Below are 229,493 nucleotides of genomic sequence, written 5' to 3' on the forward strand. Positions count from 1 at the left end.
GACCCGAGCCCGTTCGACGGCGGATGGCGGTGCACGGCATCGCCCATGCAGAAGACCCTGCCCTTCGACAGCGTCGTCGCGTACATGTTGTTGACCGTCCAGGTCGAGACCGATTTGATCTTCGGGGCGAGATCGGGAACGCCGACGAGTTCGCGCACCACCTTGGTTGCGAATGCGTCATCGACCTGTGGCGCCGGCTGGTTGATGTCGTAGCCCCAGACGATCAGCCATTCGTTCCAGGGACGAACCATGCGCACGAGGCCCATGCCGATGCCGCCGACATCGGCGCCTGGCTGCAGCACCCAGTAGAGAACCGACGGACGATGCGCGACATAACGCGAAAGGTCGGCCTCGAAGAGGATGTTCATCGAACCGGCAACACCCATCTTGCCCTCGAAGGTCAAGCCAGCATGCTCCGCAACCTTGGAATTGCCGCCATCGGCGCCGATCAGAAACTTGGAACGGATCGTCAGTTCCTTGCCGGTCAGGCGGTCGAGGCAGGTGGTCGTCACGCCCTCCCCGTCCTGAACATGGCTCAGATATTCCGTCGACATGCGCGACTGGGCGCCGCGCGAACACGCCGTCTTGAAGAGCAACGGCTCCATATAGGTCTGCGGCAGGTCATTCATGCGCCCCGGCGAGGTCAGGATGTGCTCGGCCTGCGACAGCGGGTGGTTGCCCCAGCTCTGCATGCGGCCGATCTCCTCGCCCGCAACCGCCGTACAGAAGACGTTCTGGCCCATCAGCTCCTGCTCGGTCGCAAAGAGATAGGCCTCGTCCTCCACGTCACGGCCGAGATCGCGCAGGACCTCCATTGTCCGTTGGTTGGTGATATGCGCGCGCGGCGTGGTCGCCAGCCAGCGATAGCGGTTGATGACCAGGGGCTCGACACCGTAGGTCGCAAGCAGAGCCGCCGTTGCAGAACCCGCAGGTCCGGTTCCGATGATCAAGACGTCGGTGGTTATATCAGCCATTCGGCCCTCCCATTGTGTCGAATGATGCAGGTCCGCCCTTCAGCAGGCGGCGGACCGGAAATAGCTCCCAGCCGGTGCGCCGGGAAATGAGCCCCGAGCCCCTGGGGCGCAAAAAGCATGGTGACGATCGCCAATGCTCCGAGCGCCAGCAGATACCAGGAGCCGTAGCTCGAGAAGGCATTCTGCAGTGCAAAGAAGACGACAACGCCGAGAAGCGGCCCCTCGATCGTACCGATGCCGCCGATCACGACGATGAAGACGACGTAGGCGGTCCAGTCGGTCAGCGAGAAGGCCGCGTCCGGAGATATCCGTGCTTTCTGAAGATAGATCAGAGCGCCGACCATGCCTGTGACGAATGCGGTCAGCAGATAGATCGCCGACTTCAACCTGAGCGCATCGACGCCGAGTGCACGGGCAGCGGTTTCGTTGTCGCGGACGGCGGCAAGGCCAAGCCCGTGCTTGCTGCGCAACAGCTTGTAGATCAGCGTGATGGTGGCGACGGCGAGCGCCAGTGCCAGCCAATAGGCGAGCGCATCTGCGGCCGCGGCGGGCCGCATGCCGAACCAGTCGCCGAGGGCGGAAAGTCCCAGCATATCGCGTGTGGCATCGCGCGGCAGCGATGTGCCGGTTCCACCCCCAAGCGCCTTCCACTGCGCAAGCAGCAACCGCCCGACTTCGGCAATCACCCAGGTGCCGATCGCAAAATAGGGACCGTAGAGGCGGAAGGAGAAGAAGGCGGTCGGAATGGCAACCAGTGCTGCCAGCAGGCCGGCAAGCGGGATGGCGATCAGGGGATCGACACCCGCCAGGATGACTAGGCCGAACAGCGCGTAGGCGCCGCATCCGACGAAGAGCTGTTGCCCGACCGAAATGAGACCCGCATAGCCGGCCAGCAAATTCCAGCTCTGCGCCAGCGTCAGCATCGTCAGGATGAAGAAGAGGTCCTGGACAACACCGCGCGATACGGCAAAAGGCGCAGCCGCCATCAGCACGACCACGGCGATGGCTGCGATGGAAAAGAGGCCAGACAGCTTCGTCCGCGTCTCGATCCTCCATGCGCCCTTTGCGTTGATGTCATCTGTCATCGTGTTGAAACCTGTCGTCATGACGCGCCTCAATCCACTGCTCTCGGGAAAAGGCCGCGTGGCCGGAAGAGAAGCACGAGAAGGAAGGCGATATGCCCGGAAAGGATCTGCCATTCGGGATTGATCGAAGCGCCGACCGTCTGCGCCACGCCGAGGATGACGCCGCCCGCCAGCGTTCCCCAGAGCGATCCGAGACCGCCGATGATCACCGCTTCGAAGGCGTAGATGAGCCGGGACGGGCCGGAGGTCGGGTCGAAATTGGCGCGCGTCCCGAGATAGAGCGCAGCGACGGTGACGATCATCATCGCAAGACCTGTGGCGATCGCGAAGATCGAGTTCGGCCGGATCCCCATCAAGCGGGCGGTGACGACGTCATCGGATGTCGCCCGGAAGGCGCGTCCGAGAGCCGTGCGGTAGATCAGCTGATTGAGCGCCACGATGACGGCGACGGCCGACGCGAAGGTCAGCAGCGGCATGAGGCCGGCGTTTATTCCGGCAAGCTGGATCGACGCGGTCTCGAGCGCGCCGGCCGAAACACGCTTGCTGTCGGCAGTGAATGTTTCCAGAAGCCCGTTCTGGATAACGATCGAGAGACCGAAAGTGACGAGCAGCGGCGGCAGGATATCCTTGCCCAGCGTACGGTTCAGCAGATGATATTGCAGCAGCCAGCCGAGCCCGAACATCAGCGGAGCGGCAATGACCGCCGCCACGAACGGATCGAGCCCCAGCGTCGAGACGATCAGCAGGATCAGAAAGGCGGCCAGCACGATCAGATCGCCATGGGCGAGATTGACGAGGCGCATGATGCCGAAGACCAGGCTGAGGCCGGCGGCAAACAGCGCATAGAGGCCGCCGAGCAGCACGCCTTGCAGGAGCGTATCAAGCCAGCTCATGGGTACCAGCTCCAAAATAGGCGGCGTGGATAGCGGCCCGGTCGAGTTCCGCGGGGCATCCGGTGAGAGTGATACGGCCCTCCATCATGCAGTAGACGCGGTCGGCGACCTTCAGCGCCTGCGCGATATCCTGCTCGACGATGACGATCGCCGCGCCCGATGCGCGGATCTTCGAGAAGGCGCCGTAGATGTCCTTGATGACAACAGGCGCAAGACCGAGGCTGAGTTCGTCGCAAAGCAGCACTTCCGGATTTGACATCAAGGCACGGCCGATCGCCACCATCTGCTGCTGCCCACCGGAAAGCGCAGTTGCCGGATTACGCCTTCTCTCCTTCAGGATCGGGAAAAGCGCATAGATCGTTTCCAGCGACCAGTAGCCGGGCGCTCTTTTGCCATAGCTGCCGATCTGCAGATTTTCTTCAACGCTCAGGGATGGAAACAACTTGCGGCCCTCGGGCACCAAGGCGATCCCGCGGCAGACGACATCGGCGGCATCAAGTGCACCGATCGGCTGCCCGCGATGATGGATCATCGCCGGCGCATTGGAAATCACGCCTGCAATCGAGCGCATCAAAGTCGATTTTCCGGCACCATTGGCGCCGATCACGGCAATGGTCTCGCCCGCCTGGAGTTCGAGATCGACACCGAAGATCGCCTGGAAATCGCCGTAGAAGGCCGTGAGCCCCCGGGTTTCAAGAAGGTTCGCCATCACACCTCCATTCCGAGATAGATCTCGCGCACTTCGCGGGACGCCATAATCGCGTCGGGTTCACCGATGCCGATCACCCGGCCGAAATTGAGGACCAGCAGACGCTCGGCGACTGCCGTCAGCGCGTGCAGAACATGTTCGATCCAGATAATCGTCACGCCGCGGCCATGGACCCGCTTGATCGTTGCGACCAGCTGCTGGCACTCACCGTCGGTCAGGCCACCGGCAATCTCGTCGAGCAATAGAAGCTTCGGCTTGGTGGCAAGCGCCCGGGCAAGCTCAAGACGTTTACGCTCCAGAAGCGTCAGCGACGCCGCAAGCGCGTTGGCTTTTCCGATCAAGCCTGTTTCCACGAGAATATCGGCGCAAAATGCCGCCACGTCGCCCTCGCTGGCCCGCGAGCCGAAGGCGCCAGCGACGAGCAGATTTTCATAGACGGTGAGCCTCTCGAAAGGCTGCGGGATCTGGAAGGTGCGGCCCATGCCCGCAAGGCAACGCTGCATGGGCGGAACGGTTGTCACATCCTTTCCGTCAAAGACGATCGACCCTGAGGCGACCGGAAGGTTGCCGTTGATCAGGTTGAACAGCGTCGATTTCCCGGCGCCGTTCGGCCCGATGACGCCGAGCGCCTCGCCCTCTTTCGCCGAAAATCCGATGTCTTCGGCAACGACGAGCGCGCCGAAGGACTTCGAGACACCTTTGAGTTCCAGTATGGACATGGATCACCTCCACTCGCCCCCACCCGGCAGATCAGCCAGGTGGGTCGAGCCAGTTACGCCAGCGCTTCGAGCTTGCCGCCGAGCGGCACGTTGGGCGAAAGGCTGTTTTCGACGACGACCAGCTCGTAGCCGCCACCAGATTTGAGACGCCACTGCCCGCCGACAAGCGGTGTCTTGGCGACGTTCTTCTGCGCAAAGGGCGGAAGCTTGTCGCTGCCCCAAGCGACTGGACCGACAATCGTATCGAGCTTGGTTTCACCGATCGCCTTGGCAACGGCATCGCCGTCAGCGGTATCTTCAGCCCGCTTCATGACGTCGACTGCGAGCTCGAACAGCGCATGTGCAAAGCCGATCGGCTGCGTCCACGGGCGGCCGGTCGCCTTGGTAAAGGCGTCTGCAACGGCAGCCGCGCTATCGCCCGTCAGAGACGACTTGAACGGATGGCTCGGCGTCCACCAGACTTCGGTCGACAGGTTGTGACCCGCGTCACCCAGCGCTTCCACGGTCTGCGGGAAAAGCAGCGCCTTGCCGATCGAGGCGATCTTCGGCTTGAGGCCCTGCTGCTTTGCCTGGTTCCAGAACGTCGTCAGATCCGGCGGGATCATGACGCCGGTCAGGATATCGGTATTCGCCTGCTTGAAGGCGTTGATCTGCGCCGAGAAGTCGTCGGTCAGGTTCTGGTAGCGGCCGGTATCCGTCAGGCCGTAGCCCAGTTTTTCGAGAACCGGCGGGAAGCCGACAACCTTGTCACCCCAGGCGTTGCCGTCTCCATCATTGGGGAAGAGGCCGCCGATCTTCTTGTTTGTCTCGATCTGTCCCCACATGCCGGTAAAGACGGCAATGATATCCTCGAGGCCCCAGAAGAAGTGATAGGCATAGTCGAACGGCTTCCATGATGCCGGGTCGCCCGGATTGCCTTGCTGGCCGATGAACCACGGCTGCCAGGGCGCGACGGTCGAGATGCAGGGCATCTGCTCGCCTTCGCAGGTTGTCGAAACCGGGTTGGTGGTCTCCGGCGTCGACGAGACCAGCATCAGGTTGATCTCGTCGTTGACGATCAGCTCCTTGGCAACCTCGGCTGCACGGTTCGGATTGGACTGGCTGTCCTTGACGACGACCTCGTAGTTCAGCCCCTGCTTCTTCGTCGTCGCCAGAAAGGCGTCGATGACGAACTTGTCTGCTTCGCCGAAAGCCGCAAGCGGCCCTGTCTGAGGGCTGACATAGCCGAGCTTGATCGCCTTGTCCTGAGCGATGGCCGGTGCTGCTAGCCCCGACGTCGCGATGATCGCACCGCCAGCTGCCGTCGTCTTCAGAAAATCGCGTCTCGTAAACATGTGACCTCCCATAGTCCCCTCTCCTCCCAAAGAGCGCGCTCCACTGCGCGATAAAATTCACTCGGTTGGCCGGCGGCCCTCCCAGGCATTCTGCAAAAGCTGTCTGATGGAACCGCGATCGATTGGCTGCGGGTTCCAATAGGGGTTCTCGACCGCGATCCCCGCCGCCTTGTCGAGATCGGCCTCCGTCAGGCCTAAATCCCGCAGCGAGAGCGGCGCACCGATGGATTTGGCGAAATCCCAGAGCCCGCCGCCGACGGACCCTCCGAAAATCTCGGCAACGGGGGCAAGCTCATTGGCCGCCGCCTTCGCATTAAAGCCCGCGGTATGTGGCAGCATGATCGCATGCGTCTCGGCATGCGGCGTATCGAAGGAGCCACCGAGCGTGTGGCAGATCTTGTGATGCAGCGCCATCCCGACCGCCCCGAGCACGGTTCCGCACAACCATGCGCCATAGAGAGCGTCGCTGCGCGCCTGCGCATTTCCGGGCGCCTTGACGATTTCGGGAAGACTGCGCGCGAAGGCCCGCAACCCCTCGACCGCCATCAGACTGGAGATCGGGTTGCGATCCTGCGCATAAAGGCCTTCGACAGCATGCGCCATCGCGTTCAGGCCGCTCGTGACACTCATCGCAGCGGGCAATCCATGCGTCAGCAGCGGATCGTAGATCACCACTTCCGGCAGGATTTTCGCGTCCTTTACCGTCGTCTTCCGGCCGCCTTCGGTCTGGCCGAGAATGGATGTGACCTCGGACCCGGCATAGGTCGTCGGCACGACGATCTGCAGAAGGTCGCTCCGGTAGGCGATTGCCTTGCCAAGGCCGGTGGTCGAGCCGCCGCCGAGCGAGACGACGCAGTCAGCGCGCGTCTCCGCCACAACTTTCATCGCCGCCTCGGTCACCTCGACCGGCGTATGCATGACGGCGCCGGCGAAGACACCGCAGGCGAGATCACCGATATCATGGGCGAGCGCCTCGGCATCCGGCTTCTGATGCGGAGTGGAGAGAACCAGCGCACGCGTCGCGCCCGACTTCATGATCCAATCCCGCACGCTATCCCGGCTTCCGTCTCCGAAGACGATGCGGGCGGGGCTGCCTGCATAGGAAAACCTAGTGCTCATGCCGCTCTCCCGGGCTTGGAACGCACCATCACGAATGTCAGCGCGACGGCCTTTCCCCTCCGGCCATCGATATCAGCCGGATCGAAACTATGAACGAGCTCGGGGCGAACACCGAAAAGCGCATCTTCCGCCAGCAACGGATCGCTCGCGTCATAGACATGCGTCGTGATCGTCTCGAAGCCTTCGGCGCGGATCACGAAGTGGAGGTTGGCAGGCCGATGCAGTGGAAACCCCGCCGCCGAAAGCAACCGGCCGACAGGGCCATCTCCCGGCACGCCGTAACCCGAGGGCACGACGGAGCGATAGGCAACCCGTCCGTCGCTGCCGGTGCGAAACAGTCCGCGAAGGTTATGTTCGGGCTGCAGGTCCGGCTGCTGGTTTTCGTAAAAACCTTGGTCATTCGCCTGCCAGGTGACGACCGCTGCGCCTGGGATCGGCAAGCCATCGAGATCCTCGACACGAACCGAGACAGCCAGGGGCTCGCCGATACCGTCAAGCGATATCGAGGCTCCGGCCCGGCGCTCCGGCGCATCGTCGCGGAAAAAGGGGCCACGAATGGTATTGGGCGTCGCCCCTTTCGGCCTGCGGGAATTGATCGCTTCGACGAGAGCCGAAGCGCCCGTCAGATCCGACAGCAGCACCCACTCCTGGCGGCGCTCGTCGGAGGCGTGTCCGACATCCGTCAGGAACGCGATGACCTTGCGCCAGTCTTCCTGCGTCGGCCTGAATTGCTTGATGAGGTCATGGACATGGGCAACGGCGGCGGCGAGCAGCTGCGCGATGTCAGCATCCTTCTGACCGGCCAGCCGCTCGGCAAACACCTCTGACGATGTTGCCTCGCTGAAGGTCAGCGTCGGAATATGGCCCGCCATGCTTTTCCTCCTCATCGCCTGTGGGTGACGAGAACATTAACAGCGCCTCCGGGGCCAGTTGATGATTTTGTTGCCGATCATTATAACGGATCGTTATGAAGATAGATGAAAGACACCTGATCCAGCTTGCAGCAGTCGTGAAAACCGGAGGCGTTACCGAGGGGGCAGCGCTGCTGGGCCTGGCGCAGTCGGCGGTATCGAGAACGCTCTCGATGCTCGAAAAGCGCGTCGGCGAGCCCCTGTTCATCAAGGGACGGCGCCCGTTGCAGCCAACGGCCTTTGGCCTGGCGCTGGCCGAGCACGGCTTCGTCATGCTTGCCGCATCCCGCAAGGCCTCAGACCTCGTGGAAAGCTTCCGTATCGGCAATAGCGGCGTCGTTCGCGTGGGCGGCACGCCCTTTTTCATGGACTCCCTGATCGCCGGGCTTTGCGCCGAGTTCCAGGCCACGCATCCCGATGTGCGCATCGATCAGAGCTACGGCTATTTCCCAGATTTGCGCGCCGGATTGAAAGCCGACCAGATCGACATCGCCATCTGCCCGATCGATATTCTCGACGAAGGTTCGGGGCTGGAGTTCCAGCAGATCCTGCCCGGCCGCAACGTCATCGCCTGCGGGCTCACGCATCCCCTCCTTCTGAAGAGAAAATTGCAGCCGAGCCAGCTTCTGAGCTATCCTTGGGTCGCACCGCCTCCGGGCAGCCCGCTGCTTGCCGACCTCCGCGCACTGCTCCTGTCCTTCGGCGGCACCGAAATCAAGGTGCGCTACTCCGGTGGCTCCTTGATGGGCGTCATCAACTATCTCAAAGCCTCGGATGCGCTGACCGTCATACCGCACAGCGTCGTCTTCGCACAGCGCAAGGAAAGATCGATCACCGCGCTGCCGATCAACATCCCGCATCCGGAACGAGCACTTGCCATCCTCAAGCGCGTCGATGCCCCGCGCACACCGGCCGTCGAACAATTCGCCACCTATATCCGCTCCGGCTTCCAGACGCTTCGCCACCTGATCAAGCGGCACGAGGAGGCTGTCATCTGGGGGCAATAGCAACGGGAAATTTGATCGCGTCAACTGGCGGTGCCAGATGGCGAATCCGACGCCGCATCACCAAGCTAGCCACCGAGCGAGTGCCTGAGATCGACATCCCTTGGCTCCAAGGCAGACAGCGATACCTCGACCTTGCGTTTGCCCACCATAACACTCACTTCGGCATCACGCATGCCAAGCAGCCTGATATGCGTGGGCTGCCCATTCTCCCAAGACAAGTTGATGACGATCCCATCGCGGATTCTAAGACCCGAGACCGATCCGCCCTGCCACTCGCTGGGCAATGCCGGCAGCAGCCTCAGCTGCCCCGGTTTTGATTGAACCAACATCTCAAGGATGCCCGCCGCGCCGCCGAAATTGCCGTCGATCTGGAAGGGGGGGTGGGCGTCGAAGAGGTTGGTGTAGGTCCTCTCGGGGCTGAGGAGAAGCTTGACGACGTCGAGGGCGTGGTTGCCGTCGCGCAGCCGCGCCCAGAGATTGATGCGCCAGCCGATGCCCCAGCCGGTGGCGTCGTCGCCGCGGATTTCCAGCGAGCGGCGGGCGGCGGCGGCGAGGTCCGGGGTCCTTTCCATATCGATCTGCCAGCTCGGATAGAGGCCGTAGAGATGCGAGACATGGCGGTGGTGGATCTCCGGCACGTCCATATCCCAGTCCTCAAGCCATTCCTGCAGCTGGCCGGCGGCGCCGATACGGTCGGGCGCAACGCGCGGCAGGATATCGTCGATCTCCGATACGAGAGCCGCCTCCCCGCCGGTAGAGACGGCGAGCGGACGCAGGAGCGTCAGGAAATCGCGGATCAGCTGGTTGTCCATTGCCGGACCGGCGCAGATCGAAGCGCCGTGCGGGTGGATATTCTCCGGCGAAAGCGATGGGTTGGTGACGAGATAGTCCGTGCCGGGCAGCGGCACGAGCACGTCGAAGATGAACTGCGCGGCGCCTTTCGCTACGGCGAACAGGCGCTTTCGGGTGGTCTCGGGATCATCGAGGTAATCGCAGACATCGAGAAGCTGCGCCATCAGCCAGATACCGCCGGTCGGCCAGAGGCCCCATTGCGCGCCGTCGATCGGGCCTGTCGCACGCCAGAGATCGGTGTTGTGATGCATCACCCAGCCGCGCGCGTGGTAATGCACCATCGCCATCTCCCGGCCGGTTTCGGCCAAATCTTCTGCCATGGCGATCAGCGGCTCGATGCATTCGGTCAGATTGGCGGGCGCCGCCAGCCAGTAATTCATCTGCAGATTGATATTGGCGGTGTATTTGCTGCCCCATGGCGGATCGGTCTGGTCGTTCCAGATGCCCTGAAGATTGGCGGGCTGGGTGCCCGGCCGCGACGAGGCGATCATCAGGTAGCGGCCGAACTGGACATAGAGCGCCGCCAGAGCCGGATCATGCCCATTGGCGAATTCGGCGACGCGCTGATCGGTCGGCAGGCCTGCGGCAGGCGAAGAGCCGAGATCGATGGAGAAGCCGCCATAAAGCCGCTGATGCTCGGCGACATGGTCGCGATGAAGATCGGCGTAAGCGCGGTGGGATGCCCGATCGAGCCTCTCTTCGAGATCCTGATCGGGGTTGCCGGAGACGTCGTCATAACGCCTGAAGTTGGTGGCGGCGTCGAGCAGGATAATGAGCTCGTCCGCGGCCTCGACATCGATACCTCCAGGCGCTGCTTTAAGCTCGCCGCCGCTATTGATCACCCTTATGCCGAAAGTGAAGCGCAAGACAGAGGCTATGCCGGACTCCGACGTGCCGGTGCCTGATACGATCAGTTGCTGGGGCTCGATCTTGCTCAGCGCGCTGCGCTGCGGGCTGTCGATCGCGATCCTCCCGTTGATCGCCCCCTTCCTATCGGCGGAAATTCGCATTACCAGGATATCATCCACCGGAGAAACGAAGGTCTCGCGGCGGAAGCTGACGCCATCGACCGTGTATGAGGCCACCGCGGTCGCCGTTGCGAGATCGAGGCTTCGGCGGTAGCCGGAGACATCTTGCCCATGGGGCAGCTCGATCCGGAGATCGCCGACCGGCTGATAGGACATCTGCTTGATCGGCCGCGCCATCAGATGCGCCTCGGCCATGGCTTCGGCCTCGGCATAGCGCCCCGCAAAGATCAGCTCCCTCACCTGCTGCAGGTAAGCGTAGGCGTCAGGATTGACCGGCTGATAGGGGCCGCCGGCCCAGAAAGTCGATTCGTTGATCTGCAGCCGCTCGTGATGCGGATCGCCGAAGACCATGGCGCCCAGCCTGCCATTGCCGAGCGGCAGGGCGTCCGTCCAGAGGCGGGCCGGCGTGTCGTACCAGAGAATATCGTCGTTCATGATCACTCCGCCGGAATGGCGTTTGCAGGTTGGGTGTCACGGATGCGCTGGCCATCTGCGCCGAAGAGCAGCGCCTTGCGCGCCGGGAAGGCCGCGGTCACCGTCTCGCCGGGACGGCGCGATGTCTCGGAGCGGTCCTCGACGATGACGGGTTGCCCTGAGGACAGGGTGCCGTAGATGAAGCGCGTCCCGCCGAGATTTTCGACGACGTCGACCTTCACCTCGATCGCCCCGCCGGCACCCTCCTGCCCTGTGAAATGTTCCGGCCGGATGCCGACCTTGACGGGAACGTCGCGGCCGCCAGCATGCATCAGATCCGGGCGGAAGCTCGCGCCGCAATCGAGCCTGACGAGCCCGTCCGCGCCAAGCGTTCCCTCCAGGAAGTTCATGCGCGGCGAGCCGATGAAACCGGCGACGAAGAGGTTGTCCGGATCGGCATAGAGCATGTCGGGCGTCCCCATCTGCTCGATCTTGCCGGAGCGCATGACGACGATCTTGTCGGCAAGCGTCATCGCTTCCGTCTGGTCGTGGGTGACATAGATCATCGTTGCGCCGATGCGGCGATGCAGCTTGGCGATCTCGACGCGCATCGAGACCCTGAGTTCCGCGTCGAGGTTGGAGAGCGGCTCGTCGAACAGGAAGACTTCGGGATTGCGGACGATCGCCCGGCCGATTGCGACGCGCTGGCGCTGGCCGCCGGAAAGCTGGGCAGGCTTGCGTTTCATCAGCGGCTCGATCTGCAGCGTTGCGGCCGCGGCGGCGACGCTGCGCGCAATCTCGTCCTTCGCCATGCCGGCCATGCGGAGCGAAAAGCCGATATTCTGCTCAACGGTCATATGCGGATAGAGCGCGTAATTCTGGAAGACCATGGCCACTCCGCGCTCGATCGGGTCGGCCTCGTTCATCCGCCGCCCATTGATCTTGAGGTCGCCGCCGGTGATTTTTTCCAGACCGGCGATCATCCGCAGCAGCGTCGATTTTCCGCATCCGGACGGGCCGACGAAAACGGTGAACGAGCCGTCATCGATGTTCAGGTTCAGGCCGCCGATGGCTTCGAAACTGCCATAGGACTTGTCGATATTCTGCAGTTCAACGCTGGCCAAAGCTTCCTCCCTTTAACCGCTTGGCGGGCAGCGCGCGTCAGGTCACCCTGCGCGTCGAGCCTCGCAGGATGATGTCGCATTCCAGAACGACGCTGCGCGTCGCCCCGCCCGCCGGTTCCGCCAGGCGCTCGACGAGAATGTCGGTAATCGTCTCGGCGATGCTGGCGACCGGCTGCGCCACGGCGGTGATGCCCGCTTCGTAGAGCCGGAAAACGGCGACGTCGTCGAAGCTTGCCAGCGACACATCGTCCGGCACATGGCGGCCGTTTTCCTTCAGCCAGCTGAGCGCGCCGACCGCCATGCCGTAGTTGGCGGAAAAGATCGCGGTCGGCGGGGTCTCCACCGACATCAGCCGCTTGGTCGCCTCGTAGCCGCCGTCCATCCGCCAGTTGCCGCGTACGGCAAGCGCCGGATCGGGCGCGATCCCCCGTTCGCGCAGCGCCTGTTCGTAGCCTGCCAGGCGCTCGATACCGGATGAATTGCGCGGATCGCCAGTCAGGATGCCGATGCGGCGGTGGCCGAGATCGATCAGGTGGCTGACCAGCCGGTAGCTCGCCTTGTGGTTCTCGACCATCACCCGGTCTGCCGCGAGGCCTCGGACGTCGTTGTTGTAGAAGATGATCGGGATATCATGATTGATGAGATCGTCGACGCGGTCATAGACCTCGGCCGTGCCGTCCATGATGAGCGCATCGACGCGTTGGGCGGCAAAGAAATCGAGCGCTTCGGCCACGACGCGCGGATCGCCGCCGTGGCAATAGGTCAGGAGCGCCCGCCCCGTCCGGCGCACGGAATTTGCCAGATGCTCCAGCATGCGCGCATGGAACTCGTCGAAGGTCGGCACCAGGAAGCCGATCATGTGCGTCAGGTCGGTGCGGATCGACGCAGCGGCGGCATTGCGCTTGTAACCGAGATCCTGGATCGCCCGTTCGATCTGTTCGCGGTTCGAGCGGCGGATCGTCTGGCCATTGAGATAGCGCGACACGGTGCCGACCGCGACGTCTGCCACCTTGGCAACGTCGATGATCGTCGCTCCGCGCTTTCTCCCAGCTGTGTGATCCGTCTCGTCCATTTCAAGCCAACCCCTGCACGTCTATCGCCAAAACGGCGCCCCAATAACGCCATTTCGTCATATAACCCAGCGCCTTGCCGCCCACCAGCGTAAGCGGCGGAGGCGCCGGGTGCGGCCGTCCGGCGACGGCCGTCTCAATCAGGCGCCTTCGAAGACCACGGCGCTGTGGATGTGGAGGCGCGGCACGGTGATGCTGACGGCGCCATCGGCGGCAGCATGCCAGGCGAGCTCCTCGCCGGTCATCGCGTCGAACACCCGCTTCGGCTTCTCAGGCAGGCGCACCGTCGCGTTGACCGGGCCGATCGCCGGAATGTCCTCGATCATCTCCATCACCCGCGTCGAACCGTCGTCACCGCGAACAGCCTTGCCGCGGATCTGCGGCGGCCCGTAGAGAAGGTGCAAGACATGGCGATTGTGCTCGACCTGGCGTGTCAACGTTGCGCGGCCCGAAGACGGAAGGTCGGTGACCATGGCCGGGTTCGGAACGAGGCGGTCGAGAAGACCGCGAACGACATATTTGTAGAGAGGCTGCCCCATGGCCCGGTAGAGCCGGAAGATCGGATAGGCGATATAGGCCGCGCCGCGATGTTCGGTGACGGCGGCACCCAGCATATCGGCATCCGGATTGTCGGGCGCGTGCTGATGCGAGCAGAAGTGCTTGTAGGAGCGATTGAAATAGGACGGATAGATACCGGCAAGCACCGTCGCGCCGGTTGAGCGCACGGTCTCCGCCTCGTCGTAGAAAACAAAGGCTGTTTCGGGCATCGACGCGTCGAGCACCTTGTCGGCCTTCACATAGCTCGGCTTGAAGGACACCGGTTCGGGCTGGCGCTCGATGCCGAAATCGACGGCAAAGCGGCCGTCTTCGCCCAGGCCCGAGCGCCAGGAGGCGATGAGCTTGCCGCCATTGGAAAGGTAGGTCTTCAGCCGGGCCGCGAGGGCGGCATCGACAGTAATTTCGTCGGGCAGGATCAGCAGCCGATATTGCTCGAAACGGGCTGAGGTATCAATGACATCGAAGGGACGCTTCAACTCCTGCAGCATCTGCGCGGTGCCATCGTCGCTCGGATGGTTGCGAGCACCCTCAGGGCTCATATGCTCGGCGGAAAGGATGGCGATCTCGGAGATCTGCCTGGCTCCTTCCAGGAACGGTTCCATCTTCTCGACGCGCCGGTAGGCGGGTGCGATCGAGGCATAGGTATCGGGATTGATCGCACCGTTCGGATGCAGCTGATCGCCGACCAGGCATTTGGAACCGAGCGCGATCATCTGGGCGCATTCATATTCCAGGGCGTCGGGATGCTTGAAGCCGCCGAACTCGCCCCAGGATGTGTGGAACTTTCCGGTATGGGCGAGAAAGTCCATGCCGAGCGTTGCCGCATAGCGCGCGCTCGAGGGGAAGTGGTCGTAGCCCCAGCCACCCGTCGGCAGGCTTTCGAGTTCGAGATGCGAATAGGTTCCGAAGCGCTCCGGCCCCTGCTTGTGAATGTGGCCGCAATTGTAGAACACCCTCAGGCCCGGGAATTCTTCGAACAGCGCCTTGCTGGTCTCGCGGCGGAACTGCTCGTTGACGGCCTCATCATTCTTCAGCCGATCGGCAGGATTCTCAGGATCGAGGCCCTCGCATTGCATGCGCCCGACACAGGCGGCGCAGACGCAATCGGGCGTCAGGATGATGTCGAAGAACAGTCCCTGCGTCGGATAGATCTGGGCGACTTCGCGTGCCTGATCGAGAATGTATTTCCTCAGGCCCTCGTGGTTGAGGCAGAGGGTGTGCCAAGCCGGGCTCAGCTGCTTGCCGGCGGAGGGATCGCCGGGAAGCGCGTGCTGGTAGCGGTTGGATGCGCTCATCGCACGCCATTCCGGATGCTCGCGCGCCGTCAGCTCATCCCACTGCACCGAGATATAGATCGGGCTTTCGATATCGGCGGCAGAGAGAGCCTTCACCATATCGCCGAGCAGATCCGGCCGCGCCAGATGCGGATGCGGCTTGCCGACCTTGGTCGGATAGTAGGACCAGCCGTGATGGCACTTGGCGAAGATCGTGATCGAATCCACATGCGCCGCCTTCAGCGTCGAGACGAAAGCCTCCGGATCGAAATCCGAGCCGATGCCCGGAATATGCTCCGAGGTGTGGAAATCGAGATGGATCTGGCGGTAGCGGAGCGGCTTGTTGGTGAGTTTCGGCATGGTTCTATTCCTTTGCGCCGGTGCGGGTCTGCGAGCCGGCGGCGAACTGACGTTGGAAGACGAGGAAAACGACAAGCGGGACGATGGTGGTGATGATGGCGGCCACCGATCTCTGGTCCCAGTTGATTTCGTAGCTGCCCGAAATGCGGGCGAGCAGCACCGGAAGCGGAACATCGCTGCGCAGGAAGAGCATCGGCAAAAGCAGCGCATTCCACGTCCACAGGAACTGCAGGATGCCGACCGCAAAGATCGGCGACAGGCTGTTCGGCAGCACCACATGGCGGAAGGTCGCGAGCGGTCCGCAGCCGTCGATCCGAGCGGCCTCGACGAGCTCCCGCGGAAAGTCCTCGAAGAAGTTTTTGACGAGGAAGATCGACCAGGCAAAGGACAGGCCGACATAGGGGATCAGCACCGAGAAGATGCTGTCGATCAGCCCGAGATCGCGCCACAGCGTGAAGAGCGGGATGATCACCACCTGCTGCGGCAGTACGAAAGCATTGATGATCAGGATGAGCAGCAGGCGCCTGAACGGAAAATTCAGGAAGTGGAAGGCATAGGCGGCAGCCGGCGTCAGTAGCATCGTCAGCGCCGTTGCGATCGCCGCGGTCTTCATCGTCACCCACATAGAGGGTGCCAGCGGATACTTGTCCCAGACCTTGCGCCAGGCATCGAGCGTGAAATCGAAGCTCTCGAAGTGCCACCATCCGAGCGACACGCCTTGCGGTGGTCGCAGAGAGGTAACGACGATGCCGAGGATCGGGATCACCCAGATACAGGCGACGATGCCGACGGCGATAATGATCCAGCGGGGTGCCTTGCCAATCATCGCGCACCCGCCGTCCGCTGGATGATCGCGGGAATGGAGACGATGAGAACGGCGAGCAGCAGGATGACGGTGGCGGCCGCCCCGTAGCCCAATTTGAACTGGGTCATGGACTCGCGGTACATGAAATAGCCGACCGTCTCCGTGGAACGCACCGGCCCGCCGCCGGTCAGGATGTAGATGATATCGAAAGCGCGCAGCGCGCCGAGCAGGTTGATGAAGATGGCGACGCGGACGCCCGGCATCGACAGCGGCATCATGATGTGGCGCATGGTCGAGACCGGCTTGGCGCCATCCATATAGGCCGCCTCCAGAACCGATTTCGGGATCGCCTGGATGGCGGCAAAGATCAGCATCAGCGGCAGGCCGACACCGCTCCAGGAGGCGGCGATGATCAGCGCCCAGAGCGCGGTATTGGCGTCACCGAGCCAGGCATGGGAAAAGCCCTGGAAGCCAAGTAGCTGGATCAGCGAATTGAGCAGCCCCCTGGCATCCGGCCGGTAGATGCCGAGCCACATATAGCCGGACACCGCCTCCGATATGCCGAAAGCCGCAAAGATCATCACCCGGAACGGCAAGGTTTCGCGCGGCGCAAAGGCGCACATCATCGCCAGAACCCAGCCGATCCCCACCGAAATCACCGTCGTCCCGATCGTGAAGATCAGCGTCGTCAGCAGCGTATGGCGGAAAGCCGCGTCAGCGAAAAGCTTTGCGTAGTTCCCGAAGCCGATGAAGGCCGGCTTTCTGAGCCCCTGGATATCCCAGAAGCTCAGCCGGATCGTTTCCGCCAGCGGATAGACGACGGCGATCGCAAAAAGCACGATCACCGGTGCGATCAGGATGAGTGCGGCGGGCGTGTCCCTGAGCAGACGCCGGCGGCCCTGGATGCCAGCCAGCGGAGAACCCTGCATCACGCCCGCCGCTCCCCGGACAGGGGAAGCGGAGGAGCCCAGCATCAGTAAGACCCTTGGGCCTTGGCCTCGATGGCGGCGAGCACCGTGTCGATATTCGCCTCCGACGGATCCTGCAGGAATTTCTGCAGCTGGACGCGATATTCGTCGACGAGGTCGCCGGGCAGCAGATCGCCGAGCACGAATTGCAGCTTTGAGCTCGCGACCGCTTCCGTCGCCACCTTCTGGGCTTCGCCATAGAGCGACTTGTCGACATTGCTGCTCGGCGAGGCATAGCCGGCCTTGGCGAGAATATTGGCGGCTTCGGCGCTGGTCCAATAGTCTAGGAATGCGTCCGCGGCCTTCGGGTTGGCGCCATTTGCCGTGACCAAGAGTTCCTTGGCATCGACACTCGAGGTGTCGTCATGGCCCATGCCGAGTGCGGGGAACTGGAAGAGACTGTAATCCTTGCCTTCGACGAGCTTGTAGTCGTTCTTGGCGCGGTTGTTCATCCACATGCCGATCAGCAGGTAGTTCTTGGCATTGGCCTGGAAGATCTGGTCGGCTTCGCCATCCCAGTCATTGGCGAGCATGCCGTTGGTGGCGCCGCAGCAGCCTGCCTGCAGCATCTGGCTGTATTTCGTCAGCGCGGTCTTCACCACTGGATCGGTCCAGGGGATCTGATGCGCGGCGAGCTTCGCAGCCGTCTCGACGCCGGCCGTCCTTAAGAGCAGTGTTTCGAACCACTCGGCATGCGCCCAGTATTTGCCGGGGATGGCGACCGGTGCCGAGAAACCGGCGGCCGTCAGCTTCGCGAAGGTTGCGACGAATTCGTCCCAGGTCTTCGGCGGCGCGGTGATGCCGGCCTTGGCGAGATGTTCCTTCTTGTACCAGATGCCGGAACGGTCGCCGAATGTGTAGGTCAGGCCGTAGGTCTTGCCATCGATGGCGCCGAGGTCTTTCCAGGACTGGCTGATGACCTTGTCCCAGCCGAAGCTCTTCCACTGGTCGTCGACAGGCCGGAGCATGCCTGCATCCAGCAGCTCCTTGCGGAAGGCGGGCCAAGTGTTGATCAGCACATCGACCACCTCGCCGCCCATCAGCGCCGTGCGGATACCGCCGCGCATGTCGCCTTGGCCGGTGATCAGCACTTCGCGGATCTTCACATCGGGATATTTCTTCAGGAACCCGGCCTGAACCGTCTTCATCATGTCGGCTTCGGAACCGCCGAGCCAATTGAGCACGACAAGCTCTCCGCTGACGGCCTCCTGCGCCCGGGCACCGCCCGTCATCGCTACTAGGGCCGCACTCCCTGCCCCTGCAAGCAGGGTGCGGCGGCTGATTTCAGGCATAAATCTACTGCTGCTGGTCATGTCACGTCCTCCCAAACGTTGACTGTCGCATTCGGCATTCAATTTAGTTGAAACGTTATCATCTAAATCGATGGTCGCAAGTGTTTTTTGTCGATAATCAAACGATACACCGTAGGTAATTGGAAAGATTGGAAAAATTTGCGGGATTGCGGGGAGTGGCATCGGCTAGGACGATGGCAGCACTAGCTCCCCTGCCCCAACGACATCAGCGTGGCGGCCGAAATTCTTCTGGTCGCGGTAGCCTACCGGGCCAGACAAAAAAGCGTGCGGCTCAGCTGAGCCGCCGCATGGATCCAAATTCAGTCATAAACCGTGCTGACGAGGCGTTGGCATGCAGCAACGACACCGTCCGGATCCATAAGCAGCGCACCGCCGACAAGATACATGATGTCGTTGCCATAGGCTGCGCGCATCTCGCCTACCCGATCGAGCGTCATGCCGCCGCCCGGAGCCGGCGCGATGGTTTTCAGGCCACCCATTTCTGCCGCGCAGGCAGTCGAGATCGACAGGCACTCCTCACGGCTGAAGCCGAAACGGCCACCGAAATTCGGATAGATGACGGCATCAGCCCCCATCAGCCTGTGAAGTGTCCCGAAGAAAGTACGATGCGTGAAGCCGCAATCGGGTGACACGATGTTGGCGCCGGAGAAGGCCGGATGAGAGACGATCGGGAGCGTGAAATCCCGATCGGCGGCGAGTGTGCGGATGATATCGTAGCCGGCAAGAGCCGGTGCGATCATGACGCCGCCTGCCCCCGCTTCCTGCGCCTCTTTGGCTCGGTCGACGATTGCCGTCGCGGGTCCCGTGATATTCGGAACGAAGCTCGTCCTGCCGCCGGTCTTGGCGTTGGCCTCGCCGACAGCCGCGACACAGGCCTTCAAACGTTCGCTGAACGGAGAGGTCCGTTGGTCGACGAGACCGTGATCGTCCTTGACGAAATGCACACCGCCAATCGCGAAGTCATGGGCCAGACTGGCCAGCTCCTTTGTCGACAAACCGACCGGTTTGATCGCCGACATGAGCAGAGGCGTCTCGCCTATTCCGGCGCGCGCCCGCAAGCCGGCAATGCCGTGGCGCGGTCCCCCGCAGAGATCGAGAATGCCGGATGAGAGACCGATATCTTCCACCTTGAGACCAGGCTTGATGGAGCTGTTGCCGAAGACGATGTTGAGGAACTGCAGAAAATCGCCGCCAACATCATCCTCGGAATAGGAGATGGTCGCCAGAAAACCCGACCGCCCGTCTCTCACCTGTTCGAGGCCCTCCAGGCGGCCGAGGATCACATCCTCGACATAGCCCTTCGGGACCGCAGCACGAGGGATCTCGACGGTTTGCTCAAGCGCGATGTCGAGCGCCCGGGCTTTTGCCTCCGCAGCGTCTGCCCCACGGATGAAATAGCTGACGGTAAAGCGCTCAGTCATCAAAGCGCCTCTGCCTTCTGCGCCGAATGAACGTGATCGAGGCGCACCTCCATCAGCTCTTCCTCGCCGATATCGAGCTTCTTGCCGAGAAGCTCCTCTATCGCGGAGACGAGGGCGCCGGCGTCGAGACCATATTTCTTCATGAGATACGGCTTGGAGGCGCCATGTGCAAAGGTGTCGTTCAGACCAAGCCGCCTCAGCCGGATGCCAAGTCCTTCCTCGGCGAGGATTTCGGCCACCAGTGAGCCGAGGCCGCCTGTCACCAGGTGATTTTCCAGCGTGACGATGCCCTTCTTGCCGCGCGCGGCCTTGAGCAGCCCTGCCCTGTCGAAAGGTTTCAACGTCGAGACATGCAGATGATGAACGCCGATCTTGCGATCGGTCAGCGGTCCAATCGCGCGGAGCGCTTCTTCGGTGCAGACACCAGAGCTCACCACGAGAATGTCATCTCCCTCGGAAAGCCTGCGCAGCTTGTTGAATTCGAACGGCGTGGAGAAGAGCCTCGGCACTTCCCCGCGCAGCACGCGCACATAGACCGGGCCATCGATGGCGTCAGCGACCTCCAGCACGGTTTCGACTTCGGTCGCGTCGCCAGTTTCCAGCACGGTCATGTTCGGCACTGCGCGCATCACCGAAATGTCTTCGATCGCCTGATGGGTGATGCCGCCGGGCGTCGTGATCCCCGGAAGGAAGCCCATGAGGCGCACTTTGCGATTGGAATAGGCGATGGAATTGATCAGCTGATCATAGGGACGGCGATAGAGAAACACCGAAAACGTATGAAGAAACGGGCGATGGCCCTGCATGGCGAGGCCGGCGGCGAACGACAGCATGTTCTGCTCGGCCATGCCAAGCGAGAGAAACTGCTCCGGGTGCCGGTCTCTGAAACCATCGACCTCACAGGAAGAGGTCAGGTCCGCCGAAAGGCATAGCACCTCGGGTCGCGTGACGGCGAAGGCCTCGAACGCCTTGGCATAAGGACGATTGACAATCTCGACCATCATCAGGCCCTCTCTGCTGCGTTCATGTCGATGCCGAGTTCGGCGGCAAGGGCTGTCTGCATTTCCAACCGCTCGTCCGCACTCTTGAACCGCACGTAATGCAGGCGCGGGAAGCGCTTCTTCAGGAAGTTCATGCCCTGATAGGGTGACGTGTTGGCGAGGATCACCAGCGGCTTCCCGGTTTCGGCACTGGCCGCCGCTTCCCGAAGCGCATTGAGGTCGTGGCCATCGACCGAACGGCATGTGACGCCGAAGGAGCTCACTCGTGTGGCAAGATCGCCGAGATCGAGCACGGAGGACATCGCACCGTCGCATTGCTGCCGGTTCACGTCGACGATCACCCGGATATTGTCGATCTGGTGATAAGACATGGCCGCGAGGCACTCCCAGGTCTGTCCCTCCTGGAATTCCCCGTCCGACATATAGACCCAGACCTTACCGGGTTCGCCCTTTTTCGATCGCGCCCAAGCGACACCCGAGGCCATGGAAAGCCCCTGCGCCAGCGAGCCGGTCGTTACTTCCATCCCGGGGCTATGCTCGGCGCCGATCATCTCGACCGACCCGCCGTCCTTGTTGAAGTGGTCGAGTGCATGCTCGTCCATGCGGCCGGTCTCGATCAGGGCCGAGTAGATGACCAGCGCATAATGCGCGGGCGAAATGAAAAAGCGATCGAACTCCGGCGCGAACGGGCCGTGGTAGCCAGCACCGGTGAATGCGTCGGGATTATGTGCCGACGGTACGCCTGCGAATGGCAGTGGCACCTTGGGAAGCGTGGGCGCGCCGAGCGTCAGAAATTCGTTATAGAGCAGCGCAAGGCTCTCTGCGGCAGAACAGGCCTGGCTCAGATAGCCGCCATTGTTTGCCATCGTATGGAAGAAGACCCGGCGCCGGATTCCGAGCGCGATGTCTTCCGTGGATTTATGGTTGGATAGGGTCATCGTCTCAGTTCCGTTCGGGGAAAAGTGCTTTCAGACCTTCCGGCGAAGGCGTTGCGATGCCGCGCTCGGTTATCAGGCCGGTGATCAGACGAGCAGGCGTAACGTCGAAGGCCGGGTTGGCGGCGGGGCTTCCTTCGGGCGAAATGCGCACGCTCGATATCGAGCCGTCTGCCGCCTTTCCCTGAACGAAGCTGACTTCGTCGGCAGAGCGCTCCTCGATCGGGATTTCCTTGATGCCGTCATGCACCGTCCAATCGATCGTCGGCGACGGCAGGGCGACATAGAAGGGTACGCCGTTGTCGCGCGCCGCAAGCGCCTTGAGGTAGGTTCCGACCTTGTTGCAGACATCTCCGTTCGCCGTCGTGCGGTCGGTGCCGACGATGACCATGTCGACATCGCCGTGCTGCATCAGATGGCCGCCGGCATTGTCGACGATCAGCGTATGCGGCACGCCATGGCCATTCATCTCCCAGGCCGTGAGATAGGCGCCCTGGTTCCGCGGCCGGGTTTCGTCAACATAGACGTGAACCGGAATGCCTTCCTCGACGGCCATATAGATCGGCGCGGTCGCGGTACCGTAGTCAACGGTCGCAAGCCAGCCAGCATTACAGTGGGTGAGGACGCGCACCGGTTCGCCAGGCTTCTTGCCTGCCGCGATCTTCCGAATGATATCCAGGCCATTGGCGCCGATCGCGCGATTGAGCTGAACATCCTCTTCCGCAATTTCGGCAGCGCGCTTGTAGGCGGCCTCAGCCCGTTCGCTTTCCGGCAAGGGCCGCAGGTGATCGCGCATCGCATTCAGCGCCCAGCGCAGATTGATGGCGGTCGGGCGCGTTTCGTTGAGCTCTTCCCAGACAGCATCGAGATGCTTGTCCGAGGGGTCAACCGCCATGGCGATCGCAACGCCGTAGGCGGCCGTCACGCCGATCAACGGCGCGCCGCGAACCCACATGTCGCGTATGGCGACCGCGACCTCGGCGACGGTCTTCAGCGTAACGACACGAAACTCGTGCGGCAGCCAGCGCTGGTCGATGATATCGACGGCGCGGCCGTCGTCGTTGAGCCATATAGTGTGGTAATGGCGTTCTCCGACTTTCACGCGATAGTCTCCTTTTCTAGCCGCTCCACCGTCTCGCGAATGTCGCGGAGACTGTGGATACGTTGCCGGTTGACGGCGATGTGGCGCCCGAACGTCAGTGCCTTGCTTTCGCAATGCGCGCGGCGGTCGAGGTCGGCGATGGTTTCAAAATCGGCGTTGTGAGCAAGGCCGAGGATGCGGCGGTGGATTTCGATGCCGGCAAAGCCCAGCATTTCACCCCATATTTCGCTGATGACGAGGTTCAACGCCTGCTCGGCAGCGAGTGCATCATTGCGGTTCTCGAAGACGCTCGCTTGATAGAGGATGCCCTTGCGCTCGGTGCGCCACAGGTTCGAAAACTCGGCGCGGAATGTTTCCCAGAGCGTGTCGATCGTATCGAGCAGGTAGGCGCGCATGCTGTCGCGCGCGCCCGGCGCGGTCTCGTGACCGGACTGTGAGAAATAGCTCATCCAGAAATTGGCGATCAGCATGCCGACATCGAAGCTGATCGGTCCGTAGAAAGCGAATTCCGGATCGATGACGCGTGTCTCGTCATCGGTCACCATCACGGAACCGGTATGCAGGTCACCGTGGCAGAGCGTTTCCGCCTTGGCCGAGAAGATGTGCTTCAGGCGTTGTGCCTCCACCTTCAGGTCGCGGTCGGCGCGAAGCTCCGCAACAAGGGGATCGAGCTGTGGCGTCGTGTGACGGTTGAGCGCTGCCTCGAAGTAAGGGTCCGAGAACACGAGGTTCTCCGTGATGTCGCAAAGCTCGACATTGTCACTGAACAGCGCGACGTCAGCCTTCTTGTCACGCGTCGGCATATGAAGATCCGAGCCGCGGAAGAGCGTGCGGGCGACGAACAGCCCGAGATCGCGGCCGATCTTCGGCAGCTCGCGCCCATCGATCAGCGCGCGGCGCAGGATGACGTGCGGCGTCAGGAACTCCATGACGATGATGGCCTGCGCCTCGTCGAAGAGAAGGACCTCCGGCACCATGCCGGGATCACGCGCGCCCTGGCGTTTCAGCGCATGATATTCGAAGAACGAGCGCTTGAGCGGCAGCGGCCAGCTCTCGCCGACCAGGCGCACATAGGGCAACGCCTGCTTGACGATCACTGTGCCTTTCTCGCCGGTGACGATGAACACCAGGTTGAGGTTACCGTCACCGACCTCATGGACCCGCCACCGGCCGCAATCGTCACCGATTCTTTGCGTGATCGCAGCGTTGCCGCCGAGCCGTACCGGCAATGACTCTATACTCAACGCCTCAAAGACGTGGCTATCCATATGATCTCCTCCTGAACATGGGGCCGCCTCCTCTGCCTGCCACCATGCCCTCTTTGCCCACAGCTAAGGCATCATTCTGTCAAATGTCAACAGCCTTGACATTTGACGAGATGCTGTCCTAACTTGGGATCAATGGGAGGAGAAAATGAGCGAACAAGCATTGTTTCGCATTGAGGGCGTGCGCAAATCCTTCGGTCCGGTACCGGTTCTGCAGGGTGTGGACTTCGACCTCAAAGCAGGCGCAGTGACGGTATTGATGGGCGCCAACGGCGCCGGCAAATCCACGCTCGTCCGCATTCTTTCCGGGGTCTACATGCGAGACGCGGGCACGATCACGCTGGCTGCGACCGCTTTCGATCCGGCGACGCCGGCTGAAGCGATCCGCGCTGGCGTCGTCACCGTTCACCAGAACATCAATGACGGCGTCGTTGCCGATCTCGACGTGGCGACCAACCTCACGCTCGACCGGCTGAACGGACGCGGGGCGCGGCTGTTCTTCAATCCGCGCAGGGTGCGGCGCGAGGCTGCCGTGGTCGCGTCCCGCATGGGGCTCGCGATCGATCTGGGCGCCAATATCAACGACCTGACGCTTGCCGACCGGCAGATGGTGGCAATCGCACGCGCCATGGCGCACGAGCCAAAAGTGCTGATCCTTGACGAGCCGACGTCGTCACTTTCCAGCGCCGAGGCGAACCGGCTGTTTGATCTCGTCGACCGCCTGAAGGCGCGCGGCGTCGCCATTCTCTACATTTCGCATCGCATGTCGGATATCCGCCGGCTTGCCGATAGCATCGTGACGCTGCGCGATGGCCGTATCACCGGCCGCTTCGAAGGGCCGGAGCTCGATTACGAAAGCGCAGTCAACGCCATGCTTGGCCGCAAGGTTTCCGCCGGCGCCGTCGCCGTACGCGATGCCGGAGCTCCCGTGTTCAGCGCTCGCGGCCTCAAGCTTTCCGACCAGACGCGCCCCTTCGACTTTGATCTGGGTGACGGCGAAATCGTCGCGGTCACCGGCCTTGTCGGCGTCGGCAAGACGGCGCTCGCTGAAACGCTGTTTGGCGAGCGTGCGCCGTCAGCCGGTGAGATGACGCTGGATGGTGCGCGCTATGCGCCGAAGACGACGGGACAGGCGATCGCCCGGGGCGTCTTCCTCGTCGCCAAGGACCGCGCGATGAGCGGCATCGTGCCGGATTTCAACATCTACGAGAATATCAGCCTGCCCTTCCTGCGCCGTCTCTCGTTCCTCGGCATCGCCAGCCGCAGGGCAGAAAGGGCCAAGGCACGCCAGCAGATTTCATCGCTCGGCGTCGTCTGCCGCAGCGAACGCGACGAGATGCAGACTTTGTCGGGCGGCAACCAGCAAAAGGTCATGGTCGGGCGTTGGCTTTCCGAAGCCTCCCGCCTTCTCATTCTCGACGAGCCTTTCCAGGGGGTCGATATCGCAGCTCGCCGCGATATCGGCGAGAAGCTCAGGGCGTCGGCGGCCGGACGGGCCACCATTCTTTTTCTGACAGAGCTCGACGAAGCCTTTGAAGTCGCCGACCGCATTTTCGTGATGTCGGAACAAACCATCGTCGGCGAGCATCGCAATGCCGACATCGATGTCGATCGGCTGCTCTCTGAGTTCGCCGGGCAATTCTATCAACAGGTCAGCGCATGATGATGAGTGAAGAGAGCAAATCCACCGGCGCCGTTGCTCCGCCAGCCCTGAACATCCGTGAGGCCGCAATCAAATACGGCTTCCTCGTGCTGCTCGCCGGCATGGTGCTCTATTTCTCGCTGGTGACCGGCGGTTTTGCCTCGCCGCAAAGCGCGGTCTTCATCCTGCAATCCGTGTCGATCACGGGCATCCTGGCGCTCGGCGTTACCGCGACGCTCGTCGTCGGCGGCTTCGACCTCTCGATCGGCTCGGTCGCCACCACAGCAATGATGGCGTCGTCCTACGTGATGGTCGTCATGGGTGGCGATGCGGTGACCGCCACACTCGCGTGCCTTGCCGTCGGCGTTCTCGTCGGCCTGATCAACGGTATCATCATCGTCTACATGCGCGTTCCCGATCTTCTCGCGACGCTCGGAATGATGTTCCTGCTGCTCGGCCTCCAGCGCATCCCGACCGAGGGACGCTCGATCGCGACAGGCATGACGCTGCCGGACGGTTCGACGGCGACCGGCGCCTTCAGCCCCGGTTTCCTCGCGCTCGGCCGCCACCGTTTCGATCTGATCTTGCCCAATCTCGTGCCGGTTTCCGTGGTGGTGCTGATCGTGCTCGCCATCGTCATCTGGTTCTTTCTTCAATACACGCGCTTCGGCCGCATGATGTACGCGGTCGGTTCCAACGAGCGCGCCGCAAGCCTGGCCGGTGCGCCAGTCAATGCCTACAAGATCTGGGCCTACATCATCTCCGGCGTCTTCGCTTCCATCGGCGGCATCCTGCTTGCAGCCCGCCTCGGCCGCGGCGACATCGCCTCGGGCAACAATCTGCTCCTGGATGCCGTCGCCGCAGCCCTGATCGGCTTTGCCGTGCTTGGCGCGGCCAAACCGAATGCCTTCGGCACTGCCGTCGGCGCGCTCTTCGTCGGCATCCTGCTGCAGGGCCTGACGATGATGAACGCTCCCTATTACACCCAGGACTTCGTCAAGGGCGCCGTCCTCGTCGTCGCCCTGATTTTCACCTTTGCGCTCTCGAAAAGAGGCAAACGCTGAGGCGGGAGGCCTCAGCGGATAACCAAAGTTCACCAGTGGAGGAGACTGACATGAATTTTACACGCAGAACCCTGGGCAAGCTGACGCTCGGGCTGATGGCCGCGGCCTCGTTTGCCGCGCCGTCCTTTGCAGCTGACATGCCGAAGCCGTTCGACAAGCCGGGCGACGTGAAGATCGCGCTCGTGCGCTATCTTTCGACCGGCGACTTCTTCCAGTCCTATCTCGCGGGCGTCGAAGCGCAGGCCAAGGCACTCGGCGTCCAGCTCCAGGTCTTCGACAGCCGCCAGGATGCTGCCCTCCAGGCCGATATGGTCGACCAGGCGATTGCACTCGGCGTGCAGGGCATCATCATTCAGCACGGCCTGACGGAATCCATGAAGGAAGCAGCCCAGCGGGCCGTCGACGCCGGCATCAAGGTCGTTGCCTTCGACGTCAATGTCGAGAACCCGAAGATCCCGCAGGTCGAACAGTCCGACCGAGACCTCGCCCGCCTCGCGCTTGAGCAGGCGATCAAGGATAACGGCGAGAGCTTCAAGGCGGGTTACGTCTATGTCGCCGGCATCGCGCCGCTCGACCGCCGCGACGAGACCTGGAAGGAATTCAAGGGCAAGTATTCGGGCATCAACGAAGCTGCCCAGTTCGGCACGATGGACAACCCGATTGCCAACTCGGTCGCCAACCAGGCGCGCTCGGTGATTTCGGCCAATCCTGATATCACTGTGATGTTCGCCCCTTACGACGAATTCGCCAAGGGCGTGAAGATCGCCGTGGACGAAGCCGGCCTCTCTTCCAACGTGAAGATTTATTCGGCCGATATATCAACCTCCGACATCGCCGCCATGCGCGAGCCGGGCTCCGCCTGGGCGGCGACAGCGGCGACCAACCCGGCCGTGGTCGGCCAAGTCTCGGTACGTTCGCTCGCCATGCTGCTGGCCGGCGAAGATCCGGGCAAGCAGGTCATCGTCCCGCCGACGCTGATCACCCAGAAGGATCTCAACGACCAGGACATTCAGAACATGGAAGAGCTCGGCACGAAACTGCCGCAGTTCGCCCATGCCGATGTCGCCATGCCTGCCTGGATGCCGAAGCCCTGATTTTTTGAAGGGTAGAATGGAAAGGGGCGGCTCGCTGAGCCGCCCCTTTTTTTCTTGCCCCGCAGAGAAAGCGGGGCCGCCGTTTGTATCAAAGATCAGCGCATCGCAGCAGCGATATTGCCACCGTCGACCGTCGTCACATCGGCGGTCGTGCGCTCGGCAAGTGCCTGATGGACAAAAGCACGGGCGACGTCTTCTGCCGTTACTTCGAGGCCGAGCAGGTTGCCGCCCATGTAATCCTTGACGGAGACGCCGCGCGCCGCGGCCCGGTTGGCGATCATCTCGTCGTTGAGCAGGCCGGAGCGGATACGGTCGGCATTGACGGCATTCACGCGGATGTTGTCGGCGCCATGCTCCAGTGCATATTGCCGGGAGAGGAACAGCGTCGCGGCCTTCGGCAGCCCGTACGCGCCGAACTTGGCGCCGGGGTTGACCGCCTGCTTGGAGGCGTTGAACAGCAGCACGCCGCCTGTCCCCTGCTCCTTCATGATCCGCACGGCATTCTGCGCCACTGTCTGGTGGGCGAAGAAGTTCAATTCGAAGCTCTTGCGCAGGACGGCGTCGTCCATCGTGGCAATCGGGCTTTCCCAGGCGGCACCGGCGTTGGAGACGACGATATCGACGCCGCCGAAGGTGGCGACGGCCTTGTCGAAGGCTGCCCGCACGGAACTGGAATCGGTGATATCGCAGGCGATGCCGATCGAATTATTGCCGGCGGCTTTGGCGACCGCCGCGGCCTTTTCGCCATCGAGATCAAGCGCCACGACATGGGCGCCCTCAGCCGCGAACGCCTTGACGACAGCCGCACCGATAGCTCCCGCCCCGCCGGTGACGATGGCGACCTGTCCCGTGAACGGCTTCGGCTTGGCGCCGGCAAGCTTGGCCTGCTCGAGCGACCAGTATTCGAGATCGAAGAGATCCGGGCGGCTTACCGGTTCGAAGCGTCCCACGGATTCGGCATCGCGCGCAGCCTCGATCCACATCTCGCCGACATCAACAGCGATCGTCGCGTCCTTGAAGGTCCGCCCATGACCGAACATGCCTAGGCCTGGCACCAGCGTCAGACGTGGCATCGGGTCGAGCATGATGCGCTTGACGTCGTCGCGCGCATCGTTGCTGCGGAAATATTCCGTATAGCCGGCAGCAAAAGCGGCGACGTGGCTGTCGATTACATCGCGATAGCTTGCGAGGTCGTCCCTGGCAGGCGCCGGCAGTACCATCGGACCGGTCTTGATGCGGATCGAGAGATCGGGGGTCGAGACACCGCGCGCCGCCATATCCGGCAGTTCAGCGGCATTCACGAAAGCGAGAATGGCCGGCGATGTGCGGAAGACGCTCACCATCCGGTCATAACGCCCCTCGCCTTTGTCGACGGCAACGGCGCCGCGCAGCATGGGGGCGATGTCGTCAGGGCTTGCGAGAGACGACGGCAGGGCGGCCGGCGTGAAGACGTTGCGGCCGTTGTCCTTCACGTAATCCTCGGCGACCGTGACGTAATGGATCATCCGGTCATAGGCTTCCTTCGCGCTCTCGCCGAAGGTGAAGATGCCGTGCTTGTCGAGGATCAGGCCTTCGACCGTCGGGTCCCGCTCGAACACTTCGACAGCCGCCTTGGCGAGCGCGAAACCGGGCATGATATAGGGCACGAAGCCCATCTTCTTGCCGAAGAGCTCAGCGCTCATCTCCCGGCTCCTTGCCTGGTCGGCTATGGCGAGCATGGCAGTCGAATGGGTGTGGTCGACAAACTTGTGCGGCAGGAAGGCATGAAGCAGCGCTTCCACCGACGGGTTGGGCGCACCTGGATCGATGAGATTGGCACGCAGCAGCGTCACCATGTCCTCGTCGCCGAGACTGGCGAGTTTGCGGCTCTTCAGCAGCGCGCCGATCCTGACGGCCGGCAGGCCAGCGGGCTCGATTGTTCCCATGTCCCAGCCGCTGCCCTTGACGCAAAGCACAGCATGGGTGTCGCCGACGAGATCGGTCATTTCCGTTTTCACGGAGGTGTTTCCACCGCCATGCAGAACCAGCCGCGGCTCGCCGCCGAGCAGTCGTGTCGTATAGGTGCGCATCGCCAGATCGCGGTTCACGCCCTTGGCGGCATAGTCTGCGACGACCTTTTCGGCGTCATCGTCGCGCCAGAGATTTTCCATTATTTCATCCTCCCGATAAACCGGCCCAGCCGGCATCGGCGGACCCGAACCTGTGGGCGTCAGGGCGTGCCCGAACCCTTGCCAAGCCCCTCGCGGCTCCAATGCTCCAGCACGCGCCGCGCCATCGACGTCGTGACGATGAGGTGCGAGGCGAAGCCGCCCTTCAGGGCCGCGACCAGCGATTCAAACTTGTTGTCTTCCTGAACGACGAGCATGCGCTTCTTGATCGAGCGGATGGATGTCAGATCGGCGGACATGCAGCGCCGGTTATGGGAGCAATCCATCCAGCGGCCGTCCCGATCGATGAGCTGCCCGGCAATGACCCCGGCCGCACCCTTGGCGCCCATCTCATCCATTTCCCCAGCCGAAAGCGCGCCGCACTTGACGAGATGGCTGTCCTTCTCGATGCCACCCACCGAATAGAGCGCCAGATCGCAATCGGAAATCGTTGCGAGCTGCTCACGAATGACCGGCTCAGCACGAAGCTCCTCGGCAAGCCGTTCCGAGGAAAGCACGAGCGGCGCATAGAGATTGATCCCCTCGGCATTGAGCCTGCGGGCGATTTCCGTCGTGCACTGGTCGGGCCGATAGGAATAGGGCGCACCGAGATTGCCGCAGAGTTGAACGACGGTCACGCCGCGCAGATCGGCAAAGGGCATGACGTCGGCGATATGATAGACCGTGCGGCCCCAGGCAACGCCGATGCGGTCACCCTTGTTGATCAGTTCGAGAAATACGGATGCCGCGACGACCGGCATCTCGGCCTCCGCATTCATGGCCTGCCGGTCCTCCGGCACGATCCAGACCGTATTGAGGCCAACTGCGTCCTCCAGTTCCCGCGCAAGGACATCGTCCGTAAAGAGTTCGGAGGAGGTGGTGATCGTGACGATCCCCATCTCGCGCGCCCGCCTCAGGTAGGTGGCGATTGATGCGCGGGAGATTTCCAGGCGCTGGGCAACCTCGTCCTGACGCAGGCCATGCGTGTAATAGAGCCAAGCGGCCTTATGGATTATTGGATCGGTAGATCGAACTGGCATTTTTCATCTCAGGAAACGATACCTGACATTATTCATCAGCACTGACAAAAGTCAACGCTGGAGTGAAACCCTTGCAAGGTTGATGCAAGAGCGCCCTCTATCATCGCATTTTTATGGCGGAAATTCATGCAGCACCGATCGGCGTCGCGAGGCCGATCGGTCGGCCAATCATCAAGCCAACAGAATCAAATCGATATTCATCGCATAGGACGCCGCAGCATCGGCCATCAGCAGACCGCCGGCGTCGGCGAGCAGTGGCAGAAGATCGACCGGCAGGTCATCGGCCTGCTTTCCGAGCGGCCAGATCCAGGGGCATGTGCCGGCGTCAACCAGGGCGCCTGCGGAGTGATAGCGGTGTTCGCGGTGGCCGGTCGTGCCGCTGAGGAAGATCCAGGGGCGGTGGAGGCGCGCTTTTGCGGCGGCGAGCGCGAAGTTCAGCGCGAGGCGGTTGTTGCATGGGCCTTTCTGGATGCGCCCGTTGACGATCGCCACGGCTCCGTCGATGGTGCCTGCGCCTTCGGCAAGTTCGAGCAGTTTCGATGCTGAAAATGATGCGTCGTCAGCTATGGCCGAATGCGTTACCAGCACGGTCTGGAAATATTGGAAGGCGGCGCTGCGGACGGCGTCGAGGCAGGCGAGCTGCGCCATTCTGGGGTGGAAGTGGACGTTGCCCGATCCGGCAAGGCTCAATGCGTTGATGCCGGTGGCGAAGAGGTCCTTCGCCAGCGATCGCATTTCGATGATCAGGCGGGCCGAGTTTTGAGCGGTCGTCATGGCACTCCCCTTCCCGCATATTGATCATTCGGACGGCTGGATCAGGATCGCCCTGAAGTCGTTGACGTTGGTGCCGGTTGGTCCGGGGACGAAGAGATCGCCGAGCACATTGAAGGCGGACCAGCTGTCGTTGTCGGCCAGGAGATCGGCGGCATCCATCTGGCTGCGGAGAAGACGGTCGACGGTGGTTCCATCGGCGAAGGCACCCGCGTTGTCTTCCGAGCCGTCGATGCCGTCGGTATCGGCGGCCAGCGCCGAGATGCCGTTCAATCCGGCAATGCCGCGGGCGAAGGAGAGCAGGAATTCCCCATTGCGCCCGCCCCTCCCCGTCCCCTTGATCGTCACCGTCGTCTCGCCGCCCGAGAGCAGCACGACGGGTTTGGAAAACGGCCGGTCGCGGCGGGCGATTTCGGCGGCGATCGCCGCATGCATGCGGCCGATTTCGGAGGCCTCTCCCTCGATTGCATCGGAAAGGATCACCGCTTCGATACCGGCGTTGCGGGCAGCCTTTGCTGCCGCTTCCAGGGAAACGCAGGCGGACGCTACCAGATGCACTTCGTTTCCTGCGAAGCAGGCGCTGTCCGGCCGCGGCGCCGGGTCCCTGCCCTCGCGGATATGGCGCATCACCGCTTCGGGGAGATCGAGGCGGTAGCGATCGATCAGCCGCAAGACATCGGCGGCTGTGCTTCTATCCGGGATGGTCGGTCCCGAGGCGACGAGGGCGAGGTTGTCGCCGGGAATGTCGGAAACGACGAGAGAGATGACGCGGGCCGGATGGGCGAGTGCCGCCAGTCTGCCGCCCTTGATGCGCGAGACCTGCTTGCGGACGGCGTTCATCGCATCGATCGGCGCGCCTGAGGCCAGCAGCGCCTTGTTGACGGCGATTTCGTCGACGAGCGTCAGGTCTCCGGCAGGTGCCGGAAGCAGTGCGGAGCCGCCGCCGCAGATGAGGGCGACGACGAGATCGTCCCCGGTCAGGCCGCTGACCACCGCCATCAGCTTGGCGGAAGCGGCAAGGCCGTTCTCGTCCGGTACTGGATGGGCGGCTTCGAGGATTTCGATGCGTTCACAGTCCACGGCGTAGCCGTAGCGGGTGACGACGACGCCGGAGAGCGGGCCATCCCACAGCCGTTCGAAGGCGCGAGCCATCTGTGCTGCGCCCTTGCCGGCGCCGATGACCACAGTGCGGCCTTTCGGCTTGTCAGGCAGGCAACCGGCCAGCGCCTTGTCCGGATCGGCCGCTGCGACGGCGGCGCGGAAGAGGCCTTCCAGAAAAGCGCGGGGATCGGCGATCGGCGGCATGGAGCTCTCCTGCTGTTGAACGGCTGGCCGGAATTGTCCTCCGGCCAGCCTCATCCTCACGCGACGGCGTGGTTGGCCATCCGCTCCAGCGCGGTGACCAGACCGGAATGGTCGAGGCCACTGTCGCCATTGGCGGCGCACTGGTTGAAGAGTTCCTGCGTCGCCGCGGTGTTGGGCAGCGAGATGCCGAGCGTCTTGGCGCCCTGCAGCGCGAGGTTCAGGTCCTTCTGGTGCAGCGCGATGCGGAAGCCCGGCTCGAAGGTGCGGTTGATCATCCGCTCGCCGTGAACCTCAAGGATGCGCGAGGAAGCAAAGCCGCCCATCAGCGCCGAGCGCACGCGGGCCGGATCGGCGCCGGCCTTCGACGCGAAGACCAGCGCTTCGGAGACCGCCTCGATCGTCAGCGCGACAATGATCTGGTTGGCAACCTTGGTAACCTGGCCGTCGCCGCAATCGCCGACCAGCGTGATGTTCTTGCCCATCAGTTGCAGGAGCGGCAGCGCGCGGTCGAAGCTTTCCTGCGAACCGCCGGCCATGATCGACAGCGATGCGTTTCGCGCGCCGACCTCGCCGCCCGAGACCGGCGCATCGATATATTCGGCGCCAGTCTCGCGCACCTTGCGGGCGAACTCCTTGGTCTCGATCGGCGAGATCGAGCTCATGTCGATGACGAGCTTGCCAGCCGATAGGCCGTAGGAAACGCCGTTCTCGCCGAAGAGAACGTCCTTCACCTCAGGCGTATCGGGCAGCATCAGGATGATCGTGTCGACGCTTTCAGCGAGCGCCTTCGGCGTCTCGACGAATTGCAGGCCGTTGTCGAGCAGTTCCTGGCGCGGCGGAATGGCGAATTTCGAGGTGACAATGGTGTGGCCTGCATTCTGCAGGTGGCGGGCCATGGGCGTACCCATGATGCCGAGGCCGATAAATCCGATTGTTGCCATGGTGTTAGCTCCTGATCTTGAGAATGTCTGCGCTGGCTGGCGCTCGCGAGGCTGCGGTGAACCAGCCGAGCCCGGCCTCGGTCGTCGTGCGCGGCTTGTATTCGCAGCCGATCCAGCCGTCATAGCCGAGGGCGCCCAGCTGTTCGAAAACGAAGGGATAGGCGATCTCGCCGGTGCCCGGTTCGTGCCGGCCGGGATTATCGGCGAGCTGGATATGGGCGATCTTCGCCTGATGCTTGGTGAAGGTGCCGATCAGTTCCCCCTGGGTCCGCTGCTGGTGATAGAGGTCGTACTGGATGAACAGGTTGTCGCTGCCGACTTCGGCGATCAGCGAAGCCGCCTGATCCGGCGTATTGAGATAGAAGCCCGGGATATCGAAGCGGTTGATCGGCTCGATGAGCAGCCGGATCCCGTGCTTGCCGAGTTCTGCGGCGGCGTATTTCAGGTTGGCGACGAAGGTCGTCCGCAGCACCTCGTGCGGCAGGCCGACGGGCGCGATGCCGGAGAGGCAATTGATCTGCGGGCAGCCGAGCACAGTGGCGTAGTCGATGGCTTCGGCAACGCCACGGCGGAACTCGTCGATCCTGTCAGGCAGAATGGCGATGCCACGCTCGCCGCCCGCCCAGTTACCGGCCGGCAGATTGTGCAGCACCTGCGTCAGGCCGTGGAGGTCGAGCGCGGCGCGCAGTGCGGCTTTGTCGAACTCGTAGGGGAACAGGTATTCAACGCCTTCGAAGCCGGCCTTCGCGGCAAGCGCAAAGCGCTCCATGAAGGGCACCTCGTTGAAGAGCATGGTCAGATTGGCGGCAAATTTCGGCATTGTGTTCTCCTCCTAGTCCAGCAGCGCCAGCGTCGCGGTCGGGGCGTCCTCGCCGCGCTCGGCAAGGTCCTCGAACTCAATGACTGCATCGATATCGACGCCCATGGCAATATTGGTGACGCGTTCGAGGATGAACTCGATGACGACGGGCACCTGATGCTCGTCCATCAGCCGCTTGGCGTTGGCGAATGCCTCCTGGAATTCGTTGGGGCTGCGAACGCGGATCGCTTTACAGCCCAGCCCCTCGGCAACCGCGACATGGTCGACGCCGTAGCCGGGTTCGGCCGTGCCGGAGGCATTGATGTTCTCGAAGGCCAGGCTGACCTCGAAATCCATGTTGAAGCCGCGCTGGGCCTGGCGGATGAGGCCGAGATAGGAGTTGTTCACGACCACATGCAGGTAGGGCAGCTTGTGCTGCGCGCCGACGGCGAGTTCCTCGATCATGAACTGGAAATCGTAGTCGCCGGAGAGCGCAACGATCGGCCTGTCAGGATCGGCGGCACGCACGCCAAGGGCGGCGGGCAGCGTCCAGCCGAGCGGGCCTGCCTGGCCGCAATTGATCCAGTTGCGCGGCTTGTAGACATGCAGGAACTGGGCACCGGCGATCTGGCTGAGCCCGATCGTCGAGACGTAGCAGGTATCGCGGCCGAAGGCCTTGTTCATCTCTTCGTAGACGCGCTGCGGCTTCAGCGGCGTCTGGTCGAAATGCGTCTTGCGCAGCATCGTGCGCTTGCGGTCGCGGCACTCGTCAGCCCATGCCGACCAGTCGGCGAGCTTGCCGGCGGCCTTCCATTCGGTGGCAACGTCGAGCAGCAGCTTCAGCGCTGCACCGGCATCCGAGACAATGCCGAAATCGGGAGCGAAGACGCGGCCGATCTGCGTCGGCTCGATATCGATATGCACGAAGGTGCGGTCCTTGGTGTAAGTCGCGACATTGCCGGTATGGCGGTTGGCCCAGCGGTTGCCGATGCCGAGCACGAAGTCGGAGGCGAGCAGCGAGGCGTTGCCGTAACGGTGCGATGTCTGCAGTCCGCACATGCCGGCCATCAGCGGATGATCGTCGGGGATCGCGCCCCAACCCATCAGCGTCGGGATGACGGGGACGCCGGTAATCTCCGCGAATTCGATCAGCAGATCGGAGGCATCGGCGTTGATGATGCCGCCACCGGCGACGATCAGCGGGCGGTGAGCCTCGTTCAGCATCGTCAGGGCCTTCTCGGCCTGGGCGCGGGTGGCCTGTGGCTTGTAGGCGCCGAGCGAGGCATAGGTGTCGATGTCGAACTCGATCTCGGCCAGCTGAACGTCAACCGGCAGATCGATCAGAACAGGCCCGGGGCGACCGGAGCGCATGATATGGAACGCTTTCTGGAAGACGAAGGGAACCAGCGCCGGCTCCATGACCGTGACCGCCCATTTGGTGACGGGGGCAGCGATCTTGGAGATATCAACCGCCTGGAAATCCTCCTTGTCGAGGCGGGCGCGCGGCGCCTGTCCGGTGATGCAGAGGATCGGGATCGAGTCGGCCGAGGCCGAGTAGAGGCCGGTGATCATGTCGGTTCCGGCCGGGCCTGACGTCCCGATGCAGACGCCGATATTGCCGGCGCTGGCGCGGGTGTAACCTTCCGCCATATGGCTTGCGCCCTCGACATGCCGCGCCAGGATGTGGCGGACCGAGCCGCGCGCCTTCAGCGCCGAATAGAATGGATTGATCGCAGCGCCCGGAACGCCGAAGGCGCAATCGACGCCTTCCTTCTCCAGAACCAGTACCGCTGCATCGACAGCTCGCATTCTTGCCATTGGATAATCCTCCGTATCTGGAGAATGAGGCTAACGCATCCTGCACACGGCGCAATTCAAAAATGGAAATCAATACCATCATGTGGAAATAAACATTTTCAAGGAATCTGGAACAATCGATTCCGTCCGTGTATGTCATGACAGTGCGAAGGCAGGGGAGCACGGCATGGCGGAGCATCAGGAAAAAGGGAGAGGCAGACCGGGGCGAAAGCCGTCCGAGAACGCTGCTCCCTCCTCGGTCCAGGTGCTCGACCGCAGCCTGAAGCTTCTGGAACTGGTGGCAGAGGCCGAAGGCGCTGTCCTGACCGATCTTGCCGAGCAATCCGGCATGGCGCCCTCCACCGTGCACCGGCTGCTGACGTCGCTCGCGCAGCACGGCATGGTCACGCATGATGGCGAGACCGGTGCCTGGACGATCGGCGTCAAGGCTTTCGAGATCGGCACGGCCTATCTGCGCTTCCGCAAGCTCGGCACGATCAGCCGTCCGTTCCTCAAGCAGCTGATGGATGAATGCGGCGAAACCGCCAATATCGCGATCGAAGATGACGGCGACGTGGTCTTCATCTCGCAGGTGGAAAGCCACGCCCCGATGCGCGCCTTCTTCCGGCCAGGACGGCGCGGACCGATCCATGCCTCGGGCATCGGCAAGGCCATTCTCTCGACATGGACGGATGAGCGGATCGAGGCGCTGCTCTTAGGCAAGCCGCTGCAGCATTTCACCGGCAAGACGCGCGACAGCCTGCCGACGCTGCTTGGCGATATCGCGGAGATTCGCGCCCGCGGCTGGTCCATCGACGATGAGGAGCACACGCTCGGCATGCGCTGCGTCGCCGCGCCGATCTTCGACGAATATGGCGAGGCCGTTGCCGGCATATCAATTTCAGGTCCGGCCGTGCGGCTGCCTGATGAGAAGATCGCGGCGATTGGCCCGCTGGTGAAGAGCGTGGCCGAAGCCCTGACCAAGGCGATGGGCGGACGCTCGAAACGGGCCTGAGCCCAAATGCAAAGCGCCGGCCTCGCGGAGGGGCCGGCGACGGGATTCTGATCGAGAGATCAGGCGGTTTCGAGCTGTCTGTCGGCCATCGCGCGCCGGGCCTTCTTCATAGCTTTACCGGCAACATAGACCTCGGCGATGCAGCGGTCGTCGCCCATCGTCTGCAGGATAAAGAGCTCCTCGATCAGCGACCGCGCTGTCCGCATCCGGTATTCCATCGCCGGCTTGGCACGGGAATCGAGGATGACGATATCGGCCGTCACACCCGGTTCCAGCGAACCGATCTCCTGCTCGAGACCAAGCGCCACGGCATTGCCGCGCGTCATCCGGTAAAAGGAGTTGAGCGGCGTCAGCCGCTGACCCCGCAGGTGAAGCACTTTATAGGCCTCGTCCATGGTCTCCAGCATCGAAAAGCTGGTGCCGGCGCCGACATCGGTCGCGACCGACCAGCAGGCGCCGAGCCTGTCGAAGCGGGCGCTGTCGAACAGGCCGGATCCCAGGAAGAGGTTCGATGTCGGGCAGAAGACGCCGACCGCACCACTCTCGGCAAGCACCGAGATTTCCCGGTCGCTCATGTGGATGCAGTGGCCGAGCAGTGTGCGCTCGTTCAACAGGCCGTAGCGCGCATAGATATCCGTATAGTCCTTTGCCGCCGGATAGAGCGAGGTGGCGAAGGCGATCTCATCGAGGTTTTCGGAGAGATGAGTCTGGACATAGCAATCCGGATGCTCGGAAACCAACGCCTTGCTCATCTCCATCTGCTCCGGCGTCGAGGTGATGGCGAAGCGCGGGCTGATCGCGTAGCGGGCGCGGCCCCGGCCATGCCATTTCTCGATCAGCCGCTTGGTTTCGTCATAACCACGCTCAGGCGTATCGCGCAGCGCTTCGGGCGCATTGCGGTCCATCATCACCTTACCGCCGATGACGCCCATGCCGCGCTGTTCGGCGGCGGAGAAATAGGCATCGACGCTCTCCGGATGGACCGAGCAATAGGCGACGGCGGTCGTCGTGCCATTCGAAAGCAGCTCGTCCATGAAGCGGCCGGCGACCTCTGCCGCATGCGCGGGGCGGGCAAACTTCTGCTCCTCGACGAAGATATAGGTGTTCAGCCATTCCAGCAGCTGCGCGCCATAGGAGGCGATCGCCTGCGTCTGCGGGAAATGCAGATGCGTGTCGATGAAACCGGGCAGGATCAGGTTCGGCCGGTGATCCTCGACCTTGATATCGGCGGCGGCGAGTTTCCTAACATCGGCGTAGACGCCCGAAGTGACGATCTTGCCGCCGCGTACCAGAACCGCACCATCTTCGAAATAACGATAGGAGGCATCGTCATCGATGCCCTGCGGCTCGGAGATGAAAGTCAGCACGCGGCCGCGGATCAGAATATCGGTCATTGGGTCTTCTCTCCGTTGATGGCGCTCTCGTACCAGGACACAAGCAGACGCCGTTCGTCGTCGGTGATCTGAGTGACATTCGCGGGCGGCATGGCATGTGAGCGGCCCGCCTGCAGGTAGATCTCGCGCGCATGGGCGGCGATGTCGCGGTCAGTTTCCAGGGTCACGCCCTTCGGCGGCTTGATCAACCCTTCCCACCCGGGCTCCTGCGCGTGGCACATGGAACAGCGCCCGAGCACGGTGTCGCGCACTTTCGGGAAGGCCTCGGCGGTGACGAAAGGCTGCTGGGCTGCCGAGATCTTCGCCTCCGCCGCATCCCCCGTCAGGATCTTCGGAACCGTCGACAGCCACATGATGCAGATGAAGATGATGACGGTGATGATCCAGGTCCAAGTCGGATTGCCGGCATCGGCATGGCGGGTGTTGAAGTAGTGGCGGATGGTGACGCCCATCAGGAACACCAGCGAGGCGATGATCCAGTTGAACTCGGTGCCGAATGCCAGCGGATAGTGGTTCGACAGCATCAGGAACAGGACGGGCAGCGTCAGGTAGTTGTTATGCGTCGAGCGCTGCTTGGCGATCTTGCCGTATTTGGGATCCGGTGTGCGCCCGGCCAGCAGGTCGGCAACGACGATCTTCTGGTTCGGAATGATGATGAAAAAGACGTTGGCCGACATGATCGTCGCCGTGAAGGCGCCGAGATGCAGGAAGGCGGCGCGGCCTGTGAACAGATGCGTATAGCCCCAGGCGACGAAAACCAGGATGAAATAGAGCGCCACCATCAGCCGCGTATTGTCGTTGCCGAAGGGCGACTTGCAGATCAGGTCGTAGATGATCCAGCCGCCGGCGATCGTTCCGAGCGAGATGGCAATGGCCACCGGCTTGGACACGTCGAGCACGTGAGGATCGATCATATAGAGATCCGCCCCGGCATAATAGACGAGACAGAGCATGCCGAAGCCGGAAAGCCAGGTGACATAGCTCTCCCATTTGAACCAGACGAGGTGGTCGGGCATGTTGGCCGGCGCCACCAGATATTTCTGGATGTGGTAGAAACCGCCGCCGTGAACCTGCCATTCCTCGCCGAAGGCGCCGGGCGGCAGGTCGGGGCGTTTCTTCAGACCGAGATCGAGCGCCACGAAATAGAAGGAAGAGCCGATCCAGGCGATTGCCGTTATCACATGCAGCCAGCGGACGGCGAATGTCACCCAATCCCAGGCGATGGCATATTCGTACATGGAGACCTCCCAGTTATCGGGAACGGTTCTGCCATCGCGCGACTTCCCCGGAAATCCCGTGAAATCCTCGAACACTTTCAAAAAAATCTATAAGATCGCGGCCGCTGTCCCATGAAATGATGTGGTAGAAAGCGCTATGTCCTATCTCGACAACATCCGCGTCTTCGTTCGCGTGATCGAACTCGGTACGCTTTCCGCCGCAGGGCGCGACCAGCGCGTGACGCCTGCTGTCGCCAGCAACCGCATCAAGGAGCTGGAAAGCCATCTCGGCGTCCGGCTCTTCAACCGCACGACGCGAAAGCTTTCGCCGACGGAGCATGGCCGCGTCTTCTATGACGGGGCGGTGAAGATCATCGAAGCCGTCAACGAGGCGGAGGGCGCCATTGCCGACCTGTCCCGCAATCCGAAGGGGTCGCTGCGCATCACCGCGCCGCTCGGTATCGGCCGTCGGCTGATTGCCTCGGGCATCCCCGAGTTCCACGACAAATATCCCGATATCGAGGTGCGGGTGCGCCTCTCGGACCATAATGTCGACATCCTCGCCGAAGGCGTCGATGTCGCCTTCAAGCTCGGCGTTCTCGAGGATTCGAACCTTCGCATGCGCGGCATCCTCAATTGCCAGCGCGTGCTCTGCGCCTCGCCCGACTATATCGAGCGCCGCGGCATGCCCGGGAATGCGGATGCGCTGATCTCGGACAAACACGACTGTCTGCTGCTGCGCTATCCGGGCTCGAAGGAATATTTCTGGACGCTCCTGACGGCCGAAGGCCTGCGCAAGTTCGAAGTCGGCGGCCCTTATGACAGCGATGATGGCGACGTGCTTACGCAATGGGCGCTCGAGGGACGCGGCATCATCAACAAGCCGCTCTTCGAGGTGAAGGCCGATCTGAAAGAAGGACGGCTGGTGGAGATTCTGAAGGACAGCCCGCCCGCCTCCGTGCAGCTTGCCGCCCTCTATCCGCACAAGCGCTTCCAGGATCCGAAGGTCCGGCTGATGATCGATTTCATGGCCGACCGCTGTCAGCGGCTGATCGGCAAGCTGCTGGATGACGAACCCGCCGAGACCGAAGGCGCCTGAGCACGCCTTGCCGACCAGCTCAGCGCCGCCGTCATAATCTCGGCGGCGGCGAGCGTTGCAATGACGGCCGGTCGCTTGTCCTTCACGACGGTTCCGCCGATCGGGCAAACGAGCTTGTCGAACAATTCGGGATGACCAACCTCGCGCGACAGCCAGCTGCGGAAGGTCGCCCGCTTGGTCGATGAGCCGATCATGCCGACATAGGCGGCATCGGGGCGGCTCAGCGCTTCGGCGGTGATCAGGAAATCCAGCGCATGGTCATGGGTCAGGATCACGAAACTGCTGCCGGCCGGGGCGTCGTGGACGACCGCCTCCGGTATCGCCGTCAGGCAGGTCTCGATCCGCGGCACGGTCGAGGCGGCCAGCTCATCTTCGCGTGTATCCACGAGAATGACGCGCAGGGGCGCGAGCGACAGCGCCATGGCCAGCGCATCGCCGACATGGCCCGCTCCGAACACATAGACATGCGGGCGCGCAGCAATCTCCCGGTCGCTGCGCGCGACGAGATCACGCGCAAGGCGAGCATCGACCGCCGTCAGCGCGAGGTTGACCCGGCCGCCGCAGCACTGGCCGATCTCCGGGCCGAGCGGCACGTTCATCGTGCCTGCGGCCGTCTGCAGCCGCAGCGCCCGGCGCGCCTGATCGATCGCCATATGCTCAAGCTGGCCCCCGCCGATCGTCGAGAAAATCGCCCGCTCAGAAACCAGCATCCAGGCATCGGTATCGCGCGGCGTCGAACCCGCCGCACCCACGACCTCGATCAGGATCGAGGCCGGTTCGCGGCGCAGGAAATCCCGGATGTCTTCACGCGCGGCAGGCATGCGCTCACTCCCTGTTCGCCGCTTTGAGGCGCTCGATCGCCATCAGCACCCGTTCGGGCGTTGCCGGTGCGTCGAGACGCGGGCAGATCCTGTGATCCGCAACGCTGGCAACCGCGTCCGAAAGAGCATGCAGCACGGAAAGGCCGAGCGGAAGGGGCGGCTCGCCGACGGCCTTCGAACGATGTACGGTCGGCTCGTAGGCCTGCGACCAGTCGGTCAGCGCGACGTTGAAAATCTTCGGCCGGTCTGAGGCGAGCGGAATCTTGTAGGTCGATGGCGCGTGAGTGCGAAGCCGCCCCTTGCCGTCCCACCACAACTCCTCGGTCGTCAGCCAGCCCATGCCCTGGACGAAACCGCCCTCGATCTGGCCGATATCGATGATCGGGTTCAGCGAGCGGCCGGTATCGTGGAGGATATCGGTGCGCTCGACGACATATTCGCCGGTCAGCGTATCGATCGAAACCTCCGAGCAGGCAGCGCCATAGGCATAGTAATAAAAGGCATGGCCACGGCCCTTGGCGCGGTCCCAATGGATTTTCGGGGTCTTGTAGAAGCCTGCGGCGGAGAGCTGGACGCGGGCCATATAGGCCTTCTTGACCAGATCGTTGAAGGCGATCTCGTTCGCGCCGATCCTGACACGGTTGGGCAGGAAGATCACCTGATCGGCGGGCACCTGATAGGTCTCGGCGGCAAAGGCAATCAGCCGGTCCTTGATCTGCCGTGCCGCATTCTGCGCCGCCATGCCGTTCAGGTCGGCACCCGAGGAAGCAGCGGTCGGCGAGGTGTTCGGCACTTTCGCGGTCGTCGTCGCGGTGATCTTTACCCGGTCGAGATCGATCTGGAACTCCTCGGCCACGACCTGCGCGACCTTCAGATGAAGCCCCTGCCCCATCTCCGTGCCGCCATGGTTCATGTGCACGGAGCCATCGGTATAGACGTGCACCAGCGCACCCGCCTGGTTCGATTCCGTCTTGGTGAAGGAGATGCCGAACTTGACGGGCGTCAGTGCGATGCCACGCTTGACGACACGGTTCCGGGCATTGAACTCTTGGATCGCCCGGCGGCGGCCGGCATAGTCGGCGCTCTCCTCAAGTTCAGCGACGATCCGCTGGATGATGCAATCCTCGACCTTCTGGTGATAGGGCGTGAGATTGCGCTCACCCTCGACACCCATGGCGTCGTAGAAATTCAGCTTGCGGATTTCGAGCGGATCCTTGCCGACGGCAAAGGCCACCTCATCAATGACGCGCTCGGCGCCGACCATACCCTGCGGTCCGCCGAAGCCGCGGAAGGCGGTGTTGGAGACCGTATTCGTATAGAGCGGCGCGGATTTCGCATGCACGGCCGGGAAGAAATAGGCGTTGTCGCAGTGGAACAATGCGCGGTCGCCGACCGGGCCGGAGAGATCGGCGGAGAAGCCGGCACGCAGCGCGAAAGTATAGTCGATCGCCAGGATCCGGCCTTCCTCGTCGAAGCCGACGTCGTAGTCGATCGCGAAGTCGTGCCGCTTTCCCGTCGCGGTCATGTCCTCGTCGCGGTCTAGGCGGAGCTTGACCGGACGGCCGAGCTTCTTGGCCGCGATCGCGGCAAGCGCCGCACATTGGTTTGCCTGCGTTTCCTTGCCGCCGAAGCCGCCGCCCATGCGGCGCACCTCGATCGTCACGGCGTTGCTCGGCACGCCGAGCGCATGGGCAACCATATGCTGGGTCTCGCTCGGCCCCTGGGTGGAGCAATAGACGATGATCTCGTCATCCTCGCCGGGAAGCGCCAGCGACACCTGTCCCTCGAGATAGAAATGGTCCTGGCCGCCAAGGCGCATACGGCCCTTGACCCGGCGCGGCGCACTCTCGAGCCCAGCCGCCGCATCGCCGCGCTTCAGCGTCAGCGGCGTCACGACCTGGCGATGGGTTGATACGTCAAGGTCCCATATGTCGATCTCGGCCGGCAGCTCCTCATAGGTGATCTTTGCAAGGCGGGCTGCGCGGCGCGCCTGCTCGCGCGTTTCGGCAATGACGCAGAAAATCGGCTGGCCGTGAAACTCGACCTTGCCGACGGCAAGTACCGGATCATCGTTCATATAGGACGGCGAGATGTCGTTGACCCCCGGCACATCCTCATGGGTCAGCACCGCGACGACGCCGGGTGCGGCAGCGACGGCCGAGAGATCGACTTCCTTCAGGATGCCATGGGCAACATTCGACAGGCCAAGCCCGGCATGCAGCGTGCCGGCGGGTTCGGCGATATCGTCGATGTAGATCGCTGTACCGGCAACGTGCTTGTGCGCGGAATCATGGCGCGGGCTGGTATGGACGCCGCCGGTGATCGTTTCGGCCTTGATGTCGGCAGTGTGCTTGTTCATGGCTCACGCAGCCTCGTATCTGGACACCTGCGCCTGTTCGGCGCCCGATGTCGTTTCCAGGTAGAATCTGAGAAGAAGGTTTTTCGCCACCAACGCCCGGTATTCGGCGGTGGCGCGCATGTCGCTCAGCGGCGCATAATCCTCCGCATAGCGTTCCATCGCGCGTTCAACGGTGGTCTCGTTCCAGGGCTGCCCGAGCAGCGCCTCCTCTACGGCAAAAGCCCGTTTCGGCGTCGCGGCCATGCCCCCATAGGCGATGCGGATGCCCGCGACCGTGCCATCGTTCAAAAGCTTCAGAGAGAAGGCCGCGAGCGTCGCCGTGATATCCTCGTCGCGCCGCTTCGTCACTTTGTAGACCGCGAATGTCTCATCGGCCGCAGGCACCGGCACATGCACGGCCTCGACGAATTCGCCGGGCTGGCGATCCTGCTTGCCATAGGCGATGAAGAAGTCCTGCAGCGGGATCGTGCGGCGCTCGGCACCCTTGCGCAGGGTGAGTGTCGCACCCAGCGCAATCAGCGGCGGCGGCGTGTCGCCGATGGGCGAGCCGTTGGCGATGTTGCCACCGATCGTGCCCATGTTGCGCACCTGCTGGCCGCCGATGCGGTTCAGCAGTTCGCCGAGCGCCGGAATATGCTGCGACAGCGTTTCGATCGCCTCGGAATAGGTGACCCCGGCGCCGATCGAGATCAGACCATCTTTCACCGAGACCGTCTTCAGTTCCTGAAGCCCCGCAATGAAGATGACCGGAGAAATTCGGCGCATATGCTTGGTGACCCAGAGCCCGACATCGGTGGAACCGGCTACGACGGTAGCGGCCGGCGACGTCTCGAAAATCGCGGCGAAGTCGTCGAGATCTGTCGGCACAATCAGCTTTCCGCCGCCATTCTCGATTTCGACGCGCGCACCGTCCCGCAGCGCCTGCAATCGCGCGATCATCGTTGCGCGCTCGACGAGCAGCGGATCTCTGGTCGTCCCAGCATAGCTGGAGATGGCGCGCGCGGCACGGAGGATCGGCTCATAACCGGTGCAGCGACAGAGATTGCCCTGAAGGGCGATCTCGATCTGGCGGTCGGACGGCTCCGGCGTCTGCATCCAGAGCCCGTAGAGCGACATGACGAAGCCCGGCGTGCAGAAGCCGCATTGCGAGCCGTGATAATCGACCATCGCCTGCTGCACCGGATGCAATCGTCCGTCACGGCCGGAGAGATGCTCGACCGTCAACACATGGCAGCCATCCAGCGATCCCAGGAAGCGGATGCAGGCATTGACGCTCTCATAGACGAGCCCGCCCGCCGGCGTCAGCCGCCCGACGAGCACGGTGCAGGCGCCACAATCGCCCTCGGCACAGCCTTCCTTTGTACCTTTCAGCGAGCGCGACAGGCGCAGCCAGTCGAGCAGTGTCTGGTCCGGCGCGACATCGGAGAGGGCAATGTCCTGACCGTTGAGAATGAACCGCAGCTCCGGGCGGATGGTGACAGCGGTCATGACTAGCTCCCGCGGTAGGTGGAATAGCTGAAGGGCGAGACGAGCAGCGGCACGTGGTAGTGGGCGCGCTCATCGGCGATCGCAAAGCGGATCGGGATGATGTCGAGGAACTCGGCCGTGCCATCCGTGCCCCGGAAATAATCGCCGGCGTGGAACCTCAGCTCATAGGTCCCGGCCCGCATCGCTTCGGCCGACAGCAGCGGCTGATCGCAGCGGCCATCGTCGTTGGTGTTGACCGACTTCAGCCGATGCGCCGTCTCGTCCTCGATGCGGTAGAGGTCGATGCGCAGCCTGTCGGCGGGTTTTCCGCGCACCGTATCCAGAACATGGGTCGTGAGCCGGCCGGCTCCTGTTGCATGAGACTGCATGATTTCTCCCGAGCGTAGCACTCCTGTCTCCAATATCGGACAGGGCCATTCCCCTGAAAAGCAGCGAGATCCTTCGAGACTTTCAAGTTTTAGAGGGGGAATGGCGGGCAGGATTGGGCTTTACAAAGCCGCCATCAGGGAAACCGGAACGCAAAAAGCCGGGCCGTCCCCTCGAACGGCCCGGTTCTATGTGGCTCTCGCGGCTAAGCGAAGAAGGCGAAGCGCACCACGAAGAGCGCCGCGACGATCTGCGTCGCCGGATGCAGGACCGACCAGCGGCCGGTGCCGACCTTCAGCACGACGTAGCTGATGAAGCCGAAAGCGAGACCATTCGCGATCGAGTAGGTGAAGGGCATGGCAAGCGCCGTCAGGGCTGCCGGTGCGGCTTCGGTCAGGTCGTCCCAATCGATCTCGGTGAGCTCGCGCATCATCAGGCCGGCGACATAGAGCAGAGCCGGCGCCGTGGCGTAGCTCGGCACGGAGGCGGCGAGCGGCGAGATGAAGAGCGCTGCCAGGAACAACACGGCGATAGCCAGTGCCGTCAGGCCGGTGCGGCCGCCCGCCTGCACGCCGGAGGCGCTTTCGACATACGCAGTCGTGCTGCTGGTGCCCATCAGCGAGCCTGCGACGATCGCGGCACTATCGGCGAGCAGCGCCCGGCTCAGACGGTTCGGCCTGCCCTCTTCGATCAGCTTCGCGCGCTTGGCAACGCCGATCAGCGTGCCGGTGGCATCGAACACCTCTACGAGCACGAAGACGAGGATGACGTGGACCAGGCCGCCATGCAGCGCTCCGACGATATCGAGCTGCATGAATGTCGGCAGCATCGACGGCGGCATCGAGACGATGCCCTTGAACTCGCTGACGCCAAAAATCCAGGAGAGGACGGTAACGGCGAGAATGCCGATCAGGATTGCGCCGCGCACCTTCAGCGCATCGAGCACGGCAATCACGAAGAAGCCGAAGATCGCCAGCAGCGGACCGGTTTCGCGCAGATTGCCGAGACCAACGAGTGTCGCCGGGTTGTCGACGACGATATTGGCGCTCTTCAGCGCGATGATCGCCAGGAACAGACCGATACCGGCGGCGATCGCGCTTCTCAGCGAATGCGGGATGCCATCGATCAGCCAGCGCCGCACGCCTGTCACGGTCAGGAGCACGAAGATCATGCCCGAGATGAAGACGGCACCGAGCGCCTGCTGCCAGGTAAAGCCCAGGGCGGCGACCACGGTGAAGGCGAAGAAGGCATTGAGCCCCATGCCCGGCGCCATGCCGATCGGCCAGTTGGCCACCAGCGCCATAACGATCGAGCCGAGTGCCGCTGCCAGACAGGTGGCAACGAAGATCGCATCGCGATCCATGCCGGTGCTCGACAGGATATCGGGGTTGACGAAGATGATATAGGACATCGTCAGGAACGTCGTGACGCCCGCGATGAGTTCGGTGCGCACGGTCGTACCGTGCTCCTGCAATTTGAAAAGCCGTTCGAACATAATTCCTCCCGAGGCGAGCGCTCCCGGCGCTGCCCTATGTCATGGGGCCGCCTGCATCTCCTCCGGATACAGGCGCAAGAAACCCGAAATCCGGAATTTTCCTGCTGAGAAGGATTGTGCTTTGCCTGAAAGCGCTGCGCTAGATCAGGATTTCCCCGAAAAAATGCAAAAGACTTTCAAATTTTAGCAACTGTTTCGGCGCGCTTTATTCTGCTCTTCAAGGTCGCAGAGCGGCTGGCCAGACCGCCTCAAACGGCCGCTCTGCAACGCTGCTCGGCCCGTTTCTGCCCCGATATCGTCGGGCACCCATCGATATATGCACAATAGTTCGCGGAGTGCAAAGTGACCAAGCCTACCTACTTCTCGCCACGTGGCGGCAATCCTGCCCAGACCGAGCTCTTGTCCGGCCGCGCCGTCTTCACGGAAGCCTACGCAGTCATCCCCAAGGGCGTGATGATGGATATCGTCACCAGTTACCTGCCCTTCTGGGAGAAGACGCGCCTCTGGGTGATTGCGCGCCCGCTTTCCGGTTTCGCTGAAACTTTCTCGCAATATATCATGGAAGTCGCCCCCGGCGGCGGCAGCGACCAGCCGGAGGCCGATCCGATGGCTGAAGGCGTGCTGTTCGTCGTCGAGGGGGAGATTAGCGTAGAGCTCGCGGGAGCAACTCATGTGCTCCGTCCCGGCGGATATGCCTTCCTGCCGCCCTCCTGCGGCTGGCAGTTGCGAAACCGTGGCGAGGAAACTGCACGCTTCCACTGGATCCGCAAAACCTATGAGAAGGTGGAAGGTCTCGGCATTCCCGAACCCATCTTCACCAACGAACAGGACATCGCGCCCTCTCCGATGGCGGGCACCGAGGGACGGTGGGCGACCACGCGTTTCGTCGATCCGCTCGATCTGCGCCACGACATGCACGTGACGATCGTCACATTCGAGCCGGGTGCGATCATTCCCTTCATGGAAACCCATGTCATGGAGCACGGCCTTTATGTGCTTGAAGGCAAGGCGGTCTACCGGCTCAATCAGGACTGGGTAGAGGTCGAAGCCGGAGACTTCATGTGGCTGCGCGCCTTCTGCCCGCAGGCCTGCTATGCCGGCGGACCCGGCAAGTTCCGCTACCTCCTCTACAAGGATGTGAACCGGCACATGAAGCTCGGGCGGTAACAATCAACCAGCAGATCGTTGCCCGGCCGTTAAAACTTATTAAACCATCATCTATAAGCTAGGCGGGATCGACTAACCCGCGCCGAACGAATAGTGCCGCGAAACTGCCAGGAGAATGCGCCGTGTCCAGAAGGTTTTCACTCCTTGGCTTTGCCGGTCTGGCGGTTCTCTCGATCGCGGCTTCCGCACAGGCAGCCCCGTCCGGCGCCACGATGCCGATCCCGAACTGGCTGATGGAGCATGTCGGCGTCGACGACGGGCAGATCGCCCTGCCCGTCCTCCAGCGCGCGCGCAGTCTCTATTTCTCGAAGGTGGCCGAAGGCAAAGTCCGGAACGGCTGCTATTTCGCAATGGACGCTACGCGGCCGAACGACCCGGGCGACCAGTCGAGCGGCCGGTTCTATGTGATCTGCGAGGGCGACATGTCGTTCAGCGTCATCTCTTCCGGTCACGGTGGCGGGCGCAATCTTCAAGGTGTGGCGAATTTCTCCAACGGCCGGGAATGCGCCAAGAATTTCGGCAACGCGCTGGATTCCAACCTGACCGCGGGGGGCGCCTATCTGACGAGCGAGATCAAGACCTCCTTCAAAGGCTATTACCGCACCAGTGCCGACCGGCAGGCGGCCTTCATCCGCTCCTTCGTGCAGTTCGACGGGATCGGTGAGACCGCCAATGCCAGACAGCGGGCGATCGGTGGCCATGCGGCTGCCCTCGTTTCCGGCATCTGCATGCAGAAGAAACCCGACAGCCCCTATGCCAACAGCCAGGGCTATACGCCGCTCGGCAAGCTCGTGACCTATGCGGGCGGTCGCAGCGACGGCTGCACCAGCTGGTCGCCATCCGATGCGCCGAAGGTTCTGTCCATGGTCGATGGCAACCCGACGACGCTCTACATCTACCCGGATTCCAGCGACATCAAAGCCGTGGCGCAAGCCGTCGCAGCCGGCCAATCGCCGGTCACCAACGGCAGCTACTGGAACGCCTCCTGCCTGAAAGCCATCGGCTCTCCGAAGTTCTGGCCGAAGGAAAAGCTCGAGCCGATCATCGCCCAGTACAAGGCCGATCATCCGCCGCAGCCGTCGCGCCCCGTGCCGATGTGCGACAGCACGACCAACTGATCCGAAGCGCGATCATTCGCAGAGAATAGCCTCTTCGAAAAAAAAGAGGGCGCTCGACCAGAAGGGAGCGCCCGTACCAAATCTTCGGCGTCAGTTGCGGCGGAGGCCGAAGCTTGGTTGAGAACAATGTGACCCGAGTCGCAGGCCGAGCGCAAGCCGCAACGGAACAAGAGAAGAACACTTCGGCTTTACCGGCCTGATGGCTGCACAGGTTTTCCACCACTTGTCCACAGGCCAAGCTCTTGAAATAGCGCTATTCTCTGTTGCCGCAGGAACGTTTTGCTGCGGCTCTTCGGCCACGCGCCGTCAGACTTTCATCGGATTGATACCGTCATGTGTCTTGGAGGCGTATCATGTCCTCCTCCTTGAGCGCCAGGCGGCGGGTCGCTCGGAGACAGGGAGCGGCCGGCGCCATCGTTGGCCGCTCCCCGCAATTGCCGCCAACGGCGCTTCATATGCCACTCTTTCATCTGGCGTAAATGACCTCAAGATTGGCATTTATGCCGATAGGCCTCGGCCTCGCGCCCGGCTATAAATCGGCATCCTGGCCGATGTTTGGCACCTCGCCAGCACGGCCGCATGATGGCGACAGGAAGATCAGGCGATGGCCGAAAACCAATCCATTCAGCAATATTACGATCGCGGCAGCCTCAGGGAGCGTCTGGAAGCAGCGCTCGCGGCCGATGGCCTTGATGGCCGCGTGCTGGCGCCTGAGGATCTCGCGCCGCTCGACCAGTTTCATTCGCGCGGCCTGGCGGCGACGGTCGAGCTTGCCGATGCGCTCGATATCGAGGGCTCGGCAGCGGTGCTCGATATCGGTTCGGGTCTCGGCGGACCGTCGCGCTATCTCGCGGCGCGGTTCGGCTGCAAGGTGACGGGCATCGATCTCAGCCCGTCCTTCGTCGATGCGGCGAGCTTCCTGGCGGAGCGGACCGGCCTTTCCGGAAAGGTTGCCTACAAGCAGGCAAATGCGCTTGCCCTGCCGTTCGACGACGGCATGTTCGATCTCGCCTGGACGCAGCATGTCGCGATGAACATCGCGGATCGCGCCGGCTTCTACCGCGAGGCGTTGCGTGTCCTGCGGCCCGGCGGGAAGCTGGCGATCTATGACGTCGTCGCCGGCGAAGTCACTCCCATGCATTTCCCGGTGCCATGGGCCGAGCAACCGGCGATGAGTTTTGTCGTGACCGCCGATGAGATGCGAGACGCGCTGGTTTCGCAGGGCTTCAGAGTCACGTCGTGGACGGATTGCACGGAAGCCGGTGCGGACTGGTTCGAGGCGCGCCAGCGCGCGCAGGCAGCAGCGGCGAAACCTCCGGCACTCGGCCTTCACGTCGTCATGGGCAGCGAGTTCGGCATTGCCGGCCGCAATCTCGGGCGCAATCTGCGCGAAGGCAGGGCCGGCCTCATTCAGGCGATTGCGCAAAAGCCCTGATCGCATTACCGGCAAGAATGAAGAATATTGACGGAGACAATTTCATGTCAGATCGCATCACCGGGGCCGCCTTGATCGGCAATAGCGACGTGGCTCCCGGCCAGAAGACGTTGATCGCGTATAATCCCGCGACATCGGCAACCCTTACGCCCGAATTCCGCAACTCCTCGGAGGAAGACGTCGCCCGCGCCTGCGACCTCGCCTGGAATGCGTTCGACCGCTACCGCCAGCTACCGATCGCAACACGCGCCGCTTTCCTGGACGCAATCGCCGAAGAGATCGACGCCTCGCAGGCGCCCATCCTCGAACGCGCGGGTGCGGAAAGCGGCCTGCCGGAAGGTCGGCTGAAAGGCGAATTTGCACGCACATTGAACCAGTTGCGCCTCTTTGCTCAGACTGTGCGCGATGGCGAATGGCTCGATCTACGCATCGATAGCGCCCTGCCGGATCGCCAGCCGCTGGCGCGCCCGGATCTGCGCATGCGCCAGATCCCGCTTGGCCCCGTGGCGGTTTTCGGATCGAGCAACTTTCCGCTCGCCTTCTCGGTTGCGGGCGGAGACACCGCGTCGGCGCTGGCTGCCGGATGCCCTGTCGTCGTCAAGGGACATCCCGCACATCTCGGCACCGGTGAACTTGTCGCCCGCGCCATCCGCAGCGCCGCAGAAAGGACGGGAATGCCGGAAGGCGTTTTCTCCTATCTCCCCGGCGAAATCGCCACCGGCACGGCACTGGTCAAGAACCCGAAGATCAAGGCGGTCGGTTTCACCGGATCACGGCGCGGCGGCCTTGCGCTGGTGGCGCTGGCTTCGGCCCGCCCCGAGCCAATCCCCGTCTATGCCGAAATGAGCAGCGTCAATCCCGTCTTCGTCATGCCGCAGGCGATCGAGAAGCGCGCTGCAGCGATCGCCAAGGGCTATGCCGCATCGCTGACACTCGGTGCCGGCCAATATTGCACCAGTCCGGGCCTGATGTTCGTGCAGCAGAGTGCCGGGCTTTCGGCTTTCCTTCAGACGCTCGAGGCCGAGCTCCGCGAACACCAGCCGGCACCGATGCTGACGAGCGGCATTCATGCAGCTTACGAGGCCGGGCGTGATGCGCTTGCCGCTCACGACGGCGTGTCGGCGGCTGCCGAAAGCCAGCCGCCCGCAGGGCCGAACCGCGGCCGCGCGGCGGTGTTCAAGACCGATGTGAAGAGCTTCCTCGCCAATCCGGAGCTGAGCCAGGAAATCTTCGGATCAGCCTCGCTGCTGATCGTCTGCGACAGCGTCGATGAAATGCGGGACGCCGCCGAACAGCTCGAGGGACAGCTGACGGCGACGCTGCATCTCGAGCCCGAGGACGTCGCTGCAGCCGGACCGCTCATTCCGGTTCTTGAGCGGCGCGCCGGGCGCATCCTTGCCAATGGCTGGCCGACGGGCGTCGAAGTCTCTCATGCCATGGTCCACGGTGGCCCCTTCCCGGCGACATCGGACAGCAGCACGACCTCGGTCGGCACGCTCGCGATCCGGCGCTTCCTGCGGCCGGTCTGCTACCAGGATATGCCGCAGGCGCTCCTCCCCGCCGAGTTGCAGCCCGGCACGCTTGAAGCCCTTCCGCATCTCGTCGACGGGAAGCGCTAACCTGCGAGACTGGGAGCTACCGGTTGACATTAAAAAACAACGATAGATCGTATTTTAGCAGTTCCGGAAACGAGATTTGTGGTCTCTGCGCCTACCCTGAGTATTCCAACCTCATTGGCGCCGATATGCTCGAACTGCAAAACAAAGTTCTCGAACGGATCGCCAAGGGCGAGCCGCTCACCGAAACATTGGAAACATTGTGCCGTCTGGTGGAAGCCCGCCTGCCGGGCATTCAATGTTCGGTCCTTCGCGTTGAAAACGGCGTGCTGCACCCGCTCGCAGCCCCCTCCCTGCCGAAGCATTACAGCGATGCACTCAACAATCTGGAGATCGGCCCGCTTGCCGGTTCCTGTGGCACCGCCGCCTATTATGGCGTCCCCGTCATCGTTACGGATATCGCAAGCGACGCGCGCTGGGCCAAATACAGGGCGCTTGCCCTGCCGCTCGGGCTCCTAGGCTGCTGGTCGACGCCTGTTATCAGCGGCGGCAAGGTCATCGCCACTTTCGCCCTCTATTTCGGCAACGGCCGTCATCCCGAGGGCCATGACAAGGAAGTCATCGAGACCTGCACGCATCTTTGCGCAATCGCGATCGAACGCGACGAGCGCACCCGGGAAAGGGAGCGCCTCACCTATACAGATGCGCTGACGGGACAGGCCAATCGGGCGCGCTTCAACGAAGTGCTGCACGGCCTGCAGGCCGCAAACAGCGACTTCGGCCTGCTGCTTGCCGATATCGACAATCTCAAACTGGTCAACGACACATTCGGCCATGGCGCGGGCGACGCGCTGATCCAGACGGTGGCGCGGCGCATCGCTGCCGTCGTCCCCAGGGATCGGACCTTCCGGCTCGGTGGCGACGAATTTGCCGTGATCTTCGACGGCATCGGCATTGATGAGCTGACCGAGCACTGCAACGCCATACTCCGTGAAATCAAGCGCCCGGCGCAGTGCGACAGGCATGTCGTCTTCCCGTCGGTGACCGCGGGCGGCGCCATCTCCGGCAACGGCGACGCGCGCCAGAACGCCGATATCGCGCTCTATCACGGCAAGTCGCGCTATCGCGGCCAATTCACCGCCTATTTTCCCGGCATGGGCACGGCGCTGACACGCAGGTTCCGCGCAATTCGCGATGTCGGCATTGCGCTCGCCGAAGGACGGATCGAGGCGCATTACCAGCCGATCGTTCGCCTCGACACGAAGGAGATCGTCGGCTTCGAAGCGCTTTGCCGGATGCGGACGGCCTCGGGCGATGTCGTTGCCGCGGCGCATTTCCATGAGGCGATGCTGGATGGCGATATCGCATTGCAGATCACCGAGCTCATGCTCGTGACCGTCGCCGCCGACATGCGCCGCTGGCTCGATCTCGGCCTGCCGCTGCAACACGTCGGCCTGAATCTGTCAGCCGCAGACTTCCACACCGGCAATCTCCAGGCAAAGCTGCAGGAGCATTTCACCGCAAAGGGCGTGCCGCTGGAACATGTAATCCTGGAGGTGACCGAGTCCGTCTATCTCGACCCCCGCGACCACATGATCGGCGAGGAGATCAGCGCCTTCCGGGAGCAGGGGCTGCGCGTCGCGCTCGACGACTTCGGCACAGGTTATGCCTCCCTCACCCACCTGCTTACCGTCCCCGTCGATATCATCAAGATCGACAAATCCTTCGTCGATCGGCTCATCCACGAGGAGCCGGGCGCCGCTATCGTCGAAGGCCTTGTCGGCATCGCCGGAAAACTCGGCATCCGCGTCGTTGCCGAAGGCATCGAGACCGAAAGCCAGGTCTCGGATCTCGTTGCGATGGGATGCGTGCTCGGCCAGGGCTTCCTGTTCTCGCGCGCCGTCGACTTCGATACGGCAACCGAGCTGCTCAGGACAAAAGGGCAGAGACCATCGGCAGAGGCCGGCGCGCTGACGCGCGTCGGTGTCTGAGGGGCTCTTGCGCGGCGGGCTGGCTTATAGGAAGTCGTCGCGGCGCGGCGTGAAGGTGTCGATCAACAGGCCGGGCGCCAGCGCCACGACGCCGTGGACGAGGTTCGGCGCGACGATGAAGCTGCTGCCCTGCTCCAGCCGGGTCGTCTTGCCGTCGACGGTGACGTCGAACGCGCCCTCGGCGACATAGCTCGCCTGCGTATGCGGATGGGAATGCGGCGCGCCGACTGCACCTTCCTCGAAGCGGAAGGCGACCAGCATCATTTCGGGTCTCTGGCTCAGAACGGCGCGGCGATTGCCGGGGGCGACCTCGGTCCAGACCGTGTCTTCGGGAAGGGAGAAAAATGACATCATGATCCTTTCATCGGGCTAGCCATCCGCCGTCGACGGGAAGGATGGCGCCATGCACATAATCGGAAGCGGGAGCGGAAAGGAAGATCGCCGCACCCACCATATCGTCCGGCCGCGCCCAGCGGCCCGCCGGAATTCGCTTCAGGATATCGGCGCTGCGCTCTGCATCGGCACGCAGCGCCTCGGTATTGTTGGTCTCGACATAGCCGGGCGCAATCGCATTGACGTTGATGCCCCGGCCTGCCCATTCGTTCGCCATCAACCGCGTCAGGCCGGCAAGGCCGCTCTTTGCGGCCGTGTATGAGGGAACGCGGATACCCCCTTGAAAAGACAGGAGCGAGGCGATGTTGATGATCTTCGCGGGCTGTCCACGCGCGATCGCGTTCTTCGCGAAGGATTGGCAGAGGAAGAAGGCCGATTTCAGATTGGTGTCGATGACCGCGTCCCAATCCTCTTCGGTGAAATCCAGGGCGTCGGACCGGCGGATGATGCCGGCATTGTTGACGAGGATATCGGGAGACGCTCCGGCCGCAACGGCCTGTTCGACGACGGCGCGTGCGGCCTCTATTTTTGAGAGATCGGCCGCGATGGTGTGAAAGCTGCGGCCGTGGCCGCGCACCAGTGCTTCCGTTTCCGTCATTGCCGAGCGCCCGACGCCGATGATGTCGGCGCCGGCGCTTGCAAGGCCGGCTGCGATCGCCTGGCCGATGCCGGTATTGGCGCCGGTGACGACGGCGCATCGGCCGCTCAGATCGAAACCGGTCACCGCAGCGCGTCCATCGGAACCTTGTCCATATCGGTAAAGCTCATGTTGTCACCGGCCATCGCCCAGATGAAGGCGTAGCGGCCGGTACCGGCGCCCGAATGGATCGACCAACCCGGCGAGAGGACCGCGTCTTGGTTCTTCAGGACGACGTGCCGGGTTTCGCTCGGTTCTCCCATGAAGTGGAAGATGCGCGTCTGCTCCTGCATGCCGAAATAGAGATAGACCTCCATCCGTCTGTCATGGACATGCGCCGGCATCGTGTTCCAGACCGAACCCGGCTCGAACATCGTCAGCCCGACGAGAAGCTGGCAGCTGTCGCAGACATCGGGATGCACATACTGGTTGATGGTGCGCGCGTTGGATTCTTCCGCAGAACCGAGCGCCACCTTGCGCGCCATATCGCGGGTGATGAGGACCGTCGGGCAGGCGCGATGGGCAGGTGCGCTCAGCAGATAGAAGAGCGCCGGCTCGCGGGCATCCCGGCTTTCGAAGCGAAGGGCTGACGCCCCCATGCCGATATAGAGCGCCTCCTGGAAACCGAGTTCGTACGTCTTTTCCCCAACCGTGACGCTACCGGCACCGCCGATATTGACGATCGCCGCCTCGCGGCGATCGAGAAAGGCATCCGTTCCGGTTTCGGGAACGCGGGAGATCTCGAGGGTTTCCCGGACGGGAGAAACGCCGCCGACGATCATCCGGTCGAGATGGCTGTAGGTGAGGTTGATCTCGCCGGGGCGGAACAGGTTTTCGATGACGAAGCCTTCACGCAGCCCCTGCGTATTGCGGCGCGCGGCTTCCTCAGGCCCGACGACCTGGCGGGTTTTGACAGATAGGGTCATTCATTTGCCTCTTGTCTTGAACATCTGCGTCAGCTCAGCACGACATATTCGGTCAACTGCCCGACGGTCGTGTCGGCCTTTTCGACGTCGAATACCTTCGTTCCGTGGCTCATGATCACGAAGCGATCGCAGACCTGGTAGGCATGGTAGAGATTGTGGGTGACGAGCACGCTGGAGACATTTTCCGCCTTCAGCTTCAGCACCTGGTTAAGCAGCGCTTCCGTTTCGCGAACGGAGAGAGCCGAGGTCGGCTCGTCGAGCAGCAGGACGCGCTTCTTGAAATAGACGGCGCGGGCGATTGCCACCGCCTGCTTCTGGCCGCCGGAAAGATTGCCGACGAGCGTATCGGGCGAGTCGATGCCGGCGATATGGACGGCGTTCTTCAGCACTTCCATGGCAATCTCGCGCATCTCTGCCTGCTTGAGAAAACCGAAACGATCGGTCAATTCGCGGCCCATGAAGATGTTGCGCGTGATCGAGAGGGAATCGACCAGCGCCGTATGCTGGTAGATCGTCTCGATGCCGGCGTCGGCGGAATCCGAACGGCAAGTGAAGAGCGTCCGCCTGCCGTCGACTGTCAGATATCCATCGGTCGGCTTGTGGATGCCGGAGATCAGGTTGACCGTCGTCGATTTCCCTGCGCCGTTGTCGCCGAGCAGGCCCACCACTTCGCCTTCGCCGATATGGAAGCTCAGGTTGCTGAGCGCCGTCAGCGCGCCAAAACTCTTGGAGATATTGTGGAGTTCGAGAAGATTGGGTTTCGACATCACGCAAGCCCCCGCCGCTCGATGAGATGGTTGAATATTGCCGCCAGCACGATGAGCGTCGCGATGAACATGTCGAGATAGAAGCCCGGCGCTCTCAGGAGCAGCAGCACATCGGTGATGGTGTGGATGAGGAGCACGCCGAGGAAGATTCCGATGATCGATCCCCGGCCGCCGCGCAGCGACAGGCCGCCGATGACGCAGGCTGCGATCGCCTGCAGTTCAAGACCGGCGCCCTGTCCCGGCTGAACGCTGCCGACGCGCGTCGTTGCCAGGATCCCGGCAACGGCCGCCATGCCACCGGCGATCGCAAATCCGATCAGCTTGACGCGGCCGGTATTGATGCCGATCGCTTCCGCTGCGCCGCGATTGCCACCGGTCGCAAACACGTGGTTGCCGAAGCGGTGGCTGTGCAGCAGCAGATGGAAGGCTGCGACCAGCAGGATGATCCAGATGAAGGCCGCATTGATGCCGAAAAGGCTGCCCGAGAAAAGGCTCGTGAAGGCGGCTTCCGGATCGAAGCGGACCTGAACAGCGCCGTTATAGAGCAGCACGGCGCCCCGCCAGAACAGCAGGCCGCCAAGCGTCACGATGAATGATGGCAGCCCGAAGCGCAGCGTGATCTGGCCGTTCAGAAGCCCGATCATCACGCCCGCCAGAATGCCAATCGGCGCGGCGATGAAGGCGCTGATGCCGAGATTGACGAGGCTTGCCATCAGGATGGCGGTAAAGGTGTAGACGGAGCCGATCGACAGATCGAACTCACCCGATATCATCAACACGCCTGCGCCGAGCGCCAGGCAGCCGAGCACCGGGATCGCCTTCATCAGGATCGTCAGGTTCTGCGGCGACAGGTAGCGAAAGTCATCGGGATAGAGCAATGCGCCAACGATACAGACGATCTGCAGCGTCATGAAGACGAGGAAGATTGCGCCTGCGGGCTTGCCCATGATCTGTTTGAGGATCGATTGTTTTTGGGTCCGCGACCGGGGCGCGGCACTCTCTGCAAGGATAGGTGTCACGGTCTGGTACTCGATTTTTGGGAGAGCGGGGAACCGGCCGTAAAGGCGGTTCCCCCTGTCTGTCGCTTAGCGGTAGCTGCCGATCAGCGGCTTGACCGAGCTGATGCGCGACTTGTCGAGGAAGGCGCCCTGGCCGGTGTCGACGTCGGTCGGCGTCAGGCCGTATTTCTTGGCGAGTGCGATCTGGGCGATCGGATAGTAACCCTGCAGGTAAGGCTGCTGGTCCATGGTGGCGAACATCGCGCCGGATTCGACCGCGTTGACGATCTCGACCGCGAGGTCGAAGCCGCCGAACGGGATCTTGGCGCCTGCATCCTTGATAGCGCCTGCCCCGACGGTCGAGGTGACCGAGCCGGTGCCGAACAGCGCCTTGACGTTAGGGTTGGCGACCAGGAACTGGGCGATGATGTTCTGCGCCTCGGCCGGGTCCAGTCCGGCGCGTACGGTCTCGACCTTGATGCCGGCTTCCTTCATCGACTTTTCGATACCGCCGCCGCGCGCGACCGCGAAGCTCGCCTCGGGGATTTCGCGCGGATTGAAGACGACGTCGCCGGACTTCAGGCCGAACTCCTTGATCATGCGATTTCCGAGCTCGTAGCCCGATGCAAACTCATCCATGCCGACATAGGCCTGGCGGCAATTGCCCTTGGCGCCTTCGAGGTCGTCATTGTTGAAGCCGATGACGATGATGCCAGCTTTGACGGCCGCGCAGATGCTGCTGTCGAACGCATCCGAAGAGGAGATCGCCACGGCGATGCCGTCGACCCCGCTTGCCGTCGCGCTCTCGATCAGGTCGTTCTGGCGAACCGGATCGTTGTTGGCATATTGCACGTCGAGATCGACGCCGAACTGTGCCGCTGCATCTTGTGCGCCCTTCACCACGGGGTTAAAGAACTGCACACTCGGATCAAGATAGATGATCATCGTCGCCTTGACGTCTGCGGCAAGCGCCGTCGACGAGGCCATGGCGGCAAAGCCCGCGGCAAGCACCGCGGCTTTAAGATTGGTCAGTTTCATTTGCGTATCCTCCCTTTGGATGTGCAATACGGGTCGAAAGACCCAATTCTCGGCTGGCGAGCTCCGACCAAAGATCGCGCCAGCCGAGATTTCCCCCATCAAGCCCTTCCGCTCTCCTGCCTTGGCGAAAGGGCCTGCTTAATCGTCAGGCGAACCAGGGCGCCGGGCGCCCGAGCGTCACGTGGATGCCCTTGAACTGCGAATATTCGTCGAAGCCGTAGCGGCCGAGCTCGCGGCCGAGGCCGCTTTTCTTGTAGCCGCCGATCGGAAGCTCCGGCGTGCCGTCGATGACGCTGTTGATCCAGCAGCGGCCGGCCCTGATGCGGCGGATACTCTGCAGCGCGGTTTCGAGATCCTTGGTCCAGACGGAGGCCGAGAGCCCGTAGTCGCTGGCATTCGCCATCGCCACTGCCTCGTCGGCCGTCTTGAAGGTCAGCGTCGAGAGCACAGGCCCGAAGATTTCTTCGCGGGCAATCGACATATCGGGGGTGACGCCTGCAAAGACCGTCGGCGCATAATAGAGACCGGCCCCCTCGCCTGCCCGCGCGCCGCCGAGCAGCAGTTCGGCGCCTTCCTTGACGCCCGCTTCGACATAGGAGTGAACCTTGGCGGCGTGGGCCTCCGAGATCATTGCGCCGATCTTGGTGCGCTCGTTCAGCGGATCGCCGAAGGTGACCTTGCGCGAGATATCGAGCAGCCGCTCCATCAGCGCATCGCGGATACCTTCCTGGACGAGAAGACGGCTGCCGGAAATGCAGCACTGCCCGGCATTGTGATAGACGCCGTAGGCGATGCCATCGGCGGCAGCTTCCAGATCGGCATCCGCAAAGACGATCTGCGGACCCTTGCCGCCAAGCTCCAGGCCGACACGCTTGACGCTGCGCGCTGCAATCTCGCCAAGCTTGGTACCGACGCGCACCGAGCCGGTGAATGCCACCATATCGGTGCCGGGATCTTCGGCAAGCACCTGACCAGCCGGATCGCCATAGCCGGTGACGACATTGAAAACGCCGTCGGGAATGCCGGCTTCTCGCGCCAGCTCCGCCATGCGGATCGAGGTGCCCGAGGTAAATTCGGAGGGCTTCAGGACGACGGTGCAGCCGGCGCCGATCGCCCAGGGAACGCGCTCGGAGGCGATGATGAAGGGGAAATTCCAGGGCGTGATGATGCCGACGACGCCGACCGGTTCGCGAAGCACGAGGCCGAGGCGGTCATCGCCGATATTGTTGTGAGACTGCCCTTCGAGCGCACGAGCCTGACCTGCCGCATAAGACCAGAGATCGGCGCAGAAGCCGATTTCGCCGCGCGCCTGCGCGATCGGCTTGCCGACTTCCAGGCTTTCGATCAATGCCAGCTCTTCCTGCTTCTGCAGGATGAGATCGGCAACCTTGAACATCAGGCGGGAGCGCTCGGCGCCTGACATCCGCGGCCACGGGCCGGTATCGAAGGCGCGGCGTGCAGCGGCGATCGCCTGCCTGACGTCATCGGCTGATGCGTCCGGCCATGTGCCGACCACCACACCCGCATGCCCAGGGCTGACGCGATCGATCGTCTTGCCCGACGATGCGTCGACAGACTTGCCATCGACAAGCATCTGATAGCGGGATTTAATGTGGAGACGCGGATCACTGGAATCGGGCGTGATGAAGTTCGACATTTTAGACAACAATGCTTCCTCAAGGCCGGACGCAAGCTGCCGGCCCCTCCCTATTTGCCCGGCTTTTGCACCGCCGGATTTATGTTGCGTTTGAATTGTATGGTACTGTATGGTGGTTTTAAATGGATGTCAACGCATGACGGCGGCACGAGATATGCACCTCGAAACTTTAAAGGTTGAGACCGGCGAAACCGCCGCAGCACAGGTGGAGCGGGATCTACGCGAGCTGATCATTCAGCTGGAACTCGCCCCCGGCATGCGGCTTTCGGAACAGGAAATTGCCACCCGCATGGGTGTATCGCGCCAGCCGGTGCGAGAAGCGCTGATCGCGCTCGGCAAATCCAAGCTCGTCGATATCCGCCCCAATCGCGGGACCGTCGTCGTCCGCATCTCGGCGCGGCAGATGATGGAAGCCCGCTTCGTGCGTGAGGCGCTGGAGACGGCGGTTGCCCGCCGCGCCAGCGAAAGCTTCGACACCTGGACGCGGCGGCGGATCGACACGATCCTCACGCGCCAGCGCGCCGCCATGGAGGCGCAGGACCACAACGCCTTCCGCCGCGAGGACGAGCAGTTTCACATCGCGATCGCCGAGGGCGCGGGCTGCAGCCTCGCTTGGAACGCCATCTCCGACATCAAGGCGCATATGGACCGCGTCTGCAACCTGCAGCTCCGCCACCCGGATTCGATGCTGCGGCTGATCGCCGAGCATGAGGCAATCATCACCGCGATCGATACGCGCAATCCCGACGCCGCCGATGCCGCCATGCGCGCGCATCTGAATGGCATTCTTTCGGACCTGCCGCAGATCGAAGCGGACCATCCAGATCTCTTCGAATAGCGCGGATCCGGCACTCCGCCGTCTCGCCCTTGAGTTAAATCGATATTTATGCGGCAAACCTAATTCGAGCCGCGGTTACCGCTTTTCTTCTCAAATCTCCCTTTGTAGCGTCCTCCCACCTTGGGAATGGAGCAGAGATGGGATCGTCGTCGGATTTCAATGCAGAACTACACGCACGCCCGTCGATCTATTTCGATGGACCGGCTTTCGTCGAGCACGTCGCCATCATGCCGGGCGAAGGCAGTGCGGCGAGCCATATGGGATTTCACGACACCCTGTCGAATGAAGCGGATGTCGCAGTCCGCGTCGAGCGCCACACCGAATTCGTAACGGTGACGCGGCTTCGCAAGCTCTCAACCGACGCCGCCGAATGGCCGGCTTCCGAACTATCGGATGCCGAGGTGCTGGAACTGACTGGCATTGCATCGCCAAAACAGATCTGCCGGGTGGCGATCCTAGTCGTCGACGAAACCGCCGAGGACCTCCCGCCGCATCTGGCTAGGTTCGGCTTCGGCGACACCGCGGCCTCCTTCATCGGCGGCGGCTCCGCGCTCGTCTGCTCCGATTTCAAGGTGCGACAGGATGGTTCCAGCCGCATCCTACTCTTCAACAGGGATCTGAACGCTCATCGACTCGGCCGGATGGTCCGGCGCATTTTCGAGATCGAGACTTACCGGGCGATGGCTCTGCTCGGCCTGCCGGTCGCTCATCGTCTGGCCCCGATGATCGGCGCCTATGACCGGAAGCTGATCGAGCTGACGAACCGCAATCTGCTGATCCCGGCAGACGAACACAAGGAACTGCTGGCCGATATCACGGTACTCTCCTCGCAGATCATCTCGGCAGCCGCCGAGACCCGGAACAGGTTCAGCGCCACCGGCGCCTACACGACTATTGTCGAGGAACGCATCGCGCTGCTGCGCGAAACCCATGTGCCCGGCTTCCAGCGCTACGGCACCTTCGTGGCGCGCCGCTTCAAGCCCGCCGTCCGCACCTGTCAGGCGACGGCACTGCGGCTGGAACAGCTGTCACAGGCGACCACCCACCTGATCGACCTTCTGCAGACGCGCATTCAGGTGGAGATCGAGCACCAGAACGCCGTGCAGATCCAGGCCATGGCCGAACGGGCGGCGACACAGGTGAAGATCCAGCGCGCCGTCGAGGGCTTCTCGATCATCGCGATTAGTTACTACCTGCTCAGCCTGCTGAAGGTCGTGTTCGAAACCGCAGACCATGCGGGATATCACGTCGATCCCTTGGTGATGCTGGTCTCGATCCCGATCGTCATCGGCACGGTCTGCCTGACGATCCTGCGCGTCAAGCATGCATTGAGTTCGGAGCACTAGGGAGCGGACTGCCCTACTCCCTGATCGCCGCGGCGAGATAGCGGGTGAGCTCGGCAGCGGATCTCTCCTTTGCCAGCCCCGCGGCCTGCCCGGACCACATGCTTGAGAAATCGGAGCTGCCCGTCTTTTCGGCGGCCGTGCGCAACGGGATCAGGGCGCCACCGGCTGTCGGGAACGCCGGAGCGATATCCGAGAGCGGGCCGATCTCACGCATCAGACGATTCATGAAGCCGCGGGCCGGCCGCCCCGTGAAGACATTGGTCAGCGCCGTCTTGTCCGCGCCCCCGGCGCGCAGCGCCTGGCGGTGAAACTCCGTGACCTTTGCTTCCGGTGTCAGCAGATAGGCCGTGCCCACCTGGACGGCGGATGCGCCGAGCTCGAAGGCGGCGCGCACACCGCGCTGATCGGCAATGCCGCCAGCGGCGATCACCGGCACCGAGACGGCATCGGCGATCTGCGGGACGAGCGCGAAAGTCCCGACCTGGGTTGCCATATCCATACTCAGGAAGTTGCCGCGATGACCACCCGCCTCGTATCCCATGGCGATGACGGCATCGACGCCCCGCTCTTCGAGCCAGCGCGCCTCGGCTACCGTGGTGGCAGAAGCGATGATCCTGGCATTCGTCGCCCTCACCCTTGCAAGCAGCGCGTCGCCCGGAAGCCCGAAATGGAAGCTGACGACCTCGGGACGATACTCCTCGACAATCTCGCAGAAAGCCGCGTCGAACGGCGCGCGATTGGACGATGGAACAGCATCGGCCGGATCGAGACCGAGCTCGACGTAGTAGGCAGACAGCGCCGCCCGCCACAGCATCTGTGCGGAGGGGTCCGGCGCAGGAGCGGCATGCGCGAAGAAGTTCACGTTGACAGGCTTTCGCGTCGCGGCGCGGATCTGGTCGAGCGCGCTTCGCATCTGTTCGATCGTCAGCATCGCCCCGGGCAGCGAGCCCAGACCGCCGGCCTCGCTCGTCGCGATCACCATCTCCGGCGTCGTGGCTCCCGCCATCGGCGCCTGGATGATCGGGAGATCTATGCCGAAGAGATCGGTGATGCGGCTGTCTTTCCGGGATTCCATGGTCACGACTTCCTTTTCTCTGGCGCCCGCCGGCAACCCTATTCGGATTTGGCGTCTTGTTCAGCCTGCTTCCGGCGAAATTCCGGAGTGGTCACCCCGCCGACGCCCCAGTTTTCCAATTCGACCTCGTCGATGACGACAAATGTCGAAGCATGCGGCTTGCCCATCACTTCGAAAAGCAGATCGCTGACGCCCTTGATCAGCTTCTTCTTCTGCTCAGGCGTCGTAGCCTGCGCGCCCGGCGTCGTTCCTTCGCGCGTCACCTTGATATTCACATAAGGCATGGTTCTTACCTTCGCTATGCCGGTCGTCTGATCCGACGCGGCGGTTGATGAACGTGGAGAGCTGCCCGCGCAGAACGCGGGCAAGCGTGAGTTACCAGCGTCCGGCGTGCTGGCCGCCATCGACATTGATGGTTTCGCCGGTCAGGAAGCGGGCGCGCTCGAGATAGAGCACGGCATCGACGACATCGCCGATCTCGCCCATGCGGCCGACCGGATGCAGGCCCTTGAGGAATTCATGGGTTTCGGCGGGATGCATCGGCGTCTTGATGATGCCGGGTGCCACGGCATTCACCCGCACGCCACGCTTTGCATATTCGATCGCCAGACCGCGGGTGACAGCATCAAGGCCGCCCTTTGTCAGCAGGGCGAGACCCGACGGCACGTCGGAGAGAGCCTGATGAACAAGCGTCGTGGTGATCTGAACGATATGCCGCGCCGCGATGCTTTTCCAGATGGGGCAGCGCCAGCTGCGTGATATGGAAGAAGCCCTCGATATTGACATTCAGCACATTGGCGAGCTCGTCCGTCGTATAGTCGACGAAGGGCTTGCCGATGAAGACGCCGGCATTGTTGATCAGCGTATCGATGCGGCCAAAGCGCTCGATAGCGGTATCGACGAGTGTTTGCGCGACGGCGCGCTCGCCGATATCACCGGGTACCGCGACGATGCCGGTGTCGGCGGATTGCATGATGTTGCGGGAATTGGCGACGACGGCATAGCCTGCCTCGCGATAGGCCTTGACGATACCGGCACCCAGGCCCTGCGAGGCGCCGGTGACGATGACGACTTTCTGTTCGCTGCTCATGATGATTTCCTTCCTTGTCCGGCCGCTGACTGCGGTCAGCCGGCGGGCTGATTGTCTTGCCCACCAGAGGTAGGCTGGTGACTTCTTGTGTGAAATTGGCTATTGGTTCTCAGTGGCTGAGAAAAAACGCACAGAGCCTGATTGGCAGGATATCCGCGTCTTCCTGGCGCTCGGGCGGCATCGCAGCCTCTCGGCGGCGGCCCGCACCCTGTCGGTCAATCACGCGACCATCGCGCGGCGGATCCGCTCGCTCGAGGCGACGCTCGGCGAGAAGCTGGTCGAGAGACGGCCGGATGGTTACGTCCTGACAGCAGCGGGCACGCAGGCGCTCGCGGTTGCCAGCGACATGGAAACGGCAGTTCAGACGCTGGTACGCGGCGGCACTGATGGCGCACCCCGGGGGCTGGTTCGCATCAATGCCCCTCCGGCGCTTGCGCAGGGTTTCCTTACGGAGCGCCTGGCCGAAATCCCGCTTCAGTTTCCCGGGCTGGACATCGATCTCGCTACCGATCTTCGCTCGGTGAGCCTTGAGCGTCATGAAACAGACATTGCCATTCGTCTCGGCCGGCCTCAGGATGGAGACCTGATGGCAAAACTGCTGCTGCCGATGGCGTTCGGCTTCTACGGCACGCCGGCCATCTGCCAAGAGGTGGAGGAAGGTGCTGCGCCGAAATTCATCGGGTTTGACGAGACGAATTCCTATCTGCCGGAAGCCGCATGGCTTGCCCGGGAGTTCCCGAATGAACGGCTGGTGTTTCGCGCCAACAATCAGGTCGCGCAGGCAACCGCCGCCAGATCGGGCGCCGGATTGGCGCTTCTGCCCCACTATATCGGACGCGCCGAGCGCTCCCTCAGGCTCTGCCGGCTCGAGCCGGTTCCGCCGCCGCGCGAAATCTGGCTGCTCACACGGCGCCAGGATCGAAAGGAGACGCCGATCCGGGCGGTCTGCGATTTCATCGCCCGGAAGTTTGCTGAGGAGCGAACGCTTTTCGAGGCGTGAGACTGACGAAGATCAACATGGGAGGAAGAAAATGGCCGAACCAGACCGTTGGCGCCACATGGCAAGCGCACCGAGAGACGGCAGCCGGATCCTGGTGACGATCCGCGCGGTCGAACAGGGGCCTGCCGAGGTCGATCTTGCCTATTGGTCGAATGGCGACCGGTTTGGCGCCGAGGGCTGGCGGGCATCCGATTCCTCGCCGGGGCAGATCATCGAATATGCCGAACCGGAACTGAAGTGTTGGATGCCGCTTCCAACGGTGGACGTGAGCCGCGCCGCGATGCCCACACCCTGGGAAGGCGAGGACGAACAGAATCTCGACGGCTCCGGGATCTGAGAGCCAAAAAGATAGCGGCGGCGTAACGCTTTGAGTGGTTTTTGCGGGCTGATTGCGATCGGCGGCGCGTGGCGCTTCATCTTTTTGCTCGAAGCGTGCATAATGTCATGAAATTATGCCCATCAAAACGAGACAATTTATGCGCCGCCAAGCCAATCCTTTCGCCACCGATCCGACTCCTGCGACAAAGCCGGTTGTGTGGCGGCCGAGCGTGGCGAAGCAGAAGGGCGAGACGAAGCATGCGGCTCTGACCGAGCGGATCATCGCCGATATCGATTCCGGCATCCTGAAGCCGATGGACCGGATGCCAACGCATCGCGACCTGGCGCGGGAACTCGGCCTGTCGGTCCAGACCGTCAGCCTCTCCTACAAGGAAGCGGAAAGGCTCGGTTATCTCAGCGGCGAGATCGGCCGCGGAACCTTCGTCAAGGCGCGCGTGACCGATCGCGCCGGTCGGATGATGCTCGATCACAGCCAGAATGAGGTTCTCGACCTCTCGATCATCCGCGCTGTCTATCTCGATGCCCATGAGGATGCTTCCCGCGAGATTTTTCGCGAGCTTGCCGAGAGCGATATTGCGAGCTTCATGCGGCCCTGCCGGCCGATCGCCGGGCTCGACCGGCATCGCGAAACGGCCCGGCTCTGGCTGCAGTCCATGGGTGTTAGCGCCGGCGCCGACCGCATCCTCGTTACCAACGGAGCAGCGCACAGCATCTTCCTCGCCCTGAGCTGCATCATCCGCTCCGGCGATGTCGTGCTGTGCGAAAACCTCACCGATCACGGCATCATCGGGCTCTCCAATATCCTCGGCTTCAGCCTGAAGGGATTGCCGACCGATGCGGAGGGTATCTTGCCCGATGCGCTGGAAGCGGCCTGCGCCGTCGGCAGCGTCAGGGCGCTGGTGCTCATTCCGACGCTCAACAACCCGACGAGCCACGTCGCCGGTGCCGAGCGCCGGCGAGCGATCGCCGAGATTGCACAGCGCTACGGCATCTTCGTCATCGAGGACGAGGTCTACAGGCCGATGATCGAGGAGGACCTGCCCTCCATTGCCGAACTACTTCCCGATCTCGGCTTCTTCGCCACAAGCTTCACCAAGACGGTGCTGACCGGCCTGCGGGTCGGCTACCTCGTCGTCCCGCCCGCCTATTCGATCCGCGCTGCCTCTATCCTGCGGGTGTCCAGCTGGAGCGGCACCTATCTGACGGCCGAGATCGCCACGCGCTGGGTCGAGAATGGCACGGCGCAGGAATTGCTGGCGATACAGCGCGATGAGGCGCGGACGCGCCAGGGCATCGCCGCCGAAATTCTCGGCGACCATTTCGCCTCCAGTCACCCGCTGTCGCTCTGCGCCTGGCTGAGAGTGCCGCAGCACTGGACCGAAGACGGGCTGGTGCGCTCGCTTGCCAATCAGAATGTTGCGGTCACACCATCGGAGCCCTTCATTGCCGGCCCCGCCCACGGCGGCGGCATCCGGATCTGCCTTGGCGGGCGGATGAGCCACGCCACGCTCCGGAAGGCGCTGACGACAGTGCGCCAGGCGTTCGAACAGCTGCCGCCCGTCTACGACGTCGGCTCCATCGGCTGATGTCCAGTTCAGGACAATCATTGAATCATTACAATATAATAATTGACATGATTTTACTTCGCTCTCAACATGACAATCATGAAGAGCGAGCCGAGATCAACAGAAAACGAGACGCTGCCGGTCAGCCTGGCTGACATCGAGCGCGCTGCCGATCGCATCCGCGGACGGGTGACGCGGACGCCGCTCGTTTACTCTCCTTCCCTTTCCAGGAGGGCGCACCAGCCTGTCCATCTCAAGCTCGAGACCCATCAGCCGATCGGCGCCTTCAAGCTGCGCGGCGCGACGAATGCCATTCTCGCGCTCGATCCTGCAGTCCGCGAGCGCGGCCTCGTCACCGCCTCGACCGGCAATCACGGCCGCGCCGTCGCCCATGCCGCGCAGGCGCTCGGCATTCCCGCAACGGTCTGCATGTCATCGCTGGTACCAGCCAACAAGGTCGAGGCCATCAGGGCGCTCGGCGCGGAAATCCGCATTGTCGGCGTCTCGCAGGACGATGCGCAGGATGAGGTCGAGCGGCTGGTCGAAAGCCGCGGCCTGACGCCGATCCCGCCGTTTGATCATGCTGACGTCGTTGCCGGTCAGGGCACGATCGGCCTCGAAATCGTCGAGGACCTGCCTGATCTCGCGACGGTTCTCATCCCCCTTTCCGGCGGCGGCTTGGCTGGTGGCATCGCTGTCGCGGTCAAAGCGCTGAAGCCGCAGGCACGGATCATCGGCATCTCGATGGAGCGCGGCGCCGCCATGCATGCATCGATTACCGCCGGCAGGCCCGTTGCGGTCCGCGAAGAGGAGACGCTGGCGGATTCACTCGGCGGCGGCATCGGCCTTTCAAACCGTGTGACTTTCCCGCTGTGCCGCGATCTGCTCGATGAGATCGTGCTGCTGACGGAGGAGGAGATCGCCGCGGGAATCCGTCATGCCTCGCATGAAGAAGGCGAGATCGTCGAGGGCGCCGGAGCGGTCGGCATTGCCGCCATTCTCGCGGGCAAGGTGGAGCTCACCGGCCCCACGGCCGTCATCCTATCGGGCGGCAATATCGACGCCAGGGTTCACCGGCACATTATCGAGGGAGGTGCTGCATGAGCCGCATCCGCATCCTGACGGAAAGAGACCTGCGCGCCGCCGTCAGCCTTGATATCTCGGCCGTCGACTGCGTCGAGCAGGCCTTCCTGGCGCTGGCGACGCAGCCGGTGGCGATGCCGCCGATCCTGCGGCTCGACATTCCTGAATTCCGCGGTGAAGTCGACGTCAAGACGGCCTATGCGCCGGGTTTCGATGGCTTCGCGATCAAGGTCAGCCCCGGCTTCTTCGACAATCCGAAGCTCGGCCTGCCGAGCCTCAACGGGCTGATGATCCTGTTCAGTGCCAAGACGGGGCTCGTCGAAGCCCTGCTTCTCGACAACGGCTATCTGACCGACGTGCGCACCGCCGCAGCCGGCGCGGTCGCCGCCCGGCATCTGTCGCGCAACGAGGCGTCCGTCGCCACGATCTTCGGCGCCGGCATGCAGGCGCAGCTGCAGCTCTCGGCACTGATGCTGGTGCGCCCGATCAAATCGGCGCGCATCTGGGCGCGCGATCATGCAAAGGCAGAAAAGCTCGCGGCCGAATGCGCGCGGCAATTAGGCATCGACGTTACCGCCTTCTCCGATCCGCGCGAGGCGATACGCGGCAGCGACATTGTCGTCACGACGACACCGGCCGAAAAGCCCATCCTGATGGCCGATTGGCTGGAACCTGGCCAGCACCTGACCGCGATGGGATCGGACTCCGAACACAAGAACGAGATCGATCCGGCCGTTTTCGCCCGCGCCACCTACATTGCCGACCGCCTGTCGCAGACGCGCATTCTCGGCGAACTGCACCACGCCATCAGGGCAGGCGCCGCAACGCCGGAACAGCAATTCGCCGAGCTCGGTGCGGTGATCGCCGGTACGGCGAAGGGTCGCGTCAGCGCCGGGGACACAACCTTTGCCGACCTGACCGGGACCGGCGTGCAGGACACTGCGATCGCCAATCTGGCCGTCAGCCGCGCAATAGCGGCAGGCAGCGGTCAGACAATCGAAAACAAAAGAGAAATGGGAGATGCCGCGTGAGCGTGACGCTGAACTTTACGCGTGAGGAATATGCCGAGCGCCTGTCCAAGACCCGTCATGCCATGGAGAAGGCCGGGATCGATCTGCTTGTCGTCACCGACCCGTCCAACATGCACTGGCTCACCGGCTACGATGGCTGGTCCTTCTATGTGCATCAATGCGTTCTGGTGCCGCCATCAGGCGAGCCGATCTGGTACGGCCGCAAGCAGGATGCCAATGGCGCCAAGCGCACCGCGTACCTGCACCACGACAACATCATCGGCTACCCGGACCACTATGTGCAGTCGACCGAGCGCCACCCGATGGATCTGCTCTCGCAGATCATCGACGAGCGCAAATGGTCGGGGCTGACCGTCGGCGTCGAGATGGACAATTATTATTTCTCGGCGGCAGCCTACGCCTCGCTGCAGAAAAACCTGCCGAACGCCCGCTTCAAGGACGCAGCCGGCCTCGTTAACTGGCAGCGCGCCGTCAAGAGCCCGACCGAACTCGACTATATGCGCAAGGCCGGCAAGATCGTCGAGCTGATGCACAAGCGCATCGTCGAGGTCGTCGAGCCGGGCATGCGCAAATGCGATCTCGTGGCCGAGATCTACGATGCGGGCATCAGGGGAACGCCGGAGTTCGGCGGCGATTACCCGGCAATCGTACCGCTTCTGCCGTCGGGCGCCGACGCTTCGGCGCCCCACCTCACCTGGGACGACAAGCCGATGCGTATTGGCGAGGGCACGTTCTTCGAGATCGCCGGCGCCTACAAGCGCTATCATTGCCCGCTGTCGCGCACCGTCTCTCTCGGCAAGCCGACGCAGCCCTTTCTCGACGCCGAGAAGGCGACCCTCGAAGGCATGGAAGCCGGGCTTGCCGCGGCCAAGCCGGGCAACACCTGCGAGGACATCGCCAATGCCTTCTTTGCCGTGCTGAAAAAATACGGGATCATCAAGGATAACCGCACGGGTTATCCGATCGGGCTCTCCTATCCGCCGGATTGGGGCGAGCGCACCATGAGCCTGCGCCCCGGCGACCGGACGGAATTGAAGCCCGGCATGACCTTCCACTTCATGACCGGCCTCTGGCTCGAGGATATGGGACTGGAAATCACCGAAAGCATCGCGATTACCGAGACCGGCGTCGAATGCCTGTCGAATGTGCCGCGCCAGCTGTTTGTGAAGGGTTGAGGCAATGCTGACCAGCGCCGCGCTCCGTCCCTCGCCAATCACCCCTTCCGTCGATTTCGACGCGAAGGGCGTGCAGCACGGACATCTGCGCCTGCCCTATAGCCGCGATGACAGCGCCTGGGGCTCGGTGATGATCCCGATCTGCGTCATTGCCAATGGCGAAGGCCCGACCGCGCTCCTGACCGGGGCAAACCATGGCGACGAATATGAGGGGCCGGCGGCACTTTTCGAACTGGCGCAGACGCTTGATCCCGCCGCGATCAACGGACGCGTCATCATCGTTCCGGCGCTCAATTATCCCGCGTTTCGTGCCGGCACACGGACCTCGCCGATCGACCGGGGCAATCTGAACCGCAGCTTTCCGGGCCGTCCGGATGGCACGGTGACGGAGAAGATCGCCGACTACGTCACGCGTCATCTCATACCGCTCGCCGATATCGTCCTCGACTTCCACTCCGGTGGCAGGACACTGGATTTCCTGCCCTATGCCGCAGCCCACGAACTGCCGGACAAGGATCAGGAAGCGCGCTGCTTCGATGCCGTCGCCGCCTTCGCCGCCCCCTTCTCGATGAAGATGCTGGAGATCGATGCGGTCGGCATGCTCGACACAACTGTCGAGGAGATGGGCAAGGTCTTCGTCACCACCGAACTCGGCGGTGCGGGTACTGCGACGGCGCGGTCGATCGAGATTGCCCGCAAAGGCAGCCTCAATCTGCTGCGGCATGCGGGAATCCTTTCGGGTGAACCGAATGCAGCGCCCACTCGTTGGTTGGATATGCCATCGAGCGATTGCTTCACCTTTGCGCAGGATGAGGGACTGATCGCCTTTGCCGCCGATCTCGGCGATGCGGTCAGGACAGGCGAGATCATCGCCCGTGTCTACCCCGTCGGCAAAACCGGCATTGCGCCAATCGAATACCGCGCCGCCATGGATGGCGTGCTCGCGGCGCGCCACGTACCCGGCCTGATCAAGGCCGGCGACTGCCTTTCCGTGATCGCCACGATCACGGAGGAGACCTAACCGTAGAGAACCCGCGAGATCCGAAAACGGACAGCAAAACCCTAACCAGAGGAGAATTCGCATGCCAATCAAGACAATCGCCGGCCTTTCCGGCCTTGCACTGATGCTGGGCGTAACGTCTGCCAGCGCACTGACACTCGAGGAGGTCAAGCAGCAGCGTTACATCCGCGCTGCGACCGCCAATGAAGTCCCCTATTCCTACATGCAGCCCGATGGCACCTCTGCCGGCATCGGTCCCGATGTCGCCAGCGCCGTGCTGAAATCCATGGGGATCGAAGAGATCAACTGGACGGTCACGCCATTCGGCACGCTGATCCCGGGCCTGAAAGCCAAGCGCTTCGATTTTGCCGCGGCCGAGCAGAACATCTCGCCGGAACGTTGCAAGCAGGTCGCCTTCACCGAGCCGAACTCGTCCTATGGCGAAGGCCTGCTCGTCAAGAAGGGCAATCCGAAGGGCCTGAAGACCTATGCCGACATCGCCAAGGACCCGTCGCTGACGGTGGCCGTCGTCTCCGGCGCCAACAATGTCGACTTCCTGCGCGCCGTCGGCGTCAAGGATGAGCAGATCGTCTTCATTCCGGCCAATGCCGATGCTATCCCGACCGTGCAGAGCCGCACCGACGCCTATGCGGCGACCGAACTGACCGTTGCCGCACTCGCCAAGGGCCAGGCCCAGGTCGAGCAGGTCGCGCCGTTCACCGACCCGATCGTCAAGGATGCGCCGGTTCGCAATTATGGTGGCTTTGCCTTCCGCCCGGAAGACAAGGAACTGCGCGACGCCTTCAACGCCGCCCTCGTCAAGTTCCGCACGACGGATGAGTACAAGGCGATCCTCACCAAGTACGGCCTGTCCGCACAGAGTATCGCTGCAGCGGCCGACAAGAAGGTCGACGACCTCTGCGCCGGCAAGTAACGGCAGAAGGCGCCCGATCCGATCGGTCGGGCGCCGCTCCTAACGATCAGGAGACTTCCGTATGGACTGGACAGCCTACCTGCCAATGCTCTGGCATGGTGCATTCATCACGATGACGATCACGCTGGCGTCGATTGCCGTCGGCGCGGTGCTCGCTTTCATTTTTGGCATCCTGCGCGTCGAGGGAGGACCGATCCTCTCGGCTGTCGCGCTGTGTTATACAGAGGTGTTCCGCGGCACCTCGCTCTTCGTTCAGCTTTTCTGGTTTTACTACGCGCTGCCGCTCGTCGGCCTGAGCTTCGATCCGATCACCACGGGCATCCTGGTGCTGGCGGCCCATGCCGGCGGATATGGCGCCGAGATCGTGCGCGGGGCGCTGTCATCCGTGTCTGTGCAGCAGCTGGAAGCTGCGCGCGCCCTGAATTTCAGCCGCTTCCAGACGCTGTTTCGCATCTCGCTGCCGCAGGCGATCGTCGAGATGATGCCGGCCTTCGGCAATCTGGCGATCGAGACGCTCAAGCTCTCGTCGCTCGTGTCGCTGATATCGATTGCCGATCTCACCTTCGCGGCCCAATCGATCCGCAACATCACACTGGATAGCGCCAGCATCTATTCGATCACGCTCCTCTGCTACTTCGCCATGTCGCTGGTGCTGATGGTGGCGATCCGGGTGATCGAGCATTTCGTGCGGCGCGGCCACGCCTTCCCGCAGATGCCCCGTTCGTGAGGATATGTTCACATGATGTATGGATACGAATGGGATACGACGACCTGGCTCACCTATACGAGCTCGATCCTGCCGATCATCCTGATCGGCCTGACGGTGACGTTGAAGGCAGCGGCGGCAGGCTTTGCCATCGCGCTCGTTCTCGGCCTCGTCTTCGCGCTGCTGCGCCGCAGTCGCGTGATCGCGATCTCCTGGACGACTGCCTTCGTCGTTGAATTCCTGCGCGACACGCCGCTTCTGGTGCAGCTCTTCTTTCTCTATTACGTGCTGCCCGATTTCGGCGTCGTGCTTCCGGCCTTCCTCACCGGTGCCATCGCCCTTGGCCTGCAATATGCCGCCTACACATCCGAGGTCTATCGTGGCGGCATCGAGGCCGTCGCCCGCGGCCAGTGGGAAGCGGCGACGGCGCTCAATCTGACGCGCATGCAGGCCTATCGCGACATCATCATCCCGCAGGCCATCCCACGGATCGTGCCGGCCATGGGCAATTATCTCGTCGCCATGATCAAGGAAACGCCGGTCCTTTCCGTCGTTACCGTCATGGAAATGATGGGCCTTGCCAACATGATCGGCGAACGCACCTTCGAATATCTCGTGCCGCTGACCCTCGTCGGCCTGATCTTCCTCCTCCTGACGCTGATCTGCTCGGCCGGTCTCCACCGCCTCCAGAAAGCCCTTCCGAAAGCAGGAATCCCCTTGCGATGACCGAGAACAACAATCCGCCTATCATCGAATTTTCCAACGTCGCCAAGCGCTTCGGCCCGCTGACGGTACTCGACGACTTCAATTTCACAGTCAGGAAAGGCGAGAAGGTGACGCTGATCGGCCCGTCCGGGTCGGGAAAGTCCACCGTGCTGCGCATCCTAATGACGCTCGAACCGTTCCAAGACGGCAAGCTGACGCTGCAGGACATGTCCTATCACGAGCCAAACGGCAAAGGCCCTTTCAAGGCCTCGGAAAGCCATCTGCGCCAGATCCGCAACCATGTCGGCATGGTGTTCCAGAGCTTCAATCTGTTCCCGCATATGACGGTGCTGCGCAATATCGTCGAGGCGCCGCTGCGGGTGCTCGGCATTGCGCGGGCCGAGGCCGAGGCGCGGGCGCTGCAGCTGCTCGACATGGTCGGGCTTGCCGACAAGAAGGATTTCTATCCCTCACAGCTCTCCGGCGGACAGCAGCAGCGCGTGGCGATCGCCCGGGCGCTGGCGATGCGCCCGCGAGTGCTTCTCTTTGACGAGCCGACCTCAGCGCTTGATCCGCAACTCGTCGGTGAAGTGCTCTCCGTCATCCGCGGCCTGGCGCACGAGCACGACCTGACCATGCTGCTCGTCACCCATGAAATGCGCTTCGCCCGGGAAGTTTCGGACCGGGTCTGCTTCTTCGACAAGGGCCGAATCTGCGAGCAAGGCGCGCCCGAGGAGATATTCGGCGCACCGCGCGAACAGCGCACGCGGGAATTCCTGTCGTCGGTTCTGGCTTGATGAAAAGGCCCGGAGGCTAAGCTCCGGGCCTTTGAAATTGGGCAACCATCTTTCTAGCGGGTGCGTGTCGTTTCGAAGAGGAACCAGACGCGCCTCTCGGTCTCGTCGATCCAGTTCTCGATCAGGCTGGTCGTTGCGTGATCATTATGCTCGGAGGTCAGGTTGTGCACCTCCCGGAACATCTCGACGAGCCGCTTGTTGTCGTCCCTGAGCTCGGCCAGCATGTCGTCGGGCGTCACGTAATCCGCGTCATTGTCCGAAAGCCGCTGCAGGCGGGACACCTGGCCGATCGACTTCAGCGTCGTTCCGCCGATCTTGCGGACCCGCTCGGCGATATCGTCGGTCATCGCGAAGATCTGCTCGGCCTGCTCATCGAGCATCAGATGATAGTCGCGGAAATGCGGGCCGGACATGTGCCAATGGAAGTTCTTGGTCTTCAAATACAGAGTGAAGACATCGGCAAGGATCGCGGTCATCGCCGCCGATATGTCGGTGATGGCATTCGATTTCAGGTCTGAAGGCGTTTTGAGCGACGGCGCAGGACGTTTTTCCACTGTCTAACCCTCCGTGGAGCAGCAAGTAACTCCGCTCAAGGTACCGCTCGCCCCGTTCGCTTCAATAAGTGCGACAAAATTTCGGCCGGTCTGCTCAGCGCCAGCAGATCAGGCGCCCCTCCCGATGCCGATCCGAGCACTGACACCTCTGGCGTAAACCATGCTAAAGTTGGCGTTTACGCCGATAGTGGTTGATGCCGCCGATCGCTAGTTTCCCTCTCGCAACTCAACGCTTTCTGCGGAGAAAAATCATGAAAGTTCTAGCTATCGGATCGATCATCAAGCCCGTCACCGACGAGCAGCGCCGCGAGATCATGCCGAAGGAAGTGCCGGCAACGCTGCAGCACTATCTCAATGGCAAGATCGAGCAGTTCTGGGCCCGCCAGGATGCCCCGGGCGTCATCTTCCTGATGAACGTGGATTCCATCGAGCAGGCGAAGGCCGAAGTCGAAGGCCTTCCGCTGGTGACCGGCGGCTTTGCTTCCTACCAGTTCATTCCGGTCGGCCCGCTGGCGCCGCTCGGCCTGCTCATTCAGGGCAAGTAACTGCAGCCTGGTTCCGGCGGCCATTCTCCCACTTGGCCGCCGGCGCCACTGCCTTGCCGTGACATATCTTCAAAACGGATCATTCTTTGATGGACAGACGACTTCTCGTTCTTGCCCTTGGCATGTTTGCGCTCGGCACCGACAGTTTCGTCGTTGCCGGCGTGCTGCCTGAAATCGCCCGCGACTTCAATGTCAGCATCGGCGCTGCCGGGCAGATGACAACGATCTATGCGGCCACGATCGCGGTTCTGGCGCCTGTCATTGCGGCGGCCGCGGCACATATGCCCCGCAACAGGCTGCTGCTTGCCGGCCTCGGCATCTTCGTCATCGCCAATCTCGCAACGGCGCTCTCGCCCAATTTCGAAATGGCGCTTGCCACCCGCGCACTCGCCGGTCTCGGCGCTGCCATGTTCGCCCCGACGGCAACCGGTTCGGCCGCGTCGATCGTGGCACCCGAGAAGCGCGGCTTTGCGCTTTCGGTCGTCGCCACCGGCATGACCGTCTCGACCGCCCTTGGCGCGCCGATCGGCACATTGATCGGCGGTCTCGGTGACTGGCACTGGACGATGGTCTTCGTCTCGGCACTGGCGGCCATCGCAGGCGCCGGCGTGCTTGTCTTCCTGCCGCATATTCCGATGCCGCCCGCCGTCTCGCTCGGCAAACGTCTGGCGCCGCTCGCCGATGCCAGGATCGGTCTGGCGCTGACCACGACCTTCCTGTTCTTCAGCGCCGCCTTTACCATCTACACCTATTTCTCGATCGTCTTCGGCCGCACGATCGGTGGCGACACGGCGATCCTCGCCGGGCTTCTGGTGCTCTGGGGCGCGGCCGGAACGGTCTCCAACCTGCTTGCCGGGCGGCTGATCGACGCGATCGGTTCGCGGAAAGTGCTGATCACGATGCTCGGTATGGTGCTTGTGAACTTCCTGCTTCTGCAGTGGAGCGGCGCCAGCCTCTGGACTGCCGTGCCCGCCGTCCTGCTATGGGGCGCCTGTGGCTGGGGCAGCACCGTGCCGCAGCAGCACCGCATCGTCGGCATCGCGCCGCAGATTGCGCCGATCGTGCTCGGCCTCAACAACTCTGCGGTCTTTCTCGGAACCACCGCGGCTGGCATCATCGGCGCAACGGCCATCGACATCGTCGGCAGCCAAAATCTCGGCTTCGTCGCCGCAGGTCTGGTCGCCGCCGCATTGATTGCCTCCGAGCTCACCGACCGGGCGATTGCCGCTTCGCGCAGCCGCAGCGCACCCGATCAGCGCCAGAAGGCGGCCTGAGGCGAAACCTCTGCAATACAGAAAGGTCTGACAATGCTCGACTTGATCAAATCCTCCATCGAGGCCCACGGCGGCCTCGACAGATGGCAGCGCATCCGAAAGATCACCGCGACGATGACGCCGGATGGTCTGGCGCTGAAGGCCCGCGGACAGGAGGCCTTTGCGAAAAGGCCGACGCGGGTGACAATCGATACGCGCCTGCAGAAGACGACCTTCGATCCATTTCTGGCACCAGAACAGATCGGCATCTACGAACCCTTCCGGACTGCCGTCGAAAGCGCCGCAGGCGCGACGCTCGAATGGCTGGACAATCCACGCCAGTCATTCACGCCGAATGTGCCATGGAGCGCTTCGCAGCTCGTCTATTTCGCCGGATACGCGATGTGGACCTACCTGACACTGCCATTCTCGCTGCTGACCGATGGCGTCAGCTGCGAAGAGATCGAACCGTGGCACGAGGACGGCGAAGTCTGGCGGGCCATAAAAGTCCGGTTCCCGGCTTCCTACGTCACGCATTCCACCGAACAAGTGCTCTACTTCGACAGCAACGCCCTGATCCGGCGTCAGGACTATTCGGTGGAGATCGCGGGCGGCGGGACCGCCGCTCACTATTCCTATGATCACCAAACGTTCGGAGGACTTGTCTTCCCGACCCGCCGCCGCATCTATCTGCGTGGCGGCGACGGACAACCCGACAGAAACGTCATCCTGATGGCCGCCGACTTCGAGAATTTCGAGTTCGTCCGCGAGGAACAGGGCGTCCCCCAAGGCTGGAACGCGGTGACCTGTGACTAGCAGCCTTCACGCCTTCGCGCGGCGCACCGCGTCGGCGATCGTGACTTTCTTCGGGATGAGCTGGAGTTCGAAGAAGGTGTCGGCGATCGCCTGCTGCTGGGCCACGACGGTATCGTCGAGGCTCTTCACGCCATAGGACTGGCGCTCCAGCGCCTTGACGAGCACCGGCTCGGGAATGCCGACCAGCGGCGAGAGTTCCTTGGCGGCGGCGGAAACGTCGGCCTTGGCCCATTCGTCGATCTCGGCGATCGCGGCAATGACCGTATCGACGGCTTCGGCATGGCCGTCGACCAGCGTCTTGGTGCCGAGATAGAATTGGTGGTTGGGGACGATGCCCTCGCCGTTTCTGAGCTCGCGCGCTTCGATCGCCTCTTCTGCCGCGGCCTGGAACGGATCCCATATCACCCAGGCATCGACGGCGCCCTGCTCGAAGGCCGCACGGCCATCGGCCGGGGCGAGGAAGGAGGGCTCGATATCGGCATAGGTGAGGCCCGCTTCCTCAAGCGCCTTGACCAGCAGGTAGTGGACGTTGGAGCCCTTGTTGAAGGCGACCTTCTTGCCCTTCAGATCGGCAACCGCCTTGATCGGGCTGTCCTTCGCAACGAGGATCGCTTCGCCGCGCGGCGCGGGCGGTTCATGGGCCACGTAGACCAGCGGCGCGCTGGCCGCTTGGGCGAAGATCGGCGGCGTCTCGCCGGTGGAGCCGAAATCGACGGCGCCGGCATTCAGCGCCTCGAGCAGCTGCGGCCCGCCGGGAAACTCCGTCCATTCGACCGAATAGCCGATCGCCTGCAGCTTGCCCTCCAGGCTGCCCTTCCCCTTCAAGAGCACCAGCGTGCCGTATTTCTGATAGCCGATGCGCACGACCTTGTCGGCTGCGGCGGCCGTACCGGCTTTGATGAATGGCAGGGTAGCGGCAGCGCCTGCGAGTGCAGCCGTAAAAGCGCGTCTTGAAATGTCCATGATAGCCCTCCGAAAGATCTCGTCGAGCAAAGTAATTTATGTCTACAGATTTACTAGAATAACTATGCTGTTCTCATAGGCTCTGAGGAATTTGATTTTCCTGCGGCGTTGTCGAACCGTGTTGCCTATACTCAGGACAGCGAAAATCGGCCGCTGGTGCGGCTTGCGACAGTGAAAGAGTTCAGCGCTCCATCTGGCACCAGGCCGCCAGGAGCGGACGGGCGGTGCAGCGCATGGCGACGGTGTGACCGGCTTCGTTATAGAAAGCGGAGCCCGGCGTGGCCTGCTGCCAGCCGCGGTCGTCGCAGAGGAATTCGCAATCGGAGAGCGCCAGGAACACGCGGGCGCGATACTGCACGTGATCTGGGAAGCGGCTGTAGGGCTCCATGATCGTCAGGCCGAGCGTCACGTCTTCCCGCTCTTCGAGACCGGATGCACCGGCGATGATCGCATGTGCATGCGCGGTCTCGATATTCATGCTGGCGAAGGGGCCGGTCTTGCTGGAGACCCAGTCGAGGTTCTTGGCGACGTCATTGATGGCGGCCGCCACCTCGGCGAAGGCCTTGCCCTTGGACGCGATCTGGCGCAGCGCGAATTGCAGTTGCGGCACCAGCTTCAGCGGTGTTGCGGGACGGGTCGAGACCGCGCCCGGCTGCTGCAGCAGGTGGAAGATCTTGCCGGCGACGAATTTTTCCATCATCGGCGTGCCATCGGCAAGCATCAGGCTGCCGATCGCGCCGATCAGGCGCTGCACCTCGGCCGGCCTGCGGGCGCGGCTCGCCGGGTAGGCCTCCTCGGTTCTGGTTCCTCGGTGCAAGAGGAGATCGGCATCTCTCCTCAGCTTGGATTTCGACATCGGGTATATTCCGGAGCGCCTCGCGCCACCCAAAGGCGGCGCAACCTGAGCGCAAATAGTTTCGCGAAGGCATCGGATCAACACCAATGCGAAAGCGCGGTCAAGACGGCTGACGAAAACTCCTGCGGAGCATCAGCCTTTCGCCGGCGCGCGCCGGCTCGACCGCAGGTCGCCCGCCGTATGCCAGACGACGGCCGCGACGATCACGGCGCCGCCAAGGAGCGTCGCGAGCGGCGGCTGCTCGGCGAAGAACAGCCAGACCCAGAAGGGCGTCAGCACGATTTCCATCGTGCCGATGAGCGCCGCCTCGGCCGGCGGCATGCGCCGGGCACCGGCCAGGAACAGGACCAGCGCAATCGAGAAGTTCGTGGCACCGAAGGCGGCCAGCACCACCCAGTTATAGGCATCGATCGAGCCGACCGAACCGAAGGGCGAGAAGATCGCCAGCGTCAAGAAGGCGCTGACGATGGTCGGCGGCAGGCTCGGCACGCCGGGGCTGATGCGCGGGATGACGATGATCAGCGCGAAGGAGGCGGTCATCCCCAGCGCCAGCAGATCGCCGAAGCCGGTTCCGCCGCCGATCGACGAGGCAACGATGATGATGACGCCGAGAAGGCAGGCGCCACCGGCAATCATCGTGCGGCCGCCGACCCGCTCCTTGAGTAGCACCCAGCCGAGGAGTGCGGCGATGAAGGGAGCCGTCGCATAGATGACGGCGACATTGGCAACGCTCGTGGTATAGAGCGCGCCGATGAAGCAGGCCTGACAGAAGGTCTGGCAGGCGATCATCGCGATGCCCGAGGGATGAAAGATCGAGGCCCACTGCTTTCTCGACAATCCGCCTTCGAGGAAGAAGCTCGGTATCAAGAGAAACAATCCGCCGAACAGCGAACGCCAGGCGATCGTCGTCCATGCGTCGATGGATAAAAGCCGTGAATAGATGCCGCTCGCGCTCCAAGCCAGCGTGGCGGCAACTACCAGAATGACGCCCTTTTCGTGCTCGCTCAGGCCGAGCGGGCGGACGTCTGTATGGAGTGACATTGGTTTTCCCGAACCAGAGGTCTGATTTGCTCTGTTTGCTACCGTTCTTGACATTAAGCAAACGAATAGTTGAGATAGCTGCCATCTGATTTTTTTGTGGCTTGAGAATGCGTCAACCCATCGAAAGCGATCTTCTGCGCACCTTCCTTGTCGTCGTCGAGACGTCGAATTTTTCGTCGGCTGCGCAGGCGATCGGCCGGACGCAATCGGCCGTCAGCGCACAGATCAAGAAGCTCGAGGAAACGATCGGCGAGACGCTGTTCGAGCGCGGCGCCCGCGGCGTCGTGCCGACGCGCTGGGGGCTGCAACTTCTCCCCTACGCACAGCGCGTCATCGATCTCCTGGATGAGGCGGCGGCGACGATCCGCACCAAGGAGCTGGACGGCCCCGTTCGTATCGGCATCCCCGAGGAATACAGCCAGACGGTACTGCCGGCAGCGCTTGCGGCATTCGCCGTCCGCCACCCGGCCGTCGAGGTGACTGTTTCCTGCGATTACACCGTGCGGAACCTCGCGGCACTGGAGCGAGACGAACTCGATCTCGCCGTCGTCTTCGACTGGGGCAACCAGTCGAGCGGCGAGGTTCTCTGTATCGATCCGACCGTATGGGTGACGTCGCAGGTCCACCGCCTGCACGATCTCGACCCGATGCCGATCGCCATCTACAGGAATTCGAACTGGTGCCGGGATTTCGCCCTGCGATCCCTCGACCAGATGGGGCGGCGCTACCGCATCGCCTTCATCGCCGACACCAGCTCGGGCCTGCAGAATGCCGTCGTGGCCGGGCTTGCGGTGACGACGCTGTCGCGCAGCCATATTCCGCCGGGCTGCCGGGAACTGACGGCCGATGACGGCTTTGCGCCGGTCGATACGTCCAAGGTCGTGCTGCGGCGCAACCCCTATCACTCGACCGAAGCTGTGCGCGAACTGGCCGACATGGTGCGCGACGCCTTCAAGCCGATCGGCTATCAGGCGCTGGTGTAACCGGGCGGCGCAGGCGCCTGCGGGTGTCGGACGGGCTTTCCGAAAAGCTGGCGCGATAGCTGCGGGCAAAGGCGGAGGCCGAGTTGAAGCCGGTGGCGGCGGCGATATCGGCAAAGGAAGCCTTGGTCTCGATGACCTTGCGCCGCGCCGCGTTCAGCCTCAGCGCCAGATAGTGCACATGCGGCGGCGCGCCGATGCTCTCCTGGAACAATCCCTGCAGATGACGGGCGCTGACGCCGACGCGTTTGGCGATGCGGCTGAGCATCACCGGCTGTTCGATATGCTCTTCCATCAGCCGCACGGCCGACGCCACACGCGGATCGCGCATGCTGAGGCCCGCGGCAGAGGGCGAAAGCTGGCTTTCGTTGTGGAACGACACCTGCTCGTAGCTGAACAGACGGCTGACCTCGAGCGCCAGCGAATAGCCCTGCCGCTGGCGGATGATCTCGAGCATCAGGTCGACCGTCGGCAGCGGCCCTGCCGTGGTCAGCCGCTTTCCGTCGATGACGAAGCGGTCCTTGACGGCCTTCACCTGCGGATAAGCCAGCGAAAAATCCTCGAAATCTTCCCAGTGGATCGTTGCCGTTAGACGATCGAGAAGGCTGGATTCGGCGAGCAGCCATGTGCCGGATTCGATGCCAGCGATGACGCTGCGATGGCGCGCTGCCTGCGAGAGCTGCATTTTCAGCGCGGCCGTGGCGCTCTGCCGCCAGTTGTAGCTCGCGAGAACGAAGAGCGGTGCATCCTCCCGCACGGCGCTGAATGCCCCGGCGGCGGGCACCGGAATGCCGCTCGTCGTCAGCACCGGGGCGCCATCAGGCGTCAGCAGCCGCCAGCGATAGATCTCGCTACCGGCAATGCGGTTTGCGCCGCGCATCGGCTCGATGACGGAGGCGAGCAGGATGAGGTTCGTCTCCGGCAGGACGAGAAGATCGAGATCGAGGCGGTCGTTCGAGCGAGTGAGCATGAAGTCTCCAGATTGCCGATACTGTATCAATCGCTTCCGTTAATGCAAAGCATGGACGTCCCGATTGCCGCGTAATGGGTGCAATACGAGGGAGAACACGATGCCTCTTGCGATGAACCGCGATGTCTTCATCACCTGCGCCGTCACCGGCTCCGGTGACACGGTTTCCAAATCCAGCCACGTTCCCATTACTCCCAAGCAGATCGCGGATTCCGCGATCGACGCCGCCAAGGCTGGGGCGGCCGTTGTTCACTGTCACGTTCGCGATCCGGAGACGGGCGCCGCCAGCCGCCGCAACGATCTCTACCGCGAAGTGACGGACCGCATTCGCTCCGCCGATGTCGATGTCGTCTTGAACCTGACAGCCGGCATGGGCGGCGACCTGATCTTCGGCGATGTCGAAAGGCCGCTGCCGCTTAACCCCGCCGGAACCGACATGGCCGGCGCCAGCGAGCGTGTCAGCCATATCGCCGAATGCCTGCCGGAGATCTGCACGCTCGACTGCGGCACGATGAATTTCAGTCTCGGCGACTACGTCATGACCAACACGCCCTCGATGCTGCGGGCGATGGCGAAGAAGATGACCGATCTCGGCGTGCGCCCCGAGATCGAGGCCTTCGATACGGGCCATCTCTGGTTCGCAAAGCAGCTCGTTGAAGAGGGGCTGATCGAGGATCCGGTGCTGATCCAGCTCTGCATGGGCATTCCGTGGGGTGCGCCGGATGATCTCAACACCTTCATGGCGATGGTCAACAACGTGCCGAAGAACTGGACCTTCTCGGCCTTTTCGATCGGCCGCAATGCGCTGGCCTACCCGGCTGCCGCGGTGCTTGCCGGCGGCAATGTGCGCGTCGGCCTCGAAGACAATCTCTATGCCGGCAAGGGCCTGCTCGCCACCAACGCGCAGCTGGTCGAGAAGGCCGTGCAGGTCATTGAAGGCATGGGCGCGCGCATCATCGGGCCTGATGCCGTTCGTGAAAAACTGAAGCTCAGGAAGCGTTGAGGGCTGCATGATCAAGATCAACAAGGCAGCCTGTGTCGGCGGCGGCGTCATCGGTGGCGGATGGATCGCCAGGTTCCTGCTTGCCGGTATCGATGTCGACGTGTTCGACCCGCATCCGGAAGCGAGCCGTATCGTCGGCGAGGTGATCGCCAATGCCGAGCGCGCCTACGCGATGCTGACCGGCGCACCCCTCCCCCCGCGCGGCAAGCTCACCTTCTGCAAGACGCTGGAAGAAGCCGTCGTCGATGCCGACTGGATCCAGGAGAGTGTGCCGGAAAGGCTCGATCTCAAGCGCAACGTGCTGACCCAGATCGACGCCGCCTGCCGCCCCGACGCGCTGATCGGCTCCTCGACTTCGGGCCTGCTGCCGACCGACCTGCAGCGCGACATGCAGTTTCCCGACCGCCTCTTCGTCGCCCACCCATATAATCCGGTCTATCTGCTGCCGCTCGTCGAGATCGTCGGCGGCGAGAAGACCAGCCATGCGACCATCAAGGCGGCGATGGAAAAGCTGCCGCCGATCGGCATGAAGGGCGTACATATCGCCAAGGAAATCGAGGCCTTCGTCGGCGACCGTCTTCTGGAAGCGTTGTGGCGCGAGGCACTGTGGCTGATCCACGACGACATCTGCACGGTCGAGACGCTCGACGATGTCATCCGCTATTCCTTCGGCCTGCGCTGGGCGCAGATGGGCCTGTTCCAGACCTACCGGATCGCCGGCGGCGAAGCGGGCATGCGCCACTTTCTGGCGCAGTTCGGCCCCTGCCTCGCCTGGCCCTGGACGAAGCTCACCGATGTCGTCGATCTCGACGACGCGCTCGTCGAAAAGATCGGCCAGCAGTCCGATGATCAGGCCGAGGGCCGGTCGATCCGCGAGCTGGAACGCATTCGCGATGAAAACCTGACCGGCATCCTGCAGGGGCTGAAAGCCGGCGACGGCGGCAAGGGCTGGGGCGCCGGCAAGCTGTTGAAGGACTTCGAGCATTCGCTCTGGGCGGGCGCGAAACCGGCGGAGCAGCCGAAGACCTCAGGCCCGTTGCGGCTGGTCGATACCAAGGTCAGCCCCGCATGGGTCGATTACAACGGCCACATGACCGAACACCGCTACCTGCAGGTCTTCGGCGACACCACGGATGCGCTGCTGCGGCTGATCGGTGCCGGTCTTGCCTATGTCGAGGCCGGGCACAGCTACTACACCGTCGAGACCCATATCCGGCATCTCGGCGAGGCCAAGCTTGGCCAGGCGATCTATGCGACCTGCCAGCTGCTGTCGGTCGATGACAAGCGGCTCCACGTCTTCCACAGCATCTGCGATGCGGCAAGCGGCGAGGTGCTCGCGACCGGCGAGCAGATGCTGCTGCATGTCGACTCGAAGGCCGGTAAGGCTGTTCCGGCGCCGCCGGAAATCCTGGCGGAGGCGAAGGCGATCGCCGAAGCCCACGCCTCGCTCCCCGCCCCGGATGGCGCCGGCCGTCATGTCGGGCAGAGAAAGCAGGGATGAGACGATGATCTGGCTGCCGGCCTCCATTTCCGAAAGCAGACCCCGCAAGGCTGTGCCTTGCGGGGCTTCGGAATGGGCGGCCAGCAGCAGCACAGAAATCACTCAATACAACCAGAGAGATAGGCGCCGATCCTCATCTGCAGGATCAGCCTCTTGCTATTCCACTTCAGCACGGCTTGTAACCGTCAATGCAAAATCGCCCTTCGGGCGAGCATATGCTCGATATGTCGCAGACGATGTATATGATGTCGTTTCACCGGCCCCCCGGCCGGTCAAAGTGGCCCTTAATTCGATCTCATGCATATTCATCGCCGGGGCAGCTCTCGAAGGCTCCCCCGCAGAAAGAGCGGAGGTAGCCTAGGTTGAACGGACGTAGCTTGACCACCTTTGAGCTGCTGACTTCCCTGCCCTCCGCCGCAGCCAAAACGCATGCGGCCCGCTGTCGTCTCGCCATCGCGGGCGCCATCCTGACCCAGAATTCCGATCTTCAGGAAACAAGCCGGACAAAAACAACCGCCGGCATTCCCGATCGCCGCGCCATCAAGCTGGCGCCCAAACCCACGCGCAATCGTCGAACCGAGAAAGGAAGATAAGGGCGGCACCAACCGCGACGTTTTCCCGAACGAACATGGACCTGGCACCGGAAGAGGAAACCGGTTCTGCGGTCCACTTGCCAATTCTTCAATCGAGACAAGAAGGAACAGGGGAATGAACGACTACACAAAATATCTCGCAAGCCGCGTTACCGCAGGCGGGCTGAACCGCCGCGAATTTCTGGGACGCGCCATGGCTGCCGGCCTGACGCTTGCCGTCGCCGACAAGCTCTTCACCGAAAGCGCCGAAGCCGCCGAACCGAAGCGCGGCGGCCATCTGAAGCTCGGCCTTGAAGGTGGCGCTGCCACCGACTCCAAGGACCCGGCGAAGTTTCTCTCGCAATTCATGTTCTGCGTCGGCCGCTGCTGGGGCGACATGCTGGTCGAATCCGATCCGCTGACCGGTGCCGCCGTTCCATCGCTGGCCGAATCCTGGGAACCGTCGAAGGACGCCGCCACCTGGACCTTCAAGATCCGCAAGGGCGTGAAGTTCCACAACGGCAAGGAACTGACGATTGACGACGTCGTCGCAACCCTGAAGCGCCACACCGACAAGAAGTCGGAATCCGGCGCGCTCGGCGTTCTCGGCTCGATCAAGGACGTCAAGGCCGATGGCGGCAACGTCGTCCTGACGCTGACCGAAGGCAATGCGGACATGCCGCTGCTGCTGACGGACTATCACCTCGTCATCCAGCCGAATGGCGGCAATGACGATCCGCTCGCCTCCATCGGTACCGGCCCCTATAAGCTCACGAGCTTCGAGCCCGGCGTTCGCGCCACGTTCGAGAAGAATGCCGACGACTGGCGTTCGGACCGCGGCTATGTCGATTCCATCGAGATCATCGGCATGAACGACGCGACCGCCCGTATCGCCGCGCTTTCTTCGGGCCAGGTGCACTATATCAACCGCGTCGATCCGAAGACCGTCGACCTCCTGAAGCGCGCGCCGACCGTCGAGATTCTTTCGACCTCGGGCCGCGGCCACTACGTCTTCATCATGCATTGCGACAAGGCGCCGTTCGACAATAACGACCTGCGGCTTGCCCTGAAATACGCCATGGACCGCGAGACGATGGTCAAGAAGATCCTCGGCGGCTACGGCAAGGTTGGTAACGACTTCCCGATCAACAATACCTACGCCCTCTTCCCCGAAGGGATCGAGCAGCGCGCCTACGATCCCGACAAGGCGGCCTTCCATTACAAGAAGTCCGGCCACAGCGGCTCGGTACTGCTGCGCACCTCCGAAGTCGCCTTCCCGGGCGGCGTCGATGCCGCCGTTCTCTACCAGGAAAGCTGCAAGAAGGCGGGCATCGAGATCGAGGTCAAGCGCGAACCTGGCGACGGCTACTGGACCAACGTCTGGAACGTCCAGCCCTTCTCGACCTCCTACTGGGGCGGCCGCCCGACGCAGGACCAGATGTATTCCACGGCCTATCTCTCGACGGCCGACTGGAACGACACGCGGTTCAAGCGCCCCGACTTCGACAAGCTGCTCCTTGAAGCACGCTCGGAACTCGACGAGACCAAGCGCAAGGACATGTACCGCACCATGGCGATGATGGTGCGCGATGAAGGCGGCCTGATCCTGCCGATGTTCAACGATTTCGTGAACGCCTGCTCGAAGCAGGTGAAGGGTTATGTCCACGATATCGGCAACGACATGTCGAACGGCTATGTCGCCACCCGCGTCTGGCTCGATGCCTGACGGCCGGGGGCTTCCCCGCCATCTCTGACTGAACCAGGACCGCAAGCTCAAGGCTTGCGGTCCCCCTGACGTTTCAGCGCGAGGCCTTCGCCATGCCCAGTTCATCGACCGGCAACCCTTTGCCGGGTCTCAGATTCCGACAGCGCTTTCCGCTGCTCGCCCTCATCATCGAGCGTTTCGTGCTCTCGCTCGTCCTGCTCTTTGCCGTATCGATCCTGATCTTCGGCGGCCTCGAAGCGCTGCCCGGCGATTTCGCGACGACCTATCTCGGCCAGTCGGCAACGCCGCAGGCAGTTGCCAACATCCGCCAGGATCTCGGCCTCGACCGGCCGGTGACGACCCGCTACGTCGAGTGGCTCGGCAATGCCGTCCAGGGCGATTTCGGCACTTCATGGGCCAGCAAGAACTCGGTCAGCGAGCAGATCGGCAAGCGCTTGGGCAACTCGCTGTTCCTGGCCGGCTTCGCCGCTCTCATCTCGGTGCCGCTGGCCGTCGCGCTCGGCATGCTCTCGGTGCATTTCCGAAATCGGATGCCGGACAAGATCATCAATGTCATCTCGCTTGCAGCGATCTCGTTGCCCGAGTTCTTCATCGGTTACCTGCTGATCATGTTCTTCGCCGTGAAGCTCGGCGTCGCGACCTTCCCCGCAACGGTCTATGACAGCATGGGGTTCGTCGAGCGGCTGAAGGCGATCGCGCTGCCGACGGCAACTCTCGTGCTCGTCGTTCTCGCCCACATGATGCGCATGACCCGGGCTGCAATCCTCTCCGTCATGTCGTCGGCCTATATGGAGACCGCCGAACTCAAGGGCCTCGGCGCCTTCCGCTCGATCGTCAAGCATGCCGCACCCAATGCGCTGGCGCCGATCATCAACGTCGTGGCGCTCAACCTCGCCTATCTCGTCGTCGGCGTCGTCGTGGTCGAGGTGGTCTTCGTCTATCCCGGCATGGGCCAGTACATGGTCGATGCCGTCACCGTGCGCGACATGCCCGTCGTCCAGGCCTGCGGCCTGATCTTCGCCGCTGTCTACATCTTCCTGAACATGATTGCCGACATTCTGGCGATCGTTGCCAACCCGAGACTGAGGCATCCGCGATGAGATTGAGAGATATCCCCATCACCGCCTGGGTCGGCATCATCGGCATCGTCATTGCCTTCATCTTCGCGATCTTCGCACCCTGGATCGCCCCCTATGGCGAAACGGAAGTCGTCGGCAATGTCTGGCAGGTCGCCGACAACCAGTATTTCTTCGGCCTCGACAATCTCGGCCGCGATATCCTTTCGCGGCTGATCTACGGCGCCCGCACCACGCTCTTCGTGGCGCTCGGCGCAACGCTGATCTCGTTCTCGCTCGGCATCCTCCTGAGCTTCACGGCCGCCGTATCGCGCGGGATCATCGACACCGTGTTCTCACGCTTCAACGACCTGATGATGTCGATCCCGACGCTGATCTTCGCGCTGGTGGTTCTCGCCGTGCTGCCGCAGAATATCGTCATCCTGATCCTGGTCATGGCAATCCTCGATTCCACCCGCGTCTACCGCCTCGGCCGCGCCGTGGCGCTCGATGTCGCGGTCATGGAATTCGTCGAAGCCGCCAAGCTGCGTGGCGAAGGCAAACTCTGGATCATTTTCCGCGAAATCCTGCCGAACACGCTTTCGCCGCTGCTGGCCGAATTCGGCCTGCGCTTCGCCTTCTCCATCCTCTTTCTCTCCACCCTCTCCTTCCTCGGCCTCGGCATCCAGCCGCCGGCCGCCGACTGGGGCGGCATGGTCAAGGACAACAAGGACGGGATCATCTTCGGGATTTCCGCAGCGCTGGTTCCGGGCACGGCGATCGCCGCTCTCGCGGTCTGCGTCAATCTCGTTGTGGACTGGCTTTTGAAACGCACATCCAGCCTCAAGGGAGGACGCGGCGATGCCTGAGCTTCTTTCAGTTCGCAATCTGAAGATCGAGGCCACCAGCTATCCGCCGGGCGAGCCGCCGAAGCGGGTGACGATCGTCGATGGCGTCTCCTTCGACCTGCAGAAGGGCAAGGTTCTCGGCCTGATCGGCGAATCCGGCGCCGGCAAATCGACGATCGGCCTTTCGGCGCTCGCCTATGGCCGCGGCGGCGCCGAGATCACCGGCGGCGAAGTGCTGCTCGACGGCGAAAACATCCTGGCGCTCGGCAAGGGCGGCATCAGACAGATCCGCGGCGCCCGCGTCTGCTACGTCGCGCAGTCGGCGGCTGCCGCCTTCAACCCGGCCCACAAGCTCGGCGATCAGGTGATCGAAGCCTCCGTCAAGCATGGCCTGATGACCAAGGAGGAGGCGCGCAAGCGCGCGCTTTATCTCTTCCAGGTGCTGGGTCTTCCGAGCCCCGAAACCTTTGGCGACCGCTTTCCGCATCAGGTCTCCGGCGGCCAGCTGCAGCGTGCCATGACGGCGATGGCGCTCTGCTCCAATCCGTCGCTGATCGTCTTCGACGAGCCGACGACAGCGCTCGACGTGACGACCCAGATCGACGTGCTTGCGGCCATCAAGCACGCGATCGAGGAGACGCATACGGCGGCCCTCTACATCACCCACGACCTTGCCGTCGTCGCCCAGATCTCCGACGACATCATGGTTCTCCGCCACGGCAAGACCGTGGAATATGGCAGCGTGCAGCAGATCATCGAGGCGCCGGCGCAGGACTATACGCGCGCCCTGGTGAACGTCCGGCAGGCGGCGCGCGACGAAGCGCCGGATCAATCCGGCGCGTTGCTGAAGGTCGAGAATATCAGCGCCGAATATTCCAACGGTTTCAAGGTTCTGCACGGGGTTTCTCTTCACGTGCCGAAAGGACAGACGCTCGCCGTCGTCGGTGAATCCGGTTCGGGGAAATCCACCCTTGCGCGGGTGATCACCGGACTGCTTCCGCCGAACGAAGGCAAGATCATCTTCGATGGCAAGCCGCTGACGCCGAGCCTTCGCAACCGCCCCAACGACGATCTGCGGCGAATTCAGCTGATCTACCAGATGGCTGATACCGCCATGAACCCGCGCCAGACGGTGCGCGATATCATCGGCCGTCCGCTGACCTTCTATTACGGCCTGCGCGGGGCGAAGAAGACGGCGCGTGTCAAGGAGCTGCTCGACCAGATCGAGATGGGCAACGGCTTCATCGACCGCTATCCGGCCGAGCTTTCCGGCGGCCAGAAGCAACGGGTGGCGATCGCCAGGGCACTTGCGGCAAAGCCGGAGCTCATACTCTGCGACGAGCCGACCTCGGCACTCGACCCGCTGGTCGCCGAGGGCATCCTGAAGCTTCTGATGCGGCTTCAGGAGGAAGAGCAGCTCTCCTACATCTTCATCACCCACGATATCGCGATCGTCCGGGCGATTGCCGATAGCGTTGCGGTGATGCACCGTGGCAAGCTGGTGCGGTTCGGACCGAAATCGAAAGCGCTTTCGCCGCCCTTCGACGACTACACCGACCTGCTTCTGAAATCGGTGCCGGAGATGGAAATCGGCTGGCTGGAGCGTGTGCTGGCGACGCGTCGGATGGAAAGCGCCGGCAACTGAGATTTCGGGGCGGCGCAAGCCGCCTCGTTCCCATGAGAGTGCATGAAGGAAGAGACATGACCCCGCGCGGCTTCACGACGATCGAGAACCAATGGATCACGCTCAAGGATGGGACGCGGCTTGCCGCCCGCATCTGGATGCCGGATGGGGCGGAGAGCGATCCCGTTCCCGCGGTTTTCGAATTCCTGCCCTACCGCAAGCGAGATGGGACCTGCCTGCGTGACGAGTCGACCTATCCGGTCTTTGCAGCCGCAGGGATTGCCGGTGTGCGTGTAGACATTCGTGGCTCCGGCGAATCCGACGGTGTCATCGACGGGGAATATACCGAGCTCGAGCTTGCCAATGCCTGCGAACTGATCGCCTGGATTGCGGCGCAGCCCTGGTCGAACGGCTCCGTCGGGATGATGGGTATTTCCTGGGGCGGCTTCAACAGCCTGCAGGTGGCGGCGCTGCGTCCGCCGGCTCTGAAGGCGGTCATTTCCATCGCCTCCACGGTCGATCGCTATAACGACGACATTCACTACAAGAACGGCTGCCATCTCTCGGCGCAGCTCTCCTGGGCCGCGACCATGCTCGGCTATCAGTCGCGGTCGCCCGATCCCGCCCTTGTCGGCGCGCGCTGGAAGGAGATGTGGCTGGAGCGGCTGGAACACGAACCCTTCTTCATGGAAGAGTGGCTGAGCCACCAGCGCCGCGACGAATTCTGGCAGCATGGCTCGATCTCCGAGGATTTCTCCAAGGTCGAGATTCCGGCGCTCGTGATCGCCGGCTGGGCCGACGGCTATCGCAACACCCCGCTGATGGCGGTCGAGGGGCTGGGCGACAAGGCGAAGGCTCTGATCGGCCCCTGGGTGCACAAATACCCGCACTTCGCCTGGCCGAAACCGCGCACCGATTTTCACGGCGAGGCGATCGCCTGGTGGAACAAGTGGCTGCGCGGCGAGGACAACGGCATCGACCGGCTCCCTCAAACGCGCGCCTATATTCTCGACGCCATCCGCCCTGCCCCGCGCCGCGATTTCGATCCCGGCTTCTGGGTCGCCAAGGGCGCCTGGTCGAAGCCGGAGATGCAGTGCTTCTATATCGAGCAATTCGGCAAGCTGACCGAGGGCATGCCGATCCCGCAGGCGCCGGAACATGCCGTCTATCTGCGCTCGCCACTCGATACCGGCACGTCGTCGGGCGAATATTTCACGTTGAAGCCGGATGCGGAGATGGCGCTCGACCAGCGCTCAGACGATGCGGGCTCGCTAACCTTCGAGACTGTGCCGCTTGCTGCTGATCACGATTATCTCGGCCGCCCGGTGCTGACGCTCGCTCTGCGCACGCAGGCAAGGACCGGCAATCTCTGCGCCCGTCTCGTCGATGTGCATCCCGATGGAACGGCGACCCGCGTCGCCTTCGGAGTGATCAATCTCACCCATCGCAACGGCAATGCGGAGCCCGAGGCGCTGACATCAGGTGAGAAGGTCTCGATCCGCCTTGAGCTCGATGCCTGCGGCTATCGCTTCCGCAAGGGGCACCGGATCAGGCTGGCGATCTCGACCGCCTATTGGCCGATGATCCTGCCGCCGCCCGAGGATGCCGGCGTCGAGATCGACATCGCCTCGCTCGGCCTCGGCCTGCCGCTGCTCGGCGCGCATGAGAAGATTGCGATCCCCGAGCCTGAAAACCCCGATCCGTTGCCGAAATATATCGAGCATGCGCCTGGCGTCACCAAGCGGCAGGTCCTGAAGGACCTCTCGGCCAATCGCACCGACTACCGCATCCACGAGGATACCGGGCTGTTCGAACATCCGGATACCGGCCTCTCGACCCGGCAGTTGCGCGACGAGGTCTGGTCGATCACGCCGGGCGATCCCCTGTCGATGACCGGCATTTCGACCTGGACCTGCGACATGCGCCGCCCGGATTGGTTCGTACGGACGATTGCGACGGCAAAGATCGCTTGCACCGCCAGCGACTGGATCATCAGCGCCGTGGTGACTGCCTATGAAGGTGACGCACAGGTCTTCGAAAAGGTGTTTGCGGAGATGCGCATCCCCCGCGACCTGATGTGAACGTCAGCCCGCCGCAAACCGGCGGACGGCCTCGCAGACGGCGCGAAAGCCTTGCTTGGCGCCCTCGCTCATATGGCGGGCGCGCAGCCAGGCGTGAACCATCTGCGGCTCCTCACGGAACCAGACCTCGATTCCCGCTTGCGCCAGCCGCGCCGCATAGTGGCGGGCATCGTCACGCAAGGGATCGAAGGCCGCCCCGGTGATATAGGCGGACGGCAGGCCCCTGACATCCTTGGCGGCGAGCGCACCGGCAACGGGATCACCGGCCGGAGCCTGGAGCACTTCGCGGTAGTAGGCGACATCGGCTGTCGTCAGCCCCGGCGCATCGGCCATCTCGATATAGGAACCCGTCGTCAGATCGCCGCCGAGCGCCGGATAGATCAGCACCTGACCTGCAATGCCCGCGATCCCCTTGTCCCGAGCCCGCAGGGCGAGCCCGGCTGCAAGATTTCCGCCGGCGCTGTCGCCGATCAGGACGATGGGATTGCCGCCTGCAGCCAGCGCTTCCAGCACGGCAAAGCAATCATCGGTCTGCGCTGGCCAGCGATGCTCGGGGGCCAGCCGGTAGTCGACGGCAACGAGCTCTGCGCCCGCGAAATCGGCGATCTCGGCGCAAATCGCATGATGACTCTCCAGCGAGCCGACCACGAAGCCGCCGCCGTGAAGATAAAGGAGCAGCGTTGGCGTCGTGACCTTCGCAGGGCGATAGCGCCGAGTCGGGACATTGCGAATACGGCTATCTGCGGATGTCAGACCATCGGGGAGCGGCGGGCTGAAGCGGGCGCAAAGGGCATCATATTGCGCTCGCTGCGCCTCGATCGATTGCGAAACGGCGTCATCCGAATAGACGCTGCTGCAGATTTCGAGAAACTCAAGAATGCCCTTCTCTTCGGGGATCGGGCGCGTGACGGTCATGATGCAATCCATGCGGTTCGGCGACATCATGCACGATAGGATTTGCCGCAGAGCCTATGCAAGCGCATTGACGCCATCGGCGCGCTGGAACCCGCCAGAGCGGCGATTACCCACGCCGCGCCGAGCGCTCCAAAGCTTCGCCGTCACGCGCAGGTTGCGGCTTCTCCGTCAGGCCGACCAATTGGCGCAGCGGGCTCGGCAGTTGGTCGACGGCAACGGCGAAAGCGATCGAGATGACAGCGGTTGCGGCAGCGACGAGTGCAAAGCTCTGGATCGCAGGAAGATCGAGCGGCAGGACATAGTAGAGCGCTCCGACGGTCACCGTCTGGTGGACGATATAGAGCGGGAAGACCAGCCGGTTCATCGTCACCAGCCGCTCGCTCGGCTGATTGAGATAGCGCGCCGCAAAACCGATCAGGGTCAAAATCATGCTCCAGGCGAGCAGGAAGACGCTGGTCTTGAAGAGCAGGGTTTCGTTGACGTCGTAGCTGCCGATCGCCTGCTCCGGCGCAACTGTCCAGGATGCCAGGTAGAGCCAGATGGTGGTCGCAAGCGCAATCCCGCCACTGACATAGCGGCGCGCAATCAGCGTGCCGATCAGCGCCCGGTGATGGCGGGAAATCAGGAAACCGAGGCCGAACCAACTGGCCCAGACGGCAAACCACGCGCCGTCATTATAGAGCGCATTGGTCTCACGCGGATAGATCGGCGACAGCGCGAGATTGAGGCCGAGCGGCAGCAGGAAGAAGAGGTAGATGGCGCCCGTTTTGGCGACGCGCTCGAACCAGGCGAAGATCGGATTTCCCGGCCGCAGCAGATATTGGAAGATCGGATAGCAGATCACCGACATCACCAGCAGATAGGCGACGAACCACATATGCGCCCAGGTGAAATTACCGGTCGGATATTTTCCCTCGGTGAAATAGCGCGTCAGCCAGAATTCGAGGAAGGAGCCGGTATAGCCGTTCTCATACATCCGCTCGTACCAGACCTGCGGCACGACGATGACGGCCATGGCAAAGAGCAGCGGGATGAGCAGGCGCACCGTGCGCTTGTAGATGAAGGTCAGCCCCTGCTCCGGCTTGAAGGTGAAGGCGACGCCCATGCCGGAGATGAAGAACAGAAGCGCAAGGCGCCAGGCACGCGGGAAATCCATGACCAGCGACAAGCCGCGGCTGGTATTCTCGCTATGCAGCAACCAGCCCATATCGGGGAAAAAGGCAGCCGAGGAATGATAAAGGATCAGCAGGCCGAAGGCGAAGACCCTCAGGCGATCGACATAGTAAAGTCTCTCTCTCATCGCAGACGACGGATCCCCACGCAGCACCATCATCCGACCTCTCTACGCCCCAGACGTTAAGGATCGCTGCCGAAACTTCGTAAACTGCTGCTTTATTAGCGGATTGAGTGGGCGGCGATTGCCTGCACCTAAGTCAACAGGCCGCGAAGATCGCGGCGGCCATCGACGACGCGAACGATCTGAACGCGTTCAACCGGCATGTCATCGTCATCAGGGATGGTTTCGTAGAGGATCAGAAACGGCGCATCGACCAGCATCCGCGCACCCGGTCCGATCTCCGGGTGGCGCGCTCCCATACGCGGCTGTTCGGCCAGCAGCTTCGCCTTGCGTTCAAAACTGTCGAAGAAGCGCTCGGCCGCCTGGGGTTGCTCCAAGCCGATACGCACGTAGATGTCGCGCACATCTTTGAGAGCCTGCGGCAGCCAGACCAGATCAACCGGCATTTTTGCGAGCCGCGCTCAACTCCCGGCGTGCTTCATCACGCAGCGTCTCGAAGTCAACCGAGACAGGCTCTCCGCTGGCCTTGCCCTCAGCCCAGAGGCGCCGCAGACGTTCGATGTCGCCTTTCCGGCTCTCCCACTTTGCGGACCAGTCCCGCATCGCCTCGCGGATGACTTCGCTGCTGCTCGCATAGGCGCCACTGCTGACGGCGTCTCTCAGCAACTCCGCCTGCTGCGGCGTCATTGAAACGCTGATTTTCTCGACATTGGCCATGAAGCATCCTCCATCTTGGTAGTAGAAATTACCACCACAAGGACAATTTGCCAAGAACGCCCTCCGTTGGAATGCGACAGCGACCACCACAATTTCGTTCTCGCCATCGGCCAACATTTGCGTGAGAGAAAACCTTTTCTCACTTGACACGACACTTGGTAAAAGGTTTTCTCACCGCAAAGCTTAGGAGGAAGAGCTGAATATCTCGGGAGGAAAACGCGGGCGGATTACCATTCATGACGTGGCTGCGGCCGCGGGCGTCAGCATATCGACGGCATCGAAGGCGTTGAACGATACCGGCCGCATGGGCGCCGAGACCCGCGAGCGGGTGAAGCGCATCGCGGCGGAGATTGGGTTCAGGCCGAATGCTCTGGCGCGCGGCCTTCTGAGCAAGCGCAGTTTCACCATCGGGCTGCTGACGAACGACACTTACGGCCGTTTTACGCTGCCTGTCATGGCCGGTGTTTCGGAGGCACTGGTCGACCACGGCGTCTCGGTTTTCCTCTGCGCGATCGAGGATGATCCGGCGCTCGGTCAGATCCATGTCGATGCGATGCTCGACAAGCAGGTGGACGGCATCATCGCGACAGGAAAGCGTCTGGACAGACGGTTGCCAGTCGATCTGTCGAACCTGAACGTGCCCGTCGTCTACGCCTTCACCGAAGGTGCGCCTGACAGCGTCACGTTCAGTTCCGATGATGGGCATGGCGCGCGGCTCGCGACGGAGTGGCTGCGGAAACTTGGGCGCAGACGGATCGCCCATATTACCGGGCCGGAGGATTTCGTCTCGGTTCGCGAGCGCGCCAATGCCTATCGCGAGGTGGCAGGCGACGCTGTGCCGGTTCTCTTCGGCGTCTGGTCGGAGAGCTGGGGGCATGATGCGGTGGCGAGGCTGTGGAGTGCAGCGGGTTCCAAACCCGACGGCATCTTCTGCGGCAACGACCAGATCGCCCGTGGTGTCATCGATGCGTTGCGCGAGCGCGGCATCAAGGTGCCGCAGGATGTGTCGGTGGTCGGCTTCGACAATTGGGAGATTGTCGCAGCACAGACCCGGCCGCCGCTGACGACGGTAGATATGGAGCTGAAGGAGCTCGGGCGCCAGGCGGGATTGACGATCCTGTCGCTTGCGGAGGGGCGCCCGGTGGAGCCCGGCGTACGGAAATTGCCGTGCCGTCTCGTCGTGCGGCAGACATGCGGGGGCGACGCCCTCGGGATTTAGAAACGGCGCGAAGGAGACGCGCCATATTGGGAGGAGTGCCATGATGAAGCGTCTGTTGGTGGCAACGAGCATTGCCACCCTTAGCCTCGTATCGACAGCCTCGGCTGCCGAAAAGATTGAAATGTGGGTCCGTTCCGGCATCGGTGACGCCTTCAAGAAGGTCGTTGAAGCCTATAATTCCAGTCATGAAAACCAGGTCGTCGCCACCGAAGTGCCGTTCAGCGAACTGGTGCAGAAATATGCGACGGCGATCGCCGGCGGTCAGGCGCCCGATGCGCTGTCGATGGACCTGATCTATACGCCGGCCTTTGCCGCGGCCGGCCAGCTCGAAGACCTCTCGGACTGGGCAAAGAGCCTGCCCTACTTCAACTCGCTGTCGCCGTCGCATGTCCGCCTCGGCACTTATGACGGCAAGATCTACGGCCTGCCGCTCTCGGTCGAGACCTCGGTCTTTGCCTGGAACAAGGACCTCTACAAGAAGGCCGGGCTCGATCCCGAAAAGGCGCCCACCACCTGGGAAGAGATTTCGGCCAATGCCGAGAAGATCCGCAAGCTCGGCGACGACACCTACGGCTTCTATTTCTCCGGTGGCGGCTGTGGCGGCTGCATGATCTTCACCTTCACGCCGCTCGTCTGGGGTGCGGGTGCGGATATCCTCTCGGAAGACGGCAAGACCGCGACACTCGATACGCCGCAGATGCGCAAGGCCGTCGGCTTCTATCGTGACATGGTCAAGAAGGACCTGGTTCCTGCAGGTGCGGCCAGCGACAACGGCTCGAACTTCTTGAGCTTCACCAACGGCAAGATCGGCCAGCAGTCGCTCGGCGCCTTCGCGATCGGCACGCTTGTCACCAGCCATCCCGATATCAATTTCGGCGTGACGCTGATCCCCGGCGTCGATGGCAAGCCGTCGTCCTTTGCCGGTGGCGATAACTTCGTCATCACCAAGGGCACGAAGAAGATCGATGCGGTGAAGGAGTTCCTCGAATATATCTATTCGATGGACGGCCAGAAGGTCATGGCCAAGTATGGCAGCCTTCCGACCCGCGGCGACATTGCCGATCAGGTGCTTGCCGGACTCGACCCGCGCATGCAGGTCGGCCTGAAGGCGATCTCGATCGCCAAGACGCCCTATACGCTGCAGTTCAACGACCTGATCAACAGCGCCAATGGCCCCTGGGCGACCTTCACCAATGCAGCGATCTTCGGTGACGACGAAGACGGAGCCTTCTCGAGCGCCCAGTCCGAGATGCAGTCGATCATAGACAGCGGCCAATAATCTCTCCCGGCCGCGGCCGGGGAGCAGTGGCAGCTCTCCGGCCGATCCATTCCATGCAGCAATGAAAGATGCGGAGCATTTCGATGACCGTTTCAGGTCCCCAGCGCCCTGCCGGCAGCCGCAAGAGGCGGCGCAGATCGCAATGGCGCGGGCTTCTCTATATCGCGCCGGCCATGGCGCTCGTCATCGTCTTCTTCGTGATGCCGGTAATCTTCACCGGCTGGATGAGCCTGCATAACTGGCCGCTGATGGGCGCCCAGCGCTGGATCGGCTTTGCCAACTATACCCGCATGTTCAATGACAGCCGCTTCATGGCGGCGCTGAATTTCACCGCCTATTACACCGTCATCGTCACCATCGCGATCTTTGCCGTCGCCTTCCCGCTGGCGATCTTCCTCGAGAAGGAGCGGCGCTTCGTCAGCACCTACAGGACGATCATCTTCCTGCCCGTTGTCGTCGGTCTCGCGACCGCCTCCCTGCTCTGGGTCTGGCTTGCCAATGTCGATAGCGGCTTTTTCGGCCCGGCGCTGCGGGCGCTCGGCCTTGTCGAGCGCAGCCCGAATATCATGGCGAGCTTCGATACGGCCTTCGCCACCATCATCGTCATGGTCGTCTGGAAGATTGCCGGTTTCACGATGATCATCCTGCTGACCGGCCTGCAGGCGATCCCCTCCGAACTCACGGAAGCCGCGCGCATTGATGGCGCCGGGCGCTGGCAGCGTTTCCGGCATCTGACACTGCCGCTGATGCGCCGCACGATCGCGCTGGCGCTGGTCGTCTCGGTCACCGGCTCGGTTCTCGCCTTCGACCAGTTTTACATCATGACCTCGGGCGGACCGCAGAACAAGATGATCTCGGTGGTCTACTACATCTTCAACCAGTCATTCGTGTCCTTCAATCTCGGCTATGGCGCAGCGCTTTCGATCGCGCTCTTGGCGATCCTTGTGGCGATCTCCATCGTCCAGCTGTGGCTGCTCAGGGTCGGGGAGGAACGCGCATGATCTCCTCGAGAGAACGCCGCGCCCGCAAGCGCTTCCGGTCGCAATCGGCCTATCACGTCACCGGCATTGCCGTGTCGGTCTTCTTCCTGGCGCCCTTCGTCATCGCGCTCCTCTCATCCTTCCGTCACGGCACGGAGGCAAGCCTGCCGCCGCTGCCGCCATGGCCGACGACGGGCGTCAGCTTCGATGCCTATGCCCTGCTCGATACGTTCGGCGCCGGCATCTGGCAGCACATGATCAACTCGCTCTTCGTGTCGCTCGCCACCGTGGTGCTGACGGTCGCCGTCAGCCTGCTCGCCGGCTATGGCTTCTCGCGCTACCGCTTCCCGCTGAAGAACGTGCTTTTCGTGCTGATCATCGCCACGCTGATGATCCCGTTCCAGTCGATCCTGACGCCGCTCTTCATCATTCTCGCCAAGCTCGGCCTCAACAATTCGCTGCTCGGCCTGACGCTCGTCTATGTGACGCTGCAGCTCCCCTTCTCGGTCTTCATGATGCGCAACGCTTTCGATGCCGTGCCGAAGGAGATCGAGGAAGCGGCACGGATCGACGGTGCACGCGATCTGAAACTGCTGATCAGGGTGCTGCTGCCCCTCGTCCTGCCAGGTGTGGCGACTGTCGCGATCTTCGCCTTCCTCAACGCCTGGAACGAGTTCCTTGCCGCCCTCGTGCTGCTCTCCAGCAACGAGAAATACACGCTGCCCGTTCTGATGACGGCGGTGCGCGCCGGGCGCCTCGGCGCCATCAACTGGGGTGCGGTTCAGGCCGGTGTGGTCGTCATGACGATCCCCTGCCTGATCGTCTTCCTGCTTCTGCAACGCTACTACATGCGCGGGCTGATGGCCGGCGCGGTGAAATGATGATCTTTCAACGAAATGGATGAAGCCATGAACAAGCTGAAGAGAGACCGCCAGTTCCGCCCCCTGCCCGTCCCGAGCGTCGAGCTCGCCGGCCTTTTCGGCGATCGCCAGGATGCGATCTGCGATTCAACGGCCGAAACGCTGCTCGACCGCTGCGTCGAGGCCGGCATGATCCAGGCGATCGACGTCAGCCAGCCGAGCCCCGGCGTCGTCATCCCGATCGGCCCCTGGGGCGGGTCGACGCAGATGTTCTGGGACAGCGACCTCGGCAAGTCGATCGAGACCGTGGCCTATTCGCTCTATCGCCGCGCCAATCCGAAGCTTGAGGCGCGCGTCGACGAAATCATCGACATGTACGAGAAACTGCAGGACAAGGACGGCTATCTGAACGCCTGGTTCCAGCGCGTGCAGCCCGGCCGCCGCTGGACGAACCTGCGCGACCATCACGAGCTCTATTGCGCCGGACATCTGATCGAGGGTGCGGTCGCCTATTACCAGGCAACCGGCAAGCGCAAGCTGCTCGATATCATGTGCCGCTATGCGGATTACCTGATCACCGTCTTCGGCCATGGCCCGGGCAAGCTTGCCGGCTATTGCGGCCATGAGGAAGTCGAACTTGCGCTGGTGAAGCTGGCGCGCGTCACCGGCGAGAAGAAATATCTCGACCTCTCGAAGTTCTTCGTCGACGAGCGCGGACAGGAGCCGCATTTCTTCACCGAGGAAGCGGTGCGCGACGGCCGCAGTGCGGCCGATTTCCACCAGAAGACCTATGAATATGGCCAGGCGCATGTGCCGGTGCGCGATCAGAAAAAGGTCGTCGGCCATGCCGTGCGCGCCATGTATCTCTATGCCGGCATGGCCGACATCGCCACCGAGTATAATGACGATACGCTGACCTCGGCACTCGAAACGCTCTGGGACGACCTGACGACGAAGCAGATGTATGTGACGGGCGGCATCGGCCCGGCGGCGTCCAACGAAGGCTTCACCGACTATTACGACCTGCCGAACGAAAGCGCCTACGCCGAGACCTGCGCCTCCGTCGGTCTGGTCTTCTGGGCCAACCGCATGCTCGGTCGCGGCCCGAACCGGCGCTATGCCGATATCATGGAGCAAGCGCTTTATAACGGCGCGATGGCCGGTCTCTCGCTCGACGGCAAGACGTTCTTCTACGAGAACCCGCTGGAAAGCGCCGGCAAGCATCACCGCTGGATCTGGCACCATTGCCCCTGCTGCCCGCCGAATATCGCCCGCCTGCTGGCCTCCGTCGGCTCCTATATGTACGCCGTGGCGGAAGACGAAATCGCCGTGCATCTCTATGGAGAAAGCAAGGCCCGTTTCGAGCTTTCGGGCGCCAAGGTCGAGCTGGCGCAGACGACCCGCTACCCCTGGGATGGTGCGATCCATTTCGACCTCAATCTCGACCGTCCGGCCCGCTTTGCCTTGTCGCTACGTATTCCGGAGTGGGCCGAAGGCTCCACGCTTTCGGTCAATGGCGAGAGCATCGACGTCGAATCCGTCTCAACGGACGGTTATGCGCGGATTGAGCGCGACTGGAAGAGTGGCGATGCGGTCGATCTCGCCATTCCGCTTGCAGCGCGCAAGCTCTTCGCCAACCCGCTTGTCCGCCAGGATGCCGGCCGCACCGCACTGATGCGCGGGCCTCTGGTCTATTGCGTCGAGGAGACCGACAATGGCGCCGGGCTGAACGGTATTTCGCTTTCGGCAGATCCGTCGAAGGCGAAGGTTTCCGAGATTGCGGGGTTGCGCGGTGCCGTCGCTCTCGACCTGCCCGTCAGCCGCGATGCTTCGGATTGGGGCGCCGATCTCTACCGGACCGCGCCGCCCTCCGCGAAACCGGCCACCGCCCGCTTCGTGCCCTACCCCTTCTGGGACAACCGCGAGCCGGGCGAAATGCTCGTCTGGGTCCGTGCCGGCGAGGCCCGCGGTGAATAAGATGGCGGATACAGGCGTCGTGCTTGCCGGAGTTCGCAAGAGCTTCGGCAGCCTGGATGTGATCCATGGCATCGACCTGACGATATCGGAGGGATCCTTCGTGGTCTTCGTCGGCCCCTCGGGATGCGGGAAGTCGACTCTGCTGCGCATGATCGCCGGGCTGGAAGACGTCACCGATGGCGAGATCGAGATCAAGGGGCGCAACGTCACCGATCTCGACCCTTCGGATCGCGGCATTGCCATGGTGTTTCAGTCCTATGCGCTCTATCCGCATATGAGCGTGCGCGAGAACCTCGCCTTCGGGCTAAGGATGGCGCGCACGCAAGCGGGGGAGATCGAGGCGCGCGTCAAGGCCGCCTCGGCGATCCTGAAGATCGACCACCTTCTCGACCGCCGCCCCGGCCAGCTATCGGGCGGCCAGCGGCAGCGCGTGGCGATCGGCCGGGCGATCGTGCGCAAGCCCGATGTCTTCCTCTTCGACGAACCGCTGTCGAATCTCGATGCCGAGCTGCGCGTCTCCATGCGCATCGAGATCGCCCGTCTGCATCGCGAGCTCGGCAACACCATGATCTACGTGACGCACGACCAGACCGAGGCGATGACGCTGGCCGACCAGATCGTCGTGCTGCGCGACGGGCGCATCGAACAATCGGGCATGCCGCGCGAGATCTACGAGCGCCCGGCCAACACCTTCGTCGCCGGTTTCATCGGCTCGCCGCGGATGAACCTGCTCGACGCCATGTGGCAGGGAGCGGGCCGGGTTTCGGCTGGCGGACAGGCGGTCCAATCAGGTCTCGCCGGGAACGCGCTGGTATCGGGCGCCAAGGTGAAATTGGGGATCCGGCCTGAGCATCTGACCGTCAGCACCACCGGCACGGACGGGCTGGAGGCGACGGTCGACTTCGCCGAATATCTCGGCGGCACGCAATATCTCTATTGCCAGCTGCCCGACGGCCAGCCGGTCACCGTCGAATATCGCTCGGCGGCGGAGATCAACACCGGAGACCGGATTTTTCTCAGCGCCGCTCCCGCGGATATCCGATTGTTCGATGAAGGCGGCCTCGCCGTCGCCTGATTGGCTCCAGTATCAACGAGAGCCTATTTCGTAGGCTTTTGTTGATACTGCCCATTTTTATAGCCATCCGCTTGCCAGCATTGCTGCACTGCGTCATAAATGCTGCATGAGCCGCTTCGACCTGACGATCCTTGTCATCGATGAAAACGCCATCCGCTCCTCGATCATCGAAGAGGGATTGCGGGAGGCAGGGCATATGCGCGTCACCGTCATCCATGAGGTGCAGGGCGTGGCGCGGATCATCGAGACGCTGAAACCCGATGTCATCATCATCGACATCGAGAATCCGAACCGGGACATGATGGAACATCTCTTCCAGCTGACCCGCTCGATCAGCCGCCCGATCGCCATGTTCGTCGATCGCTCCGATACCGCCTCGATCGAGGCCGCCGTGGAAGCCGGCGTCTCCGCCTACATCGTCGACGGGCTGAAAAAGGAGCGCGTCAAGCCGATCCTCGACATGGCTGTCAGCCGCTTCAATGCCTTCAGCCGCTTGCAACGGGAACTCGCCGACGCCAAATCAGCGCTGGAGGAGCGAAAGGTGATCGAGCGGGCCAAGGGCATCATGATGCGGATGCGGGGCCTTTCGGAAGAGGAAGCCTTTGCGTTGCTTCGCCAGACGGCAATGAACGAGAAAAAGAAAATGTCCGAAATCGCGCAAAGTGTCGTGACGGCTGCGGGGCTGCTGATGTGAGCCCGACCCGCGATGCAATAAGCGCCTGGAGGACGCTGGAGTGAATGCCTTGACCAAGATTGCCAGCGGCAGCGCCCGCATCGCCTCTCCCGCCCTGTCGAACGGCGAGGGACCGAGAGTTCTGCGCGCCGGTTTCATCCCGCTTGTCGATGCATCGGTGCTGATCGCCGCCGCCGAATTCGGCTTTGCCGCCAAGGAAGGGATCGCACTCGAACTGGTGAAGGATGTGTCCTGGGCGAACGTCCGCGATCGCCTGGCTTTCCGGCAGTTCGACATTGCCCACATGCTCTCGCCGATGCCGGTTGCCGCCATGCTCGGCCTCGGCTCCAATCCATCGCCGACCATCACGCCCTTCTCGCTCGGCCGCGGTGGAAATGCGATCACGCTTTCGACGCGGCTTTTTGAACGCATGCAGCAGGTCGCGGGCACCGGGGAAACCGCAGGCGCGATGGAGAATGCCAAGGCGCTTGCCGCCGTGCTTGCCGATATGCGGGCACGCGGCGAATCGATGCCGACTCTCGGCATGACCTATCCCTTCTCCTCGCATAATTACGAGTTCCGCTACTGGCTCGCCGCCGGCGGCATCGATCCCGATCATGACGTCAAGCTCGTCGTCGTCCCGCCGCCGCTGACATCGGATGCGCTTGCCGCAGGCGCGATCGACGGCTTCTGCGTCGGCGCGCCCTGGAACATGGTCGCCTCCGAGCGCGGCGTCGGCCGCATCGTCGCCGCCAAGCAGGATATCTGGCCGTCGGCGCCGGAAAAGATCCTCGGCATGCGGCCGGATTGGGCAGAGAGCCATCCAGAAACCGTCTCGCGGCTGATCGTTGCACTCGATGCGGCCGCGCGCTGGTGCGACGACGCGGCAAACCATGACGCGCTCGCTGACGTCCTTGCCGATCCGCGCTACATCGCGGCGCCCGTCGAGATCATCCGCCACGTGCTTGCCGGTGAGTTCAGCCTCGACGCCAAGGGCAATCGCCGCGTCATCGAGAACTATTTCCAGTTCCACGGCCAGTTCGCCAACTATCCGCGCCCGAGCCAGGCGCTCTGGATCTACAGCCAGATGATCCGCTGGGGCCAGGCCGAGCCCAGCCTGGCGCTGGCGCGCGCCGCCGCTTCCGCCTATCGGCCGGACCTCTACCGCGCCGCACTCGGCGACGATTGCACGCCTGAGGATGCCGATATTCGCATTGAGGGAGACCGCGATGGCGAGCGCTTCATGGACGGCCGCATCTTCGATCCGGGCGACTTCGCTGCCTACATCAACGGCTTCGAAGTGAAGAGCGCATCGATCGCCATCCGGCAGCCGGACGAGGGCTGAGGGTCTGCCGCGCTGCACAAATTGCTGGCAGCGCGGTCCGCTTCCATCCAGGCATTCGCATAAAAGATGCGCAGAATTTTAGAACGCATAAAAATTCACCTGCCATCATTTCAACGCAGAATACCAAACGCTTTCAATCAATTGACGGCAGCGACCTGAAACTGGCACGGCCTTTGCAAGGCTAATAGCGCCCGGATCAACGGCGATCCGGGCAGATGAGCGCGCGATAGGCGCTTGCAAGAGACATCGACGTCGCAAGGTTTTTGCTGTCCGGGACCCTCCCTTCCCGCAGACGCAATCTCCGAGCGGCGTTTTTTTGTGCCCAAAATCCGGCGACCACTCGACAATAAGGGGAACTGCGCATGACCAAGATCCTCACCGGCAGCTTCAGCCGCCGCAATCTTCTGAAGACGACAGCGACGGCAGCCCTGATCGGCGCGGTCCGCTCGGCCTTCCCGTCCGGCGCCTTTGCGGCGGCTGCAGCACCTGAAGTGACGGGCGCCAAGCTCGGCTTCATCGCACTGACGGATGCCGCGCCGCTGATCGTCGCCAAGGAGAAGGGCATCTTCGAAAAGCACGGCATGCCCGATGTCGACGTCGCCAAGCAGGCATCCTGGGGCGCCACCCGTGACAATCTCGTGCTCGGAGGCGCGGCGAACGGCATCGATGGCGCCCACATCCTCTCGCCGCTGCCCTACCTGATGCAGGCCGGCAAGGTGACGCAGAACAACCAGCCGGTGGCAATGTCGATCCTGGCGCGGCTGAACTACGACAGCCAGGGCATCTCGGTCGCCAAGGAATATGCCGAAACCGGCGTGCAGCTCGACGCTTCCAAGCTGAAGGCCGCATTCGAGAAGAAGAAGGCTGCGGGCGGCGAAGTGAAGGTGGCGATGACCTTCCCCGGCGGCACGCACGATCTCTGGGTCCGCTACTGGCTCGCCGCAGGTGGCATCGATCCCGACAAGGACGTTTCGACCATCGTCGTCCCGCCGCCGCAGATGGTGGCGAACATGAAGGTCGGCAACATGGACGTCTTCTGTGTCGGCGAGCCCTGGAACGAGCAGCTTGTCAATCAGGGCATCGGCTTCACCGCGGCGACCACCGGCGAGCTCTGGAAGGGCCACCCGGAAAAGGCGCTCGCCATGCGCACCGAGTGGATCGAGAAGAACCCGAACGCCGCCAAGGCCCTGCTGATGGCCGTGATGGAAGCCCAGCAATGGTGCGACAGCATGGACAACAAGGAAGAGATGGCGACGATCCTCGGCAAGCGCCAGTGGTTCAACGTGCCGCCAAAGGACGTGCTCGGCCGCCTCAAGGGCGACATCAACTACGGCAATGGCCGCGTCGCCCACGGCACCGATCTCTACATGAAATTCTGGGCAGGCGGCGTCTCCTACCCGTTCAAGAGCCACGACACCTGGTTCATGGCCGAGAACATCCGCTGGGGCAAGTTCGCGCCCGACACCGACATCAAGGCGCTGGTCGACAAGGTCAACCGCGAAGATATCTGGCGCCAGGCCGCCAAGGATCTCGGCGTCGCCGCCGCCGATATTCCGGCCTCTTCCTCGCGCGGCAAGGAGACCTTCTTCGATGGCAAGGTCTTCGATCCCGAGAACCCCTCCGCCTATCTCGACAGCCTTGCCATCAAGGCCGCGTCCTAGTTCCCCGCCTCCGGCGCGTGACGGGCGCGCCGGCCTTTTCTTGCCTTAAGGAGCGATCGCATGTCAGCCCTCGCAAAGAATGAACCGATTACCCCAGCGCAGCCTGCCCCCAAGACGGCGAACGTGGTGCGCCTGACCAAGGCGCCTTCGCGCCGCGTCAATGTCCGGCAGCTTGCGACAGCCGCCGCCCGCAATGTCGTGCCGCCGCTCGTCGTGCTCGCATTGATGCTTGGCGTCTGGCAGATCCTCTGTTCGTCGCCGACGGCCTCCCTGCCCTCGCCGCATCAGGTCTGGCAGGAAAGCTACGATCTGATCGCCTTCCCGTTCTTCAACTACGGCTCGCAGGATATCGGCCTCGGCTGGCGCGTGCTGGTTTCGCTGCAGCGCGTCGCCTACGGCTTCGGACTTGCCGCCGTCGCCGGCATCGTCATGGGCGCGATCATCGGCCAGTCGGTCTGGGCGATGCGCGGCCTCGACCCGATCTTCCAGGTGCTGCGCACCGTGCCGCCGCTTGCCTGGCTGCCGCTGTCGCTCGCGGCTTTCCAGGACAGCAATCCTTCGGCGATCTTCGTGATCTTCATCACCTCGATCTGGCCCGTCATCATCAATACCGCCGTCGGCGTGCGCAACATCCCGCAGGATTACCGCAACGTGGCGCAGGTTCTGCGGCTGAACCAGATCGAGTTCTTCTTCAAGATCATGCTGCCTTCGGCTGCCCCCTACATCTTCACCGGCCTGCGCATCGGCGTCGGTCTCTCATGGCTGGCGATCGTCGCCGCCGAGATGCTGACCGGCGGTGTCGGTATCGGCTTCTTCATCTGGGATGCGTGGAACTCGTCGCGCCTGCCCGACATCATCGTCGCGCTCGCCTATATCGGCGTCGTCGGCTTCGCCCTCGACAAGCTCGTGGCGGCAGCCGGCCGGCTGATCACCCGCGGCGCTTCGGCAAATTGAGGAGATCAGAGATGACCGCTTATTTGAAGCTCGACCATATCGACAAGCATTTCGATCGCGGCGGCGTTCGTGCCGAAGTCCTGAAGGGGATCAACCTGACGATCGCCAAGGGCGAATTCGTCTCGATCATCGGCCATTCCGGCTGCGGCAAGTCCACGCTGCTCAACCTGATCGCCGGACTGACGCCCGTCTCCTCGGGCGCCGTCCTGCTGGAAAACCGTGAGGTGAACGCGCCGGGGCCGGAACGCGCCGTCGTCTTTCAGAACCATTCGCTGCTTCCCTGGCTCTCCGTGTACGAGAACGTCAACCTCGCCGTCTCCAAGGTCTTCGGCAGCAGCAAGACGAAGGCGGAGCGCCATGACTGGGTGATGGCCAATCTGGACCTCGTGCAGATGGCTCACGCGAAGGACAAGCGCCCCGCCGAGATTTCCGGTGGCATGAAACAGCGCGTCGGCATCGCCAGAGCGCTTGCGATGGAACCGAAGATCCTGCTGCTCGACGAGCCCTTCGGCGCGCTCGATGCGCTAACCCGCGCCCATCTGCAGGATGCCGTCATGGAAATCCATGCCCGGCTCGGCAACACGATGGTGATGATCACCCACGATGTCGACGAAGCGGTGCTTCTCTCGGACCGGATCGTAATGATGACCAACGGCCCGGCGGCCAAGATCGGCGAAGTCCTCGACGTGCCGATCTCGCGCCCACGCAACCGCATCGAGCTCGCCTCCGACCGAACCTACCTCAAATGCCGCGAGGCCGTGCTGAAGTTCCTCTACGAACGTCACCGCTTCGTCGAAGCTGCGGAGTAACACCATGACCGAGAAACTCGTCATCATCGGCAATGGCATGGCGCCGGGGCGCATGCTGGAGCATCTCTTCGAACAGGCGCCCGGCCGCTACGCCGTCACGATCTTCAACGCCGAGCCGCGCGTCAATTACGACCGCATCATGCTCTCGCCCGTTCTCTCCGGCGAGAAGACCTACGAGCAGATCGTCATCCACGGCGACGGCTGGTACATCGACCACGGGATCACGCTCTACAAGGGCCACAAGATCGTCGCCATCGACCGTACTGCAAAGACCGTGACCTCCGATCACGGCGTCACCGAAAGCTACGACAAGCTGGTCATCGCCACCGGCTCCGTGCCCTTCATCATTCCCGTTCCCGGCAAGGACCTGGCTGGCGTTATCACCTATCGCGATCTCGACGACGTGCAGGCCATGCTGCTTGCCGCCCAGTCGCGTGAAAAGGCCGTGGTCATCGGCGGCGGCTTGCTCGGTCTCGAGGCGGCTGCCGGTCTTGCCCAGCGCGGCATGGACGTCACCGTTCTCCATGTCATGCCGACGCTGATGGAGCGCCAGCTCGATCCGGCGGCGGGTTACCTGCTGCAGAAGGCCGTCGAGGAACGCGGCATCAAGGTCATCTGCAAAGCCAATACCAAGGCGATTGTCGGCGATGGCAAGGTGGAGGGCATCGAACTCGACAACGGCACGATCATTCCGGCAACGCTGGTGGTCATGGCGGTCGGCATCCGCCCGAATGTCAATCTCGCCAAGGATGCCGGCCTCGTAGTCAACCGCGGCATCGTCGTCGATGCCGGGATGCAGACCTCGGATGGCGATATCTATTCGGTCGGCGAATGCGCCGAAGTGGGCGGCATGGTCTATGGCTTGGTCGCGCCGCTTTACGAGATGGCGCGGGTCGCCGCCTCACATCTGGCGGGCGACAGCAAGCCCGCCTTCGTCCATTCCGATACGCCGACAAAGCTGAAGGTGACCGGCATCGAGCTCTTCTCGCTCGGCGACTTTGCCGATGGCGACGACCGCGAGGAAATCGTCCTGCGCGACGCGACTGCAGGGGTCTACAAACGCCTCGTCATCAAGGAAAACCGGATCATCGGCACGGTGCTCTACGGCGAGACCGCCGACGGCGCCTGGTTCAACGATCTGAAGAAGAAGGCGACCGACATCTCGCAGATGCGCGATACGCTGATCTTCGGCCAGGCCTATCAGGGAGGGTCGCCGCTGGACCCTATGGCGGCCGTTGCAGCCTTGCCGGATGATGCGGAAATCTGCGGTTGCAACGGCGTCTGCAAGGGAAAGATCACATCGACGATCAGCGCCAAGGGGCTGACCTCGCTGGACGATGTGCGCGCACACACGAAGGCGTCGGCCTCCTGCGGCTCCTGCACCGGCCTCGTCGAACAGCTGATGTCGCTGACGCTCGGCGATGCCTATAACACAGCCGCCGTCACGCCGATGTGCACCTGCACGGAGCTCGGCCATGACGATGTGCGCCGCCTGATCAAGGCAAAGAAGCTGAAGACCATTCCTGCTGTCATGCAGGAGCTGGAATGGAAGACCTCCTGCGGCTGCGCCAAGTGCCGCCCGGCGCTGAACTACTATCTGGTCGCCGACTGGCCGGATGAATATGCCGACGACTACCAGTCGCGGTTCATCAACGAGCGTGTCCACGCCAACATCCAGAAGGACGGCACCTATTCAGTCGTGCCGCGCATGTGGGGCGGCGTGACGAACGCAAACGAGCTGCGGGCCATCGCCGATGTCGTCGACAAGTTCGAGATACCGATGGTCAAGGTCACCGGCGGCCAGCGCATCGATTTGCTCGGCATCGAGAAGGAAGACCTTCCCGCCGTCTGGGCCGATCTCGGCAAGGCCGGTTTCATCTCTGGCCAGGCCTATGCCAAGGGGCTGCGCACCGTGAAGACCTGCGTCGGTTCCGACTGGTGCCGCTTCGGCACGCAGGATTCGACCGGCCTCGGCATCCGCATCGAGAAATTCATGTGGGGCTCCTGGACGCCGGCAAAGCTGAAGCTGGCGGTTTCAGGGTGTCCGCGAAACTGCGCCGAGGCGACCTGCAAGGATATCGGCGTGATCTGCGTCGACAGCGGTTTCGAGATCCATTTCGCCGGTGCTGCCGGTCTCGACATCAAGGGCACCGAGGTACTCGGCCTCGTCAAAACAGAGGACGAAGCGCTGGAGCATATCGTGGCGCTGACGCAGATGTATCGCGAGCAGGGCCGCTATCTCGAGCGCATCTACAAATGGGCCAAGCGCATCGGCCTCGACGAAATCCGCCGGCAGATCATGGAGGATACCGAGAAGCGCACCGGCTATTACGAGCGCTTCGTCTTCTCGCAGAAATTTGCCCAGGTCGACCCCTGGTCGGAGCGCGTCTCCGGCAAGGACAAGCACGAGTTCAAGCCGATGGCGACCGTCGGCTTCAGCGAAGCGGCGGAGTGAGGAGATGGGTATGAACTGGATCTCGATCGGCGATATCTCGGACATCCCGCTGCGCGGCGCGCGCTGCGTGAAGACCCCGCAGGGAAAGATCGCCGTCTTCCGCACGGCCGAAAACGAGGTCTTCGCAATCGAAGACCACTGCCCGCACAAGGGCGGACCGCTCTCGCAGGGCATCGTTCACGGCAAGGCGGTCACCTGCCCGCTGCACAACTGGGTGATCTCGCTGGAAACCGGCAAGGCGCTTGGGGCCGATGACGGGGTGGTGCGGACGATCCCTGTGCGGAATGAGGATGGGGCGCTATTTATCGCGTTCGAGAGTTTGATGATGGCGGCGGAGTGATCAGACGGATGCGTTCGGAGCTACTCCCCTCTGCCTTGCCAGGCATCTCCCCCACAAGGGGGGAGATTGGCTGGGCGGACCCGCTCGCCTCAACCTTCATTGTTTGGGGAGACACGTGCCACGAGTCGATCTCCCCCCTTGTGGGGGAGATGTCCGGCAGGACAGAGGGGGGTAGCGCCACGCACCACAGCATGAGGGCAAGCCCCCATGCCCACTGAAACCAAAACCACCTGCCCCTATTGCGGCGTCGGCTGCGGCGTCATCGCCAAGGTCGACGACACCGGATCGGTCTCCGTCAAAGGCGACCCCGATCATCCGGCCAATTTCGGCCGCCTCTGTTCCAAGGGCTCGGCGCTTGCCGAGACCATCGACCTCGACGGCCGCCTACTCCATCCTGAAGTCAACGGCGAGCGGACCAGCTGGAACACCGCCCTCGACCTCGTCGCAACGAAATTCTCGGAAGCCATCGCCGAACACGGCCCTGATGCCGTGGCCTTCTACGTCTCCGGCCAGCTGCTGACAGAGGACTACTACGTCGCCAACAAGCTGATGAAGGGCTTTATCGGCTCCGGCAATATCGACACTAATTCCCGCCTCTGCATGTCGTCCTCAGTCGCCGGCCATCGCCGCGCCTTCGGATCGGATACTGTTCCCGGCACCTATGAGGATCTCGAGCTTGCCGATCTCGTCATCCTGACGGGCTCAAACCTCGCCTGGTGCCATCCCGTTCTCTACCAGCGGCTCGCCGCCGCCAAGGCGGCCCGGCCCGGCATGAAAATCGTCGTCATCGATCCGCGCCGGACGATGACATCGGACATAGCCGATCTGCATCTGGCGATCCGTCCGGATGGCGATGTGGCGCTGTTTACCGGCCTGCTCGCGCATCTGGCGACCAGCCCGGCGATCGATCAGAACTACATCGGCGCCTATACGGCGGGCTTTGCCGAAGCCTTTGCGGCCGCGGCGGTTCTCAGCTGGGATGAGCTTCTGGAGCGTACCGGCCTTCCCGCCATGCAGCTACGCGAATTCTTCCGGCTGTTCGAGACGGTGGAGAAAACCGTCACCTGCTACAGCCAAGGGGTCAATCAATCGGTATCGGGCACCGACAAGGTCAACGCCATCCTGAACTGCCATCTGGCGACCGGGCGGATCGGCCGGCCCGGCATGGGACCGTTCTCGCTGACCGGTCAGCCGAACGCCATGGGCGGGCGCGAAGTCGGCGGGCTTGCCAATATGCTGGCCGCGCATATGGCAATCGAGAACGCTGAGGATCGCGACCGAGTGCAGCGTTTCTGGTCTTCGCCCGCCATTGCCGCGAAGCCCGGCCTGAAGGCGGTCGACATGTTCAGGGCTGTCGCCGAAGGCCGCATCAAGGCGCTCTGGATCATGGCGACCAATCCCGTCGTATCCATGCCCGACGCCGATGCCGTCGAGGCGGCGATCGCCGCTTGCCCCTTCGTTGTCGTATCCGATATCGTTGGGAACACGGACACGACGCGTCATGCCGATGTCCTCCTGCCCTCGCTCGGATGGGGCGAGAAGGATGGTACGGTCACCAATTCCGAGCGCCGCATCTCGCGCCAGCGCCCCTTCCTGCCGGCTCCTGGCGAAGCGCGTGCCGACTGGTGGCAGCTTGCCGAAGTCGCACGGCGCATGGGCCACGAGGCGGCGTTCGGTTTTGCCGATCCGGCAGCGATCTTTGCCGAGCATGCCGCCCTCTCGGCCTTCGAAAATAGCGGCAACCGTGATTTCGATATCGGCGCCTACGCCGGCATCGATGACGCGGCCTATCACGCGCTGCACCCTTTCCAATGGCCGGCACCGCTGGCGGATGCTCCAGTTCCGCCCGGCGGCAAACGCTTCTTCGCCGATGGTGGCTTCTTCCATCCCGACCAGCGGGCCTGCTTCATCGCCGTAAACCTTCCGGAAACGGACAGGACGAGCGCGGACTATCCGCTGACACTGAACACCGGCCGCATCCGCGACCAGTGGCACACCATGACGCGCACCGGAAAGAGCGCCCGCCTTTCCGCCCATATCGCCGAACCCTTCGCTGAAATCCATCCGCGAGACGCCATGGAACTCGGTATCCGTGGCGCCGGTCTGGTCGAGATCGAGAGCCCTCATGGCACGGCGGTCGTCCGCGCGCTGATCAGCGAGCGCCAGGCACGCGGCAGTATCTTCGTGCCTATGCATTGGAACGGCCAATTCTCCGCCCGTGCCCGCATTGATGCAGCCGTGGCACCCGTTGTCGATCCTGTCTCCGGCCAGCCTGCCTCGAAAAACGTCGCCGTCAGGGCACGGCCGCTCAAGGCAGAGCATTATGGCTTTGCCGTTTCCGCCGCGAGGCCCGAGGACCTTGATTGCGATTACTGGGCTCTCGCGAAGGCCGAAGGCGGATGGCGGCTGGAATTCGCATCCTGCACCGGGATTTCCGACTGGGCGAACTGGTGCCGCAAGCATCTCGGCATTCCTGCTGGTGTCGAGCCGCTCGGCTATTGCGACGGCGCGACCGGCGAAACACGGCTCGCCTTCTTTGACGGCACGCGGCTGCTCGCCGCCCTCTTCGTCGCTCCCGAACCGGTCGCTGTTGCCCGCGCCTGGGCTGTGCAGCAGCTAACCGCCTCGCACGGCGATCTGCGCAAGCGCTTTGCGATCGCGGCCGGGCGGCCGGGATCGGACCAGCCGGATCCCGGCGCGACCGTCTGCTCGTGCTTCGGCGTCGGCGTCAACCAGATCACCGGCGCGATCCGCAATGGCTGCCATACGGTCGAGGCGATCGGCAAGGCGCTCAATGCCGGCACCAATTGCGGTTCCTGCCGCGCCGAAATCCGCACCATCATCGACGGTTGCCTCGCTGCGGCCGCCGAGTAGCGGGGGGCCAATCACCGATCAGAAACTGTAGTTCCGTCTGCCCTCGCGAAGTGCTAAACCATGCGCATATAGGCGTATGATTTCGCTTTCTTTTTGCATTCCACGGGAGGATGGCGAGCGGATGGAAATTGCGGCCCCGAAGATCCAGCTGAATTACGGCGCCGAGCCGGGCATTCGCTTTGCGGTGCTACTCGACGGCAAGGGCGGCTGTCGCGAGATCGGTGCCTCCGGTCTGCGCGACTGGAAGCCTGCCGATGGCATTCTCTGGGTTCACCTGGAACGCGATCACGTTGCCGCGGCCGCCTGGGTTGCCGAGCGTGGCGGCCTAGATCCGCTGGTGACGGATGCCCTGCTGGAAGACGAATCCCGCCCGCGTGTCGAGCCTGTCGACGACGGTTTGCTGATCATCCTGCGCGGCGTCTGCGCGGCACCACCCGAAGAGGCCGAAGACGCGCCCGTCGATCTCGATCTCGTGCCGCTGCATGCCTGGGTGGATGAAAACCGTGTCGTCACCCTGCGCGACAGCGGGCACTATATCACGGCGCTGCGCGACATCCGCCAGGCGCTGGAAAAGGGCAAGGGGCCGAAGCGCACCGGCGAACTTCTGGCACTCGTCAGCGACAAGCTTGTCAGAGACTTGGAGCCTGTTCTTGACCAGATGGACGAGGAAGTCGATGAGCTCGACGAGTTGATCTTTCACGGCGAAGCCGCCGAAGTGCGCGAGCGTCTCAAGCTGCTGCGCCGCCGCGCTGTTCAGCTGCGGCGCTACCTCGCTCCGCAGCGTGACGCGCTGAACCGTATCGAGCACGACGATGCGCCCTGGCTTGCCGAGCGCGACAAGCTCCGGATGCGCGAGGTCATCGACAAGCTGATGCGCTTCATCGAATATCTCGACGCGATCCGCGACCGCACCGGCATCCTGCATGACGACCTGTCGACCGTGATCAGCGAGCGCATCGCCCGCAATTCCAACAGGCTTGCCGCCCTTGCGGCGCTGCTCTTGCCGCCGAGCGTGGTGGCCGGCCTCTTCGGCATGAATGTCGGCGGCATTCCCGGGGTCAACGACACCTGGGCCTTCATCATCATCGTCGCCTTCGTGGCGGCGACTTCGGTGGCGACGCTCTACGTGCTGAAGCGCATCAACTGGCTTTGAGTGCCGGGCGCGGAACCGGTGGGTGATGGACAGCGTTCTGTCCCAATTCCGCTCAGGGGGATTGAGATCATGCGTCGTCAAGCACGTCTTATTGCAGTTCTTGCCGGTCTCTGTGCCGCCGCTCCGGCCGCCGCCGACGAGGCGGGGTTCCTGCAGCCGCTCAGCGGCAGCTGGACAGGCACCGGCAAGGTGCTCAGAAAGATCGGCAGCTCGCCGATCAATGTTTCCTGCAAATTCAATATAGATGCGCCGGGAGCGTCGATCTCGATGCGAGGCAATTGCCGGGGTCTTCTGGTGGTCAACCGGGCGATCTCCGCTGACCTCTCGGCGCGCGGCACGCGCTACTCCGGCAACTATACCGGCCCGTCCGGCTCGCCGTCGCAGCTCTCGGGCAGCCGCCAGGGGGATGTGATCAATCTCGCTGTGCGCTGGGCGCGGCTCGTCAACGGCGACCGCAATGCCAACATGACGATCCGCAAGCGCGGCAACAACCAGCTGCTGATCCAGACGATCGACAAGGATCAGGCGTCGGGCAAGTCGGTGACCACAAGCGAGATCAGCCTGCGCCGGCAGTGACGGTTCAGGCCGTGCGGCGCTTCTTCTGCTGCTCGGCGCGCGTTGCCGAGAGAGCCCGTGCCTGATGGCGCTGGACGAGCGCCGTCTGCACCGTTGCCTGGAAATCGAGAACGCGATCGCGCACGGCGTCTTCCGACAGGCCGCACTGGCCGAGCTCGTCCGCCAGACGGCGGCATTCGGCCTTCCAGAATGTCACGGCTGCCTCGCCATGCAGGTTATCGAGCGTCTCGGCACAGCGATCGACATCGCCTGCCTTGGTCACGTCACGCACGATCAAAAGTTCGCTGTTCTTGAGAGCGGCCAGAAGCGCCGCAGGAGAGGCATCCATCGAATCATCCCGTTTTGTCAGCACAATCGTTAGACCGGCGATGGTTAACGACTGCTTGCGCACAGGAAGACAGCGATTTCGATCGCCGGATTGACGGCGGCAAAATGCGCTTCCATTGTCGCGCTTCGCTCATGAAATGATTTGCAAGCCCGGAAAGATCATGAAGTTAGACGCCATCGACCTCAGAATTCTCGATGCGATTCAGCGGGATGGCCGCATTACCAAACTTGCTTTGGCAGAAAAGGCCGGCCTTTCGCCGACGCCCTGCTGGATGCGGCTGCGCAAGCTCGAGAAGGCAGGGATCGTCACCGGCTATCACGCACGCATCGCACTGCGCAAAATCGCCCCGGTCGCCAGCGTCATGGTCGAGGTCACGCTTGCCAACCACCGGCAGAGCGATTTCGAGCGCTTCGAGCGGGCGATCGCCGGTATCCCCGAAATCGTCGGCTGCTGGTCCGTCGGCGGCGGGGTCGATTACTTCCTGCGGATCGCCGCCCCCGATATCGATGCCTACCAGCGGCTGATCGATGGGCTGCTCGACCGCGAACTCGGGATCGAACGCTATTTCACCTACATCGTCACCAAGACGGTCAAGGACGAGACCGTGCTGCCAGTCGCCGCTCTGGTACAGCCGGGCGAAACCTCGAACGATGCATAGAGAGATCATGCGGCCCGGCCCTCAGCCTTAGACAATCTCTCTGTTTGAAGCGCCCTCAAAGGACAAAATCTCGCCTCCTCCCGTGAAAGACTTCGGTGTCGGTAACGAGGAGACAGGACATGACCGCGGTTTTTGCCCGCCCCGATTTTCATCAGGCGCTTTCGCGTCTCAAGGACAGGCATCTGCTGCGCGACCTCGCCTATTGCGACGGCCGCTGGACGTCCGCTGCCGATAACAAGAGCTTCGAGGTCACCGACCCGGCAAGCGGCGCGACCGTCGCCTGGGTCGCAAGCCTCGGCGCCGTTGAGACCACCGCGGCCATCGATGCCGCCTCGCGGGCGCTGCCCGCCTGGCGCGGACTGCTGCCGCAGGAGCGCGCACGCATTCTCAGAAAATGGTACGATCTGATGCTCGCCGCCAAGGACGATCTGGCGCTGATCATGACGCTCGAGCAGGGCAAGCCGCTCGCCGAGTCTCTCGGAGAGATCGGCTATGCCGCATCCTTCGTCGAGTGGTATGCCGAGGAAGGCAAACGGCTGAATGCCGAGAATGTCACGAGCCATCTCCCGGGCGCCGAAATGATCGTGCGCCGCGAGGCGCTCGGCGTCACCGCGATCGTCACCCCCTGGAATTTCCCCTCTGCCATGGTCACCCGCAAGGCGGCCGCGGCACTTGCCGCAGGCTGCACCGTCGTTGCCCACCCCTCCTCCGAAACGCCGCTCTCGGCACTGGCTCTCGCCGAACTCGGCGAGCGTGCCGGTATTCCCGCCGGCGTCTTCAACGTCGTCACGGGCGATGCAGCAACCATCGTCGGGCGCCTTTGCGAGGACCACCGCGTGCGTGCCGTCAGCTTCACCGGCTCGACCGGCATCGGCCGGCTGATTGCGGCACAATGCGCGCCGACGATGAAGCGGCTGGTGATGGAACTCGGCGGCCACGCGCCGCTGATCATCTTCGAGGACGCCGATATCGAGCAGGCGGTGAAGATCGCCATCGACGCCAAGTTCGCGACGTCGGGGCAGGATTGCCTCGCCGCCAACCGGATCTTCGTGCATCGCTCGATCGCCCCGCGTTTCGAACAGGCTTTCGCATCGCGCATCCGCCAGCTGAAGGTCGGCGACGGCTTCTCGGCAGATGCGGAGATCGGTCCCCTCATGCATGAGCGGGCTGTCGCCAAGGTAGAGGAACAGGTCGAGGACGCCGTGAAGCGTGGTGCCAAGCTCATCACCGGCGGCAAGCGCCACAAGGCCGGCAAACTGTTCTACGAGCCGACCCTGCTTTCGAACATTCCGGCCGACGCGCTGATCATGCACGAGGAAACCTTCGGCCCGGTCGCTGGGATCACGGTCTTCGATACCGAAGAGGAAGTCGTCGCCAAGGCGAACGATACCGAATACGGCCTCGTCGCCTATGTCGTGACCGCCAATGGCGCACGCCAGATGCGGCTCGGCCGGGCGCTGGAATACGGCATGGTCGCCATCAACCGGGTGAAGATCACCGGCGGCCCGATACCCTTCGGCGGCTGGAAGCAATCCGGCATCGGCCGCGAGGGCTCGCGCCACGGCATCGAGGCCTTCACCGAGCTCAAATATCTCTGCATCGACACTGCCGCGTAAGCGGCCCTCCCAATCCAGACATCAAGGACATCAGCCATGCTCGACAGAAGCAACGAACTCAACGCCTGGGACCGCGACCACTTCTTCCACCCCTCGACGCATATGGGCATGCATGCCCGCGGCGAGACGCCGACGCGCGTCATTTCCTCGGGTGAAGGCGCCTACATCACCGATACCAACGGCCGCACCAGCCTGGATGCGTTTGCCGGTCTCTATTGCGTCAATGTCGGATACGGCCGACAGAAGATCGCCGATGCGATCGCCAACCAGGCGAAGAACCTCGCCTATTACCACGCCTATGTCGGCCACGGCACGGAAGCCTCGATCACGCTGTCGAAGATGATCATCGACCGGGCGCCTGAAGGCATGAGCCGCGTCTATTTCGGCCTGTCGGGTTCGGATGCCAACGAGACCAACATCAAGCTGATCTGGTACTACAACAACATCCTCGGCCGCCCGGAGAAGAAGAAGATCATCTCGCGCTGGCGCGGCTACCACGGTTCCGGCGTCATGACCGGCTCGCTGACCGGGCTCGAACTCTTCCACAAGGCCTTCGACCTGCCGCGCGCACCGGTTCTGCATACGGAAGCGCCCTATTACTTCCGCCGCCCTGACCGCTCGATGGACGAGGAACAGTTCTCGCAATATTGCGCCGACAAGCTGGAAGAGATGATCCTTGCTGAAGGCCCGGATACGGTTGCGGCCTTCATCGGCGAGCCTATCCTCGGCACCGGCGGTATCGTGCCGCCGCCGAAGGGCTACTGGCAGAAGATCCAGGCGGTTCTCGACAAGTATGACGTGATGCTCGTCGCCGACGAAGTCGTCACCGGCTTCGGCCGCCTCGGCACCATGTTCGGCTCCGACCACTACGGCATGAAGCCGGGCCTGATCACCATCGCCAAGGGCCTGACCTCGGCCTACGCGCCGCTCTCCGGCACCATCGTTTCCGACAAGGTCTGGCAGGTGCTGGTCCAGGGCTCCGACCAGATGGGGGCCATCGGCCACGGCTGGACCTATGCGGCGCACCCGATCTGCGCGGCGGCCGGCATCGCCAATCTCGAACTGATCGACGAGCTCGATCTCGTGAAGAATGCCGGCGAGACCGGCGCGTACTTCCGCAGCGAACTCGCCAAGGCCGTCGGCTCTCACAAGCATGTCGGCGAAGTGCGCGGCGACGGCCTGATGGCGGCGATCGAATTCGTCGAGGACAAGGACGACCGCAAATTCTTCGACGTCTCCCGCAAGGTCGGCCCGCAGATTGCCGCTGCCCTTCTCGAGCGCGGCGTCATCGGCCGCGCCATGCCGCAGGGCGACATCCTGGGCTTCGCACCGCCGCTCTGCCTGACCCGCGAGGAGGCCGATATCGTCGTCAAGGCGGCAGCCGGCGCCATCGACACGGTCTTCAAGTCTCTCTGAGCTTGATTGAGCCCGCAGCGCGCGGGCTCCCCTTCGAGAGCGCGGAACCAACTGCGCTCTCGAAAGTTGCTTATTCAGAAGGGAGCACGAAGATGCTGACACTTGAAGAAGCAATGCTGGTATCTGCAGATCGCGTCGAGCACTGCCGCGGCGAAGTGGAACTTGACGCCGTCGATCTGATCGATCGTTTCGAGGCAGCCGGCTTTTCGCGCAAGGAAGTGCTGGTGGCGCTGACCGAGATCCTCACCGAGGAATTTTCCAACCTTCCCGACCTGCCGCGTTTCCATTGAGGGACTGGCCGGAGAGTTCGTCAGGCGGTAGAACGTCCTGATGGACAGCCGCTTTCTCATCACCGGCCCCGATGATGCCGGAACCACCATCCTACTCGCCCACGGCGCGGGTGCGCCGATGGATTCCAAGTCGATGAACGCTGCCGCGGCAGCACTCGCCGATGCCGGTTTCCGCGTCGCCCGTTTCGAATTCGGCTATATGGCGGCGCGCCGTACCTCGGATCAGCGAAAGCCGCCGCCGAAGGCCGAAACGCTGCAGCCGGAATATCGCGATGCTGTTGCGGCGCTCGGAGCCAAGGGCAAGCTGGTGATCGGCGGCAAGTCGATGGGCGGGCGGGTTGCCAGCATGCTGGCCGACGAGCTTCATGCCGCCGGGGAGATCGCCGGTTTCCTCTGCCTCGGCTATCCCTTCCATCCGCCGGAAAAACCGGCGCAGCTGCGCACCGCGCATCTGGAAAACCTGCATACCCCGGCGCTGATCGTCCAGGGCACCCGCGATCCTTTCGGCACCCGGCCGGAGGTCGAGGGTTACACACTTTCCAAGGCGATCCGCATACTCTGGCTCGAAGATGGCGACCACGATCTGGTGCCGCGCAAGAAGCTCTCAGGCTTCTCGGCCGCCGATCATCTGCAGACGCTGGGCCGCGAAGTCTCCGCCTGGGCGGCGAACCTGAAATAACTGCGGAAAAAGAAAAAGGCGCTCGACCCAAAGGGGAGCGCCTTTTCTTTATTGCCCGGACGGCGAAAGCTCAGCGGACCAGAGGTCAGCCGCGCAGGCCATCGATACGGGTGGTGAGCGCTAGATAGCGTCACGGTTTTGGAATTTCAAGAGGGTCTATTCGCCTTTGCGCGGATTCTTCGCAATGCATAGAGCTGTTGCCCAAAGGACACCCGCCTCCCGGTAAAGCAGGGAGGCGGGCGTACTAGGAAGCCGGTACGCAATACTTCAACCGGCTGTGTGGCCACGGCCGGAGAATGCCTTGAAATATCAAGGATTCAAGCGAATGCTGATATGGTGGTTACGGGGTAAGCTTAACGAGGCCCGGGAGATGCCTTCGCCAAGCGCCTTATGAGATTTGGCGCGATATGACATGGTCTGTTTGACTCACGCGGCGTAAGTCAAAACGGCGGCAGCAATAACGATCATTGTTACGCTTACCAGACCTATCAGACCGTAATTTGGTGCAGCGTTCATGCTGTCCCTCCTGTTTGATAGTGGGACAGATTTTCCATCAACGTGTGCCACCTGGTAAAGAACGCAAAACGAGTATCGCATTTCTTGGTATAGGCCAGGTTAATGCAAGAAAGCCCGCATGTTAGCGCGGGCCTTTATCATCGTTTCCAAGCTTTTTACTGCGCACAATCGGGCGCCATCGTGCCGGCAGCATCGCCGCTATTGTTCTGCTGTCCGGCGCACGGGATAGACGGAGGAATGGCCCGGTTGACGCCACCCGGATTGATGGTCCGGCCACCCTTGTTGAGATCGACGGTGCCGGGGTTGATGGTGCTGTTGGTGATCCCGGGATCGGTTGTAGTTCGGCCGGTCGTGCCGCCGCCGATATTGGGGCTGATCGACTGGTGCGATCCGGTCATGCCACCGCCGGATGCACCGCCCGGGGGGCTGACCGTCGTCTGGGCAAGCGCCGCGGATGCCATTGAGGCGGCGATGAGCGATGCCGTGATGAGCGATTTCAACATCTTGAAAACTCCTCTGATGTCATCAGGCTAACCGGCGACCGCGAGGATTGTTCGTTCACAAGGCAGTGAGCCCGCCTCAGAGCTCCAGATGCAGGGCACCGCCTTCGGCCGGAACCGCACTGCAGATCAGCGCTTCGCCCGCTTCGACGGGATAGCTCGGCTCCGTGATATAGCTGACATCTCCCTTGACGATCCGCGTTTTGCAATCGCCGCAATTGCCGGCGCGGCAGCCATAGGCGGGCGTCAGCCCGCGCGCTTCGGCAAATTCCAGCAGCGATCCGTCACCCGGCTTCCAGCGTGCTTCCTTGGCCGACTGCGTGAAGATCACCCGCGACGGCTCGGTGGCCGCCGGTTTCGAGGGCACTGCTGCTGCAGCGGCCGGTTTGGCATCCCGCTTCAGCGCCGAGGGACCGAAGGCTTCCGCATGGATACGCTCTTCCGCAACGTTCAACCCACGCAAGCCATCGTGCACCGACTGCATGAAGGCGGCCGGGCCGCAGAGATAGAAATCATAATCGCCGAACGGCAGATGTGCCTTCAACAGATCCATATCGATCCGGCCTGCAGCGTCATAGCTGCCCTCGTCGCCGGAGGCGGGAGTGCTCAGCACCCGGATATCATGGACGGTGCCCTGGCTGCTCTCGACCAGTTCGGCGATCTCGCGATCGAAGGCACGTTCGGCGCGCGTCCGTGACGAGCGGAACAGCCAGATCGGGCGGCGGTGGCGCGTGCGGTCGCCTTCATGAACGACGTGACGCAGCATCGACAAAAGCGGCGTGATGCCGATGCCGGCGGCCAGCAGCACGGCTGGCCGCTTGCGCTCCATGGCCTCGATCGTGAAGGCGCCGCCGGGCGCCATCGCCTCGATCTCGTCGCCCGGCTGCAGCGCGTGAAGCCGTTGCGATGCCCTGCCCTCGCGTTTGACGCTCAGCCGGTAATAGCCGTCTGATGGCGCGCTTGAGATCGTATAGCTGCGGCGCAGCGCCTCATCGCCATCGGTGATCTTCACCGGCAGATGCTGACCGGCCAGATGCGGGATCAAAGCGTCGCCATCGACGGGCGCCAGATAGAGGGAGCGGATCGTCTCGCTCTCGTCGACGGTCTTCTCGACACGGAACGCCCGCCATGCCCTGGCCTTGGCCGCCGCCTTCAGGCGGCGGTCGGCCTCGACCCAGCTGCCGGTCATCAGGCTGCTCGGCGAGAAGCCGTTTTCGGCGAAGGTCCAGCACAGCGGCAAGGCATCCGGCCGCTGCACGACCTTCTGCGGTTTGACGCGCCACAACCGTTCCGCCCCCTCGAAGGCGGCAATCTCCGGCGAGTCGAGAATGACCTCGACGCTGCCCGTCAGTTGCAGCACGGTACCGGTCTCGTGATCGACGAAGACCAGACCGGCGCGCGGGTTGACGATGAAGTTGCCGAGCGTGCTGAAGAACAGGTTGCCGTTGAAGTCAGGCACGGTGAGGCTGCCATCGGCTTCGATCCGCACGAAGCCCGGCTTGCCGCCGCGATGCGAGACATCGACCTGCCGCCCTTCATCGGGACGATCGGCATAGGAGGCGACGAAGAATGTGTCGGCCTCTTCGATGATTTTGCGCGCTGGCGCATCCAGCCCGTCGGAGGCGATTGCCGTCGAGGAAGACGGTGCGGCCGGATCGCGGACGAACTCGAAATAACGGTTCTGGATGTAGCGCGGGCAGTTGCCGAAGCTCTGGCCGACGCCGACATCGAAGCGGTCGTCGCTGCTGCGGCTGACCGTGCCGTTCAGACGGTTGCGGCGGCGGGTGATGAGGTCCACGCCGACGAGGCCGATCGGATCGCCATCTTCCATGCCGCGCTCTGCCGGATCGCTTGCGTCGCGGCCGGCTTCGACGGTCAGCGTCAACGGATCGGGCGAATGCATGAAACCCGGCTTTCCGGCGCGGATCGTCGCCCAGGGCCAACCATCGGGATCGACACTGCCAATCGCGATGAAGGGCAGCAGCGGGTAGAATTCGCGATGCTGGTCGAGCAGGAAGGTGCGCAGCACCCGGCGGCCGACAGGTTCCATCTGTTCGGCGACGCCAACGCTCCGCTGCAACTCGATTTCGCCCTCATGCCAGGGCGAAGCTGGTTTTTCGACGCCATCAAGCATTGGTGCCTCCTGTGAGAAAAGCGGCCGGACAATTCCGGCCGCAGCCTGCGATCAGGCAGCAAGACCGGCTGCGGTCTTGCGGAACTCGACGAAGCCCGGCAGGGCTTCGATCCGTGCCAGCCAGTTGCGCACTTCCTGGTAGGGCGTCAGATCGACATTCCCTTCCGGTGCGTTGACGATGTAGCTGTAGAGAGCGATGTCAGCGATCGTCGGCCGGTCGCCGATGATGAAGCGGTGTTTTTCGAGCTCGGCATCGATCAGCGTCAGGATGCGATGCGCACGGGCGATCACTTCTTCAGGACGGAAGTTCGCGCCGAAGACGGTGATCAGACGGGCCGCGGCCGGGCCGTAGGCAATCTCGCCTGCAGCTACGGCAAGCCACTTCTGCACCTTGGCAACCGACGGCAGGTCATCCGGCAGCCAGTCCTTGCGGCCAAGCTTCTTGGCGACATAGACGAGGATCGCAGTGGAGTCGTTGACGATCACGCCATCGTCGTCGAGCACCGGCACCTGGCCGAACGGATTGATCTTCAGATATTCCGGCGACTTGTGCTCGCCATTGGGGATATCGACTTCGATGAGCTCCGCCTTGACGCCGAGGAGCGAGAGAAAGAGCACGGCGCGATGCGCATGGCCGGAGAGCGGGAAATGATAGAGTTTCATGGCGGGGTTCCTTTTGCAGCGGGTTGAAGCGGTTGGCCCTGATGACCTGCGAAGAAACCTAGTGATTTCCGATTTCCTGTAGTAGATAGTGATTTCGATAATCATCCTCTCATTTTTCGGAAGGCAAAATGGATCGTCTCGATGCGATGAGCGTGCTTCTGGCGGTGGTGGAAAACGGCAGCCTCTCCGCAGCCTCGCGCGCCCTGCATTCGCCACTGCCGACGGTCAGCCGCAAGATCTCGGAGCTTGAGGCGCATCTCGGCATACGGTTGATCAGGCGCACCAATCGCCGGATCTCGCTGACGGAAGCAGGCGAAGGCTATGTGAGCGCGGCGCGCGAGATCCTGGGTCGCGTCGAGGAAGCGGAGCGGCGCGCCTCGGGCGAGTACCTCTCCCCCAAGGGCGATCTGACGATGACGGCGCCGATCGTTTTCGGACGGCTGCATGTGCTGCCTGTGATCACCGACTTCCTGAAGGCATTCCCTGACATCAACATGCGGCTAACGATGAGCGACCGGCCGGTCAGCCTGGCGGACGAGCATATCGATGTGGCGTTGCGTATCCGCACTCTCTCGGAAAACAATCTGATCGCCACCCGGCTCGGCAGTATTCGCCGGACGATCTATGCCAGCCCCGATTACCTCCGGCGGCACGGCCGCCCGGCGCATCCGCGCGAGCTTGTCGATCACGCCTGCGTTTCCTTCGAGGGCATCTTTTCGGCGCAGTTCTGGGCGCTGCGGGAAAACGATCAGGAGATCGCCGCGCCGATCCACCCACGGCTGTCGGTCAACACGGCGGAAGCCGCCGTCGATGCCGCGGTGGCGGGACTCGGGATTACCCGGGTCCTCTCCTACCAGGCAAAACGCGCCGTCGAAGGCGGCTTGCTGGTACCGCTGCTGGAAGAGTTCGAGCAGCAGCCTTCGCCTGTCCATCTCGTGCATCTGTCGCAGGGCGTATTGCCGCTGAAGCTCAGGGTATTCCTGGATTTCGCCGCGCCGCGACTGCGTGCCGTCCTGCGCTGACGGCACAAAACGCCGTTCACCTTGGCGCCGTCACGGTCTATACCGGTCTTCCCCACAGGCAATCACCGGATGACCCCATGACCAGCTCCGTTCTCGACCGCTTCCTGCGCTACGCCGTCATCGACACGCAGTCCGACCCGACATCGAAGAGCCAGCCCTCGACCGAAAAGCAGAAGAATCTCGGGCGCGTGCTGGTCGAGGAACTGCTGGAGATCGGCCTTTCGGACGCGCATCTGGATGAACATGGCTACGTCTACGCGACGATCCCGGCCAACACGGAAAAGAGCGTTCCGGTCATCTGCTTCTGTTCGCATATGGACACGGCGCCCGATTTCACCGGCACCAATGTCAAGCCGCAGATCGTCCACAGCTATCAGGGCGGCGACATTACGCTGACCGGCGATACGCAACAAGTGATCCGCGTCGCCGACCATCCGACGCTGAAGGATCAGATCGGCAACGACATTATCACCACCGATGGTACGACGCTGCTCGGCGCCGACGACAAGGCCGGCCTAGCCGAGATCATGACGGCGGCGAAGGTTCTGGTCGACAATCCCTCGATCAAGCACGGGACCATCAAGATCCTCTTCACGCCCGACGAGGAAATCGGCCGCGGCGTCGAGAAGGTCGACCTGAAGAAGCTCGGCGCCGAATTTGCCTATACGATCGACGGCTCGACCGCCGGCGAGATCGAGGACGAGACCTTCTCGGCCGATGGCGTCGAGATCTCGATCCAGGGCGTTGCGATGCATCCGGGTTTCGCCAAGGGCAAGATGGAGAATGCCATCAAGATCGCCGGCGAGATCGTCGCCAAGCTGCCGAAGCATATCGCCCCCGAGACCACATCCGGGCGCGAAGGCTTCATCCACCCGACCGGCGTGACGGGATCGATGGAAAAGGCCGAGCTCGGCTTCATCATCCGCGATTTCGTCGATGAGGGCCTTGCCGAGAAGGAAGCCCTGCTCGAAGGGATCGTCAAGGATGTCATCGCCGCCTACCCCGGCTCTTCCTACACGTTCAAGGTCAAGCACCAGTACCGCAACATGAAGTCAGTGCTCGACCGGAATCCGGAGATCGTCGAACACGCAATCGAGGCGATCCGCCGTGCCGGGATGAATCCGGTGCGCGGCAGCATCCGCGGCGGCACCGATGGGTCGCGCCTCTCCTTCATGGGACTGCCCACCGCCAACATTTTCGACGGTGGCCATGCCTTCCACTCGCCGCTCGAATGGGTCAGCATCCAGGACATGGAAAAGGCCGTGGCGACGATCGTCGAAACAGCAAAGATCTGGGAAGAGCGGGCCTGAGGGCCCGCCAAACCGCTAACTCAATCCGAAAGCTGGATTTTCGCTCTTTGCACAGCTGAGCAATATTTCGCGCCCCTAAGATCGTTTTAGGCCCCCGCAAACATTCGTTTGACATTCGGTTCGTCTTCACTTCTAGTCTCTCAAGTTTCGGTTTGCCGGGGAGGGTAATCGAAACTGATGGCACGCACGGGAGGGGAATGTGGGCCAAACACTGCACGACCTATTCGTGATCGGCGGAGGCATCAACGGCTGCGGGATCGCCCGTGATGCGGCGGGGCGCGGCTATTCGGTGGCGCTGGCGGAGATGAACGACTTCGCCTCCGGCACCTCGTCGGGCGCCACCAAGCTGATCCATGGCGGGCTCCGCTATCTCGAACATTACGAGTTCCGTCTCGTGCGGGAATCGCTGATGGAGCGCGAAGTGCTCTGGGCGATGGCGCCGCACATCATCTGGCCGATGCGCTTCGTCCTGCCCTATCACAAGGGCGGCATCCGCCCGGCCTGGCTGATCCGGCTGGGGCTGTTCCTCTACGATCACCTCGGCGGCCGCAAGCTCCTGCCGCCGACATCAGTGCTCGACATGCGCCGCGATCCGGCAGCAAAGCCGCTGAAGGCGCTGTTTACGAAAGCCTTCGAATATTCCGACGGCTGGGTCGACGATGCCCGCATGGTGGTGCTGAACGCCCGGGATGCCGCCGACAAGGGCGCGCTGATCATGCCGAGGACCAAAGTGGTGTCGGCGCGGCGTGAGAACGGTCTCTGGATCATCGAGACGGTGGATACGCTCTCGGGCCGCAGCGAAACGCATCAGGCCCGCATGCTGGTCAATGCCGCCGGTCCCTGGGTCGATCACGTCATCCGCGCCGCCTTCGGCCAGAACGAGGCGCGCCATGTCCGGCTCGTCCAGGGCAGCCATATCATCGTCAGGAAGAAGTTCGACGGTCCCAAAGCCTATTTCTTCCAGAACCCCGACAACCGCATCATCTTCGCCATTCCCTATGAGGACGACTTCACCCTGATCGGCACCACCGACCGGGATTATGGTGGAGATCCCAAGGATGTCAGGATATCCGCTGAAGAGACGGATTACCTCTGCAAGGCGGCCTCGGAGTATTTCAAGGAGCCGGTCACGGCAGACGATATCGTCTGGACCTACTCCGCCGTTCGCCCGCTCTTCGACGACGGCGCCTCGAAGGCGCAGGAGGCGACGCGCGACTATGTGCTGAAGCTTGAAGGAAAAGACGGCAGCGAGGCGAATGCAGCGCCGCTCCTCAACGTCTTCGGCGGCAAGCTCACCACCTACCGGCGTCTGTCGGAGCATGCGCTGGAGAAGATCGGCGAGGCGATCGGTATCAAGGGTTCGCCCTGGACGGCGAAGAGCCATCTGCCGGGCGGGGACTTTCCGGCGCAGGGTTACGAGGCAGAGGTTGCCAGGCTGCAGGCGGCCTATCCGTTCCTGGCGCCGGCCCATGCGCGGCGGCTGACGCGCCGCTACGGCACCAAGGCCACCATCCTGCTCGGCAAGGCGGCTTCGACCGCCGATCTCGGGCGGCATTTCGGGTCGGATCTCTATGAGGCCGAAGTCCGCTATCTCATGCAGCATGAATGGGCCTTCACCGCAGAGGATGTCCTCTGGAGGCGGAGCAAGGCCGGACTACACATGACGACGGAACAGATGCAGACATTGGAGGAGTACATCGCCGCCCTGCCCGCACAGCTCGCCGGATAGGAACGGCATGTGGTCCCCGTCTTGAGGAGGCACGGGAACCGGAATGCTCGAACTGCGCAATGCCGCCAAGATGGTGGGGGGTGAATACCATATTCACCCGACCGATCTGACACTCGAACGGGGATCGCTGAACGTCCTGCTTGGACCGACGCTCTCCGGCAAGACATCGCTGATGCGGCTGATGGCCGGGCTCGACCGCCCGACCAGCGGATCGGTTCATTTCGACGGCGCCGACGTCACCGGCGTGCGGGTCCAGAAGCGCAATGTCGCGATGGTCTACCAGCAGTTCATCAACTACCCGGCATTGTCGGTCTACGAGAACATCGCCTCGCCGATGCGCATTGCCGGTCGCGATGCAAAGACCATCGACATCGAGGTGCGCAAGGCCGCCGATCTGATGAAGCTGACGCCTTATCTCGACCGTACGCCGCTCAATCTCTCCGGCGGCCAGCAGCAGCGCACGGCGCTTGCCCGCGCCCTCGTCAAGAATGCCAGCCTCGTGCTGCTCGACGAGCCGCTCGCTAATCTCGATTACAAGCTGCGCGAAGAGCTTCGCGAGGAACTGCCGCGCATCTTCGCAGCCTCCGGGGCGATCTTCGTCTACGCGACGACCGAACCTTCCGAGGCCCTGCTTCTCGGCGGCAATACCGCGACGTTGAACGAAGGCCGGGTCACGCAATTCGGCAAGACGATCGACGTCTATCGCCGCCCCGTCGATCTCGTCACCGCCAAGACCTTCGCCGACCCGCCGCTGAACTTCATCGATGTCGTCAAGAGCGGCCCGATCCTGCGGCACGCAAGCGGCGTCGAGTTCGCCGCGCCGGCACATCTTTCCGGCATGGCCGACGGCGCCGCGACCGTCGCTTTCCACCCGCACCATCTGGCGCTGGCCGCACAGACGCAGGCATCGCCGAAGCTGATCGCAAAGACGCAGATCTCCGAGATCACGGGATCGGAAAGCTTCGTGCATGTCGATTTCAACGGCGTGCGCTGGGTGATGCTGGCACATGGCATCCACGACATCGATCCGGATACCGAAATCGCTGTCTATCTCGACACCCGCCACCTCATGGCCTTCGGGCCGGATGGCCGGGCGATCGCAACCGGCAACCAGGCGGCTTAGGAGGCTCACATGGCACGCATCACGCTCGACCATATCCGCCACGCCTACGGCCCCAATCCGCGGTCCGAAAAGGACTATTCGCTGAAGGAGGTCGATCACGAATGGGCCGATGGCGGCGCCTATGCGCTGCTCGGCCCGTCCGGCTGCGGAAAGACGACGCTTCTCAACATCATATCAGGACTTCTTCAGCCATCGCATGGCCGCATCCTGTTCGACGGCAAGGACGTCACCGACCTCTCGACACAGGCGCGCAACATCGCGCAGGTGTTCCAGTTTCCCGTCATCTACGACACGATGACGGTCTACGACAATCTGGCCTTTCCGCTGCGCAACCGCGGCGTCGCCGAGCCAGAGGTTGATCGCCGCGTACGCGAAATCCTCGAGATGATCGACCTCTCCGATTGGGCCAAGCGCAAGGCGCAGCGGCTGACGGCCGACCAGAAGCAGAAGATTTCGCTCGGCCGCGGCCTCGTGCGAAACGACGTCAACGCCATCCTCTTCGACGAGCCGCTGACCGTCATCGATCCGCATATGAAATGGGTGCTTCGCTCGCAGCTGAAGCGGCTGCACAAGCAGTTCGGCTTCACCATGGTCTATGTCACGCACGACCAGACGGAGGCGCTCACCTTCGCCGAAAAGGTCGCCGTCATGTATGACGGCGAGATCGTCCAGATCGGCACGCCGGCCGAGCTCTTCGAGCGGCCGAGCCACACCTTCGTCGGCTATTTCATCGGTTCGCCCGGTATGAACGTGATGCCCGCCAAGGTCTCCGGAAATGTCGTCAATGTCGGGCAGGAAGCGATCAGCCTCGACTACGCGCCGAATACGTCAGGCGCCGCCAAGGTCGAGCTCGGCATCCGTCCTGAATTCATCCGCCTCGGGCGCGAGGGCATGCCGGTCTCGATCTCCAAGGTCGAGGATATCGGCCGCCAGAAGATCGTGCGCGCCCGCTTCGCCGATCAGCCGCTGGCGATCGTCGTCCCCGAGGATGCCGAAATTCCTGAGGACGCGCGGGTCCGTTTCGATCCCGCGGCGATCAGCATCTACGCCAATTCCTGGCGCGTCGGCAGGGAGGGCTGAACATGGAAAAGACCTGGAACAACAAAGCCTGGTTTCTGGTTCTGCCGGTGCTGGTGCTCGTCGCCTTCTCGGCCGTCATCCCGCTGATGACCGTCGTCAACTACTCGGTGCAGGATACGTTCGGGAACAACGAGTTCTTCTGGGCGGGCACCGACTGGTTCGTGCAGACGCTGGAATCGGACCGCTTCTGGGCGGCGCTGCAGCGCAACCTCGCCTTCTCGCTGATCATCCTCGCAATCGAGATCCCGCTCGGCATCTTCATCGCGCTCAACATGCCGAAGAAGGGTCTCGGCGTTCCCGTCTGCCTCGTCTTGATGTCGCTGCCGCTGCTCATTCCGTGGAACGTCGTCGGCACCATCTGGCAGGTCTTTGGCCGCGTCGATATCGGCCTGCTTGGCCATACGCTGGAAGCGATCGGTCTTGACTACAATTATGTTCGCGATCCCGTAGATGCCTGGATCACCGTCATCGTCATGGATGTCTGGCACTGGACGAGCCTCGTCGTGCTGCTCTGCTATGCCGGCCTCGTCTCGATCCCGGATGCCTATTACCAGGCCGCCAAGATCGACGGCGCCTCGCGCTGGTCCGTCTTCCGTTACATTCAGCTGCCGAAAATGAAGCGGGTGCTGCTGATCGCCGTGCTGCTGCGCTTCATGGACAGCTTCATGATCTATACCGAACCCTTTGTCGTCACAGGCGGCGGTCCCGGCAATTCGACGACTTTCCTGTCGATCGACCTCGTGAAGATGGCCGTCGGCCAGTTCGATCTCGGCCCCGCTGCGGCGATGTCGATCATCTACTTCCTGATCATCCTGCTGCTGTCGTGGATCTTCTACACGGTCATGACCAGCAGCGACGCCAACAGCTGAGAAAGGAGAGGACCATGGCTCAGACAATGAAATACAAGCCCGCCGGAAACTTCTCCTGGGTGGTTTCGACGCTCTACATCGTCTTCCTGCTGCTGCCGATCTACTGGCTCGTCAACATGAGCTTCAAGGAGAATTCGGAGATCACCGGCGCCTTCTCGCTCTGGCCGCAGAACCCGACGCTCGCCAACTACACGGTCATCTTCACCGATCCGTCCTGGTATAACGGCTATATCAACTCGATCATCTATGTCGTTATGAACACGGTGATTTCGGTTCTGGCCGCCCTGCCCGCGGCCTACGCCTTCTCGCGCTACCGCTTCCTCGGCGACAAGCATCTGTTCTTCTGGCTTCTGACCAACCGCATGGCGCCGCCCGCGGTCTTCGCGCTGCCCTTCTTCCAGCTCTATTCGGCCTTCGGGCTGATTGACACGCATATCGCGGTGGCGCTGGCGCATTGCCTGTTCAACGTGCCGCTGGCGGTCTGGATCCTCGAAGGCTTCATGTCCGGCGTACCGAAGGAGATCGACGAGACGGCCTATATCGACGGCTATTCCTTCCCGCGTTTCTTCGTGAAGATCTTCATGCCGCTGATCGCCAGTGGCGTCGGCGTCGCCGCCTTCTTCTGCTTCATGTTCTCGTGGGTGGAGCTGCTGCTGGCCCGCACGCTGACGACGACGGCCGCCAAGCCGATCTCGGCGATCATGACGCGCACCGTTTCGGCAGCAGGCATGGACTGGGGCGTGCTGGCTGCGGCCGGCGTGCTGACCATCGTGCCCGGCGCCCTCGTCATCTATTTCGTCCGCAACTACATCGCCAAGGGCTTTGCCCTGGGCCGCGTCTGAGGAGGAGACGACCATGACCTTTTCCTGGATGGCCTGGACGCTGCCGACGGCGCTGTTCTTCCTGACGATCCTGATGCTGCTCGTCGGCATGAGCGTCTGGGAATATTTCGTGCCTGGCGGCTCGCCGCGCACCGGTCTGCTGCGCTTCGAGACGACGCGCGGCGACCGTCTCTTCATTTCGCTGCTCGGGGCAGCGTTCATTCATCTGGCATGGCTGGGTCTTGTCGGACCCGGCCTGTGGTGGGCTCTTGGCATCTCCGTGATCTACGCCATCGGCGTGTTCCGATACGTGTGATGCCAAGGTGAGACAGATGGCCGGGGGTACTGGCCGCCTGAGACGTGAAGACTGCAATCGCAAACCCTGGGAGGATATTATGCGACGGCATCTACTAGCGACGACAGCAGGCATTTTGCTGGCAATGACGGGCTCTGCCTATGCCGGTATGGACGAGGCGAAAACCTTCCTCGACAAGGAGATCGGCGATCTATCGTCGCTCCCGCGCGCCGACCAGGAAAAGGAAATGCAGTGGTTCATCGACGCTGCCAAGCCCTTCTCCGGGATGGACATCAAGGTCGTTTCCGAAACCCTGACGACCCACGAATATGAATCCAAGGTGCTGGCGCCCGCCTTCACGGCGATCACCGGCATCAAGATCACCCACGACCTGATCGGCGAAGGCGATGTCGTCGAAAAGCTGCAGACGCAGATGCAGTCGGGCGAGAATATCTACGACGCCTATGTCAACGACTCGGACCTGATCGGCACCCATTGGCGCTACCAGCAGGCCCGCTCGCTGACCGACTGGATGGCGAACGAAGGCAAGGACGTCACCAATCCCGGTCTCGACATCGACGACTTCATCGGCACCAAGTTCACGACCGCGCCGGACAAGAAGCTATACCAGCTTCCCGACCAGCAGTTCGCGAACCTCTACTGGTTCCGTTACGACTGGTTCAACGACGAGAAGAACAAGGCCGACTTCAAGGCGAAGTACGGCTATGATCTCGGCGTCCCGGTCAACTGGTCGGCCTATGAGGACATCGCCGAATTCTTCACCGGCCGCGACATCGGCGGCAAGAAGGTCTTCGGCCACATGGACTACGGCAAGAAGGACCCGTCGCTCGGCTGGCGCTTCACCGACGCCTGGCTGTCGATGGCCGGCAACGGTGACAAGGGCCTCCCGAACGGCCTTCCGGTCGACGAATGGGGCATCAAGGTCGACGAGAACTCCCGTCCCGTCGGTTCGTGCGTCGCCCGCGGCGGCGATACCAACGGCCCGGCCGCCGTCTACTCGATCCAGAAATATCTGGATTGGTTGAAGGCTTACGCACCGCCGGCAGCGCAGGGCATGAACTTCTCCGAATCCGGCCCAGTTCCGGCGCAGGGCGAAGTGGCTCAGCAGATCTTCTGGTACACGGCCTTTACGGCTGATGCCGTCGAGCCGGGCCTGCCCGTCGTCAACGAGGACGGCACGCCGAAATGGCGCATGGCGCCCTCACCGCACGGCGTCTACTGGAAGGACGGCATGAAGCTCGGCTATCAGGACGTCGGTTCCTGGACGTTGATGAAGTCGACCCCCGATGACCGCGCCAAGGCCGCCTGGCTCTACGCGCAGTTCGTGACGTCGAAGACCGTGGACGTGAAGAAGAGCCATGTCGGCCTGACCTTCATCCGCGAGTCGACCATTCGCGACAAGAGCTTCACGGAGCGCGCTCCCAAGCTCGGCGGCTTGATCGAGTTCTATCGCTCGCCCGCCCGCGTCCAGTGGTCGCCGACCGGCACTAACGTTCCTGACTATCCGAAGCTCGCACAGCTCTGGTGGCAGGCCGTCGGTGACGCCTCTTCCGGGGCCAAGACCGCGCAGGAAGCCATGGATTCGCTTTGCTCCGAGCAGGAAAAGGTGCTGCAGCGCCTCGAACGCGCCAAGGTTCAGGGTGACATCGGGCCGAAGCTCGCCGAGGAGCACGATCTCGAATACTGGAACAAGGATGCCGTCGCCAAGGGCAACCTCGCTCCGCAGCTGAAGATCGAAAACGAGAAGGAAAAGCCGGTCACGATCAATTACGACGAGCTCGTCAAGAGCTGGCAGTCCAACTGATCATGACCGTGCGGGCCGGGGGAGACGAGGCTCCCGGCCTGCTTCATCAACGCTGCAGGATGTGCTGGCGGACCAGCTCCTTCAGCTTCTCGACATTTCCGGCCGCGATCGCATCGATCATCTGATGATGCTCGCGGCCGGATTGTTCGACCCGGGCGCGCGTGCGCCATTGCGAGACCGGTGCTGAAGACGTTCTCTGCCGGATCTCGGTGATGAGATCGACGAGTTCGATATTGCCGCCGAGCGTCAGCAGCTGGCGGTGAAAGGCCAGATTGGCTTCGTAGAGCTCCAGCATCGTTCCGTTCAGCACCATCAGATCGAAGTGATCGGCAAGCTTCCTGAGCTTTGCGATCTCGTCGGCCGCGGCGTTCGAAACGATCGTTGCCGCGATCGCGGTTTCCAGGATGATGCGGATTTCGCTGACTTCCTGGGCGCGGCGGCCATCCGGCTCATAGACGTGGTAGCCGCGGTTTGGGACATGCTCGACAAGGCGCTTCTGCGCCAGACGGTCAAGCGCGCGGCGCACTTCCGGGCGCGTGCACTTATAGCGGCGCTCGAGATCGATCTGCTTCAGCCAGGTGCCGGGCAAGAGAACGCCGGCCAGAATGTCCTGCAGGATGAAGTCCGTCACGTCGCGCGCGCTGGCCGATTCCGGCTCTTCTTCCATCACGACGTCAGCCATTTCCAATCCCCTTTTTCATCACCGATAACACGCCTGTTTCAAATTCTGTAGGCGTGGCAACCGTTTGAGTTCGTCCAAAATTTATTCATGCCCATGGATTGCGCAAAGATTTTTTGTAACCTAAATTGGCGCCAATTTTGGATACTATGCGAAACGAAGCCGTTTTGAAAGCCATGAAAAACACCGAAGCCGTCTGGGACATCGTCGAAGCCAAGAGCGAAGCCTTCGCCGCATTGAGCGATCGCATCTGGGATATGCCGGAGACGAATTACGAAGAGTATCGCTCCGCCGAAGAGCACGCCCGCCAGCTGGAAGCCGAGGGGTTCAGGGTCGAGCGCGGCATTGCCGGCCTGCCGACGGCTGTGATGGGTGAAGCCGGCGAAGACGGTCCGGTTATTGCCATTCTCGGCGAATTCGACGCCCTGCCCGGCCTGAGCCAGGTTGCCGGCCTAGCGGAAAAGCAGGAAGCAGTTACCAACGGCAACGGCCACGGCTGCGGGCACAACATGCTCGGCGCCGGCTCCATGCTGGCGGCTTCCGCCGTCAAGGATTTCCTGGCCGAGAACGGACTGAAGGGCCGCATCCGCTATTACGGCTGCCCGGCCGAAGAAGGCGGCTCGTCGAAGGGCTTCATGGTGCGCGCCGGCGTCTTCGATGATGTCGATATCGCCATCTGCTGGCATCCGGCAGCCTTTGCCGGCGTCAACAATCCGGTCTCGCTCGCCTGCAACGAGCTGAACTTCCATTTCAGCGGCCGCGCCTCGCATGCCTCGGCCACCCCGCACCTCGGCCGCAGCGCGCTGGATGCCGTCGAACTGATGAATGTCGGCGTCAACTATATGCGCGAGCACATGCCGTCGAGCGCGCGCATCCACTATGCCGTGACCGATACCGGCGGTTCCGCCCCGAATGTCGTGCAGGCCAAGGCAACGGTACGCTACCTCGTGCGCGCCCGCAACCTCCCCGAACTGCTGTCGCTGGTCGCCCGCGTCAAGAAGGTTGCCGAGGGTGCAGCGCTGATGACCGAGACCACGGTGCGCAGCGAAGTGATCAGCGGCGACGCCAATCTCGTCGGCAACGTGCCGCTCGAGGACCTGATGTTTGCCAATCTCCAGCGCCTCGGCGCACCCGTCTTCGACGATGCCGACCGCGAGACGGCCCGCAAGTTCCAGGCGACGATGAGCCCCGAGGACATCGCCTCGTCCTACGCCCGGTTCGGCCTGAAGCCGAAGAAGGACCAGCCGCTCTGCGAGGAAATCTTCCCGCTTTATGCCGGCGACAGCTCCATCGTCGGCTCGACCGATGTCGGCAGCGTCAGCTGGGTGGTTCCGACCGTGCAGATGCGCGGTGCCACCTACGCGATCGGCACGCCCGGCCATTCCTGGCAGCTCGTTGCCCAGGGCAAACTTCCGGCTGCCCACAAGGGCACGGAACACGCGGCGAAGGTCATGGCGAGCACCGCCATCGACCTGATCCGCAATCCCGATCTCATCGAGGCGGCCAAGGCGGACCTGAAGGGCCGCCTCGATGGGACGCCATTCGTCAATCCGATCCCTGACGACGTGCAGCCGCCGCTTCCCGAAAGGCAGGCGTCATGAACCAGCCGGGCATCCTCGAGCTTATCAGCTTCGGCCCCGACGGATGGGGCAAGGCGCTGCTTGCAGGCGCGTGGATGACCATTCTGATCGCGCTCGCAGGCTATTCGACCGGCGCCGTGATCGGTTCCTTCGGCGCATGGGCGAAAATATCGGGTGGCCGCGGCCTGAAGATCGCGGCTGATACCTATACGACAGTCCTTCGCGGCATCCCGGATCTGCTCGTCATCTACCTCTTCTATTTCGGCGGCAGCGCGGCGGTGACCGCGATCGGCAAGCTGTTCGGCGCCGAGGGCTTTCTCGGTTTTCCGGGCTTTCTGGCCGGCTCGCTTGCCGTCGGCGTCACCTCCGGCGCCCAGTTCACCGAAGTCTTCCGCGGCGCCTTCAAGGCGGTCCATCCCGGTGAAATCGAAGCGGCGATCGCCTGCGGCATGGGCCGCGCCCTGCGCTTCCGCCGCATCGTCGCGCCGTTGACGCTGCGCCATGCGCTCCCCGGCCTCGGCAACGTCTGGCAGGTGGTGCTGAAGGAATCCGCCCTCGTTTCCATCACCGGCGTCGCGGAGTTGCTGCGCCAGACGCAGATCGCCGCCGGCTCGACCGGCCTGCCCTTCGATTTCTACGTTATCGCCGGGGCGATCTACCTCGTCATCTCCACCGGCTCCGGCCTGTTTCTACGGCGTGCCGAAAAGCACTTTTCGCGTGGCGTGAGGAGAGGCTGATGGACTGGCAATTTCTGTTTGAAACCTTCGTCAGCCTGGTTTCAGCCATTCCGCTGACCGTCGAGCTTGCTGCCACCTCGATTGCGCTCGGCGCCGTCCTGGCGCTGGCCATCGCGCTCTGCCGCCTTTCCGGCAACAAGGCGCTCGAGTGGTTCGCCCGCAGCTATGTCTTCGTCTTCCGCGGCACGCCGCTGCTCGTCCAGATCTTCCTGCTCTACTACGGCCTCGGCCAGTTCCCGGCCGTTCGCCACAGCATCTTCTGGCCGTTCCTGCGCGAGCCCTATTGGTGCGCCGTGCTGGCGCTCACCATGAATACTGCCGCCTATGCCAGCGAAATCATCCGCGGCGGCCTGCTTTCGGTTCCCTTCGGCCAGATCGAAGCGGCCCGCGCCTGCGGCATGCCACGGCTGATGCAGTTCCGGCGCATCGTCATGCCGCTCGCCATTCGCCAGGCACTGCCGGGCTATAGCAACGAGATGATCTCAATGGTGAAGGCGACCTCGCTCGCCTCGATCATCACGCTGATGGAAGTGACCGGCGTCGCAGCCCGCATCATTTCGGAGACCTACCGGGCAATCGAGGTCTTCATCGTTGCCGGTGCCATCTATCTGGCGATCAACTTCCTGCTGACGCGCCTCGTTCATCTCCTCGAATATTGGCTGAGCCCGCATCTGCGCCAGCCCGTTCCCTATCATCCGGCAGTGAAAGCTGCGCCTGTACTTGAAGGAGACGCCCGATGACCGCGGCAACCGCTCTCAGCGTCAAGAACCTGCACAAGAGCTTCGGCAATGTCGAAGTGCTGAAGGGCATTTCGCTCGATGCCCATGAGGGCGACGTCGTCTCGATCCTCGGCTCGTCGGGCTCCGGCAAGTCGACTTTCCTGCGCTGCATCAATCTCCTGGAGACGCCGAATTCCGGCGAAGTGACGGTGGCCGGCGAGACGATCCGTATGACGCCCGACGCCAAAGGCGGCAGCCGCCCGGCCGACCGCAAGCAGGTCGACCGCATCCGCTCGCAGCTCGGCATGGTGTTCCAGAGCTTCAATCTCTGGTCCCACAAGACCGTGCTCGAAAACGTCATCGAGGCACCCGTTCACGTGCAGGGGCGCAACCGCGCCGAATGCATCGAGGAAGCCGAGGCGCTGCTTGCCAAGGTCGGCATTGCCGAGAAGCGCAATTTCTATCCGGCCCACCTTTCCGGCGGCCAGCAGCAGCGCGCCGCGATCGCCCGCGCACTCGCCATGCGCCCCAAGGTGATGCTGTTCGACGAGCCGACTTCGGCACTCGATCCCGAGCTTGTCGGCGAAGTGCTGCGCGTCATGCGCGCGCTCGCCGAGGAAGGCCGCACGATGCTGGTCGTCACCCACGAGATGGGCTTTGCCCGCGACGTCTCCAGCCGCGTCGTCTTCCTGCATCAGGGCGTCGTCGAGGAAGACGGCCGCCCGCAGGACGTCTTTGCCAATTCGCGCTCGGAACGCTTCCGGCAGTTCATCAGCAAATAATCTCTCAGCCCAAACCAAGAAAAGGGGAGCTAAAATGACAATTCTTTTGCGGGTTCTGACCGCAGCAGCCACAACGGCGGTTATTGCTACCGCAGGCATCGCCCATGCCGACGACAAGAAGTGGACGACGGTGACGATCGCCACCGAAGGTGCGTTCAAGCCTTACAACTTCACCAAGCCGGACGGCACGCTTGACGGCTACGAGATCGAGCTCACCAAGTATCTGTGCGCCCACATGAAGGTCGAGTGCAAGGTCGTCGTCCAGAACTTCGACGGCATGATCCCGGGCCTGAATGCCGGCAAGTTCGACGCCATCATCTCCGGCATGTCGGCGACCGCCAAGCGCGAGGAAGTGATCGCCTTCAGCGATTCCTACGGCTCCACCGGCCAGGCTTTCGCCACCTCGAAGGAAAGCGATCTGGCAGGCCTGCCTGAAAAGGGCCAGGTCTTCTCGCTCGCCAGCGACGAGGCTGGTGCCGCCGCCGAGATCGACAAGATCAAGCCGGCGCTGCAGGGCAAGACGATCGGTGTGCAGACCGCTTCCACCGCCGCCGCCTTCGTCGACAAGTACCTGAAGGGCGTCGTCGAAGTGCGCGAGTACAAGACAACGGAAGAGCATGATCTCGACCTCAAGGCAGGCCGCGTCGATCTGGTGATGGCCTCGATGGCCTATCTCACCACCGCTTCGCAGAAGCCTGGCAACGAAGACATGACGACGACGGGTCCGCGCTTCCAGGGCGGCTTCCTCGGTCGCGGCAGCTCGGTCGGTCTGCGTAAGGACGATACCGCGCTGAAGGCGATGTTCAACGAAGCAATCGCCGCCGCCAAGGCAGACGGCACGATCAAGACGCTGTCGGAAAAGTGGTTCGGCTTCGACGTTACGCCGAAGTGAGGCCCTGACGCTTTGCATTCTCAGAACCCGGCGACGCGCAGCCTCGCCGGGTTTTCTTGTTTTCAGCACAATCTGTAGTGACAGCGCGATGCTGTCATACTATAAGTCCCTGCAGCGACTCATGAAGGAGGATCGTCACGATGCGAAATCTCGGCACAACACAACGCTGAACAGCGGTGCCGATTGGGCTCGTCTGTTCGGCCCGCTTCCCATCCTACGATCCTGACAGATACTGCCCTGGAGGGCACTCATGTTTCGTCGCTTCTTCTCTTACTATGCGCGTTACAAGCGCTTGTTTTTCCTTGATTTCGGCTGCGCCGTCATTGCCGGCCTCCTGGAACTCGGCTTTCCGCTTGCCGTCAAGCTCTTCGTCGACGAGCTGCTTCCCGGCCGTGACTGGGGGCTGATCGCCGCCGTCGCGGCTGCACTTCTCACGGTCTATGCCGTCAATACCGGCCTGATGGCTGTGGTCAACTATTGGGGTCATGCGCTCGGCATCTCGATCGAGTCGGACATGCGCCGCCAGGCCTTCGATCACATCCAGAAGCTGTCGTTCAGCTATTTCGACAACAACAAGACCGGCCATCTGATCACCCACGTCACCAAGGATCTCGAAGAGGTGGGCGAAGTCGCCCATCACGGTCCCGAGGACGTGTTCATCGCCATCATGACCTTCATCGGCGCCTTCATCCTGATGTTCACAGTGCATTGGAAGCTGGCGCTGCTGACGACGACGATCGTGCCGTTCATGACCTGGCTCGTCAGCCGCTACGGTGCCAAGATGACGGTCACCTGGCGCAACCTGTTCCGCAAAGTCGGCGACTTCAACACCCGCGTTCAGGAAAGCGTCGGCGGCATCCGCGTCGTCAAGGCCTTCGGCAACGAAGGCTATGAGAGCGAGCTCTTCGCCCTCAATAACGAGGGCTACCGCGAGACCAAGCTCAGCGCCTATCGCTATATGACGGCGAGCATTGCGCTCAGCTATCTCAGCACCCGGCTGGTGCAGCTGGTCATCATGGTTGCCGGCACCTTCTACGTCGTCAATGGCGAGCTGACCTATGGCGGCTTCGTCGGCTTCCTGCTGCTCGTCAACGTCTTCTTCCACCCGATCGACAAGATCACCTCGGTGCTCGAAATGTATCCGAAGGGGATTGCCGGCTTTAAGCGCTTCATCTCGCTGATCGACACCGAGCCGGATCTTGCCGACCGTCCGGATGCCGTCACCGTCAGATCGCTGCACGGCGATATCGCCTACAAGGACGTCTCCTTCGGCTATTCCGATCACGGCAAGGTGCTGGACAAGCTGAACCTGACGATCTCTGCAGGCGAGACCGTCGCCTTCGTCGGCCCTTCGGGCGCCGGCAAGACGACGATCTGCTCGCTGCTGCCGCGCTTCTACGATGTGACATCGGGCGCCATCACCATCGATGGCATCGATATCCGCGACATGACGCAGGCCTCGCTGCGCAGCCAGATCGGCATCGTGCAGCAGGATGTCTTCCTGTTCGGCTCGACCATCCGTGAGAATATCGCCTATGGCCGTCTCGGCGCATCGGATGCGGACATCATGGAAGCGCTCAGGCGCTCGTCGCTCGACGAGTTCGTGCGTTCGCTGCCGGCAGGCCTGGATACGCCGACCGGCGAGCGTGGCGTCAAGCTCTCGGGCGGCCAGAAGCAGCGCCTGGCGATTGCCCGTATCTTCCTGAAGAACCCGCCAATCCTGACCCTCGACGAAGCGACTTCGGCGCTGGATACGGCAACGGAATATGCGATCCAGCAGGCGCTTTCGGAACTGTCGGAAGGACGCACGACACTGGTCGTCGCCCACCGCCTGGCCACCATCCGCAATGCCGACCGCATCGTGGTGATGGGTCCCCGCGGCATCGAGGAGCAAGGCACGCATGCCGAGCTTCTCGCCCGCAACGGCGCCTATTCCCGCCTGCACAACGCCCAGTTCGGCGCGGTCGCCTGACGAAACGCCCGGCGCGCTTCAGGACATCTGCTGCCTGAAGCGCGCCGGCGGCACCCCACGCCTTGCCTTGAATGCCTTGCCGAAGGCCGCCTCCGAGTCATAGCCGACCTCGGCGGCGATGTCGGCGACCGTTCGGCGGGTGCGGATCAACAGGTCGCTGGCGAGCGTCATCCTGAGATCGGTCACGAAGCCCGCCACCGTCATCCCCGACGTTTCCTTGAACTGTCTGGCATAGGTGGCGCGCGACATAGCGCTGAGCGAGGCCAGCCGGTCGATCGTCCAATCCTCAGCCGGGTTCGCGATCACAGCCTTCAATGCCCGCGAGAAGCGGGGATTGGCGATCAGCGCCAGGAGACCCGCGGTGCCGAGCGCGGCCGTATTCTGCGCCCTCAGCGCCATCGTCAGCAGCGCCAGACAGATCGCCGTCGCGATCGTCAGCGCGCCGGCTTCCTGATGCATCGCCTCGTCGCGCAGGATGCCGACGAGCAGCTTCAGCGTCTCCTCCGATTGCGCTCCGGCAAGCGAGGCATGAAAGACATCCGGCAAGGTATCGAGCAGCAACGACGACCCCGTAGCCGAATCGAAATGCCCGCAGAGTAGATCCACATCGGGCACTCCCTCCCCGTTCTCGCGCACCGGCAGCATGCCGTCATGTATCAACCGCACCGGGCGCGGCCCGGCACCGCTCTCCCGGCCGACAATCAGATGCGCCTCGCCGCGCGGCAGCATGAGGAAATCCCCTGCGGTCAGCTCGACCACCCGCCGGTCGGGAAGCCGCAGGCGGCAGCTGCCGGACAGGACCACATGAAACGGGATGACGCCGCGGCCGGCCGGTTCGTGGTCGATCTCGAAGGCGCCCTCAAGGCGGCAGCGAATGTCCAGACTGGTGCGAAGCCCGGCAAGATCGATAAGGCGGCTGAGAATATCCATGAGACGATCGCGCTAGAAATTGAACTTCTGAAGCATTCATCGGATCGAACGAAAAGTCCATATTTCATCTCAACAGACAGCGAGAGAGCTGCTGCAGCTGATGGAAAGGCAAAGTCATGTTGAACTGGAAAGAATATCGTAGCCAGCTGATCGCCCGGATCGGTGAATTCGGCAAGACCGTTCCGGAGACGGTGAAGGGCTACCAGACGCTCTCGACCGCCGGGCAGAAGACGAATTACCTGGATGCGAAGCATCGCGAGCTGATCGCTCTCGCAGTCGCCGTCACGGTGCGTTGCGATGGCTGTATCGCCGTCCATACGACCGAGGCCCTGAAGCAGGGCGCGACCAAGGAGGAAATCTCCGAAGCGCTCGGTGTTGCGGTGGCTATCAATGCCGGCGCCGCCATGGTCTATTCTGCCCGCGTTCTCGACGCCGCCGAGGCGATCGCCAAGTAAGTGCATTCGACGATGCGGGAGGCGCGCCGCCTTCCGCTCCCCTGATGAAGCGAGGTCATGGCAATGCAAGCTGCAGACATTCCGGCAAGGACCGGTTTTCAGATGCCGCGCGTCCCGGCATCCTTCTTCGGCATGGTGCTCGGCATTGCCGGGCTCGGCAATAGCTGGCGGGCGGCCGCCTCCGTCTGGGGCCTGCCGGCCGCACCGGGCGAGATCCTCAGCCTGCTGGCAGTCGCCGTCTGGTTCGTCGTCAGCGTTCTCTACGGCCTGAAGTGGCTGAACGCCCGCGGCGAAGCGCTGGCGGAGCTGGAGCATGCGGTGCAATGCTGCTTCGTCGGCCTCGCCGGTGTCGCGACCATGCTCGCAGGGCTCGCGCTGCTGCCCTATTCGCGGCCGGCGAGCGAAATCCTCTTTGCCGCCGGCTTCGTCTTCACCTTCGCCTTCGCCCTGTGGCGGACCGGGGCCTTGTGGCAGGGCGGCCGCGACGCCACCACGACGACACCGGTCCTCTACCTGCCGACGGTCGCAGGTTCCTTCGTCAGCGCTATCGTTCTCGGTGCGCTCGGCTTTCAGGAGCTCGGTCAGCTCGCCTTCGGCGCCGGTTTCTTCGCCTGGCTGGCGATCGACTCGGTCTTGCTGCACCGGTTGCTGACGGCACCGGAACTTGCGGTACAGCTGCGCCCGACGCTCGGCATCCAGCTTGCCCCTCCGGCCGTCGGCAGCGTCGCCTATCTCAGCGTCAATGGCGGAATGCCGGATATGCTGCTTCATGCGATGCTGGGTTACGCCATCCTCGAGGCCGCCATCCTGTTGCGCCTGCTGCCCTGGATCACCAAGCAGCCCTTCGCCGGTTCCTACTGGGCCTTCACCTTCGGCGCCACGGCTCTGGCGACAGCCGCCATCCGCGTCGCAAGCCACAGCAGCGATGCGGCTCTCCAGGGCCTTGCCGTAGTGATCTTCATCGCCGTCAACGCCATCGTCGGCTTTATCGCGATTGGCACGCTCTGGCTCATCGCCCGCGGCAAGCTTCTGCCTGCCGCACAGCCGAAGGCCAGCTGACGCATCGAACTGTCGCAGATCTGCGACAGTTCCCCTGCGGCATGGAATGGGCTGCTTAATTAAGCAGAATTGCAATGAGACGGTATTTGCCCCAGACTGCGGTCTACGTTCCGTGGGAGGAGCAGATGCACGAATTCACAGCGCATGCCGACCATGTCTATACGTGGGCGCAGCAGAACTCTGCCGCCGCCAGCTCCCCGATCGTCGCCTCCTGGCGCCGCTGCATGGACAAGCATCAGCTGACCCCTGAAGAGAAGCGCGCACCGGTGCGCCTGACCGAGCAGGAATTCCGCCTCGCCCGCGAACAATCCGAGCAGTTGATCCGCGACGCCAGCGACGAGCTCGACAAACTGTTCCTGACGGTCGGCAAGGCGGGATGCTGCCTGCTTCTGACCTGCCGCGAGGGCGTCGCCTTGGAGCGGCGCGGCGCGAGCGCCGACGACAAGGAATTCAACGACCTCGGCCTCTGGACCGGCTCGGTCTGGACCGAAGCGAGCATCGGCACCAACGGCATCGGCACGGCGCTCGCCGACGAGCGCTCCGTCTCGATCTTTCGCGACCAGCACTTCCTGTCCTCGAATATCAAGCTCAGCTGCACCACGGCGCCAATCCGCGACCATCGCGGCCAGCTGGCCGCCGCGCTCGACATCTCCACCTGCCGCGACGACGTCAACGAGATGACCCTGTCGATCCTCGCGCAGGCTGTGCGCGACGCGGCGATGCGCATCGAGCTCAACATCTTCCGCAGCGCCTTTGCCGGTTCGCGCTTCCTGATGGTGCCCTCCGGCACCAATTCGGCGGCAGCCCTGCTTGCCGTCGACCGGCACGACCTCGTGCTCGGTGCCACCCGCGCTGCACGGCTGGCACTCAAACTCGACGACCGCCGGATCGCCGCCGGCATCCCGGCCGCCGATGCGCTACAGGAAAGCCGCCCGGCTGACGGCGAGGAAGCGTTGATGGATGCCGAGCGCGCCGCTCTCCTCAGGGCGCTGACACGCACCAACGGCAATGTCTCGCAGGCGGCTGCCAATCTCGGCATGAGCCGCGCCACGCTTCACCGCAAGATGAAGCGGTTGAACCTCCACTGAGGGCTCCCGCCTGTCGCAGCGCTGCGACAGTGTGCAGTGCGGCATTGCTCCGGGCGGGTATTTCGAAAAGCAAAAGACGAGCAGATTTCCTCCACCGGTTCGCTCCTGAACCAGGCATCATCAAGGGAGGATGACATGCTGCATCAGAAAATCGTCGAGTCGCCGTTCAAGCTCAAATACGGCAACTATATCGGCGGCGAGTGGCGCGAGCCGATCGGCGGCAAATATTTCGACAACATCACGCCGGTCACCGGCGGCAAGCTCTGCGAAATCCCGCGCTCCGACGAGAAGGATATCAACGCGGCCGTCGACGCCGCCCATGCGGCCAAGGACAAGTGGGGCCGCACGGCACCCGGCGAACGCTCCAATATCCTGATGAAGATCGCCCAGCGCATGGAAGACAAGCTGGAGCTTCTGGCACAGGCCGAAACCTGGGACAACGGCAAGCCGATCCGCGAAACCATGGCGGCCGACATTCCGTTGGCGATCGACCATTTCCGCTACTTCGCCTCCTGCATCCGCGCCCAGGAAGGCTCGATCGGCGAGATCGACAATGACACGGTCGCCTATCACTTCCACGAGCCGCTCGGCGTCGTCGGCCAGATCATTCCCTGGAACTTCCCGATCCTGATGGCGGCCTGGAAGCTTGCGCCGGCGCTTGCCGCCGGCAACTGCGTCGTGCTGAAGCCCGCCGAACAGACCCCGGCGTCGATCCTCGTCTGGGCCGAACTGGTCGGCGACCTGCTGCCGCCGGGCGTGCTCAACATCGTCAACGGCTTCGGCCTCGAAGCCGGCAAGCCGCTGGCGACAAGCCCGCGGATCGCCAAGATCGCCTTTACCGGCGAGACCTCGACCGGCCGGTTGATCATGCAATATGCCAGCCAGAACCTCATCCCCGTCACGCTGGAACTCGGCGGCAAGTCGCCGAACATCTTCTTTGCCGACGTGATGGCCGAGGATGACGACTTCCTCGACAAGGCGCTGGAAGGCTTCGCGATGTTCGCGCTGAACCAGGGCGAAGTCTGCACCTGCCCGAGCCGCGCCCTCGTTCAGGAGTCGATCTATGACCGCTTCATGGAAAAAGCCGTCAAGCGCGTGGAAGCCATCAAGCAGGGCAACCCGCTCGATAGCGCGACGATGATCGGCGCCCAGGCATCGAGCGAGCAGCTGGAAAAGATCCTCGCCTATCTCGATATCGGCAGGCAGGAAGGCGCTCAGGTGCTGACCGGCGGCGCCCGCAACGATCTCGGCGGCGAGCTCGCCAGCGGCTATTACGTCAAGCCGACGATCTTCAAGGGCCACAACAAGATGCGGGTCTTCCAGGAAGAGATCTTCGGCCCGGTCGTCTCCGTCACCACCTTCAAGGACGAGAAGGAAGCGCTCGAGATCGCCAACGACACGCTCTACGGCCTCGGCGCCGGCGTCTGGACCCGCGACGGCAACCGCGCCTACCGCTTCGGCCGCGAAATCCAGGCCGGCCGCGTCTGGACCAATTGCTACCACGCCTACCCTGCTCACGCGGCCTTCGGTGGCTACAAGCAATCGGGCATCGGCCGCGAGACCCACAAGATGATGCTCGACCACTACCAGCAGACCAAGAACATGCTGGTGAGCTACAGCCCGAAGGCGCTTGGGTTCTTTTGAGAAGGACGTCGGCGGGAGGGGCGAAGTCCCCTCCCCAACCCCTCCCCACAAGGGGGAGGGGCTTAGGTTCAGGCGCCGCCTCATCCCTCAGCGGCATCCGCGCGGATGAGAGGTTAATGTGAGGCGATACGCGTGCAGCAAACTAGCCCCTCCCCCTTGTGGGGAGGGGTTGGGGAGGGGTTTTCCCTCCTCATCCACGGGAGGAACAACATGGAAGAAACAATCAACGGCGAACCGCGCGTGCTTGCGACCGACGCCGCAATCGACCTGATCGGCGAAATCCGCGCCGATCATCCGGATATCCTGTTTCATCAATCCGGCGGCTGCTGCGATGGTTCATCGCCGATGTGCTATCCGGCTGATGAGTTCCGGGTGGGGGAAACAGATGTCAAACTCGGCGAGATCGCCGGCGTCCCGGTCTATATCAGCGGCAGCCAGTTCGAAGCCTGGAAGCATACGCAGCTTATCATCGACGTGGTGCCCGGCCGCGGCGGGATGTTCTCGCTCGACAACGGACGCGAGAAGCGCTTCCTCACCCGCTCGCGCATCTTCGGCGGCGGCGAAGCCTGCGCCATCCCGGATATCGGCCGACGCGCTATTTGAACGACAGATCGAGCACGCGGCCTTCGAACAGGCGGTCGCGGGAGCCTTCGAGATGGGTCTGCATCAGGTTGCGCGCATCATCGGCGCGGCCTTCGGCGACCGCCCGGTAGATCTCGTTATGCTCGTCGTAGACCTGCTCCAGCCCCTGGCGCGGGCCGAGCAGCGACAGGCCGTGCAGATGCATGCCGACGGCGATATGCGGCTTCAGCGCATCGAGCGAGGCGGTGTAATAGTGATTGTTAGCGGCCTCGGCGACAGCGCGATGGAAGACGAAGTCGGCGTCGCTGCGGTGCAGCTGATGGCTCGTCGCTTCCCGGAGATCGGAGAGTGCCGAGGCGATCTTCTGGATCGCCTGTTCGTCGCGCCGCTTGGCGGCGAAAAAGGCAGCGGCCGGCTCGATCGTCAGGCGGAATTCATAGCAGCGCTGGATATCGGCGATCGTCTTGACCGGCGAATAGGCAAGCTGCGTCGTCGGCGAACCATGGGCGCTGACGAAGGTGCCGGCGCCCTGGCGGGCGTAGACGGTGCCCTGCTCGCGAAGCTTGGCGAGCGCGTCACGCACGATCGGCCTGGAGACGCCGAGCATCGATGCGAGTTCATGCTCGCCCGGCAGGCGTGAATCCGGCGGATAGTTGCCGGCGCGGATGCGCTCGAGGATCTGGTCGAAGACGCGGTCGACGAGTTTCACCGCCTTGCCACGCTCGGGCTTTGCAGCCGGACCGTTACCCGCATTCAGCGATGCGCCATTTGCTTCATCCACACCCATTCTCCCCGCCGGTACCATGCTCAAGCCGCCTGATTCCGTGGAACCAGTCTTAGCAGACTCTCGGTATTGCCGAAGCCCCCAGACTTGACCGCGCACCGGAAATGCCGCCCGTCGGCGGCCGTTACGTCAAACCACGGCACACCTGCCTCGATTTCTCCCTTCGGCATCAGCGTCTTGATGCCGAGTTCGCGGAAGACCGCAAGCGCCGTGTCACCACCGCCGACCATCAGCATGTCCGGCCTGGTATCATCGATCACCGATTTTACACCGCCTGCGAAGCAGCGGGCAACCGTTGCGCCCTCACCGGCGATTTCGCCGGTGCAGCGCAGAAGCAGCGGCAGCGCCAGCCCCTCGCCACATTCGACGCTGCCCATCGGCGCATCGATGACGGCGCGCAGCGCACCTGCGGCTTCGAGGCGGTTCATCTGGGCCGCCGTGATCGGGTCGCGGGACCCGAAGGCAAAAAGCGTCCGGCGCGATGCCTGAAAGGCCAGCGGATGCCCACCGGCACGGCCGATCTTGCGGGCGAGCGCCGAGCCAAGACCACGGGCTCCGACGGCCAGCACGCTGTTCCAGTCATTGCCAAGGGCGATATCGTCGAGATCGAAATCGCTCTCGGCGTCGGCGACCACGACATCCATATCGCGGCCGGTAAAGAGATCGGCGACGGCAATCGGCTTTTCGACGCCGCGGCCGACGACGAAGCCGCGATAGGTGGTGCGGTCCTGGTCGGGAATGGCGGGAGCCACGACGATCCTGGCAAGACCGAGCGCGTCTGCGAGTGCAGCACTTTCGGCCGCCACATTGCCCTTCAGCCGGGAGTCGATCTTCTTGAGAACGATCGCTGGCTGCCTTGCGCTCAAAGCGTCTGCCGCCCGGCGCACGCGGCGCGCCGCATCGTCTTCCGGCAATGCGCGCGAAGCGGTGTTGATGACGACGACATCTGTCCCCGCCGCAAGCGCCTCATCGGCCGTCTCGACATCGATCGCCACCGCCACCGAAAGACCGGCGTCCACGAAGGGCGTGCCGGTATCCAGCGCTCCCGTCAGGTCGTCGGCAATGATGGCGGCTTTCAACGTCATGCAGTCTGTCCCGTGTTGACGGCGTGGCAGGCAACCAAGTGGCCGGGCTTTGCTTCCTTCCACTCCGGAATGACTTTCGAACAGACGTCCATGGCGACAGGGCAGCGCGTGTGGAAACGGCAACCGGTCGGCGGATTGAGCGGGCTTGGAACGTCGCCCTGCAGGATCTGCCGCTGGCGGGTGCGCTCATGCTCCGGATCGGTTTCCGGAACGGCCGAAAGCAGCGCCTTCGTATAGGGATGCAGCGGATTGTCGAACAGTTCTTCGCGGCTCGCGAGCTCGGCGAGACGACCGAGATACATGACGCCGACGCGCGTGCTGATGTGTCGGACAACGGCCAGATCGTGGGCGATGAAGAGATAGGTCAGCCCGTATTTTTCCTGCAGGTCGAGCAGCAGGTTGATGATCTGCGCCTGGATCGACACGTCGAGCGCCGAAATCGCCTCGTCGCAGACGATGAATTTCGGCTGGCAGGCGAGTGCGCGGGCGATGACCACGCGCTGGCGCTGGCCGCCGGAGAGCTCGTGGGGATAGCGCTGCGCAAAGCGCGTCGGCAGGCCGACATCGGTCAGCAGCGCATCGACCTTGCTCTTCAGCTCCGCCTTGGTGGCGAGCTTGTGGAACAGGATCGGCTCGCCGATCGCTTCGCCGATCGTCATGCGCGGGTTGAGCGTCGAATACGGGTCCTGGAAGACGATCTGCAGGTCGCGCCGGAAGGGGCGCATCTGCTTTTCATCGAGCGTCGCGATATCCTGGCCCTTGTAGACCACCCTGCCGGATGTCGCCTTGTAGAGGTTGAGGATCGTGAAGCCGGTCGTCGACTTGCCGCAGCCGGATTCGCCGACGAGCGACAGCGTCTCGCCTTCCATGATGTCGAGATTGACATTGTCGAGCGCATAGACAGTCGCCGAGCGCTCGCCGAAGGCGCCGAGCTTGACGTGGAAATGCTTGACGAGGTTTTCGACTTTCAGAAGCGGTTGGGCACCCATCACGCGGCCTCCTGCATTTTCTGGACGACGAAACATGCGGCGCGATGATTGCCGGCGCCCGCAACAGGCTCGAGCTTCGGCACGCGCTCGTGACAGACGGCTTCGGCGAGCGGGCAGCGCGGTGCGAAGGGGCAACCCTTCGGGCGGCGGCCGGGCTCCGGCGGCGTTCCGCCGATCGAGGAGAGACGGCTTGCCGGGGAGTCCGAGAGCTTCGGGATAGAGGACAGCAGACCGCGCGTGTAGGGATGGCTCGGGCGCGCATAGAGTTCGTCGACCGGCGCATCCTCGACAACGGTACCGGCATAGAGCACGGCAACGCGATCGACGAGGCCGGCGATCAGCGCCAGATCGTGGGTGATCCAGACGACCGACATGCCGAGCTTGGCGCGCAGGTCCTTCACCAGATCGACGATCTGGGCCTGGATCGTCACGTCGAGCGCCGTGGTCGGCTCGTCGGCGATCAGGAGTTTCGGATTGCAGGCAAGGCCGATCGCGATCATCACGCGCTGGCGCATGCCGCCCGAAAGCTCGTGCGGATAGGCCATCAGCCGCTCTTCGGGACCGGGAATGCCGACGAGGCGCAGCAGTTCCACGGCGCGGGTCCGCGCTTCCGCCTTGCTCATCTTGCGATGATAGATCAGCGGTTCGCAGATCTGGTCGCCGACGCGCATCACCGGGTTGAGCGAGGTCATCGGGTCCTGGAAGACGAAGCCGATATCGCCGCCGCGCACCTTGCGCAGGTCGCCATTCGACATCTTCTGCAGGTCGCGTCCGTCGAAATGCGCAGTCCCCTTGGTGACCTTGATCTTGTTCGGCAGCAGCCGCATCAGGCTCAACATGGTCAGGCTCTTGCCGCAGCCGGATTCGCCGACGACGCCGAGCGTTTCGCCCTTGTTGACGTAGAGGTCGATGCCATCGACGACGACGGCGGGACCGCGGCGGGTGTCGATCTCGACCGTCAGGTCGCGAACATCGAGAAGGCGTTCAGATGTCTTCGTGTTCATCACTTGCTGCCCCGCGGGTTGAGCGCGTCGTTGAGACCGTCGCCGAGGAAACTGAAGGCTACCGAAGCGAGGCCGAGCACGGCCGCCGGAGCGGCGAGAAGATGCGGATAGTGCTGCCAGACGCGCAGACCATCCGAGATCATGTTACCCCAGCTGGGGGTCGGCGGATTGACGCCGACGCCGAGGAAGGAGAATGCGCTTTCCAGAACCATCGCCGTGCCGAGACCGGCACTGACCGAGACGATGAGCGGGCCGAGCGCATTCGGAATGACATAGCGCTTGATGATCACCCAGTTGGAGAGACCGAGCGCCTGGGCGGCCGTGATATAGGGACGGCTGCGGATCGACAGCACCTGGGCGCGGACGAGACGCGCATAGGGCGGCCAGGAGATCAGCGCCATGGAACCGAAGACCAGGAGGAAGTCGACCCAGATCGTCTGGCGATAGAAGGGATTGAGAGTCGCCTGATACTGCGCCTCCATCCAGTTGGTGATCGGCGACTTCAGCGAGGCGTTGATGACGACGACGAGCAGCAGGTTCGGCACGGACATGGTGACATCCGTCAGCCACATGATGACGCGGTCGAACGGGTTGCCGAAGAAGCCGGCGATGGCGCCGAGCGTCAGGCCGATCATCACGGCAATGAAGGTGACGATGACGGCGACGAGGAAGGCGGTGCGCGTGCCGAAGACGACGCGGCTGAAGACATCGCGGCCGAGATCGTCGGTACCGAAGAGATGCGCCAGCGACGGTGCGGCATTGCGGGCCTGCAGATCCTGCGTCAGGTAATCATAGGGCGTGAGATACGGCCCGAAGATTGCCGCGAAGGCGAGGATCAGCACCACGATGAGGCCGAAGACGGCAAGCTTGTTGCGCTTCAGGCGGTACCAGGCGTCGCGCCACAGGTTGACCGGCAGTTCGTCGGCGGTTTCGATTGTCGAGAGAGGGATGGCGGACATGGTCAGCGGCTCCTTCTTGCGTCGTTGGCACGCGGGTCAAGCATCGGGTAGAGCACATCGACGAGCAGGTTCGAGATCATCACCAGGAAGGATCCGATAAGCGTGATGGCGAGGATGACCGGATAGTCGGAATTCGTCAGCGCCTGGACCGTGAGGCGGCCGAGACCCGGCAGGCCGAAGACCAGCTCCACGAAGATCGCACCATTGACGATGGTGATCATGATGAGGCCGAGCTGGGTGACGACGGGCGTCAGCACCGGGCGCAGGATATGCTTGATCGCAACCACCAGCTCCGGCACGCCCTTGGCGCGGGCCGTGCGGACGAAATCCTCCGACAGCACTTCGATGACGGCGGCGCGCGTCTGGCGCACGATCAGCGCGATCGGCTGGAAGGAAAGCACGATGAGCGGCAGGATGATGCGCACGTCGAAGACGCCGCCCCAGCCATAGGGCACCTTGATCATCGGCAGGAGCACGATAAGGCCGACCATCAGCAGCGGACCGGCGACATAGGCCGGGATCGCCCAGAGGAACAGGGCCGTACCGGTGATCGTGTAGTCGACGCGGGAATTCTGGTTCAGCGCTGCCAGCATGCCGAGCGGGATCGCCACGACAGCCGTCAGGATGATGGAACAGAGCGCCAGCTTGAAGGAAACCGGGGCAGCGGCCGAAACCATCGCCCAGACCGAACGGCCCGAGGTCAGCGAATTGCCGAACTGGCCATGCAGCAGGTTCCAGATGTAATAGCCGAACTGCTCGATGAAGGGTTTGTTGAGGCCCGCGCTTTCGCGGATGGCTTCGATGCGCTCCGGATTATAGGCGACGTCGCCCGGCGCACGAAGAAAGATCAGCTTGATCGGATCGCCGGCGCCGTAGAAGGCCATCGCATAGACGGCGAGCATCACGACCAGAACCGACGGAATCCAGATGGCAAATCGCGTTAGTACATAGCGAAGCAAGGCCACCTCCCACCTGTTATCAGGCGCGTTTACCGCAAACTGCGCGGACCGCGCCTACTCTTCTTGAAACTTGCGCGAAGACCTTGCGGCCTTCGCGCGGTTGCTTGAGGGCTGGAGAGACCGGCTTTACCGTCTCAATCAGCCGACCGATACGTCCCAGGGAGCGACGACCTGCCAGTCGAGGTTCTTCTCCATGCCCTTGACGTCCTTAGTTGCCCAGCGGGACATGGCCTGAGAATACCACGGAATGAACGCCCAATCGTCGCGGAATGCCTTCTGGGCATCCTGAGCGAGCTTGACGCGATCTGGATCGTCGGCAGCCTTGGTTGCTGCCTCTGCCAGAGCCGCATCCACCTTGTCGTTCTTGTAACCGCCGAGCTTGTTCTGGGCGTTGGACGAGGTGGAAGCGATGCAGCCCGCGAGATAGGACACGGCATCCGGAACGCGGGTGCCGACGTCGTCGCGGAAGATCTGGACCGAGTTCTGGTCCGGACCGGCATAAGAGTCCTGCTGCGGCTTCATGTCGACGGCGGTGATGCCGAGGTTCTGGCGCCACTGCTCGGCGATGAACTGGGCAGCCGCCTGAATGGCCGGAGCCGAGATGCCGACGAACATGATCTTCGGCAGGCGATCGGGACCGCCGTAGCTCGATTCAGCAAGCAGCTTCTTGGCGCCTTCGGGATCGTACGGATAGGGCTCGAAGCCGGAATTGTCGGCGCCCGGAACCGAGTTCAGGATCTGGTCTGCCTTCTTGTGCGGACCATCCGGATAGGATGCCTTGAAGAGACCGTCGCGATCGATCGCCATGATCAGCGCCTGGCGAACCTTCGGATCGTCCATCGGCGCACGCTTGACGTTGAACCAGAAGTGCTGGCTGGTCGGGATAATCGGGCCGGCGGAGAATTCCGGACCGAGATCCTGGATGATCGTCGAAGTGACGAGCTCGGTATGGGCGTTGTATTCGCCCGATTTGATGAGCTGCGTTGCCGTGACGTTATCTTCGATCGAGGCGATCTCGATGCGGGCGAGCTTCGGCTTCGTGCCGAAGAAGTTCTCGTTCGGCTCGAAGGTCAGCGTGCCGGCATCGATATCGATGGCAGTCAGCTTGAACGGGCCGGAATAGACGGCGCTGTTATCCGGCTTGTACCAGTCAGCCACTTCCTCGCCATCGCTGCCCTTCGACTGCGAAGCCTTGGTGATCGGGATGATGTGGTTGGCAAGGCGCATGAAGAAGATCGGATCGGCTTCCGTCAGCGTGACGACGACGGTACCTTCGTCAGGCGTCGCGACACCGGAGATCTCGGTGGCCGAGCCGCCGGCGACATCCTTGTAGCCTTCGACCTTGCCCATGACCTGATCGGCGCGCTGGCTCTTGGTGTTGGGGCGGGAGGCGACTTCCCAGGAACCCTTGACGTCAGCCGCGGTGATCTTGCTGCCGTCGGAGAAGACGGCCTTCGGGTCGATCTTGAAGGTCCAGACCTTCTTGTCCGGCGATTCCCAGCTGGTGAAGACGTAGGGGTTGAGCTTGCCTTCGGCGTCGAAATACATCGGCGAGGCCCACCAGAAGGAATTCCAGCGGAACGTACGGCCACCGCCGCGCAGCGGCGACCAATCCTGGTCGAAAGCCGGGTTGATGGCCTTCAGCACCTGACCTTCCTGGGCCATGACGATGCGGGCGCTCATGCCGAACAGCGTGAAGCCGACGCCGGCGGCGAGGCCGAGCTTCAGCGCATCGCGGCGCGACACCGTGGAAGCATTCTTGTCATTACGGTCTGCCATACATTCCTCCCATGGGCAAAACAGCGCGTACTCGAAAACCCTCCCCGAGCCGGACGCTTTACAATGCCCCAGAGATTTGCGCGATAATGTAAATCTGTCAATCCAAATTTACAGATTTCAACTTCCAAACTTTGGACAAAAATTTTTACCATTTAATTTCAATAGGATAAAATACGCATGTCATTCTGACGCAGCTTGTAAGATTGACAACAACTTATCATTTCGAGGAAAAGTCACGCACTGATATAGCCAGGAGCAGCCTTGCGCTGCAGAGGAGGATGCGTTGAGCAATCACAAGATCACGGGCGTTTTCAGCGCCGCTACGACACCCCTGAACGCCGACGGCAGCCCGGATGTCGGCCTGTTTACCGAGCACTGCAAGCGCCTGATCGAGGAAGGCTGCCATGGCGTCGCCCTGCTCGGCACGACCGGCGAAGCCAACTCCTTCTCGATGGGCGAACGCCGCATGCTGCTCGAAGCCGCACTGAAGGCCGGCATCTCGCCGGACAAGCTGCTGCCGGGCACCGGCGTTGCCGCCATTCCTGAAACGATCGAGCTCACCAAGCATGCGCTGTCGCTCGGCGTCACCAAGGTCGTAATGCTGCCGCCCTTCTACTACAAGGGCGTTTCCGACGACGGCCTGTTCAACGCCTATTCGGCGATCCTCGAAGGCGTCAATGACAGCCGCCTGCAGGTGATCCTCTATCACATCCCGCAGGTCTCGGGCATTCCGCTCTCCGTGCCGCTGATCGGCCGCCTCGTCGAAGCCTTCCCTGACACCATCGTCGGCATCAAGGAATCTGCAGGCGATTTCAACAACATGCAGGCGATCATCGCGGCATATCCGGGCTTCTCCGTGCTCTGCGGCGCCGATCCGCTGCTGCTGCCGCTGCTGAAGGCCGGCGGTGCAGGCTGCATCACGGCAACATCCAACCTCGTCGCCGACTCGCTGCGCACCGTTTACGACCACGTCCATGACGAAGCGCAGACGGCAAAGGTCGATGCGGCGCAGGCCCGTATCAACGGCTACCGCACGCTTTCCAATTCCTACGTGCAGATCCCGACCATCAAGGCGATGGTTGGCCTGAAGACCGGCAATGCCGGCTGGAAGCGCACGCGCCCGCCGCTCGTAGCCCTCACCGACGCGGAATATGCCGCACTTGCCGAAGGTTACGCACAGCTGCCGTAAGGAGGATGCCATGAGCTTCACCGCGCTCCCGCCGGAAGCCGTGCCGGCGCTGATGACCGGCAAGATCGCCCCGAACCCGGCCCAGCCGGGCCGGGCCGATGCCTATCTGCCCTCCCCCTGCATCCAGAACCACGCTGCCAATCTGGCTTTCCTGCCGGATGGCACGCTGACCTGCGTCTGGTTCGGCGGCACGATGGAAGGAATGGGCGACATTTCCGTTTACATGTCCCGGCTGGCGCCCGGCGCGGATCGTTGGTCCGAAGCGGAAAAACTCTCTGACGATCCGGCGAAATCCGAACAGAACCCGTTGATTTTCAATGCACCGGACGGAAAAATCTGGCTGCTTTACACCTCGCAGACATCTGGCGACCAGGACGGCTCAGTTGTAAAGTGCCGGATCTCCGAAGATGGCGGCAAGACGTTCGGCGCCGTCCGCCTTCTCTGCGATCTGCCGGGCACTTTCGTGCGCCAGCCTGTCATCGTCAATTCCGCGGGTAACTGGCTGCTGCCGGCGTTCCGCTGTGTCAGCTTGCCCGGCCAGCGCTGGAGCGGCGATGCCGATACTGCAGGCGTTCTGGTCTCGCGGGATCAGGGCCGGAGCTGGACGATGGTCGATGTGCCGGAGAGCCTCGGCGCCGTGCATATGAACATCATCCCGCTGAACGGAAGCAAAATGGTCGCCTTCTTCCGCAACCGTTTTTCCGAACATGTCCTGTCATCGGAATCCGGGGATAATGGCGAGAGCTGGTCGGCACCGAAGCCGGTCAACCTGCCGAACAACAACTCCTCGATCCAGGCAACCAAGCTTGGAGACGGCCGCATTGCCATGGCTTACAACCACAGCAACGCCGAGACATCGGATGCCCGCCGCGAGTCGCTCTATGACGAGATCGAAAGCGACAAGGGCGAAGCAAAGGCTGCGGAAACACCGGTTGCGACACGCCGCAAGGCCGTCTGGGGCGTTCCGCGTGCGCCTCTGAGCCTGGCGATCTCGACGAATGGCGGCCGGAGCTTCGATTCCCACATCGATCTCGACACCGGCGACGGCTACTGCCTCAGCAACAATTCCAAGGACTCGCTCAACCGCGAATTCTCCTATCCCTCGATCACCGAGGGGCCGGATGGGACGCTGCACATCGCCTACACCTACTATCGCCGGGCTATCAAATATGTTCGCCTGCCAAGTGATGTGGCGATCTGAGGCCCTGAACGACAGGATTTCGCGCCATTTGGCGCGAAATCCTTGATTGTATTTACAAGTGAATGCGGCGCGTCTGCTGCCTCAGCAACAATAGCGACACTAGGGAATAGAACGCCTCTATCGCTCTAAAAACAACAAGAAATCAATGCATTATCGAGTGTATCCAGACGGCCGACCGATAGCTACCGCATAGGTTTTCTGCGAATTTGCTCAAAAACCATCGCCCGCCTTATTGCCAGAAACATACAGTTGATATAACAACTTTACATCAATAGCGGCTTTGGCCGTAATCATGGAGGAGCCGTGTCATGGTCAGTCTGGATTCGCCTATCACGGTTGTCAGGCCTGAAATCATCGAGTTTGGCGTCGGCACGGCGGGCAAGCTCGGCAAATGGGCCGCCGCCAAGGGCTATGCCCGCACGCTTGTCATCTCGGATGCGTTCAACGCCTCGCGCGTCGATGTGCTCGAACTTCCGGGCCATGTCTCGGTCTTCGCCGATGTCACGCCCGAGCCCGATATTCCCAATCTCGACAAGGTGCTGGAGGCCGCAAACGCCGCGCAGGCCGAGCTGATCGTCGGTTTCGGCGGCGGCAGCGCCATGGATCTTGCCAAGCTCGCCGCGGTTCTCGCCGGCTCGTCGCAGACCCTCCACGAGGTCGTCGGCCCGCACAAGGTCACCGGTCCGCGCAAGGTCGCGCTGGCGCAGGTGCCGACGACATCAGGCACCGGTAGCGAAGCCGGGACCCGGGCCCTCGTCACTGATCCCAAGACGATGGCGAAGCTCGCGGTCGAAAGCCTTTACATGTTGGCCGATATCGCGGTCATCGATCCGGCGCTGACCTTCACCGTCCCCGCCCGCACGACGGCCGCCACCGGCGTCGATGCCATGGCCCATTGCGTCGAGGCCTTCACCAACCGCAAGGCCCACCCGATGATCGACATCTACGCGATCGAAGGTGCTCGCCTCGTCGGCAAGTATCTTGCCCGCGCCGTCAAGGACGGTTCGGATGCGGAAGCCCGCGCCGGTCTTTCGCTTGCATCGCTCTATGGCGGCTTCTGCCTCGGCCCGGTAAATACGGCCGGCGGCCATGCGCTGGCCTATCCGCTCGGCACCCGCTGGCACGTTGCGCATGGCGCCGCCAATGCGCTGATCTTCCCGCATGTCCTGGCCTTCAACACGCCGTCGGTGCCGGAAAAGACCCGCGCCGTCATGGCCGCGCTCGGCTATCAGACGTCGGATGATGTCCGCTCGGTCTTCGATGCCGCCTATGCCTTCTGCGCCGATCTCGGCATCGAGATGAAGCTTTCGGGTCTCGGCGTCCCCGCCGACGATCTGGATGCGATGGCGGACGATGCCTTTGCCATCCGCCGCCTGCTCGACAACAATCCGCGCGATCTCGCCCGCGATGATATCCGCGCCATTTATCAAGCTGCTTTTTAAGGGAATTTGACCGATGACGAAAAATGCAAAAGTGGCCGTGACGCTCGGCGATCCCGCAGGCGTCGGCCCCGAAGTAATCGTCAAGGCGCTGGCGGCCATGCCCGCCGGCGAGCGCAAGGATTTCGTCATCGTCGGCAACACGGAAGCGCTTGTTCGCGCCGACCGCGCCACCGGAAGCGGCCTGCGCTTCGGCTCCGCCGCTTCGGAAGACGGTTCGACCATCGCAGTCGATGAAGTCGAACTCGGCGCGCCCCTGCCCGAGATCGGCAAGGTCAGCCCGGTCGCCGGCGACGCCTCGGTGAAATACATCAGCCGCGCCGTCGATCTCGCCATGTCCGGCGAAGCCGATGTCATCGTCACCGCACCGATCAACAAGGAAGCGATGAACCTCGCCGGCCATCATTTCGACGGCCACACCGGTCTGCTCGCGCATCTGACGGGTTCGAAGAGCTCCTTCATGCTGCTCGCCTCCGAGCGGCTGAACACCATCCACGTTTCCACCCACGTTTCGCTGCGCGGCGCCATCGAACGCGCCAAGACCGAGCGCGTGCTGGCGACGATCGAGGCCGGTCATAACCACTTCATGCGTCTCGGGATGAAGCCGCGCATCGCGGTCGCCGGCATCAATCCGCATTGCGGCGAAAACGGCCTGTTCGGCACCGAGGATGCCGAGTTCCTGGCGCCTGCCGTCGAGCTGGCGCGGGCCAAGGGCATCGATGTCGTCGGCCCGATCTCCGCCGATACGGTATTCGCCCGCGCCTATAACGGCGCCTTCGATCTGGTCATCGCCCAGTATCACGATCAGGGCCATATCCCGATCAAGCTCGTGGCCTTCGAGACCGCCGTGAACGTATCGCTCGGCCTGCCGATCGACCGCGTCTCGGTCGACCACGGCACGGCCTTCGATATTGCCGGAACCGGCAAGGCCAATCACGTCAACATGCTCTCGGCCATCGCTTACGCCCGGCTGATGGCGCGCTCGCCGCGCAAGGCCGCATAGCGGATCGGGTGGCGCCAGCGCGCCGCTCTGCCGGGGGAAAATGAGGAGGCAGGCATGCAGAGAACCGTACTCGTTCTCGGAGGAGAACTCGCGCCCGAAGGCCGGGATGTGCTGGAGAAGGAAGGCGTCAAGGTCGTCCAGACTAAGCCCTATATCGACCGCCAGACGGTGATCGGCCTGATGCGGGAACATCAACCGGACGGCGCCATCATCCGCCTGCTTGCCGATGTTCTTGGCTCCGAGGAAATGAATGCGGGCGGGCGTCTGCGCCACATCGCCAAGCATGGCGTCGGTACCAACGATATCGACGTCAAGGCAGCCACCGAGCTCGGCATTCCCGTCTCGATGACGACGGGGAGCAACGGCATCTCCGTTGCCGAACACGCGCTGGCGCTGATCATGGCGCTGGTCAAGGATTTCTCCCGCCAAGATGCGCTGATCCGCTCCGGAACCTGGGACAAGGGCCAGTATCACGGCCGCGAGCTGCGCGGTCAGCGCCTCGGCATCGTCGGCTTCGGCTTCATCGGCCAGACGCTGGGCAAGATGGCGAAGGCGCTCGGCATGGAGGTCTCCGCCTTCGATCCGCATACGCCCACCGAGGCCTTCGACGGCTTTACCCGCGAGACCGATCTCGACAAGCTTCTGTCGACATCAGATATCGTCAGCCTGCATTGCCCGCTGACGCCTGAGACGCGCGACCTGATTGACGCGCGCCGCATCGGACTGATGAAGCGCGGCGCCTTCCTCGTTAACACCGCGCGCGGCGAAGTCGTCGACGAGACGGCGCTGGTCGAAGCGCTCCAGAGCGGCCATCTCGCCGGAGCGGGCCTCGACAGCTTTGCCATCGAGCCGCCGGAAAAGGACAACCCACTCTTCTCGCTGCCCAACACCATCGTCACGCCGCATGTCGCGGGCGTTACGCTCGATGCGAAGCGCGCCATGTCGGTCATATCGGCCGAACATGTGCTGGCGACGCTGCGGGGCGAGACGCTGCATCCGCGTTTCCTCGCCCGCTGACCTTTCAACGATCCGGAGGCTCCCATGGCCGATACGACTGAGACCCTCTATCAGGCAGACAAGCTGCGCGCTTTCGCGACATCGCTGTTTGCGGCGGCCGGCCTCGAAGACGACAAGGCCGAAGCCGTCTCCCGCTTTCTGGTCGAAGCCGACCTTCTCGGCCATACGACGCACGGCCTGGCGCTCGCCGGCTGGTACCTGCAAAGCATCGCCGACGGCGTCATGAAGGTATCCGGCGCGCCCGATGTCATCTCCGACCGCGGCCCGGCGATCGCCTGGAACGGCAAGCGCCTGCCCGGCGCATGGCTGACATCGGAAGCCGTCAAGCTCGCCAGCGATCGCGCCGCACAATACGGCACCGCGACCGTTGCAATCGCCGACAGTCACCATATCGGCTGCCTTGCGGCATACCTGACGCTCGCCACGGACCGCGGTTACATGGTCAGCATCGCGAGCTCCAGCCCGTCCGGCGCCCAGGTCGCGCCCTTCGGCGGCACGCGCGGCATCTATACGCCGAACCCGGTCGCCCACGGCATCCCGACGCCTGGCGATCCGATCCTCATCGACATCAGCGCCTCGATCACCACGGTGAACATGGCCCAGCGGCTCATCCGCGAAGGCAGGCAATACGAGCACGACTGGCTGCTCGACGAAAACGGCAACCCGAGCCGCGATCCTCGCGTCATCGAGCGCGGCGGTACGCTGCTGCCGACCGGCGGCCTCGATCACGGCCAGAAGGGTTACGGCATGGCCCTGCATGTCGAAGCCTTCACGCAGGGTCTTGCCGGCTATGGCCGCGTCGATTCTCCGAAGGGTACCAATGCCGCCGTCACCGTGCAGGTCTTCGATCCCGAAGCCTTCGGCGGCCGGGAAGCGTTTCTCCGCCAGACCGGCTGGCTCGCTGACGCCTGCCACAACAACCCGCCCCGCCCCGGCGTCGCCCGCGTGCGGTTGCCCGGCGAAAACGGCCTCGCCCGCAAGCGCAAGGCGCTGACGGATGGCGTCGCCCTCTTCCCGGGGATCATGGCTTCGCTGAAGCCGCATGCCGAGCGGCTGGGTGTTGCGCTGCCCGCTTAAAACGTCAGCTGCACCTTGCAGGCGGCGGTTCGGTCACCTGCCAGCACGAAGGCGGCATCGGCCTGCTCCAGCGGCATGCTGTGGCTGATGATCGGGCGGACGTCGATGGCGCGGCTGGAGATCAGCGCGACCGCGGTCGCGAATTCCTCGTGGAAGCGTTGCGTGCCGTGGATATGCAGCTCCTTGGCGACGATGGCGTTCAGGGGCACGGGTACCTCGCCCGACACGCCGACCTGGACGATCGTGCCGCGCGGTTTTACGGTGGCGATCGCGCTGCGGATGGCCGGCGCCGCCGCCGAGCATTCGAAGACCAGGTCGAAATAGCCCTTATTTGCCTCGAATTCCGTCAGTGCCGAAGCCCCGGCGGAGACATTGATTGCCCGCGTCGCGCCCATCGCGGTCGCCCGCTGCAGCGCCGCATCAGCAAGGTCGGTGACGACGATTTCCTCGGCGCCGTGGTGCCTGACAGCTGCAACCATCAGCGAGCCGATCGGGCCTGCGCCAGTCACAAGGACGCGCTTGCCCCGGATTTCGCCTGCCCGTGAAGCGGCATGCAGGCAGACGGAGAGCGGCTCGCTGCAGGCAGCTTCCGCCGCACTCGTTCCCGGCGCAACCTCGAAGCATTGCTTCTCTGGCACGACGAACCATTCGCGGAACATGCCCTGTTCATGCGGCAGGCGCATGGCGCTGCCCATGAAGCGCATTTCCAGGCAGTGGATCGGCATCGCCTTCCGGCAGTATTCGCAATGGCCACAGGGCTGGCTCGGATTGACGGCAACGAGCGTGCCGGGCTTCAGCTTTACATCTGCGCCCACCTGCTCGACGACACCCGCCGCCTCATGGCCGGGGATGATCGGCTCGCGGACCCTCACCGGCCCGAAGCCGCCATCCTGGTAATAGTGCAGGTCGGAGCCGCAGATGCCTGCGGCCGCCATTTTCAGCAGCACTTCCCCCGGTCCGGGCGACGGAACGGCCCCATTTTCGATCCTGAGATCACCCTTGCCGTAAAGGCGCGCGAGACGTGTCTGCATCTGTTCCTCCTACCGTATCAAACCGAGCTGCTGCGGCAACCAGAGAGATATGGAAGGGACAAAGGTGATCAAGATCAATGCGACGAAGAGCGGCACCAGCCAGGGCAGAATGGCGATTGTCGTGCGCTCGACCGACAGTTTGGCGACCCGCGACAGCACGAAAAGCACCATGCCGAGCGGCGGATGCAGCAGCCCGATCATCAGGTTGAGCGTCATGATCAGGCCGAACTGAACCGGATCGATGCCGAACTTGGCGACGATCGGCAGCAGGATCGGCACGAGAATGGTAATCGCCGCGATCGTATCGAGGAAGCAGCCGACGAACAGCATCAGCAGATTTACCAGGATCAGGAAAACCCATTTGTTGTCGGTGATCGACAGGATCGCATCCGAGAGCAGCTGGGCCGCCTGGCTGACCGTCAGCAACCACGCGAAGACCGAGGCCGCCGTGACGATGAAGAGAACCGAAGCGGTCGTCTCGATCGTATCGAAGCTTGCCTTGGCTAGCGTCGAGAAGGTCATCGTCCGGTAGCGCACCAGACCGAGGAACAGCGACCAGAGAACGGCGGCGACGGCTGCCTCAGTCGGCGTGAACCAGCCCATCGTCATGCCGCCGATCAGGATGACCGGCGTCATCAGCGCCATGACGGCGGAGAAGCCGAAATACCAGTCGAGGCCGAGAAGTACCAACAGGGCAATACCGGCTGCGGCATTCATCGAAAGGCCGGCAAGCATCATCAGATATATCGACAGCGGCACCAGCAGTACGACGACGATTTCCATGCCCGCCGACACCAGCTGCTTGACGTCGAAGGGCGCATCCGCGCCCCAGCGCTTGCGGTAGGCGAAAGCGGCGACCGTCACCATCATCAACAGCGTCATGACGATGCCGGGCAGGATGCCGGCCATGAACAGCGCGCCGATCGAGACATTGGCCATCATGCCGTAGATGACGAAGGGCAGAGACGGCGGGAAGATCGGGCCGAGCGTCGCTGACGCCGCGGTAACGCCGACGGCGGCTTCAACCGGATAGCCATGATCCTTCATCGCCTTGATCTCGATGGTGCCGATGCCCGCGGCATCGGCGAGCGCCGTGCCGGACATGCCGGAAAAGATCACCGAGCCGATAATATTGACCTGCGCCAGACCGCCCTTCATCCAGCCGACGAGCGCCACCGCGAAAGAATAGATGCGGCCGGTGACACCTGCCGAGTTCATCAGGTTGCCGGCAAGGATGAAAAAGGGAACCGCAAGCAGCGGAAAACTCTCAACGCCGGCGATCATGCGCTGGGCGACGATGATATCCGGGGCGACGCCATAGAGAACGATGTAGAGCACCGATGCGACGGCCATCGAGATGGCGACGGGAACGCCGATCACCATCAGCAGCAGAAACGAGCCAAGAAGCAGCAGCATTGGATCAACCCTCGACAGTCTGGAATTCTTCGGGGCGCTCGAGAACCGAGTAGCCGCGGCGCATATTGGCGATGAAGACGATGACGGCGCGGATCAGCATCAGCACGAAGGCGATCAGCACGCTGTAGAAGACGATGTTGCGGGGCAGATCGATGGTGACCATCTGCTCGTCGGCGACGATGCCGACATAGCGCCACATCAGGTAGCAGCCATAGGCCAGGAAGCCGATGCGGACGATATCGACGAAGGTGGCGAGCACGCGCGCCAGGCCGGCCGGCATATAGTGATAGAAGACATCGACCTGGATGTGCCGTGACGTCCGCACGCACATGACGGCCCCGAGAAAGACGACGCCGATCAGGCAGTTGATGGCGATTTCCTCGGTCCAGGCGTAGCTGTCGTTCAGCACATAGCGGGTGAAGAACTGCAGGAAGACGCAGCCAGCCATCAGCCAGAAGATGATCAGCGTGATCCAGTCCTCGATCGCATAATCGGAGATATTGGCGGTCGGCGCATGGCCTTCGAATTCGTGACCGATCTCTTCGGCGGTCACCGGCGTATGGATTTCTTGCGTCATGGGCGGCGTTGGTCCCCTGCGGAAAGAATGAGCGCGGCGCCCGAAAGCGCCGCACCGCGGGTTTTACTGGATCGCGCGGATCGCTTCCCAATCGGCCTTTTCGTAGCCGAAGTCCTCGAACTTCACCTTCTCCATGACTGTTTTCTCGAAGTCGGCCTTGTCGATCTCGGCGACATTCAGGCCCTTTTCCTTGAAGGTGGCGATCAGGCTGTTTTCCTTGCCTTCGATCGTCTTGGTGGTGCGCTCGGCAGCTTCCTGCATGACGTCACCGAAGATCTTCTTGTCCTCGTCGGAGAGGCTCGCCCACAGCGTCTTCGAGATCACCGTGTTGAGATGGTCGACGATGTGGCCGGTCAGGATGATGTTCTTCTGCACCTCGTAGAACTTCTTCGCCTCGATCGTCGTCAGCGGGTTTTCCTGCGCTTCGACCGTGCCGTTCTGCAGGGCGAGATAGACTTCCGCGAAGGCGATCGGCGTCGTGTTGGCGCCGCAGGCGCGCGGCATGGCGAGATAGGCCGGCACGTCAGGCACGCGGATCTTCAACCCGGCCATATCAGCGCATTTGGCGATCGGCTTGTTGGAGGTCGTGTGACGGGTGCCATAGTAGCTGACGGCGGCGATGTGATTGCCGGTCTTGTCTTCATAACCCTTGGCAAGGCGCTTGAAGACGTCGCTCTTGGTATAGGCGATCAGGTGTTCCGGGCTGCGGAAGATATAGGGGAAATAGGTGACGCCGATCGGCTTGTAGTCGCGGGCGGCGAAGCTCGAACCGGAGATGATGATATCGACGGTGCCGAGCTTCAGGCCCTGGTTGATATCGGCTTCCTTGCCGAGCTGCGAGGCCGGGAAGACATCGATCTTGTAGCGGCCATTGGTGCGCTTGTTGATCTCGCCTGCGGCCCAGACCGATTCCGTATGGAAGGGTTCCGACGTCTCGTAGACATGGGCCCATTTCAGGACCGTCTGCGCATGCGCAATTGCCGTCGACGCCATGATCGCCGCCGCGGTGCAAAGGATTGTTGCCAATTTCATCTTCATCGCTCTCTCCTCCCGAGCTCTGGTTTAAGTGACTGCATTTCCTTTCTTCGGACCGGCCGGATGGCCGCGCCCCTCCTCTCCCGGAAACTCCTCCCCGAAGCTTTCGGAAAATCTCTTCTGCGACATGGCAAGATGCGCCCGCATCGCGGCCTTCGCGGCATCAGGATCGCCGGCGGCGATCGCGTCGCGAATGGCCTGATGCTCCTCAAGGGCGCTGAGCCAGGTGGCCGGCCCCTCGAAATGGCTCGCGAGCTTTTCGAAATAGGGCGTCATGCGCATGTCGAACATTTCGCCGGTGACGCGGATCAGCGCCGCATTGCGGACGATCGCGGCAATGCCGGTGTGGAAGGCGCGGTCTGCGGCGATCACGGCGCTGGGGTCGCCGACCAGGCCACGCATGCTGTTCAAGGCATCGTCGAGCGCTGCGATATCGGCTGGAGTTGCGGTCTTCGCCGCTTCTTCGGCAATGGCGCACTCGATGACGGCGCGGGCCTGCAGCAACTCGAACGGGCCTTCGACCGGCTCCGGCTCGGTGGCGGCAGCCGCGACGCCGTGCTGGCGCACGACATAGATGCCGGACCCCATGCGTATATTGACGAGACCCTCGACCTCGAGAACGATCAGTGCCTCGCGCACCGTCGGGCGCGAGACGGACAGCTGCTCGGCGAGGTCGCGCTCGGCCGGCAAGCGTTGCCCGACGGCAAGCTCGCCGCTGGTTATCATCAAACGAATCTGGTCCGCCACCTGCCTGTACAGGCGGCGTGATTCAACTGCCGAAAACATTTGGCCTCCCCGGCGCGCTTCTCCTCAAGCACACGACTGGTCAACTGGCCTGACCAATTAACTCATGCGTAGCATCGGGCTGGTTGTGCGTCAATGCGCCGCATGAAATCAGGCCGGGTAGTCCACACCGTATTGTGCGGAAAGCGTGCGGAAACTGTCAGCGGTCGCCGGATCGAGTTCGACGCCGCGCTCGGCACGCTCCCTGGCAACGGCCCATTCCCGGTCACCGGGTGCCATGACCTTGAAGCCGTCGCGCGCGGGCGAACTCCTGAGCGTCTCGACGTAGCGCTTCATTCCCGCGTCGAAGGTCTCGAGATCGAGAAAGGCCTCAGGGTTGAGCGCGATGACGAAGGCGCCGAGGCCACGCGGCGTCGAAAAATCCGGGCCGGGCATCGGCGCGATGTCGAAGCTGAGCTTCATACCCGTCAGCACGGCGCTGAGGATTTCGGAAATGCCGGCGAGACCGGCACCCTTGAAGCCGAATTCACCGCCGAGCGGCGCCAGCATGTCGGCAATATCAGGGTCGCGGGTATCATAGCCGCGCTCGTCGGAGGCAACGCCGGCCGGCAGGTCGCGGCCGAGGCTGCGATAGAGCTGCACGCGATTATAGGGCACGGCGCTGGTCGCCATGTCGAACAGCCAGGGATCGCTGCCCCTGACGGGTACAGCGCAGGCGATCGGGTTGGTTCCGTGGAAGCGCATCGCCCCGTCATGCAGGCGAACGAAGCTGTCGGAATTGCAGAAGGCGAAGCCGATAAGGCCATGACCGGCCGCCGTCATCGCATAGGCTCCGGCCGGTCCGAAATGCGAAGAATTGCGCACCGCGACGGCGCCGATGCCGAAATCGACGGCCAGACGCGAGGCATGCGCCATCGCCGTATAGGTCGCGAGCGCCCCATGGGCATTATCGGCATCGAGCGAAGCGATGGCGCCGAGGTTGCTGGCGACGGCGATCTGCGGACGCGGATTGAGGCGGCCCTCGGTCAGCCCCTTCACGTAATGGCCGAGGAGACGGACGCCGTGGCTATCGATGCCATGGCGGATGCCGTGCATCATCGCCCGCGTCGCGGCATCGGCGGTCGCCTCGTCGGTCCCGGCGGCAAGAAAGACCTTGCGGCAAAACCTGTCGATCGAAGCGAGCGGCGTCGGGCCGCCGCGGGAGGAAGTCGTGTCATGGGGCATGCCGCTCTATCCGTTCCTGTCACGCATCCCGACAGAACTAGGCGAGCTTCCGCTCGCCGTAAAGCGGCTGAGATGGGATCAGACGCCGATCACCACCGGCCTTGCGCTGAGCCTTGCGATGATCGCCCGGAACTCCGCCACCATCGCCAGCGCAGCGGCGGCAACGGCTGGAGAGAGATGTTCGGAGCGGCTGGCCGCCCGGCCGATTTTCAGCAGGCCGCGAAGCTCGGCACGCTCATCGCACAATTGCGGAAAGCGCTCGACGAGAAGGCAAGGAAGAACATCGAGATCGTCTCGGAGGGATGGCGGCGCATCCTGCTCGAGTTGCAGCAACGCTCGAAGCTCGGCCTCAAGCTCTGCCGCCGCGCGGGCGATCTGTGCGATCACATCTGACATCATGCTCACTCCCCCTTTGGGAGCGGCGTTGGATACCGAATCGCCGCTCAACCAGGGCGGGTTATCTTACCATTCAAGAGCCGGCGATATCCCGCTTTTTGGGGATGCCGGTCGGATTTGCACAGAAATGATACCGGGTGCTTCTCAACCTGACGTAACGGCAGTCAGCTGTGCTCGGCAAAAGCCTCGAGCTCCGGATCGAAATCGACGTCGACAACATTGTTGAAGACGGCAGTCGCCAGCATGATCCCGGCGAAGGCAACGAGATCGACCAGAACCTTGGCCGGATAGCGCCCCTTCAACGCCTCCCAGATCTCGGCAGGGATGGCATTGGAATCGGCGACGATCGCGGTTCCGAAGCGGGCGAGCAGCTGCTCGTTATCGGACAGCGTCAGCGCATCGGGGTCGAACCCGGCATTGATCAGCGCCCGGCGGAAGAAGGTAATGGCGATCTTCGATTTGCTGGCTTTCGAGATCGCATGCGAGAATATCCAGATCTCCCGGTCGTTGACGGCGGGGTTGAGCTCGGCGCGCAGCGTGAACCATTCGGCATAGATACGGTGGGCGGCGGGCGAATGCAGCAGCGTGCGCTTCATATTCGTCATCCGGCCGCGAATCTTGACCTCCTCGTCATGCGCCTCGCGGATTTCCGCCGATGCCGTTTCGTAGTCGATCTGGGGAATGTGGCTCATTGCATCGCACTCGTGGTTTTCATCATTGCTGCCGATGGGATAGCAGCCCAGGCCGTCAAACTCCATGGCGCATTTCCGCTCTTGCCTCGACGGCCGAACGGCGGGCACAATCGGCGCAACGGAGGACCACGAATGAGCCATGACCACCACGACCACCCCCATCGCCATGATGACGGCCCTGTCGACTGGCGCGAGCACGGCGTCAAAGTCATTCCCGGCAATTCGCTCGATCCGAACACGGCGCAAACCCCGGGCATGAACCGCGCCACTGCGATCAACAATGCCCGCGCCGGTGCCGAGAAGATCTGGGCAGGCACGGTCGTAATCCACGCCAACGCCAAGACCGGCGCCCATCATCACGGCGATCTCGAAAGCATCATCTATGTGGTCAAGGGCAAGGCGCGCATGCGCTGGGGCGAGCACCTGGAATTCGTCGCCGAGGCCGGCCCCGGCGATTTCATCTATGTGCCGCCCTTCGTGCCGCACCAGGAAATCAATGCCAGCCGCGACGAGACGCTGGAATGCGTGCTGGTGCGCTCCGGCCAGGAGCCCGTCGTCGTCAATCTCGACATCGAGCCGGTCGAAAAGCCCGAACAGGTCGCCTGGATCGACCCGATCCACAAGGCTTAAGAACGGGCGTTAACCGGTTTTACCGCCTATCTTTTTCAGCCCCTTGCCGGTTTGCATTCGCCCTATACTTATTGGCGTGTTCATGGACAGTTTCCGAGAGGAAACCCGGGTCGGTCGAGATGCATCAAAACAGCATGAGCGGGCATTCCTTTCTGAAAAAGGGAAGCGAGGCCGCTGACATCATTGCCAATTTCGATTGGTCCAAGACCTCGCTCGGCCCGATCGGCGAGTGGTCGCCGACCCTGAAAAGCGTTTGCAGCCTCATCCTCCATTCCCCGGTGCCGATCGTCACCCTCTGGAACGAGGATGGCGTGATGATCTACAACGACGCCTATTCCGCTTTTGCCGGACGCCGCCACCCGGAGCTTTTCGGCTCGAAGGTGCGCGAGGGCTGGCCGGAGGTCGCCGATTTCAACGATCATGTGATGAAGGTCGGCCTGGCCGGCGGCACGCTCGCCTACGAGGATCAGGAACTCATCCTCTATCGCGGCGGCAGCGGCGAGCCCGAGCGGCTCTGGACGAAGCTCGATTACTCGCCGATCTGCGACGAGAGCGGCACGCCGGTTGCCGTCATGGCGATCGTCGTCGAGACCACCGCAAAGGTGAAGGCAGAGCAGCAGCTGCGCGCCGAGAAGACCCGTCTGCAGAAGATGTTCGAACAGGCCCCCGGTTTCGTCGCGACGATGAGCGGCCCGGAGCATCGCTTCGAAATCGCCAATGCCGCCTACCAGCAGCTCGTCGGCCATCGCGATGTCGTCGGCAAGACGATCCGCGAGGCACTGCCCGAAGTCGAGGAGCAGGGTTTCGTGGCGCTGCTCGACCAAGTGCGCCGCACGGGCATCCCCTATATCGGCTCCGAACAGCTGGTGAAGCTGCAGCAGAAGCCGGATGCGGAGCTCATCGAGCGCTATCTCGATTTCATCTATCAGCCGCTCCTTGGCGAAGATGCCCGCGTCTCCGGCATCTTCGTACAGGGCTATGACGTGACCGAGCGAAAAGAGGCGGAGGATGCCGCGCGCGAGAGCGAGTCCCGCTTCCGGCTGGTCGCCGAGAATGCGCCGGTCATGCTCTGGATGAGCGACGACCAGATGCGCTGCCTCTATCTGAACGCCGCGATGCGCCAGTTCTGGGGCGTGGGCGAAGCCGATGTCTCGGCCTTCGACTGGAACGCCACGATCCACCCTGATGACGTCGCTCCGCTGATGGCCTTCGTCAGCAAGGCGGTTGCCAAACGCGAGGCCTTCGGCGTCGAGGCCCGCTATCGCAATTCGGACGGCGAATACCGGTTGCTGCATACCGACGCCCGGCCGCGCTTCGATGTGCGCGGCGAATTCCTGGGCATGATCGGCGTCAACAGCGATATCACCGACGCGCGCAGCGAGGAGACGCGGCGCATGGCGCTGATCGACCTCGCAGACTGCATTCGCCAGACCACCGAACCCGCCGAAATTGCTTATGCCGCCGCCGAGATCCTCGGCAAGGCGCTGCATGTGACGCGCGCCGGCTATGGCACGATCGATCCGATTGCCGAAACGGTGACGATCGAGCGCGACTGGAATGTGCCGGGCAATCCAAGCATCGCGGGCACGCTGCATTTTCGCGAATACGGCACCTATATCGACGACCTCAAGCGCAACGAAACCGTCGTCTTTGCCGATGTCGACAAGGACCCGCGTACGGCCGCGACCTCCTATGCGCTGAAGGGCATCGGCGTCCATTCGGCCGTCACCGTGCCGCTGACAGAAGAGGGCCAGATCGCCGCCGTCCTTTTCCTCAACAATGCGGTACCCCGCGAATGGCCGGAGGTCGAGCTCGATTTCATCCGCGACTTTGCCGAGCGCACCCGCACCGCTGTCGAGCGCCGCCGGGCCGAACAGGCGCTGCAGGAACTCGCCTCGTCGCTGGAGAAGAAGGTCGCAGAACGCAGCGCCGAACTTGATCGCGTCTGGCGCAATTCCGGCGACATCCTCGTCGTCATGCGTCCCGATGGCGAAGTCCGCGCCATCAATCCGGCCTGGTCCGATCTGCTCGGCCACCGGCGCAAGGAAGTTGCCGGTCATCGGCTCTGCGAGTTCCTCGTCGACGGCGATCCGCCGCTCTTCGATGCGGCGCTAAAGCAGGCTGTATCGGGCGAGGAGATGCAGGGGCTGGAACTCAGCCTCAACCACAAGAACGGCGGCCAACGCACTGTTTCCTGGCGCTTTTCCTTCGAAAGCAACATGGTCTTCGCCTATGGCCGCGATGTCACCGCCGAGAAGGAACAGGCAGCCGCGCTGCGCGATGCCGAAGAGCTGATCCGCCAGACGCAGAAGATGGAGGCGATCGGCCAGCTGACGGGCGGCGTCGCCCACGATTTCAACAACTTGCTGCAGGTCGTTGCCGGCAATCTTTACCTCTTGAGCAAGGATGTCGGCAGCAACGAGCGCGCCCAGAAGCGCATCGAGCACGCGCTCGCCGGCGTCAACCGCGGCTCGAAGCTCGCCAGCCAGCTGCTCGCCTTCGGCCGCCGCCAGCCGCTGGAGCCGAAGGTGGTCAATGTCGGCCGCTTCGTTGCCAATATGGGCGAGATGCTGCGCCGGACGATCGGCGAGGCCATCGAGATCGAGACGATCCGCGCCGGTGGCCTGTGGAACACCTTCGTCGATCCGGTGCAGATCGAGAACGCCATCCTCAATCTGGCGATCAATGCGCGCGACGCGATGGACGGCAGCGGCAAGCTGACGATCGAGGTCGGCAATGCCTCCATCGACGACGACTATGCCCGCAAGCATGTCGACGTGGCGCCCGGCCAATATGTCATGCTGGCGGTCAGCGACACCGGCTCCGGCATGCCGGCGGATATCATCACCAAGGTGTTCGAGCCCTTCTTCTCCACCAAGCCGGTGGGCAAGGGAACAGGCCTCGGCCTGTCGATGGTCTACGGCTTCGTCAAGCAATCCGGCGGGCACGTGAAGATCTATTCCGAGATCGGTCAGGGCACGACCGTGCGCCTGTATCTGCCGCGCACGCTGGAGGAGGAAGACCTGCTTGCCGAGGGCGATCATGGCCCGGCTACCGGCGGCAAGGAGACGATCCTGGTCGCCGAGGACGACGAGGAGGTGCGCGCCACCGTCGTCGAGATGCTGGCCGATCTCGGCTACCGTATTCTCAAGGCGAAAGATGCCGCGAGCGCTCTGACCGTCATCGAAAGCGGGATCGCGATCGACCTCCTGTTTACCGACGTCGTCATGCCCGGCCCGCTCAAAAGCTCGGAGCTGGCGCGCAAGGCGAAGGAACGGCTGCCGGAGATCGCCGTGCTTTTCACATCCGGCTATACCGAAAACTCGATCGTCCATGGCGGGCGGCTGGATGCCGGCGTTGATCTTCTCTCGAAGCCCTATAGCCGCGATGCGCTTGCCCGCAAGATCCGCCATGTGCTGAACAACCAGCGCCAGCGCAACATGGCGAAGGCCTCCCACCATGAGCGCCGGACCTCGCCTCAAGAAGCACCGGCAGAGGCGACAGCCCTGCGCATTCTCTATGTCGAGGACGATGCCTTCATCCGCATGGATACGTCGGAAATGCTGCAGCAATCCGGCCATGCCGTCAGCGAAGCGAGCAGCGCCGAGGAAGCCCTGCCGAAGCTCGGCCCCGGCAGCTTCGATATCCTGCTGACCGATGTCGGCTTGCCTGGTATCTCGGGCGCTGAGCTCGCAAAGCAGGCCCGGGCGATCGACCCCGGGCTCGCGGTGATCTTCGCCACCGGCAATTCATCGGTCGCCGGATTCGAGGCGGATGCCGGCGCCATCGTGCTGGTCAAACCCTATAGTCAGGCCGATCTCACGGCTGCCGTCCTGAAGCAGACGCGCTCGCGGTAGTGAGCGCGCCGCGATTCTTTCTCAGGCCTTTTGCAGCCTCCAGGTCCTGATTTCGAAAGGCATGATATCGGCTGCGCCTTTGCGTTCCATCGGTTCTTCGAGAATATTCAGCGGTCCGGATGCCTTCCAGCCCGACGGCAGCGACAGAGAAAGCTTGCCGCGGCGCCCTGCCGGTTCGTAGAGGCGAAGCACAAGCCCCTCGCCTTCTTCCGCAGACTTCAGCCCCGAGAAAGCAACCGGGGTCCCCTCCACCGAGACGGGAGACAGCGTGCCCACGGCCAGCCCGCTGGCCTCCACCGTCATCAGCGGCTGGTTGAGGTCGAGCGCCTCGTCGAGCACCCGGCCCTCATGCCATGCCCCTTCATGCGGCAACAGCGCATAGGTGAACTTCTGCGATCCCTCGTCGGCGAGCGGATCGGGATAGACCGGAGCACGCACGATGCTCATGCCGATGACGTTGCCGCGGGCGCTGTGGCCGTATTTGGCATTGTTGAGCAGCGCGACGCCGAAGCCCGGCTCGCTGATATCGACGAAGCGGTGAGCCGCCGCCTCGAACATCGCCTGCTCCCAGGAGGTGTTCGTATGCGTCGCGCGCTCGACAACGCCATAGGCGCATTCGAACGTCGCCGTACGGGCGCTGACGGCAACGGGGTTTAGCGTGCGCAGCAGCGTGCGGCGGTCGTGCCAGTCGATCTCGGTCTCGATATCGAGCCGCTTTCCATTGGCCGTCAGCACATAAGTATTGGTGACGCGCGAGTTCCGGTAACGGTGGACGACGCGGATCGACGCTCGCGATGGACCGCTCTCGACCAGCTCGATGCTCTCAGGCGTCTCCAGGCGGATGGCCTTCGCCGTATAGTCGACGTCCACGTCCCAGGCATCCCAGTTGCGCGGTTTGTCGGCCGGATAGACCCAGAGCTGGTTCGCCGAACCATCGATGGCCTCGCGGCCGCTCGCCTTGTGAACCAGACTCGTAACCGAACCATCCTTGCCGATGACGACAGCAAGATGGTCGTTCTCCAGCCCCTGCTTGGTCGCCTTCAAGGCGCCGGCCGCCTTCAGGCCATTGCGATCAAAGACCGCGACGGAGAGCGGCGCGACGATATCGGCAGACGAGATGACCGTGCCATCGGGAAGCGTCGCATTCAGCGGCCGCGGCGACAGTGACGGATTGACGGCAACGAGAGCGGAGGACACGCCACCCTTCGGCAACACGCCGGCGAGCGCATTGAGACCCGCAGCCTGTTCCTGGCGCGCATTACCGATGACGCCGTCGAGCTCGTGCTCGGCATCGGCGTAGACCTCGCGAATGCTCGACCCCGGCAGGATGTCATGGAACTCGTTCTTCAGCACCACGCGCCAATCGCTTTCGAGGCTGCGCGGCTTCTCCGCCCCCAGCATATGGGCGAGCGAGGCGATGGTTTCGGCGGTGATCAGGGCACGCTCGGCCTGGCGATGCTTGCGCTTGACGCCGCTCTGCGTCGTCAGCGTCGCGCGGTGCAGTTCGAGATAGATCTCCCCGTCCCAGACCGGAAGCTGCTTTTCGCCTGCGGCCTGATGCGCTCGCTTATAGAAGTCTTCGACCCGTCCCCAGCGCGCCTGCGGGATCGCCGGAAAGTCGCGAAGCTGCACTTCGCGCTCGACCATTTCAGGCGTCACGCCACCACCGCCATCGCCATAACCAACAGCAAGCAGCGACGTATCGTGCTGCGTCTTGCCGAGGAAATTCTTCCAGGTCGGCACGAAGCAATCCGGCTGCACGAAGCCGTTATAGCCATGCATCGGATTGTCAAAGGTGTGGGTCAGCACCTGGCTGCCATCCAGCCCCTTCCACCAGAAGAGATCCGACGGGATATGGTTCGTCTCACTCCAGTTGACCTTGATCGTAAAGAAGCTGTCAATGCCGCCGAGCCTGAGGATCTGGGGCAAGGCGCCTGAAAAGCCGAAGCAATCCGGCAGCCAGCAGACGGTGTGGCGGGTGCCGAACATCTTCTCGAAATAGCGCTGGCCGTACAGCACCTGGCGCGCCAGGCTTTCGCCTGTCGGCATATTGGTGTCGGGCTCGACCCACATGCCACCGACCGTCTCCCACTTGCCTTCGGCGACCTTTTCCTTGATCCGTTCCAGCAGTTCCGGATCGTCTTCTTCCATCTGCGCGTAATAATGCGCGGTCGACTGGTTGAAGCGGAAATCGGCGGAACGCTCCATCAGCGACAGTGCTGTATTGAAGGTCCGCCGCATCTTCCGACGCGTCTCGCGATAGGGCCAGAGCCAGGCGAGATCGATATGGGCATGGCCGGTCAGAAGCAGCTCACCGTTCGGCGGGAAGCGCTTCTGCAGCTCCTTCAGCCGGGCCAGCAGCGCATCATGGGCCGATTGCGCCAGACCGCTCTGCTCGTCATCGAGCCCGGCGGGGTCGGCCTGCAGCTCCGGCAGCTCCCAGATCTTCTGCTGCATGACGGCGCCCGACGTGCGCGACACATAGGCTGCAGTATCCGAGGGCCAATCGAGCGAAGCGAGCGCCTGCTCGGCCGCTTCGAGCAAATAGGGAACCGCCTCATGCTCGCCGAGGACGCCAGCGGCCTCGGCGATCTGCCGCAACAGCAGATGCAAGCGGTGCACCGGCTCGTCGAGCCAGATCAGCCGCGCCCTGTTCAGCCGCGGCGCCCGGTTCGGTTCGCCGAAGGGGAAGCGCGCGACGCTTTCCGTCGTGATCGAAAACACCCGGTCCTTGACCGGAAATTCCTGGTGATAGGGATCGAGACCGAAGGTCTCGGCTTTCCCGCCTGCATAGTTCAGCGTGATCAGGCTCTCGCCGCCAAGATCGAGCTGCAGGCGGATCTTGTCGAGCGGCCAGTCGGCCGGCGCCTTTGCCGAAGCCTGGAAATGCACCGTGCCGTTGCGATGCGGCCAGTCCTGACGATGGGCGATCGGCTCACCATCGAAGGTCCAGCCATCGATCGAAACACTGCGCCTGTCGCGCCAATGGGCGAGCTCGGCGGTGCGGGCCTTCAGGCTGTCTAGGCGTTGGGCAATGGTCAGAGACATGGCGTGTCCTATCGGAAATGTCAGCAACGGATCAGCGGGGAGAACGGGGGATCACGCGCAAAAAAGCGCGCCGCGCATCCGTCTCCTCCATCGGATCGCGCCACGCCTCTTAGATTAAGTAACTTTGTTTTCACGTCAAGGACGGATGAGATCGGTTATGGGAGATTTGCGCGAGTGGTGGCATCCGACGCCTCACGGACCTGCGCCTATTCGCGGTCGAACACTCTGCTGTAAGCCCGCTTGCCAGAGAACGAACGACAACTAGCTTTCAGCCAATCTACATTTCCGGGAGAAGCCGTCCCATGCAAAGCCAACGCAAGAGCCTGTTTCTCTCACTCGCTCTTGTCGCAGCAGGCATCCTTGCGTTCTTTCTTTTCCTCTTCTTGACCGGGGCATGACCCGGACGAGACGCCGCTGACGCTGGCGGAATGGATGCTGGCGGGGACGCTGATTGCACCGGGGTTCGCCTATCTCCTCCGATGGAGAGCGCAGAAGGATCGCTAGCTTCGCTCGATAACTGAGCCGCTACACACCGGGCGGCAGAGTCCCCCGGCTCGAAACCTCATATCCCAATCCGCGGAGCGCGCGGACGAGCGCCTGCGGTCCCTTGGTTTCCTCCACCCTCGTCTCGCCGACGCCTTCCCAGTAGCGGCGCTGCCAGTTGGAGAAGACCGCCTCGAATGCCCTGTAGTCGGCATCGGACATCGGGAAGGGTTCAGGAAAGTGGGCGACGTAGAGTGCGCCTGAATTCATCGATTCCCACTCGATGACGATCGTTCTCAATGCGGCGTCCTCCGGGACTGTGGTTTTGGTGACAATGCCAGCTGTTTCTGGAGGTCGTCCAGCATTGGCCGCTGTCCCTTGAGCATCTTTTCCGCCGCCTGTTCAAGCGAAAGCCATCCGGCGCGGTCAACCTCGGGAAAGCGCTTCCTTTTGCCGGATTTCGGTGGCCACTCGATTTCGAATTCTGTGCTCTCGATATGATCGGCATCGAGATCGGCTTCGAGATCGGCTTCGACCGACCAGGCGACGACGATCTTGCCGCCCGGCTGCTTGTATTCGCCGAGCAGGCGGAAGTCGCCTTCGATGACGACACCAAGTTCTTCGCGCGTTTCACGGATCGCCGCCTCGAGGTCCTCCTCTCCTGCTTCGACGATACCTTTCGGGATCGACCAGGCGCCCTCGTCCTTTCGCGCCCAGAAGGGGCCGCCGGGATGGGCGAGCAGCACTTCGGGGCCGCCGGCGGCGGCGCGATGGATGAGTAGGCCTGCGCTACGCACCGCCATCGGATACGCCCTTCACTTCTGGCAGAGCTTGGACATGTTGCGTTCGAGGCCGCGGCGCAGCGCGCCGGAGATCTCGTCCTTGAGGCTTTTGACCACGTCGCCGAGATTGCCGCCGGTATCGGTGATCTCGATCGAGCTCTCGGTGGTCTTGCAGGTCGCGAGATCGACATGGACGCTGACATCGGCGGTCGCCGAGAAGCCGCCCTGGATCATGGCATTGTCGGAGGTCTTGCAGGCGAGCGTGCCGCGAACCTTGGCGTCGGCAAGGTTGCCGTTCACCGATAGCTGCAGCTGGTCGATCTTCACATAGTCGAGCTTGTCGACCCCGATCTCGACGCTGACCCCGAAACTCGATGCCTTGGCCTTCAGCGATCGGCAGGGCTGGGCTTCGCCGATGGCGCGCTCCAGCGCATTTGCGGCACTTGCCGGAACGGGGATGGTCATCGGTGCGATCAAGGCCGCGGCGGCAAGCATGTTCATCGATCTGCGCATTGCATTCTCCTCGCAGCAGCGGCCGTTTTGTGAGGCCGCCGTCCTCATCTAGGATTCGCAGGCGCTTGTGCCATAAGCAAGGCGCCAATTGCCCGCATGCAAAGACTTGGAATTCTTCGGCAGGAAATCAGATACTTACGACAGGGTGGGCGTTACTTTCATCACTTTCTCGGCTAAAGAGCAGTGAAGCGCTCAAGGAAGTCGGTCATGCGGTATCTTCGATCAGGGCCGCGGCGTCAGGCCCAGGAGACGGGCGTTGCGCGGGGCAAAACGGTGGGGTTGCGATCCGGAGAGATCGCCGACCGGAATATCCGCGTCATCCTGGAGGCGATCCGGCGGCATGGGCCGCTGACGCGCATGGAGCTTGGCCAGCATTCCGGCCTGACCGGCCCCGGCATCACCAATATCCTGCGCCGCCTTGGCGAAGAAGGACTGGTCATCTCGAACCGGCGCAATGGCGCCGGCGGAGGTCCGACCGCGACGGAATTCGCGCTGCGGCCGGAAGGCGCGTATTCAATCGGCATCCGGGTGCGCGCCCGCCGCAGCGAGGCGGTGTTGATCGATCTCAGCGGCCAGGTCCACGACCGCATCTATTTCTCTCTCGATCCGGCGGCCCCCACGGCATCTGTCAGCGAGGCCATCGGATCGATGATCGAGCGCCATGCCGATCTGCCGGTCGTCGGCGTCGGCATTGCCTCAAACATCTGGAGCGAGGCTCAGAGCGAAGAGCTCGCCGCTCTATCCGGCCTGCCAAGGCCGGAGACGGAAAACGAATGCACCGCGGGCCTGCTCGCCGAGCGCACGATCGGCACGCCGGCGCCTGCGGGCGGCCTAGCGATGATCGTGCTCGATGACGACGTGCAGGCGGGATTTCTGGTTCGCGGCGTTCCCTATTCCGGCGTTCACGGCCGCGCCGGCGGTATCGGCGAGATGCGGACCGGGCCGGATAACGTTTCGCTGAACAAGGTCGCCGGTTTCGGCTCGCTTTGCGCTGCCGTCGGCAAGGAAGACTGCGCGCGGCTCCTGTCAGGCGAGGATATTTCCTCGCCGGAGCTGGCGCAATGGATCCGCGATGTGGCGAGCCACCTGCTCGATCCGATCATCGGCATTGCCGGTTTCGTCGCGCCTAGCGTCATCATGATCGGCAGCGACCTGCCGCGCGGCGTGATCGAGGCGCTGATCCATCAGCTGTCGGTGGAGCGCCGCGATACCTCGAAGCGCCCCTTCCTGACACCCTGGATCTCGCCGATGAAACCGGCAAGCTTCAGCGGCGGCGGCGTTGCGCTGGGGGCAGCACTCCTGCCCTTCCTCAACACGCTGCTGCCGCCGGTCTCGGGCTGATCTCAGGCCAGTGCCTCGTCCGTATGGCTGAGGTCGGAAGCGAGTGCCTTGTCCAGAACCTTCTGGATATTGGCAGCCCGCCGGAAGGACGGCTCCTGCGTCTTGCCGGCGCGAACCGCCTGCACGAAACGCTGGTAGTTGGTCTCGACAGGATCGAAGGGAACATCGCGCCAGGTCGCGGTGTGGACGTCCTCGCCGAGGCAGGTGCGCAGCGTCGACTTGCCGGTGTCGTAGATCATCTCGATCGATCCGGTCTCGCCATAGACGCGAAGGCGCAGCTGGTCCATCTGGCCGGCGGCGGTGCGGGTTGCCTGGATGGTACCGATTGCACCGGTGGTGAAATCGACATTCATCGTGAAGCTGTCATTGGCGTCGAGGTCGTACTCCCCGATCTTGTGGCCCGGGGCCTTGTTGAAGGTCTTCAGCCGGGCAAAGACATGCGCCACGTCGAGACCGGAGCCATAAGAGGCGAAGTCGACGATATGGATGCCGATATCGCCGAGCGCCCCGTTCGAGCCGTGTTTCTTGCTGAGGCGCCAGAGCCATTTGCTCTCGCTCTTCCAGTCGCCCCAGTGGCGGCCGACCAGCCAGCTCTGCAGATGCGAAGCCTCGACATGCCTGACCTCGCCGATCTCGCCGGCGAGCACCATCTGCCTGCCCTTCTGCAGTGCCGGCGAGTTGCGGTAGGTGAAATTCACCATGCCAACCTTGCCGGATTTCTCGATCGCCTCGGTCATCTCCATTGCCTTGGTGGCGTCGGTCGCCAGCGGCTTCTCGCAGAAGACGTGTTTGCCGGCGGCAATCGCCTGCAGCGTCGTCGGGTGGTGAATGCGATCGGGCGTCACGTTCGCCACCGCATCGAATTCGCCCCAGGTAAGCGCGTCCTCGAGCGAGCTGAACTGATGGGCGATACCGTGTTCGCTGCAGAAAGCCGCCAGCCGCTCGGGCACGACATCGACACCGCCGACGACGCTGACGCCTTCGATCTCCTTGAACCGCATGGCGTGCTGATTGGCCATTCCGCCAGTGCCGAGAATGAGTAATCGCATTCTATCCTCCATAGATATCGGGTGCGGCTGCCGCCACGGCAGCCGGGCAAAACACATCCTTTGCGTGTTGCGGATCTCCGCAAAACGCCTTGTCGATCTCGTTGGAAAGTGCGGTTCAGCCCGCCTAGCTTGTATTGAATGTCGCCAGCATCTCATTCCTCCCAAGTCTGGCTTGACATCAAATCAAAGTAACTTAATCTAATTAATGCAGCATGGAATTGAGGAGAGGTCAACTGACCACCAGGCTGTATCCGTTGAAAATGGGGAGGAGACCCATCATGAAGAGAGCGTTCGTCAGCGCATTAGCGCTGAGCACAATGTTATTTTCAGTGCCTGCCGCATTTGCCCAAGAACTGGCGACCAAGGACCGCATCGGCGCTGCCGATGCCCCGAAGACGCTCATCGTGCGGTTGACTAACGATAGTCCCAACAATGCCGACCCGGCGATTGCCGAAGGCTACCAGAAGCTGTTCGTCGAGTTCATCAAGAAGCATCCCGACTGGAAGCTGCAGATGCAGTTCATGTCGGCCGATATCGGCACCGAACAGGCCAAGATGCTGGAGCAGGCGAAGGCCGGCAACGCGCCCGATTGCGCCGCCGTCGACTCCTTCGTGCTGTCGCAGTTCATGGTCAACAAGGTCCTCGCCGACTTCACGCCCTATTTCTCGAAGGAAGAAATCGACGACCTCTTCCCCTTCATCCGCAGCGGCATCACCGACAAGGATCAGACGATCCGCGCCTGGTGGTGGGACACCGATCTGCGCGTCCTCTATCGCAACAAGTCGATCGTGGCTGATGCACCCCAGACCTGGGACGACCTGAAGAAGGCCGGCATCGCGTCCGTTGGCGAAGGCATGGAAGGTATCCTCTTCAATGCCGGCCGTTATGAAGGCTCGACCTTCGACTGGCTCGCGAACTACTGGGCGCTCGGCGGCAAGCTCGTCGACGATTCCGGAAAACCCGTCTTCGGCGAAGGCGACAACAAGGAGAAATTCCTCAAGGCCCTCAACTATTACAAGGACCTCGTCGATTCAGGCGCTGCGCCGAAGCGTGTCACCACGATCGGCAATTACGACGACCTGAACGCCGCAGCTGCGGCGGGCACCACGGCGCTCTTCATCGGCGGCAACTGGCAATACGCGCAGCTGAAGGCAACGCTCGACGAGGACGAGTTCAAGAACTGGACCTTCTCGCCGATCCCGGGCCCGACCGCCGATCAGCGCTCGACCGGCACAGGCGGCTGGACGATCGCGTCCTTTGCCAAGGACAAGGACAAGGTCGAGATGTGCGCCAACCTCGCCCGCGAGGTCTATATGGGGCCGGCCAACGCGCTGCAGCAGCAGCTGCCGACGCGCAAGTCGCTGTTCACGAAGTACGATGTCTTCGCGACCGAAGCCAACAAGACCTTCGCCGATGCCCTGGTGAATGGCCAGGCTCGCCCCGGTGCGCCGATCTATCCGGAGATCTCCAACCAGATCCAGATCATGATGGGCGACGTGCTGTCCGGCACCAAGAAGCCCGAAGATGCTCTGAACGCCGCGTTCAACGCGACGCTGGAGGCCTACAAGCGTCTCTAACGATTTGAGATCGCGGCGGCGCCCATGACGGGCGCCGCCGGTCCCGTCAAACCCGGATAGAGAAGCCCAATGAGCCCCATCGCCATCGAGGCTGCCAGCCCGCCTCACAGCAGATCGTTCATGCGCCGTTTCGCCGGGGCGCCCCTGCCCTGGATCATGCCCGTCATCATCGTCATCGGCATTTTCTATCTTTACCCGGTGATCGACGTCTTCCGGCTGTCCTTCACCAATGCGACGCTGATCGGCGATAACCAGGAATATACGTTCGGCTCGATCACCAACGCGCTGAGTTCGCCGCAGCTGCCCGATATCATGTGGGCCACCCTCGTCTTCGTCGGCGGCAGCGTCGTCGGCCAACAGATTCTCGGGATTGCCGTCGCGGTCGTCGTCGTTCGCGGCGAAAAGCGCGGCTTGTTCGGCACCACTATTCTCAGAACCACCGCCCTCGTCGCCTGGGTCGTGCCCGGAATTGCCGGTGGTATCATCTGGCAGATGCTGTTTTCCGAAGCGCCATACGGCGCGCTGAACAGTATCCTGCGGATGATGCATCTGCCCGTTGTCGCCTGGCTTTCGGATCCGTCGATCGCGCCATGGTCGGCGCTGATCTCCAACATCTGGCGCGGCACGGCCTTCTCGATGGTCGTCATGTATGCGGCGCTGAAGGCGATCGATCCCTCGCTCTACGAAGCGGCCGAAGTCGATGGCGCGACGGGCACTCAGCAGTTCTTCTTCGTCACGATTCCGCAGCTGCGCGCCGCGATCCTCGTCAACATGATCCTGATCACGATCATGACGCTCAACACCTTCGACGCGATCATCACGCTGACAGGAGGCGGCCCCGGCCGCGCGACCGAGGTGATCTCGCTGTATGTCTTCAACATCGTCTTCAGAAATTACGATCTGTCGGGAGGCAGCGTGCTGTCGGTGCTGATGCTGATCATCAGCCTCGGGCTTGCCTTCGTCTATGCGTCGTTCCTGCCGAAGGAGGAAGAGCAATGAGCAGCAGGCGCACCGGCACCCGTCTCGGCGACTTTCTGAGCTATCTGTTCATGCTGGCGATGTTCGTCTTCTTCGCTGGCCCCCTCAGCTATCTCCTGTCGATGGCGCTTCGCGACCGGCGGGAAATCTATCGCGGCGTCGCCCGCTACATCCCGCACAATCCGACGATGGAGAACTTCATCACGGTTCTCAACAATAGCTACTTTCCCATCTACCTCTGGAACGGCCTGAAGCTCGCCGCCCTCAGCGGGCTCGGGGTGCTGATCGTCGCGCTGCCTGCGGCCTATGCCTTCTCGCGCTTCCAGTTCCGCGGCAAGGGCCTGTCGATGATGGGTCTTCTGCTCTTCCAGATGATCTCGCCGCTGGTCATCATGGTTCCGCTCTACCGCTACATGAACAAGCTCGGCCTGCTCGACACGCATTTCGCCGTGGTCATGGTCTATATCGCGCTCGGCGTGCCGCTCGCGACATGGCTATTGAAGAGCACCGTCGACGGCATTCCGCGCAGCCTCGACGAGGCGGCGATGATCGATGGCTGCAATCGCTTCTCGGTCTTCTGGCGGATCGTCCTGCCGCTCTCGGCGCCGGGCATCGCGTCCGTCTTCATCATCACCGTCATTGCGGGCTGGTCGCAGTTCCTCGTGCCATTTCTGCTGCTGACGCAAAACAACTTGATGCCGATCGGCGTCGGGATCTTTAACTTCCGTGGCATGCAGACCGACTCGTCCATCCAGCTGCTCGCCGCCGCCTGCCTGATCTCCGTCGTACCGGCGATCGTGGCTTTCCTCTCGCTCCAGCGATTGATCCTGGGCGCGATGACAAGCGGCGCGGTGAAGGGATGAGAGCGGCTCTAATGTCGATGGAAGACGAAGGATCGCGATCATGAACCAGACCCCTGATGTCACGCTCTCCCCCGATCTCAGCGGGGCCAATGTCGAGGATGCGGGCGAGCATAACCGCGCGGTCGTGCTGCGCTGCATCCACCGGCAGGCGCCGATTTCGCGGGCGGAGATCGCCAGACAGACGGGCTTCACCAAGCCGGCGATCGCCCGCATCGTCGACCGCCTGCTCGACGAGGGGCTGATCATCGAGGCGCGGCGCCGCCACGGTTTGCGTGGCCAGCCGGCAATCGAGCTCGAGATCAATCCGGACGCCTTCTTCGCGATCGGCATCAATATCGACCGTGACCATCTGACCATCCTTGCAGTCGATGCCGTCGGCAATGTCCGCGCCCGCGTCCATCACGAGAAGCGCTACATCCTGCCGGCCGAATTCATGCAGCTGTCGGCGGACGCGATATCGCATTTCCAGCGCAGCCGCCTGATCGACGACGCGCATCTGGCCGGCATCGGCCTGGCGATGCCCGACTGGCTCGGCGAAATCGCCTTTCCCGGCCGGCCAGCCGACTACTGGGAATGGATGGAATTCGATGTGCGCGCCGCTCTCGAGGAGCTGACGCAGCATCCTGTTTTCATCGAGAACGAAACCAACGCTGCCGCACTGGCCGAACTCGATTACGGGCTCGGCGCCGAGAGCCTGAGCTTCCTTTATATCGCCGTCAACGCCTGCCCCGGCGGCGGTCTCGTTCTCGATGGCAACGGCCATCGCGGCGCCATGGGCCTCAGCGGTGAAATCGGCTGGGTGCCGATCGCCGACGGCAAGGACGAAAGCACACAGAAGGTTCGCCTGCTCGGCGAAATCTTCTCGCTCTTCTGCCTCTATCAGTTCCTGGCCGAGCATGGGATCAAGGTCAGCGTGCCCCAGGATCTCCTGACGCTCGATGCCCGCGGCAAGCGGCTGGTCTCGCAGTGGCTTAAGGAGATGAGCGCGCACCTCGCGGTCGCCGTCCGCCATGTCGGCATGATCGTCGATCCCGATGCCATCCTGGTCGGCGGGCGGCTGCCGATCCGCATGATCGACGAGCTGTTGCGCTATGTGCATGAGCATCTGGACGCCAGCGACGGCGCCCTGCCCTCGATCCACCGCGCCTCGCTCGGCGAGGATGCCTCGGCGATCGGGGCGGCCGCCATGCCGATGGCCGCCGCCCTGATGCTGGCGTCATCGGATGAGGTTCAACGTACCCGTTCACCGCTGAAATACATGGATCGCCTGAACAATTAGCACGGCCGCTGCGGCGGCGCATGGGAGGATTTTGATGAGGATCGGTTTCTATACGTCGACGTTCAACGACCGGCCGCTTGAAGAAGTGGTGGATTTCGCAGCTTCCGCCGGTTTCGATGCCATCGAGATCGATGTCGGCGGGCACATCAAGACCCCTGACAGGGTGAAGGCCGCCGTCTCGCTTGCCCGCGAGCGCAACCTCTTCGTCTCCTCGATCACCTATTTCGGCAACCAGCTCGACGCCGATAATGCCAAGCGCAAGGATCTGCGCTCGCGCACCGCGGAATTCGCCCAGGCGATCGGCGAAACCGGCGTGCCGGTTTTCGTCATCTTCCCGGGCCGCAATGACGATGCCAGCGACGACGCCAACTACGACGATTTTGCAACCTATGTGAACGGCCTGATCGCCGAGACCGCGTCCAGCGGCCTGACCTTTGCGATCGAGAACTGGCCGGGGCCGAAGGACAATTTCGTCGGCACAACGCCGAAAGGTTACGAGGAGCTGTTCAAGCGCATTCCCGACCGGCGTTTCGGGCTCGAATTCGACCCCTCGCATTTTCTGCGGACGGGTATCGATCCCTATCTGGCGCTGGATGCCGTCAAGGATCGCATCGCCATCCTGCATGCCAAGGACACGGCGGTCGATGCGACCGCGCTGCAGGCCGTCGGTTATCACGGCAAGGGCTGGTGGCAGTACAAGCTGCCGGGTCTTGGCTTGCTCGACTGGTCGAGGTTCCTGAAGCAGGCGCGCAGCTACGGCTTCGACGGCACGATTTCCATCGAGCATGAGGACGCCGCCTATGGCTGGCCGGGCAAGGACCTGGAGGCCCGCAAGGAGGGCGAACGCGTCGGCCTCGGCTATCTCAGAACCGTCTTGGACAAGCTTTGATCGCAGCCTGGGGAGGACGATAATGGCTCATGTTTCAGTCAATAATGCTCGCAAGGACTACGGCGCGTTCAAGGCTATCAAGGGTGTCTCGGTCGATATCCGCGACGGCGAATTCGTCGTCCTCGTCGGCCCGTCCGGCTGCGGAAAGTCGACGCTGCTCAGAATGATCGCCGGGCTCGAAGGCATCACGTCGGGCGAGATCCAGATCGGCAAGCACGTCGTCAACGAGCTGGCGCCGAAGGACCGGGACATCGCCATGGTGTTCCAGAACTACGCGCTCTACCCGCATATGACCGTTGCCAAGAACATGGGCTTTTCGCTGCGGCTGAAGCGCATGCCGCGGGCGGAGATCGACAAGCGGGTCGGCAATGCCGCAAAAATCCTCGGCCTCGAAAGCCTGCTCGAACGCTATCCGAAGCAACTTTCGGGCGGCCAGCGCCAGCGCGTTGCCATGGGCCGGGCGATCGTGCGCGATCCCGCCGTCTTCCTGTTCGACGAGCCGCTTTCCAATCTCGACGCCAAGCTTCGCGTGCAGATGCGCTCCGAGATCAAGGAACTGCACCAGCGGCTGCAGACGACAACGATCTACGTCACCCACGACCAGATCGAAGCGATGACCATGGCCGACAAGATCGTCGTCATGAGAGACGGCCGCATCGAGCAGTCGGGCTCGCCGCTCGACCTCTATGACCGCCCCAACAATCTCTTCGTCGCCGGGTTCATCGGCTCGCCCGCGATGAACTTCATCAAGGGCAGCATGACGGATGCGGGCTTCCGCACCGAGGATGGCATCACCCTGCCGAGCGACCGTCGCCCCGCCGACGCGGTGACCTATGGGATCCGCCCGGAGCATTTGCAGCTCGACCCAAATGGCATCGAGATCACCACCGTCGTCGTCGAGCCCACCGGATCGGAAACACTGGTGATCGCCCGGCTCGGCGCGCAGACGATCAGCTGCGTCTTCCGCGAGCGGATCAGGGCAGCACCCGGCGATGTCCTGAAGGTGGCGCCCATTCACGATGCCGTACATCTCTTCGGCGCCGACGAGCAGCGCATCGTCAGCGGGGAAGCCCGGCTCAACTGATAGGGCGTGACAAGCCGCCGATAATTTGCGATGACCGTGGTGTTGAGAGACAGGGGCGTTCGCCGAAAGGCGGGCTGAGAAGTACCCTTCGAACCTGAACCAGATAATGCTGGCGGAGGGAGTCGCTCGAGGCCCTTCGCTTTCGTTCGTCAGGCCTCCCGCGTCTTGCCCCGCCCCAGAAGGGACGCAAGATGACGACTTCGAGATCACCCGGACAATTGCTGACCGCGCTGCGCGCCGCGCCGCCGCTCGTTCAATGCATTACCAACTATGTCGCGATGAACATCGCCGCCAATGTCGTGCTGGCCGCGGGCGCCTCGCCCGCCATGGTCCATGCCGAAGAGGAAGCCGGTGAATTCGCCGCATTCTCCGGTGCACTGACCATCAATATCGGCACGCTCTCGCCCGCCTGGGTCAGCGGCATGAAACAGGCGGCGAAGGCTGCTGCGCGCAACGGCAAGCCCTGGGTTCTCGACCCCGTGGCGCATTACGCCACGGGCTTTCGCCGCGAAAGCGTCGCCGCACTTCTCGACCTCAACCCGGCGATCATCCGCGGCAATGCATCCGAAATCATCGCGCTGGCCGGCAGCGAAAGCCGCGGCCAGGGCGTCGATAGCCGCGATCCCGTCGAGCAGGCGGAAGGGGCCGCCGGCAGCATCGCGGCGCAATATGGCGCCGTTGTCGCGGTCACCGGCCCGGTCGACTTCGTTACTGACGGCACCCGCGCCGTTCGCATTTCCGGCGGCTCGCCGCTGATGCCGCAGATCACCGCGCTCGGCTGCTCGCTGACCTGCCTGACCGGCGCCTTCGCTGCGATCGCCCCTGACGAGACCTTCGATGCGACGGTTGCCGCTCTCGCAATGTTTGCCGTTGCCGGCGAACAGGCGGCACAGGAAGCCAAGGGCCCTGGCTCCTTCTCCTGGCGTTTCCTCGATGCGCTTGCCGCGCTCGATGGTCCGGCGCTCGACGCCGCAGCAAGGATCAGCCAGGCGTGAAGAGCTTCAACCTCTCCCTTTATCTCGTCCTAGACCCGGAGCTCTGCGCCGGGTACGGGCTTGTCGAGACCGCTCGTGCAGCGGTTGCCGGTGGGGCGACCATCGTGCAGCTGCGCGACAAGACGGCGAGTACCCGGCAGATGATCGAGACGGGCCGGGCACTGCAGCGGGTCCTGTCAGGAAGCGGAGCACTGCTTGTCGTCAATGACGACGTCGAAGCGGCAATCGCGCTCAACGCCGATGGGCTGCATATCGGCCAGGAAGACCTCGGCGCCGCCGAGGCCCGCCGCCGCATCGGGCCTGATATGATTCTCGGCCTCTCCGTCGAGACGCCTGAACTTGCCGCAGCCGTAGATCCCGCGATCGTCGACTATGCGGGGATCGGCCCCGTTTTCGCGACGGCGACCAAGCCGGATCACAAGCAACCGATCGGCATCGCAGGTCTGGAGGAGCTGGTTCGTGTCTGCCCGGTTCGCTCAGTGGCAATCGGCGGCCTGAAGGCGGAACATGTGGAGCCAGTGCTCGCAACGGGCACTGAAGGGCTTGCGGTCGTCTCGGCGATCTGTGGCCAGCCGGATCCACAAGCGGCGACGGCTGCAATCGCCGAACGCATCAGAAAGGCAGGACAATGATCCGCAACGTTCTCTCGATCGCCGGCTCCGACCCATCGGGCGGCGCGGGCATCCAGGCCGACCTCAAGGCATTCTCCGCCCGCGGCACCTATGGCATGGCTGTGCTCACCGCCTTGACTGCGCAGAACACCACCGGCGTCTCGGCAGTGCAGACCGTCTCGCCGGATTTCGTCGCCGAGCAGATCCGCATGGTCTTTGCCGATGTCCGCGTCGATGCCGTCAAGATCGGCATGATAGCCAATGCCGGGATCGCTGAGGCAATTGCCGATGCGCTGCATCCGCATCGCGGCATCCCGCTGGTGCTCGACCCCGTGATGATCGCCAAGGGCGGTGCCGCCCTCCTCGATATCGCCGCGATCGGCGCGCTCACCGACCGTCTTCTGCCGCTGGCAACGATGCTGACCCCAAACCTGCCCGAAGCGGCGGCGCTGCTCGGCGAGGATCATGCCCAAGACCGCGATGCCATGCAGCAGCAGGCGCGCAAACTGCTGGATCGCGGACCGCGCATGGTACTGTTGAAAGGCGGCCATCTCGGCGGCACTGACAGCCCCGATGTGCTGGCAAGCGCGGACCATATCACCTGGTTCGAGGCGCCAAGGGTTCCGACGAAGAATACGCACGGCACCGGCTGCACGCTGTCGAGCGCCTTGGCGGCCGAGCTTGCGAAGGGCAAAACGCCTGAAGCAGCGGTCGCGATCGCCAAGCGCTATCTCGCCGATGCCGTTGCGGTTGCCGATACGCTCACCGTCGGTTCCGGCCACGGCCCGGTGCAGCACTTCCACGCGCTCTGGGACAAGGCCGATCTCTAAGATTCAGACCTTCGGCTTCCTTGTCTGCGGATAGATCGTCTCGCCTTTCGCCAGCATCTCGACGAAGGTGGCGATCTTCCGCTCGCGGCCCGCGGGCGTCTTCATATTGTGCACGCGGAAGGCTAGCGCGAAGCGGTTTTGCGCGCTGAGCGCCGCAAGCATCGCTTGCGCCTTGGGATCGGCATCGATCGCCGCCTGCAGATCGTCGGGGATCTTCAGGTCCTTGCCGCTGCCATAGGCCCGGTCCCATCGCCCATCGGCTTTCGCGGCCTCGACCTCGCGAAGGCCATGCTCGGTCATCCGGCCCTCGTCGACCAGGCGGGCGACATTGTTGACGTTGATCTGGCTCCAGATGCTCTTCCTGCCGCGCGGCGTATAGCGCTGGAGGTAGCTCTTTTCGTCCAGGCTTTTCTTCACCGCATCGATCCAGCCCCAGCAGAGCACAGCGTCGATCGCCTCGACCGGCGTGATCGACGGCAAGCCGGATGCGACCTTGAAGATGCGGATCCAGACCTCGCTTTCGCGGTCGTGATGCACAGCCAGCCAGTCGTAGAAATCCTGCTTCGTCTTGAATTCGCGAACCTTCTGCGGATCGACCTTTATCGGCGCCAACCGTCTGCTCTCCCATGATGCCATGCTGCGGCCATGGTAGCGGCCGCGGCGCAAACGGCAACATCAGGATTTGACCGCGCCCGCCGTCAGGCCGGCGATGATGTGTCTCTGGGCCAGGAAGAAGACGATGACGGTCGGCATGATCGTCAGGGTGATGAAGGCCAGCACCAGCTGCCATTCCGTGCCGAACTCGCCGCGATAGACCATGATGCCGAGCGGCCAGGGATATTTCGATTCCGAATTCAGCATGATCAGCGGCAGAATATAGCTGTTCCAGCTGCCGACGAAGGAGATGATGCTGACGGTGGCGATGATCGGCCGCGACAGCGGCAGCGAGATGTACCAGAAGAAGCGCATGTAGCCGCAGCCATCGACGAAAGCCGCTTGGAACAATTCTTCCGGAAGGTTGCGAAAATAGTTTCTAAAAAGCAGAATGCTCATGCCGAGGCCGAAGGCCACCTGCGGCAGCACCACGCCCCAATAGGTATCCAGCAGTCCTAGATCGCGGATGCGGATGAAGAGCGGCAGGATGGCGGTCGCCGCGGGAAACATCAGGCCGAGCAGGAAGTAGTTCAACAGGAAGGACGAGCCGAAGAAGCGCACATGCGCGAAGGTGAAGGCCGCCATCGACGAGACGATCAGCGTCAGCGACACTGTGAGGACGGCGATGACCAGCGAATTGAAGATCTGCAACCAGTAGCGCTCGCCGAACAGGATATCCGTATAGTTCGACCATTGCCATGTGGCGGGCAGGCCGAACGGATTGACGCGCAGGTCGCCGAGCGTCTTGAAACCGCCGAGCGCCGTGGTCAGCAGCGGGACCAGCACCAGAGCGGCGATGAGCGTCAGCGAGACGTAGAGATAGACCTTCGTCGTCGCGGGCATGCGAATGGTGTCGGTCGTATCAGTCATTGCGCATGAATATCCTTTTGTAGCCGAAGGCGAGCGTGACGCAGATGATGAACAGCACGACGCCGACGGCGCTGCCGAGGCCGACCTGCATGCGCATGACGCCGTAGGTGTAGAGGAAGGTCACCATCGTCTGCGTCGAGTTCGAGGGACCGCCGCCGGTGAGCGGCATGATCATGTCGAAGAGCTGCAGGGAGCCGATGACGGCAAAGAAGATCGAGAGCCTGAGCGTCGAGCCGAGCAGCGGCAGGGTGATGTAGCGGAACTTCTGCCAGCCGGAGGCCCCGTCGATATCGGCCGCTTCGAGCACGTTCTTGTCGACCGATTGCAGGCCGGCGATGAACAGCATCATGTGGAAGCCGAAATACTTCCAGACGACGACGCCGAGCACCGCATAGATCGCCACGTCCTTGTCGGCGAGCACATAGGGATTGGCCATGCCGAAAAAGCCAGCGATCGCGGCAAACAGCCCGTAGTCGCCGTCATAGACGAAGCGCCAGATCAGGCCGGCGGCGACATCGGCGAGAACATAGGGCAGGAAGAAGATCAGCCGGTAGGTGACGACGCCGGGGATGCGATGCGCCAGCATCGTCGACAGCCAGATCGCCAGCGGCACCTGGATGGCGATGGAAACGACGATGATCAGGCCGTTGTTGATCAGCGCCTGGCTGAAGGCGGCATTGCGGAACAGGACCTGGAAATTCTTGAGCGCGATATATTCGGTCGGCGTGCCGTAGCCGTTCCACTTGTAGAGGCTGTACCAGGCCGCCTCGCCCATCGGCATGATGACGAAGAGCGTGAAGAGGATCAGCGCCGGCGGCAGGAAGAGCAGCAGCACCGCCCAGCGGTCATGCGCGATCGAACTGCGGTTCTTTCGGGCGGCCTTGCTAGGCGGCGCGGTCCGAACGCCTGATGAAACGGAAATCTCAGCCATATGTCCTGCCTTCGCATGCGCGTGTCATATCCCGGCGCCGCGCGGCGCCGGGAGTGCTTGCTGGGAGGCTTATTGCTCGAGTTCGAACGCGTCCTGAATCTGCTGGGCACCATCCTTGGAGCTCATCTGGCCCGAGACGATTTCCACCGAGACATCGTTGACGACACGGCCGACGGCAGCGCCGAGATCCTGGTCGAAGAAGTTCTGGTGCCAGGTGGAGCCAGCCAGCTGCTTGGCGGATTCAGCGAGTAGCGGGTTGACGACCCCATCATCGGCGCCGACGGCGACCGGCAGCAGCATGGCGTTCTTCGCCATCTCGCGTTCGTTGTCGGCGTTGGTCAGGTAAGCGAGGAAATCGAGCGCTTCCTTGGATGCCTTCTTGGTGACCGCCCAGCCGTTCAGGCCGCCGAGCGTATCGGTTGCCTTGCCGGCACCGCCTTCGACGGTCGGGAATGCGAAGCGGCCGATATTGTCGGGGGCGAGACCCTTGCCGTCACCGGCATTCTTGCGCTGGTTGGCTTCGGTATTTTCAAAGCCGAGGATCATCGCCGCCTTGCCGTCGCCGAAGACGCCGAGCGCCTGCGGCCAGGTCACGCCGAGATAGCCGGGCTGGAAAGGCTCCAGCTTGCCAAGCTCGGCCAGATCGTCGCCGGCCTTGATGATGGCGGGATCGAGGAAGCCTTCGCCTTCGCCCTTCTTGGCGGCATCGAAGACCTTCTGGCCGCCCTCGCGCATGACGAGGTAGCTCCAGTAGAAATGGATCGGCCACTTCTCGCCACCGCCACCGGCGATCGGCACGACGCCGGCATCCTTCAGCTTCTTCACCGCATCAAGGAAGTTCGCCCAGCTCTTGATATCCTCGGCCTTCACGCCTGCCTTGGCGAAAAGCTCCTTGTTGTAGAAGAAGCTGACCAGGCCGACCTTGTAGGGAACCGCCCAGACCTTGCCGTCAAAGGTCATGCCGTTGACGGAGGCCGGGGTGAACTGGTTGCGCAGCTTGCCACCGTCAGCGTCAAGCGCGGGGGTAACCTCCTGCAGCGCGCCGGTCTCCGACTGCTGCTTCAGGACGCCGCCGCCCCAGGTGTAGAAGAAATCAGGCACGTCGTCCGATTGCAGAAGCGTCGGCAGCTTGGCCTTGAAGGCCTCGTTTTCCAAAAACTGCATCTGGATATCGACATCGGGATGCAGCTCTTCGTATTTCTTGACGATCTCTTCCCACTTCGCCACGAATTTCGGATCAAGCTCCAGATGCAGCCATTTGACGACCGTTTTGGCCGAGGCGGCACCGGCGCCGAGCATCAGCGAGACCCCTGCGGCGGCGGCCAGAAATGCAATGCGCTTGCCGCGAAGGGCCAGGCCCTTGTGCATATACGTCATGATTTTCCTCCCAGGGGAACTGTCCTCACCAATTTTTCCCCAATGCGGAATAATTCAATGGAGCTTGGCCCGATTGTCAACCCGACCGCCTGATTTTTTACCATTCACGCTTGACACCGGGCGGGATGTGCCTGTTATTTAATTCGCACCCCGACGAAATTATATGGCTGTTTCGGCCAGAGATGCGATTGCCCGGCTAGTTTTTCATGAAGACCGCAGACCCCGAATTGATGCGTGCAATCAATCGCTTGAACGTGCTGGACACGATCCGGCGTCACGGGCCGATTTCGCGCGTGGAGATCAGCGAGCGCACCGAGCTTTCGACGACAACCGTCTCGGCGATCACCGCGTCGCTGCTCGACGACGGCCTGATCCTGCCGCGCCACGAAGGCGATATCCGCAACGAGGCGGCGCGCGGCAGACCGCGCGTGATGCTGGAACTGAACCCGGACGCCGCCCGCGTCGTCGGTGCCAAGATCGCCGCCAACCGCATGATCTTCGTTGTCACCGATTTTCGCGGCGACGTGCTCTCGAAGCTGACGCTGCCGATCCGCATCGACCGCCAGCCGATCGCCGTGATCGCCGATCTCGTCGAGGATGGCGTGCGCCGCTGCGTCGTCGATGCCGGACTGTCGCTGGAGGATGTCGATACCGTCTGCCTCGGGCTGCCCGGCGTCATCGAGCACCGCACCGGCCATGTGCGCAGCAGCCCGATCTTCCGCGATGCGAACGTCGATTTCGCAGCCGAGATGACGGCGCGGCTTGGCACCTCGACGATCGTCGAGAGCGACGCGCATGCGATCACGCTTGCCCATCACTGGTTCGGTAGGGCGCGCGATCTCGAAGATATGGTATTGATTTCGCTCGAACAAACGCTCGGGCTGGGGGTGCTGCACGGCAACCAGCTGTTCCGTGGCGCCGGTGGCCTCAGCCACAATCTCGGCGACCTCGTGCTCGGTATGGGACCGCAGGGAACGGTCCGGCTTTCAACGCAGGCGGGCGAGAGCGCCATCCTCGGAGACCAGCAGGCGGACGGACGCTTCGCCGAAGCGATCCGTCTCGGCCGCGGCATGACCCATGCCCAGGCGCTGATCAAGGCCGAGGACAATACGCTGATCGCCTCGGCGATCCGCGCCGGTGAGGCCGTCGGGCTGACGATCGCCAATATCGTCACCCTGTTCGCCCCACCGCGCGTCATCCTCGTCGGCTCCAGTCTGGCGCTCGGCGAACCCTTTCTGAACAGCCTGCGCGATGCCTATGCGGTGGCAATCCCGCCGTCGCTGAAGGGCGTCACCGAACTCGTCTTCGACGATTCCAGCGACGATTTCTGGGCACAGGGTGCTGCCGCCGTCGCGCTTTACGAACTCTATGAATCGCCCTGGAGCACCACGGGGCCGGCGCTTTAGGGCGCTGACGACAGAATATCCATCGGGAGGAAAGCATGGACAAGGTCGGTATCGGCATCATCGGATGCGGCAATATTTCGGGCGCCTATCTGAAGGCGATGGCCTCCTTCCCGATCCTCGATATCAGGGGCGTGGCCGACCTGAACCGCGAACTCGCCGACGCCAAGGCCGCCGAATTCAACGTTCCCGCCAGGAATATCGATGAGCTCTTCGCCGATCCCAAGATCGAGATCATCGTCAATCTGACGGTGCCGAAAGCCCATGTCGCCGTTGCGCTGCAGGCGCTTGAGGCAGGCAAGCACACCTATTCCGAAAAGCCGCTCGGCATTAATTTCGCGGAAGGGAAAAAATTGGCGGAGGCCGCGAAGGCAAAGGGTCTGCGCATCGGCGCGGCACCCGATACCTTCCTCGGCGGCGGCCATCAGACGGCGCGTGCGCTGATCGACAAGGGCGTGATCGGCCAGCCGGTCGGCGGCACCGCCACCTTCATGTGCCCCGGCCACGAGCGCTGGCATCCGAACCCTGCCTTCTATTATGAAGTCGGCGGCGGCCCGATGCTCGATATGGGTCCCTATTACATCACCGACCTCGTCAATCTCTTCGGCCCGGTGGCGCAGGTCGCGGGCTTTGCCGTCTCGCCGCGCAAGGAGCGCGTCGTCACCAGCGAGCCGCGAAGCGGCGAAAAGATCCCGGTTCACGTGCCAACCCATGTCGCCGGTGTCATGGCCTTTGCCAATGGTGCGGTCGTCCAGATCGGCATGAGCTTCGATGTCGCGGGACATAAGCATGTGCCGCTGGAAGTCTACGGCACCGAGGGCACGCTGATCGTGCCGGATCCGAACCACTTCGGCGGCGAGGTGCAGTTCCTCAAGAAGGGCGGCAGCTTCGAGCCGCAGGACCTGAGCTCACCTTACGCCGATGGCAATTACCGCTCGATCGGCGTCGCCGATCTTGCCCATGCCATCCGCTCGAACCGGCCGCACCGCGCCAATGGCAGCCTGGCGCTGCATGTGCTCGAGGTCATGGAAGCCTTCCATACGGCGTCCGAAAGTGGCCGAACGGTCACCATCACCACGGCAACCGAGCGGCCGGCGCCGCTCTCGGAATCGCTCGTCGACGGGCGGCTCGCCAAGTAATTTCAGGAGGAATGGAAATGCGTGAAGCACTGATCGTCTGGGGCGGATGGAGCGGCCACGAGCCGCAGGAATGCGCGGCCATCATCAAGGACATGCTGGAGGAGGACGGCTTCAAGGTCTATGTCGAGCACAGCACCGAAGCCTTCGCCGACCCTTCCGTGCACGACCTCAGCCTCGTCGTGCCGATCGTGACGATGTCGAAGATCGAGAAGGAAGAGATCAAGAATCTCGCGGCCGCCGTCGAAAATGGCGTCGGCATTGCCGGCTATCACGGCGGCGCCGGCGACAGCTTTCGCGAGTGCGTCGAATACCAGTTCATGATCGGCGGCCAGTGGGTTGCCCATCCGGGCAATATCATCGACTACAAGGTCAACATCACCCGCCCGGACGATCCGGTCATGGAGGGGATCACCGATTTCCCCTACACGTCGGAGCAATATTACATGCATGTCGACCCCTCGAACGAGGTGCTGGCGACGACGACCTTTACCGGCGACCACGCCTACTGGATCGATGGAGTCGTCATGCCCGTCGTTTGGAAGCGCAAATATGGCAAGGGCCGGGTCTTCTATTCCTCGCTCGGCCACCAGGCCAAGGAATTCAGCGTGCCGCAGATGAAGACGATCTTCCGCCGTGGTGCCAACTGGGCAGCCAGGTAAATATCTGATCTTTCGCGTTTCTTTGATGGCCCGGCCCTGCGCCGGGCCATTTTCATTGGGCGCGGCACGGCGCGGCCTTCTGTCATCCGCCAGATTCCCTGTTGACAAGACTGATCGAAATCGCGAAGTCTATGTCATTAAAAGGGGATACATTCCGTAATAACGGAATATATGGAGGATCACAGGTGCCCGACCTGCTGGTGAGCTTATATTCGAAAAAGCTCGACGAACTCAAATCAAAGGCGGTTGAAACCGGTGTCAAAATCCGGCCTGCCTTGCCGCCGGAAATGCATGTCGTCACCTCCTGGGTCCGCGAACATTTCAGCGAGAACTGGGCAAGCGAAGTCACCGTCGCCTTTTCCCGCCAGCCGAATGCCTGTCTCATCGCCGTCGAGGACGGAAAGCTGCTCGGCTTTGCCTGCTACGACACGACTGCTCGCGGCTTCTTCGGCCCGACGGGCGTTGCCAGGGAGGCCCGCGGCAAGGGCATCGGCCTGGCGCTGTTTTCCGCCTCCCTGCAGACCATGAAGACCCTCGGTCACGCCTACGCCTTCATCGGCGATGCGGGCCCCGTCGATTTCTACGCCAAGACTGCCGGCGCCGTGCCGATCCCCGCGCCCGACAAGGGCGTTTACGAAGGCATGCTCAGAAGCGCGCCGAAGACCTGACATTTCAAGACCGGAGCATAAAGAGTGTCCAAGACCCCCCTCGCCCTTTTCGTCGGCATGCCGAATCCCACCCTGTCGGACGACGAATTTGCGATGTTTCGCGAAACCAACCCGCTCGGCCTCTTCGTCGGCCGCCGCAACCAGAGAAGAACCCGGAACAGGTCCGTATCCTGATCGACCGCTTCCGCGAAGCCGTCGGCCGCGATGACGCACCTGTCTTTACCGACCAGGAAGGCGGCCGCGTACAGCATCTCGACGCCGGCCCCTGGCCGCTGTTCCGCAGCTTCTGCGCCTTTGCCGAGCTCGCCGGACGTGATTTCGAACTCGGCAAGCGTGCCCTTCGTCTTTCCTCCCAGGCCATGGGGGCGATGATGACGGAACTTGGCCTTTCGAGCGGCTGCTCGCCGGTGCTCGATCTCGTCTTTTCGACGACGAGCGCTGTGATCGGCGCCCGCTCCTTCGGCCCGGATCCGGATTTTATCGCCGCCCTCGGCCGCGAGGTCGTCGATGGCCTGCTCGAAACCGGCAACATGCCTGTCATGAAGCACATCCCGGGCCACGGCCGCGCGACGCTCGATTCCCACAAGGAACGCCCTGTCGTCGACGCCTCCCGCGAAACGCTCGAAGCGACCGATTTCAAGCCTTTCGTGGCGCTGAAGGATACGCCCTGGGCCATGGTCGCCCATGTCGTCTATTCGGCCTATGACAAGGAACTGCCCGCCTCCATCTCGCCGGTCATGCATGACGTGATCCGCAAGGACATGGGCTACGAAGGCGTGCTGATCTCCGACTGCATCTTCATGGAATCGCTGCAGGGCACCATGCCGGAGCGCGTCGCTCAGGTTCTGGATGCCGGCTTCGACATCGCGCTCCACAGCCATGGCGACATCCCGGAAAGCGAAGCGGCCGCCAAGGCCGCCCGCCCGCTGACCGACGCCGCGATCGCCCGCATCGAGGCCGGCAAGGCCCGCCTCGGCAATCTCAAGATCGACGTCCGCGCCGCCCATGCGGAAGTCGAGGACATGTTCAAGACCGTGCTGGCCGCCTGACCAGCACGGATCGCGAAGTAACCAAGCAAGGGGAATAAAGTGAAAAAATACATATTCGCCGCCGCGACAGCTCTGTCACTGCTGTCCGGCACCGCCATGGCGCAAACCGTTTTGACCGCGAACATCGAGCCGGCAACGACCTGGGTGCGCAACTTCAACCCGTTCAACCAGACGTCCTCACGCCAGTCGACGCTCGACTTCATCTACGAGCCGCTGGTCATCTTCAACCGCTTCGACAGCAACAAGCCGGTCTATCGCCTGGCCGAAAGCTTCAAGCAGTCTGATGACCTGAAGACGATCGAATTCAAGCTGCGCGACGGCCTCAAGTGGTCGGACGGCAAGCCGCTGACCTCCGCGGACGTCAAGTTCACATACGAATACCTGAAGAAGTTCCCGGCGCTCGATTTCGTCAGCATCTGGAGTTTCATCACCGGCGTCGAAGCCGTCGACGGCCAGACCGTCCGTTTCACGCTGAAGGACCCGAGCTCGCTCGCCGCCGAGCAGCTGTCGCAGCTGCCGATCGTTCCCGAGCATGTCTGGAAGGACGTTGCCGATCCGGTCACCTTCGCCAACGAGACCCCTGTCGGCAGCGGCCCGCTCACCGAAGTTCCGCGCTTTACCGGCCAGACCTATGACCAGTGCCGCAACCCGAATTACTGGGATGCCGAGCACCTGAAGGTCGACTGCATGCGCTTCCCGCAGCTCGCCGACAACAACCAGATCCTGACGGCGACCGCCGACGGCACGCTGGACTGGGGCGTCTCCTTCATTCCTGACATCGACAACGTCTATGTCTCGAAGGACCCGGACCACTATCACTACTGGTATTCGCCGAGCAGCATGGTTGCCTTCCTGTTCAACCAGGAAACGGCGAACGAAGCCAACAAGAAGGCGTTCAACGACGTCAAGTTCCGCCGCGCGGTCTCCATGGCACTCGACCGCAAGACGATGATCGACGTTGCCGGCTACGGCTACCCGACGCTGAACGAAGACCCGGGCCTGATGGGCGAGCTCTACAAGAGCTGGGCGGACCCGTCCGTGAAGGCCGACTTCGGCAAGTTCGCCGCCTATGACGCCGACGCCGCAAAGGCGCTGCTCGACGAGGCCGGCTACAAGGACAAGGACGGCGACGGCTTCCGCGACAACCCGGATGGTTCGAAAATCTCGTTCACGATCATCGTTCCGAACTCCTGGACCGACTGGATCGACACCGTCAACATCGCCATCGAAGGCATGCAGGCGGTCGGCGTCGACGCCAAGATCGAGACCCCCGAGGAAGCCGTCTGGACCTCGGACCTCATCGAAGGCAAGTTCGACGCGGCGATCAACAGCCTTCCGGCATCGTCCTCGCCCTACTATCCCTACAAGCGCGCCTTCAGCGCTTCGGACAAGGGCAAGACGCGCTTTACGGCACAGCGTTGGTTCAGCCCTGAAGTCGAAGACCTCGTCACCCAGTTCACGCACACTGCCGATCTCGACAAGCAGAAGGAAGCGATGAACAAGGCTCAGCGCATCGTCGCCGAGAACCTGCCGATGATCCCGGTCTTCAACAATCCGAACTGGTATCAGTACAACACCAAGCGCTTCACCGGCTGGTCGACCAAGGAGAACCCCTTCGTCAATCCGTCCATCTCGCGCACCAACCCCGCTCGCCTTCTGAACCTGCTCGCCCTCGAGCCGGTCAAGTAAGCAACGGAGCTTCGGGAGCGGCGCCCCTACGCCGCTCCCGATTTCACGGAGTTTCCATGGCTTTCCTGTTACGCCGCCTGGCCTTCTATCTGGCAGCCTTCATCGCGGCGGCGACGATCAACTTCTTCCTGCCGCGCCTGATGCCGGGTGATCCGGTGCAGATCATGTTCTCCAGCGCCGGCGCCGAATTGCCGCCCGAGAGCCTGAACGCGCTGAAGCTCACCTTCGGCTTCGTCGATGGCCCGCTCTGGCAGCAGTATCTGACCTATCTCGGCAGCATTTTCACCGGCGATCTCGGCCGGTCGATCAAGTATTTCCCGCTGCCGGTCACCTCCGTGCTCGGGCACGCGCTCGTCTGGACCGTCGGCCTGATGGGCAGCGCCACGATCATCAGCTTCACCATCGGCAGCTTCCTCGGCATTCTCGCCGCATGGCGCCGCGGCAGCGCTTTCGACGTCATCGTCTCGGTCGTCGCGATCTTCGCGACCTCGATTCCCGCCGTCGTCACCTCGCTGATCGTCGTTTTCATCTTCGGCTTCACGCTCGGCTGGTTTCCGAACGGCTATGCCGCCGATCCGTCGCTCGATCCGGCCTTCACGCTGCAATATATCGGCAGCGTCCTCTACCATGCCTTCCTGCCGATGATGACGCTCTGCGCCGTCATGACCGGCGGCTTTGCGGTGACCATGCGCAACAACATGATCAACCTGCTTGGCGAAGACTATATCGTCATGGCCCGTGCCAAGGGCCTCTCCGACCGGCATGTGATGATCTGGTATGCGGCCCGCAACGCGCTGCTGCCGACCGTCTCGTCGCTGGCGATCGCCATCGGCACCATCCTCGGCGGCTCGCTGGTCACCGAGGTCGTCTACAACTATCCGGGCATGGGCAACATTCTCTATCAGGCGATCCTGGCGCGCGACTATCCCGTCATCCAGGGCCAGCTGCTGATCATGACCACGACCATGCTGGTCGCCAATTTCATCGTCGATGTCAGCTATGTGCTGCTCGATCCGCGACTGAAGGGAGCGTGACATGAAGACCCTCATTTCCGGGCTCCTGCGCAATCGCAAGGCGCTCGTCGGCGTCGCCATCATCCTGTTCATCATCATCGTCGCCATCGCCGCGCCGCTGATCACGCAATATGACCCGACCGCCCGCACCGGCCGGCCGCACCAGGCGCCGTCGCTCGATCACCTGCTGGGCACGACGCGCATCGGCCAGGACGTGTTCTCGCGGCTGATCTACGGCGCGCGCACCTCGCTCGCCGTCGGCTTCGGCGCCGGCCTGCTGATCACCATCGTCGGCACCGCGCTCGGCATCATCGCCGGCTATCGCGGCGGCAAGACCGATGAAGTCATCAGCTTCTTCACCAATATGGTGCTCGTCGTTCCGAACCTGCCGCTGCTCCTCGTGCTCGCCGCCTTCATCGGCCAGGCCAGCCCGCTCGTCATCGCGCTGATCCTCGGCGGCACCTCCTGGGCCTGGGGCGCGCGTGTCACCCGCGCCGAGACGCTCTCCGTGAAGCAGAAGGATTACGTCAAATCGGCCGAGACCATGGGTGAGCCGCAATGGCGCATCATGATGTTCGAGATCTTCCCGAACGTCATCTCGATCGTCGGCATCAACTTCATCGGCAGCGTCATCTTCGCGATCATCACCGAAGCGACGCTGGAATTCCTCGGCCTCGGTGATCCCAAGGTCGTGTCCTGGGGAACCATGCTCTACAATGCACAGAAGGCATCCGCCCTTTCGGTCGGCGCCTGGTGGGATATCCTGACGCCCTGCTTTGCGCTCGCACTGCTCGGCATCGGCATGTCGCTCCTGAACTTCGCGGTCGATGAAGTCGCCAATCCGCGGCTTCGCACCGGTGGCCAGCTCGGCCGCTGGAAGGCACTGATCCGCACCGGGGAGGGCCGTCTGTGAGCCAGCCGCTTCTCTCGGTCAAGAACCTGACCATCGACTATATCGGCGAGGAAAAGGACTTCCGCGCCGTCGACGATGTGAGCTTCGACGTCGCCCCCGGCGAGGTCTTCGGGCTCGCTGGCGAATCCGGCTGCGGCAAGAGCACTATCGCCTTCGCCATCAGCCGCCTGCACAAGCCGCCGGCGCTGATCCGCAGGGGCAGCGAAATCCTGCTCGCCGGCCGCGACGTGCTCGATCTCGACAAGCAGGCGCTGGCCGATTTCCGCTGGCGCGAAGTCGCCATGGTGTTCCAGAGCGCCATGAACTCGCTGAACCCGGTGCTGCGCATCGAGGACCAGTTCTACGACGTGCTGAAGACGCACAAGGGCATGACCAAGGCGCAGGCGCGCGAGCGCGCCGCGGAGATGCTGAAGCTCGTCGACATCGCCCCGGACCGGATGCGCAACTATCCGCACCAGTTTTCCGGTGGCATGCGCCAGCGCATCGTCATCGCCATCTGCATGGCGCTCGACCCCAAGCTGGTCGTCATGGACGAGCCGACGACGGCGCTCGACGTCGTCGTCCAGCGCGAAATCCTGCAGCGCATCAACGAGCTCCGCCGCCAGTTCGGCTTCTCGGTGCTGTTCATCACCCATGATCTCGGGCTGATGGTGCAGTTCTGCGACCGCATCGGCATCATGCTCGCCGGCAAGCTTGTGGAGCAGAACACGGCCGAAGCGATCTACAAGACGCCGCAGCATGACTATACCAAGAAGCTCTGGGCCTCCTTCCCCTCATTGCATGGAGGCGTGCTCGCATGAGCGAAGCGATCCTCTCTCTCGACAAGGTCAACAAGACCTTCGGCCATGGTAGCTCGACGGTGCATGCCGCCCGCTCGATCTCGTTCTCGCTACATCCCGGCCGCGCATTGGCACTGGTCGGCGAATCCGGCAGCGGCAAGACCACCTGCGCCCGCATGGCGATGCGCGAATATGCGCCGACGACAGGCCAGATCCTCTACAAGGGAAAGCCCGTTGAAGCAGTCGGCCGTGCCGAGCTCGCCGACTACCGGCGCTCGGTGCAGATGATCTTTCAGGATCCGTTCGCCTCCCTGAACCCGGCGCACACGATCGCCTATCACCTGACGCGGCCGCTGAAGCTGCATCGCCCCGATATCAAGGCATCGGCGATCGATGCGACCGTGCGCGAGCTTCTGCAGCGCGTGCGGCTCGATCCCGATATCGTTGCCGCCAAGTATCCGCACGAACTCTCGGGCGGCCAGCGCCAGCGCGTGAACATCGCGCGTGCGCTTGCTGCCAAGCCGGAGATCATCGTCGCCGACGAGCCGACCTCGATGCTCGACGTTTCCGTGCGCCTCGGCGTCCTCAACCTGCTGAACGAGATGAAGCAGCAGATGAATCTCGGCCTTCTCTACATCACCCATGATATCGCCACGGCACGCTATGTCGCCGAGGATATCGCCGTGATGTATTCCGGCCAGATTGTCGAATGGGGACCGACGGCGGATGTCATCGACAATCCGATCCATCCCTATACGCGGCTGCTGCTTTCCGCCGTGCCGGATCCGGATGTGCGCTTCGATGATCCCAAAACGCGGCTGAAGCCGGAAGAGGTCGATGGCATCCGCAAGGCCGCCGCCGCGACGCAGGATACCATCGTCGAGGCATCACCCGGACATTTTGCCCGCAGCCTGTGACTTGCTCGCCTGCCTATGCTAGGGGAGCGGCCGAATAGAAGGCAAACGGCATGCTCCCCTGGATCGAACTCGACAAGGCAACCATTCCCGGCGACGGCGGCGAACTGCGGCTGAAGCAGCGCGGCTCGGAATTCTCCATCATGCTCGGCGCCAACGAGCTGATGAACAGCCGTCTCAGCGGTTCCGAAGAGGCGCTTGCCACCCTCTCCTACGAGCGCATCAAGGGCCGCAAGCGCCCGAAAGTTCTGATCGGCGGTCTCGGCATGGGCTTTACGCTCCGGGCAGCGCTTGCCGTCCTTCCCGATGATGCCGAAGTGGTGGTAGCCGAGCTTGTGCCAGCTGTTGTCGCCTGGGCGCGCGGCCCGATGGCCGAAGTCTTCAAGGGATGTTTAGACGATCCGTGCGTGACGATCTTCGAAGGCGATGTCGGCGAAGCAATCCGCGCCGCGAAGGCCGGGTTCGATGCGATCCTCCTCGATGTCGATAACGGCCCAGATGGCCTGACGCGCAAATCCAACGACCGGCTCTACGATTACGGCGGCATCAACGCCGCCAAGGCCGCACTGCGCGGCGGCGGCGTTCTCGCCGTCTGGTCGTCAGGCCCGGATACGAGCTTTACCCGCCGCCTCAAGGATGGCGGCTTTGCCACCGAAGCGGTCAGCACGCGCGCCGGAAAGGGACGCGGCGCGCGCCATGTCATCTGGCTGGCGGTGAAGCCCGGCCGTTAGCGCTTGAAGCCGTTGCGGGCTGCCGCGATCTCGCGGGCGGCTCCGTTTCGGATCTGCGTGGAATCGCCTGCCGCAATCACCAGATCGCAACCCAGCGTCAGCATTTCGCCGGCGCGAGCGCCGTCGCTGCCAAAAGCGCAGACGAACTTCTTGTGCGCCCGGCAGCGGGCGATCACATGCGACAGCTCCTTGTCGACCTCAGGCGTATCCGGCGCCACCTTGGCTCCATTCGAGAGCGCGATCGACAGGTCCGAAGGACCGACGAAAATGCCGTCGATACCCTCAACGCCGAGAATGTCGTCGACAGCCTCGAGCGCCGCGCGGGTCTCGACCATGGCGATCGTCACCGTCAGGTCGTTGGCCGTCTTCAGGTATTCGGAAGCCGGAATGCCAACATGGTTGAGCGCCAGGCTCGGGCCCCAGCTGCGCTCGCCGAGCGGCGGATATTTGGTGAAGCTGACGAGTGCTTCGGCATCCGCCTTGGAATTGACCATCGGCGCGATGATGCCTGAGAAACCGGCATCGAGAAGCCGCGAGGCGGCCGAGAAGTCGCCGACCGGAATGCGCGCCAGCGCCGGTTTTCCGGCAACCCGCACCTGGGCGACGGTGGCCGCAGCAGTGCCGAGGTCCCACATGCCGTGCTGCATGTCGAGGACGAGGGAGTCGAAGTCCTCCTGCGCCAGATGATTGACCATCAGCGGCGAGGGAATGCCGATCCACGCCGAGACCAGGCCGCCATGGCCGCCCTTCCTGATCTTTGCTGCGAAGCCGTCGATTGGCGATGGGGCGCTCATGTCATGTCTCCTTGCATTTCAAGCGATTGCGCGTTGGCGCGTTTCCAAGAAGTCCTCGATAAAGGCCTTCTGCAAAAGGACGCCGTCCCACTCGTCGGCGAAGAAGGGCGAGTCGTAGATCAGCGTGAAGGGGCCGGCATAACCGGCGGCGCGGCAGGCTTCCAGGCACTTGCCGTAGTCGTCAGCATCGAGCCCAGATGCATTGTAATCGGCCTTGGCGTGGCAAAGCTCGGCGCGGCCCATGATATCGGCGAGACCGGCATATTTCGCAGGCGCCGACCAGTTGCCGAGATCGCCGTTGAGGCCGATCTTGCCTTCGAGACCGTCAAGCAGCCAGTTCATCTGCTCGGGTGCCGGCAGCAGGTCGAACCAGTTCTCGACGACGACGCGGATACCGCTGCCTTCGGCCTGCGCGGCCAGCCATGTCAGGTTCGTCAGCGCGCGCTGCAGGCTCTCTTGCGACGGCTTCTGCTTGCCGGCGATGACGCGCATGTTCTCCGCTCCGAGCGCCTTGGCGATCTCGATCCAGCCGGCAATCCAGCGGATATCGCGCTCGCCGGTTTCGGGATGGCTCGGGTCTCCGTCTTCAACGAGCAGCGTCTGGAACAAGACGCCCGATGCCTTCATCGCGGCGCGGAACTCGGCGAGATAGGCCGGGTCGAGGCTCGGCAGGTGGAAGGAGCAGAGCTCCAGGCGATAGATGCCGCGCTCGGCAAGCTGCTTCGGCAGCTCGATCAGCGAAGCGCCGCCAGCGCCGTACGGCTCCTGGCGGGCCGCACTCTTGGCCGGATCCGGGCTGTAGGAATAGGTCGGCCCGAGCAGGCGGTGCAGCGACCAGGTGGAGACCGCGAAGCGGCCGTTCGGCAATGACGTCATTATCTTACTCCTCCGATTTCAGATAACTTTCGGGCCGTCTCAGAACCCCTCCTGCACCACCGGCTCGATCGCCAGCGCTGCCGAAAGCAGCGCTTCGTCGCAATTGGCAGGCGCCGACAGCAGGAAACCGACGGGCATATCGGCATCGCCGCGGCCGCAGGGCATCGAGACGCCGCACCAGTCGAGGAAATTGCCGAGCAGCGTGTTGCGCAGGGTCTTGCCGTTGGTCGCGATGAACAGATCGTCGTCCTGCTCCAGCGGCGCGATCGGCGGGGCAACGTGGGCGACGGCAGGAAAGGCCAGAAGACGATTGCCGATCAGCGATTCCGAGGCGGCGATCATCTTCGTCCGCGCTTCCAGGATCGCCACGTAATCGGCCATGCTGGTGCGCTCGCCAAGCCGGGTGCGCAACACGACGCGATGGTCCATGCCATCGGCCTCGGGGCCGGAAAGGCGCGCGCGATGAAGAACAAAGGCTTCCGCCGAGGCCAGCGGACCATGTTTCGCCATCAGCGCGATGATCTCGTCGAAGACCGGCATTGCGATCCTGGCGAATTTCACACCGGCGCGCGAAAGCCGTTCGACGCTCGCCTCGAAGGCCGCAACCACGCCCGGTTCGGCACCGTCGAAGACGATGTTCTCGGGAATGACGATCTCCAGGCCGTCAATACCACGGCGGCGGACTTCGGACGCCGTTCGCCCACGCATCGCCGCGTCGATCCAGACGGCATCCTGCACGGTGCGGCAGAGAGGCCCCAGCGAATCCAGGCTCTTGGCCAGCGGGAAGACGCCGCCCATGGCATAGCGGCCACGGGTCGCCTTGTAGCCGGTGATGCCGTTCAGCGCGGCGGGAATGCGAATGGAGCCGCCGGTATCCGTACCCATGGCCACCGGCACGAGGCCCGCTGCGACGGCAGCACCCGCGCCGGACGACGAACCGCCCGGTATGCGCGGCTGGTCCTTGCCGTGGGGATTTTTCGGCGTTCCGTAATGCGGGTTGATGCCGAGGCCGGAGAAGGCGAACTCGCTCATGTTCGTGCGGCCGAGCGCAATCATCCCGGCCTGCTTCAGCGCCATGACGATTGCCGCGTCGTTCTTTGCCGGCGGCGCATCGGCGAGAACCGTCGAGCCTGCCGTCGTCGCCATGCCCTCGATGTCGAAGAGATCCTTCCAGGCGATCGGGATGCCATCGAGCACGCCGAGCGAACGGCCCTGCTTAACGCGCGCGGCCGACGCCTCGGCTTCGGCAAGGGCCCGTTCCTCGGTCAGCGAGATGAAGATCGCCTTATCCGGATAGGATTTGATGCCTGAAAGGATCGATTCCGTCACTTCGACGGGATCCGCTTCACCGCTTTGAATAAGGACAGAAAGCTGCGCAATGGACATTGCGCCATATGATTTGGTCATGGAGAAAATCCGCAATCTCTGCTGGCTCAAAGACCTACCGCGGATCGCCCGTCATCGCCAGTACCGGATCGGGCAATAACGGCTATTGATGTCATTTTCTGAACACTGCGTTTGCCAAGCGACGGCTTAAATTTGATGAGGCGGCTACATAAATGTGTGGCGCACGCGGGCTCCCACCTGCTGTGAGCGGTGGCTCATATCAGGTCTCGCGGCAATATTCGGAGTTCATGCCATGACCAATTTTGACAGTTTTAGCGCCGGCGACGGCGAGCAGGATTATGCCGAACATGTGAAGGCCCAGCGGCTTTCCGGCATAGAGCGGCTCGTTGTCGTCGCAGCGATCGCGCTCCTCGCGATCGTCGGCCTCACCGGCCACTTCACCACACCGGTCGCAACCGATCCGGTGACGACCTCGGCAATCGCCGCGCCGGTCACTTCCGTTCCACACCCTCATCACCATCTCGATTCCTGCCGCGAATACAGCCCCTACGCGGAAAAAGGCTGCTGACGGCAGCGACATGGAAATCCACGCGGCCTCCCATATCTTCCCCGCATAAGGGAGGCGCCCCATGTCCAGTGATCTCAATTTCGATCTCGACCGTTTCATCGACGCGCAGAACGGCATCTACGGCCAGGCTCTGTCGGAGCTGAAGGCCGGCCGCAAGCGATCGCACTGGATGTGGTTCATCTTCCCGCAAATCGCGGGCCTCGGAACATCGTCGATGGCGGAGAAATATGCCATCCGTTCCGCCGAGGAAGCCGCCGCCTATCTGGCCGATCCGATTCTCGGAACGCGGCTGCTTCGCTGTGTCGATGCGATGCTCTCGGTCAATGATCGCAGCGCACACGACATTCTGGGCTCGCCCGACGACCTGAAGTTCCGGTCGTCGCTCACGCTCTTTGCAGCAATCAGCGACCACGGGTCGCCCTTTCACCGGGCGATCGACAAATATTATGCGGGGGAGTTCGACAAACGCACCGTCGAGCTTCTGGACGCCGCCAACTAGCGGCCAGGGGAATGTTCCAGATTGTCGATTTCCTGGGTGACTTCGCTGAGGCGCTGGCGCAGATCGGCTTCGGTGCCGTCTTCGACCTCTTCGTCGCCGAAACAGTCGCGCGCTTCATGAAGCTCGAGCTTGGCTTCCAGCTCGGCGCGCTTGGCATACAGGCGATGGAGGTAAGTGTAGTTCATCTCACTGCCACGGGTTCTTCCTGACCAGGAAGGTAACGCGTCGCCGCCACGGAGGTTCCACGGCGGCGCTGCGCTTTAGCAGTAGGAAGCGATTGCAGCACTGGCCGCCTTGGCAAAATGGCTGCAGCAACCGCCACTGCCCATTGCCTGGCGCGTCACGCGCGCACCTTCGAGAAGAAGCGTGAGCGTATCGGCCAGGAGCTGCGGCTCGCTGGCACCGGCTGCAGCGCAGAGGGCAACGAGGCGGTGGCGCTGATCGGCCTTGTGGCGCTCGATGACGCCATAGGCCGGATGGCCCTCGCCCTTCAACTCGATCGCCGCATTGGCAAGATCGCAGCCCGCCGGCTCGCCGTTCAGACAGTGCGCGCGGCCTTCGACCCAGGCATCGAGCTGAGCGCGCGGATTGCCAGGATGGGCGGTCTCGAGATCACGCCAGATCTGCTCGGCCTTTTCCGATGCCCGCCGCAGGGTTTCACAGATCAGTTCGTCCTTGGAGCCGAAGTGCCTGTAGAGCGTCATCTTGTTGGTGAGCGCCGCATCGGCAATGGCATCGACGCCGATGCCGCGGATGCCGTGCTCGCGGAAAAGCTCCGAAGCGGTCGAAACGATACGTTCCCGCGGGGGAATCTTTTCGTCTGTCATGCCCTGGGAGATTTCATTCGAAGTTTCTGATTTTTTTGAGGACGAAGTCCTTGACATCGATGTGACCGATCGGTAACAAATGCATTGTTACTTACCGGTAACACCGCTGATCGCCAAAGTCAATGCCGAGAGGGCAGGCTGCGACAGCGGAACACGGGCAGCTGCCCACGAAAGGAGGACTTACCATGACACAGAACAGAGACCTGACCATTTCCGAAGCTCTTCGCGACCCGATGATCGCCATGGTGATGCGCGCCGATGGCGTCAAGCTTGAAGACTTCAAGCAACTCCTTGAGACGGCAGCCCGCAAACGCGAGGCCAGTACCTCGAAGGTAGGCAATTTCATCAACGCCATCGCCAACCGGGCAAAAAGCAACCCGCCCTCCGCTTGCTGCTTCGGTTGACCTCCGGGGATGTTCCCTGCCCCCGTGCGAAAGCCGCCGCAATCCCCCATGCGGCGGCTTTTGCTGTTTTTGGCGGTTGCTTGCTGCTCCGATGCGACTGATATAATATGACCAACTAGATGGTCATGAGGGTGCAGCGATGACTCAGGTCAATTTGGCAGACGTGAAGACGCATCTCAGCGAACTCGTCGAGCGCGTCGAGGCAGGCGAGACGGTGCAGATCTTGAAGCGCGGAAAGCCGGTCGCCGAGATCGTCCCTATCAAGAAGCCGCGCAAGCCAATCGATCTGCAGGCTCTTCGCGCGTTACGCCACTCGCAACCGAAACAATCAATGGACGCCGGTACGTTCGTCCGCGACATGCGCGATAGCGAACGATACTGAATGTTTTATCTCGATACGTCAGTCATCGTTGCCGCACTGGTCAATGAAGAGGCAAGCGAACGAGCCAGCGCCTTTCTGTGGGAGTCCGTCAATACAACCCGCGTGGTCGTCAGCGATTGGACACTGACTGAATTTTCGTCGGCCATAGCGCTGAAAATTCGCACGGGACAGCTCAACAGCGACTATCAAGCCGAGATTCAAAACGTCTTCGACGGTTTGGTCATGGAAACGTTCGAGCTCATCCCGGTCGAGCGGCGCCATTTTCTGCTCGCAGCAAAGCTTGCCGCTCAGCGAAACGTCAATCTCAGAGCCAGCGATGCCCTTCATCTGGCAATTTCCGAAGAGACGCGCACGGAACTTGTAACGCTTGACCGCCGCATGGCAGAAGCCAGCGCGGCGCTGGAGATCGCCGCGCGTCTGATCTAGAGCGCCACCAAGTGCCCCGGTGACACTTCCCGGTATTCAAGCGGATTGATCGCATAGTCGACCGGCCGGATGGGGCTCCTGAGCTCGTCATTTGCCGCCGCCCGCTTCTCGCGCCGGCGATCTGGGTCGGGAACGGGCACCGCCGACATCAGCTTCTTCGTATAGTCGTGCTGCGGATTGCCGAAGACGGCGGCGCGGGGGCCGATTTCGACGATCTCGCCGAGATACATGACGGCGACGCGGTGGCTGACGCGCTCGACGACAGCCATGTCGTGGGAGATGAACAGGAAGGCCAGGTTCAGGCTCTGCTGCAGGTCGAGCATCAGGTTGATCACCTGCGCCTTGATCGAGACGTCGAGCGCGGAAACGCTCTCATCGGCAACGATGACTTTCGGCTCCAGGGCAAGCGCGCGGGCGATGCAGATGCGCTGGCGCTGGCCGCCGGAGAACTCGTGCGGGAAGCGGAAGGCCATGTCGGGCGTCAGGCCGACCTTGGTCAGGAGATCGGCGACGCGCTCCTTCGCGTGCTTCGCGGTTCCCATCCTGTGTTCGAGATAGGGTTCGGCAATGGCATCACCAACGCGGATGCGCGGGTTGAGGCTGGCGAAGGGATCCTGGAAGATCATCTGCACAGTCTTGCGCATCTCGCGCATACCGGATTTATCAAGCGACAGCACATCCTTGCCGTCGGCGATGACGGAGCCGCTCTGCGCCTCGATCAGCCGCATGATGGCGCGGCCGGTCGTGGACTTGCCGCAGCCGGATTCGCCGACCAGCGACAGCGTCTCTCCGGCGTGGAGATCGAAGGAGACATTCTCGACGGCATGGACGCGGCCGGTCAGCTTGCCGAACAGGCCGGAATGGATGTCGAAGCGCTTGGTGAGGTTTCTGACCTCCAGAACCGGACGAGCGGTCGAGGCGACGGTATCGGCCGTTTCGACCGGCTTGTCGGATTCCCCGGTCGCAGTGTTGACGACGGGAAAGCGCAGCGGGCGCTCGTAGCCGGTCATCGAGCCCAGAACCGGCACAGCCGAGAGCAGCGCGCGCGTATAAGGGTGCTTGCCGCGATGGAAGATGTCGGCGGTCTCGCCGGTCTCTACCTGCTCGCCGCGATACATGACGACAGTGCGGTCGGCGATTTCGGCGACGACACCCATGTCATGGGTGATGAAGAGAACCGAGGTGCCCTCCTCTTCCTGCAGCATCTTGATGAGGTCGAGAATCTGCCCTTGAATGGTCACGTCGAGCGCCGTCGTCGGCTCGTCGGCGATCAGCAGCTTCGGGCGCGAAGCCAGCGCCATGGCGATCATCACGCGCTGGCGCATGCCGCCGGAGAAGCGGTGCGGATATTCGTCGAAACGCGAAGCGGCCGAGGGGATACGGACCTTCTCGAGCAGCCGTATGGTCTCGGCGCGTGCCTCGGCCCTCGACATCGACCTGTGGCAGAGCAGCGCTTCCGAGATCTGATCACCGATCGTGAAGAGCGGGTTGAGCGAGGTCATCGGCTCCTGGAAGATCATCGCGACATCGTTGCCGCGCACCTTACGCATCTGCTCTTCGGGAAGAGCAAGCAGATCGCGGCCGCTGAGCATGATCTTGCCCTCGATGCGGCTGGAATCGGCCTGCAGCAGACGCATGATCGACAGCGAGGTGACGCTCTTGCCCGAACCACTCTCGCCGACGATCGCCACCGTCTCGCCCGGTGCCACATCGAAGGAGACATCGCGCACCACAGGCTTCCAGGTGCCGTCGACGAGAAACGATGTCGTCAGATTCCGGACGGAGAGAACCGATTCCGTGGCCTGACTTTTCTGAGCTTCCGCGATCATGGTCGTTCCTTCGTTTCTGTTGCTCCCGGCAGGCCCGGCGCTGCGGCAGTCTTAACCCTCCCCCTTGTGGGGAGGGTGGCCGGCAGGCGGGAGGGGTATGGAGACCGCCCCGCCGTCGCTTTTTAATCCGGCCAGCGCAGAGCGCCGTCGAAGCGGTGCTTGCTACGGTTCTCGATCGGCGTCGCGATGATCTCGTTGGAGGCGCGCGCCTTGTCGAGTTCCTCGCCAATACGGCTGGCGACGATCTTTTCCTGGCCCGGATGCAGGTTGCAGGGATCGAGGTAGAAATAGTGATGCTCGACCTCGTGATCGCGCACGATGATCGGCGGCGTGCCGCGCGCCAGCGCATCGGCGAGATCCCAGGCGGTGATGTGGGCCTCATCGGCCTTGATGATGACGCGCATGCGGTCGAGCGGGTTGTTGGTCGGGTCGGGCTCGATCAGGGCAGTGACGCCCGGACGGCCGTCGAGCGTCTGCTTCCAGAGATTGAGATAACCCGTCTCGCGCTCGCGGATGCCGGCGTGATCGCGCTTCTCCCAGGCTTCCAGAGCCGCCATGACGCCGAAGATGCTCTCCTTGCCGACTTTCATGCCGCGGCCGATGCCCATGTTCTGCAGGAAGACGTTGCGCACCAGCTCCTTCTTGCCGGCGACGATGCCCGAGGTCGGGCCGCCCAGGAACTTGTGGCCGGAATAAAGCGCGATATCGGCGCCCTGCTCAAGGAAGATCTTCAGATCATATTCCGAAGCGGCATCGACGATGACGGGCACGCCCTTGGCATGGGCGATCTCAACGAATTCCTTGAGGTTCAGCAGGCCGTAATCGACGACATGATGCGAGACCACATACACAGCTGCGGCGGTCTTTTCGGTGATCGCATTTTCCATGTGAAAGCGATGCGTCGAGGTGGCCTGCCCGACGAGCACGACCTTGCCACCGGCCAGACGGATCGCCTGATCGACGGGCGCGCCGTAGCTGACGACGTGGCCCATCTGCACGAGAACTTCGTTCTTGTCGGTGATGACTTCAGGAAGCTTTTCGATCGCCAGCAGATTGTTGCCGGTGATGGTGCCGGCGACCGCCAGCGAAATGCCTGCCGAGCAGGACGCAGTGACGAAACCGGCCTCGCCGCCCGTCAGCCGGGCGATCACGGCGCTCGCCTTGCGCTGCAGATCGTTGACCTCGACGAATTGCGGCAGGATCGACGACATGGCGGCGATCGCCTCGGGAACGACGATCGATGCGCCGAGGCTGGTCATGGTGCCGGAAACGTTGATGACCGGGCGAAGGCCGATCGACGGGCGGATGTCATCAGACATTGTTGTCTCCAATTTCGAGTGCCTGGTCACATGGGGTGTTGCGATTTGCCTCAGTGACGGCTATGCCATAGTAATGTAATAAACTCGCATCTGCATACGAGGGACGTGGAATTGGACGGCAAGACATCATCTCCGGTTTACTCCGAAGACAACACCTCCGCCGAAGAGACCGGCAGCGAAAAGACCGCACGCCGCTCGCGCGTGAGCGGCATCGACCGTGCTCTGCAGGTGATTGATTACCTTTACGAAACCGGATCGCCGGCGGGTGTCTACGCGATCGCCAAGGCGGTCAAGGCGCCGCTGTCGACGGTCTATGTGATCGTCGACGATCTGGTCGAGAAGAACATGCTGACGCGCAATACGGACGGATCCGTCTGGCTTGGACCGCGGCTCTACCACTACGGCCTCGCCTATGCCCGCTCGCTGGATTTCATGAGCGTTGCCACCCATGAAATGCACGATCTCTGCCGAGAAGCCGGCGAGACCGTGCAGGTCTGCGGCCGCGACGGCGATTACATGCTGGTGCTCGCCATGGCCGACGGCCCGAGCCATTTCCAGGTGGCATCGCGCGTCGGAACGCGCGTGCCGCTGAACTGGACGGCATCCGGTCGCCTGCTGGCAGGCCACCTGCCGGAGGCCGAGCGTGTCGAACTCTTCAAGCGCTGCGCCAAGACCTCGCCGACGGGACGCGCCGAGATGGATGCCGAAGTGCTGTCGAGCTCGGCGGGCGCCGCTTTCGACGCGCGCCTGTCGATCCAGGCCGGTGAATCGGACTATGCGGTTGCCTGCATAGCCTCGCCGATCTGCGACCGTGACGGCGAGTGCGTTGCGACCATCTCCATCGTCCTTCCCGAACAGAAGGCCTTTTCGGACGAGAACCGCTACACGGCGCATGTGCGCGCGTCGGCGGAACGCATCGAAAAGATCATGGGCTGGCGCAACCACTGACGTCTCCCTTCAGTCCCTGAGCGCGACGATCGCTTCGATCTCGACGGTGATATTGCCGGGAAGCGAGCCGAAGCCGACAGCCGAACGGGCATGCTGGCCGGCTTCCTCGCCGAAAACATCGTTGAAGAGGTCGGAGCAGCCGTTGATGACGCTCGGATGATCGAGGAAGTCCGGCACGGCATTGACCATGCCGAGCAGCTTGACGACGCGCTTGACGCGCGAGAGATCGCCCAGCGCATCCTGCATGACGGCGAGCAGGTTGATGCCTGTCAGCCGCGCATGCTTGTAGGCGTCCTCGACGCCGACAGTGCCGCCGACCTTGCCGGTGTGCAGAAAGCCATCGGCTTCCCGCGGCCCCTGGCCGGAGAGATAGAGAATATTGCCCTCGATGACATGCGTCACGAAGTTGGCGATCGGCGGCGGCGCCGGCGGCAGGGCGATGCCGAGCGCGGCCAGCCTTTCGGCAGGCGTGCCCGAGATCTTGGCGGTAGCTGGAGACGTGTTCACGTAGGCTCCTGTCATGCGATTTCTGTTTTCTTCTCTTAGCGGTAGGAATAGCCGTGGCTGTGACGAACCAGCCTGCGGGCGCGGGGGATGTAACGGCTGGCGGTGATCGCCTCGCTGCCGATGACGGCGTAGCGCGGCTCGAACAGCTTATTGAGCACTGAGACGTCGCCGTTGGAATCGGTCGCCTCGATGTCGGAATCGATCAGGTCGAAGATGGTGAAGTCGGCGCGCTGGCCAACGGCCAGGCGGTTTTCCATCGACAGCTTGATGACCGATGCCGGGTGATGGGTGACGGCTTCCACGACCTTGTCGAAGGGCATGCCGACCGAGAGCAGCTTCGACATCGTCGTCGCCAGATCCCAGACCGGGAAGTTCATCGAGTGGCCGTGCAGGTCGGTCGAGATCGAGAACGGCAACAGGCCGCGATTGATCGCCGCTTCCGCCACTTTGAAGGAGAAGGAGGCGCCGCCATGGCCGATATCGAGGCGGATGCCCTCGCCGGCGCAGCGTTCGGCCAGATTGAAGAGATCCTCGTCTTCCATGATGCTCGAACCCGCCTTGCCGTTGAAGCAATGGGTAACGACGTCGCCGGGACCGAGAATTTCCAGGACTTCGTCATAGAGCGCCGGCGGCTCGCCGACATGGACCATCATCGGGATCTTCAGGATCTTGGCGATCTTCTTGCCGAGCTTGACGGGGGTCACGCCCCAGGAGCCGGTGATGACGTGGCTGGCGCGCACCTTCAGGCCGACGATATGCTCGCTGTTTTCGGCATAGCATTCGAGGATGCGATCGAGATCGATATCCTTGATGTCACGCAGTTCGGTCACGCGGTTGCAGGCGACGAGGCCGATGGACCCGAGATTCAGGAACGCCTTGATGCGCTCTCTGGATGGCTCGATGATGTATTCGCGGAAACCGTGGAAATTGGCTTCGCCGGCCGATCCCGCATCGACGAGCGTGGTAACACCGCGCTCGGCGCCGCATTCCGACGGGCGGATCGAGATATCGGTGCCGCCATGCCAGATATGGACGTGCAGATCGACCCAGCCGGGCGAAATCCAGGCGCCCTTGCCATCGACGCGCGCCACATCATCGCCAACGGCGAGCTGCTGGCCGATCTTGGCGATCTTGCCCTCGCCATCGACAAGGATATCGACAGCACCAGTAGGCGTATCGGCACCGAATGCCATCGGCTTCACATTGGTGAGGAGGAGCGGCTTGGCCGCTTTATCACCGGTCATTTACAAGTCCTTTCGAAGTTTGGGATCGAGCATGTCGCGCAGACCGTCGCCGACCATCTGGAGCGAGAGCACGGAGAGAATGATGGCGACACCCGGAAACAGCGTCATCCAGTCGGCCTGGCCGATATATTGGCGGCCGGCCGCAATCATGGTTCCCCAGGTCGGGATTTCCGGGCTGACACCGAGGCCGAGGAAGGAGAGCCCGGCCTCGGCGAGCATGGCGCTGGCAAACAGGAAGGTCGCCTGCACCAGGATCGGCGACAGGAGGTTCCTCAGCACATGGCGCGTCATGATGTGGAAGGTCGAGATGCCAAGCGCCTGGGCCGCCTCGACATAGGGCAGCTCGCGGATGACAAGCGTCGAGGCGCGCACGATACGGGCGAGACGCGGCGCATAGACGATAGACAGCGCGACGATGACGGTGGTCAGCGACGGGCCGAGTGCAGCGACGAGAGCGATTGCCAGAAGAATGTCGGGGAATGCCATCATCGCATCGATCAGGCGGGCGATCGGCGTATCAAGCTTCTTGAAGAAGCCCGCGAGCAAGCCGAGCGTCACGCCGATCACCGCCGAGAGCGCCACGACCGCGGCACCAACCAGCAGCGACAGCCGTCCCGCAAAGATGGTGCGCGACAGCACATCGCGGCCGAACTCGTCGGTGCCGAAGAAATAGGTTCCGCTCGGCGGCTTCAGCCGATTGACGATCGAGAGCTTCGATGGCGAATAGGGCGCGACCCACGGCGCGAAGATCGCCAGCAGCACGAAGATGACGAGGATGAGGACGCCGAAGGCGACCGTCTTGCGCTTCAGGAAGCGGCGGATGAACTTGCGGCCTTCGCTTTCGGCCGGCTTGATCGCGATATCGCTCATCAGTAGCGCACCCTCGGATCGACCAGCAAATAGAGCATGTCGATCGCAAAATTGATCAGGACGTAGAGCGCGGCTATGACAAGCAGTGCGCCCTGGATGACCGGATAGTCGCGGCGAAGAACGGCCGAGACGACGAGATTGCCGACGCCGGGGAGACCGAAGACGGTCTCGGTCACCACTGCGCCGGAGATCAGGACGGCAGCCGTCAGGCCGAGCACGGTCAGGATCGGGATCAGCGCGTTCTTCAGCGCATGCTTGAGGATCACCTTGCGCTCGATCAGGCCCTTGGCGCGCGCCGTGCGGATGTAATCGTCGCCGAGCACATCCAGCATCGACGCGCGGGTAAAGCGCAGGATCAGCGCCGATGAGACGATGCCGAGCGCAAAGGCGGGCAGCGTCAGGTGATACATCCGGTCGAGGAAGGTCGAGCCGGGACCACCGTAGCCAGAGACCGGGAACATGCCGAAACGGACGGCGAAGATCTGCATCAGGATCAGACCGAGCCAGAAGCTCGGGATGCTTGCCGCAAACATCGCAAGCGTCGTCGCCGCCTGGTCGACGAAGGAGCCGCGCCGGTAAGCTGCGTAGATGCCGATCGGCAGGGCGATGATGCTGGCAATGGCAAGCGAGAAGATCGTCAGGAAGAAGGTCGGTTCGGCACGATCGAGAAGTGCCGAGGTGACCGGCATGTTCAGGAAGATCGACTGGCCGAGATCGCCCCTCAGGAGCTGACCGACATAATAGATGTATTGGACGCCGAGAGACCGGTCGAGGCCGAGGCTGGCGCGCAGATCGGCAATATCCTGCGACGTCGCATCGGGACCGAGCATCACAGCCGCCGGATCGCCCGGCGTGACGCGCACGATGACGAAGACGATCGTGACGACGAGGAACATCACGACGATCATGCCCGCAAGGCGCTGGAGGATGTAGCGTATCATGGATCCGTCTCTGTGCCGCCAGGCACGATGGAAGAAGGATACCGGCGCGAACGCACCGGTATCCTGCGATGGGTCGTTACTTCTTGATGGACGCGTTCCAGAAGTACGGCCACGGAGCCGGATCGACGCCTTCGAGCTTGTTCGACTTCGCCGAAACAGCGTTGAAATCACCGATCTTCATGTAGGGCAGCTCGTCATACATCGCCTTCTGGACATCGGCCCAGAGCGCGATGCGCTTCTGCGGATCGACTTCCGAGGTGAAGGCATCGACGGTCGCCTTGCGTGCCGGCGTATCCCACCAGCCGGGCGAGCTCGGCGACAGCGAGCCGATCAGCGCCGGTTCGGGCAGGAACGGGCTGTGGGTGATGTAGATATCCCAGAGCTTCGGATCGGTGCGGCGCTGTGTCAGCGTTGCCCAGTCGACGACCTGCAGGTCGACGGTGAAGCCCGCCATCTTCAGGTATTCGGCGGCAACCTGCGCCATCTTGTAATGGAACTCGTACTGGCGGCTCGTCAGGATGCGGATCGGCTCGCCATTGTAGCCGGCCGCCTTGGCGGCGGTGGCAGCGCCTTCCGGATCGGCGACATTGTAATTGCCCTCGACGCCGGCATCGGTATTCCAGGCGAAGGGCTTCGGATAGATATCGCCGTCAAGCGTGTAGAAATCCGTGCTGCCGAAGGCCGCTGCCAGCATGTCTTCCATGCTGAGCGCCTGGCGGATCGCCTTGCGGACCTCGACATTCTTGGCAATGCCTTCCTTCGTATTGAAGACGAAGACCGGATAGCCGAAGGGCTTCAGGATGACCGGCTGCGAGGCGCTCGATCCCTTCAGCTTGTCGAAAGACTCGACAGGGATAGAGTCGACATAATCATACTGTCCAGAGACGGCAGCCTCGACGCGGGTATTGGCATCCGGAACCGGCACGAAGCGGATTTCGTCGAGATACTGGTGACGCGCGCCGCCGTAGCCATTGCTCTCGCCATCACGCGACTTGTAGCCGTCGAAGCGCACGAGCTGGATATACTGGTCCGCCTTGCGCTCCTTGAGCATGTAGGGGCCGGTACCGATGAATTCCTTCATCGGCTCGTCCTGCTTTTCAGACGGAATGATGATGGCGGCGGAATTGTTGAAGGCCAGCAGCGATGTCAGCGGCGCATAGGGCTGCTTCAGCGTGATCTTGACGGTCGCCGGATCGACGGCGGCGATGGAATCGATGAAGCCCGCGACCTGCTTGCCGCGCGAAGCGATCTTCGTCCAGCGATTGAGCGAGGCGACGACGTCATCGGAGGCCATGTCGGTGTTGTTGTGGAACTTGATGCCGGTGCGCAGCTTGATCGTGTAGGTCTTACCGTCGGCGCTGATTTCCGGCAGGCTCTCGGCCAGCAGCGGCGTGACGTTCCAGCTCTTGTCGAACGTATAGAGCGTTTCGAAAATGTGCTGCGTGACGATGCCGACCAGATCGGCGGTCGAGGACATCGGGTCGAGCGTCGGCGGCTCGCCGATCGTCGCGACGTTGATGACGCCACCCTTTTCCTGAGCCATCATCGTTGTCGGCAGAGCGACCAGCGCAGTGCCGAGAAGGAAAGCGACAAGAGTCTTCATTTCATGCTCCCGGTTTGTTGTTCCGCAATTATGTTATATCAGGTTTTATAATAGAATATCTGCGGAAGTGGTCCTGTCAACCGGGAAAGTGGCTCTATGAGCAGAAATGAAAAGAGTCCGCTTATGGACGGAGATGCCGGGCATCGCCCCTCTTGCGCCGAGGGGAGCGCCATGCGATTGCGCGGCAGCATTTGAAGGCGGACCAGCTATGACACCATCCCGATATTCCGATTTTGCCGAGGACATGAAGGCCCGTTTGGCCGATCTTCACGAGCGCGGAGACCGCTACCAGACCTTCGATCTGCATGTGGAGCTCGCCATGGGCTCAAATCTGCTCGTCTATGAAATGCGCAAGCAGAAGGGGCAGATCGATACGATGGCCTATGCCCGCACGGCCGATGGCGACCGACCGGTTTCGCCCGCGGCCGCCTATGAGCGCGTCCTGTCGTTTCTGGCGATGCAGCACCATATCGCGCTGTCGGGCGAGCCGATGATCAAGCTGCACGAGGACTATCCGCATGCAGTGATCAATGTCGAACTGCGAGCGAAGGGCGCGCCGTCGAAAAGCTCCACCAGGATGATCCTCGTCGGCGTCGACGATGCCGAAGATGCCGGGCGCTATGTGGCGGCGAGCGGAGAGCCGCGCGGGGTCGTCAGCAGCAGGCCCTATGCCTCGAAGCGGCTCTGGGAATGGAAATGAGACGCCCGCGCGCGATGGCCCGGCCACGCAGCGCATAGAAAACCGAAGAGCGGATCTTGCCGATCCGCTCTTCGAGAACATGCAGATGCTTCAGCCGATCTCAGAATTCGACCTTCACGCCCGCATTTGCCGACCAGGAGTTGACCTCGCTGGTATAGGTCCCGAGCGTTACGCCGCTGTAGAGCGTCGTCTGCGGGTTGACCTGCAATTCACCCGACAGTCCGAAACGGCCGCCGACAAGGTTGCGGTCGCTGATGGCGGAGACCATGAAGTCCGTGCCGCTCAGGCTGGCGTTCAGGCCGGAAGCCCCGAGGTTCAGCGTATCGACGAGGGCAGCGCTCAGCGAGACATTCGCCACCATGCCGTTCGTCAGCTTCGTCTGGTTGGTCAGCTTGCCTTCCAGAATGCCTTCGAGCGTGTGTGAAGTACGGTCGTCGTAGGAGATGTTCTGCGTCGAGCCGGTTTCGGAATAACCCTGATAGAAGCCTGCCGTGTAGCGCAGCCGTGCCGCCGGGGTGAAGGTCCAGCCCGGAGCGACCTCATGCTTCTGCGAGATGGCGATCTCCGGCGAGACGTACCAGCCGGCAAAAGAGCCGCGGGCCGGATCGGAGCCGAAGATCTCGCGGCGGCTGTCATTCTCGATGCCACCAGCCACCAGCGAGCTATCGAGCGTCACGCCGCTGAAATCGTTGCGCATGTAGACGCCGCCGAAGCCGGTATTGCCGGCCGTCTGGCCGGAGCCGTCGTCGGCGCGGTTGATGATGCGGCCGTAACCGGCGAGCACGCCGAAGCGGCCGTCGTCGAACTGGCGGTCGACACCGGCGGCAACGCCGTAATTGCTGGAGCGCGTGTCGTTATCGTTGTCGAAGGTCTGGCCGCCGAAGGCGCGCATCCAGAACAGGTTGCCGAAGCGGTCGACAGCCGTGCCCTCGCCAAGCTTCTGAACGGCGGCTGCCGAACCCGTCGGCTTCTTTTCCTCGGCATAGCCGAGAGCGCTGGTGCCCGACGATTCGCTACCGCCGCCTGCAGAAGAACCGACATCGATATTGAGGATCGAGCCGATGACATTGCCGACGGAATTCGTATAGCCGCGAACTGCCGCATCCATCGATGAAGCGCCGGGATCGACGACCTCGAGCCTGCCGTTGTTGCTATTCGAATCCACCGAGACGATCAGCGACTGGCGGGAGTTGTTCAGGCTGATCTGGTTGAGCGCCGTCTCGTAATTGTCGACGGCGAGAGAATAGCTGCCGGAACCGAAGTTCGTAGCGTTGTTCTCGGTGGAGTCATAATCCACCGCGCCCTTGATGACCGAGCCCGGCAGAAGGTTCAGCGTGTTTCCGTCAGAGCTAAACCGGATGGAGTTCACGCCGCCGGAGATCGTGCCGCTATTGGTGATGGTTGTGGAACTGGAGGCGAGAATACCGTACGTGCCGCCGGAAATCGTGCCGCTATTGTCAATGGTCATAGCGCCACCGTTCGCGGAAATGATCGCGTTCAGGTCGGCCGAGATTGTGCCGCTGTTGCTGATCGAGGCGGAAGTATTGGATGTTGAGATCACCCCCGTCTGTCCAGTGATCGTGCCGCTGTTCACCAGCAAAAAATCCCCGGTAGAGGCCGCATATACGCCTTGGAAGTCGCCCGCGATCCGACCGCTATTGTTTACGCTGATTTCATCGGAGTAACCTATAGCCAGGGCCTGCACGCCGGCAATCGAACCGCTATTGGCAATCCTTAGAGTTTCTCCGTCATAAGCCTGAACACCACCATCAATCACACCGGAGTTTGCGAGATCGAGGCTGGTGTCGCTGGACCAAATGCCATAGCTGTAGCCGGAAATCGTCCCGGTATTGGTCACCCTCGCAACAGACTCGTCGCCATTCAGGAAGAGACCGTAATAGTCGCCGGAAATCTTGCCGCTGTTGACGATCGTGGCGTTGTCGACACGTTGAAGGCTTACGCCGTAAAGATAGCTGATGCCGCCGGCTGCGTAGATATTGCCGCTGTTCTCGAGCGAAAATTCTGCTTGTACGTCTTCAGCATAGATCCCGTTCTGGGCACCGGAGATCGTTCCGCTGTTCTGAATGGAAATGCTTTGCCCGTTGATGTCGGCAAGGTTGATTCCGGAATTCGTTTCGCCCGAAATCGTGCCGATATTGGTGATGGCGATCGTTGAATCATCCCATCCGCCCGAGTCGATATTCAGGCCGTTGTAAGCGCCCGAGATCGTACCGCTGTTCGAAATGACCCCGCCCTCGATGCGATAGAGATCGATGCCTGTGCCGGCGACGCTCGAAATCGTGCCGCTATTGTCGACCGCGATATTTCCAACGACATAGGCGTACAAACCGGCGCTGCTACCAGCGTAATGACTACCGAAATTGTCAGCCCCCGTACTGGCAATCGTGCCGCTATTGTTGATCGAAAAGTCGCCGACATATCCAAAGCCGACACCGAAATCATGGCCGCTGATCGTACCGGCATTGTTGATCACCGTCCCATCAGCGGTCTCATTGCTACCGGGCAGGGTCTGAACGGCAATACCGGCCGAGACAGACTGATCGGAACCCGAAATCGTGGCGCCGGCGGCGTTGGTAATGGTGTTGTTGCTCGACGCCTCGATCTCGATACCGATCTCATCGCCAGAAATCTGCCCGCCGGCCAGGTTATTAATCGAGATACCGTCGGAAGCGGGAGCGACGTAGACCGCAGTCTCAGGCGAAGAGATCGTACCCGAATTCTCGACGGTACAGTCAGTCTGGCCGGCAATGACATTGCCGGATACAACGCAATCCGCCGCCATCGCGCCATTGACCGGCATCGTCGCGAAAAGCGCGACAGACGAAACGCCTGCGAGGAAGACCGCCGTCAAAGCGCGATTTCGTCCACCTGGCATCACCTGGCCGCCTGCGGTCAGAGTTGATTTGCTCATTTAAAAAGTCCTCTGTCGCGGGCGAAATTCAGGGCCCGCAGTCCTGTCCAATCGAGTCGGCGCCCCGGTGAACGCCTTGTATGAAAAAGCAAATCTCATGGCGGCCCGGCTTCGACAACGGATGCGTCAAAAATGGACGGTGGCGCCTCATGACGCCTCCGCCCTGACCGCCAAAGCCCTGGAAAAGGCGTCGTCCAGAATGGATAGTTTGGTCGCCTGCGTTTGCGCATACTGCCTGCGGAAATCGTGCGAGATCCAGAGAGGCGAGCGCCCGCGCAAGCCGCTCCAGCCGACGCCTCCCGCAGCCTCGGCCGCCGAAAGCTTGCGGCTGACATGCGCGCGCGACAGACCGGCGAAGCTCGCGAGAAAGGAGATGGAGGTGATATCCGTCTCGTATCGATCGAATGTCGCAGGGATCGTCAGGTCGATGCCGCCAAAGAGCCGGTCCATGATCAGGCCACCGGCATCGACACGCGAAAACGTGGCATAGAGCGGGCCCGAGTTGCGGATCCCCGGAGCCGCCAGCAGGCCGTCGGCCACATCCGGCTGCATCTGCAACAGCAGGCTGTCCGCATCGGCGCGGAACAGGCCGGCGCGGCTGCCGCCGTCGATGACATCAAGCGCTTCGAAATGCAGGCCATACCAATGGGCGAGCATGCCGATGACTTTCGGCGACGGTACGAACCGGTGATGGCCGCCGGGCCGGCGCAGCGTCACCAGCCGGACGAAATCGTATTTCAGCGCCTCGTCGATGAAGGCATGCACGGTGTTGCGGCTGGCGATCGCGTAGCGGTCCGACATCTCCACCAGAACGGGCCGCGTCAGACCGCGGCCGATGCCACCCGTCCTGAAATGCGCCCCGAGCGCCGCGTGGCAGAGCAGCCAGCGCTGTTCGGTCGCAAACAGCGCGGCAATGCGCGGCTCCGCCTGATGTGTCGCGACGAAAGCCTGCGCCAGGCGCTGCAGCGCCTCGGAAAAGACCGGATCGAAGGGATCGAGGGCCGCCATTGCTAGGCGATCATGCCGGACGACGTCCGGCTCAAGCGCCCGCGCTGCAGAAGAATTGTAATGCAGGCCCATCATCCCTTCGCGTCTTCGTTTGAGACCGCCAGGCGATTTGCGCGGGCGGCGACCCGCCGCTCCGTTAAAGGCGTTCGCTGCCGGCAAGGTCGATGCAGTTGATAGGCGAGCCACTGCGGGACGTCCTGAATAGGACTGGCAGTGTTCTGAAAAACTTCTGAATTTTTCTGAATGCACCACAGGAGCGGAACTCTCCCGATGATGGCCGCCAGTACGAGTTGACGGCTGAGCTCCACCTTTCCTATGTAGGGGCTCATGTCGCGGCCGCTTCACGGTAGGATCGGGTGTTTCGTTTTACTGAATTTGCTTTCGATCCACATCGTGCCGAGCTCCTGCGCCCCGACGGACAGACGATCCGCCTGCGGCCGCAGGCGAGCGCGCTGCTGCAGTTTTTCATCGACAACAACAAGCGCATCCTCAGCAAACATGACCTGATGGAAGCGGGCTGGCCCGGCATTCACGTCGCCGAAGACAGCCTGTTTCAATGCATCCGGGAAATCCGCAAGGCACTCGGAGACGAGGCGCGGCAGACGCTGAGGGTCGTCTCGCGCCGCGGCTATATTCTCTCGGCGACCGCGATCTCCGATGGGCTGGAAACAGCACCCGATGGCGGCGATGCGGATCGGCTCCCCTCCCCGCGTAGAGCAGCCTCCAGGCCTTTCGTCTCGCGGACAAAGCTTCTATCAGGCGCCTTCATCGTCATAGCGGCGCTGGCAGGACTGACCTATCACTTCATCGCAAGCGACCAGACGCAGCCGTCGTCGCCACCCGTGATCGACATCCTACCGATCGCCGATCTGACCGACGATCCGCAGAGCGGGCCGATGATCCGCGGCATCACCAATCAATTGCTGGACGGGCTCGCCCGCACCGGCGGCGTGCAGGTGAGACCGCCGGAACCCGCGTCCACGGGCGGCGATAATCCTCACCCCGGCTTCCAGCTACAGCAAGAGCTTGAACGCAGCGCTCAGGCATGGACCCTCAGAACCCGGATCATCGATGCCTCGACCCGCGAAATTCGCTTCTCCAGCGAAGCTGCGCTTGACGCTGATGTTACCGATGAGGCGCTCGGCCAGACCCGGCTTGCGGCGAGCGCCGGTTACGCCATCGCCACCTGGCTCGACCAGCAGAGGGAAGCTCCTTTCAGAAGGAGCCCTGACGCCGCCAACGCGGCGATCGAGCAGGCGATCAGCTCGATCAACCAGACGACCAAGGAGCGGTTCGCGACCGCGCGATCGATCCTCGAAACCTATCTCGCCCAGCAGCCCGACAATGTCGATCTACAGGTCGCGCTTGCCGCCCTGCATCTGCGCGGCATCCAGCTCTCATGGTACGGCGAGGCAGAGAAGGCAAAAAAGGAAGAGGATGCCCGCGCGCTGATCGAGAACGCGCTGAAGAGCCGCCCGATGTCGGCCAATGTGCTCGGCACCTATTGCCGGTTTCTCGCGGCGACGAACGCGTTTTCCGAGGCATTGGTCGCCTGCGCGCGTGACCTGGACCTCAATCCGTGGGACGGCGGAGCGCTCTTCAATCTGGGGCTGACGCAGATCCAGCTCGGCCGCTTCGAGGATGCGCTCTCGACCTTCCAGCGGGCCGACCGATTCAATACGCCCGATGTCTCCCGCTGGACCTGGCTGCTTGGCGCCGGCTGGGCAAATGTGATGCTCGAGCGCGACGAGGAAGCCCTGACCTGGCTGCAGCGTGCCATCGCCATCACCCCGGGCACCGGGCGGGCGCATATGCTGCTCGCCGTCGCCTATCAAAGGCTCGGCCGGACGGCGGATGCGAAGAATGCGCTTGCCCAAGCTCTCAAGCTCCGCCCGGGCTCGACCGCCAGCAACATCTCGCTTCCTGCGGAAAATGTCAGCCAGATCTATCTCGACAAGCGCCAGGAGATCAGCAACATCCTCATCGAACTCGGGCTGCCGCCTGGCTGAAATTGCGGGATTTTGATCTCGATCAAGGAAGCGGGTGCCTGAGCAGCTAGGTTTGTCTCGCGGGCCGGGAGCGCCCGCGTCAAGTGGGGCAACTTGACAGAGGCTTGGCCGGTCCAGGGGCATGGCGCCGGGCAAGCCTCCGCGTCCCCGCTCTCCTTCCCTGCACAACGCGGAAACGATGAAGCGGCGCAATCGCCTGCTTCACCGCCCTACATGATCGCAAGCTCGGCTTCCGCCTTCGGCATTTCCACGCGCAGCTG

At 62.8% G+C, this 229,493-nt stretch carries 209 protein-coding genes, 4 pseudogenes and 1 riboswitch (2 of these 214 cut by a window edge); of the genes and pseudogenes, 115 read left to right on the forward strand and 98 right to left on the reverse strand.

Annotated features, from left to right (window positions below; genetic code table 11):
- From ABIE40_RS25060 to ABIE40_RS25095, 8 genes and pseudogenes are all read right to left on the reverse strand, one after another.
- Positions 1–974: the 5' portion of an FAD-dependent oxidoreductase gene (locus ABIE40_RS25060; protein WP_199625166.1), read on the reverse strand. Its footprint begins 781 nt before the window's first position; 974 of the gene's 1,755 nt are visible here — the first part of the coding sequence; the start codon lies at positions 972–974; its stop codon lies off the left edge, out of view.
- A pseudogene (locus tag ABIE40_RS25065) lies at positions 967–2,080 on the reverse strand (branched-chain amino acid ABC transporter permease). Before ABIE40_RS25065 ends, ABIE40_RS25060 begins: the two are co-directional and overlap by 8 nt.
- Before the next feature lie 8 nt (positions 2,081–2,088).
- On the reverse strand, positions 2,089–2,952 hold the full coding sequence (locus ABIE40_RS25070; RefSeq protein ID WP_199625167.1) for a branched-chain amino acid ABC transporter permease: 864 nt from the start codon (positions 2,950–2,952) through the stop codon (positions 2,089–2,091).
- Positions 2,939–3,661 (reverse strand): ABC transporter ATP-binding protein, encoded by a 723-nt coding sequence (locus ABIE40_RS25075; RefSeq protein ID WP_199625168.1) that lies wholly within the window; start codon positions 3,659–3,661, stop codon positions 2,939–2,941. Before ABIE40_RS25075 ends, ABIE40_RS25070 begins: the two co-directional genes overlap by 14 nt.
- Positions 3,661–4,380 carry an ABC transporter ATP-binding protein gene (locus ABIE40_RS25080; protein WP_199625169.1) on the reverse strand — a complete coding sequence of 240 codons (720 nt, stop codon included), beginning with the start codon at positions 4,378–4,380 and terminating at the stop codon, positions 3,661–3,663. The genes ABIE40_RS25075 and ABIE40_RS25080 overlap by 1 nt, the downstream gene beginning before the upstream one ends.
- Positions 4,381–4,433: 53 nt before the next feature.
- Entirely contained in the window at positions 4,434–5,714 is a 1,281-nt protein-coding gene (locus tag ABIE40_RS25085; protein ID WP_199625170.1) for an ABC transporter substrate-binding protein, read from the reverse strand.
- Between the two features lie 57 nt (positions 5,715–5,771).
- Positions 5,772–6,833 carry a maleylacetate reductase gene (locus ABIE40_RS25090; RefSeq protein ID WP_199625171.1) on the reverse strand — a complete coding sequence of 354 codons (1,062 nt, stop codon included), beginning with the start codon at positions 6,831–6,833 and terminating at the stop codon, positions 5,772–5,774.
- On the reverse strand, positions 6,830–7,705 hold the full coding sequence (locus tag ABIE40_RS25095) for a dioxygenase family protein (RefSeq protein ID WP_130281141.1): 876 nt from the start codon (positions 7,703–7,705) through the stop codon (positions 6,830–6,832). The genes ABIE40_RS25090 and ABIE40_RS25095 overlap by 4 nt, the downstream gene beginning before the upstream one ends.
- A gap of 95 nt (positions 7,706–7,800) precedes the next feature.
- Between ABIE40_RS25095 and ABIE40_RS25100 the strand changes: the two genes are divergently transcribed.
- On the forward strand, positions 7,801–8,751 hold the full coding sequence (locus tag ABIE40_RS25100; protein ID WP_199625173.1) for a LysR family transcriptional regulator: 951 nt from the start codon (positions 7,801–7,803) through the stop codon (positions 8,749–8,751).
- Between the two features lie 65 nt (positions 8,752–8,816).
- Here the strand turns inward: ABIE40_RS25100 and ABIE40_RS25105 are convergent, their stop codons facing one another.
- The 12 genes from ABIE40_RS25105 to mtnK form a co-directional block, all read right to left on the reverse strand.
- Positions 8,817–11,066, reverse strand: a complete 2,250-nt coding sequence (locus tag ABIE40_RS25105) for a glycoside hydrolase family 95 protein (protein ID WP_199625175.1) — start codon at positions 11,064–11,066, stop codon at positions 8,817–8,819.
- 2 nt (positions 11,067–11,068) lie between these two features.
- Positions 11,069–12,169 carry an ABC transporter ATP-binding protein gene (locus tag ABIE40_RS25110; RefSeq protein ID WP_199625177.1) on the reverse strand — a complete coding sequence of 367 codons (1,101 nt, stop codon included), beginning with the start codon at positions 12,167–12,169 and terminating at the stop codon, positions 11,069–11,071.
- A gap of 37 nt (positions 12,170–12,206) precedes the next feature.
- A complete protein-coding gene (locus tag ABIE40_RS25115; RefSeq protein WP_199625179.1) occupies positions 12,207–13,241 on the reverse strand; it encodes a LacI family DNA-binding transcriptional regulator in 1,035 nt (344 codons plus the stop codon).
- A gap of 138 nt (positions 13,242–13,379) precedes the next feature.
- Entirely contained in the window at positions 13,380–15,431 is a 2,052-nt protein-coding gene (locus ABIE40_RS25120; RefSeq protein WP_199625181.1) for a beta-galactosidase trimerization domain-containing protein, read from the reverse strand.
- A gap of 4 nt (positions 15,432–15,435) precedes the next feature.
- Entirely contained in the window at positions 15,436–16,257 is an 822-nt protein-coding gene (locus ABIE40_RS25125; protein ID WP_112717818.1) for a carbohydrate ABC transporter permease, read from the reverse strand.
- A complete protein-coding gene (locus tag ABIE40_RS25130; protein WP_199625183.1) occupies positions 16,254–17,210 on the reverse strand; it encodes a carbohydrate ABC transporter permease in 957 nt (318 codons plus the stop codon). Before ABIE40_RS25130 ends, ABIE40_RS25125 begins: the two co-directional genes overlap by 4 nt.
- The gene (locus tag ABIE40_RS25135) at positions 17,210–18,517 is read right to left on the reverse strand and encodes an extracellular solute-binding protein (RefSeq protein ID WP_199625185.1); all 1,308 of its coding nucleotides are present in this window, start codon (positions 18,515–18,517) and stop codon (positions 17,210–17,212) included. The genes ABIE40_RS25130 and ABIE40_RS25135 overlap by 1 nt, the downstream gene beginning before the upstream one ends.
- Before the next feature lie 299 nt (positions 18,518–18,816).
- Complete coding sequence (locus ABIE40_RS25140; protein ID WP_199625187.1) at positions 18,817–19,938, reverse strand: RuBisCO large subunit C-terminal-like domain-containing protein; 1,122 nt, start codon at positions 19,936–19,938, stop codon at positions 18,817–18,819.
- Positions 19,938–20,939: a transketolase family protein gene (locus tag ABIE40_RS25145; protein ID WP_199625876.1), complete on the reverse strand. Its 1,002-nt coding sequence runs from the start codon at positions 20,937–20,939 to the stop codon at positions 19,938–19,940. Before ABIE40_RS25145 ends, ABIE40_RS25140 begins: the two co-directional genes overlap by 1 nt.
- Before the next feature lie 2 nt (positions 20,940–20,941).
- Positions 20,942–21,877 (reverse strand): transketolase, encoded by a 936-nt coding sequence (locus ABIE40_RS25150; RefSeq protein ID WP_199625189.1) that lies wholly within the window; start codon positions 21,875–21,877, stop codon positions 20,942–20,944.
- 4 nt (positions 21,878–21,881) lie between these two features.
- Positions 21,882–22,976, reverse strand: coding sequence for an S-methyl-5-thioribose-1-phosphate isomerase (gene mtnA / locus ABIE40_RS25155; protein ID WP_199625191.1), 1,095 nt, complete (start codon positions 22,974–22,976; stop codon positions 21,882–21,884).
- The gene (gene mtnK, locus ABIE40_RS25160) at positions 22,973–24,244 is read right to left on the reverse strand and encodes an S-methyl-5-thioribose kinase (RefSeq protein ID WP_199625193.1); all 1,272 of its coding nucleotides are present in this window, start codon (positions 24,242–24,244) and stop codon (positions 22,973–22,975) included. The genes mtnA and mtnK overlap by 4 nt, the downstream gene beginning before the upstream one ends.
- A 145-nt stretch (positions 24,245–24,389) precedes the next feature.
- Here mtnK and ABIE40_RS25165 point away from each other — a divergent pair, with 145 nt between their 5' ends.
- The 3 genes from ABIE40_RS25165 to ABIE40_RS25175 are packed head-to-tail and all read left to right on the forward strand — an operon-like array spanning position 24,390 to position 28,041.
- A complete protein-coding gene (locus tag ABIE40_RS25165; protein WP_199625194.1) occupies positions 24,390–25,904 on the forward strand; it encodes a sugar ABC transporter ATP-binding protein in 1,515 nt (504 codons plus the stop codon).
- The gene (locus ABIE40_RS25170; RefSeq protein WP_162708725.1) at positions 25,904–26,947 is read left to right on the forward strand and encodes an ABC transporter permease; all 1,044 of its coding nucleotides are present in this window, start codon (positions 25,904–25,906) and stop codon (positions 26,945–26,947) included. Before ABIE40_RS25165 ends, ABIE40_RS25170 begins: the two co-directional genes overlap by 1 nt.
- A 50-nt stretch (positions 26,948–26,997) precedes the next feature.
- Positions 26,998–28,041: a substrate-binding domain-containing protein gene (locus ABIE40_RS25175; RefSeq protein ID WP_199625195.1), complete on the forward strand. Its 1,044-nt coding sequence runs from the start codon at positions 26,998–27,000 to the stop codon at positions 28,039–28,041.
- A gap of 95 nt (positions 28,042–28,136) precedes the next feature.
- Here ABIE40_RS25175 and ABIE40_RS25180 read toward each other — a convergent pair whose 3' ends face one another.
- From ABIE40_RS25180 to gcl, 7 genes are all read right to left on the reverse strand, one after another.
- Complete coding sequence (locus ABIE40_RS25180) at positions 28,137–30,191, reverse strand: bifunctional aldolase/short-chain dehydrogenase (RefSeq protein WP_199625198.1); 2,055 nt, start codon at positions 30,189–30,191, stop codon at positions 28,137–28,139.
- A 59-nt stretch (positions 30,192–30,250) separates the two neighbouring features.
- Positions 30,251–31,228 carry a sugar-binding transcriptional regulator gene (locus ABIE40_RS25185; protein ID WP_199625200.1) on the reverse strand — a complete coding sequence of 326 codons (978 nt, stop codon included), beginning with the start codon at positions 31,226–31,228 and terminating at the stop codon, positions 30,251–30,253.
- 171 nt (positions 31,229–31,399) lie between these two features.
- Entirely contained in the window at positions 31,400–32,002 is a 603-nt protein-coding gene (locus ABIE40_RS25190; RefSeq protein ID WP_199625202.1) for a hypothetical protein, read from the reverse strand.
- A 24-nt stretch (positions 32,003–32,026) separates the two neighbouring features.
- On the reverse strand, positions 32,027–33,304 hold the full coding sequence (locus tag ABIE40_RS25195) for a glycerate kinase type-2 family protein (protein ID WP_199625203.1): 1,278 nt from the start codon (positions 33,302–33,304) through the stop codon (positions 32,027–32,029).
- A 56-nt stretch (positions 33,305–33,360) separates the two neighbouring features.
- On the reverse strand, positions 33,361–34,245 hold the full coding sequence (locus tag ABIE40_RS25200; protein ID WP_199625204.1) for a 2-hydroxy-3-oxopropionate reductase: 885 nt from the start codon (positions 34,243–34,245) through the stop codon (positions 33,361–33,363).
- Between the two features lie 4 nt (positions 34,246–34,249).
- On the reverse strand, positions 34,250–35,065 hold the full coding sequence (gene hyi / locus ABIE40_RS25205; RefSeq protein ID WP_199625205.1) for a hydroxypyruvate isomerase: 816 nt from the start codon (positions 35,063–35,065) through the stop codon (positions 34,250–34,252).
- 12 nt (positions 35,066–35,077) lie between these two features.
- The gene (gene gcl, locus ABIE40_RS25210; RefSeq protein ID WP_199625206.1) at positions 35,078–36,862 is read right to left on the reverse strand and encodes a glyoxylate carboligase; all 1,785 of its coding nucleotides are present in this window, start codon (positions 36,860–36,862) and stop codon (positions 35,078–35,080) included.
- A gap of 166 nt (positions 36,863–37,028) precedes the next feature.
- On the opposite strand from gcl, the gene bhcR reads away from it, so the two are divergent.
- Entirely contained in the window at positions 37,029–37,856 is an 828-nt protein-coding gene (gene bhcR / locus ABIE40_RS25215; protein WP_199625207.1) for an HTH-type transcriptional regulator BhcR, read from the forward strand.
- Between the two features lie 59 nt (positions 37,857–37,915).
- Here the strand turns inward: bhcR and guaD are convergent, their stop codons facing one another.
- A complete protein-coding gene (gene guaD, locus ABIE40_RS25220) occupies positions 37,916–39,250 on the reverse strand; it encodes a guanine deaminase (RefSeq protein ID WP_199625208.1) in 1,335 nt (444 codons plus the stop codon).
- Positions 39,247–40,488: a urate hydroxylase PuuD gene (locus ABIE40_RS25225; RefSeq protein WP_199625209.1), complete on the reverse strand. Its 1,242-nt coding sequence runs from the start codon at positions 40,486–40,488 to the stop codon at positions 39,247–39,249. The genes guaD and ABIE40_RS25225 overlap by 4 nt, the downstream gene beginning before the upstream one ends.
- Before the next feature lie 136 nt (positions 40,489–40,624).
- Between ABIE40_RS25225 and ABIE40_RS25230 the strand changes: the two genes are divergently transcribed.
- Complete coding sequence (locus ABIE40_RS25230; RefSeq protein ID WP_199625210.1) at positions 40,625–41,566, forward strand: LysR family transcriptional regulator; 942 nt, start codon at positions 40,625–40,627, stop codon at positions 41,564–41,566.
- On the opposite strand, the gene xdhC is transcribed toward ABIE40_RS25230, so the two are convergent.
- The 5 genes from xdhC to ABIE40_RS25255 all read right to left on the reverse strand — a co-directional run bounded on the left by xdhC (position 41,509) and on the right by ABIE40_RS25255 (position 48,095).
- Entirely contained in the window at positions 41,509–42,387 is an 879-nt protein-coding gene (gene xdhC / locus ABIE40_RS25235) for a xanthine dehydrogenase accessory protein XdhC (protein ID WP_199625211.1), read from the reverse strand. The two genes, ABIE40_RS25230 and xdhC, sit on opposite strands and share 58 nt — an antisense overlap.
- 4 nt (positions 42,388–42,391) lie before the next feature.
- Positions 42,392–44,746 (reverse strand): xanthine dehydrogenase molybdopterin binding subunit, encoded by a 2,355-nt coding sequence (gene xdhB, locus ABIE40_RS25240; protein WP_199625212.1) that lies wholly within the window; start codon positions 44,744–44,746, stop codon positions 42,392–42,394.
- A 3-nt stretch (positions 44,747–44,749) separates the two neighbouring features.
- A complete protein-coding gene (gene xdhA / locus ABIE40_RS25245; protein WP_199625213.1) occupies positions 44,750–46,234 on the reverse strand; it encodes a xanthine dehydrogenase small subunit in 1,485 nt (494 codons plus the stop codon).
- Positions 46,235–46,236: 2 nt separating this feature from the next.
- A complete protein-coding gene (gene uraH, locus ABIE40_RS25250) occupies positions 46,237–46,602 on the reverse strand; it encodes a hydroxyisourate hydrolase (protein ID WP_199625214.1) in 366 nt (121 codons plus the stop codon).
- Positions 46,603–46,805: 203 nt separating this feature from the next.
- The gene (locus ABIE40_RS25255; protein ID WP_130281086.1) at positions 46,806–48,095 is read right to left on the reverse strand and encodes an NCS2 family permease; all 1,290 of its coding nucleotides are present in this window, start codon (positions 48,093–48,095) and stop codon (positions 46,806–46,808) included.
- Between the two features lie 342 nt (positions 48,096–48,437).
- Between ABIE40_RS25255 and ABIE40_RS25260 the strand changes: the two genes are divergently transcribed.
- The 5 genes from ABIE40_RS25260 to ABIE40_RS25280 all read left to right on the forward strand — a co-directional run bounded on the left by ABIE40_RS25260 (position 48,438) and on the right by ABIE40_RS25280 (position 55,362).
- Positions 48,438–49,262, forward strand: a complete 825-nt coding sequence (locus ABIE40_RS25260) for a bifunctional allantoicase/(S)-ureidoglycine aminohydrolase (RefSeq protein WP_199625215.1) — start codon at positions 48,438–48,440, stop codon at positions 49,260–49,262.
- Positions 49,263–49,384: 122 nt separating this feature from the next.
- Positions 49,385–50,380 (forward strand): L,D-transpeptidase family protein, encoded by a 996-nt coding sequence (locus tag ABIE40_RS25265; protein ID WP_199625216.1) that lies wholly within the window; start codon positions 49,385–49,387, stop codon positions 50,378–50,380.
- A gap of 604 nt (positions 50,381–50,984) precedes the next feature.
- On the forward strand, positions 50,985–51,815 hold the full coding sequence (locus tag ABIE40_RS25270) for a methyltransferase domain-containing protein (RefSeq protein ID WP_199625217.1): 831 nt from the start codon (positions 50,985–50,987) through the stop codon (positions 51,813–51,815).
- Between the two features lie 44 nt (positions 51,816–51,859).
- Positions 51,860–53,434, forward strand: a complete 1,575-nt coding sequence (locus tag ABIE40_RS25275) for an aldehyde dehydrogenase (NADP(+)) (protein WP_199625218.1) — start codon at positions 51,860–51,862, stop codon at positions 53,432–53,434.
- Between the two features lie 125 nt (positions 53,435–53,559).
- Positions 53,560–55,362: a bifunctional diguanylate cyclase/phosphodiesterase gene (locus ABIE40_RS25280; protein ID WP_199625219.1), complete on the forward strand. Its 1,803-nt coding sequence runs from the start codon at positions 53,560–53,562 to the stop codon at positions 55,360–55,362.
- A gap of 24 nt (positions 55,363–55,386) precedes the next feature.
- On the opposite strand, the gene ABIE40_RS25285 is transcribed toward ABIE40_RS25280, so the two are convergent.
- The 7 genes from ABIE40_RS25285 to ABIE40_RS25315 form a co-directional block, all read right to left on the reverse strand.
- Complete coding sequence (locus tag ABIE40_RS25285; protein ID WP_199625220.1) at positions 55,387–55,716, reverse strand: cupin domain-containing protein; 330 nt, start codon at positions 55,714–55,716, stop codon at positions 55,387–55,389.
- Between the two features lie 7 nt (positions 55,717–55,723).
- On the reverse strand, positions 55,724–56,479 hold the full coding sequence (gene kduD, locus ABIE40_RS25290; RefSeq protein WP_199625221.1) for a 2-dehydro-3-deoxy-D-gluconate 5-dehydrogenase KduD: 756 nt from the start codon (positions 56,477–56,479) through the stop codon (positions 55,724–55,726).
- Complete coding sequence (gene kduI, locus ABIE40_RS25295) at positions 56,476–57,318, reverse strand: 5-dehydro-4-deoxy-D-glucuronate isomerase (protein ID WP_199625222.1); 843 nt, start codon at positions 57,316–57,318, stop codon at positions 56,476–56,478. Before kduI ends, kduD begins: the two co-directional genes overlap by 4 nt.
- 29 nt (positions 57,319–57,347) lie before the next feature.
- On the reverse strand, positions 57,348–58,085 hold the full coding sequence (locus ABIE40_RS25300; protein WP_199625223.1) for an ATP-binding cassette domain-containing protein: 738 nt from the start codon (positions 58,083–58,085) through the stop codon (positions 57,348–57,350).
- Positions 58,085–59,104, reverse strand: coding sequence for an ABC transporter permease (locus ABIE40_RS25305; RefSeq protein ID WP_199625224.1), 1,020 nt, complete (start codon positions 59,102–59,104; stop codon positions 58,085–58,087). Before ABIE40_RS25305 ends, ABIE40_RS25300 begins: the two co-directional genes overlap by 1 nt.
- Positions 59,105–59,170: 66 nt before the next feature.
- Positions 59,171–60,121, reverse strand: a complete 951-nt coding sequence (locus tag ABIE40_RS25310; RefSeq protein WP_112717750.1) for a sugar ABC transporter substrate-binding protein — start codon at positions 60,119–60,121, stop codon at positions 59,171–59,173.
- A gap of 145 nt (positions 60,122–60,266) precedes the next feature.
- A complete protein-coding gene (locus ABIE40_RS25315) occupies positions 60,267–61,778 on the reverse strand; it encodes an aldehyde dehydrogenase family protein (protein ID WP_112717748.1) in 1,512 nt (503 codons plus the stop codon).
- A 136-nt stretch (positions 61,779–61,914) separates the two neighbouring features.
- Here ABIE40_RS25315 and ABIE40_RS25320 point away from each other — a divergent pair, with 136 nt between their 5' ends.
- Positions 61,915–62,616 (forward strand): GntR family transcriptional regulator, encoded by a 702-nt coding sequence (locus ABIE40_RS25320; RefSeq protein WP_162708721.1) that lies wholly within the window; start codon positions 61,915–61,917, stop codon positions 62,614–62,616.
- Positions 62,617–62,753: 137 nt separating this feature from the next.
- Entirely contained in the window at positions 62,754–63,962 is a 1,209-nt protein-coding gene (locus ABIE40_RS25325) for a DUF3422 domain-containing protein (RefSeq protein WP_199625225.1), read from the forward strand.
- 13 nt (positions 63,963–63,975) lie between these two features.
- On the opposite strand, the gene ABIE40_RS25330 is transcribed toward ABIE40_RS25325, so the two are convergent.
- The 3 genes and pseudogenes from ABIE40_RS25330 to ABIE40_RS25340 form a co-directional block, all read right to left on the reverse strand.
- Positions 63,976–65,037, reverse strand: coding sequence for a nitronate monooxygenase (locus ABIE40_RS25330; protein ID WP_199625226.1), 1,062 nt, complete (start codon positions 65,035–65,037; stop codon positions 63,976–63,978).
- Between the two features lie 38 nt (positions 65,038–65,075).
- Positions 65,076–65,447 (reverse strand): tautomerase family protein, encoded by a 372-nt coding sequence (locus ABIE40_RS25335; RefSeq protein WP_502944818.1) that lies wholly within the window; start codon positions 65,445–65,447, stop codon positions 65,076–65,078.
- A pseudogene (locus ABIE40_RS25340) lies at positions 65,413–66,127 on the reverse strand (SDR family NAD(P)-dependent oxidoreductase). Before ABIE40_RS25340 ends, ABIE40_RS25335 begins: the two are co-directional and overlap by 35 nt.
- A 112-nt stretch (positions 66,128–66,239) precedes the next feature.
- On the opposite strand from ABIE40_RS25340, the gene ABIE40_RS25345 reads away from it, so the two are divergent.
- The 11 genes from ABIE40_RS25345 (at position 66,240) to ehuA (ending at position 76,462) form a co-directional block, all read left to right on the forward strand.
- Positions 66,240–67,127, forward strand: coding sequence for a LysR family transcriptional regulator (locus ABIE40_RS25345; RefSeq protein ID WP_199625228.1), 888 nt, complete (start codon positions 66,240–66,242; stop codon positions 67,125–67,127).
- Between the two features lie 31 nt (positions 67,128–67,158).
- Entirely contained in the window at positions 67,159–67,464 is a 306-nt protein-coding gene (locus tag ABIE40_RS25350; RefSeq protein WP_112717736.1) for a hypothetical protein, read from the forward strand.
- Positions 67,465–67,603: 139 nt separating this feature from the next.
- Entirely contained in the window at positions 67,604–69,052 is a 1,449-nt protein-coding gene (gene ehuR, locus ABIE40_RS25355) for a MocR-like ectoine utilization transcription factor EhuR (RefSeq protein ID WP_199625229.1), read from the forward strand.
- 69 nt (positions 69,053–69,121) lie between these two features.
- Positions 69,122–70,135 carry a hydroxyectoine utilization dehydratase EutB gene (gene eutB, locus ABIE40_RS25360; RefSeq protein WP_199625230.1) on the forward strand — a complete coding sequence of 338 codons (1,014 nt, stop codon included), beginning with the start codon at positions 69,122–69,124 and terminating at the stop codon, positions 70,133–70,135.
- On the forward strand, positions 70,132–71,145 hold the full coding sequence (gene eutC / locus ABIE40_RS25365; RefSeq protein WP_199625231.1) for an ectoine utilization protein EutC: 1,014 nt from the start codon (positions 70,132–70,134) through the stop codon (positions 71,143–71,145). The genes eutB and eutC overlap by 4 nt, the downstream gene beginning before the upstream one ends.
- Positions 71,142–72,320: an ectoine hydrolase DoeA gene (gene doeA / locus ABIE40_RS25370; protein ID WP_199625232.1), complete on the forward strand. Its 1,179-nt coding sequence runs from the start codon at positions 71,142–71,144 to the stop codon at positions 72,318–72,320. Before eutC ends, doeA begins: the two co-directional genes overlap by 4 nt.
- 7 nt (positions 72,321–72,327) lie before the next feature.
- Positions 72,328–73,341 (forward strand): N(2)-acetyl-L-2,4-diaminobutanoate deacetylase DoeB, encoded by a 1,014-nt coding sequence (gene doeB / locus ABIE40_RS25375; RefSeq protein ID WP_502944826.1) that lies wholly within the window; start codon positions 72,328–72,330, stop codon positions 73,339–73,341.
- A gap of 61 nt (positions 73,342–73,402) precedes the next feature.
- Entirely contained in the window at positions 73,403–74,254 is an 852-nt protein-coding gene (ehuB, locus tag ABIE40_RS25380) for an ectoine/hydroxyectoine ABC transporter substrate-binding protein EhuB (protein ID WP_199625234.1), read from the forward strand.
- A gap of 61 nt (positions 74,255–74,315) precedes the next feature.
- Positions 74,316–74,981, forward strand: coding sequence for an ectoine/hydroxyectoine ABC transporter permease subunit EhuC (gene ehuC, locus ABIE40_RS25385; RefSeq protein ID WP_199625235.1), 666 nt, complete (start codon positions 74,316–74,318; stop codon positions 74,979–74,981).
- Positions 74,982–74,993: 12 nt separating this feature from the next.
- Positions 74,994–75,686 (forward strand): ectoine/hydroxyectoine ABC transporter permease subunit EhuD, encoded by a 693-nt coding sequence (ehuD, locus tag ABIE40_RS25390; protein WP_199625236.1) that lies wholly within the window; start codon positions 74,994–74,996, stop codon positions 75,684–75,686.
- Complete coding sequence (ehuA, locus tag ABIE40_RS25395; RefSeq protein ID WP_199625237.1) at positions 75,683–76,462, forward strand: ectoine/hydroxyectoine ABC transporter ATP-binding protein EhuA; 780 nt, start codon at positions 75,683–75,685, stop codon at positions 76,460–76,462. Before ehuD ends, ehuA begins: the two co-directional genes overlap by 4 nt.
- 53 nt (positions 76,463–76,515) lie before the next feature.
- Here ehuA and ABIE40_RS25400 read toward each other — a convergent pair whose 3' ends face one another.
- Positions 76,516–77,016: a Dps family protein gene (locus tag ABIE40_RS25400; RefSeq protein WP_246777637.1), complete on the reverse strand. Its 501-nt coding sequence runs from the start codon at positions 77,014–77,016 to the stop codon at positions 76,516–76,518.
- 251 nt (positions 77,017–77,267) lie between these two features.
- On the opposite strand from ABIE40_RS25400, the gene ABIE40_RS25405 reads away from it, so the two are divergent.
- The 3 genes from ABIE40_RS25405 (at position 77,268) to ABIE40_RS25415 (ending at position 79,630) form a co-directional block, all read left to right on the forward strand.
- A complete protein-coding gene (locus tag ABIE40_RS25405; RefSeq protein ID WP_199625238.1) occupies positions 77,268–77,561 on the forward strand; it encodes a hypothetical protein in 294 nt (97 codons plus the stop codon).
- Positions 77,562–77,650: 89 nt separating this feature from the next.
- Positions 77,651–78,835: an MFS transporter gene (locus tag ABIE40_RS25410; protein ID WP_199625239.1), complete on the forward strand. Its 1,185-nt coding sequence runs from the start codon at positions 77,651–77,653 to the stop codon at positions 78,833–78,835.
- Positions 78,836–78,868: 33 nt separating this feature from the next.
- Entirely contained in the window at positions 78,869–79,630 is a 762-nt protein-coding gene (locus tag ABIE40_RS25415; RefSeq protein ID WP_199625240.1) for a hypothetical protein, read from the forward strand.
- A 6-nt stretch (positions 79,631–79,636) separates the two neighbouring features.
- Here ABIE40_RS25415 and ABIE40_RS25420 read toward each other — a convergent pair whose 3' ends face one another.
- From ABIE40_RS25420 to ABIE40_RS25430, 3 genes are all read right to left on the reverse strand, one after another.
- Complete coding sequence (locus ABIE40_RS25420; RefSeq protein ID WP_199625241.1) at positions 79,637–80,593, reverse strand: sulfonate ABC transporter substrate-binding protein; 957 nt, start codon at positions 80,591–80,593, stop codon at positions 79,637–79,639.
- Between the two features lie 181 nt (positions 80,594–80,774).
- Positions 80,775–81,449 (reverse strand): dimethylsulfonioproprionate lyase family protein, encoded by a 675-nt coding sequence (locus tag ABIE40_RS25425; RefSeq protein WP_130281039.1) that lies wholly within the window; start codon positions 81,447–81,449, stop codon positions 80,775–80,777.
- 132 nt (positions 81,450–81,581) lie between these two features.
- Positions 81,582–82,490: a DMT family transporter gene (locus tag ABIE40_RS25430; protein ID WP_199625242.1), complete on the reverse strand. Its 909-nt coding sequence runs from the start codon at positions 82,488–82,490 to the stop codon at positions 81,582–81,584.
- 107 nt (positions 82,491–82,597) lie between these two features.
- Between ABIE40_RS25430 and ABIE40_RS25435 the strand changes: the two genes are divergently transcribed.
- Positions 82,598–83,473: a LysR family transcriptional regulator gene (locus ABIE40_RS25435; RefSeq protein WP_199625243.1), complete on the forward strand. Its 876-nt coding sequence runs from the start codon at positions 82,598–82,600 to the stop codon at positions 83,471–83,473.
- Here ABIE40_RS25435 and ABIE40_RS25440 read toward each other — a convergent pair.
- On the reverse strand, positions 83,442–84,440 hold the full coding sequence (locus ABIE40_RS25440; RefSeq protein ID WP_199625244.1) for a GlxA family transcriptional regulator: 999 nt from the start codon (positions 84,438–84,440) through the stop codon (positions 83,442–83,444). The two genes, ABIE40_RS25435 and ABIE40_RS25440, sit on opposite strands and share 32 nt — an antisense overlap.
- A 100-nt stretch (positions 84,441–84,540) precedes the next feature.
- Here ABIE40_RS25440 and bcoG point away from each other — a divergent pair, with 100 nt between their 5' ends.
- From bcoG to ABIE40_RS25480, 8 genes are all read left to right on the forward strand, one after another.
- Positions 84,541–85,443 carry a 3-dehydrocarnitine:acetyl-CoA trimethylamine transferase BcoG gene (gene bcoG / locus ABIE40_RS25445; RefSeq protein ID WP_199625245.1) on the forward strand — a complete coding sequence of 301 codons (903 nt, stop codon included), beginning with the start codon at positions 84,541–84,543 and terminating at the stop codon, positions 85,441–85,443.
- Between the two features lie 7 nt (positions 85,444–85,450).
- Positions 85,451–86,944, forward strand: a complete 1,494-nt coding sequence (locus tag ABIE40_RS25450; RefSeq protein ID WP_199625246.1) for a carnitine 3-dehydrogenase — start codon at positions 85,451–85,453, stop codon at positions 86,942–86,944.
- A gap of 377 nt (positions 86,945–87,321) precedes the next feature.
- Positions 87,322–87,537 carry a hypothetical protein gene (locus ABIE40_RS25455; protein WP_199625247.1) on the forward strand — a complete coding sequence of 72 codons (216 nt, stop codon included), beginning with the start codon at positions 87,322–87,324 and terminating at the stop codon, positions 87,535–87,537.
- Between the two features lie 115 nt (positions 87,538–87,652).
- On the forward strand, positions 87,653–89,242 hold the full coding sequence (locus ABIE40_RS25460) for an ABC transporter substrate-binding protein (protein WP_199625248.1): 1,590 nt from the start codon (positions 87,653–87,655) through the stop codon (positions 89,240–89,242).
- A 92-nt stretch (positions 89,243–89,334) separates the two neighbouring features.
- Complete coding sequence (locus ABIE40_RS25465; protein ID WP_199625249.1) at positions 89,335–90,342, forward strand: ABC transporter permease; 1,008 nt, start codon at positions 89,335–89,337, stop codon at positions 90,340–90,342.
- Positions 90,339–91,166 (forward strand): ABC transporter permease, encoded by an 828-nt coding sequence (locus ABIE40_RS25470; protein WP_199625250.1) that lies wholly within the window; start codon positions 90,339–90,341, stop codon positions 91,164–91,166. Before ABIE40_RS25465 ends, ABIE40_RS25470 begins: the two co-directional genes overlap by 4 nt.
- Positions 91,159–92,790, forward strand: coding sequence for an ABC transporter ATP-binding protein (locus ABIE40_RS25475; RefSeq protein WP_199625251.1), 1,632 nt, complete (start codon positions 91,159–91,161; stop codon positions 92,788–92,790). The genes ABIE40_RS25470 and ABIE40_RS25475 overlap by 8 nt, the downstream gene beginning before the upstream one ends.
- 56 nt (positions 92,791–92,846) lie before the next feature.
- Positions 92,847–94,850, forward strand: a complete 2,004-nt coding sequence (locus tag ABIE40_RS25480; protein WP_199625252.1) for a CocE/NonD family hydrolase — start codon at positions 92,847–92,849, stop codon at positions 94,848–94,850.
- Positions 94,851–94,853: 3 nt separating this feature from the next.
- On the opposite strand, the gene ABIE40_RS25485 is transcribed toward ABIE40_RS25480, so the two are convergent.
- The 4 genes from ABIE40_RS25485 to ABIE40_RS25500 all read right to left on the reverse strand — a co-directional run bounded on the left by ABIE40_RS25485 (position 94,854) and on the right by ABIE40_RS25500 (position 97,779).
- Positions 94,854–95,765, reverse strand: coding sequence for an alpha/beta hydrolase (locus tag ABIE40_RS25485; protein ID WP_199625253.1), 912 nt, complete (start codon positions 95,763–95,765; stop codon positions 94,854–94,856).
- A gap of 106 nt (positions 95,766–95,871) precedes the next feature.
- Positions 95,872–97,065, reverse strand: a complete 1,194-nt coding sequence (locus tag ABIE40_RS25490) for an acyltransferase family protein (protein WP_199625254.1) — start codon at positions 97,063–97,065, stop codon at positions 95,872–95,874.
- A gap of 128 nt (positions 97,066–97,193) precedes the next feature.
- On the reverse strand, positions 97,194–97,508 hold the full coding sequence (locus ABIE40_RS25495; RefSeq protein WP_199625255.1) for a type II toxin-antitoxin system RelE/ParE family toxin: 315 nt from the start codon (positions 97,506–97,508) through the stop codon (positions 97,194–97,196).
- Positions 97,498–97,779: a ribbon-helix-helix domain-containing protein gene (locus ABIE40_RS25500; RefSeq protein WP_199625256.1), complete on the reverse strand. Its 282-nt coding sequence runs from the start codon at positions 97,777–97,779 to the stop codon at positions 97,498–97,500. The genes ABIE40_RS25495 and ABIE40_RS25500 overlap by 11 nt, the downstream gene beginning before the upstream one ends.
- A 196-nt stretch (positions 97,780–97,975) precedes the next feature.
- On the opposite strand from ABIE40_RS25500, the gene ABIE40_RS25505 reads away from it, so the two are divergent.
- From ABIE40_RS25505 to ABIE40_RS25580, 16 genes are all read left to right on the forward strand, one after another.
- On the forward strand, positions 97,976–98,998 hold the full coding sequence (locus tag ABIE40_RS25505; protein WP_112717680.1) for a LacI family DNA-binding transcriptional regulator: 1,023 nt from the start codon (positions 97,976–97,978) through the stop codon (positions 98,996–98,998).
- A gap of 40 nt (positions 98,999–99,038) precedes the next feature.
- Entirely contained in the window at positions 99,039–100,277 is a 1,239-nt protein-coding gene (locus ABIE40_RS25510; RefSeq protein WP_112717678.1) for an ABC transporter substrate-binding protein, read from the forward strand.
- A gap of 83 nt (positions 100,278–100,360) precedes the next feature.
- Complete coding sequence (locus ABIE40_RS25515; protein WP_199625257.1) at positions 100,361–101,278, forward strand: carbohydrate ABC transporter permease; 918 nt, start codon at positions 100,361–100,363, stop codon at positions 101,276–101,278.
- On the forward strand, positions 101,275–102,138 hold the full coding sequence (locus tag ABIE40_RS25520; RefSeq protein WP_130281007.1) for a carbohydrate ABC transporter permease: 864 nt from the start codon (positions 101,275–101,277) through the stop codon (positions 102,136–102,138). The genes ABIE40_RS25515 and ABIE40_RS25520 overlap by 4 nt, the downstream gene beginning before the upstream one ends.
- A 27-nt stretch (positions 102,139–102,165) precedes the next feature.
- Positions 102,166–104,094: a glycoside hydrolase family 127 protein gene (locus ABIE40_RS25525; RefSeq protein WP_199625258.1), complete on the forward strand. Its 1,929-nt coding sequence runs from the start codon at positions 102,166–102,168 to the stop codon at positions 104,092–104,094.
- Position 104,095: 1 nt separating this feature from the next.
- A complete protein-coding gene (locus tag ABIE40_RS25530; RefSeq protein WP_199625259.1) occupies positions 104,096–105,169 on the forward strand; it encodes an ABC transporter ATP-binding protein in 1,074 nt (357 codons plus the stop codon).
- A 106-nt stretch (positions 105,170–105,275) separates the two neighbouring features.
- Positions 105,276–105,863, forward strand: coding sequence for an ANTAR domain-containing response regulator (locus ABIE40_RS25535; RefSeq protein WP_199625260.1), 588 nt, complete (start codon positions 105,276–105,278; stop codon positions 105,861–105,863).
- 49 nt (positions 105,864–105,912) lie between these two features.
- Positions 105,913–107,187 (forward strand): ABC transporter substrate-binding protein, encoded by a 1,275-nt coding sequence (locus tag ABIE40_RS25540; RefSeq protein WP_210340976.1) that lies wholly within the window; start codon positions 105,913–105,915, stop codon positions 107,185–107,187.
- A 362-nt stretch (positions 107,188–107,549) separates the two neighbouring features.
- A complete protein-coding gene (locus tag ABIE40_RS25545) occupies positions 107,550–108,848 on the forward strand; it encodes a CmpA/NrtA family ABC transporter substrate-binding protein (RefSeq protein WP_199625262.1) in 1,299 nt (432 codons plus the stop codon).
- A 60-nt stretch (positions 108,849–108,908) separates the two neighbouring features.
- A complete protein-coding gene (gene ntrB, locus ABIE40_RS25550; protein ID WP_199625263.1) occupies positions 108,909–109,802 on the forward strand; it encodes a nitrate ABC transporter permease in 894 nt (297 codons plus the stop codon).
- An 11-nt stretch (positions 109,803–109,813) separates the two neighbouring features.
- A complete protein-coding gene (locus tag ABIE40_RS25555; protein ID WP_199625264.1) occupies positions 109,814–110,611 on the forward strand; it encodes an ABC transporter ATP-binding protein in 798 nt (265 codons plus the stop codon).
- Between the two features lie 4 nt (positions 110,612–110,615).
- Positions 110,616–113,066 carry a nitrite reductase large subunit NirB gene (gene nirB / locus ABIE40_RS25560; RefSeq protein ID WP_199625265.1) on the forward strand — a complete coding sequence of 817 codons (2,451 nt, stop codon included), beginning with the start codon at positions 110,616–110,618 and terminating at the stop codon, positions 113,064–113,066.
- A gap of 4 nt (positions 113,067–113,070) precedes the next feature.
- Positions 113,071–113,406, forward strand: coding sequence for a nitrite reductase small subunit NirD (gene nirD, locus ABIE40_RS25565; RefSeq protein WP_199625266.1), 336 nt, complete (start codon positions 113,071–113,073; stop codon positions 113,404–113,406).
- 207 nt (positions 113,407–113,613) lie between these two features.
- Positions 113,614–116,280 (forward strand): nitrate reductase, encoded by a 2,667-nt coding sequence (locus ABIE40_RS25570; protein WP_199625267.1) that lies wholly within the window; start codon positions 113,614–113,616, stop codon positions 116,278–116,280.
- 121 nt (positions 116,281–116,401) lie between these two features.
- The gene (locus ABIE40_RS25575) at positions 116,402–117,433 is read left to right on the forward strand and encodes a CorA family divalent cation transporter (RefSeq protein WP_112717652.1); all 1,032 of its coding nucleotides are present in this window, start codon (positions 116,402–116,404) and stop codon (positions 117,431–117,433) included.
- Between the two features lie 69 nt (positions 117,434–117,502).
- Positions 117,503–118,009: a hypothetical protein gene (locus ABIE40_RS25580; RefSeq protein WP_199625268.1), complete on the forward strand. Its 507-nt coding sequence runs from the start codon at positions 117,503–117,505 to the stop codon at positions 118,007–118,009.
- A gap of 4 nt (positions 118,010–118,013) precedes the next feature.
- On the opposite strand, the gene ABIE40_RS25585 is transcribed toward ABIE40_RS25580, so the two are convergent.
- Positions 118,014–118,337, reverse strand: a complete 324-nt coding sequence (locus ABIE40_RS25585) for a DUF6074 family protein (protein WP_354541143.1) — start codon at positions 118,335–118,337, stop codon at positions 118,014–118,016.
- Positions 118,338–118,497: 160 nt separating this feature from the next.
- Here ABIE40_RS25585 and ABIE40_RS25590 point away from each other — a divergent pair, with 160 nt between their 5' ends.
- From ABIE40_RS25590 to ABIE40_RS25610, 5 genes are all read left to right on the forward strand, one after another.
- Positions 118,498–118,995: an Lrp/AsnC family transcriptional regulator gene (locus ABIE40_RS25590; RefSeq protein WP_112717883.1), complete on the forward strand. Its 498-nt coding sequence runs from the start codon at positions 118,498–118,500 to the stop codon at positions 118,993–118,995.
- Positions 118,996–119,114: 119 nt separating this feature from the next.
- Positions 119,115–120,611, forward strand: coding sequence for an NAD-dependent succinate-semialdehyde dehydrogenase (locus ABIE40_RS25595; RefSeq protein ID WP_199625269.1), 1,497 nt, complete (start codon positions 119,115–119,117; stop codon positions 120,609–120,611).
- Positions 120,612–120,647: 36 nt separating this feature from the next.
- Positions 120,648–122,027: an aspartate aminotransferase family protein gene (locus tag ABIE40_RS25600; protein WP_199625270.1), complete on the forward strand. Its 1,380-nt coding sequence runs from the start codon at positions 120,648–120,650 to the stop codon at positions 122,025–122,027.
- Between the two features lie 92 nt (positions 122,028–122,119).
- A complete protein-coding gene (locus ABIE40_RS25605) occupies positions 122,120–122,317 on the forward strand; it encodes a hypothetical protein (RefSeq protein ID WP_112717644.1) in 198 nt (65 codons plus the stop codon).
- A gap of 40 nt (positions 122,318–122,357) precedes the next feature.
- Positions 122,358–122,996, forward strand: coding sequence for an alpha/beta hydrolase family protein (locus tag ABIE40_RS25610; RefSeq protein ID WP_199625271.1), 639 nt, complete (start codon positions 122,358–122,360; stop codon positions 122,994–122,996).
- Between the two features lie 671 nt (positions 122,997–123,667).
- On the opposite strand, the gene ABIE40_RS25615 is transcribed toward ABIE40_RS25610, so the two are convergent.
- The 3 genes from ABIE40_RS25615 to ABIE40_RS25625 all read right to left on the reverse strand — a co-directional run bounded on the left by ABIE40_RS25615 (position 123,668) and on the right by ABIE40_RS25625 (position 126,809).
- Positions 123,668–124,015: a hypothetical protein gene (locus ABIE40_RS25615; protein WP_130280982.1), complete on the reverse strand. Its 348-nt coding sequence runs from the start codon at positions 124,013–124,015 to the stop codon at positions 123,668–123,670.
- Between the two features lie 76 nt (positions 124,016–124,091).
- On the reverse strand, positions 124,092–126,146 hold the full coding sequence (locus ABIE40_RS25620; protein ID WP_199625272.1) for a pyridoxamine 5'-phosphate oxidase family protein: 2,055 nt from the start codon (positions 126,144–126,146) through the stop codon (positions 124,092–124,094).
- 51 nt (positions 126,147–126,197) lie between these two features.
- Positions 126,198–126,809 carry a glutathione S-transferase family protein gene (locus ABIE40_RS25625; RefSeq protein WP_112717636.1) on the reverse strand — a complete coding sequence of 204 codons (612 nt, stop codon included), beginning with the start codon at positions 126,807–126,809 and terminating at the stop codon, positions 126,198–126,200.
- 128 nt (positions 126,810–126,937) lie between these two features.
- Between ABIE40_RS25625 and ABIE40_RS25630 the strand changes: the two genes are divergently transcribed.
- The 9 genes from ABIE40_RS25630 (at position 126,938) to ABIE40_RS25670 (ending at position 136,883) form a co-directional block, all read left to right on the forward strand.
- A complete protein-coding gene (locus ABIE40_RS25630) occupies positions 126,938–127,831 on the forward strand; it encodes a LysR family transcriptional regulator (protein WP_199625273.1) in 894 nt (297 codons plus the stop codon).
- A gap of 77 nt (positions 127,832–127,908) precedes the next feature.
- Positions 127,909–129,141 (forward strand): peptidase T, encoded by a 1,233-nt coding sequence (gene pepT / locus ABIE40_RS25635; RefSeq protein ID WP_199625274.1) that lies wholly within the window; start codon positions 127,909–127,911, stop codon positions 129,139–129,141.
- A 199-nt stretch (positions 129,142–129,340) separates the two neighbouring features.
- Positions 129,341–130,870: a glycerol-3-phosphate dehydrogenase gene (gene glpD / locus ABIE40_RS25640; RefSeq protein WP_199625275.1), complete on the forward strand. Its 1,530-nt coding sequence runs from the start codon at positions 129,341–129,343 to the stop codon at positions 130,868–130,870.
- Between the two features lie 43 nt (positions 130,871–130,913).
- Positions 130,914–131,993: an ABC transporter ATP-binding protein gene (locus ABIE40_RS25645; protein ID WP_199625276.1), complete on the forward strand. Its 1,080-nt coding sequence runs from the start codon at positions 130,914–130,916 to the stop codon at positions 131,991–131,993.
- Positions 131,994–132,002: 9 nt separating this feature from the next.
- On the forward strand, positions 132,003–133,073 hold the full coding sequence (locus ABIE40_RS25650) for an ABC transporter ATP-binding protein (RefSeq protein ID WP_199625277.1): 1,071 nt from the start codon (positions 132,003–132,005) through the stop codon (positions 133,071–133,073).
- Positions 133,074–133,075: 2 nt separating this feature from the next.
- Positions 133,076–133,942, forward strand: a complete 867-nt coding sequence (locus ABIE40_RS25655; protein ID WP_199625278.1) for a carbohydrate ABC transporter permease — start codon at positions 133,076–133,078, stop codon at positions 133,940–133,942.
- Between the two features lie 14 nt (positions 133,943–133,956).
- On the forward strand, positions 133,957–134,784 hold the full coding sequence (locus tag ABIE40_RS25660; RefSeq protein WP_199625279.1) for a carbohydrate ABC transporter permease: 828 nt from the start codon (positions 133,957–133,959) through the stop codon (positions 134,782–134,784).
- A 13-nt stretch (positions 134,785–134,797) separates the two neighbouring features.
- Complete coding sequence (locus ABIE40_RS25665) at positions 134,798–135,079, forward strand: DUF2160 domain-containing protein (protein WP_112711968.1); 282 nt, start codon at positions 134,798–134,800, stop codon at positions 135,077–135,079.
- A 79-nt stretch (positions 135,080–135,158) separates the two neighbouring features.
- The gene (locus ABIE40_RS25670) at positions 135,159–136,883 is read left to right on the forward strand and encodes an ABC transporter substrate-binding protein (protein ID WP_199625280.1); all 1,725 of its coding nucleotides are present in this window, start codon (positions 135,159–135,161) and stop codon (positions 136,881–136,883) included.
- A gap of 46 nt (positions 136,884–136,929) precedes the next feature.
- Here ABIE40_RS25670 and ABIE40_RS25675 read toward each other — a convergent pair whose 3' ends face one another.
- Complete coding sequence (locus tag ABIE40_RS25675) at positions 136,930–137,565, reverse strand: GntR family transcriptional regulator (RefSeq protein WP_130283836.1); 636 nt, start codon at positions 137,563–137,565, stop codon at positions 136,930–136,932.
- A 173-nt stretch (positions 137,566–137,738) separates the two neighbouring features.
- Here ABIE40_RS25675 and ABIE40_RS25680 point away from each other — a divergent pair, with 173 nt between their 5' ends.
- From ABIE40_RS25680 to ABIE40_RS25705, 6 genes are all read left to right on the forward strand, one after another.
- Entirely contained in the window at positions 137,739–139,163 is a 1,425-nt protein-coding gene (locus ABIE40_RS25680; protein ID WP_199625281.1) for a M20 family metallopeptidase, read from the forward strand.
- Positions 139,160–139,879 (forward strand): ABC transporter permease, encoded by a 720-nt coding sequence (locus tag ABIE40_RS25685; protein WP_199625282.1) that lies wholly within the window; start codon positions 139,160–139,162, stop codon positions 139,877–139,879. The genes ABIE40_RS25680 and ABIE40_RS25685 overlap by 4 nt, the downstream gene beginning before the upstream one ends.
- The gene (locus ABIE40_RS25690) at positions 139,879–140,619 is read left to right on the forward strand and encodes an ABC transporter permease (RefSeq protein WP_199625283.1); all 741 of its coding nucleotides are present in this window, start codon (positions 139,879–139,881) and stop codon (positions 140,617–140,619) included. Before ABIE40_RS25685 ends, ABIE40_RS25690 begins: the two co-directional genes overlap by 1 nt.
- Positions 140,616–141,380 (forward strand): ABC transporter ATP-binding protein, encoded by a 765-nt coding sequence (locus ABIE40_RS25695; RefSeq protein ID WP_199625284.1) that lies wholly within the window; start codon positions 140,616–140,618, stop codon positions 141,378–141,380. Before ABIE40_RS25690 ends, ABIE40_RS25695 begins: the two co-directional genes overlap by 4 nt.
- Before the next feature lie 34 nt (positions 141,381–141,414).
- Complete coding sequence (locus tag ABIE40_RS25700; protein ID WP_199625285.1) at positions 141,415–142,272, forward strand: transporter substrate-binding domain-containing protein; 858 nt, start codon at positions 141,415–141,417, stop codon at positions 142,270–142,272.
- A 250-nt stretch (positions 142,273–142,522) separates the two neighbouring features.
- Positions 142,523–144,244: an ABC transporter ATP-binding protein gene (locus ABIE40_RS25705; RefSeq protein WP_199625286.1), complete on the forward strand. Its 1,722-nt coding sequence runs from the start codon at positions 142,523–142,525 to the stop codon at positions 144,242–144,244.
- A gap of 18 nt (positions 144,245–144,262) precedes the next feature.
- Here the strand turns inward: ABIE40_RS25705 and ABIE40_RS25710 are convergent, their stop codons facing one another.
- Positions 144,263–145,174 carry an AraC family transcriptional regulator gene (locus ABIE40_RS25710; protein WP_199625287.1) on the reverse strand — a complete coding sequence of 304 codons (912 nt, stop codon included), beginning with the start codon at positions 145,172–145,174 and terminating at the stop codon, positions 144,263–144,265.
- Positions 145,175–145,290: 116 nt separating this feature from the next.
- On the opposite strand from ABIE40_RS25710, the gene ABIE40_RS25715 reads away from it, so the two are divergent.
- The 5 genes from ABIE40_RS25715 to ABIE40_RS25735 all read left to right on the forward strand — a co-directional run bounded on the left by ABIE40_RS25715 (position 145,291) and on the right by ABIE40_RS25735 (position 150,023).
- Positions 145,291–145,629: a carboxymuconolactone decarboxylase family protein gene (locus ABIE40_RS25715; protein ID WP_199625288.1), complete on the forward strand. Its 339-nt coding sequence runs from the start codon at positions 145,291–145,293 to the stop codon at positions 145,627–145,629.
- Positions 145,630–145,686: 57 nt separating this feature from the next.
- The gene (gene tehA / locus ABIE40_RS25720) at positions 145,687–146,688 is read left to right on the forward strand and encodes a dicarboxylate transporter/tellurite-resistance protein TehA (RefSeq protein ID WP_199625289.1); all 1,002 of its coding nucleotides are present in this window, start codon (positions 145,687–145,689) and stop codon (positions 146,686–146,688) included.
- A gap of 125 nt (positions 146,689–146,813) precedes the next feature.
- A complete protein-coding gene (locus ABIE40_RS25725; protein ID WP_199625290.1) occupies positions 146,814–147,776 on the forward strand; it encodes a helix-turn-helix domain-containing protein in 963 nt (320 codons plus the stop codon).
- Positions 147,777–147,911: 135 nt separating this feature from the next.
- On the forward strand, positions 147,912–149,420 hold the full coding sequence (adh, locus tag ABIE40_RS25730) for an aldehyde dehydrogenase (RefSeq protein ID WP_199625291.1): 1,509 nt from the start codon (positions 147,912–147,914) through the stop codon (positions 149,418–149,420).
- 210 nt (positions 149,421–149,630) lie between these two features.
- Positions 149,631–150,023 (forward strand): DUF779 domain-containing protein, encoded by a 393-nt coding sequence (locus ABIE40_RS25735; RefSeq protein WP_199625292.1) that lies wholly within the window; start codon positions 149,631–149,633, stop codon positions 150,021–150,023.
- Here ABIE40_RS25735 and ABIE40_RS25740 read toward each other — a convergent pair.
- From ABIE40_RS25740 to ABIE40_RS25770, 7 genes are all read right to left on the reverse strand, one after another.
- On the reverse strand, positions 150,016–150,783 hold the full coding sequence (locus tag ABIE40_RS25740) for a FadR/GntR family transcriptional regulator (RefSeq protein ID WP_199625293.1): 768 nt from the start codon (positions 150,781–150,783) through the stop codon (positions 150,016–150,018). The genes ABIE40_RS25735 and ABIE40_RS25740 overlap by 8 nt on opposite strands.
- 26 nt (positions 150,784–150,809) lie before the next feature.
- Positions 150,810–151,871 (reverse strand): four-carbon acid sugar kinase family protein, encoded by a 1,062-nt coding sequence (locus tag ABIE40_RS25745; protein ID WP_199625294.1) that lies wholly within the window; start codon positions 151,869–151,871, stop codon positions 150,810–150,812.
- Complete coding sequence (locus tag ABIE40_RS25750) at positions 151,868–152,860, reverse strand: ABC transporter ATP-binding protein (RefSeq protein WP_199625295.1); 993 nt, start codon at positions 152,858–152,860, stop codon at positions 151,868–151,870. Before ABIE40_RS25750 ends, ABIE40_RS25745 begins: the two co-directional genes overlap by 4 nt.
- Positions 152,860–153,864, reverse strand: coding sequence for an ABC transporter ATP-binding protein (locus ABIE40_RS25755; RefSeq protein WP_112712004.1), 1,005 nt, complete (start codon positions 153,862–153,864; stop codon positions 152,860–152,862). Before ABIE40_RS25755 ends, ABIE40_RS25750 begins: the two co-directional genes overlap by 1 nt.
- The gene (locus ABIE40_RS25760; protein WP_130283804.1) at positions 153,864–154,823 is read right to left on the reverse strand and encodes an ABC transporter permease; all 960 of its coding nucleotides are present in this window, start codon (positions 154,821–154,823) and stop codon (positions 153,864–153,866) included. Before ABIE40_RS25760 ends, ABIE40_RS25755 begins: the two co-directional genes overlap by 1 nt.
- Positions 154,824–154,825: 2 nt before the next feature.
- Positions 154,826–155,782: an ABC transporter permease gene (locus tag ABIE40_RS25765; RefSeq protein ID WP_112712008.1), complete on the reverse strand. Its 957-nt coding sequence runs from the start codon at positions 155,780–155,782 to the stop codon at positions 154,826–154,828.
- Positions 155,783–155,920: 138 nt separating this feature from the next.
- Entirely contained in the window at positions 155,921–157,561 is a 1,641-nt protein-coding gene (locus tag ABIE40_RS25770; RefSeq protein ID WP_148194671.1) for an ABC transporter substrate-binding protein, read from the reverse strand.
- A gap of 283 nt (positions 157,562–157,844) precedes the next feature.
- Between ABIE40_RS25770 and ABIE40_RS25775 the strand changes: the two genes are divergently transcribed.
- The 6 genes from ABIE40_RS25775 to ABIE40_RS25800 all read left to right on the forward strand — a co-directional run bounded on the left by ABIE40_RS25775 (position 157,845) and on the right by ABIE40_RS25800 (position 164,487).
- Positions 157,845–158,750, forward strand: coding sequence for a dihydrodipicolinate synthase family protein (locus ABIE40_RS25775; RefSeq protein WP_199625296.1), 906 nt, complete (start codon positions 157,845–157,847; stop codon positions 158,748–158,750).
- Between the two features lie 10 nt (positions 158,751–158,760).
- Positions 158,761–159,951: a sialidase family protein gene (locus ABIE40_RS25780; RefSeq protein WP_199625297.1), complete on the forward strand. Its 1,191-nt coding sequence runs from the start codon at positions 158,761–158,763 to the stop codon at positions 159,949–159,951.
- 308 nt (positions 159,952–160,259) lie between these two features.
- A complete protein-coding gene (locus tag ABIE40_RS25785) occupies positions 160,260–161,393 on the forward strand; it encodes an iron-containing alcohol dehydrogenase (RefSeq protein WP_199625298.1) in 1,134 nt (377 codons plus the stop codon).
- Between the two features lie 13 nt (positions 161,394–161,406).
- Positions 161,407–162,393 (forward strand): 4-hydroxythreonine-4-phosphate dehydrogenase PdxA, encoded by a 987-nt coding sequence (gene pdxA / locus ABIE40_RS25790; RefSeq protein WP_199625299.1) that lies wholly within the window; start codon positions 161,407–161,409, stop codon positions 162,391–162,393.
- 54 nt (positions 162,394–162,447) lie between these two features.
- Positions 162,448–163,410: a hydroxyacid dehydrogenase gene (locus ABIE40_RS25795; protein WP_199625300.1), complete on the forward strand. Its 963-nt coding sequence runs from the start codon at positions 162,448–162,450 to the stop codon at positions 163,408–163,410.
- Between the two features lie 24 nt (positions 163,411–163,434).
- On the forward strand, positions 163,435–164,487 hold the full coding sequence (locus tag ABIE40_RS25800; RefSeq protein WP_199625301.1) for an Ldh family oxidoreductase: 1,053 nt from the start codon (positions 163,435–163,437) through the stop codon (positions 164,485–164,487).
- On the opposite strand, the gene ABIE40_RS25805 is transcribed toward ABIE40_RS25800, so the two are convergent.
- The 8 genes from ABIE40_RS25805 to ABIE40_RS25840 form a co-directional block, all read right to left on the reverse strand.
- Complete coding sequence (locus ABIE40_RS25805; protein ID WP_199625302.1) at positions 164,484–165,518, reverse strand: L-idonate 5-dehydrogenase; 1,035 nt, start codon at positions 165,516–165,518, stop codon at positions 164,484–164,486. The two genes, ABIE40_RS25800 and ABIE40_RS25805, sit on opposite strands and share 4 nt — an antisense overlap.
- A gap of 9 nt (positions 165,519–165,527) precedes the next feature.
- Positions 165,528–166,934, reverse strand: coding sequence for a TRAP transporter large permease (locus ABIE40_RS25810; protein ID WP_199625303.1), 1,407 nt, complete (start codon positions 166,932–166,934; stop codon positions 165,528–165,530).
- A 4-nt stretch (positions 166,935–166,938) separates the two neighbouring features.
- Positions 166,939–167,511, reverse strand: a complete 573-nt coding sequence (locus ABIE40_RS25815; RefSeq protein ID WP_112712026.1) for a TRAP transporter small permease — start codon at positions 167,509–167,511, stop codon at positions 166,939–166,941.
- A gap of 63 nt (positions 167,512–167,574) precedes the next feature.
- Positions 167,575–168,549, reverse strand: coding sequence for a sialic acid TRAP transporter substrate-binding protein SiaP (locus tag ABIE40_RS25820; protein WP_130283782.1), 975 nt, complete (start codon positions 168,547–168,549; stop codon positions 167,575–167,577).
- A 24-nt stretch (positions 168,550–168,573) separates the two neighbouring features.
- Complete coding sequence (locus ABIE40_RS25825) at positions 168,574–169,332, reverse strand: FadR/GntR family transcriptional regulator (protein ID WP_199625304.1); 759 nt, start codon at positions 169,330–169,332, stop codon at positions 168,574–168,576.
- 108 nt (positions 169,333–169,440) lie between these two features.
- Positions 169,441–170,514, reverse strand: coding sequence for an Ldh family oxidoreductase (locus tag ABIE40_RS25830; protein WP_199625305.1), 1,074 nt, complete (start codon positions 170,512–170,514; stop codon positions 169,441–169,443).
- Between the two features lie 78 nt (positions 170,515–170,592).
- Positions 170,593–170,913 (reverse strand): hypothetical protein, encoded by a 321-nt coding sequence (locus tag ABIE40_RS25835; RefSeq protein ID WP_199625306.1) that lies wholly within the window; start codon positions 170,911–170,913, stop codon positions 170,593–170,595.
- Positions 170,914–171,074: 161 nt separating this feature from the next.
- Positions 171,075–171,602: a carboxymuconolactone decarboxylase family protein gene (locus ABIE40_RS25840; RefSeq protein ID WP_199625307.1), complete on the reverse strand. Its 528-nt coding sequence runs from the start codon at positions 171,600–171,602 to the stop codon at positions 171,075–171,077.
- Between the two features lie 132 nt (positions 171,603–171,734).
- Here ABIE40_RS25840 and ABIE40_RS25845 point away from each other — a divergent pair, with 132 nt between their 5' ends.
- The 3 genes and pseudogenes from ABIE40_RS25845 to ABIE40_RS25855 all read left to right on the forward strand — a co-directional run bounded on the left by ABIE40_RS25845 (position 171,735) and on the right by ABIE40_RS25855 (position 176,089).
- Positions 171,735–172,232 carry a cupin domain-containing protein gene (locus ABIE40_RS25845; RefSeq protein WP_112712036.1) on the forward strand — a complete coding sequence of 166 codons (498 nt, stop codon included), beginning with the start codon at positions 171,735–171,737 and terminating at the stop codon, positions 172,230–172,232.
- A gap of 134 nt (positions 172,233–172,366) precedes the next feature.
- Positions 172,367–174,067 (forward strand): annotated as a pseudogene (locus tag ABIE40_RS25850) (PAS domain-containing protein); the annotation flags it as partial.
- Positions 174,068–174,133: 66 nt separating this feature from the next.
- Positions 174,134–176,089, forward strand: coding sequence for a response regulator (locus ABIE40_RS25855; protein WP_354541159.1), 1,956 nt, complete (start codon positions 174,134–174,136; stop codon positions 176,087–176,089).
- Positions 176,090–176,110: 21 nt separating this feature from the next.
- Here the strand turns inward: ABIE40_RS25855 and ABIE40_RS25860 are convergent, their stop codons facing one another.
- The 4 genes from ABIE40_RS25860 to ABIE40_RS25875 all read right to left on the reverse strand — a co-directional run bounded on the left by ABIE40_RS25860 (position 176,111) and on the right by ABIE40_RS25875 (position 180,903).
- Positions 176,111–179,137 (reverse strand): alpha-mannosidase, encoded by a 3,027-nt coding sequence (locus ABIE40_RS25860; protein WP_199625308.1) that lies wholly within the window; start codon positions 179,135–179,137, stop codon positions 176,111–176,113.
- A gap of 525 nt (positions 179,138–179,662) precedes the next feature.
- Positions 179,663–179,920: a hypothetical protein gene (locus ABIE40_RS25865; RefSeq protein WP_199625309.1), complete on the reverse strand. Its 258-nt coding sequence runs from the start codon at positions 179,918–179,920 to the stop codon at positions 179,663–179,665.
- Positions 179,917–180,423, reverse strand: a complete 507-nt coding sequence (locus tag ABIE40_RS25870; protein ID WP_199625310.1) for an NUDIX hydrolase — start codon at positions 180,421–180,423, stop codon at positions 179,917–179,919. Before ABIE40_RS25870 ends, ABIE40_RS25865 begins: the two co-directional genes overlap by 4 nt.
- Before the next feature lie 12 nt (positions 180,424–180,435).
- The gene (locus tag ABIE40_RS25875) at positions 180,436–180,903 is read right to left on the reverse strand and encodes an LBP/BPI/CETP family protein (protein WP_502944827.1); all 468 of its coding nucleotides are present in this window, start codon (positions 180,901–180,903) and stop codon (positions 180,436–180,438) included.
- Between the two features lie 219 nt (positions 180,904–181,122).
- Here ABIE40_RS25875 and ABIE40_RS25880 point away from each other — a divergent pair, with 219 nt between their 5' ends.
- On the forward strand, positions 181,123–182,256 hold the full coding sequence (locus ABIE40_RS25880) for an ROK family transcriptional regulator (protein WP_199625312.1): 1,134 nt from the start codon (positions 181,123–181,125) through the stop codon (positions 182,254–182,256).
- A gap of 2 nt (positions 182,257–182,258) precedes the next feature.
- On the opposite strand, the gene ABIE40_RS25885 is transcribed toward ABIE40_RS25880, so the two are convergent.
- Positions 182,259–183,305 carry a Gfo/Idh/MocA family protein gene (locus ABIE40_RS25885; protein WP_199625313.1) on the reverse strand — a complete coding sequence of 349 codons (1,047 nt, stop codon included), beginning with the start codon at positions 183,303–183,305 and terminating at the stop codon, positions 182,259–182,261.
- 278 nt (positions 183,306–183,583) lie between these two features.
- Between ABIE40_RS25885 and ABIE40_RS25890 the strand changes: the two genes are divergently transcribed.
- The 9 genes from ABIE40_RS25890 to thiD all read left to right on the forward strand — a co-directional run bounded on the left by ABIE40_RS25890 (position 183,584) and on the right by thiD (position 192,411).
- Positions 183,584–184,882: an extracellular solute-binding protein gene (locus ABIE40_RS25890; protein WP_112712052.1), complete on the forward strand. Its 1,299-nt coding sequence runs from the start codon at positions 183,584–183,586 to the stop codon at positions 184,880–184,882.
- A gap of 69 nt (positions 184,883–184,951) precedes the next feature.
- Positions 184,952–185,881, forward strand: coding sequence for a carbohydrate ABC transporter permease (locus ABIE40_RS25895; RefSeq protein ID WP_112712054.1), 930 nt, complete (start codon positions 184,952–184,954; stop codon positions 185,879–185,881).
- Entirely contained in the window at positions 185,878–186,723 is an 846-nt protein-coding gene (locus ABIE40_RS25900) for a carbohydrate ABC transporter permease (RefSeq protein ID WP_112712056.1), read from the forward strand. Before ABIE40_RS25895 ends, ABIE40_RS25900 begins: the two co-directional genes overlap by 4 nt.
- Positions 186,724–186,763: 40 nt before the next feature.
- Entirely contained in the window at positions 186,764–188,002 is a 1,239-nt protein-coding gene (locus tag ABIE40_RS25905; protein ID WP_199625314.1) for an ROK family transcriptional regulator, read from the forward strand.
- A 34-nt stretch (positions 188,003–188,036) separates the two neighbouring features.
- Positions 188,037–188,891, forward strand: coding sequence for a sugar phosphate isomerase/epimerase family protein (locus ABIE40_RS25910; RefSeq protein ID WP_199625315.1), 855 nt, complete (start codon positions 188,037–188,039; stop codon positions 188,889–188,891).
- Positions 188,892–188,913: 22 nt separating this feature from the next.
- Positions 188,914–189,975: an ABC transporter ATP-binding protein gene (locus ABIE40_RS25915; protein ID WP_199625316.1), complete on the forward strand. Its 1,062-nt coding sequence runs from the start codon at positions 188,914–188,916 to the stop codon at positions 189,973–189,975.
- A 41-nt stretch (positions 189,976–190,016) separates the two neighbouring features.
- A riboswitch (TPP riboswitch) is annotated at positions 190,017–190,113 on the forward strand.
- Positions 190,114–190,166: 53 nt separating this feature from the next.
- On the forward strand, positions 190,167–190,970 hold the full coding sequence (gene thiM / locus ABIE40_RS25920; protein WP_199625317.1) for a hydroxyethylthiazole kinase: 804 nt from the start codon (positions 190,167–190,169) through the stop codon (positions 190,968–190,970).
- Positions 190,967–191,602 carry a thiamine phosphate synthase gene (thiE, locus tag ABIE40_RS25925; RefSeq protein ID WP_199625318.1) on the forward strand — a complete coding sequence of 212 codons (636 nt, stop codon included), beginning with the start codon at positions 190,967–190,969 and terminating at the stop codon, positions 191,600–191,602. The genes thiM and thiE overlap by 4 nt, the downstream gene beginning before the upstream one ends.
- On the forward strand, positions 191,599–192,411 hold the full coding sequence (gene thiD / locus ABIE40_RS25930; protein WP_199625319.1) for a bifunctional hydroxymethylpyrimidine kinase/phosphomethylpyrimidine kinase: 813 nt from the start codon (positions 191,599–191,601) through the stop codon (positions 192,409–192,411). The genes thiE and thiD overlap by 4 nt, the downstream gene beginning before the upstream one ends.
- Positions 192,412–192,414: 3 nt before the next feature.
- Here the strand turns inward: thiD and ABIE40_RS25935 are convergent, their stop codons facing one another.
- The 4 genes from ABIE40_RS25935 to ABIE40_RS25950 form a co-directional block, all read right to left on the reverse strand.
- A complete protein-coding gene (locus ABIE40_RS25935) occupies positions 192,415–193,023 on the reverse strand; it encodes a YdeI/OmpD-associated family protein (protein ID WP_199625320.1) in 609 nt (202 codons plus the stop codon).
- Positions 193,024–193,086: 63 nt separating this feature from the next.
- Entirely contained in the window at positions 193,087–193,935 is an 849-nt protein-coding gene (locus tag ABIE40_RS25940; protein WP_199625321.1) for a carbohydrate ABC transporter permease, read from the reverse strand.
- Positions 193,928–194,866, reverse strand: coding sequence for a carbohydrate ABC transporter permease (locus ABIE40_RS25945; RefSeq protein WP_112712072.1), 939 nt, complete (start codon positions 194,864–194,866; stop codon positions 193,928–193,930). Before ABIE40_RS25945 ends, ABIE40_RS25940 begins: the two co-directional genes overlap by 8 nt.
- Before the next feature lie 69 nt (positions 194,867–194,935).
- Positions 194,936–196,243, reverse strand: coding sequence for an ABC transporter substrate-binding protein (locus tag ABIE40_RS25950; protein ID WP_130283752.1), 1,308 nt, complete (start codon positions 196,241–196,243; stop codon positions 194,936–194,938).
- Positions 196,244–196,449: 206 nt separating this feature from the next.
- Here ABIE40_RS25950 and ABIE40_RS25955 point away from each other — a divergent pair, with 206 nt between their 5' ends.
- From ABIE40_RS25955 to ABIE40_RS26005, 11 genes and pseudogenes are all read left to right on the forward strand, one after another.
- Positions 196,450–197,649 carry an ROK family protein gene (locus tag ABIE40_RS25955; protein ID WP_199625322.1) on the forward strand — a complete coding sequence of 400 codons (1,200 nt, stop codon included), beginning with the start codon at positions 196,450–196,452 and terminating at the stop codon, positions 197,647–197,649.
- Positions 197,650–197,684: 35 nt separating this feature from the next.
- A complete protein-coding gene (locus ABIE40_RS25960; protein ID WP_199625323.1) occupies positions 197,685–198,785 on the forward strand; it encodes a Gfo/Idh/MocA family protein in 1,101 nt (366 codons plus the stop codon).
- A 17-nt stretch (positions 198,786–198,802) separates the two neighbouring features.
- Entirely contained in the window at positions 198,803–199,444 is a 642-nt protein-coding gene (locus ABIE40_RS25965; RefSeq protein ID WP_112712080.1) for a ThuA domain-containing protein, read from the forward strand.
- Positions 199,445–199,629: 185 nt separating this feature from the next.
- Positions 199,630–200,112 carry a GNAT family N-acetyltransferase gene (locus tag ABIE40_RS25970; protein WP_112712082.1) on the forward strand — a complete coding sequence of 161 codons (483 nt, stop codon included), beginning with the start codon at positions 199,630–199,632 and terminating at the stop codon, positions 200,110–200,112.
- A gap of 24 nt (positions 200,113–200,136) precedes the next feature.
- A pseudogene (locus ABIE40_RS25975) lies at positions 200,137–201,161 on the forward strand (glycoside hydrolase family 3 N-terminal domain-containing protein).
- Positions 201,162–201,200: 39 nt separating this feature from the next.
- Positions 201,201–202,850, forward strand: coding sequence for an ABC transporter substrate-binding protein (locus tag ABIE40_RS25980; RefSeq protein ID WP_199625325.1), 1,650 nt, complete (start codon positions 201,201–201,203; stop codon positions 202,848–202,850).
- A gap of 56 nt (positions 202,851–202,906) precedes the next feature.
- Positions 202,907–203,884: an ABC transporter permease gene (locus ABIE40_RS25985; protein WP_199625326.1), complete on the forward strand. Its 978-nt coding sequence runs from the start codon at positions 202,907–202,909 to the stop codon at positions 203,882–203,884.
- Positions 203,885–203,897: 13 nt separating this feature from the next.
- Positions 203,898–204,776, forward strand: coding sequence for an ABC transporter permease (locus ABIE40_RS25990; protein ID WP_413712516.1), 879 nt, complete (start codon positions 203,898–203,900; stop codon positions 204,774–204,776).
- Positions 204,773–205,576, forward strand: a complete 804-nt coding sequence (locus tag ABIE40_RS25995) for an ABC transporter ATP-binding protein (protein ID WP_199625327.1) — start codon at positions 204,773–204,775, stop codon at positions 205,574–205,576. The genes ABIE40_RS25990 and ABIE40_RS25995 overlap by 4 nt, the downstream gene beginning before the upstream one ends.
- Positions 205,573–206,472 (forward strand): ABC transporter ATP-binding protein, encoded by a 900-nt coding sequence (locus ABIE40_RS26000; RefSeq protein ID WP_199625328.1) that lies wholly within the window; start codon positions 205,573–205,575, stop codon positions 206,470–206,472. The genes ABIE40_RS25995 and ABIE40_RS26000 overlap by 4 nt, the downstream gene beginning before the upstream one ends.
- Positions 206,473–206,522: 50 nt before the next feature.
- The gene (locus ABIE40_RS26005; protein WP_199625329.1) at positions 206,523–207,200 is read left to right on the forward strand and encodes a spermidine synthase; all 678 of its coding nucleotides are present in this window, start codon (positions 206,523–206,525) and stop codon (positions 207,198–207,200) included.
- On the opposite strand, the gene ABIE40_RS26010 is transcribed toward ABIE40_RS26005, so the two are convergent.
- The 3 genes from ABIE40_RS26010 to ABIE40_RS26020 are packed head-to-tail and all read right to left on the reverse strand — an operon-like array spanning position 207,197 to position 210,277.
- Positions 207,197–207,994: an HpcH/HpaI aldolase family protein gene (locus ABIE40_RS26010; protein ID WP_199625330.1), complete on the reverse strand. Its 798-nt coding sequence runs from the start codon at positions 207,992–207,994 to the stop codon at positions 207,197–207,199. The genes ABIE40_RS26005 and ABIE40_RS26010 overlap by 4 nt on opposite strands.
- 18 nt (positions 207,995–208,012) lie before the next feature.
- Positions 208,013–208,870, reverse strand: a complete 858-nt coding sequence (locus ABIE40_RS26015) for a sugar phosphate isomerase/epimerase family protein (RefSeq protein WP_199625331.1) — start codon at positions 208,868–208,870, stop codon at positions 208,013–208,015.
- Positions 208,871–208,909: 39 nt separating this feature from the next.
- A complete protein-coding gene (locus ABIE40_RS26020; protein WP_199625332.1) occupies positions 208,910–210,277 on the reverse strand; it encodes an amidase in 1,368 nt (455 codons plus the stop codon).
- A 232-nt stretch (positions 210,278–210,509) separates the two neighbouring features.
- On the opposite strand from ABIE40_RS26020, the gene ABIE40_RS26025 reads away from it, so the two are divergent.
- Together ABIE40_RS26025 and ABIE40_RS26030 are read left to right on the forward strand one after the other, a co-directional pair.
- Positions 210,510–210,785, forward strand: a complete 276-nt coding sequence (locus tag ABIE40_RS26025; RefSeq protein WP_112712103.1) for a hypothetical protein — start codon at positions 210,510–210,512, stop codon at positions 210,783–210,785.
- Between the two features lie 61 nt (positions 210,786–210,846).
- The gene (locus ABIE40_RS26030) at positions 210,847–211,284 is read left to right on the forward strand and encodes a DUF1810 domain-containing protein (protein ID WP_199625333.1); all 438 of its coding nucleotides are present in this window, start codon (positions 210,847–210,849) and stop codon (positions 211,282–211,284) included.
- On the opposite strand, the gene ABIE40_RS26035 is transcribed toward ABIE40_RS26030, so the two are convergent.
- Both ABIE40_RS26035 and ABIE40_RS26040 read right to left on the reverse strand, forming a co-directional pair.
- Positions 211,281–211,469 carry a hypothetical protein gene (locus tag ABIE40_RS26035; protein WP_112712107.1) on the reverse strand — a complete coding sequence of 63 codons (189 nt, stop codon included), beginning with the start codon at positions 211,467–211,469 and terminating at the stop codon, positions 211,281–211,283. The genes ABIE40_RS26030 and ABIE40_RS26035 overlap by 4 nt on opposite strands.
- A gap of 75 nt (positions 211,470–211,544) precedes the next feature.
- Positions 211,545–212,168, reverse strand: coding sequence for a TetR/AcrR family transcriptional regulator (locus tag ABIE40_RS26040; RefSeq protein WP_130283724.1), 624 nt, complete (start codon positions 212,166–212,168; stop codon positions 211,545–211,547).
- Positions 212,169–212,296: 128 nt separating this feature from the next.
- On the opposite strand from ABIE40_RS26040, the gene ABIE40_RS26045 reads away from it, so the two are divergent.
- The 3 genes from ABIE40_RS26045 to ABIE40_RS26055 all read left to right on the forward strand — a co-directional run bounded on the left by ABIE40_RS26045 (position 212,297) and on the right by ABIE40_RS26055 (position 213,323).
- Complete coding sequence (locus ABIE40_RS26045) at positions 212,297–212,515, forward strand: hypothetical protein (RefSeq protein WP_112712111.1); 219 nt, start codon at positions 212,297–212,299, stop codon at positions 212,513–212,515.
- A 139-nt stretch (positions 212,516–212,654) separates the two neighbouring features.
- Positions 212,655–212,897, forward strand: a complete 243-nt coding sequence (locus tag ABIE40_RS26050) for a type II toxin-antitoxin system Phd/YefM family antitoxin (RefSeq protein ID WP_199625334.1) — start codon at positions 212,655–212,657, stop codon at positions 212,895–212,897.
- On the forward strand, positions 212,898–213,323 hold the full coding sequence (locus ABIE40_RS26055) for a type II toxin-antitoxin system VapC family toxin (protein WP_199625335.1): 426 nt from the start codon (positions 212,898–212,900) through the stop codon (positions 213,321–213,323).
- On the opposite strand, the gene ABIE40_RS26060 is transcribed toward ABIE40_RS26055, so the two are convergent.
- Positions 213,320–215,152 carry an ABC transporter ATP-binding protein gene (locus ABIE40_RS26060; protein WP_199625336.1) on the reverse strand — a complete coding sequence of 611 codons (1,833 nt, stop codon included), beginning with the start codon at positions 215,150–215,152 and terminating at the stop codon, positions 213,320–213,322. The two genes, ABIE40_RS26055 and ABIE40_RS26060, sit on opposite strands and share 4 nt — an antisense overlap.
- Before the next feature lie 122 nt (positions 215,153–215,274).
- On the reverse strand, positions 215,275–216,471 hold the full coding sequence (locus ABIE40_RS26065) for an aminotransferase class V-fold PLP-dependent enzyme (RefSeq protein ID WP_199625337.1): 1,197 nt from the start codon (positions 216,469–216,471) through the stop codon (positions 215,275–215,277).
- Between the two features lie 105 nt (positions 216,472–216,576).
- Between ABIE40_RS26065 and ABIE40_RS26070 the strand changes: the two genes are divergently transcribed.
- Entirely contained in the window at positions 216,577–217,419 is an 843-nt protein-coding gene (locus ABIE40_RS26070) for an IclR family transcriptional regulator (protein WP_130283715.1), read from the forward strand.
- Positions 217,420–217,428: 9 nt separating this feature from the next.
- Here ABIE40_RS26070 and ABIE40_RS26075 read toward each other — a convergent pair whose 3' ends face one another.
- The 5 genes from ABIE40_RS26075 to ABIE40_RS26095 form a co-directional block, all read right to left on the reverse strand.
- A complete protein-coding gene (locus tag ABIE40_RS26075; protein ID WP_130283713.1) occupies positions 217,429–217,941 on the reverse strand; it encodes a RidA family protein in 513 nt (170 codons plus the stop codon).
- Positions 217,942–217,961: 20 nt separating this feature from the next.
- Positions 217,962–219,170 (reverse strand): amidohydrolase/deacetylase family metallohydrolase, encoded by a 1,209-nt coding sequence (locus ABIE40_RS26080; protein WP_199625338.1) that lies wholly within the window; start codon positions 219,168–219,170, stop codon positions 217,962–217,964.
- On the reverse strand, positions 219,171–220,040 hold the full coding sequence (locus ABIE40_RS26085) for an ABC transporter permease (RefSeq protein WP_112712127.1): 870 nt from the start codon (positions 220,038–220,040) through the stop codon (positions 219,171–219,173).
- Positions 220,040–220,981: an ABC transporter permease gene (locus tag ABIE40_RS26090; protein WP_162708614.1), complete on the reverse strand. Its 942-nt coding sequence runs from the start codon at positions 220,979–220,981 to the stop codon at positions 220,040–220,042. Before ABIE40_RS26090 ends, ABIE40_RS26085 begins: the two co-directional genes overlap by 1 nt.
- Before the next feature lie 76 nt (positions 220,982–221,057).
- A complete protein-coding gene (locus tag ABIE40_RS26095; protein WP_199625339.1) occupies positions 221,058–222,584 on the reverse strand; it encodes an ABC transporter substrate-binding protein in 1,527 nt (508 codons plus the stop codon).
- A 208-nt stretch (positions 222,585–222,792) separates the two neighbouring features.
- On the opposite strand from ABIE40_RS26095, the gene ABIE40_RS26100 reads away from it, so the two are divergent.
- Positions 222,793–223,284, forward strand: coding sequence for a hypothetical protein (locus ABIE40_RS26100; protein WP_199625340.1), 492 nt, complete (start codon positions 222,793–222,795; stop codon positions 223,282–223,284).
- Positions 223,285–223,384: 100 nt separating this feature from the next.
- On the opposite strand, the gene ABIE40_RS26105 is transcribed toward ABIE40_RS26100, so the two are convergent.
- The gene (locus ABIE40_RS26105) at positions 223,385–226,216 is read right to left on the reverse strand and encodes an autotransporter outer membrane beta-barrel domain-containing protein (protein WP_199625341.1); all 2,832 of its coding nucleotides are present in this window, start codon (positions 226,214–226,216) and stop codon (positions 223,385–223,387) included.
- 147 nt (positions 226,217–226,363) lie between these two features.
- Positions 226,364–227,299 carry a hypothetical protein gene (locus ABIE40_RS26110; RefSeq protein WP_199625342.1) on the reverse strand — a complete coding sequence of 312 codons (936 nt, stop codon included), beginning with the start codon at positions 227,297–227,299 and terminating at the stop codon, positions 226,364–226,366.
- A 281-nt stretch (positions 227,300–227,580) separates the two neighbouring features.
- On the opposite strand from ABIE40_RS26110, the gene ABIE40_RS26115 reads away from it, so the two are divergent.
- The gene (locus ABIE40_RS26115) at positions 227,581–229,233 is read left to right on the forward strand and encodes a tetratricopeptide repeat protein (protein WP_199625343.1); all 1,653 of its coding nucleotides are present in this window, start codon (positions 227,581–227,583) and stop codon (positions 229,231–229,233) included.
- 209 nt (positions 229,234–229,442) lie between these two features.
- Here ABIE40_RS26115 and ABIE40_RS26120 read toward each other — a convergent pair whose 3' ends face one another.
- A protein-coding gene (locus ABIE40_RS26120) for a CBS domain-containing protein (RefSeq protein WP_112712139.1) crosses the window boundary here: on the reverse strand, positions 229,443–229,493 show its 3' end. The gene runs 639 nt beyond the window's last position; the window shows 51 of its 690 coding nt (coding positions 640–690); the start codon falls outside the window, past its right edge; the stop codon is at positions 229,443–229,445.

Source organism: Rhizobium sp. OAE497, from assembly GCF_040546565.1.
Classification (GTDB): domain Bacteria; phylum Pseudomonadota; class Alphaproteobacteria; order Rhizobiales; family Rhizobiaceae; genus Rhizobium.

Excerpts from the sequence above, each read along its gene's own strand:
- ABIE40_RS25880 (WP_199625312.1), top strand. The coding sequence starts at position 181,123 with ATGCGGTATCTTCGATCAGGGCCGCGGCGTCAGGCCCAGGAGACGGGC.
- ABIE40_RS25095 (WP_130281141.1), bottom strand. The coding sequence starts at position 7,705 with ATGGCGGGCCATATTCCGACGCTGACCTTCAGCGAGGCAACATCGTCA.
- ABIE40_RS25685 (WP_199625282.1), top strand. The coding sequence starts at position 139,160 with ATGAACCAGCCGGGCATCCTCGAGCTTATCAGCTTCGGCCCCGACGGA.
- ABIE40_RS25440 (WP_199625244.1), bottom strand. The coding sequence starts at position 84,440 with ATGCTCACTCGCTCGAACGACCGCCTCGATCTCGATCTTCTCGTCCTG.
- ABIE40_RS25175 (WP_199625195.1), top strand. The coding sequence starts at position 26,998 with ATGAATTTTACACGCAGAACCCTGGGCAAGCTGACGCTCGGGCTGATG.
- ABIE40_RS25575 (WP_112717652.1), top strand. The coding sequence starts at position 116,402 with ATGGAAATTGCGGCCCCGAAGATCCAGCTGAATTACGGCGCCGAGCCG.
- uraH (WP_199625214.1), bottom strand. The coding sequence starts at position 46,602 with ATGCAGTCTCATGCAACAGGAGCCGGCCGGCTCACGACCCATGTTCTG.
- ABIE40_RS25320 (WP_162708721.1), top strand. The coding sequence starts at position 61,915 with ATGACGGCGGCACGAGATATGCACCTCGAAACTTTAAAGGTTGAGACC.
- ABIE40_RS25660 (WP_199625279.1), top strand. The coding sequence starts at position 133,957 with ATGGCTCAGACAATGAAATACAAGCCCGCCGGAAACTTCTCCTGGGTG.
- adh (WP_199625291.1), top strand. The coding sequence starts at position 147,912 with ATGCTGCATCAGAAAATCGTCGAGTCGCCGTTCAAGCTCAAATACGGC.
- ABIE40_RS25835 (WP_199625306.1), bottom strand. The coding sequence starts at position 170,913 with ATGATGTCAGATGTGATCGCACAGATCGCCCGCGCGGCGGCAGAGCTT.
- ABIE40_RS25760 (WP_130283804.1), bottom strand. The coding sequence starts at position 154,823 with ATGTCCGCCATCCCTCTCTCGACAATCGAAACCGCCGACGAACTGCCG.
- gcl (WP_199625206.1), bottom strand. The coding sequence starts at position 36,862 with ATGGCAAGAATGCGAGCTGTCGATGCAGCGGTACTGGTTCTGGAGAAG.
- ABIE40_RS25670 (WP_199625280.1), top strand. The coding sequence starts at position 135,159 with ATGCGACGGCATCTACTAGCGACGACAGCAGGCATTTTGCTGGCAATG.
- ABIE40_RS25700 (WP_199625285.1), top strand. The coding sequence starts at position 141,415 with ATGACAATTCTTTTGCGGGTTCTGACCGCAGCAGCCACAACGGCGGTT.
- ABIE40_RS25950 (WP_130283752.1), bottom strand. The coding sequence starts at position 196,243 with ATGACGTATATGCACAAGGGCCTGGCCCTTCGCGGCAAGCGCATTGCA.
- ABIE40_RS25705 (WP_199625286.1), top strand. The coding sequence starts at position 142,523 with ATGTTTCGTCGCTTCTTCTCTTACTATGCGCGTTACAAGCGCTTGTTT.
- ABIE40_RS25105 (WP_199625175.1), bottom strand. The coding sequence starts at position 11,066 with ATGAACGACGATATTCTCTGGTACGACACGCCGGCCCGCCTCTGGACG.
- ABIE40_RS25830 (WP_199625305.1), bottom strand. The coding sequence starts at position 170,514 with ATGCCCCATGACACGACTTCCTCCCGCGGCGGCCCGACGCCGCTCGCT.
- ABIE40_RS25255 (WP_130281086.1), bottom strand. The coding sequence starts at position 48,095 with ATGTTCGAACGGCTTTTCAAATTGCAGGAGCACGGTACGACCGTGCGC.
- ABIE40_RS25690 (WP_199625283.1), top strand. The coding sequence starts at position 139,879 with ATGGACTGGCAATTTCTGTTTGAAACCTTCGTCAGCCTGGTTTCAGCC.
- ABIE40_RS25310 (WP_112717750.1), bottom strand. The coding sequence starts at position 60,121 with ATGAAACTGACCAATCTTAAAGCCGCGGTGCTTGCCGCGGGCTTTGCC.
- ABIE40_RS25815 (WP_112712026.1), bottom strand. The coding sequence starts at position 167,511 with ATGACGCAAGAAATCCATACGCCGGTGACCGCCGAAGAGATCGGTCAC.
- ABIE40_RS25680 (WP_199625281.1), top strand. The coding sequence starts at position 137,739 with ATGAAAAACACCGAAGCCGTCTGGGACATCGTCGAAGCCAAGAGCGAA.
- ABIE40_RS25225 (WP_199625209.1), bottom strand. The coding sequence starts at position 40,488 with ATGTACGAATATGCCATCGCCTGGGATTGGGTGACATTCGCCGTCCGC.
- ABIE40_RS25890 (WP_112712052.1), top strand. The coding sequence starts at position 183,584 with ATGAAGAGAGCGTTCGTCAGCGCATTAGCGCTGAGCACAATGTTATTT.
- ABIE40_RS25600 (WP_199625270.1), top strand. The coding sequence starts at position 120,648 with ATGCTCGACAGAAGCAACGAACTCAACGCCTGGGACCGCGACCACTTC.
- ehuR (WP_199625229.1), top strand. The coding sequence starts at position 67,604 with ATGCGCCGCCAAGCCAATCCTTTCGCCACCGATCCGACTCCTGCGACA.
- nirD (WP_199625266.1), top strand. The coding sequence starts at position 113,071 with ATGGGTATGAACTGGATCTCGATCGGCGATATCTCGGACATCCCGCTG.
- ABIE40_RS25870 (WP_199625310.1), bottom strand. The coding sequence starts at position 180,423 with ATGGCGGTGCGTAGCGCAGGCCTACTCATCCATCGCGCCGCCGCCGGC.
- ABIE40_RS25425 (WP_130281039.1), bottom strand. The coding sequence starts at position 81,449 with ATGTCGAAATCCAAGCTGAGGAGAGATGCCGATCTCCTCTTGCACCGA.
- ABIE40_RS25280 (WP_199625219.1), top strand. The coding sequence starts at position 53,560 with ATGCTCGAACTGCAAAACAAAGTTCTCGAACGGATCGCCAAGGGCGAG.
- ABIE40_RS25460 (WP_199625248.1), top strand. The coding sequence starts at position 87,653 with ATGAACGACTACACAAAATATCTCGCAAGCCGCGTTACCGCAGGCGGG.
- ABIE40_RS25100 (WP_199625173.1), top strand. The coding sequence starts at position 7,801 with ATGAAGATAGATGAAAGACACCTGATCCAGCTTGCAGCAGTCGTGAAA.
- ABIE40_RS25860 (WP_199625308.1), bottom strand. The coding sequence starts at position 179,137 with ATGTCTCTGACCATTGCCCAACGCCTAGACAGCCTGAAGGCCCGCACC.
- ABIE40_RS25620 (WP_199625272.1), bottom strand. The coding sequence starts at position 126,146 with ATGCTTGATGGCGTCGAAAAACCAGCTTCGCCCTGGCATGAGGGCGAA.
- thiM (WP_199625317.1), top strand. The coding sequence starts at position 190,167 with ATGACGACTTCGAGATCACCCGGACAATTGCTGACCGCGCTGCGCGCC.
- ABIE40_RS25270 (WP_199625217.1), top strand. The coding sequence starts at position 50,985 with ATGGCCGAAAACCAATCCATTCAGCAATATTACGATCGCGGCAGCCTC.
- ABIE40_RS25810 (WP_199625303.1), bottom strand. The coding sequence starts at position 166,934 with ATGCTGCTGCTTCTTGGCTCGTTTCTGCTGCTGATGGTGATCGGCGTT.
- ABIE40_RS25535 (WP_199625260.1), top strand. The coding sequence starts at position 105,276 with ATGAGCCGCTTCGACCTGACGATCCTTGTCATCGATGAAAACGCCATC.
- ABIE40_RS26055 (WP_199625335.1), top strand. The coding sequence starts at position 212,898 with ATGTTTTATCTCGATACGTCAGTCATCGTTGCCGCACTGGTCAATGAA.
- ABIE40_RS25735 (WP_199625292.1), top strand. The coding sequence starts at position 149,631 with ATGGAAGAAACAATCAACGGCGAACCGCGCGTGCTTGCGACCGACGCC.
- ABIE40_RS26045 (WP_112712111.1), top strand. The coding sequence starts at position 212,297 with ATGACACAGAACAGAGACCTGACCATTTCCGAAGCTCTTCGCGACCCG.
- ABIE40_RS25325 (WP_199625225.1), top strand. The coding sequence starts at position 62,754 with ATGGGATCGTCGTCGGATTTCAATGCAGAACTACACGCACGCCCGTCG.
- ABIE40_RS25905 (WP_199625314.1), top strand. The coding sequence starts at position 186,764 with ATGAACCAGACCCCTGATGTCACGCTCTCCCCCGATCTCAGCGGGGCC.
- ABIE40_RS26080 (WP_199625338.1), bottom strand. The coding sequence starts at position 219,170 with ATGACCGGTGATAAAGCGGCCAAGCCGCTCCTCCTCACCAATGTGAAG.
- ABIE40_RS25510 (WP_112717678.1), top strand. The coding sequence starts at position 99,039 with ATGATGAAGCGTCTGTTGGTGGCAACGAGCATTGCCACCCTTAGCCTC.
- ABIE40_RS25665 (WP_112711968.1), top strand. The coding sequence starts at position 134,798 with ATGACCTTTTCCTGGATGGCCTGGACGCTGCCGACGGCGCTGTTCTTC.
- ABIE40_RS25785 (WP_199625298.1), top strand. The coding sequence starts at position 160,260 with ATGGTCAGTCTGGATTCGCCTATCACGGTTGTCAGGCCTGAAATCATC.
- xdhB (WP_199625212.1), bottom strand. The coding sequence starts at position 44,746 with ATGAACAAGCACACTGCCGACATCAAGGCCGAAACGATCACCGGCGGC.
- ABIE40_RS25350 (WP_112717736.1), top strand. The coding sequence starts at position 67,159 with ATGGCCGAACCAGACCGTTGGCGCCACATGGCAAGCGCACCGAGAGAC.
- ABIE40_RS25745 (WP_199625294.1), bottom strand. The coding sequence starts at position 151,871 with ATGACGTTGAAAGCCGCCATCATTGCCGACGACCTGACGGGAGCGCTG.
- pdxA (WP_199625299.1), top strand. The coding sequence starts at position 161,407 with ATGACGAAAAATGCAAAAGTGGCCGTGACGCTCGGCGATCCCGCAGGC.
- ABIE40_RS25140 (WP_199625187.1), bottom strand. The coding sequence starts at position 19,938 with ATGACTGAGCGCTTTACCGTCAGCTATTTCATCCGTGGGGCAGACGCT.
- ABIE40_RS25330 (WP_199625226.1), bottom strand. The coding sequence starts at position 65,037 with ATGGAATCCCGGAAAGACAGCCGCATCACCGATCTCTTCGGCATAGAT.
- ABIE40_RS25135 (WP_199625185.1), bottom strand. The coding sequence starts at position 18,517 with ATGACCAGCAGCAGTAGATTTATGCCTGAAATCAGCCGCCGCACCCTG.
- ntrB (WP_199625263.1), top strand. The coding sequence starts at position 108,909 with ATGTCAGCCCTCGCAAAGAATGAACCGATTACCCCAGCGCAGCCTGCC.
- ABIE40_RS25755 (WP_112712004.1), bottom strand. The coding sequence starts at position 153,864 with ATGAACACGAAGACATCTGAACGCCTTCTCGATGTTCGCGACCTGACG.
- ABIE40_RS25605 (WP_112717644.1), top strand. The coding sequence starts at position 122,120 with ATGCTGACACTTGAAGAAGCAATGCTGGTATCTGCAGATCGCGTCGAG.
- ABIE40_RS25490 (WP_199625254.1), bottom strand. The coding sequence starts at position 97,065 with ATGAGAGAGAGACTTTACTATGTCGATCGCCTGAGGGTCTTCGCCTTC.
- ABIE40_RS25520 (WP_130281007.1), top strand. The coding sequence starts at position 101,275 with ATGATCTCCTCGAGAGAACGCCGCGCCCGCAAGCGCTTCCGGTCGCAA.
- ABIE40_RS25675 (WP_130283836.1), bottom strand. The coding sequence starts at position 137,565 with ATGGCTGACGTCGTGATGGAAGAAGAGCCGGAATCGGCCAGCGCGCGC.
- ABIE40_RS25615 (WP_130280982.1), bottom strand. The coding sequence starts at position 124,015 with ATGTTGAAATCGCTCATCACGGCATCGCTCATCGCCGCCTCAATGGCA.
- ABIE40_RS25590 (WP_112717883.1), top strand. The coding sequence starts at position 118,498 with ATGAAGTTAGACGCCATCGACCTCAGAATTCTCGATGCGATTCAGCGG.
- ABIE40_RS25480 (WP_199625252.1), top strand. The coding sequence starts at position 92,847 with ATGACCCCGCGCGGCTTCACGACGATCGAGAACCAATGGATCACGCTC.
- ABIE40_RS25545 (WP_199625262.1), top strand. The coding sequence starts at position 107,550 with ATGACCAAGATCCTCACCGGCAGCTTCAGCCGCCGCAATCTTCTGAAG.
- thiD (WP_199625319.1), top strand. The coding sequence starts at position 191,599 with ATGATCCGCAACGTTCTCTCGATCGCCGGCTCCGACCCATCGGGCGGC.
- ABIE40_RS25585 (WP_354541143.1), bottom strand. The coding sequence starts at position 118,337 with ATGGATGCCTCTCCTGCGGCGCTTCTGGCCGCTCTCAAGAACAGCGAA.
- ABIE40_RS25795 (WP_199625300.1), top strand. The coding sequence starts at position 162,448 with ATGCAGAGAACCGTACTCGTTCTCGGAGGAGAACTCGCGCCCGAAGGC.
- ABIE40_RS25885 (WP_199625313.1), bottom strand. The coding sequence starts at position 183,305 with ATGCGATTACTCATTCTCGGCACTGGCGGAATGGCCAATCAGCACGCC.
- nirB (WP_199625265.1), top strand. The coding sequence starts at position 110,616 with ATGACCGAGAAACTCGTCATCATCGGCAATGGCATGGCGCCGGGGCGC.
- ABIE40_RS25845 (WP_112712036.1), top strand. The coding sequence starts at position 171,735 with ATGAGCCATGACCACCACGACCACCCCCATCGCCATGATGACGGCCCT.
- ABIE40_RS26030 (WP_199625333.1), top strand. The coding sequence starts at position 210,847 with ATGTCCAGTGATCTCAATTTCGATCTCGACCGTTTCATCGACGCGCAG.
- ABIE40_RS25945 (WP_112712072.1), bottom strand. The coding sequence starts at position 194,866 with ATGGCTGAGATTTCCGTTTCATCAGGCGTTCGGACCGCGCCGCCTAGC.
- ABIE40_RS25120 (WP_199625181.1), bottom strand. The coding sequence starts at position 15,431 with ATGCCGAAACTCACCAACAAGCCGCTCCGCTACCGCCAGATCCATCTC.
- ABIE40_RS25410 (WP_199625239.1), top strand. The coding sequence starts at position 77,651 with ATGGACAGACGACTTCTCGTTCTTGCCCTTGGCATGTTTGCGCTCGGC.
- ABIE40_RS25185 (WP_199625200.1), bottom strand. The coding sequence starts at position 31,228 with ATGCCAGTTCGATCTACCGATCCAATAATCCATAAGGCCGCTTGGCTC.
- ABIE40_RS25595 (WP_199625269.1), top strand. The coding sequence starts at position 119,115 with ATGACCGCGGTTTTTGCCCGCCCCGATTTTCATCAGGCGCTTTCGCGT.
- ABIE40_RS25610 (WP_199625271.1), top strand. The coding sequence starts at position 122,358 with ATGGACAGCCGCTTTCTCATCACCGGCCCCGATGATGCCGGAACCACC.
- ABIE40_RS26065 (WP_199625337.1), bottom strand. The coding sequence starts at position 216,471 with ATGTCTGATGACATCCGCCCGTCGATCGGCCTTCGCCCGGTCATCAAC.
- ABIE40_RS25470 (WP_199625250.1), top strand. The coding sequence starts at position 90,339 with ATGAGATTGAGAGATATCCCCATCACCGCCTGGGTCGGCATCATCGGC.
- ABIE40_RS26015 (WP_199625331.1), bottom strand. The coding sequence starts at position 208,870 with ATGACGTCATTGCCGAACGGCCGCTTCGCGGTCTCCACCTGGTCGCTG.
- ABIE40_RS25630 (WP_199625273.1), top strand. The coding sequence starts at position 126,938 with ATGGATCGTCTCGATGCGATGAGCGTGCTTCTGGCGGTGGTGGAAAAC.
- ABIE40_RS25415 (WP_199625240.1), top strand. The coding sequence starts at position 78,869 with ATGCTCGACTTGATCAAATCCTCCATCGAGGCCCACGGCGGCCTCGAC.
- ABIE40_RS25955 (WP_199625322.1), top strand. The coding sequence starts at position 196,450 with ATGAAGACCGCAGACCCCGAATTGATGCGTGCAATCAATCGCTTGAAC.
- ABIE40_RS25715 (WP_199625288.1), top strand. The coding sequence starts at position 145,291 with ATGTTGAACTGGAAAGAATATCGTAGCCAGCTGATCGCCCGGATCGGT.
- ABIE40_RS26035 (WP_112712107.1), bottom strand. The coding sequence starts at position 211,469 with ATGAACTACACTTACCTCCATCGCCTGTATGCCAAGCGCGCCGAGCTG.
- ABIE40_RS25420 (WP_199625241.1), bottom strand. The coding sequence starts at position 80,593 with ATGGACATTTCAAGACGCGCTTTTACGGCTGCACTCGCAGGCGCTGCC.
- ABIE40_RS25200 (WP_199625204.1), bottom strand. The coding sequence starts at position 34,245 with ATGGCAACAATCGGATTTATCGGCCTCGGCATCATGGGTACGCCCATG.
- ABIE40_RS25555 (WP_199625264.1), top strand. The coding sequence starts at position 109,814 with ATGACCGCTTATTTGAAGCTCGACCATATCGACAAGCATTTCGATCGC.
- ABIE40_RS25875 (WP_502944827.1), bottom strand. The coding sequence starts at position 180,903 with ATGAACATGCTTGCCGCCGCGGCCTTGATCGCACCGATGACCATCCCC.
- ABIE40_RS25085 (WP_199625170.1), bottom strand. The coding sequence starts at position 5,714 with ATGTTTACGAGACGCGATTTTCTGAAGACGACGGCAGCTGGCGGTGCG.
- ABIE40_RS25495 (WP_199625255.1), bottom strand. The coding sequence starts at position 97,508 with ATGCCGGTTGATCTGGTCTGGCTGCCGCAGGCTCTCAAAGATGTGCGC.
- ABIE40_RS25195 (WP_199625203.1), bottom strand. The coding sequence starts at position 33,304 with ATGCCGCCGATCGCCGATCCCCGCGCTTTTCTGGAAGGCCTCTTCCGC.
- ABIE40_RS25910 (WP_199625315.1), top strand. The coding sequence starts at position 188,037 with ATGAGGATCGGTTTCTATACGTCGACGTTCAACGACCGGCCGCTTGAA.
- ABIE40_RS26050 (WP_199625334.1), top strand. The coding sequence starts at position 212,655 with ATGACTCAGGTCAATTTGGCAGACGTGAAGACGCATCTCAGCGAACTC.
- ABIE40_RS25300 (WP_199625223.1), bottom strand. The coding sequence starts at position 58,085 with ATGTCGAAACCCAATCTTCTCGAACTCCACAATATCTCCAAGAGTTTT.
- ABIE40_RS25645 (WP_199625276.1), top strand. The coding sequence starts at position 130,914 with ATGCTCGAACTGCGCAATGCCGCCAAGATGGTGGGGGGTGAATACCAT.
- ABIE40_RS25780 (WP_199625297.1), top strand. The coding sequence starts at position 158,761 with ATGAGCTTCACCGCGCTCCCGCCGGAAGCCGTGCCGGCGCTGATGACC.
- ABIE40_RS25315 (WP_112717748.1), bottom strand. The coding sequence starts at position 61,778 with ATGTCGAACTTCATCACGCCCGATTCCAGTGATCCGCGTCTCCACATT.
- ABIE40_RS25825 (WP_199625304.1), bottom strand. The coding sequence starts at position 169,332 with ATGTTTTCGGCAGTTGAATCACGCCGCCTGTACAGGCAGGTGGCGGAC.
- ABIE40_RS26010 (WP_199625330.1), bottom strand. The coding sequence starts at position 207,994 with ATGAGCGCCCCATCGCCAATCGACGGCTTCGCAGCAAAGATCAGGAAG.
- ABIE40_RS25570 (WP_199625267.1), top strand. The coding sequence starts at position 113,614 with ATGCCCACTGAAACCAAAACCACCTGCCCCTATTGCGGCGTCGGCTGC.
- ABIE40_RS25960 (WP_199625323.1), top strand. The coding sequence starts at position 197,685 with ATGGACAAGGTCGGTATCGGCATCATCGGATGCGGCAATATTTCGGGC.
- ABIE40_RS26110 (WP_199625342.1), bottom strand. The coding sequence starts at position 227,299 with ATGATGGGCCTGCATTACAATTCTTCTGCAGCGCGGGCGCTTGAGCCG.
- ABIE40_RS26005 (WP_199625329.1), top strand. The coding sequence starts at position 206,523 with ATGCTCCCCTGGATCGAACTCGACAAGGCAACCATTCCCGGCGACGGC.
- ABIE40_RS25180 (WP_199625198.1), bottom strand. The coding sequence starts at position 30,191 with ATGGAAAATCTCTGGCGCGACGATGACGCCGAAAAGGTCGTCGCAGAC.
- xdhC (WP_199625211.1), bottom strand. The coding sequence starts at position 42,387 with ATGCCTGCCGCGCGTGAAGACATCCGGGATTTCCTGCGCCGCGAACCG.
- ABIE40_RS25580 (WP_199625268.1), top strand. The coding sequence starts at position 117,503 with ATGCGTCGTCAAGCACGTCTTATTGCAGTTCTTGCCGGTCTCTGTGCC.
- ABIE40_RS25090 (WP_199625171.1), bottom strand. The coding sequence starts at position 6,833 with ATGAGCACTAGGTTTTCCTATGCAGGCAGCCCCGCCCGCATCGTCTTC.
- eutC (WP_199625231.1), top strand. The coding sequence starts at position 70,132 with ATGAGCCGCATCCGCATCCTGACGGAAAGAGACCTGCGCGCCGCCGTC.
- ABIE40_RS25145 (WP_199625876.1), bottom strand. The coding sequence starts at position 20,939 with ATGGTCGAGATTGTCAATCGTCCTTATGCCAAGGCGTTCGAGGCCTTC.
- ABIE40_RS25285 (WP_199625220.1), bottom strand. The coding sequence starts at position 55,716 with ATGATGTCATTTTTCTCCCTTCCCGAAGACACGGTCTGGACCGAGGTC.
- ehuB (WP_199625234.1), top strand. The coding sequence starts at position 73,403 with ATGCCAATCAAGACAATCGCCGGCCTTTCCGGCCTTGCACTGATGCTG.
- ABIE40_RS25750 (WP_199625295.1), bottom strand. The coding sequence starts at position 152,860 with ATGGGTGCCCAACCGCTTCTGAAAGTCGAAAACCTCGTCAAGCATTTC.
- ABIE40_RS25525 (WP_199625258.1), top strand. The coding sequence starts at position 102,166 with ATGAACAAGCTGAAGAGAGACCGCCAGTTCCGCCCCCTGCCCGTCCCG.
- tehA (WP_199625289.1), top strand. The coding sequence starts at position 145,687 with ATGGCAATGCAAGCTGCAGACATTCCGGCAAGGACCGGTTTTCAGATG.
- ABIE40_RS25465 (WP_199625249.1), top strand. The coding sequence starts at position 89,335 with ATGCCCAGTTCATCGACCGGCAACCCTTTGCCGGGTCTCAGATTCCGA.
- ABIE40_RS26090 (WP_162708614.1), bottom strand. The coding sequence starts at position 220,981 with ATGATACGCTACATCCTCCAGCGCCTTGCGGGCATGATCGTCGTGATG.
- ABIE40_RS25820 (WP_130283782.1), bottom strand. The coding sequence starts at position 168,549 with ATGAAGATGAAATTGGCAACAATCCTTTGCACCGCGGCGGCGATCATG.
- ABIE40_RS25655 (WP_199625278.1), top strand. The coding sequence starts at position 133,076 with ATGGAAAAGACCTGGAACAACAAAGCCTGGTTTCTGGTTCTGCCGGTG.
- ABIE40_RS25125 (WP_112717818.1), bottom strand. The coding sequence starts at position 16,257 with ATGATTGGCAAGGCACCCCGCTGGATCATTATCGCCGTCGGCATCGTC.
- bhcR (WP_199625207.1), top strand. The coding sequence starts at position 37,029 with ATGGCGGAGCATCAGGAAAAAGGGAGAGGCAGACCGGGGCGAAAGCCG.
- ABIE40_RS25770 (WP_148194671.1), bottom strand. The coding sequence starts at position 157,561 with ATGGCAGACCGTAATGACAAGAATGCTTCCACGGTGTCGCGCCGCGAT.
- ABIE40_RS25985 (WP_199625326.1), top strand. The coding sequence starts at position 202,907 with ATGGCTTTCCTGTTACGCCGCCTGGCCTTCTATCTGGCAGCCTTCATC.
- ABIE40_RS25075 (WP_199625168.1), bottom strand. The coding sequence starts at position 3,661 with ATGGCGAACCTTCTTGAAACCCGGGGGCTCACGGCCTTCTACGGCGAT.
- ABIE40_RS26025 (WP_112712103.1), top strand. The coding sequence starts at position 210,510 with ATGACCAATTTTGACAGTTTTAGCGCCGGCGACGGCGAGCAGGATTAT.
- ABIE40_RS25405 (WP_199625238.1), top strand. The coding sequence starts at position 77,268 with ATGAAAGTTCTAGCTATCGGATCGATCATCAAGCCCGTCACCGACGAG.
- ABIE40_RS25500 (WP_199625256.1), bottom strand. The coding sequence starts at position 97,779 with ATGGCCAATGTCGAGAAAATCAGCGTTTCAATGACGCCGCAGCAGGCG.
- ABIE40_RS25190 (WP_199625202.1), bottom strand. The coding sequence starts at position 32,002 with ATGACGACCGCTCAAAACTCGGCCCGCCTGATCATCGAAATGCGATCG.
- ABIE40_RS25115 (WP_199625179.1), bottom strand. The coding sequence starts at position 13,241 with ATGGACGAGACGGATCACACAGCTGGGAGAAAGCGCGGAGCGACGATC.
- ehuC (WP_199625235.1), top strand. The coding sequence starts at position 74,316 with ATGGACTGGACAGCCTACCTGCCAATGCTCTGGCATGGTGCATTCATC.
- ABIE40_RS25965 (WP_112712080.1), top strand. The coding sequence starts at position 198,803 with ATGCGTGAAGCACTGATCGTCTGGGGCGGATGGAGCGGCCACGAGCCG.
- pepT (WP_199625274.1), top strand. The coding sequence starts at position 127,909 with ATGACCAGCTCCGTTCTCGACCGCTTCCTGCGCTACGCCGTCATCGAC.
- ABIE40_RS25915 (WP_199625316.1), top strand. The coding sequence starts at position 188,914 with ATGGCTCATGTTTCAGTCAATAATGCTCGCAAGGACTACGGCGCGTTC.
- ABIE40_RS26000 (WP_199625328.1), top strand. The coding sequence starts at position 205,573 with ATGAGCGAAGCGATCCTCTCTCTCGACAAGGTCAACAAGACCTTCGGC.
- ehuD (WP_199625236.1), top strand. The coding sequence starts at position 74,994 with ATGATGTATGGATACGAATGGGATACGACGACCTGGCTCACCTATACG.
- ABIE40_RS25695 (WP_199625284.1), top strand. The coding sequence starts at position 140,616 with ATGACCGCGGCAACCGCTCTCAGCGTCAAGAACCTGCACAAGAGCTTC.
- ABIE40_RS25940 (WP_199625321.1), bottom strand. The coding sequence starts at position 193,935 with ATGACTGATACGACCGACACCATTCGCATGCCCGCGACGACGAAGGTC.
- ABIE40_RS25840 (WP_199625307.1), bottom strand. The coding sequence starts at position 171,602 with ATGAGCCACATTCCCCAGATCGACTACGAAACGGCATCGGCGGAAATC.
- ABIE40_RS26100 (WP_199625340.1), top strand. The coding sequence starts at position 222,793 with ATGACACCATCCCGATATTCCGATTTTGCCGAGGACATGAAGGCCCGT.
- ABIE40_RS25805 (WP_199625302.1), bottom strand. The coding sequence starts at position 165,518 with ATGCAGACACGTCTCGCGCGCCTTTACGGCAAGGGTGATCTCAGGATC.
- ABIE40_RS25335 (WP_502944818.1), bottom strand. The coding sequence starts at position 65,447 with ATGTCGATGGCGGCCAGCACGCCGGACGCTGGTAACTCACGCTTGCCC.
- ABIE40_RS25430 (WP_199625242.1), bottom strand. The coding sequence starts at position 82,490 with ATGTCACTCCATACAGACGTCCGCCCGCTCGGCCTGAGCGAGCACGAA.
- ABIE40_RS26105 (WP_199625341.1), bottom strand. The coding sequence starts at position 226,216 with ATGAGCAAATCAACTCTGACCGCAGGCGGCCAGGTGATGCCAGGTGGA.
- ABIE40_RS25710 (WP_199625287.1), bottom strand. The coding sequence starts at position 145,174 with ATGGATATTCTCAGCCGCCTTATCGATCTTGCCGGGCTTCGCACCAGT.
- ABIE40_RS25650 (WP_199625277.1), top strand. The coding sequence starts at position 132,003 with ATGGCACGCATCACGCTCGACCATATCCGCCACGCCTACGGCCCCAAT.
- ABIE40_RS25130 (WP_199625183.1), bottom strand. The coding sequence starts at position 17,210 with ATGCTGGGCTCCTCCGCTTCCCCTGTCCGGGGAGCGGCGGGCGTGATG.
- ABIE40_RS26095 (WP_199625339.1), bottom strand. The coding sequence starts at position 222,584 with ATGAAGACTCTTGTCGCTTTCCTTCTCGGCACTGCGCTGGTCGCTCTG.
- ABIE40_RS25485 (WP_199625253.1), bottom strand. The coding sequence starts at position 95,765 with ATGACCGTCACGCGCCCGATCCCCGAAGAGAAGGGCATTCTTGAGTTT.
- ABIE40_RS25080 (WP_199625169.1), bottom strand. The coding sequence starts at position 4,380 with ATGTCCATACTGGAACTCAAAGGTGTCTCGAAGTCCTTCGGCGCGCTC.
- ABIE40_RS25165 (WP_199625194.1), top strand. The coding sequence starts at position 24,390 with ATGAGCGAACAAGCATTGTTTCGCATTGAGGGCGTGCGCAAATCCTTC.
- ABIE40_RS25515 (WP_199625257.1), top strand. The coding sequence starts at position 100,361 with ATGACCGTTTCAGGTCCCCAGCGCCCTGCCGGCAGCCGCAAGAGGCGG.
- ABIE40_RS25530 (WP_199625259.1), top strand. The coding sequence starts at position 104,096 with ATGGCGGATACAGGCGTCGTGCTTGCCGGAGTTCGCAAGAGCTTCGGC.
- bcoG (WP_199625245.1), top strand. The coding sequence starts at position 84,541 with ATGCCTCTTGCGATGAACCGCGATGTCTTCATCACCTGCGCCGTCACC.
- ABIE40_RS25900 (WP_112712056.1), top strand. The coding sequence starts at position 185,878 with ATGAGCAGCAGGCGCACCGGCACCCGTCTCGGCGACTTTCTGAGCTAT.
- ABIE40_RS26060 (WP_199625336.1), bottom strand. The coding sequence starts at position 215,152 with ATGATCGCGGAAGCTCAGAAAAGTCAGGCCACGGAATCGGTTCTCTCC.
- ABIE40_RS26075 (WP_130283713.1), bottom strand. The coding sequence starts at position 217,941 with ATGACAGGAGCCTACGTGAACACGTCTCCAGCTACCGCCAAGATCTCG.
- ABIE40_RS25070 (WP_199625167.1), bottom strand. The coding sequence starts at position 2,952 with ATGAGCTGGCTTGATACGCTCCTGCAAGGCGTGCTGCTCGGCGGCCTC.
- ABIE40_RS25170 (WP_162708725.1), top strand. The coding sequence starts at position 25,904 with ATGATGAGTGAAGAGAGCAAATCCACCGGCGCCGTTGCTCCGCCAGCC.
- ABIE40_RS25435 (WP_199625243.1), top strand. The coding sequence starts at position 82,598 with ATGCGTCAACCCATCGAAAGCGATCTTCTGCGCACCTTCCTTGTCGTC.
- ABIE40_RS26020 (WP_199625332.1), bottom strand. The coding sequence starts at position 210,277 with ATGACCAAATCATATGGCGCAATGTCCATTGCGCAGCTTTCTGTCCTT.
- ABIE40_RS25800 (WP_199625301.1), top strand. The coding sequence starts at position 163,435 with ATGGCCGATACGACTGAGACCCTCTATCAGGCAGACAAGCTGCGCGCT.
- xdhA (WP_199625213.1), bottom strand. The coding sequence starts at position 46,234 with ATGACCGCTGTCACCATCCGCCCGGAGCTGCGGTTCATTCTCAACGGT.
- mtnK (WP_199625193.1), bottom strand. The coding sequence starts at position 24,244 with ATGGATAGCCACGTCTTTGAGGCGTTGAGTATAGAGTCATTGCCGGTA.
- ABIE40_RS25150 (WP_199625189.1), bottom strand. The coding sequence starts at position 21,877 with ATGACCCTATCCAACCATAAATCCACGGAAGACATCGCGCTCGGAATC.
- ABIE40_RS25625 (WP_112717636.1), bottom strand. The coding sequence starts at position 126,809 with ATGAAACTCTATCATTTCCCGCTCTCCGGCCATGCGCATCGCGCCGTG.
- hyi (WP_199625205.1), bottom strand. The coding sequence starts at position 35,065 with ATGCCGAAATTTGCCGCCAATCTGACCATGCTCTTCAACGAGGTGCCC.
- ABIE40_RS25275 (WP_199625218.1), top strand. The coding sequence starts at position 51,860 with ATGTCAGATCGCATCACCGGGGCCGCCTTGATCGGCAATAGCGACGTG.
- eutB (WP_199625230.1), top strand. The coding sequence starts at position 69,122 with ATGACAATCATGAAGAGCGAGCCGAGATCAACAGAAAACGAGACGCTG.
- ABIE40_RS25450 (WP_199625246.1), top strand. The coding sequence starts at position 85,451 with ATGATCAAGATCAACAAGGCAGCCTGTGTCGGCGGCGGCGTCATCGGT.
- ABIE40_RS26040 (WP_130283724.1), bottom strand. The coding sequence starts at position 212,168 with ATGTCAAGGACTTCGTCCTCAAAAAAATCAGAAACTTCGAATGAAATC.
- ABIE40_RS25475 (WP_199625251.1), top strand. The coding sequence starts at position 91,159 with ATGCCTGAGCTTCTTTCAGTTCGCAATCTGAAGATCGAGGCCACCAGC.
- guaD (WP_199625208.1), bottom strand. The coding sequence starts at position 39,250 with ATGACCGATATTCTGATCCGCGGCCGCGTGCTGACTTTCATCTCCGAG.
- ehuA (WP_199625237.1), top strand. The coding sequence starts at position 75,683 with ATGACCGAGAACAACAATCCGCCTATCATCGAATTTTCCAACGTCGCC.
- ABIE40_RS26085 (WP_112712127.1), bottom strand. The coding sequence starts at position 220,040 with ATGAGCGATATCGCGATCAAGCCGGCCGAAAGCGAAGGCCGCAAGTTC.
- ABIE40_RS25895 (WP_112712054.1), top strand. The coding sequence starts at position 184,952 with ATGAGCCCCATCGCCATCGAGGCTGCCAGCCCGCCTCACAGCAGATCG.
- kduI (WP_199625222.1), bottom strand. The coding sequence starts at position 57,318 with ATGACCCTATCTGTCAAAACCCGCCAGGTCGTCGGGCCTGAGGAAGCC.
- ABIE40_RS25725 (WP_199625290.1), top strand. The coding sequence starts at position 146,814 with ATGCACGAATTCACAGCGCATGCCGACCATGTCTATACGTGGGCGCAG.
- ABIE40_RS25230 (WP_199625210.1), top strand. The coding sequence starts at position 40,625 with ATGTCCTATCTCGACAACATCCGCGTCTTCGTTCGCGTGATCGAACTC.